Origin of the sequence: Aliivibrio sp. EL58 (assembly GCF_900312675.1) — a bacterium.
GTDB lineage: Bacteria > Pseudomonadota > Gammaproteobacteria > Enterobacterales > Vibrionaceae > Aliivibrio.
In genome coordinates, this window is the sequence record NZ_OMPC01000009.1 from 980,416 (window position 1) to 1,211,101 (window position 230,686).

Below are 230,686 nucleotides of genomic sequence, written 5' to 3' on the forward strand. Positions count from 1 at the left end.
GATAGCGTGGGTGAATGGTTTCTTGAAGGTCGTGAACATCACTTTGAATTAAATCGTGCAGCGGTTGATTTTTATCTAAAAAATGATCCATCAAAAGTCAAAACTAACCAATCGATTGAATCTTGGTTACAGTTAGAACAAAAAGAAATTAAAGCATTAGCAGCCAATAAAGATGAACTTGGCAAAATAGCAAAAGTAACTTTTGATGATCGTCAATCTCAGCCTCATAAACAAAACTATGAATTGCGTTCTGCTTTTGCTGATATTTTAAGTCACCCAAAAGACATTGAAACACCATTAAATGCTTACAACCAAAAAATAACAGAGATTAGCAAAATCAGCTGCCAATAAGTTGTTGGTTATTTAATCAAGAGAATCGATTTATCTCCCTCAGAGGCCTGAGTTGCACATTTGGACAAGACTTTTTACTCATTTTGATCTAAATTGTGCTCTCAGAGCCAGTAAAGAGAACCCATCTTTACTTTTCAATCATCAACAAATAGAACAGATACCATGGTAACAGACAACAAAACAGCGGATGCCAACTTAGAAAGCATGCTGCGAATTTTTACTGTTCCGGAAGCGCCCGATTCTACTCTTGGTAAAATTGAGCAAGAACTTTCTCAAAATCTAAATAAGTTCTTACGAGAGCATATTGTTGCAGAGGAAAAACCTCTGACTGAAATAGAGAAAGATTTTACGGATTCCTCAATGCCTGAATCGCCGACGTATGTTTCTGAACATACTGAGCATTTATTGAATACGTTAGTTTCTCAATCTGTTCATACTTCAGCTCCAAGCTTTATTGGTCACATGACATCTGCATTGCCTTACTTTTTAATGCCGCTGTCTAAGATCATGATCGCCTTGAATCAAAATCTAGTCAAAATTGAAACATCAAAAGCATTTACCCCATTAGAACGACAAGTTTTGGGTATTTTGCATCGCCTTATTTATGGTGAGCAAGACGGTTTTTACCATCACTGGATGCACAGCGCCGATCACTCATTGGGGGCTTTTTGCTCTGGTGGTACTGTCGCTAATATTACCGCGTTATGGGTTGCAAGGAACCGTTTATTAAAACCTGAAGGTAATTTTGAAGGCATTGCTAAACAAGGTCTATTTGCTGCTTTAACTCATTATAAATGCAGCGGACTTGCTATATTTGTTTCTGAGCGTGGCCACTATTCAGTAAAAAAAGCCGCTGATGTATTAGGTATCGGTCAAGATGGTGTCGTTGCTGTAAAAACAGACAACAACAACCGGATCTGTTTGGCTGATCTAGAATTAAAAATCGCAGCCGCTAAAGAAAATAATATTAAGCCATTAGCCATTATTGGTGTTGCTGGTACGACTGAAACAGGAACCATTGACCCATTACGCCAACTGGCAGAAGTCGCTCAACGTGAAAACTGTCATTTTCATGTCGATGCAGCTTGGGGCGGTGCGACTTTAATGTCTAACACTTATCGTCACCTTTTAGATGGTATTGATTTAGCCGATTCTGTCACCATTGATGCACATAAGCAGCTTTATGTCCCTATGGGAGCTGGCATGGTGATATTTAAAGATCCTGAACTTATGTCATCTATTCAGCATCACGCTGAATATATTTTACGCAAAGGGTCAAAAGATCTAGGCCGACATACACTTGAAGGGTCTCGTAGTGGCATGGCAATGCTATTGTACTCTTGCTTTAATGTTATTAGTCGTCCAGGTTATGAACTACTGATCAATCAAAGCATTGAAAAAGCTAAGTATTTTTCTGAATTAATCCAACAACAAGATGACTTTGAATTAATATCAGCACCAGAGCTTTGTCTACTTACTTATCGCTATGTGCCAAAACGAGTAAAAGAAGCCTTATTATTGGCAACACCAGAGCAAAGAATTGAAATCTATGAGCACTTGGATAATCTCACTAAATATATCCAAAAAACTCAACGTGAAACGGGTAAATCATTCGTTTCTCGAACACGCTTAACGCCGGAAAGTTACCAGTCACAACCGACGATTGTTTTCCGAGTAGTACTTGCCAATCCTTTAACGACAAAAGATATCTTAAAAAATGTCCTAATCGAGCAAAGATGCATTGCAAAAAGTAGTGAGATTTCTCTTCCACAATTACTCACTCTTACCGACTCAATCTTAAATTAGCTTAGCAACAACTCCTCATCCAGGTTATTTTATCTCATATAAAGTAACCTGGATTTTGTAATTATTTTCCTGAAAGTCTGAAATTTAATCACAAGATCACGCCAATATTTACAATAAAACTCGATTTATAAATAAAAACACTTTCTAAATTGAAAGTGTTTTTAGAGTTCTGTCATATTATTGTTATAAAAATACACTCAAGACCGTCATTTGTTAGAGGCACACTCTACAAACGTATATACTTAATCTCATCAAATATTTATAGCGTTAACCAGAGTAAACCAAGGTAGGTTATTCTGGCTAGGGTTATACTAAGAGCAGAATGTAGAAGAGTGCATATGAATACGATTGAAAGAATACAAAATAATTTAGATAACTTCAGTAAATCAGAACGTAAAGTTGCTGAAGTAATCATGGCCTCACCACAAACGGCCATTCACTCTAGTATCGCTACATTAGCAAAAATGGCTGATGTAAGTGAGCCAACTGTTAACCGTTTTTGTCGTCGTTTAGACACTAAAGGCTTTCCTGATTTTAAACTTCACTTAGCACAAAGTTTAGCGAACGGAACACCTTATGTGAACCGTAACGTTGAAGAAAATGATGGCCCAGACGCCTATACGCACAAAATTTTCGAATCAACAATGGCATGCTTAGATGTTGCTAAGAATAGTCTTGATCCAATGCAAGTTAATCGTGCTGTCGACTTATTAACTCAAGCGAAAAAGATCTCATTTTTTGGTCTTGGCGCATCAGCTTCTGTTGCACACGATGCCATGAATAAGTTTTTCCGCTTTAATATTCCAATCACGTGTTTTGATGATATCGTCATGCAGCGTATGAGTTGCATCAACTGTACTGAAAACGACGTTGTAGTATTAATCTCTCATACTGGCCGCACAAAGAGTTTGGTTGAGATTGCAGAACTTGCTAAATCAAATGGTGCGACAGTTATTGCTATTACAGCGAAAGACTCTCCACTAGAAAAGATGTCTTCTTTAGCTATTTGCTTAGACGTTCCAGAAGATACTGACGTTTATATGCCAATGGCGAGCCGTGTTGTACAAATGACAGTTATCGATGTATTAGCAACAGGCTTTACCTTACGTCGTGGCGCTGGCTTTAGAGACAATTTAAAGCGTGTAAAAGATGCGTTAAAAGACTCTCGTTATGAAAAAGACAACACTCTCTAACTTTTTCATTTCAAAAAACATTTAAGAACCCACTTTAATTAAGTGGGTTCTTTTTTATAAATCTCATTGATTCTATTTAAGATCTCTTCTTTTTATTACTTTTCAATCCATAGGTTTTACCTATTAGATAGAGAGGTGAAATCACCTTTACTTTGCAGATAACAGTAGGCATAGTATTCCTATTGATTGCAGTAACACGCATCCCTTACTATTTGGAGTTAACACTATGTTTGTAGTTATTTTTGGTCGCCCTGGTTGCCCATTTTGTGTTCGTGCAAAAGAACACGCTGATACGCTAAAAGAAAAACGTGAAGATTTTAACTATCGTTATGTTGATATTCATGCAGAAGGGATCTCAAAAGCAGATCTAGAAAAAACAGTCGGTAAGCCTGTAGATACTGTTCCTCAAATTTTTGTAGACCAAGAGCACATTGGCGGCTGCACAGAATTTGAAGCATATGCTAAAGAGAACCTAGGTCTTTTTGATTAATCTATAGCCTGCACCAATGTATTTTAAATCACTGCTCTTGAGCGGTGATTTTTTTTTGTTTTCTTTATAAATATGGTTATACAATCGCCATTTTTAAGTTAGACTTGCATCACACTTTCTTATTCCATATTTCAGGCAAAATACAGTGAACATTGATGTTGCTACTTTGTTAGCGCAAAACGATATCTTACTTATATTCGTTGTTCTCGCTCTTGGCTTATTCATAGCCAAAATTAGAATTGGTAGTTTCCAATTGGGTAGCTCTATTGGTGTGCTTATCACCGCCCTCTTTATGGGAAGTATTGGTTATACTTTTAGTGCCGATTCTCTCAACATAGGTTTCATGCTCTTCATTTTCTGTGTTGGTATTGAAGCCGGTCCAAACTTTTTTGGTATCTTCCTACGTGATGGTAAACACTACCTATTACTGGTACTTGTCGTTCTCATCTCTGCTATCTCATTAAGCTTTTTAACTGGGCATTACTTTAATCTCAGCTATGGCTTATCTACAGGTATGATGGCAGGTGCTCTAACAGCAACCCCCGTTCTTGTTGGTGCTAAAGATGCCCTTAACTCTGGCTTAGCCGTTCTTCCTGATGGTGTGGAATTTAGCAAAGTAATTGATAACCTAAGTGTTGGTTATGCTTTCTCTTATTTGATCGGTTTAACCAGCTTAATATTATTAGCTCGTTTACTGCCAAAATTACAAAAGCAAAACCTACAAGACAGTGCGATGCAAATCGCTCAAGAGCGTGGCATTGGCAGTGCTGGCCAACGTAAAGTTTACCTTCCTATCATTCGAGCTTATCGTGTTGGTCAAGAGCTTATCGATTGGACTGATGGAAAGAACTTACGTGAATTAGGTATTCACCGCCAAACAGGTTGCCACATTGAACGCATTCGTCGTAATGGTATTCTTGCGAACCCTGATGGCGACTATATCCTACAACAAAGTGATGAAATAGCGTTAGTAGGCTACCCTGATAGCCATGCTCGTCTAGATCCTAGCTTCAGAAACGGTAAAGAAGTATTTGACCGTAATCTATTAGATCTACGTATTGCAGAAGAAGAGATCGTTGTAAAGAATGACAATATTTCAGGAAAACGCTTATCTGAATTAAACCTGTCTGAATATGGCTGTTTCTTAAACCGAGTCGTTCGTGCACAGATTGAAATGCCAATTGAGCATGATATCGTACTTGCGAAAGGTGATATTCTTCAGGTAAGTGGTGAGAAAAGTAAAGTTCACCACATTGCCGACAAGATTGGTTTTATCTCGATCCATAGTCAGGTATCGGATCTATTGGCTTTCTGTAGTTTCTTTATTCTAGGTATCATGTTCGGCATGATCACTATGAGCTTTGGTCAGGTTACCTTTGGGCTTGGTAATGCCGTTGGCCTATTGATCTCAGGTATTACATTAGGCTTCTTAAGAGCGAATCACCCAACCTTTGGCTATGTACCTCAAGGCGCACTCAATATGGCGAAAAACCTTGGTTTATTAGTCTTTATGGTGGGCATAGGTCTAAGTGCTGGTGGCAATATTGGAGATTACTTCTCTGAAGACGGCTTAAAAGTACTTGCCGCAGCACTTATTGTCAGCGTTGTTCCTGTTATTTTGGCGTACCTTGTTGGTGCGTATATTCTAAATATGAACCGCGCCTTATTGATTGGTGCCATTATTGGTGCTCGTACTTGTGGTCCTGCAATGGATGTTGTGAACGAACATGCACGTAGTACCATTCCAGCATTAGGCTATGCCGGTACTTATGCTATTGCAAATATCTTAATGACCGTTGCTGGTACTATTATGATCCTGCTTGCTTAAATTGATTGCATATTTACACCAATGTAATTAAATGAGAGGCAATAAAAAACCCCAGAATGATTAAACACTCTGGGGTTTTATTTTATCTGCTATTAATCCTCAAAAGAATTAATTAAATATCGGCAACATCGAACTCAACTAATGGGTTCACGTCAGCGTCGTAATCAACACCATCAACGCCAAAACCGAACAGTTTTAAGAACTCTTCTTTGTATTCAACGTAATCAGTTAAATCTTTTAGGTTCTCAGTCGTTACTTGTGGCCATAGCTCACGACAATGTTTTTGAATGTCTTCACGTAGTTCCCAGTCATCTAGACGTAGGCGGTTGTTCTCGTCTACTTCAGGTGCTGAGCCATCTTCTTTATATAGACGTTGGCTAAACATACGTAGGATTTGCTCTTGGCAACCTTCGTGTACGCCTTCTTCACGCATTTTCTTAAATACCATTGCGATATAAAGAGGCATAACCGGAATTGCAGAACTTGCTTGAGTCACAACAGATTTAAGAACCGCTACGTTTGCAGTGCCGCCTGTCGCTGACAGTTTCTCGTTTAGCGCTGTCGCTGCACGATCTAAATCCATCTTCGCTTTACCTAGCGCGCCATCCCAATAGATAGGCCAAGTTAGCTCAGTACCGATGTAGCTATAAGCAACAGTTTTACAACCATCAGCTAGAACGCCAGCATCAGATAATGCATTCATCCAAAGTTCCCAATCTTCGCCACCCATTACAGTAACCGTGTCTTGGATCTCTTGTTCTGTTGCAGGTTCAACCGATGCTTCAATGATTGCATCTTTATTGGTATCAACAGCGGTTGCTGTGTATGTATCACCAATTGGTTTTAATGAAGAACGGATCACTTCACCTGTTTCAGGCATTTTACGCACTGGAGAAGCCAGAGAGTAAACAACCATATCAATCTGACCTAAATCTTCTTTGATTAGATCAATTGTTTTTTGTTTTGCTTCATTAGAGAAAGCATCACCATTTAAACTCTTAGAGTATAGGCCTTCTTCTTTAGCAAATTTATCAAAAGCTGCTGAATTGTACCAACCTGCTGTACCTGGTTTTTTCTCAGTCGCTGCTTTTTCAAAGAAAACACCAATCGTTGACGCTCCGCCACCGAATGCTGCAGTAATACGAGAAGAAAGACCGTAGCCACTTGAAGAACCAACAACCAATACACGTTTTGGTGCATTAACAATTGGACCTTGTGCTTTAGTCAGAGCAATTTGTTCTTTAACGTTGTGCTCACAACCAACTGGGTGAGTGGTTGTACAAATGAATCCACGAATTCTAGGTTTGATGATCATGTTCAACTTTCCTTTTAATAATTACCTTCTAGGATAAAAGGTTCTTATCCAGTTCGCATCCCATTTATGACAATTTTTGTCAAAATAGTGAGTGGTTGGAGGTGTGAAACGTCTTTTTTCTAAAAAAATGGAATTATCTTCACTTTTTTTGAACTAACTGAAAAATACGAAGTCTGATGTTATGTTCATAATTCCACTGCTTTTTCTTGATTGATTCAAGTAACCCACTATCTAGCCTCTTGGCTTTTATCGATAGTGGGTTTTTCTTTGCCTGTTATTTATCTTAGCTTCCTACCCAAAAACTAGCATTCAAAAAAAAATAATAAAAAATGAATCTTTTTTGAACTAAATGAAATATGGCTAGTCTGAATTAGTACCCGTTGATAAAGAGCGACTAAAATTTAGCAGGCCGCCAAATTTTATCTTATTCAACTGCATTGCTTTTTCATAATTCCTTATATTCCTTTGCCCATTCAGTCTTTGTTTGGGCTTTTTTTTGTCTGGAATTAAGCTTACTCATCAGATAAGAAAACACCCCGTATCAAACGAGGTGTTTTATATTTAACTCAATGTTTTATTTAAGCTTCAGCATTAGTATTGGCATTCGCTTTCTTTGGAAGAGATATACTCAATAGCAAGTAACCAATCACAGCCGCCAATGTCGAGCCCATCAAAATACCAAGGCGAGCTAACTTATCAAATTCAGGATATACACTACCAAACGCAAGTGATGAGATGAAAATTGACATGGTAAAACCAATACCACATAACACCGATACAGCGAAGATATGCATCATATTTACACCCTTCGGTAGTTTAGCTACACCTGATTTAACTGCAATATAACTGAAGCTAAAGATACCTAGTGGTTTACCAATAAACAGACCAAATGCAACACCTAGTGGTAACGTTGTTGTTAAGCTATCTAATGATACGCCATCTAATGAAATACCCGCATTAGCGAAAGCAAATATTGGTAAAATCAAGAACGCCACATAAGGATGAAGCGCATGTTCCATATGTTTCAGTGGAGAACGCTCACCTTTATTACCCTTCAGTGGGATCGCAAAGCCAAGCACAACACCTGCTAATGTTGCGTGAACACCAGATTGAAGAACACTTACCCATAAGATAAAGCCAACTAATAAGTACCAACGGATCTTAGAGACGTGCTTCGCATTTAGTAAGAACAGAACCCCTGTCATAATAAAGCCAATCACAAGCGCTAAGATTGATAAATCACTCGTGTAGAAGAAGGCAATAATTACAACAACGCCAAGGTCATCAATAATTGCTAGAGCAAGTAGGAATACTTTTAAGCTCACAGGAACACGGTTACCAAGTAATGCCATGATACCTAGAGCAAAAGCAATATCGGTAGCAGCAGGAATGGCCCAACCAGATAACGCTTCTGGGTCGCCCAGGTTAAATGCAACATAAACAAGTGCTGGAGCAAGCATACCGCCGACCGCAGCAATTGCTGGGAAAATTGCGGTTTCTTTAGACTTTAACGCACCTTCAAGTAACTCTCTTTTTACTTCCAAACCAATTAGGAAGAAAAAGACAGCCATTAACCCATCATTAATCCAATGAGACACAGACATACCACCAATATAAGTATGTAAAAATGTATCGTACATTGGCGCTAAAGAAGAGTTGGCAACCATCATTGCGATTGCTGCTGCAATCACGAGTAGAATCCCACCGGCAGACTCTAGTTTAAAAAAATTCTTAATAACATCACTCATTAGATGCCCTTTATTTATTATAATAATTTACAGAAAAACGAATAAGAAAAGTCTACCCGTTGTTCTAGATCAAGAATAATCGCTTGTTCAGAGCTAAAGCATCGGAAAAACCGAAGTGTTAGCTCTTACTCTCTGCTTTATTCGCATCGGAATAACTATTTAATACTAGTATCCCGTTAATTGCATAAAACCTGTTACTTGATGGGAGCCAGTCGTCGTTATTGGACCTTGCCAATATGGAATGAGAGTATCCAACCATTGTTCATTACGGACAACTTGTGTTGTTAAATTTATATTATACTTAGGTACATTAATGATCCACTGGAGAGGCAATTTCCGACCATTTTTTAACTGGCGAGCGGGAAGTGTCTGTAGAGTAAAATCATCTTCACCTAATGAGATAAATCCTCCATGATTATCTAAAAGCGCACCATATCGGTACGGTGTTTGATCTTTATGTCTATATTGAGTCACAAGCAATTTTCTACTATCACTCAAATTAATAATAAACCAATCCCATCCTTGCTGATTTTCATCTAAAAAACCACTGGCCCACTCATGCTCTAAGATTGCCGTGCCTGTAATAGTATAGGCTTTATTATTTAGAGTGATGTTGCCACGCACAGTAAGAAAAGGAAAAATATATTCATAGGATGCGACAGGTATCAATTCATGTTTTTTTGAATAGCCAAACTCACCCAATTGGGTTGGATTATTATTCGAATTAATCGATAATTTGAGTGAAAAACTCTCTGAAGCGGCTGAAAATAATCCAGGGAAAGGGGTTCTTCCTAAGCTTCTCCATTGCCAATCATCGATCCAGATACGATATGGACGAGACATAACACCCGCCTGACCAATACCACCTCTCGCTAAACGTTCTCCAACCCATTTACCATCTTTCGTAGTGATAACGACTTTAGCTACATACAAACGAGGATCTAACCAACCTTTTGTTTCTCTGTCATCACTGGAAATACGAAACATTGTCCATTGGATCCCAACACTGTCCCCTTCTTGGTTAATAGCATTAACTGTCATCATCCATTTTTCATGTTGAAAGGTTAGATGACTGTTAAAATCATCAGGGAAATGTAATGGATTATTGGGTAGTACAGGATCAAAATACGCATCAGGAGATTGGGAAAAAATAGAGTTAATCTCATTATCTCCTTCCGTATCTACGTCTTTCCAATTAACATAATAAGCAACAGCAAACCCAAGAATTAGAATAAAAATAGTCAGCGATATTTTTAAGTTACTGTTACGCATATTATTTTTTTTCATTATAACGACTCCCGCAGTGAAACAATCGCTTGTCGTCTAGTGATTCGCCAAACCGTAGCAGCGCCTGCAACCGTTAATGCCAGCAATGTCCACGCAAAAGTCATCATATATTCCATCGGGAAATAATTAACTTCCATTGTCCAACCAAATGAGTATTTCATCACGATATCAATCAATAGCTGTGAAAGAACAAGGCCAAGAGGTAGAGCTATCAAAATAGTAAATAAGCCAATGGCCAATAATTGAAGGCCGCCCAGCAATATCAGCTCTTTTCCTGACAATCCTAAACAGCGTAATAGTGCCGTTTGCTTCTGGCGTGAGATCTCTCCTACCAAGGTAGCAAAGAACAAACCAAACACCGCAATAACTAACGTTAGATTCCCTAATGTTCCGGTAACGATAAAGGTTCTATCAAATACCTTCATGGCTTGGACCTGTATATTATGATTATCATTAACTTGATCTGCCGATAATCGATACTGTTTTAACACCCGCCCAATTAACTCCGTACGTTTATCTTTGTCCCTTAATACAGCACCAATCCCAGTTTTACCTTGACCACCAAATGCTTTTAGCCAAGCCTGATGGGAAAGTAATAACTGGTTATAAGGATTACCATAATCGTAATACACACCGGATATCTGCCAGTTACCCCCCATAGGCGCAGGTAAATCAAGATAATCACCCGGTTTCAAATCCCACTTTAGAGCCATCGACTCACTAATCAGCAGGCTACGTTTATGGTGTAATGAATACCAATATTCAGGGATCGCGACTTTCATCGTTAACGCATTCTTTTCACCCAAGGTTGTCCCTGAACTTAAAATTTCTAAATTTCCGTATTCGGTTTGATAATCGATTTTCCATTGTCGCCATACCGATTCAACCTCAGGCTGTTTTTTAAGCCAATAACTAATGCGGCTAGCCGATGCTTTACTTGGTTCAATATAAATATCGGCAGCAAGACGTTGCTCTAGCCAATTATTGGTTGTAGCTCTAAAGCTACCCACCATGGTTTCAACACCAATATTAGATGCTAACGCAAGCATAAAGGCCATTGCAGCTACACCACGGTAGCTCAAACTTGCTGAAGAATCAGAGAAAAACCAACGCGCTTTAGCAGACGGTAATCTATAAGATAACCAATCAAAAAACTTCCAAATAATGAAAGGGGTAAATAAGCCAACGCTTATCATTAAAAAGCCAATCAAGATAAATCCATTCTCATGACTGTGTGGTAATAAATTAATTAAATAGGCAGCGGCACAGAATACACCAGCAACAATGGCTTGAACTTCAAACTCTTTACCGGCAAATCGAGCTAATGACAAGCGAGCAGTTAAGCGAATAGGCTCAATACTCAGCAAACGATATAGCGGCCAACCACAAGCTAAAATACAACCTAAAATAGCCATCCATAAGCTTTGATAGCTCCAGTTCCAACTCCACGTAATAAGTAAATCAACATCGGCGTTATATAAAGAATACAAACTGTTTGATACCGTTGGCATTAACTGATTAGCTAATAACAAACCAAAAAAGTTACCGCTTATCCAACCAATAATCGCCCACAAGCTAACTTCAATGCCCATAGCAAGAATTAGCTCTTTTGTGGACACACCGATTTGTCTTAACGTTCCAACTAGCGGCTGTCGCTGTATAAAAGAGAGAGACATTGCTTGGTAGAAAATAAACAAACCCACCACAAAAGAGAGCATTCCCATCGCAAATAAATTGGTATGAAAGGCTTTTGTTAATGCCGTTAATCCAGATTCTTTGTGCGTTTCAAGCTGCAAACCTCGTGGTAGCATTCGCTCTAAACGCTCTTTTTTATTGTCTGACATTTCGCCACAAAGCAAAATATCAAAGCCGGCTTTATGACCTAGCATTTTTGTCAGTGCGATATCTGAAAAAAGACGAGATCCCGATAAACGCTGACTTTTATCGACAATAACTGGGCCAATATTCGATTGGTCTTGCAACTCAATATAATCGCCATCTGTAATACCAAAATAAGAAGCGAGAGGTTGACTAACAAGGACAGGAAATGGTGGGCGCATTAAGGGCAACATATCATTGTTGCCCGTTAAATTTTTAGCTGATATTTGCATCAAAGCAACAGGATCAATACCAACTAATGAGATATCAATATCGTCTGTCGTTTCTAAATGCAACGTTTGCACAGGCATGCAATCGATATAACCTGCACGACGCAAATTAATATAAAACGCTTGGGGAATAGGAATATTTTCTTGAATTGAGCGAATACGATTAGGGAATGGATTTGAAAATAATTTCTCCCCTTCACTATAGCTGTTTTTTGCGTGGTGATTAATCGCAAGTACACCAACAAGCAGTGAAACACCAAGCGTTAAACCAAGCCATACTAAAAATATTTGTAATGGATGCCTGCGGTAATGTCCAAGAAGCGCCTTAGCTACCGGAAATAACATTCAAGGTGCCTCCCTGAAGTTTTACCAAACCATCCATATGACCCGCCACTTTTTCACTGTGAGTTACTAGTAACAATGTACAATGGAGATCACGAGACAAACGAGTCAGCAACCGCATTACCGCTTCAGCGTTCTTTTCATCTAAACTACCCGTTGGCTCATCGGCTAATAACAATTTAGGTTCCATATACAAGGCGCGTGCAATCGCAGCACGTTGCTGCTGCCCACCAGAGACTTCCTCAGGATAGCGCCCCAATAATGGCATAAGATCTAACGCTGAGATAATTTGACGCCATAATGCATCATCATCACGTAAGCCCTTCAATTGACGGCAAAAACGGATATTATCAGCAATGGTTAACGTAGGAAGGAGATTAAACTGTTGAAAAACAAGACCAATATTATTTCGGCGATAAGAAGTGCGAGAACTTTGTTTTGGAGAGTGCATAGAAAAACCAGCGATATCAATTTCACCACCATCTACACTATCGAGCCCTGCAATAAGATTTAAAAGGGTACTTTTGCCTGAGCCACTTTCACCCATTAATGCAATTTGAGCACCTTGCTCTATTGTTAATTCTGCCCCTTGAAGAATAGGATGAAACTCGCCACCATCCAAATATCCCTTATTCAGGTTTGTCAGTTTTAACATGTACCCTCTCAACGCTTTTATGTGATATCGGTAACAGAATTTACACTATAACCCTTCTAGCATAAAGCTTTTTATAGTCATAGGGCTGTCTTGTTACTAATACCAACTAAAAAACAAACTTTCCTTACGCATCTACCAGATTTTTAATCCATTTTTTAGATTTCATTCTATAGATTGAACCAAACCATTTCACTATTTCTTCCACCACAAACAGTGCATAAACGTACTCTGGTGGGAAACCTAAGACTAATGCTCCAAGCGCCGCAACTGGAATACCAATAAACCACTGCGAGACAATATCTTGATACAAACAGAATTTTACATCACCACCCGCACGCAATACACCAACAATAGCAGTAAGAGGAACACTTCTTATCACGATAATAATGGCTAAAATGGCCATAAACTTCTCAGCAATCGCTCTCGTTTCTTCTGTTAACGCCGGGAACATATCTAAAATTTGATGCTGGAAAATCATCACAAACAGAGCAATGACAATACTCGTCATAACACTCAGTGCTAACACTCCCCAACTTTGATAATAAACCGCTTCGTATTTTTTCGCGCCCAGTTGATTACCTATAAGCACTGACGCCGCACCCGCTGCACCAATAAGAAAACTCAGCGCTATAGATTCAATCGGAGAAATAACCGATAACGCCGCTAATCCTTGTACCCCTGATTGCCCCATAATGGCGTGGTAGGTAAAAATACCTGCTGCCCACACTAAAAAATTGAACGTTGTTGGTAAGGAAAGAGAAAGAAACTTAGAAATTTTAGGCCAATTTAATACGGATTTTATCTCTTCCAACCCAAAACTTAATAAATGCGAACGGCTGTAAAGATAACCATATAAAAAGACAATTTCTATAACGCCACTAATTAAAGTAGCCAACGCCGCCCCTTTAATTCCCATGGCGGGCGCGCCTAAATTACCAAAGATTAATACCCAGTTAAAAAAGACGTTCGCGACAATACCAATGCCACTAAAAAAGGTACTTACACCGGGTTGATGAATAGAACGCAAGCCAACGGCCATGCTACTGCCACAAGAAACGACATACATAGTTAACGCGGTAATAAATAGATACTCAGCACCAAGATCAATCACTTCTTGAGAGTCTGTGGCTAATGACATAATTTGATGAGGGACAAGTAAAAATAGTGCTACTGCAATCGTCGCAATAGACATACTCACCATCCAAGTTAACGCAGTACTTTGGCGTACACCTTCTTTGTTCTGGGCCCCCCAATATTGCGCCGTTAATAACGCCCCACCCGTAGTCACGCCCACTAACATAATGGTCGTTACAAACGTCGCTCGACTCGCAACACCAACAGCGGCAATCTCAGCTTCACCTAATTGACCAAGCATGAGAACATCCACTAAGCCACGGCTAGAAAACATAATATTTTGCAGTGCAATGGGAATGGCAATCATCAATAATCGCTTGAGAAATTCGCCGCGAGTATGACCAATAACATTAGAAAGAAAAACAGACATGAAGAACCTCAAATAAACAACAAATTAACCATTTGCACTACACAAGATCCATTAGGTATATGCCTACAAATTGTACTAGAATCAAAACGTAATTAATATTTATATTCACAAGGTAAAGGAGCTGTCTTGAATAAAAAAAGTACCATTCTCATTGTTGGCGCATCAGGGTATGTTGGCTCTCAATTGATCCCACAATTATTACAGCAAGGACATAGCGTTATTGCTTGCGCTCGTAATATTGATTACCTACTTGATAGGGTGACTGAGCATCCCAACCTACAATGTAATTTCCTTGATTTAGAAGATTCAGATTCTATTCTTCCATTGATGAAAGACTGTGATATTGCCTATTTTTTAGTTCACGGTATGTCTCATGGCCATGACTTTCTTGATTATGAAGTCTCTCTTGCTGAAAACTTCAAAAATGCCGCAACACAATCATCTCTATCAAAAATCATTTATTTAAGTGCTCTACAGCCTGAGGGTTATCAATCTCAACATTTACTGGCTCGTAAAAAAACAGGTGAATTACTTCGTTCAACGGGCATTCCTACCATAGAGATCAACTCAGGAATAATCATTGGTACAGGATCAGCCGCTTTTGAAATCATGACCGATTTTGTTAATCATTTCCCTGTATTGATCTGCCCTGTTTGGATTAACTCGCAAGCAAACCCAATTGCGATAGAAAACCTCAATTATTACTTAATCCAATGCATTAATTATCCTCTGACCGAATCCATCACTTTTGAAGCGGGTGGGCCTGAAACCGTAAGCTACCAAACCCTATTTCATCTTATTGCTAAGCGGAATCATCGCTCTATAAAGATCATTCCAACACGCTTTATTAGCCCTTCTTTTGCTGGCTTATGGCTTGGTGTTGTGACCTCTGTCCCGTCTGATTTAGGAAGAGCATTATTAGCCGGAATTGATCATGATTTAATTGCTGATAATTCTGTTATAGAACGCGCATTCCCACAACCATTGCTCTCTTTATCTGACGCAATAAACCGAGCTCAAGAAACCAATGACGAAACAATAAAAACAGAAATTTGGGGCTTTGACCCAAGTGCATTAAAGCGGTGGAAATCAGATTACGGTTATTACCCAAAACAAGCGGGTGCAAGCTTTACAACCACAGCCTCACCTCAACAATTATGGACCGTCATTGAACGTCTCGGCAGTAAAGAGGGGTATTTCTTCGCTAACGCATTATGGCGAACCAGAGAATGGTTAGATCCTTTACTTGGTGGTTCATTTCCAATCAGAAGAAGACCTGAGTCAGGTAAAGTTCAGCTAGGCGATCATATTGACTCATGGAAAGTGATCCGCTGCGAAGAGAACAAATTCTTATCATTACTTTTTGGAATGACGGCTCCAGGACTAGGACGATTAGAGTTTTCAATTAAAGAAATTGATGAGGGGTATCACCAATTAGATGTTCGAGCATGGTGGCATCCTAAAGGCTTTTGGGGATTAATGTATTGGTTCGCTATGTTCCCTGCCCATCTATTTATCTTTAAAGGCATGGTGAAAGCGATTTGTAAAAAAGCAGAAGCCGAAGAGCTAAAAGAATAAGAAAAACTTCGAAGCAGTAAGTATAAAAAAAGCGCAGAAGATCTGCGCTTTTTTAAATAAATTGAAAGCTCTATTTTTTCACATTAAATGAGAATGGGATCTCACCCAATTGCAAACCATGGTTATTAGGGAAAATCAGGTATTCACCGTGATATTTCACTTTTGATTTGTAATCAGAACGTTTATGAACAATTAAACCATGCTCATACGCCGACTCAATAAACTCATGGTGATTACCACGAACATAACACGTCAGCGGTTTCACTAACTCAGCAGAGCCTTCTTCACCGTCAAAACAAGACTCTAACTGCGTTGAACAGATAATCAACGAGTGATCACCATCCGAGAATAAAGAGGCTTTTTCTAGCACTTCATACTCAGTCGTTACACACCACTCTTTATCTTCTTCTAAAAATTCGCTCCATGCTAGAACTGCATCTTTAGTAATCGCCTTAACCGTTTCAACAGGTGCAAGCTCACCATAAAGACGAGAGTAATGCTCAAAACGGATTGGTAGCTCTGTACCTGTTCCTTTAGTGCGTCCTTCTTTTTGCCAAGTCATTAACTCTTTAGCCACACAACGGTTAAAACGCTGTGATTTAATCGCTGTTGTTACCCAACGAATAAGAAAATGATTCGCACTTACTGGGTTTTTAGGTAAACGACCACTGTCTTTCGATTCTTGCAAATCACCCAATGCCGCATTAATAACATGTTGAACTTCTTGATAATAATGCACTAATTTTTTTTCACTCATTTACGCTTTTCGCCCAAAAACAAAATAACAACCAAAAGATAAAATAGAACACGCCGTCATTGCGCCAACCATAGGCCATGCCGAATCTGACGGCAACATCGCAATACTAACCCCTATTAATGAGCCAGTACCAAAACGTAATGTACCAGCAAGCGAAGAGGCTGTCCCCGCCATTTTAGGATAATGACTTAACAATAGCGCCATACTATTACTACCGATAGTAGAAATACAGCCAACAAACAGAACAACAGGAACAACCGTTCCCCACAAGCCCCATTGTAACCACTGACCAAGAACCATTAATAAACCAGCAAACAATTGAATTGATAACCCAAACTTAAGCATATTGTGTGAGCCCATCTTCTTCACAAGACGCCCATTTAGAGTTGTCATTACAATTAGAAAAACAATATTTAAACCAAATAAATAGCCAAAACTAGATACGCTTACATGGTATAAATCGATATATACGAACGATCCCGCCGTTAAGAACGCAAACATGCCCGCAAACGAAAAAGCCCCTGAAAAGATGAGCCCAAGTGATACTGGGTTTTTAAATAACGAAAGATAATTGCGAAAAGAGGTACTTAATTTAAAGGGTTCTCGATTCTCTTCTTTTAACGTTTCAGGGATTTTCCAAAGAATAGCGAAAATGATTAATACAGAGAAAACCGCTAACAACCAAAAAATCGAACGCCAACCAAACCACACCGCCAAGTGACCACCAATCATAGGGGCCGCTAAAGGGGCAACAGTCATTACCAAGGTAATAAAGGCCATGGTTCTAGCAAAGTCTTCTTTATCAAACATATCACGAACAATAGCTTGAATAACCACAGAGGATGCCGCGCCTGCAACGCCTTGTAATACTCGGATATACATTAGCGATTCAATGCTATCGACCAAGGCACCAATCACCGCACATACAGCAAATAAGATCGTACCAATGATTAAGACTGGTCTTCGACCATAGCTATCAGCTAAAGGCCCATGAATTAATTGAGCAATGGCAAAACCCGCGGTATAAGCCGTTAATGTCATTTGAACCGACCCTGCAGATACCCCAAGATCAGCCGCAATACTCGGCATAGCAGGTAAATACATATCAATCGCAAGTGGCGTTAATGCCGCAATTGCACCTAAAATAACAATTAAAAGTAAACTGAGAGGTGGGCTTTCAGATGGTGCAGAGCTAGAAGTCGACATAAATAACCTACAAAAGATAAAGAGCGATGAGAATTAAAATTTTATCATGAGAACAAAAAGTACGCTTACTTAATCCTAACTCTTTTCATTAATTTACAATAAAAAACGGCATGACATTACATCATACCGTTTTTATACCAATGTAATTAATTAGATGATCTATTTATTACGCAGGAAAGTCGCTTAATAACTTAAGAATTGATTAACCAAGAACGGCAATCACTTCCTCTTCAGTTAAGTAACGATACTCACCAGGCTCTAGTGAATAATCAAGTCCTAACTGACCGATTTGAGAACGGTGTAAGCCTTCAACTTTATTACCAAGCGCTGCAAACATACGCTTAACTTGATGATATTTGCCTTCTTGGATCGTTAATAGAAGCTCATTTTCGTCTTCATTAACAATTTCCATTGTCGCTGGCATTGTTAAGCCTGTTTCACTCTTCAATTGAATGCCTTCAGCCAATTGCTCAGCGTAATCAGCACCAATAGATTCAGCTAACCATACACGGTAAGTTTTTGAACACTTACGTTTTGGTGATGTGATCTTATGTGACCATTGACCGTCATCAGTAATTAACACTAAACCTGTGGTATCAACATCAAGGCGACCTGCAAAATGCAGTTTCTCAAGGTTAACTTCATCTAACAAGGTTAATGCCGATGGGTGCGTATTGTCTTCATGAGAACACACGTAGCCATCTGGCTTAAATAGCATAATATAACGAGGACCATGGAATTTAAGTTCACGACCATCCCACTCAACGGTTGAATCATCGGTTACTTTTACTGAAGTAACTTTTGTTTTCACACCATCAACGGTAACCGTACCACTTTTAATAATACGAGTTGCTTCTTTACGAGTGGCACCTGTTGTTTCGCACAAAAATTTATCTAAACGCATGAGAACCTCATTTCAATATTCTGCCGCATTATACCCAAACCACTTAAAGATGCGAGTACACATAAAAAATTAATGCGCTCCACCTTCCATTGAGCCCGGATTCGAATTCGATTTAACAAAAAACATCATAAAAGCAGCAAAACCTAAGAAGAACGTCATCATTAAGAAAACATCGTTGTACGCCATAATGGCGGCATCTCGCTGCATGGTCATGGTTAATGAGGCTTTAGCTTGCAGCATTGCAGTTGCAGGATCGCTCCCCTTTGAGACAAACATTGCTGCGCTTTGTTGTAGTTGATACCAACCATCCGTACTGACACTGGTTAATGTCTCTTTAATATGCCCTAAGTGTTCACGGGTTTTGTTATCCAGCATGGTCGCGATAATCGCAATACTGAATGCACCACCCAAATTACGTAATACATTGGTAATGGTTGAGGCATCTGCTACTTGATGTTTTTGGATCTCTTCCATCGCTACCAGTGACAAAGGCACCATAATAAATGGACTGCCAATAGCACGTAATAACATAGAGAAAATCAACTGATCACCACCAAAGTTATAGCTCATGTGCGTATTTACAAAACAGCTAATGCCAAACATTGAGAAGCCAAAGAACACCAAATATTTCGCTTTAATGATCTGCGTTAATTTCGGTACTAATGGGAAAATCAACAGCTGAGGGAACCCCATCCACATTAATACTTCACCAATTTCTAGCGCGTTATACCCCTGAATTTGGATCATATACATTGGCAGCACGTAGATAGATCCCAATAGCGCCATCCCTAAGATCAAATAGGCCATGCATGACATTGCAAACTGACTTTGTTTAAGTAGCCGCAAATTCACCAAGGGGTTCTTATGCTGCAGCTCATTAATCACAAAATAGATAAGACTGATGGCTGAAATAATCGATAACGTAACAATGAAGCTAGAGCTAAACCACTCTTCACGGTTCCCCTCTTCTAGTACCACTTCTAAGCAACCAAGACCAATCGCCATTGTCGTAATACCAAACCAATCGGCTTTTAATAAACTGTCTAATTTTAACGGCTCATCATCAAGACCATAATTGACCATACAGATAAGAGCGATGGCTGGTGGAATATTGATATAGAAAATATAGTGCCACGAGAAATTTTCAGTTAACCAGCCACCTAATGTAGGACCAATTGACGGCGCAAACGTCGCTGTTACCCCAAATAACGCCATCCCAACCGCACGTTTATTTAACGGTAATAACTGAACAACCAGAGAGAAAGCCAGTGGGATTAACGCCCCACCACTAAAACCCTGAATAGCACGAAAGACAATCATTGAGCCCATGTTCCAAGACACAGAACACAGCACAGACGCCACAGCAAAAATGATGGTGGTCCAAGTTAAATAACGACGCTTACCAATGGCAACTGACAACCAACCACTCAATGGGATCGCAATCATTTCAGCCACAAGATAAGAAGTCGATATCCACGAACTTTCATCCATGGTTGCCGATAACGCGCCTTGAATATCTTTTAGAGACGAGTTGGTGATCTGAATATCCAGAATCGCCATAAACGCACCAAGCAAACCACCAAATAGTGCTATCCAATGGCGTCTTGGTATTTCTGGTTCTATTGGTACATCGGCAGATTCATTTTGATTTGTCACCGTTAATTCTTGAGTCATGACTAACCTCGAGTATCAACCGTAGCAACCACTGAAAGACCTGGGATCAACTTACCTTCTAATAAGTCTGCATTTAAAATACTGATTTTAACCGGCACACGTTGCACAATTTTAGTGAAGTTACCCGTCGCATTCTCTGGTGGCAGTAAGGCAAATTTAGCGCCCGTTGCAGGAGAGAAACTATCTACAATCCCTTTTAGGTGTAGGTCTGGATACGCATCTAAATCGACAAACACTTTTTGGCCTTTATGAATATCACCAAGTTGTGTTTCTTTAAAGTTCGCTTCAATCCACACCTCTGTTGTTGGAACTAGACTAAGTAAAGGCATACCCGCTTGAACCAATAAGCCGCTGCGCAAACTACGTTTTCCAACCACACCATCAATCGGCGCATAAATATTGGTGTAAGAGAGATTAATTTCAGTTTGTTCTAACGCCGCTTTTGCTTGAGCTAATCCAGCCTCCGCTTGAGCAATCTCGCTTTCAATCACATTGATTTGCTCTTTTGATGCTTGATAATTAGCCTTCGCCGCATCCACATTTGCCAATGACACTTTAAGGTGGGAAACGTTATTATCTAACTCATCTTGTGACGAATAATTCTTTTTGATTAACGCTTTAGTACGTTTAACTTGTTGCTGAGCACGCTCATGTTCAGCATTGGCTGATTCAATTTCACTCGCCGCCTGACGAATACGAATGTCTTGTAGCTTGCGCTCTGCCGCTAAATTTTTAATCGCCGCTTCACTGACTAATACATTGGCTTCTGCTTTCTCTTTTTCAGCCTCAAAATCACGACTGTCTATGGTTGCCAATAAATCGCCCGCTTTTACCACTTGGTTATCTTCAACCAATGTCTTGGCAATATAACCACCGACTTTAGGGCTGATCGTTGTGATGTCACCTTGCAAATACGCATTGTCTGTTGATTGGAAATATTGACCATAACCATACCAATAACCACCACCGGCAAGACCACATAAAATAATAACGATTGTCGCAATCAAAGGTGCTTTATTTTTTTTCTTTTGTTGTTCTGCCACTACGCGTACCCACTTGAAAATGAAGCCATTCACGTTTGCAATAAACATGAATGTAATAAATAAGAGAACGACAGTATAAAACGAAAATGATTTATTGATTAGATAGGAAAAAAAGGAAACACTGTTGCATAAATCTTACCAATCAATAAGGAACAACCTAATGATGGATTTGAATAACATAACTATATTAAATCAAGTCATTGATTCTGGAAGTTTTACTCAAGCTGCTACTAACCTTGGTATGACAAAATCAACAGTAAGTAGAAAGCTTGCTGAGCTTGAGGAGCATTTAGGTGTGAAGCTGATCACTCGCTCAACCAGAAAATTAGGGTTAACCCAAGAAGGTGAGATTTTTTATCAAGCCAGCGTCAAAGTGCTTGATATCATGCAACAAACTGAATTAGAGCTGACCGCAAATCAAAATTTAATTCGTGGTCACCTTAATTTAGCCATGCCCGTAGAGATCGGCCACAACGTTATGTCTGATTACATCAACAGCTTTCTTAAACGCTACCCTGAAGTTTCTATTAACCTTGAAATGACCAATAGAGAAGTCGATATCATTGGCGACAGTATCGATCTTTATGTGCAAATTGGTGAGATCAACGACTCTTCGTTAGTCGCACGAACCATCGACTTTTCTGAACGTATTATTGCGGCAAGCCCTGAGTATTTAAGCAATTACGGCTATATTGAAACACCAGAAGATCTCCAAGCTCCTCACCATCAAATTAAAGTCGTTAACGCAGTTAAAGTCCCTAATCTTTATTTTAATCAGGTAGATAAGGCTATTCGCGTTAATCTACCTTATCGCTTAAAGGTCAATACAGTAACGGCCTGTAAATCAGCCTGTTTAAGTGGCTTAGGCATTGCCTCTTTACCTGAGTTCATATGTCGAGAACACATAAACAATGGCGAGTTAATTCGAATATTACCTGATTGGGATTTACCTCGAGTGGCTATCAGTTTGGTTTTCCCTCAGAACAAGTTACTACCGAAACGATTAAGAGCCTTTATTGATCATGTACTTGAACGCTTTGAATCAAAAAACACTCCGAAAAATAACGCTGATTAATAAACAAAAATTACATCAATTTTTCTGAATTTATTAATTTCACTTGCCAGTAAGGTCATACATCGAATACGATGCGATGGTCTATTAACATCATCACTGGATTTTTCGTGGTACAACTGTTTCGATTATTGATAATTTGTCTTTGCTTTGGGGTAAGTTCGCTTGCTCAGGCATCTGCATATCATCAAAACGACGACAGCCACTTTGTAGAGCTGACGATTGAACAGCACTCTACGGTTCCAGTAACGATTTCCGTTGATAACTCTCATATCCAATCTATTGATTTTGTTACTTGCAACATCAATAGTGCTCAAACAGACTCGACGACATTACATTCTAAAAGCGCTTCTCAAAGCCACGATGTAAATTTAGGCATCGCCTACGCTTCTCGTATGGCGAACTTGGCCCGTCATGAGCCAGAAGAAGTCTTTCCGGTTTATGAACTGGCGTTAGAGATTCCAGCAATTCCCTCTGAACAATTAACCATTGGTTATCAAGAAAAACCAAAACCAACGGTCAATTGGGCATTAAATACCTATTCATCTACTTCTCGAATTTCGGCTTGGAAGGAAAGTAACCTTCTCTACAGCCAGCGGTTATACCCACACTCTTAATTTCACACTCAAAATCCATTGATTTATCACTTAGTTATTATTCGTTTATTGCGAACTAACTAGATTTGTGACTTTTTCGCATACGCAACTTCGTATGTGAGGTGAAATTATTATGCAAAGAAAACAACCGATACAACGACTAAACCATTATTCAAAATGGAAATACATCGTTCTTATTACGACCCTTATTATTTTATTATTAAGCGCTATCCCTACTTGGTATGGTGAAGATGCTGCCGTTCAAATCACCAATAAAGACGGACAAATCCCTTCTATTGTTCAATTACAAAATACGTTAACCGACCAAGGAATTACCGTTAAACGCATCGAACAAAAAGGCGATAAAACCATCGTTATTTTGCAAGATGAAGCACAGCAAGCAAAAGCAAAAAGTGTACTTGGTAGCGTCATTGACGAAGACCAAAAAGGCACAACGATTGCGTTATCTTTAGCGCCAGCAGCTCCTGCTTGGTTACAAAACATGGGATTTGAACCAATCAAACTTGGTTTGGATTTACGTGGCGGTGTGCAATTCTTACTCGATGTTGATGTAAACCAAGTTTTCCAAGCACAACGTAATGAGCTTTCAGATTCTTTAAAACAAGAGTTACGTGAAGAGCGTATTCGTTCTGTTCGTATGCAAAAAGAAGGCACTGATAGCTTAGTGGTTCGCCTTCCATCTGAAGAAGCAAGCCACGCTGCTCGTGAGTTTATCCATAAAAACTACCCTACTTGGCAGATCTCAAACGGTGACGGCTTTGATCTTAAGCTAACACTAAAAGAAGAAGAAAAAATTGCGGTTCGTAACCTTACGGTTCAACAAAACTTACAAACCATGCGTAGCCGTATTGAAGAATTAGGTATCACTGAAGCCTTAGTTCAACGTCAAGGTGAAAACCGAATTCGTATCGAGCTTCCGGGTGTTCAAGATCCTGCTGCTGCAAAAAATGTTATCGGTGCTACCGCGAGTCTTGCTTTCTATGCAGTAAAAGAACAAAGCACTGGCAGCACAATGGAAGTTCCTGATGAGAATGGCCGCCCTGTACGTGTAGGTAGAAAACCAGTACTAAGTGGTGACCATATCGTTGATGCTCGTGCAAGCTTAGGCGAAATGGGCATGGCGGAAGTAAACATTGTTCTTGATAGTTCAGGCGGCAAAATCATGTCTGAGTTCTCTCGTCACAATGTTGGTAAACCAATGGCAACGTCGTACAACGAGTACGGTCGTAACAGCAAAGGCGAAACCACTCAAAGTAACAAAATCATCAGTGTAGCAACTATCCAAAGTCAACTTGGTAGCCGCTTTAGAATCACAGGTTCTGGCTCACTTCAAGAATCTCAAGAACTTGCTCTACTTCTTCGTGCTGGCTCACTAACTGCGCCTGTGACTATCGTTGAAGAGCGTACTATTGGCCCAACATTGGGTGCTGAGAATATTCAAAATGGTTTTGCTGCTTTAGGTCTTGGTCTTGGTCTAACTCTACTGTTTATGGCGTTTTGGTATCGTCGTTTAGGTTGGGTGGCTAACATTGCTCTTGTTGGCAACATGATCATGCTGTTTGGTCTACTTGCACTTATTCCGGGGGCAGTTCTTACCCTTCCCGGAATTGCAGGTTTAGTACTGACGGTTGGTATGGCGGTTGATACTAACGTACTTATTTTTGAACGTATTAAAGATAAACAGAAAGAAGGTCGAACATTAGCACAAGCGATTGATAGAGGCTTTAGTAGTGCATTTGGTACCATTTTCGATGCCAACTTCACCACAATGATTACCGCAGTAGTTCTATACACTATCGGTAACGGCCCTATCCAAGGCTTCGCATTAACTCTGGGTTTAGGCCTATTAACCAGTATGTTCACAGGCATCTTCGCGTCACGTGCCATTATCAATTTAGTTTGGGGTCGTGATTCTCGTCATGATGTTAGGATTTAAGTTATGTTTATAAATATGAAAAATGCAACAAAATGGCGTCACATGACGAGTGTGGTTTCTATCGGTTTAATGATTTTTGCATTATCGATGATAGCAACTAAAGGCCTTAACTGGGGTTTGGATTTCACTGGCGGTATCGTAAGTGAAGTTCAAATTGATAGCAAAATCACAAGCAGTGAAATTGCGCCGTTATTAGATGCTAGCTTTAAACAAGATGTGGCGGTTATTGCCTCTGGTGAGCCGGGTCGTTGGGTATTGCGTTATGCGATTCCACCAAAAGGCGTTGAACTTCCACCACTGACTGAGGTACTTGCTCCTCTGCATTCAGAGGTTCAAGTATTGAATACCAGTATCGTTGGTCCACAAGTCGGCCAAGAGCTAACTGAACAAGGCGGCATGGCGCTATTAGTGTCGGTTTTGGTTATCTTAGCGTACTTGAGTTACCGCTTTGAATGGCGTTTGGCATCTGGTTCTCTGTTTGCCCTAACCCACGATATCGTGTTTGTACTTGGTTTCTTTGCTGCGACTCAAATGGAGTTTAACTTAACCACCCTAGCCGCTATTTTGGCTATTTTAGGTTACTCGTTAAATGACTCGATCATCATTGCAGACCGAATTCGTGAGCTATTAATTGCCAAACCTGAGTTATCTATCCAAGAGGTAAATAACGAAGCGGTTGCTGCAACCTTCTCTCGTACTATGGTGACATCAGGCACAACCCTAATCACTGTTGGTTCTTTATGGTTATTAGGTGGTGGTCCACTAGAAGGCTTTGCGATTGCGATGTTCATCGGTATCGTGACCGGTACTTGGTCTTCTATCTCGGTGGGTACAAGTTTACCTGAGTACTTTGGTTTGAATTCGGATCACTACAAGCCGAAGCCAATTTCTGAAGAGCCGTAAGGGCTTGGTTTAGATAATAGACGATAAAAAGCCGCAGAAATGCGGCTGATGTTGAGGGATCTGGTTTAGGCTGGATCCCTTTTGTTAAAATATAATAACGTAAAATTATTAAGTTCTATTAAAGATAAAATCACAACAAATTTGAGATTTTACACTCTATCTTTTACTTTAGCGTGATAATTCTGTTTCGTTAGCTCTGACACAAGAAACTCCTCATCTAGCAATTTTAAAAAATTATCACACCTAGCTAGACTATTAAGATCGAATTTATCTCCAGTCGCATTTAATTTAAGCTTTTCTTTAAATACTGGATGATTTATTGCAAAGTCTATCAACTGCTGATTTGTCAGGTTACTTTCCACAACAGCTGAGCCTTTAAATACCTTTACAAACTTGCGCGCAAAAGACGTATCGTTATCAAGTTTACTTTCGAACTTAACAGAACAATCTACTAACGACATAGCCCTAAGGTCTGATATAAAATCTTTAGCTTTAGCTCTAATAATTTTATCAAACGCAAAGTCCCTTTCAAATTTACTAGGCTCTTTAATCAAATAATAATCTTTAACACGTGCAAAAATAAAATCAGTATTCAATCTAATTACATCTTCACTAACAGGAATAATCCGGTTGTTACTAAAAGTAACCATAAATTTAGATTCATGTTTAAACAGGTTTACCGCTCTCACCAAATTATAGAAGCTCATTGATTCACCTTTATCACTTTTTAGGCGAACAACTACAGCATGCACATCTTGAAGCCCTTTGTGCTTTATTGGGTATATATCAATCTTTCTATTTGCAGGAAGAGTATGCGCAGTATCAATTGCATCTAATTCAACTATTCTATCGCTAAAGTCATAATAATATAAAGCATGTGAACGCCCATCATTCTGAGAAAGAGGAATACAGTCGAATGCTATGTTCTCAATATAAGTTTTAAGTAAAAAATTGACATATCTTGTTTTGTAATCTTGTAAAGCCGTATTATCGATATCTGAATCAAGTACGTTATTAAACTTATCCAAGAAAAAAACTTTAATTCCTGTGCAATTAGTAACAACATCTTTAATATCACTTTTAATCTTAGTTTTATTCATTTTTTATCTCTCTAACAAAACAGACGGAATCTGAAAGAAACTTATAATGTACATTTGAACCTGCATTGAGTTCACTCTTCGAAATAACCATAATTGATGAATAAAAAGAATTACAATCCGAAAGATCAGCTTTGTATAATCGATAACCAAATATAGCAAGTGTAGGATTTGCATAGTATTTTTCAGTTTTAACAAATATCACTCCGATTACAACCAGTAATAAGACATAGGCAATCACTTTGTTAATAGTATCAAAACTCATACCTGAAAACGGAATGATATACGTAGCTAAAAAAGTTAGATTTTCATAATCCTCACCTTTACACTCAATGACAGTTAAAGTATCGCCAACGCCACCAGAAAGATATCGTTCAAATTGTCTGCGTAAATATTCACATATAACATCAAAGTGAGTGAAAATACAAAAAGTAAGTCTTCGATTTTAAACTTATCTAAATTCCATTCGTATAAACTTGTGAATGCTTCAACTCGAAATGTCAAAACGGCAATCATCAAAAAAAGAAAATACAATGAAAGTACATATAACTGAGATTGTTCTTTTGTCCCCAAAGCTCACCCTTCATAGTTAATCTGCGGTACAAGAAATAAATGAGTCTTTAAGCCTCTATTTTAACTTAACCAAGCAACTAAAACCTATTGATATTAACACCTATAAATGGTGAGTGTATATTGACTTGTCTACCTTTTACAACTTCATAATCTTAATTATGTCATCAAAATCGCATTCAGAAAGAAAATATATAGTCATTACGATATTCAAATCATTTAATGATGCGATTAACCCACCTATTCACATCAAAACATGATTCGATTAGAGGTGTTATTCGCATCACAAGTGCATATTATTGAAAAATAGTGAGATATGTTTGCTGAGTAGTTCAGTTTGAATACGGCTGAATATTAGGAGGTCTGGTTTAGGCTGAGTCAATTTTTGTTGTAAATCGAAATAGTGCGACAGTGTCGCACCATTTGAGTAGGTCACATTATGTTGTTCGGGGGAGTTGGTATTACTTTGCTTTTGCTATTGCGTGCTGCTCTGCAATGAAGGCGATCTCTTTCTCATTTAAGCAAGATTTACTGACATATTGGCGCTGTTTACCCATATGCAAGATAAACCCTAAATCGCTTTGTTCAAGTTGATCAATTTCACCCCATGAGATGCTACGAGTGATTTTAGCGCTTTTATAACTCACTCCTTTAGCGTCAGCCTGAAACACCACTTTAGTGCCAGAGAGCGAGCTGATTTTTTGTCGCCATAACCACCACGTTCTCTTAAAGTAGATACTAAGCCCCTCAATAATACTCAAAACAATAAAGAACCAACCAACATATCCATTAGGTAATAGTTCAAGTCTTAATAAAACCACACCAAAAAGAAGAAAAAGAATTCCTTTTAAATAGGCTTTTGGAAATTTAACAGGGTGACTAGTTTGATCATAACACTCGGCAAAGAAAGTCTTGTCGAGAGTGTATTCTGTGGTGACACTAAAATCTTTAGACATATAGGGCTACTTTACTGTTTTATGTGAATGAGTCTCTATGCTGCGATCTCGCAACTTAGGCATTGTACCGTTTCTCGGTGCTTTTCTACATTCAAATATATCTTAAAGTCGATTAGGTATATAGAATCAGCCCAACGAAAATCAGTGAACTCTATAGGGAAATCAAATGGCGTATAAAGTGCTAGATGTCAGTCAATGGGCACGAGCTCAACACTTGAAGTTTTATCAAGGTTTTAGTCACCCTTGGTATAACATCTGCTCTAATATCGACGTAACGGCCCTGCACCAATATTGTAAGCAGCACAATCACCGTTTCTTCCATGCTTATCTTTACCTAACTCAACAAGCGCTAAATAAATGTGAACCGATGAGCTATCGTCTTATGGGTGAAGAAGTACGTATTTACTCGCCTATGTGTGTCAGTGTGGCACTACTCGCCGATGATGATACGGTGCGTTTTTGCGATTTAGACCATGAGCCTACGTTTGCTGACTTTACAATAAGCGCAACGAAAGCCGAGACCCGAATTAAGAACACGCCTTTTATCGTAGAGCAGTTCATTGGCCAAGAAATGAAGCAGAATACGATTCATTTAACCGTATTACCATGGGTCGATTTCACTAGTATGACTCATGCTAGAGACGTTAACTTCCCTGACAGTGTGCCAAAAATGGCATTTGGGAAACTGGTTCAACACGGTGATCAATGGCGTATGCCACTGTCTGTTGAAGTGCATCATGGTTTAATGGATGGTTTACACGTAGGGCAATTCATACAGACATTACAAGCGATGTTTGATAATCCATCACTGCTTGAGCAAGCTTAATAAGGTTTATAAGGTTTATATCTCGACTAAGATGAGCGTTAATGCGCTCATCTTAAAGAATATCCCATGATACTATCGATACCCTATTCAAATCAAAATGTGATTAGATTAGGGATATTAAGATAAATGAAAAATTGGAACGCTTAGCATCCCAATTAATTATACTTGCTCGGAAGGATGACTCCATATTTGTGGTTCAGAATAAGGACCAGTAATACTTGATGTCGACTCACCTACACCGTCTAATGCACCTTCAGTCAACGCTAACGCAAACCAATTCTCTAATGGTGCTAACGATTCCACAGGAAGTCCTACTTTATGAGGTGTATTGTAACGTTTCGCGTAATGATGGATTTCACCCATAATAAACACTACATCTGGTGCTAACTGCTTTTCAGCCTCTTCCATTAATCTCGTTGCGTAGCCTTGACGTTGGTAACCTGGTAATACGGCTAAAGGAGCCACTACATAACATTTTAAATGTGGTGCCGCATCTATAGTAATAGGTGTATAACACGCATGTGCGACGCCTTCATAAACGATAGAGAAGCTACCGTCTGCAATTAGGTTATCTGCAAATTCAGCATACAGTTTTGCGTGTCTTTCATCATAAATACCACCTGCTGCTGCGAAAGTGTCGTATTGAATTTGGTAAGGGGTTTTCATTTTTATAAATCCTTAATTGTATCTTTATTAAGATAGAGTATTGCTACTATTATTCGTTAACCAGAAACACCACGGCCAATAGTTAATTTTCTAAAAACAGTTATAAATCGAGTAATAACTGATATTTTTTGATAAAGCGTTCTTTAATTTGCAGTAGTGGGTAGTCTTCATCTGAGAACAAATAGTTAAGTGCAATACCGTCTATTTCTGCAATGAGCATATGACTATCAACAAAGTGATTAGCGTTAGGTATATCGCACAAAATTCCATCAAAAGATGCCATCATTAATTTATAACGCTCGTCTAATAAATCTTTCAGAATCAACCTCATTGATGGCTGACATTTCACCTGATAGTCAAACTGATAAAATAATTTTTGCTCTGGGTTTGTCATTGATAAAAAGATGTGTTCTAACAGAGTAATAAACTTCTCTTTTACCGACGCCTCTTCATTAAGCAAGTTCGCATTTTCACTAACGTTACTAATGATCTCTGCCATACGAACAAAAACGGCTTTCAGTAAATCCTCTTTATTTTTAAAGTGATGAAATACTAAACCTTTTGATACGTTTGCAGATTCACAAATCTGTGCAATAGAGGTTTTCTCATAACCTTGCACTGCAAACAGCTCAATTGCTGCTTTTATTGTTTGTTGTTTTTTGTCCATGACAATACCCCTTCAATTCACAAACCGACTATCCGGTCGGTAATTATGGCGAAATATTATATTAGAAGAATAACGTTGGCAAGCGTTTAAAAAATAGGAACCTCTTAAGCTTTATAAAAAGACGGTATTGTTTAATCGCTAAGTAAGCGATGAATTCTTAAATCAAAAGTTAACCATAAAAATTATTATTACCTTTCCTTATTTCAATAACAAAATATTATTATTTCAATAAAATTTGATAATTTCACGTAATCCACATCCTTGCCTATACTCTCTTACATCGAAACAGCATAACGAATTATTAAAACTTATTTGGAGTACATTATGAAAATGAATCACGTTGGTATCATGGTTGGTGACATGGACAAAGCTGTTGAGTTCTACACTCAGGCTTTAGGTCTTAGAATCGTAATGAACAACACGAAAGTAATCGAAGAGCGCGAATCGGCGATTGGTCGTATGTGTATCGCCGTATTTGGTGAAGGCTTTAAAGGCTTCAATATTGCGCACCTAGTAACGTCTGATGGTATCGGTATTGAGCTGTTCGAAATGAAAGAGCGCCAAGAGCGTCATGATGTAGACTTTTCTCGTCTAGGCATCTTCCACTTCTGTCTACAAGTGCCAAAAGAGCAGTTTGATACTGCAATCAAGCGTGTTGAAGAATATGGTGGCAAGGTTCGTATGGACATCATGCGTTACCACCCAGAAGACGAATTAAAACAAGCACAAATGGTTTACCTAGAAGACCCATTTGGCAACCTATTCGAGTTCTACTCTCACTCATACGAAGATACATACGCGACTGATTACGAGTAATCATTCTCCGTAAAATTGCATTAAAAAAGGATTGGTAGAGATACCAATCCTTTTTCTATGTAAGCAATAAAATGTTTAATAAGCCTGCTATAGCTTAATCTGTAGTAAGTGCTAAATCACAACGTAGTACATTAAGATTATTCGCATCATAGATACTTTTCTATTGGCAGCAGCTGCAAAAACTGAGATTCAAAACGCTCCCATCGACCAGTTTCTGGTTCTTTTTCCCAGCTTTTATCGCCTGAATACCAACGAACCTCGCCTTCTTGCAATTTCAAATGCCAACTGTTTTCATCACCCATTGCGTGTTCTATATCGCTAGCAAGGCTTTCTGCTATTTGTTGATCTTCAATGACAAGAATGGATTCTGTATTCAGGTAAGTTGAGCGTAAATTGAAGTTAAAAGAGCCGATACTCGCGATACGATCATCAAAAACAGCAGACTTGGCGTGAAGTCCATAAGGTAATATTGGCGCACATTTGGTAATGTCACGGGTCGATTCTTCACATAACCCAGCTTCTGGTTTTAATTCATATAGCTGAATACCATGTTCAAGCATATCTTTACGGCGGCCTGCATAACCTGAATGATTGGTGGTTAAATCGTTCGATGCCATTGAGTTAGTTAGCGCTTTTATCTCAACGCCCTTACTAACCAATTCTTGCCACCCTTCTAATTGGGCATCATCAAAAATTAAATACGCCGATTCTAATAAGATTTCTTTATCTGATTCACTGGCTAATTTCGCGAGCGCTTTCGCCGTTGCTTTTGGTTCACTGGTGTTATCTTTATCTAAAGGAACAGGTCGGTCAGACACAAAATGCGCATTCACCCAAGTCATCTTTGCTGTTAACTCTTCTAAGAACTGATAGGCGGTTTTATTGCCTTCCGGTAAAGCAGGATAATTTGTGTAAATTGGCGCGGCTATCTCATCCAATACGGGTTGATCTGGTGATGTTGCCTTACCCAATAAATCAACAGGATAAGACCAAGTACTGTCCCAATATTCTGCAAAACTGGTTTGAATATCACCGACCACTGAGCCCATCACCAATACATCGCGATCACGAAAATTAATCTCTTCAGACAAATCAAAATATTCATCACCAATATTACGCCCACCCACCACAGAGAAAGCCCCATCAACGGTAAACGATTTATTGTGCATACGACGATTTAGACGAGAGAAATCCCCTAAGAAGTTCACCCATTTTGTTACTCCACGACGAGTTGGAATAGGGTTGAATATGCGGATATCGACTTGAGGATGTGAGTTAAGCGCAATCAAGAGATCTTCACGCTCGTTTAAGTTGATGTCATCGAGCATAACGCGAACTTTTACACCGCGATCAGCCGCTGCAAGTAAACGGCTTGCAAGGTAATGACCTGATGCATCTGAGTTCCAAATATAATATTGAATATCAATGCTGTGCTCTGCTGTCTCTATTAATGCCAGGCGCTGTGCTAATGCATCCCAACCCTTATCTTGTAATAAAACTGCACTGGTTTCTTTTGTCGCTGGTTTAGGCTGATATACCTTACTCAACTCCGTTAATGCACTTGGTAATGAAGTAACGATGGGCTCATTAGGATGCTGAACCTCATCAGGAAGCGATCCACACCCTGAAAGAATAGCGACGAAAAATAAGGTGATATTAATGCGTTTAAGCACAGACATTTATTAAACTTCCTTTTTTAATATTGAATAACTAACCCTGAAAGGTCTGAAATTGATGACGATGTCTCTATAAAAAGAGAGTATATCAGACTCATCACTCACGCTCTGTCTCTATCCAAAAATTCGATAAATCATCAAATAACTCGTCATTATTTAAAATACTTAAATGGTTTTCATCATAGCCGCGGATCTGTTCCGCATGTAACTGTGCTTGGCGGTTTAACTGACTTGATAAATCAATCACACCATCATTGCTGTCTGTATTAATGAAATTACCCGAGTTATAACCAAACAACAAAAAGTGAGGAGTGTTGGCTTTATTTCTATCTTTGAATAGCTCTTTAATAAACTCACCATCTGGGTTTAAATCCACCCATACAGGCATGACGACTGGTGAGTATTCTACGCCCTGTTTTGCTGACTCAACGCCACCAAATGGTGAAGAGATGGTTGAAATACTATTAACGAAATCACACAGTGTTCCAAGATTACATTGACGTATATAGTTTTCAACTACGAGGCCACCCATGCTGTGCGCGACAATGTGCATTTGTTGGATATTGTATTCATTCGCTACGGTATACAACACATTAGCAAGACCTTTTGAGGTTAAAGACAACGATAGGCCTGAAGGATAATTAAATACCCACACTTGATATTTGGATTTATCTACTTTTTCAATTAACGGCGCGAGCTCTAGCGCCGTTGAGTTGATCCCATGAACAAATAAAATTGGGATCTTCTTTGGATCGTATTCAGATAAAAAATAGAGCCCAGTATTGTTTTCAAGCAAAAAAGTGAGTGGCTGCCACATGCCTAGTTCTGCATTTTCTTTATCGAACGGTGGATCATTTAAATTGACTACTTTACCAATATTTACTAAATCTAATTCAATGTTAAGTAATGACGATAAAGAGCGTCCAACAAATGCTTTAGGGATCGTTTTTTCATTAGCTTTTAGGGTGACAAGTATTTCCGTTTTCTCTTTATAATCGTGCAGATTAATAAGGCTAAATGCTTCGTCAGCTTGCAGTGTTAAATCTTTATTCTTATCTTCAAAAAGTAATAAATAATGGATGTCATTCGACATTTGTAAATTAATGCTCTCGCTACCAATAATGGCATCGTAGCCATCAATCTCACTCTTATTAATGTCTTTAATTTGCTCGATCACAACTGCTGAACCAGAAACAGGTTCACTCAAGGTAAGCGTATACTCATTAGTCAATGAATCAAGCGTCTTCATCTCACGGGATAAGTTTTTAAAATTACTGCAACCAGATAAAACTGAGCTCAGTAATAACAAAATACATAGAGATCTCACTGTCGTACTCATCCTTAAATTAACAACCTGTTTTAATACTAGCAAGAAAACAAAGAGAGTAATTTTTTATATTCTGATATGATGCGAACTTGTCTTTACCACTGTGTTTATATCCATGTATACATTACGACCTTACCAACAAGATTCTGTTAAAGCCGTTATCCATTATTTCCGAAAACACACAACGCCTGCGGTGTTAGTGCTGCCTACCGGTGCCGGAAAAAGCTTGGTGATAGCTGAATTAGCACGAATAGCAAAAGGTCGTGTGTTGGTACTTGCTCACGTTAAAGAGCTTGTCGAACAAAACCATGAAAAATACGAAGGCTATGGTGAAGAAGCCTCTATTTTCTCTGCCGGATTAGGTCGTAAAGAAACCGATAAGAAAGTGGTGTTTGCCTCTGTGCAATCTGTGGTGCGTAATCTTGATTCATTTAAAGATCAATTTTCGTTATTGGTAATTGATGAGTGCCATCGCGTGCCAGATAACAAAGACACCAGTTACCGTAAAGTGATTGAGCACTTACAAACCCAAAATGCGGGTATTAAGGTGCTTGGCTTAACCGCGACACCTTATCGTTTAGGTATTGGTTGGATTTACCAATATCACACTCGCGGCCAAGTCAAAACTGATACACCTCGTTTTTTCCGTGATTGTATTTTTGAATTGCCTATTCAATATCTATTGGATGAGGGCTTTTTAACCCCTGCAAAACTCTTAGATGCCCCAGTATTAAGTTATGACTTCTCGCAATTAAAGCCAGCCTCTACCGGTAAATACAAAGAATCAGAATTGGATTTGGTGATTGAAGAATCCAAACGCGCCACCCCACAAATTGTTCAGCAAATAGTGGAATACGCCAAAGACAGAAAAGGTGTGATGATCTTTGCTGCCACGGTTCGCCATGCTCAAGAAATATTGTCACTACTACCACCAGAGCAATCTGAGCTGGTAATTGGCGATACTAAAGTTGTCGAACGTGATGCCATTATTCAACGCTTCAAAAAACAACAAACCAAATTTTTAGTTAATGTCTCGGTATTAACCACGGGCTTTGATGCCCCTCATGTTGATTTAATTGCTATTTTACGTCCAACAGAATCGGTCAGTTTATACCAACAAATCATTGGTCGTGGATTACGTTTAGCGGAAGGAAAAACAGAGTGTACGATCTTAGATTACGCGGGTAATTGCTACGATCTCTACCAACCTGAAGTGGGTGACCCTAAACCTGACAGCAACAGTGAGATCATCACTATTCCCTGTCCTGCCTGTGGTTTTAATAATAACTTCTGGGGTAAATTAGACAGTAATGGCTTTTTACTTGAGCACTTTGGACGTCGCTGCCAAGGCTATTTTGAAGATGATGAAGGGACTCGTGAAGAGTGCGGTTATCGCTTTAGAGCCAAATATTGCAATGAATGCGGTGCAGATAATGATATTGCTGCACGTATTTGTCATGAATGTGATGCGATCTTAGTTGATCCCGATAAAAAGCTAAAAGAAGCACTAAAATTAAAAGATGCTAGGATCCTCAACTGCATCGACTTAACCCTTACCGCGGGGAAAAATCAGTTCGATAAACCACAAATCAAAGTGACCTATTTAGGTGATGATGATTCTGAGCTGCATGAAGTCTGGCAAATGACGACTAAAAAACAAAAGCAATTATTTTTGAATAACTTTGTTCGCCCTCATTTGGTTGATAGACACCGTCCATTTGAAGAAACAACCGCAATTAAAATCGCGAATAACCAACACCGTTTTCGTCCACCGAGTTTTGTGATTGCGCGTAAACAAGGTAAGTTTTGGTCTATTCGCGATAAGATCTTTGAAGAGTAATCTGTTTATAACAGTCATCCGCTTTTAAAACACGATTACCACAGTGAACGATAATTCATATGACACGAGCGGCACTGAGCGAACGCTTTATCAAGCGCGGCTCGTGCTGCAACTTCATCTTGTTCTACTGCGGCTTCGCTGATTAACATAAATTGCTGCGATAACGTATCAAACTTGCCTTCAAATTCGGCTTTTTGAACCCAAATTTTAGTCCGTGCTCGGCTGTTGTCTGCACTGCCTTCTGGAAACAGGGTTTTCTGCTCTTCTACTGTTAAATGCGCACTTTGGGCTAACGGCATAATACGCTCCCAATTTAATACGTCTTTATCAAATTCATCATCTAACAAATCAGCGGTCGCATCAAGATGTTGAAAATTATCCTGTCGAGCCTCTATCTCTTGAGCGTGATCCGCAGCTATCACGGAAAAAGAAAATAACGCGACTATCCCTATTTTTTTCATACTTGCCTCCATGCAGTTATTTTATTGTTTATGCATTCATCGTTTTAATTTTACGATAGTTTTTTCACATTAACAAAAACCTAGCAAAAACACACGAAAATAGGTTGTTAGATAAATAATCGAATGGTACTATTCGCGCTCGTTTTTCGAAACGAAAAGTCTGTTAAGTTAGGTCGCTAAGCTTAATGGCATTTTTTTATTTTACTATTTTGAGAGTAAAGACTATGAAATTTGAAGCAGTAGTACGTACTGAACAAGGTAAGGGTGCGAGCCGCCGCCTTCGTCACGCTGGTAAATTCCCTGCAATCGTTTACGGTGGCACAGAAGCTCCAGTATCAATCGAACTAATCCACAGTGATATCATCAACCAAATGGATAAGCCTGAATTTTACGAAGCAATTGAGCTAGTAATCGATGGCGCTACTGTTAAGGTTAAGCCGCAAGACGTTCAACGTCACGCGTTTAAGCCTAAAGTTGAGCACATGGACTTCATCCGCATCTAATTCGAGTCTTTTTTACTCTTTTGCATTATGTTATTTCTTTCTTACCAATTGAAATAACAACCCCTTTAAAGCCCTGATATTACCAGTATCGGGGCTTTAATCTATCTAGCGTATAGAATCACAGAGCCCCTCTATTTTCTTCTTATATAAAAACTAAGATCTTCTTCCCATTTAGCATTCTAATTTATAAGACAATTGTTATTGGACAGTGTTTTTTACTTTTTACTGACAATATTGGGTTATTCTCTTCTATACTTCTGTATATTAAAAAAAGCAAAACTTCATAAACCAGTTAGGAGTTAAAATGAAAAAATTATTAGTGGCTGTATCTTTACCTGTATTAATGGCTGCATGTGCAAGCAATGGCGACAACCTAATGGCTGACACTCAAGTTTCAGCAGATATGCTTCAACACCACAACTGGCAGTTAACTCAAGTTGACGGTAAAGACGTTGCTACTCCTGAAAAAATGGAAGCACCACGTCTTGAGATTGGCGAGAAAATGACAGCTAATGGTAACGCTGGCTGTAACAACTTCTTTGGCCAAGGCGAGCTAAATGAAGAAGGTCAATTCCGCATTGAAAAAATGGGAATGACAATGAAAATGTGTATGGGTGATGTGATGACAACTGAACAAGTTATGTCTAGCACTCTATCTACATGGAGCGACATTACGCTTACTAAAGAAAACTTGATCCTTAAAGGTCAAGAGCACGAATTAACATTCACACTGCGTGATTGGGTAAACTAATCAATCAGATCGTGTAACTTATTCTATCTTCGATCTAACCAATCTGAAGATACAAAAAAACCGGTGAATTCCCCTCACCGGTTTTTTCTTATCTGTTATTTCAAATTTATCACTTAAAAAGAAAAACTACGCTTCAGTCCAACGCTTAAAAATAAGTGATGTGTTAATGCCACCAAAAGCAAAGTTATTGCTCATGATGTAATTGCAATCAATCTCGCGACCTGCGCCTGTGATGTAATCCAACTTGCCACAACGCTCATCAACATTGTTCAAGTTCAAGGTTGGGCTAAACCAATTGTTACGCATCATCTCTATCGATAACCACGCTTCAATTGCACCACAAGCCCCTAATGTATGGCCAAAGTAAGACTTCAGTGAACTGATTGGCATCGATGAACCAAATACGTTTTCTGTGGCTGTACTCTCTGCAATATCACCACGTTCAGTTGCGGTACCATGAGCCGATACATAACCAATGCTCTCTGGCGACAAGTTTGCGTCTTTTAATGACATTTCCATACATAGTTGCATGGTTTCCATTTGAGGCTGTGTTACGTGGGCTGCATCACAGTTACTCGCAAAGCCAACTAACTCAGCATAGATGGTTGCACCACGAGCTTTGGCGTGTTCATATTCTTCTAATACTAATGCACCTGCCCCTTCGCCAATCACTAGACCATCTCGGTCTTGATCATATGGGCTTGGTGAGGTTTTAGGTTCATCATTTTTTAAGCTTGTTGCAAACAGAGTATCAAATACCGCAGATTCTGTTGGGCATAACTCTTCAGCACCACCAGCAACCATTGCGGTTTGGTAACCATGTTTAATGGCTTCATACGCATAACCAATCGCTTGGCTACCTGACGTACACGCACTGCTGGTTGGGATAACACGACCACGTAAACCAAAGAACAAACCAACGTTTACCGCAGCTGTGTGAGGCATCATTTTTACGTAAGTCGTTGCTGTAATCGCTTTGGTACTTTTCTCACTCAGCATGACACCGAATGCACCAACAGCGTCTGTTGAACCTGTCGATGAACCAAAAGCAATACCGGTTTGTCCATTGGTTAAAACGTCATTACCAATCAAACCACTCTGCTCTAGTGCCTGCTCAGAAGCAACTGTAGATAGTAGTGACACTCGGCCCATTGAACGGATCTTCTTACGGGTGTAATGCTTTGGTAACGTAAAGTCACCAATCGGTGCAGCAAGCTTTGTATTTAGGCCATCATAAACCTCAAAGCTTGGCATATATTGAGTGGCATTTTCACACTTACGAAGGTTTTCGCCTACGGTGTTCCAATCACTGCCTAGGGCTGTCACGCCAGACATGCCTGTAACAACTACACGACGACTCATACTAAACCACCATTGATTGAAATAACTTGGCGAGTCACATAACCCGCAACATCTGACATTAGGTAGCTGACAAGACCTGCGACTTCTTCTGGATCACCCATACGACGCAGTGGCACTTGTGGCAAGGCATGTTCTTTTACATGTTCATCAACCATACCGGTATCAATCAAACCTGGAGCGACACAGTTTACGGTAATTTTTCGTTTCGCTAATTCTAATGCTAACGATTTAGTCGCCCCAATCACACCCGCTTTAGCGGCGCTGTAGTTAGTTTGACCACGGTTACCTACAATGCCCGAGACTGACGCTAGTGTCACAATACGGCCACCTTTACGCAGTTGAACCATAGGCATTACGCAAGGATGAAGTACATTATAGAAACTGTCTAAATTGGTATGAATTACCCCATCCCACTCTTCTTCTGTCATTGCTGGGAATGCTGTATCACGAGTAATACCCGCATTACTCACAACGCCATAATACGCACCATGAGTTTCAATATCGTTTTCTAATCTCTCTTTACACTGTGCGCGATTACTAATATCAAATTGAATTAAACGGCCTGAACCGCCGTTTTCTTCAATCGTCGCCAATGTTTGTTCTGCGCCTGCTTGATCACTCATATAGTGAACAACTACATAAAACCCATCTTTTGCTAGCTGCTCTGAGATAGCGCGACCAATACCTTTACTGGCTCCGGTCACTAATACTTGTCTTGTCATGGTTCCCTCTACTGCTTATCTTGCTTAGGAGCGAGAAGCTCTTCTAATTTTTCTTCTGTTGGTACAAATACATTAAGCTGGCTCGAAGCTACTTGCTGACCATTTGATTCAATATAGCAACTGAATACTGCCATGCCATTATTCTCAAGTACTTGCTCTGCAAAAATGTCGAGTGTGTCGCCTTGTTGAAATTCACTGCACTCTGCTTTGTATTTTCGGCTGCCAAGCAAAAAGCCTATCGGTGACTTATTGCCTTTTTTCCATGCGTGGTAACCAGACCACCCTGCAACACTTTGTGCCATGAACTCAATACCAACCCACGCAGGAATGGTTTTTGTTTCATGATTAAAGAAAATATTCTGCTCGCTAATGGTCACTCTGCAGTGAATAGACAACTCTTGTACATCAATCAACTCATCAACTAAAGCTAATGGCATATCATGAGGCAAAAGGTCGATTAAATCTGGAATATGGCTCATGAATGATACCCAAAAATTAAACTAATATTGTTGCCACCAAAAGCAAAAGAGTTACTGATGATCGCTTTCTTTTCTAAACTCTGGCTTTGAACTAAGTTAATCTCGGCTAATTCAGGATCAATCTCACCATCGTTGATTTGCGCAGGTAATGCTAAATTGAATTTTAGTATATGCCAACAAATTGAAGCCTCAATAATACCAGCCGCCCCTAACGTATGCCCAGTTAATGGCTTGGTTGAACTGATTGGCGTTTGAGAACCAAAAACAGCATGCGCAGCTTTCGATTCCATTGCATCGTTCAATGGTGTCGCTGTACCGTGAGCATTAATATAACCAATGTCCGTAACATTAAGCCCTGCATCTTTTAAGGCTTTTTCCATCGCTTCTATCGCGCCTTTTCCTTCTGGATGAGGGGCTGAGATATGATGTGCATCTGAGCTATCACCTGCGCCTAATAGAGCAATGGGATCATCGGAGTCTTTTTGTTCTGCGCTCAGTAGCATATACGCACTTGCTTCACCGATGTTAATTCCTTTTCTATTCGGACTAAATGGTAAACAAGGTGTATTTGATAACGCTTCAAGGCTATTAAAACCGTTTAGCGTTAACTTACATAACGTATCTGTGCCACCAACGATAACCGCATCCACAAAGCCTGATTTTAATAATCGCTTTGCCGATAAAAAAACACGACCGCTAGAAGAACACGCCGTCGAAATTGCATACGTTGGGCCTGTAAGTTCTAAATACTCTGCAATAAATTCCGCAGGATTACCCAACTCTTGCTTATGGTAATGATAGCCATCAGAAAACTCACCAGAATTTAGCTTTGCGCTAAGTGCGACTTCACCATCAGAGATCCCAGAAGTACTTGTTCCTACTACCACCGCAATACGATCAGCGCCGTACTTTTCTTTTGCTTGCTGAATTTGATCTTCGATTTGCTGTAATGCTGAGAGCACTAATTGATTATTCCGAGTATCAAATGCGGCTAAACGTGATGGAACGGTAGGCAGCTCACCTTCCGCTTTTCCAACAACGGTCGATTTTCCATCATTTAGCCAACCATCTTCTGCTCTCATTGATGGCGCTTTGGTGCCTTGAAGAGTCTGATGGATATCAGCTATCTCTTTGCCTAATGCGGAATGCGAACCACAGGCATGAATATATACAGGAAATTCGCTCATTTTATTTATCCATTATTCTTTTGAGTTTGTGCTTCTTGCGAATGTGAAAACGTTTTTATGGTAATAATATAGCCCAAGTGAGGGCTGCTTAGCGTGATATCACCACTCAGCTTGTCTTGGATTGAATCATAACGAGCATCAAGGATAATATTACCCGACTCATCACGCAGTATGCGATGGTTTCCATTTTCGCTTAACTGCCAATTGATACTATTCAATGATGACTGCCACGCATCCAGCGGCCACAAGGTAATCATGACATTAAATAATACTTGCTCTGGAGGCGGGAGTGTATCCGCAAGCCCTGCCATCACATAGGTTTCTAAGGTTAGACCGTCATAATCTAAACTCAATAGACGAGAGCCCCATGAAGCAAAACCAGCAAGAACAAGGTCATTACCAGTTAACTGTAATTGAACAGGAAGTTGTTGTTTAGAACCTTGAAACTCAACCGAGATCAGCTGACTCAACGATAAATCACTACCATATTGCTCTGGCTGAGGTAGCGTAACAAAGGTTCCTTGAGCCACCTCAACTTGATTAGGCTGTTTGATCGGTTTTGATGCACATCCCATAAGGATAAACGATAAAATAAAGACACTAAAATAACGGAGTGTTAACGGCTTACTCTGCATTATTTATCCCTTTTACTGTGAGTATGAGAGGGTGTTAATTGACTGAGTGGTGCAAGTAACCAAGCGACAATGATACCTGTTAATACCGTGATACCAAAACTGTGGATCGCTTGGGTTTCACTTAATGCCAATAATCCAAAAGAAAGAATGGTCGTTAGTGCCGATAAGGAAATCGCCAATAAGGTACTTTCTTTATGAGAGTTATCTGCTTGCTTGTTCTGCTCAGCAAAAAAGAGTGTGTAATCTATCCCTATTCCTAAAATCAGCATTAACGCTAATAAGTTAAACAGATTTAATGGCACGCCTGTTAATACTGTCACCGCAAGGCCTGCACAACCTGCGATAAACGGAGGCAGTACAATTAAGAACGCTTGTTTGATTTTATAGCGAGGCAATAGCAGTAAAAAAATTGCTGCATACGCCATTAGTAACAGTTCCGTAATTCGTTGGCGGTATTGAGCAAATAAAGTGGAAATCTCTTCGGCTTTATTGAGATAGGTCGCGTCGTTATTTTTAGCAAACTCACTCAATGTTGCACTGTCTACCTCTTGATTAAAGGTTATCACCGAAGCAAATACATCATCAATATGACCAAGCCACAAAAAGCCTACGGTTTCTGATATTGGTGATGCTAAAAACCCTTCAATCGTTAGAGCTTGATACGGTTGTAATGCTGACAGTGCTTGCTTTTGCTGTATCACTTTTTGATAAGCATCTGCTTGCTGTTCATATAAATCAGTAACGAGTTGATAGTTCTCTTGCTGTGTTTTTTGTGATGGTACATAACGGCTGATGGATTGGAAACCACCAAAGTCACCACTCTGCTCAAGCTTATCTGATACTCGCTCTAACTTTTGTAATAACGCTTCTTCTGTCTTTGCTCTAACCAACAATAATTGTTGAGATCCGCCAACACCGGTAATGGCTTTTATCTCTCTTTCTTGCTGCTGTAATGCTTGAGGCAGTGCTTGAAGTTGGCGAATATCATCATCGTATTTCGCCTGTGTTACTCCAAATACTGAAGCGATTAAAAGGCTAAATGGCAGTACTAAGCGGATAAGCGGTTGTTGCCATACCAATAGCCATTGACTAAGCGCTCGTTGAGCAGGAATAACATGGTGCTTGCTCGGCTTACTGGCTAATACCGGATACCAACAGACAACGGTAAAATAAGCGGCGGTTAAGCCAATCGCAGAAAAGAGGGATAATTGCTGTAAGCCAGGGAACGGCGCAATCAACATGCCAAGATAGCCAATTAAACTGGTAATTAAGCCCAGTGTGATTGCAGGTAAAAGCTGTTTAATGCCTTCGACAGAGTTCCACTTAGCTCCGGCATTTAAACGATCGGTTAAGAAGTGAAATGCATAATCTATCGAGACACCAATTAAACTGGCACCAAATACCAAACTAAATAAATGAATAGAACCAAATAAGCTAATGGTTAATACATAGGCACAGAATAAGCCTGTGGTAATGGATAACAGGGCTAACGCTAATGGTAACGTACTGCGATAGACCACCAAAACCAGTACAAAAATACCAATTAATGAGCCCAGACCTATAGTACTGATCTCGCCTTTTGCACTCTCTGTTCCATGAGCTGCATAAAAGATAACGCCAGTATGTTGAATATCAACGTCAAACTGGGTTTCTATCTTCTGCTCTACTGTCAGTAAATCAGGTAATTGCTGCTGTAAAGAGAGCTGATAGGATGATCCGGCAAGATCGGCGGTGATCACGATGTATTTCTGTTGATCCACCATGGCTGTTAAGTAACCATTCTCAATTTGGATATTACCTGAGCTTTGAACCAAGCCTGATAAATAATCTCGAAACAGTAAAAAGGGATCACTTTCTAACTCAGCGCCAGTGACACCAGAAAAAGGATTGTATAGCGCATGCAACACTTGCTGTATTTGCTGCTCTGGTTTATCGGTTAACTGCTGTTTCTGTTTCTCACTTAACAATTGCGCTCGTGCAGGAAAGTAGTATTGACCCCACGCTTGCTGCTGATTTTCACTCACCGTTGCCGTCACTGAATCAAACATAGGCAATTCAGTTAAGGCTTGGCTAAAATTATCAACCGCTGTAATCAGTGTTTTATCTTGGCCCTGCGTTTGATGTACGACAAACACCACTTTATCACTCATGGTGTTGGCAATATTATCAAAGGCTTGTTGAGCGACCGGATCTTGTTGATTATCTGGCAGTAGCGCTAGAATATTAGTTTCAATCGGTAATGCGCCTTTGGTGCTGGCTTGATAGCCAAACACACCTAAGATTATCAGCAATACCAATGACCAAATTAACGCCAGCAAACGCGGTTTCATTATCATCTATTTAATTCCGTTAGAAGGCAAATGCAGCTAACTCTTTTTCAGTTAAGGTGTTTGGTTGAGTGGATTGTTGAGTAAATACCATTTCAGTAACATCACCACGAACTTCGCTTAATACGACTCGGTTCAGATACTGCCCACCTTCAATTTTAATCGATTTAAATACACTATCGATTGGCGAAGTTTTTGGTATAAGTAACAATGTCCAAACGTCTTTCTCGCCTGAGAGTTGCAATGTAAAATTCTCTTTTATCGCATCGGTATCGCCTTTAAATAGAGACAAGAATAGACGCGTAAAATAGAAAGCCATCGGGTTCTCAGAATCATTCATTACTTGAGCTTCACCATTAATAGACTGGCGAAGTTTGTTCTGAGTTAATGTTAGATTAATTGGAAATGGCTTGGTTTGTTGCCACAACAGCCCTTTTTCATGATCCAACAAAAAAGTGCCTGATGTCGATAAAGGCTGATTAAACATCTGCATGGTTCGAACTTGCTGAAACTCACCACGAACCAGTGTCGATTGCGCTAATTGCTGTTGTAAATCACTAATGCCAAAAGCAAAGCTATTCACGCTAAACAATAAAAAGATCGCAGCAATCCATAATGCACAGCGATGTTGACGATTAACCATGTTGGTAGGCCTCTACTTTATCCGTAAATATACGAGGTGATACAAAACACATCTCTTCAGTTTCAATTGAAACAGCGACTTGCATCGTATGAGCTTTTGTCATTCTAACGCCTGAGTCGGCATCATAAATGACGTAATCTACACGCATACGATTTTCCCATTCTGTTAATGTTGCCACCACGCGAATGGTGTGATCATAAGGAATGGATTTTACATATTTCACACGAGTGTCAATGATGGGCCAAACATAGCCTGACGCCATCATATCTCGGTAGCTATACCCTATCTTCTCAAGCATTTCATGGCGTGCTTTTTCGAAGAAACGAAAATAATTACCGTGATACACCACGCCCATAGGATCTGCATCCTGAAAGGCGGTGGTGATCAACACTTCTGCACTTAATACGTGAGTATTCCCTTCAGCACCTTCAGCATTAACTACAGAGTTTGACATTAGTATAGCGTCCAATGTTGTTGTTGGATTTTATCAATGAAGTTACGTAAGTCTTGCTCTAACGGACGATCTTCATCTACAAAGGTAAACTCTGACAACACGGCATCACGCATGGTTTTCAGCTCAACACTTAGCTCATCATCACTTAACTCGCCTTGTCTCTCGCGTAGTACTAACGCTTGAGTCGCCGCTAGTAGAGAAGCAGAGGTAACTTGCTCTGTCAGTTGAAGTACACGTAAACAATCACGTGAAGCAATAGTTCCCATGCTTACTTTATCTTGGTTATGACACTCTGTTGAACGCGAGAATACACTTGCTGGCATCGTGCCTTTTAGCGCTTCTGCCGTCCATGCTGAGATACCAATTTGTACCGCTTTAAAACCATGGTTAATTGGTTTGCGAGCGCCAGTTGCGCCAGTCAGGTTAAATGGTAAGCCGTTATTAAATTTGTAATCCATTAACTGTGCCATTTGACGATCCAGTAGATCAGCAATGTTAGCAACCGCTGTTTTTAGCATGTCCATCGCCATCGCAATGTGACCACCGTAGAAATGACCGCCATGAAGAACACGCTCATTATCACCATCAATAATTGGGTTATCGTTAGCGCTGTTCAGTTCATTCTCAATCATTTGACGTAAGAACGGTAGGCTATCTTGAAGAACACCAATCACGTGTGGCGCACAACGTAGAGAATAACGGTCTTGTAGACGATCACTGTTTCTTGGTGGCGTTTCATTGTGTAAATCAGAACGTAACCATGACGCAATTTGTTGTTGGCCCGGATGCGGTTTTACAGCAAATAAAGCCTCATCAAAATGGAAGTCGTTACCCTGCATGCCAACAGATACCATTGCGGTGATCTTCGTTGCCATTTGCGCTAAGTATTCTGCACGTTTATACGCTAAACACGCCAATGCCGTCATTACTGATGTACCGTTCATTAATGCTAAACCTTCTTTTGGTTTTAGCTTAATCGGTGTGATGTTTAGCTCTTTAAACACATCGGCAGTTGCGCGAATTTCACCTTTATAGATAACTTCACGTTCACCTATTAATGCTGCAGCAAGGTAAGAAAGTGGGGTTAAATCGCCACTTGCGCCCACTGAGCCTTCTTGAGGAATGCGCGGTGAAATTCCGTGATTAATTAAGGTAACAATTTGATTTAACAAATCGTGAGTGACGCCTGAGACACCTTGAGATAAAGAACACAAACGAGTGGCTAATACCGCACGAGATTGTTGTTCATCTAGGTTTTCGCCTAAACCACAGCCATGAAAACGAGTTAAATGTAATGGCAGCTCATCCACTAAATCCATAGGGATCGCAACCGTACAAGAATCACCATAACCCGTTGTTACGCCATAGATAACGCCTTCTTCTTTTAGAAGTCGCTCAAGGAACTCAACACCACGATCAATTTTAGCAGTGAATTCGTCAGCGTTATTTAATTGTGCATCTGCACCATTTGCAATCTCAACAACGTCTTCAATCGTCAGACGTCCCTTACCAAATGTAATTGAATTAGTTGTCATCTTTCTTTCCAGTTAACTGCCAAAAATTAAAAAAGTTATACCACTGTGATGGTGCCTTTAATGTGAAATGCTCCAAGCGTTGGGCATAATTTTGTACGACTTCTTGCAAAGCCTCTTCTCGCTGTCCACGAGGTAAAATAATTTGTTCTGAAAACGGTTCAAAATACACATCAAAACGTGGATCTTTTTGTGTATCGTCACGTAATCCAAACATCAAATAAACCGGTTGCTTTAAAATAGACGCCAACATAAATGGCCCCTGTGGAAACGGTGCTGGTTTACCTAAGAAGTCCGCCCAAATAACACGATCTTCTTTAGTAACGGAGGTGCGGTCACCCACAATAACAATCCACTCACCTGCATCTATTTTTTGTTGTAATAAAATAGCGGTATCAGGGCCCATTTTACTGACTTGAATCACATTAACTTCAGATTGAGGATTAACCGCTTTCATTACTGCATTAAAACGCTCTGCGTGCTCAGTAAACACCAAAGCATTAATTTTAAGATCTTTATGTCGACGACTCAGAGCACGACATAACTCTAAATTACCCAAATGAGAACCTAGCATTACAATGCCTTTTTCTCGTTTGGATAACGCTTCATAATGCTCAGTACCATGCACAACTAAATTCTTCTCAGAAAAATCGCCACGCCATGCTGCCAATTTATCTAACATGGTTTCACCAAATGAAACTAGGTGACGATATGGAGATAATTTTTCAGGCAACGTAATATTTTTTACTCGTGCATAAGCATTTACTTGTTGAATAAAATCATCAGATGCTTGTTTTACAGGGCCACCACGTAAGTAGTAATACGCCATAACGGGTTTTAGCAATAACGAGAAAACATGACGACCAAAAGTAGAGTAAACCCACAACAACACTTGCATTCCAAGAATAGTGCCACGCTCTGCATGAGACGACCAATGATCATCCTGTATTGGTTTTCGTTTTAGTAATGATGGGATCCGCGGCAACATGCCAAAAAATAACTTTGTGTGCATCCAACTGATTTTGACGTTATCCCATAAAGCATCAAAATGAGAAATACCATCTTCAGGATAAATCACGCGAGTATTAATAAAACGGATATCCGTATCATTCCAATACATACGAACCATGATCTCAGTATCGAAATCCATTCTTTGCCCCAAAACAGCACGCTCAAGAACGCTAATAGTTGGCCCTATTGGATAAGAACGAAAACCACACATACTGTCTTTAATCGCAAAAGAGAGCGTCTCTATCCATACCCAAACATGAGTAACATAGCGCCCATACAAGCGAGATTTAGGCACGCTTTCATCATAGATTGGTTGGCCAGAGATCAACGCTGTGGGATGAGCTTGTGATTCTTGAATCAGCTTAGGTAATGCTTCTAAATCATGTTGACCGTCAGCATCAATTTGAATCGCATGGCTGAAGCTTTGCTGATACGCAGCTTCTATCCCTGCAATTACAGCTCCGCCTTTGCCTTGATTCTCAGCTAATGTAATTAAGGTTACTCCTTTATTACTTGCCGCTACATCCATTAATATCTGTTTTGTTTCTCTATTGCTGCCATCATCAACAATCAACATTGGATAACCAAAACTGAGTAATGATTTCACCACTGCTGGAACTGTTTTGCCGTGGTTATAACAAGGAATAAGAAAACAAGGACGGAAGGTTGTCATGTTATTGTCCTAATAAAATTCGGCCAGAGGAATGTTTACTCACACTCTCGCCTTGTTTAGAACTAAAAGCAAAATACAGTTTTTCTTTGTCTTTTACCCAACGAAGCTCTAGTTCAACTTCTGTATTAGGTAAAATTGGCTCTTGAAATTTTAAAACTTCCATGCCTTGAAAAATAGAATTTGCTTGTAGATGCATCTGACCATAATAAATCGCCCAATCTACCTGAGTAACTCCTGGTAATAATGGATGGCCAAGAAAATGCCCTGTAAAATCCAAAATGTCATCATCCACACGCATTGTAATAACAACACTTGGCTGATTTTGATCTTCTGTGTCTATTTCCGTAGAAATAATGGTCGGTTTACGTTTTGTCATGAGTACTTCTTTTAATCATTAACATCATTAAATAGCTGCTGTAGATCGTGCATTTGACGTTTACCTTGACTATTTAATGGGATCTCTTCAACCGCTCTAAAACGACGTGGGATACCTACAGGCTCTAGCCACTCTCTTAATTCAGAGCGTAATTTTAACCAAAACTTACCTTTAGAGCCCTGTCGCATTAATTTGTTCCCAGTATCTGAAAGAACAATAACCGCACCTAATACAGTACGTTTGGCTTCTTCCATAGGGATCACGACCGCTTCATCAATCCATTCTAGTTGCATTAAACGCTTTTCAACTTCAGTAAGTGATAATCGTTTTTCTTCAATTTTGATGACTCTATCAATTCGCCCTTTTAGTATGAATTGTCCATTATCCAACAAATCACAGTAATCACTGGTCGGATACCATAATGATTCATCAATAAAAGGAGATAACAATTCTAGGCAATGCTCAATATTTAAGCGAGTTTGATGAGATGGAAAGAATGTCCAAAGCGATGTTGGTTCTATTTGTTGGCGATAACCGATTCCGCCGGTTTCGGTACTGCCGTAGACTTCAAATGGACGTAAAGAGAGTTTTATTTCACTCTGCTCTGCCCCTTCAATAGCTAAAGGACCACCTGAAGAAAAAACCATTTGGTAGCGATTGTAACCTTCATGATCAGCAAGACGTTTTAATAATGCAGGGCTGCAAATGAGTGTTTTCTTATGATCAGGTTGATGGGATAAAATTTGCTCAGGGTAAATGAAATTTGTTCGACAGAACGCGCGTCTAGCACACAATGGCCATAACACTCGAAATAACAAACCATAAATATGTTGATGAGAAACGGTGCTATAAATCTCAGTCGCGTCTAGCTTGTCACCCCATAATTGCTCTAACTGCTGAATTTCATTACTCAATAACTGCAATGTTTTTTCGATTGGTTTTGGAGTATCAGTAGAACCAGAAGTGAATAAAGTAAGGCAGATGTTACCTAACACTAATGGGGATAATACGCTTATGACATTATCGCTAATGGTTTGATAATGACAATGATGTTCGCATGGCATGACTTGAATTATGTCATCATGCAACAAGGCATCAAAATGTTCAGATAATTCGGTTAGTGCCGCAGGTTGATGATTACCTGGTAAAATAATGTGTTTTCCAGCATGAGCTAAAGCAAGAAAAGAGACGGCAAACTGGTAGCTGTCGTCAAAACATAATGCCCATTTTTTTTCTGGTTGATGAGATAAATAACCACACACCCGTTGCACATCATGCTGAAATTGCTCATAACTCACGTAACTGTGCTGCTCATCAAAGCACACATTATGAGTTAGATTTTCTTGATTGGTAAGATGGGAAAGTGCTGTGTAGGTCATGCTTCTTTTCTCTTTATCCATTGACGCACTAGCCATTCAGTGACAAATAAAGTCCCTATCAATAAATAGCTAATAAAACCGTTGTACAACATCCATACTTTCATATCTAAAAAACAAGTAGAGAGTGAAATAGAACCGTTAATTACAAAAAAAACACACCACACTTTGGTTACGGTTCTAGTGTAGGCAACGCCACTCGGTGGAAGATCAGGTTCTTGAAGGCGAGCAAAGCGTTCAATCATGCTTTGAGGTTGAGATAGTGTCCAAAAAAAGACAGTAAACATCACTACGTTAACGATCACAGGGTAAAACGTAAACCACCCTTCTGATCGAAATAACCAGCCTAAGCCAGCAAGAATAATCCCTGCTCCACCACTGACCATTGCAATGTATTTAAGCTCTTTTATTGGAACTTGTTTTCCACCAACCATTCGCACCAGAAACAACACCGCTAGCACGCCTGCTACTGTCGTAATTCCACCAAAGTGAAGACCGTAGTAAACCGCTAGCGGGTAAGCAAGCAGTGCAATGGCTGACAATACCGTCAGCCAACGCATTATTTTAGAAGCGCTGCTACAGAGTTAACCACGTCATCAACGGTGCGAACTTCTTTAAACTCTTCTGGCTTGATTTTTTTGCCTGTTACTTTTTGTAAGTGAACCACTAAATCAACAGCATCAATACTGTCTAAATCTAGATCAGTATATAACTGAGCTTCTGGCGTAATATCTGCTTCATCGATTTCAAATAATTCAACTAATGCCGCAGTCACTTGCTCTAATACTTGCTCTCTATTTACATCTGTCATGACTTACTCTCTTACGCTTTATTTGCAGTAATATATGCAGCTAAGTTTGCTACTGACGCAAAATGTTCACGAGTTTGAGTATCGTCAGCATCTAATACTAAGCTGTATTTTTTCTTAATTGCTAAGCCTAATTCTAGAGCATCGATAGAATCTAACCCTAAGCCATCACCAAACAATGGTGCATCTGTTTCAATATCATCTACTGAGATATCTTCTAAATTAAGCGCTTCAATAATTAATAGTTTAATTTCGTTGTGTAATGCTTCCATCAATGACCTACTTATTCTCTTTTGATGTATTAAATTCATTTTGTGGATACAAGGCTGTATCTAAAAATCGATTTACGTTTCGAGCCGCTGAGGATGATGAATCAGCGTCTTCAATAAAAGGGGCAATGGCGACCTTTTCTTTCACTTCAATATGAAAAAAAGGACGAACATCTGGTACTTGATACCATTTTGCTTCTTTGGTTAAGAAGCTGGGTGTCACTGACACATGAACAATACGTAAATCACTTTCACTACGCACTGCTATTTGAGCAGCACCACGCTGAAGCTTCGATGTGATACCCGGTGTCGTTCGAGTACCTTCTGGAAAAACCAATAATACATTTCCAGAATTTAATTTTTCTGAGCACTCTTCTAAAAACGCTTCAGGCTCTCGATTTGGAATATAACCTGCCGCTCTCACAATCCCTCGAATAAACGGATTATGCCATAACGCCGCTTTGACAATACAATCACACTGCTTCAATTGTGAAGCAATTAAAACATAATCAATCAAACTGGGATGGTTTGCGATTATCAAACAATTTTTATCATTCTTTAATAAGTCTGCACCATCAAATTGATATCGGATAGCTCGGCTATAATGCATTGTCTTACAAAAGAGAAGAAAGCTTCTTTGTATTATAGCTTGAACTCTGATTTCACGTTGTTTGGTATTTTTTGCTGTAAACGTTAATAGCGGAAAAATAATAAACGTTAAGCAAAGCGCACCAATTCCAAATAAAGAAAAACAGAGTCCAGTAGCTGCGATTCGCCAACATTTATCAATACGTAAAATCAAAGTCATTTGTTATTTATGCGTCCATGTCCATTGCGTTAATGAGCTCTCTATCATCCATTGAGAGTGTGATCCTACTAACTTAGAAATACATTGCAACCCATGAGGCATCTCATAATGTTTGTTTGCAGGTTTATTGTTCCATTGTAGAGAATAATCACTACCAGCACTCAATATAAGTCCGAATGCATAGCCTTGATATTCTTGTTGTTCAAATTCTTGATAATGTGAAGGAAGTGGCTCATCAAAGTCAATAACGAGAACTTTATGATTCGAGTTATCACTCAAATATGCAGCCGCTTCTATTAATGCTGAGTGAAATGTATTTTCGCCCGCCGCAATAGAAGTCACTGGAATCGCTTTTTTAGCTGTAATAGTAAATAACCCTGCGGCGGTATTATGAACCGACTGAGAGAACGCCATTGGAGAGGCATCTTCGCCTTTTAAAATGTCTTCTAATAAAGCACACGTTCTGGTTAATTCACCATGACGACTAGCAAAGATTAAATAATCAATCTCTTGTTCTTGAACTAAAGTAAGCGCAGTTTGAACAGCAAGCTTACTTAATGCGCTCATTCTTCTTCGAGCCATCGCGGGAATTTTATCGACAGGGGCTTTTTCTCCCTCAGGCCAAGTGAAATTAGTTTCTTGCCACTGCAGCCAGGCCGCTTTGGTCTCTATCCCAGCAGAAATTGCGTGCCAATCGATAATATTAAAATTTGCGTATGCCATGATATCCATCTAGTCGTAAAAATATTACAATTTGTTACCCTACTCGTATAGGATATATGAATTCAGTGACTTGGCGCAAATACAAATGCGACAAGTCATACGGTAAATAAATATAAAAATAGATAATAAGGGACTAAACATGTCATTTTACAAACCTCTCTTGCTCTCCGCTGGCGCTCTTATATTATCCGGCTGTGCAAGTGTAATGCCCCTTACCGATAAAGTAACAGGTGAAGATTTATTTCAAACCAATAAACCCGTTTATACCTTGGTTAACCTCCACCCTGATGAAAAAAGAATGAAACTTTATTCTGTTAATTTTCAACAAGATGGTCTAATCCCTGTTTGTACTCAAGTTAATATTGTTGATGTAACAAATAAAAATTTGACCTTTAAGATTAACAGTACAGATAAGCAATATACTTTGGCAAAGCATAAGTCTTCTCCTGATTTTTCAAAATATCTAAGTAATTATTTTGGCACTGAATGTAATAGTTCAAAAATTAAAAAACTCAGTACGTTAGATCAGCAAGGAATTAAAGACGGTGTTGTAAAAGTAGGTATGACTAAGGAAGGCGTTAAATATGCGATCGGCTTCCCACCAGAGCATAAGACACCTGACTTAAATAATAGTGAATGGCTATATTGGAAGAATAGATTTAATACTTTTAGAGTCGAATTCAAAGATAATACCGTTTCTAATATCATAGACTAATCTATTGATCTTTAGTAAATATCAGTGGTTTCTTGCTTTTGAACAAAGTTTCACTCGCAACCACTGATATGATCATTTTCATCTTCTAATAATATGGCTAATTTCGTGACTCAATATAAAAATGACCCTTTTAATGCACTAGAAGCAAAAACAGAAGCACAGAAACTCTCTTTTGCCCCTATCGTTTTTCAAACCGCTCGTACTCTCAGAGATCTTGGTATTCTTGCAGCGCTAGATAAAGCAAACGATCAAGGATTAAACGCTGTGCAATTATCTCAAGAGACTGGCGTTTCTGAATATGGCGTTAAAGTTCTTCTAGATATGGCACTTAGCGCACATATTGTGACATGGAAGGAGCCAAATTACGTACTTGCTAATCTTGGACACTTTTTATTACACGATGGCATGACTAATGCGAATTTAGACTTCACTGCTGATGTTTGTTACGCCGCAATGATGCACCTAACAGAAGCAATTCAAGAAGGTACACCTGCAGGTTTGAAAGAACTTGGTGATTGGCCAACTATTTATGAAGGTTTATCTCGATTGCCAGAAAAAGCAAAAGAGAGCTGGTTTAAGTTTGATCATTTCTATTCTGACCGTTCATTCCCTATTTTATTAGAAAAAGTATTAAGCAAAAAACCTAAGCGTCTTTTTGATATTGGTGGTAACACTGGTAAATGGGCACTGCAATGCTGTAACTACGATCAAGATGTGAATGTCACGATTATTGATTTGCCACAACAGATCGAAATGGCACTAAAAAATGCAGAGCAACAAGGCTTTGCTGATCGTATTAATGGTCATCCAACCAACATGCTAGATAAAACACTGCCTTTACCTCAAGGCGCTGATGTCTGGTGGATGAGCCAATTTTTAGATTGTTTCTCCCCTATGGAGATCTTAAGTATTCTAAAGCGTGTTCGTGCTGCAATGTCTGCTGATGCAAAAGTTTATATTCTTGAACTATTTTGGGATGAGCAAAAATACGATGCCGCGTCATACAGCCTAAATGCGACCTCTCTATACTTCACGTGTTTAGCTAACGGTAACAGTCGTTTCTATCGTTGCAGCGATTTCTTAGAAATTATTGAAGAAGCTGGCTTTGCGGTTGTTGAACAAACTAATAATATTGGTTTAGGTCATACGCTACTTGAGCTTAGAGCTAAATAGGAGCCACCTGTGCTATCAAAACAATCAATCAACGTAGAATCAACTCAGGTTGCTATTATTGGTGCCGGTCCGTCGGGTTCGATTGCTGCTGCGTTATTAAAAAAACACAATATTGATTGCATCATCTTAGAGAAATCGACATTTCCTCGCTTTTCAATTGGTGAGAGTTTGCTTCCTGCCTGTATGGAATCAATTAAAAAAGCAGGAATGCTTGAGGCAGTAGAAAAAGCCAGCTTTCAGTATAAGAACGGGGCTGCTTTTCATTTTGATGGTACGTTTACTTCATTTGATTTTACGAATAAGTTTTCAGAGGGTGCAGGGACAACTTACCAAGTTCAGCGTGGCAACTTTGATAAAGTACTTGCTGACAGCGCTCAAGAGCAAGGGGTCGAAATTCGTTACCAACATGAAATTACTGATGTTGATGTTTCTCAACCTAAAGCGCTCCTTTCTGTATTAGATACTCAAGGCAACCCTTATCAAGTTGAAGCAGATTTTATCTTGGACGCGAGTGGATTCGGTCGTGTCTTACCAAGATTGTTAAACCTAGAAGAACCTTCTTGTTTACCACCACGAAAAGCCATTTTTACTCACCTTACGGACAACATTGATAACGAAGGTTATGACAGAGATAAAATCCTTATTTCTGTCCATCCAATCAACACGCAAGTGTGGTACTGGCTAATCCCATTCAGTAATGGAACCTGTTCTTTTGGTGTGGTTGGCGAGCCTGAATTTTTTGCAGATTACCCTAGTGATAATCTCGAGGCATTAAAGCAGTTGGCAACTGAGGATAACAACCTCAAGCAATTACTTGTCAATGCCGAGTACCCAAATCCATGTGGCGAGATCATGGGTTATTCAGCCAATGTCACCAAGCTGTTTGATCGTAACTTTGCACTTTTAGGTAATGCTGGTGAATTTCTTGACCCTGTATTTTCTTCTGGTGTAACCATTGCGATGAAATCGGCAGAGTTGGCTGCTGAGTCGTTGATTAAACAATTTAACCAAGAAGAGGTTAATTGGCAGGTTGATTACTCAGATAAACTAATGAAGGGCGTAAATACGTTCCGCTGCTATGTAGAAGGCTGGTACGAAGGAACATTTCAAGATGTTATCTTCCATGAAGATTCAAACCCTAAAATCAAACAAATGATCAGTGCTATTTTGGCCGGTTATGCGTGGGATGAAGAGAATCCTTTTGTGGCAGAGCCTGAACGACGTTTAAAAGTGGTTGCTGAATTATGTAAACCGTTAACGAAGTAAATCTTCATATAGATAAATACCTAAAAAAGGCATCCAAATTCTACATTGGGTGCCTTTTATATTGTTGAGATATCAAGCCTTATGCCTGCTCACTCTCGATAACCGCTTTTAAGCTATGTGGATGCAATTTAATACATACCCCTTGATATTTAAAAGCAACAGTATAATTTGCAATTCGCTCTGCATCACCCGATGGACAACTCTGTTTTACTTTAACGCCTAAAGACGCCAAGCTCTCCCACTTCTCTTCTAACATTGGAAACGTTTTAAATACATATTCCAGAAACGCTTCTTGAGAATTAACATCGCATGGGATGACCCACTCTACATGTTCCCAACCTTGCTGCGGATAACTTTTTTCACCAGGATATGGCAACTCTAAACATTCAATAGACCAACCACTCACCTCGATAGGTTGATTAAAGCCTAGAGCAATAATTGGGCGGCCATTAATCTCATTATTTGACCATTCTTCAGTTTGTTGTAACCACGCTTGATGAGCGGCTTCAGCGGCACCGCGATCATTAATTCGTAATGCAATATGATCCGCTTGATAGTCAGTAAGATCTAATCCCAACACATCAAGTAAACTTTGAATTCTATCCATAAACACAGGTAACGCATTAATTAACTGCTGAGGCTCTAATTGTTGTTGTTTTAATAATAACGATGACATGAAGGCAACCTAACGGTAAAAAAGAGAAACCGAATTGTATCAACCTCTTTACTTGATGTTTAGAGTCTTAAGAAAAAATAGCAGAAACTATTAAATATCCCCTGTTTTATTGCTATTATTAGCGACTATTTTGCTTTCCATGCAACAGCATTCCTGTTTAACAGCGATATGAAGGATAACTCTTTGAATATTCAATCACTTATTAACGACAAAGTATCTCAAGCCTTAGAAGCAGCCGGCGCGCCAGCAGGCAGCCCTGCCGCAGTTCGTCAATCTGCAAAAGCTCAATTTGGTGACTACCAAGCTAACGGCGTTATGGGCGTAGCTAAACGACTAGGTACTAACCCACGAGAATTTGCTCAGAAAGTACTGGATGTTTTAGATCTTGATGGCATCGCTAGCAAAACTGAAATTGCAGGCCCTGGCTTTATCAATATTTTCTTGTCTGAAGAATTTCTAGCAAAACAAGCAGAAGCAGCATTAGCTGATGAACGCTTAGGTGTTGCTAAAGAAAAACAACAAAACATCGTTGCCGATTACTCTGCGCCAAACGTTGCAAAAGAGATGCACGTTGGTCACTTACGCTCAACTATCATTGGTGATGCTGTTGTTCGTACTCTTGAGTTTTTAGGTCACAACGTGACTCGTGCTAACCACATCGGTGACTGGGGTACTCAATTTGGTATGCTTATCGCAAACCTTGAGCGCATCCAAAAAGAGAAAGGCGAAGTTTCTATGGAACTGTCTGATCTTGAAGGTTTCTACCGTGAATCTAAAAAACTATATGACGAAGACGAAGAGTTTGCAGTAACTGCACGTGGTTACGTTGTTAAACTTCAAGGCGGTGATGAGTTCTGCGCAGAGATGTGGAAGAAGCTTGTTGACGTTACTATGGTTCAAAACCAACGCAACTATGATCGTCTAAACGTGTCACTGACTCGTGATAACGTAATGGGCGAAAGCATGTACAACAGCATGCTTGCTCCAATCGTTGCTGATCTTCAAAAACAAGGTCTAGCGGTTGAGAGTGATGGTGCTCAAGTGGTTTACCTTGACGAATATAAGAACAAAGATGGCGAGCCTATGGGCGTTATCGTTCAAAAACGTGATGGTGGCTTCCTTTACACAACTACTGACATCGCTTGTGCTAAATACCGTTTCGAAGAACTGAATGCTGATCGTGTTCTTTACTTCATCGATTCACGTCAACACCAGCATCTAATGCAAGCGTGGACTATTGTTCGTAAAGCGGGCTATGTTCCTGAAAGCGTATCTTTAGAGCACCACGCGTTTGGTATGATGCTAGGTAAAGATGGTCGTCCATTTAAAACTCGTGCAGGTGGTACGGTTCGTCTTGCTGATCTTCTTGATGAAGCAGAGCAACGTGCAACAGCACTAATCGAAGAGAAAAACAAAGACCTATCTGCTGAAGAAAAAGCGAAGATTGCCACTACGGTTGCAATGGCAGCGGTTAAATACTCTGATCTTTCTAAGCACCGCACGACAGATTACATCTTCGATTGGGACAACATGCTTGCATTTGAGGGCAACACAGCGCCTTACATGCAATATGCTTACACTCGTGTTGCTTCTATCTTCAGCAAAGCTGGCTTGTCTATGGATGAGTTAACTGGTGAAGTTAAGATCACTGACGAGAAAGAAAAAGCACTTGTTTCTAAGTTAATGCAATTTGAAGAAGCAGTTCAAGCAGTAGCAAGTGAAGGTCAACCTCACTTAATGTGTGCTTACCTATTTGAACTTGCTGGTCAATTCTCTAGTTTCTACGAAGCGTGCCCAATTCTTAACAATGAAGACGAAGCTGTTAAGCAAAGCCGCCTGAAACTAGCTGCACTAACCGCTAAAACAATCAAACAAGGTCTAGACCTATTAGGTATTGAAACGCTAGAGCGTATGTAATTCCTATTTTACTACTCTGAGCACTTATTTATTCAGAGTAGTGATAAGCGAAGATCAAAAAAAGGAGCTAATTTTAGCTCCTTTTTTATTATGTCGACTTTGTGTTACAAATTATTAAAACCAACGTTCTAATGCAGATTTATCCAACTGCTTAAACGCTTTATTCAAAATGTTCGCTAACTCTTTGTATCGAGGTTGGCTCTTCATTGGCTCTAAAGCAGCCCCTGATTCAATAATTTTCTGGTATAACTCGCGATACCAACTTGCTAATGCTGGTGGTAATACTGTATTTGCTCGATTACCTAACCACCAAAATCCTTGTAGTGGCATACTTAGCGCGAATAGAGCAATAATAATCGCTTGCGGCAAGCCTGCTGTATTATTGAAAGCCATTTGAGTCAGCACACTGATAACAGCAACGGCTGGCATTACCTTAACTGCAAACTTAGTGGCTTTAATCACTCGTTGCTCTGGGAACATTGGAGCTAACTCTTTTCGCTCAGGCCAAACATCCATATAAGTCTGGCCGTCTCGAAATCGGAATAGAAAACCATTTTCACTCATATTGCCCCCTTAATTTCTAAACAAAAGTTTAATTATTCAAAAAAACAGAGAATAAACTTGATTAGAATTAATATTATCTTAAAATATTTTTGTTATCTTAGCGCACAATCGTTATCCTATGCGCTGATTTATTTTTTAGCTGTAGTTCTACTATAAGCTAAAATAGGATAAATCGGCAAGGACTGCTGTAATGCTCTTTCTAAGGATAGCCAACTTTTTTATGCAAATGCGGTAATAATTTTTAAATTAACTGCATTTGTCATTGTTATGTCATTTACGACATAACTTTAATTACTGATGAATAAATAGGTATTTATACATGTCTAAGCTGGTTTTAGTTTTAAACTGCGGTAGTTCTTCTCTTAAATTTGCGGTTGTTGACGCAGAATCTGGTGCTGAGCACTTAACTGGTCTTGCTGAGTGTCTTGGTCTTCCTGAAGCTCGTATGAAGTGGAAACTTGATGGCAAGCATGAAGCTCAACTAGGTGAAGGTGCAGCACACGAAGAAGCACTAGCATTTATGGTAGAAACTATCCTTGCTTCTAAGCCAGAGCTTAAAGCTAACCTAGGCGCTATCGGTCACCGTATCGTACACGGTGGTGAGCAATTCACTAAGTCAGCACTAATCACTGACGAAGTACTTAAAGGTATTCAAGACGCTGCAACTTTTGCACCTCTTCATAACCCTGCTCACATCATCGGTATCGAAGCTGCGAAGCATAACTTCCCAGAACTTCAAAACGTTGCTGTATTTGACACTGCTTTCCACCAAACTATGCCTGCAGAGTCTTACCTATACGCTCTACCGTACAACCTATACACAGATCACGGTATCCGTCGTTACGGCATGCACGGTACTTCTCACCTGTTCATCACTCGTGAAGTTGCTGGTCTACTAAACAAGCCAGTTGAAGAAGTTAACATCATCAACTGTCACCTAGGTAACGGCGCATCTGTATGTGCTATCAAGAACGGCGAATCTGTAGACACTTCTATGGGTCTTACTCCTCTTGAAGGTCTAGTAATGGGTACACGTTGTGGCGATATCGATCCTGCGATCGTTTTCCACCTACATGACGCACTAGGTTACTCTGTTGAGCAAATCAACACGATGCTAACTAAAGAGTCTGGCCTACAAGGTCTAACTCAAGTGACTTCTGACTGTCGTTTCGTTGAAGACAACTACGGTGAGAAAGAAGAAGCAACTCGTGCGATGGATGTATTCTGTCACCGTCTAGCTAAATACGTTGCAGGTTACACAGCAACTCTAGAAGGTCGTCTAGACGCAATCACTTTCACTGGCGGCATCGGTGAAAACTCTGCTCCAATCCGTGAAATGGTTCTTAACCGTCTAGGTATCTTCGGTATCGAAGTTGATAGCGAAGCTAACCTTAAAGCACGTTTCGGTGGTGAAGGTACTATCACTACAGCAAACAGCCGCATCCCTGCAATGGTTATCTCTACTAACGAAGAGCTAGTAATCGCAGAAGACACAGCTAAATTAACTGGTCTATAATATATCTCCTAAAAGGCTAGCCATTAGGTTAGCCTTTTTTCTTTCTATGGCTTTATTTTTTCAATAAGGTCTCTTGCCCCAATAGTGTAGAGGAATCTTCCATGTCTCGTACTATTATGCTTGTTCCAATCAGTGCTGGTGTTGGTCTAACTAGCGCAAGTTTGGGTGTTTTACGTTCTATGGAACGTAAAGGCGTAAGCGTTTCTTTTTACAAACCTATCTCTCAACCTCGTCACGGTGGTGATCAACCTGATCTAACTACTTCAATTGTGACTAGCAGTAGCGATATTAAAGCAGCAGAACCTACAACAGTTTCTCGTGCAGAAGAACTTCTACGTAACGATCAAACTGATGTTCTTTTAGAAGAAATCGTTGCTCGTTATAAGTCTATCAGTGAAGATACTGATGTGACGCTTATCGAAGGTCTTGTTCCTACTCGTAAGCACCCATTTGCTAACCAATTAAATGGTGAAATCGCAAAAACTCTGGGCGCTGAGATTGTGTTTGTAGCTACTCCTGGTACAGATAATCCTTCTCAACTTAAAGAGCGTATCGAAGTAGCATGTTCTAACTTCGGCGGTACTAAGAACAAACAAATCGCTGGCGTTATCATCAACAAACTAAATGCACCTGTTGATGAAGCGGGCCGTACTCGCCCTGACCTATCTGAAATCTTTGATGATGCAGATGCTACGACTAAGACTAATCTTGAAGTAATGCAAATCTTCAACTCTAGCCCTATTCGTGTTCTTGGTTGTGTGCCTTGGAAAATCGATCTAATCGCTACGCGTGCTATCGATATGGCTAAGCACCTTAATGCTGAAATCATTAACGAAGGTGAAATCGCGACTCGTCGTATTAAGAGCATCACTTTCTGTGCACGTTCTCTTCCGCACATGATTGAGCACTTCAAACCAGGTTCTCTTTTAGTAACTTCTGCTGACCGTCCTGACGTTATTGTTGCTGCATGTCTTGCTGCAATGAACGGCGTTGAAATCGGTGCTATCTTACTAACTGGCGGTTACGAGATCCCTAAATCAATCGCTGAACTTTGTAAGCCTGCACTAGATGCTGGTCTTCCAATCTTCACAGCGCAAGGTAACACTTGGCAGACTTCTCTAAATCTACAAAGCTTCAGCCTTGAAGTTCCTGCAGATGATAAAGAGCGTATTGAGTTTGTTAACGAACACGTTGCTAGCCACATTGATGGCCCTTGGATTGACTCTCTATCTGAAGGTACTGAAGGTATCCGTCGTCTAAGCCCACCAGCATTCCGTTACCAGTTAACTGAATTTGCTCGTAAAGCGGCTAAGCGTATCGTTCTTCCTGAAGGTGATGAACCTCGTACAGTTAAAGCTGCGGCTATCTGTGCTGAGCGTGGTATCGCGACTTGTGTTCTTCTTGGTAACCCAGAAGAAATCCGTCGTGTTGCTGCTCAACAAGGTGTTGAACTTGGTGCTGGCGTTGAAATCATCGATTCTGAAGCTGTACGTGAAAACTACGTTGCTCGTTTAGTTGAACTACGTGGCGCGAAAGGCATGACTGAAGTTGTGGCTCGTGAGAAACTACAAGATTCAGTATTCCTTGGTACTATGATGCTTGAAGCGGGTGAAGTTGACGGTCTTGTGTCTGGTGCGGTTCATACCACAGCAAACACTATCGTTCCTCCATTCCAAATCATCAAAACAGCACCTGATGCTTCTATCGTATCTTCAATCTTCTTCATGCTTCTGCCTGATCAAGTTCTTGTATACGGTGACTGTGCGATCAACCCTGATCCAACAGCTGAGCAACTTGCTGAAATCGCTATCCAATCTGCTGACTCTGCAGCGGCATTTGGTATCGACCCTCGCGTTGCAATGATCTCTTACTCTACTGGTGAATCTGGTAAAGGCGCAGACGTTGATAAAGTACGTGAAGCAACAAAACTTGCTCAAGCAAAACGTCCTGATCTAATGATCGATGGTCCTCTTCAGTACGATGCTGCAATCATGGAAAACGTAGCTGCTTCTAAAGCACCTAACTCTCCTGTTGCGGGTAAAGCGACTGTATTTGTATTCCCAGACCTAAACACTGGTAACACAACATACAAAGCCGTTCAACGTTCTGCTGACCTAGTATCTATCGGTCCAATGCTTCAAGGTATGCGCAAGCCAGTAAATGACTTGTCTCGTGGCGCTCTAGTAGACGATATCGTTTACACAGTAGCTCTAACGGCTATCCAAGCTTCTCAAGCTGAGCAAGCTGAAGAAAAAGTAATTAACTAATTTTATGCTCTAGCAATAGAGTTTAGTTAACGAAAATAGAAAGACACGCGATGCAAATTGCGTGTCTTTTTTTGTGCTTATAAAGCAGGGACTAGGTACGAGTAATTAGGTAAAAGCGAGCAGAACTCTCAAGCTCTAGCTCCTCGCAACTAGAAACTAGAAACTAGAAACTAGAAACTAGAAACTAGAAACTAGAAACTAGAAACTAGAATATTGTAAGTGAATAAATAATATTAATAACCACCTTTTCTTTTGATCTTATCTAGTCCCTAAATTCTCGTCCCTAGCCCCCCTTTCGCCCATAAAAAAACGAGAACCAATTGGCTCTCGTTTTTATTTGTTACACTAATAAAGCTAGGCGACTATCGTATGTAAGTCGTCATTAACTCATCTTTGTATACAGGGCGATACCAAACACGCTCTGCTTCTTGGCAGCACTGAGTCTTGTCACACCCAATAAGCTCACGAGTTAACTTCCCTTTCTTCACCCAGAGCTCAAGCATTGCATCGACACCATCTTCACTCATACTGAACTTCTTAGCTAAAGTAATACGTTCAACTCGACCTTGTTCATCAATGTACTGTTTAAGCTCTGTTAAAATCATACTAAGGCTGCCTCTTGTTGCTCTACTTCTTTACTCTTGTGTTTCAAGGCAAGATAAGTCACTGCCATTGCGATTAGCGAAATTGCAATCCACATGCTGCTTGTCATTGGTGCATTAGAGAAATTCGCAATTTGGTAGTACAGCGTTGACGATACGTACGCTAATAACATCGTCCAACCCGCAATAAAGTAAGAGTACTGACGACCAAACTCACGCATATATGCTCCCATTGCAGCCACACATGGAGTGTAAAGCAGAATAAAGATTAAGTAAGCCATCGCACTTGCGCTAGTCACAAAGTGAGCTTGTAGATTACCAAAAATTGAATCAGCAACACCTTGGTCCTCAGCAACAGCACTAGAGTCCGTTAAGTCACCGACTTCAACACCTAGAGGGTCTGAGTAGCTTAAACCAGATAGATTATCAGGAATAGACATAACTGCTTCTTCAAGGCTTGCCATTAAATCAAACTCAGCACCTTCATCTGCAGGATCTGAATATAAGCTGTTTAATGTACCGACTACCGCTTCTTTAGCAAAAATACCGGTAATAATACCAACCGTTGCTGGCCAGTTATCTTCTTGAATACCAATCGGCGCTAATACTGGAGTCACGATTTGAGCCGCTTTTGATAACACAGAGTTTTCACTATCTTCGTTACCAAATGAACCATCCATACCCAATGAGTTAAAGAAGCTTAAAATAGTTACAACAACAACAATCGTTTTACCTGCTCCAAGAACAAAGCGCTTTAGTTTTTGCCATGTTTTAATCATGATGTTACGCATTGTTGGAAATTCATAATCTGGAATTTCCATAATAAACGTATCACTACGACCCGGATAAATAGTGTGTTTTAGCAGTAAGCCTGTAAATACCGCAGCTAAAATACCAAGGAAGTACAAACCAAAGACTACGTTCTGACCATTTTCTGGAAAGAAAGCCGCAGCAAATAGAGCATAAACAGGAAGACGTGCACCACATGACATAAATGGAGCCATTGATGCTGCCAGTTTACGTTCACGCTCTTGCTCTAACGTACGAGTTGCCATGATAGCAGGAACATTACAACCAAAGCCTAGAACCAAAGGAACAAACGCTTTACCTGGCAAACCAATCTTCTGCATTACTTTATCAAGCACAAAAGCCGCACGAGCCATATAGCCAGAGCTTTCAAGTAAAGATAGGAATAAGTATAAACAACCGATTACTGGAATAAATGTCGCAACAGTTTGAATACCACCACCAACACCATCAGCGATAAGTGTAACTAACCAAACAGGCAAATGGCCATCTAATAAATAATGGCTACCATCAACGAGTAATGCACCAACACCAATATCAAAGAAATCAATGAATGCACTACCAATGTTAATAGAGAACATAAACATCAGGTACATGACAAAGAAAAAGAAAGGAACACCTATCCATTTATTCAAAATTACACGGTCAATTTTCTCACTGACACTATGGCTTAAACCACCTTCTTGACGACGTAATTGCTGACATAATTGATGTAAAAATGTGTATCGACAATCCGCAATATGAAAATCAGCTTCGACTTGCGTCGTTAATACATTAGCAATATTAGCCACTGCATTTCTTTTTTCTGCTTCTAATGCATTCAATACTAACGCGTCATTTTCTAGTGCACGAATAGCCAATGAACGACTTGATGCATAATCACTTGTAAATAATGATGACGCTTCCTCTATTGCCGCCTCAACTTGCTCACCATACGTCAACTCAAGCGGAGCCATTTTTATGCCTTGAGCAATAGATTTATGGAGTTTTTCTTTAAATTTATGAACTTGGCCATTATTGTTAGCAGAAAGAGCAAGTACAGGACAGCCTAGTTTTTTCTCTAACCCTTTAATATCAAGAACTTGTCGCTGACGCTTTAATACATCCATTTTATTCAGTACAACGATCATTGGGCGACCCAATTCACGTAACTGTAACGTCATATATAAACTACGTTCTAAACAAGAGGCATCCACCACATTAATAATAACGTCGGCATCATGTGTTAGAACCGCTCTCGAAGCGATAGTTTCATCAAGACTATTTACATCATTACCACTGTCTAACGCATAGATACCAGGTAAATCCGTTAATAAAAACTCATCACCTGAACACGTATATTTGCCTGTTTTCTTTTCGACTGTTACACCAGCCCAGTTACCAACTTGTTGCTTAGCACCAGTTAGGCCATTAAATAAGGTTGTTTTACCACTGTTTGGGTTACCTACAGTTAGTACTTGATACTGCATCTTATAATTCCTTAACTGTGATCTGTTCTGCTAAATTTTTACGGATAGCGAGAGAAGTACCTCTTACGCTAATTTGTAATGGGTCACCCATTGGAGCTTTACGCAAAATAGAGATTTCCGTATGCGGTAGCATCCCCATTACCATTAGCTTCTTTCTTGTATCTGTTGGTAATAAAGACATATCTGTTACTACGGCTTTTTTTCCGCTATCTAATTGCGTTAGTTTCATCTCAAGCTCCACGATAGTGAGAATCATTATTATTTCGTTTCATTCTATAACTTACGCTTACATTTTTCTTGCGCTAAATCAATTTTTGTCAGTAAATTGACAAAAACCCTATAAATGTTCCATTTTAAAGAAAAATAAGTTTCGGGATTACATTAATAATTAACGTCAATTACGTTAAAAACACTTGAACTCAAATGACGTTAAAATAAATAATAAATAAGACAAAACCGACAAGATTAAAATAATAACTTAAAATCAATAGCTTGCACAAAGAAGTAGTAGCTTGTCGCTTTTGTACTAGAGGATTGTCGTTATTTTGATATGTAAAATAAGCGTGGGGACGTATAGTCATTTACATCGAGAGGGAGACCTCTTAATTTTTATTCTAATAGAGGTGATAGGATTACTCTTATTACCTCGGCAGCAAGCGAAGGTATCTTTGATGCCCGCGACGTAGTCCCCCCGGCTACGTCGCGATCTTTTTTCTCATCTATATCTTTCTTAGTTCAATCCCATCACTCTTCATTTTCAGTGACAAATTGTGTTGGAGATAATCCATAATGACGCTTAAATCGTTTACTAAAATAAGATGGGTCATTAAAGCCTGAATCAAATGCCGCATCAGCAACTTTACTCCCTGAAATCAATAACTCACATGCTTTTTCTAGCTTAACTTCAATCAAGTACTCCATAAATGAACGTTGAGTGAACATCTTAAATTTACGCTGAAAGTTTCGTTCAGAAATAAATAATGCTTTTGCTACTGCTCGAGTACCAAACCCAGAATCATGATAATTATCTTCAACTATTTGATAGACACCTATTAGCCACTCCTGTTGTGTGTCTTTCTCAACGGCAGTACTACCTTCTGATTTTATATATTTCGTTTTATCACTCAATATATCGCTGGCAATAGGCCAAGAGAGTGCCAGTTCATTTTCACCAAGTGTGTTTTTTGTGATTTCAAAGTGGCCTCCATTTTGTACTGTTAATTGCTTAACAGAAGAAAGCCCTAAAGCTTGGTTGAGTACTTCTATAACCTCGGTTAAATCTACTCGCTTCAACTCTTCTAATTCATCGACACTAATGCTATCTCCTTCACTCAAGAAGTAAGCGATTACTCTCTGATCATGACAATCAATACGTATTGTCACTTGCTCACCAAACTGGCTTCTTTTTAATAAATTGAAAAGTAAATTATTAAAAATCGCATCAATCAATAATGGCTGAACAAAGACAGAGCAACTCGTTGAATTATCATCTAAATCGAGTTCAACGCCTTTTGTATGATACTCATCTTTCCAACTCTTAACTGCAGCCCTTAATAGCGGTGTAAATACCTGATTGGTTCGATTATTTTTTTGCAACATCACAAAAGGCTCAATATTCGTTAACTGCTTCAATAGCGTTAAGCTGTATTCACATTGATTAGCCAGAAGCAAATTAGTTAATGACCCTCTCTTTTGTAAATTACTTTGGATTTCTCTGATTGGTTGCTCTACTTGTTCTGCCATTTCAGATATTACATGCTGCCTCACTGTAAGTAACTTCTGTAATTGTCGGTTGCTTGATATTAATACCTTACCTTGATTACTCAACTGAAGTGTTTTCCGCTCTACTCGTTTTTTCAATCGCTCATTACTTTTTTTAATCTCTTTTGATCGCCAAAAGTAAATACCAACCACACTAAGCAGAAGAAAACTAAACACTGAAAATATGAACCAAGGAGCGAAAAACCAAGGGACTTCTACATAAAATAAAAACTCGGTGACTTGGCTTGTTCGTTGACCAATATTACGAGGCTTAATTCTTAAGGTGTATTTTCCAGGTTTTAAAGAATCAAAAATAAGTGAGTTGCCATCAATATTTTGCCATGTTGTATCACTAGCACCAACTAACTGGTAGGAAAGAGCCGTGTTTTGAAACTCAGGTAAAACCCCGAATAAAAAAGAGATACTTGCCCCATACGGGATAGGTTCTAAGCGCTTTTTATCAGAACCATAGCTAATGGTAGAATGATCGATATTAATCTGACTAAAAACAACGTGTGGTTTGGTGATTTGATACTCAAGTAATTCTTGTTCATTCGCTAAAAAAAGACCATCTTTACTCACAAACATCATTGTTCCATTAGATGAAATAGAACATAGCCCAGTTAATAGTTCATTATTAATGAGCCCTCTTTGACTACCAAAGTGCTTGGTTAAACGACCTTGGTGAGTATATAAAGAAAGACCTTTACTTGATGACAACCAGACTCCATTGCTGGTAGATAATACACAATGAGGCGTCGTGTATTTTGCAGATAATGGGATGTCTCTTCTCCCTTTATTTTGCTCACTGATCTGCAAACCATAGTTACTTACTATCCATGAATTTCCATATTCAGTATCGACCATATCAAGAATGCTACCAGCACTAACATAGACGTAATCAAATGTCAGGGCGCCGTTTTCGTATCGATACATACCCATATTAGTACCAATAGATAGTTGGCCATTTTTATTTTCATATAAATGAGTAATTTTACTAGAATATTTCTTCTCTAAAACCCAAGAAAAACCCAAGTCCATCAACTGAGTGGTCTTGGTATTATATTTGTATAAACCATCATTACTGGAAAACCATAAAATACCGGAAGAATCCATTAGCAAGTTATCGATATTCTTACTCTTAATTCCCTCAAGCCCCTTTGGCAGGCTAATTTCTTTTGTCTTTCTATCAACTTGATAAACACCAGTTGTCGTCCCAGCCCATACAAAACCTTGTCCATAGCTAAGATCATTTACATGATGTGATATTACTTCATGAATAGTAGATTGTAAGTCCAGCGAATTTATCCAAAATAATCCCGTCGTAGAACTAAACCAGGCATTGTCATCTGGGGTCTGCAAAATAGCGGTTATTTCATTCACATCTAGTCTCCCATTCGCTTCTTTATAGCGAATACGAGAAAATAATCGACTGCCATCAGAGTAATAGCTAACACCATTATCGGTGGCAACCCAAACCCCATTATTCTTATCTTCGAGTAAGGCATAAATTTTATTGCCTTCCAGTGAGTAATCATCTCGAACAATCGATTGAAAGTATTCAAGTTGTTGGCTTGAAAAATTCCATTTATATAAACCATTATCGGTTCCAAACCAAAATGATTCATTTGTCTCAGCAAACGACAATAACGATTTTTTGATTGGTATCTTGCGATCAATCGTTAGCTTCTCTTCAGCTAGCTCTGTTAACCAAATACTGTCATGTGTACCAAGAATGATTTGATCTTTTTCTTCTGAATAAAAAATAGCATCAATGTACTGCCCCAAAAATAACGGGGTATACGTTTCTGTTACCTGATCAAATTCAAATAGTCCTTCTGAAGTTGCCACTAGCCAACGCCTATCAATGTAAATAGCGTCCGTTATTTCTATTTCATTAATAATAGAACTGGTATTCGAATCTACAATATTCGCGCTAATAAACGATTCATCTTCAGGCTCGTAAATGAAAAATTGCTCTCCATCATGCCCCCAAAACACGCCATTACTTTGGTGTAAGCTGCGCTGTTTACTGCCTAATGGTAGCTCAAATTCAATATTGGAACCGGTCTGATTAGACCAACTCTGAATTTTATTCTCTTTGATAAACCAAAACTTATCATCAAGATATGAAATTTCTCTTGGAAGTTGTGTATCTGATTTTTCACCTAAGGTGAGAATATTTTGTCCATCAAATAAATGAATTTGTCCATACACGTCGTACATCCAAACCGCACCATCATCACGCAAAAAAAGCTGCTGAGCTGTTATATACTGACCATCAGTATGAATTGGCATTGGATAGAAAATCGTATTGCTTGCAAAAGAAGAAGTAAAAGTAGAGAAAGAGATAAAAATACTTAGCATAAGTATTCTGAATAAAGACATCTACTCGCCTTGAGATAAAAAATAAAAGGATTCAATATGATAGAAAAAGTCTACCTATATAGCAATGAAGGAAATTCGATTATCAATGTTGGCGAGAGGAAAAAACAAAAGCCCTTTTTATTCAAAAAATAAAAAGGGCTTTAATTGAGGTTAATTAACTATTCTTAAACTTGATCACGTAACGCATCAATGGTTAATTGGGCTTGCTGTTTAAAGTGCGCTCTTTCCGCATTAGCAACAGGGGATGCCTGAGGTAATGGGACTTTCAATGCATTTACTGCACGGCCATTTTTAATTAGCTCATAATGCAAGTGAGGGCCAGTTGAGCGACCAGTATTACCACTTAAGGCAATCTTATCTCCCATTGATACTTTCTGCCCTTTCTTCACTAAAATCTTACTTAAATGAAGATAACGCGTCATGTACTCACGCCCATGTTTGATAATCACATAGTTACCCGCAAGAGGGTGATGTAAAGCTCTCACAACAACACCATCACCTGTGGCGTAAACAGCAGTTCCTACAGGAGCGGCAAAATCGGTTCCGTTATGTGGTGAAATACGCCCTGTTATTGGGTGTTTACGGTACGGATTAAACGGCGAACTAACTCTAAAACGTTGATGTGTTGGGTAACGTTCCAATGCTCGGTTCAAACTGCGTCCTTGAACATCATAATAATGTCCATCGGTATGTTTAAGTAATGTGATTTCTCTATTACCATTTTTATACAATACCGCTTCTACATCACCAGATGACACGGCTTTACCATCAATAAACTCTCTATTGATTTCTACCGCAAATTTATCACCTTTACGCGCTTCTTTGCCAAAATCAAATTTCCACTGTAATTGCTTCGCTAGTATCTGAATTTGACCAGGTGTTAGACCTGCTGCTCGTGCTGAATTATAAAAATTACTGGTCACTCTACCTGCTAGAAATACCGGTTTAATTTCACCTTTCTCTTCTACTTGATCAAAGGTGTACTGGTTTCCATTCCAAGCGTAAACATCAGTGTTTTTAATATTACGATGAATTTTTAACTCAGTTAATTTTCCATCTTCATCCTGTTGCCATTCTAAATCAACACCGACACGCATATTTGCCGCTGATTTATTCACTTCAAGCAGTGAATACATATCAGACATTGGCAATGCATATTGATTAAAAATAGCACCTAATGTCTCACCTGAAGCTACAGTATGAGAATGTAAGATATCTTTTGCGGCTAGTTGTTCATCTAGTTCATCTTTAGGCGCATTAAATTCAGGATCATTAGGTTCAAAAATCGTACCTACTGGTTCACTGTTTTGATCTGCTAATGTTTGAAGATTTTCGCTTGATAAAGAAACCTCATTTCTATTTGAAACAGAAGAGGTACTCTGTAAGCTATGTGTTGGTTTCCAGATAAAAATAGCGCAAGTAAATAGGAATAAAGACAATAGAACAAACTTATGCCTTTTAGATAGCGTACCCAATCTAGTTGCTATAACTTCTTTATATTTTATTGACTTAGACAACGTGATAACTCATTACTGATGGTTGATAAAAATATAAAATAAGCACCCTCTTCATCTGCTTGCTGTATCGCTAAAGGATCTAGTTCACCTTTATGCACCTCAGTACCTCTGGTAATTGTTGTTACAATTGCTGGTTCAAACTGAGGTTCTGCAAAGACACATACTGCTTGCTGATTTAAAAGTGATTTTTTTATCTTAATCAAAGTTTTTGCACCCGGTTTTCTATCCGGACTCACCGTAAAGTGCCCCAAGTTATTCATTCCAAAATAACGTTCAAAATAGCCATATGCATCATGAAATACAAAGTATCCTTTATCTTGCACTGGCTTAAGTTGGTCTGAAATTGTCTTCACTGCCTGTGTTAACTTATTTTCAAACACAGCAAGGTTAGACTGATATTGTTCTTTATTCAATGGATCCTTTTTAATCAGCTGTACGGTTATCTCTTTTGCGACACCTAATGATTCCTTTGGACCTAACCAAAAGTGCGGGTCGGTATTGTGATGATGACCATCGTCTTCACCATGAGCATCATGACCATGTTGATCAAAATGGAAAAAATCAACCGAACTAAACTGGCTAATCGTCACTACATTTTTTTGATCTTCTAATATTTTACTTAAAAAAGGTTCTAAATCATTTCCATACCAAATGATCATGTCTGCTTTTTTGACTTTCTTTATATCTGAAGGGCGTAATGCATAATCATGAGGAGAAGCACTTTGAGGTACAAGATAAGAAGAATCTGATACACCACGTGTTAATTCTTGCACAATTAAGTGAATAGGCTTCACTGAAGACAACACTGTCATCGCTTGGGCTTGAGCCCCTAATAAAGTGCATAAACACAAGGCTATAAATTGAATTTTTTTACTCATGAGCTTCTCTTAAAAAATGTGATGGCGATTGGATTTCTAAAATGTTACATTATAACACTTACTAATTGCAAATGACTCTTATTAAAAAATGACTGCATTACTTACTTTACAAGATGTCTGCGTTGTCTTTGATGGCCGCCATGTTCTTGATAATATCTCATTATCTATCGAACCAAATAAGATCATTACCCTGATCGGCCCTAACGGTGCGGGAAAATCAACTTTAGTGAAGGCTATTCTCGGTTTACAAAAACCTACTAGCGGCCTAATTAAAAGAGAAAAAAAATTACGTATCGGTTATGTACCTCAAAAACTGCACTTAAATGATTCTCTTCCTCTTACTGTTCAAGGTTTTTTAAAACTAGCAGGAAAATACAGTCAGCAAGAGCACCTTGATGCATTAAAGCTAGTCGAGGCTGAACACTTACTTCACTCTAATATGCATAAATTATCTGGTGGAGAGTCACAACGTGTACTACTTGCTAGAGCTTTATTGCAACGCCCTGATTTACTTGTTCTTGATGAACCAGCTCAAGGTGTCGATATTCAAGGACAAATTAGCTTATATGCGTTAATTGAATCTATTCGCCATCGTTTTAATTGTGCTGTGTTTATGGTTTCACATGACCTACACCTTGTAATGGCAAAAACAGATGAAGTAATTTGTCTTCAGCACCATATTTGTTGTTCTGGTGCACCTTCTTCTATCTCTAAACATCCTAAATATATTGCATTATTTGGTCAGCAACGAGATCAACAACTCGCGTTTTATCATCATGACCATCGCCATGACCATGATTTATCTGGTGAGCCAAGTGATGGCTCATGCTGCAATAAAAATAAAAAGGCGTCATCATGATTGAGTTTTTACTTCCAGCTCTTTTAGCTGGATTAGGTATTGCATTACTTGCAGGTCCATTGGGCTCTTTCGTCGTATGGCGAAAGATGGCGTATTTTGGTGATACCCTTGCTCATGCTTCTCTACTTGGCCTATCGCTTGGTTTTTTATTCGATATCAATTTAAATTTAGCCTTGATTGTCTGCTGTGTTGCCATCGCATTATTATTAGTGACATTACAAAAACAACGGTTAGTCGCAACTGATACCTTGCTTGGAATTTTAGCCCATAGCTCCCTATCGTTAGGTTTAGTTGCAGTTAGCTTTCTAGATAATGTTCGAGTTGATTTAATGTCTTATTTGTTTGGTGATTTACTTGCCGTTACTTATGACGACTTAGTGTATATCTATACTGGCGTTATCATTGTTTTAGGCTTGATATACATCGTATGGAGACCACTACTGTCATCAACAATTAGTGAAGAGTTGGCTCAAGTTGAGGGAGTAAATGTAGATTTAATGCGTTTAGTCTTGATGCTAATGGTTGGATTAGTCATTGCTATTTCGATGAAGTTTGTAGGCGCGTTAATCATTACTTCATTACTGATCATTCCTGCGGCAACCGCGAGACGTTTTTCTCGATCGCCAGAGCAAATGGTTTTGCTTTCTTCTATTTTTGGTTGTATTGCTGTTATTGCAGGTTTAGCTCTGTCATGGCATTACGATACTCCAGCAGGCCCTTCTGTAGTTGTTTCTGGTGCTGCTATATTTATGCTATCTCAACTAAAAAAAGCACGTACCTAATTCTATAAAACAAAGCAATACTGCCTATTGCAGTATTGCTTTATCTATAGCATCTAAAGCTTAAATCGACTTACGATCACTGTTAAGTTATCAGCCATCAAACCTAATCTCTCCGACTGCTGTTCAGTTGCATCTACATCTGATGCATTTCCTTTCGCAAAAATATTAATTTCTGCAATTAATTGGTTAACGCTCGATGTTGCGGTTAATTGCTCTTCTGCAGATGCTGAAATTTGGCTATTCATTGTTTGAATGATTGCAACAGACTCAAAAATAGAACTTACTGTATGTTGAGTCTCTACCGTTTTTTCCGCAATTTGATGCGCATCATCCGAATTACTTTGCATCAAGGTTACTGATTTTACGGCTTCATCTTGCAACTCTGCAATCATAGTCGATATTTGCGCGGTACTGTCTTGGGTTCTACTTGCAAGCAATCTCACCTCATCAGCAACAACAGCAAAACCTCTTCCACTCTCTCCCGCTCTTGCTGCTTCAATCGCCGCGTTTAAGGCCAACAAATTAGTTTGGTCTGCAATGCTACGGATCACATCTAGTATGCTGCCTATGTTCTCGGTTTTGACTTGTAGATTCGCAATGACTAATGAAACATCTTTAATATTAACTGCTAATGCCTGCATATCACTATTCATATTCCCAATAGTATTGATGCAATGACTTGAAGTATGATTAACTTCTAAAGCCGAATCAGAAGCCTGAATGGCACTTTTAGTTACTTCATCAACACTAACCACAATTTGATCTGTCGCTACAGCCGCTTGCCCTAATTGATCCATTTGAGCTTTCATACTGATATTCATTGTATGAGCTGACGAAGATAAATGATGAGACGATTCACTTAACTCAAGGGTTAACTTATTAATATCTGTCACTAGTTCTTTAATGTTTTGCGCCATTTCAAGAACACGCCCATAAATACCAATATGACGACTGTTTGTGGCATTTATATGTGTTAAGTCACCACGAGAAATACGATCAATAACATTTAAAATAATCTCAGGATCATTGCCTAGTGTTTTGTTATATTTTCGAACCGCAAAAAACATAACAAGCCCAATAAATACATTAACAATAAAACCAATGGCTAACCCCTCAAGAAGAAAAGCTTTAAAAGTGTCATTTACTTTTTTCTCTTGAACACCACTGCCTAAGTACCAATTCCAATGCTTGGTTTTAACTGCTATAGATTTTACTTCTGTTGTTATGTTCTCGCGAGTTGTAAACCAAGAGTAGGTAATAACTTGCCCTGCTACAGTAAGGTTACTGATAATATGACTTTTTGCTTCAAGACTAACAATGCTTTCAAATGACTGGCCGATAATTTGAGGATCTAAAGGTGCCGCTAAGAAGACTAAATTTTCATCTGTCATCCAAATATATTCATTATCCGAGTATGCGTAACTTTGCATTAACTCACTAGCTAATTTCTTTGCTTTATCTTCATCCAACTCACCTGAAACCACTTTTTGCTCTAGAGTCGCAATCGTATTTTTAGCGTTTGTGAGTAAGTTTTCTAGCCTTGTTACATTGTTTGTTTCTAACGTATACCTAACGTTGTATGCGCCCATAATAATAGACCCAAACATTGCAGCAGAAAAAATCAGATAAATAATGACATACTTAGTTGTAGTATTAAGTTGCATGTGTCTTCTCAAATAAAATAACTATTAATAATTTATACCAATATTAAAATTGGCATTAAGTGCTATTCATTCTTGAGTTTTGTTATACGGACTGAGCAAGTGCTCTGATTAATTTAATAAATCATATACTTACTTAGATAGGTATGAGGCGTATCCTGAGAAAGAAAAGCGCCGAATCTTATCAAAGGATTGATTATTGTTTATACTTTTTTCTCTCACCACATTTGTAAGCAAATATTTCATAAGGTAACAGATACAAAAAAGCCATTCATATTTCTATAAATGGCTTTTGCTTCATTCATGTCTTGGTTTAAATGATTACCAACCAGTCACTTCACGAAGTGCTTTACCGATATCAGCAAGGCTTTTTACTGTTTTAACGCCTGCTTCTTCAAGTGCTGCAAACTTATCTTCAGCCGTACCTTTACCACCAGAAATAATCGCACCGGCATGGCCCATGCGCTTACCAGGAGGAGCAGTAACACCAGCAATGTAAGATACAACTGGTTTTGTAACATTGTGCTTAATAAACTCAGCTGCTTCTTCTTCCGCAGTTCCGCCGATCTCGCCAATCATTACAATTGCTTCTGTTTCTGGATCTTCTTGGAACAGTTTTAAGATATCAATGAAGTTTGAACCAGGAATTGGATCACCACCGATACCAACACACGTTGATTGGCCAAAGCCTTCATCTGTTGTTTGCTTAACTGCTTCATAAGTCAGCGTACCTGAACGAGATACGATACCAACTTTACCTTTCTTATGAATGTGACCAGGCATGATACCAATCTTACATTCATCAGGAGTGATAACACCCGGACAGTTAGGACCAATCATTACTACGCCTTCAGCATCTAGACGAACTTTAACGTCAAGAAGATCAAGTGTTGGAATGCCTTCTGTAATTGTTACGATAAGCTTAATGCCCGCATCGATTGCTTCAAGAATCGCATCTTTACAGAAAGGAGCCGGTACATAAATAACAGAAGCCGTTGCGCCAGTTGCTTCAACAGCATCACGAACCGTGTTAAATACAGGAAGACCAAGGTGAACTTGACCTCCTTTGCCTGGTGATACTCCACCAACCATTTTTGTACCGTAATCAAGAGCTTGTTCAGAATGGAAAGTACCTTGACCACCAGTGAAACCTTGGCAGATAACTTTTGTATCTTTATTAATTAGTACAGACATTATTTGCCCTCCGCAGCAGCAACAACTTTTTCAGCCGCTTCAGTTAATGAAGTAGCAGCAATGATATTTAGGCCACTTTCAGCCAGTTTTTGTGAACCAAGTGGTGCGTTATTACCTTCAAGGCGAACAACAACAGGAACTTCTACACCCACTTCTTCAACAGCACCAATGATGCCATCTGCAATTAGGTCACAACGTACAATACCACCAAAGATGTTTACTAGAACGGCTTTAACATTGCTGTCTGATAGAATAATTTTGAACGCTTCAGTTACTCGCTCTTTTGTCGCACCGCCGCCAACATCAAGGAAGTTAGCAGGTTGGCCACCGTGTAGATTTACGATGTCCATTGTGCCCATAGCAAGACCAGCGCCGTTAACCATACAACCAATGCTACCATCAAGAGCAACGTAGTTTAGTTCCCACTGTGCAGCATGCGCTTCGCGCTCATCTTCTTGAGATGGATCATGCATTTCACGCAGTTTTGGTTGACGGTACATTGCGTTTGAATCAATGTTAATTTTACCATCTAGACATAGAAGATTACCTTCTGCTGTCACAACAAGAGGGTTAATTTCCAGTAGAGCTAAGTCGTACTCAGCAAACATATTGCCAAGACCTAAAAAGATCTTAACAAATTGCTTAATTTGATCGCCTTCAAGACCAAGCTTAAATGCTAATTCACGACCTTGGAAAGCTTGAGGACCTACTAGTGGGTCAATCGCTGCTTGGTGAATTAACTCTGGCGTTTCTTCAGCAATCTTCTCGATATCCACACCACCTTCAGTAGATGCCATGAAAACGATACGACGCGTAGCACGGTCAACAACCGCACCTAAATATAATTCGTTTGCAATATTTGATGCTTCTTCAACCAAAACTTTAGTTACTGGTTGTCCGTTAGCATCCGTTTGGAAAGTCACTAGATTTTTACCTAGCCACTTTTGAGCGAACTCTTTAACGCCTTCTTTTGTATCATGCAGTTCAACACCACCCGCTTTACCACGGCCACCGGCGTGTACTTGACATTTTACTACTTTCTTAGCAGTGCTGATTCGTCCTGCTGCTTCAAAAGCTTCTTGTGCTGTATCGCATGCGTAACCTTCAGGTACAGGAAGGCCATATTCAGCAAACAGTTGCTTTGCTTGATATTCATGTAAGTTCATTATGTTCTATCCATTTTATGTTATTCCCTTTAATGGGAATTTTTAATGTCCTAAGACGCTCTAAGGCATCTTTCTATTTTTATCCAATAATGAAGTTGAATAAGAGGCTGCCGTGAGCATGGCAGCCTTTGTTTATAACTAAAAGTTTACTATTAAACGTCTAGCAGTAAACGAGCAGGATCTTCAAGCAACTCTTTAATCGTTACAAGGAAACCTACCGACTCACGACCATCAATAAGACGGTGATCGTAAGATAATGCAAGGTACATCATTGGTAGAATTTCTACCTTTCCGTCAACCGCCATTGGGCGATCTTGAATTTTATGCATACCTAGAATTGCTGCTTGTGGTGGGTTAATAATTGGGGTCGACATAAGCGAACCAAATACACCACCATTTGTGATAGTAAAGTTACCACCAATCAAATCTTCAACCGCTAACTTTCCGTCACGACCTTTGATTGCAAGCTCTTTGATGCCTTTCTCAATATCAGCAAAGCCAAGTGCATCACAGTCTTTTAGTACTGGAGTTACCAAACCACGCGGTGTAGAGACCGCCATGCTGATATCAAAATAGTTATGATAAACAATATCATCACCATCAATTGATGCGTTAACCTCAGGGTAACGTTTAAGTGCTTCAGTTACTGCTTTCACATAGAAAGACATGAAGCCTAAACGTGTACCGTGACGCTTTTCAAACTGCTCTTGATACTGTTTACGAAGTTCCATGATTGGCTTCATGTTTACTTCATTAAACGTTGTTAGCATTGCTGTGTTGTTTTTCGCTTCTAACAGACGTCTTGCTACTGTTTTACGAAGACGCGTCATTGGTACACGCTTTTGACTGCGATGTGCTAACGCTTCTGCTGGCACTTCCGCTGCTTTTTCTGCTTTTGGTGCCGCTTTTAATGCTGCAATGTGAGCATCAACATCTTCACGAGTAATACGACTACCAACACCAGTACCTTTCACATCAGAAGAAGCAATGTCATGCTCACCCAATAGGCGACGAACAGCAGGACTTAACGCATCATTACTCTCTTCAGATAAAGACGCTGTATGGCGCTTATCTGGAGATGGTTGAGTATCATTTGTTACATCTTTTGTTGGTTCGCCAACAACTGCACCTGGCTTAAGACGCGCAAGTAATTGCTTAGAAAGAACCGTTGCACCATCTTCTTCTAAAATAGCCTCTAGTACACCAGCTTCAGGCGCTGGTACTTCTAGAACCACTTTATCCGTTTCAATGTCTACAAGTATTTCGTCACGCTCAACTGCATCACCAGGTTTTTTATGCCATGTTGCTACAGTAGCGTCTGCTACAGATTCAGGTAAATCTGGAACCAGAATTTCGATTGTCATATCCGTTTTCCTATACTTTCTAGTTCTTATTTAGGGTCAGAGCGTCTTCAACTAACGCTTTTTGTTGTTTCACGTGCACTGACATATAGCCAACTGCCGGAGAGGCAGACGCTGGACGTCCTGCATAATGTAAGATTGCATTATCTGGTAATGCTGAACGGAAGTTATGTTGGCTCGAGTACCAAGCGCCTTGGTTTTGAGGCTCTTCTTGACACCAAACGTAATCTTCAACATTCGTGTATTGTGCAATTGCAGCTTCTACATCTTCTTTCGGGAATGGGTAGAGCTGTTCAATACGAACAATCGCAACATCACTTTGCTCATTAGTGCGGCGTTGCTCTAATAGATCAAAATAAACTTTACCAGAACAAAATACGACACGTTTCACTTGTGCTGGGTCTAAAGCATCAATTTCAGGAATTGCTGGTTGGAAGTTTCCTTCCGCTAATTCTTCTAATGATGAAGTACACAGTGGGTGACGTAATAATGATTTAGGTGACATAACAATCAGCGGACGACGCATTGGACGTACAACTTGACGACGTAACATGTGATACACCTGCGCAGGCGTCGATGGAACCACCACTTGCATGTTTTGTTCTGCACACATTTGTAAAAATCGTTCAAGCCTTGCTGACGAATGCTCAGGACCTTGACCTTCATAACCATGAGGTAGCAACATAGTTAGACCACACATACGGCCCCACTTTTGTTCTCCTGATGAGATAAATTGGTCAATAACTACTTGTGCACAGTTAGCAAAATCACCGAATTGTGCTTCCCAAATAGTTAAACCGCCAGGTTCTGCTGTTGCATAGCCGTATTCAAAAGCAAGCACTGCGGCTTCTGAAAGTACTGAATCATGCACTTCAAATGGGCCTTGTTTATCATGAATATTCGCTAATGGTACGTAAGTACTTGCATCAGATTGATTATGAAGAACAGCATGACGATGGAAGAATGTACCACGACCAGAATCTTGGCCAGTAATACGAATACGCTTACCTTCATCAACCAACGTTGCATACGCTAATGTTTCAGCCATACCCCAATCAATGGCTTTTTCACCAGCAACCATCGAAGTTCGGTCATTACACATTTTATTTACGCGACTGTGCAACTTGTGACTTTCTGGATACTGGCAAACACGTTGGCCAAGCTCGACTAGACGCGCTTTATCAAATTCATTTGCCCATTCCATGTTCCAGTCATGACCAATAAAAGGAGTCCAATCCACATTATGTAGCTGCATTGGTCGCCACTCTTTCACTACAACTTCACCATGATCAAGCGCATCACGGTACTCATTGATCAATTGTGTCGTTATTTCCAGCTCAAGCTCTTGACGGGCAACCAACATATCCGCATAAATTTTACGAGGTGTTGGGTGCTTTTTGATTTTTTGATACATCAAAGGCTGCGTAGCATTTGGTTCATCAGCTTCATTGTGACCATGGCGGCGATAACATACTAAATCAATCACTACATCACGTTTGAATTCATTGCGGTAATCCAAAGCAATACGAGTAACGAAGGCAACCGCTTCTGGATCATCCGCATTTACATGGAAAATTGGAGCCTGAACCATTTTAGCGATATCAGTACAATATTGCGTTGAACGTGTATCTTTTGGATTCGATGTTGTAAAACCAACTTGGTTATTAATAACAATACGAATCGTACCACCCACTTGGAATGCACGAGCCTGAGACATATTGAATGTTTCAGCTACCACACCTTGACCCGCGATTGCAGAATCACCATGAATAGTAATTGGAATAACTTTATCACCAGCTGAGTCATTTAAACGGTCTTGTCGCGCACGAACAGAACCAATAACAACAGGGTTAACAATTTCAAGGTGAGATGGGTTGAATGCAAGGGCTAAATGAACATTACCACCAGGGGTAGCAAAATCTGAAGAGAAGCCTTGGTGGTATTTAACATCACCAGTACCCCATGATTCGCCATGCTTACCTGCAAATTCATCGAATAAGTCTTGTGGTTTTTTACCTAGAACATTAATCAGCATGTTCAAGCGACCACGGTGAGCCATCCCGATAACAACTTCGCGACCACCATTTTCACCAGCACGGCGAATGATTTCTTTTACCATAGGAACCATGGCATCGCCACCTTCCAATGAGAATCGCTTCGCACCTGGGAATTTAGCGCCTAAATAACGCTCTAAGCCTTCGGCAGCCGTTAGCTCTTCAAGGAACGTTAATTTTTCTTGTGCTGTAAAAACAGGATTACCCGCTACAGATTCTAAACGCTGTTGGATCCAACGCTTTTCTTCTGTATTAGTAATATGCATGTATTCCGCACCAACAGAGCCACAATAAGTGCCACGTAATGCGTTATACAGATCAGAAAGTTTCATTGTCTCTTGCCCTGAAGCAAAAGAACCAACGTTAAATGTTTCTGAGAAATCTTCGTCATTCAAATTATGAAAAGAAGGTTCTAATTCAGCAACATATTCATGTTGTTGTAGTGCTAATGGGTCTAAATTTGCATTTTGGTGACCACGAAAACGGTATGCATTAATTAACTGCAATACTCTTACTTGCTTAGCATCTACATCTGGATCATTAACTTGAGCACTAACTTGCTTTGTTTCTTTCGCAAGACGACGGAAATAATCTCGTACAGGGGAATGAGCTTGCTCTGATGCGCCAGTATTTTCGACTGGAAGCGTATCAAAAACTTCTCTCCATTCATCGCTAACGATTTCCGGGTCACTGAGATAGAGTTCATAGAGGTCTTCTACGTACGTTGCATTAGCGCCAGCTAAATGTGAAGACTCAAACCATGCCTTCATCACGCTATTCTGCATTATTTTCCCTTAATCCAGTAGTTTCACGTCTATCCCGGTCTTCTGTGCCGGGCTTATAAACTTCAACTTACTTACTGCCTAATAATATTTACTAAATCAATAAGTAAGTTGAGGGAGTATGGTTATACCGCTTTTTTCAATAGCATTGTCTTAATATGGCCAATTGCTTTTGTTGGGTTTAACCCTTTAGGACATACACTTACACAATTCATTATGCCATGGCAACGAAAAACACTGAAAGCATCGTCTAAATTAGACAAACGTTCATTTGTCGCCGTATCGCGGCTATCAATTAACCAACGATAAGCTGCAAGAAGCCCTGCAGGTCCGATGAATTTATCAGGGTTCCACCAGAATGATGGGCATGATGTTGTACAACATGCACACATAATACATTCATATAACCCATCTAAGTGTTCACGTTCTTCAGGAGACTGTAGGTTTTCTCTTGAAGGTGGTGTTGCTCCATCATCAATTAAGAAAGGTTTTACCTTCTCATAGTTTTCATAGAACTGACCCATATCAACAATCAGGTCACGAACAACTGGTAACCCTGGTAATGGGCGAATAACAAGATCCCCTTTACCAATCAACTCAGATAATGGCGTAACACAAGCTAGACCATTCTTACCATTCATGTTCAATCCATCAGAACCACACACACCTTCTCGGCATGAACGACGGAATGACAAAGTAGGATCTTGCTCTTTAAGTAGGATAAGTGCATCAAGCACCATCATGTCAGAGCCTTCTTCCACTTCTAACGTATACGCCTTCATGTGAGGAGCATTATCTACATCCGGATTGTAACGGTAGATTGAAAAATTTAATTTCATCTTTCTGCCCTCTTAGTACGTACGTGCTTTAGGTGGGAATGCTTCACGATGGATAGGCTCCATGTTCACACCACGCTTAGTCATCGATTCTGTCTCAGGGTTATACACTGAATGACATAACCAATTCGCATCATCACGCTCAGGGAAGTCAAAACGAGCATGCGCTCCACGACTTTCTGTACGGTAGTTTGCTGCAACTGCCGTCGCAAATGCCGTTTCCATCAAATTTTCTAACTCTAAACACTCAATTCGTTGCGTGTTAAATTCTGTTGATTTATCAGCTAGGTAAGCATTTTTAAGGCGTTCACGAATCACTTTAAGCTCTTCAAGGCCTTTTGCCATTGCATCACCTTCACGGAATACAGAGAAGTTGTTTTGCATACATTGTTGTAAATCTTTACGGATTTGAACTGGATCTTCACCACCCGTACTGTTTTCCCAACGATTATAACGCTCAAGAGAAGCTTCAATATCGGCATCAGTTGCAGGTTTAGCTTCGGCTTGCTTCTTCAGTGTTTCACCTAAATGAAGCCCTGTTGCACGACCAAATACCACTAAATCAAGCAGAGAGTTACCACCTAAGCGGTTAGCACCATGTACTGATACTGAGGCAATCTCACCACATGCAAATAGACCTTGAATTTCAACATCAGCACCAGCGGCATCTTGTTTAATCGCCTGACCTGATACTTGTGTTGGTACGCCACCCATCATGTAATGACAAGTAGGAATAACTGGGATTGGTTCTTTTACTGGATCTACGTGAGCAAAGGTACGAGATAACTCACACACACCAGGTAAACGAGACTCAAGCGTTTCTTTACCTAGGTGATCCAATTTAAGCTTAATATGAGGCCCCCAAGGACCATCACAACCACGGCCTTCACGGATTTCGACCATCATTGAACGAGCAACAACGTCACGGCCTGCTAGGTCTTTCGCGTTTGGAGCATAACGCTCCATGAAGCGTTCACCATCTTTATTCAGTAGGTAACCACCTTCACCACGACAACCTTCAGTTACAAGAACCCCTGCACCTGCGATACCCGTTGGGTGAAATTGCCACATTTCAATATCTTGCATTGGAACGCCAGCACGAATAGCCATACCAACACCATCACCAGTATTGATGTGCGCATTAGTTGTAGAAGCGTAAATACGACCCGCACCACCAGTTGCTAAGATCGTTGCCTTAGCTTTGAAGTAGCATACTTCACCTGTTTCCATACAAAGTGCAGTTGTACCTAAGATGGCACCATCTTCGTTTTTAACTAAATCAAGCGCATACCACTCAGAAAAGATGGTCGTTTTATGCTTAATATTTTGTTGGTATAAGGTATGAAGCAAAGCATGACCTGTACGGTCTGCTGCTGCAGCGGTTCGTGCTGCTTGCTCACCACCAAAGTTTTTAGATTGGCCACCAAACGGACGCTGATAAATTGTACCGTTTTCAAAACGAGAAAAAGGCAATCCCATTTTTTCTAATTCAATAACAGACTCAGGGCCGTTTTTACACATGTATTCGATAGCATCTTGGTCACCGATATAATCAGAACCTTTAACCGTATCATACATATGTTGTTCCCAATGATCTTCGTGTGCATTACCTAGAGCAACAGTAATACCACCTTGAGCAGATACGGTATGAGAACGAGTTGGAAATACTTTTGATAACAAGGCACATGATAGACCTTGTTCTGAAATTTGTAGTGCAGCTCGCATACCTGCACCACCAGCACCGATTACAACTGCATCAAATTCTCTAACAGCAATACTCACTACACACCCCACACAATAACTAAACCAGAGAAGAAATATCCCAAAAGAACTGACACTAAACCAAGCTGAAGCAGAGCACGCAACATCACAGGTTTAATATAATCAGTAAGTACTTGCCATAAGCCAATCCATGCATGGATAAGAATGGAAAGAAGCGCTAGCATAGTAAATACTTTTGTGAACAAGCCACCGAAGAAATTTGTCCATGATAGATAGGTAAGCTCTGGGCCAAATGCGCAGAAACCGACGATATATACTGTGTATAGGGTAAGAATGATCGCGCTAGCACGAATTAAGATAAAATCGTGTACACCATTACGACCGAAGGAAGATACGTTAGCTACCATACCAATACTCCTGCTAAAAGTGATAATACCGCTGTAATTGCAAATGCAACCTTTGCACTATGAGTCCCAGACTCAAGCTCTTCAAAGTAACCCATGTCCATCATTAAATGACGAACACCTACCACAATATGATAAGCAAGGGCGGTCAGAATTCCCCACATAATAAATGTCACAAAAAAACCATCAATATGATCGGCGGCTTGTGCGAATCCAATAGGTGAAGAAAGCGACAGGTTTAACAACCAAAGCAGTATTCCAACAGAAACAAAAGTAATTACACCACTTACGCGATGTAAAATTGAAGCGATAGCCGTTAATGGAAAACGGATCGTTTGTAGATCTAGATTGACAGGTCTTGACTTTTTAACTTTCACAAGGGGCTCACTCAGCTCCATTGAGCATATTATTGTTATAGATACCTCTGATCTATCAAAAGCTAGTTAAATTTAACATTTTCGTAACTTTCATTGTGAGCAACATCTCTTTTTATAAGCTTTTTTGTAAATCAAACTCTATTATTAAGGAGATGAAAATCACGTTAACCCTATATTACATAAGGGACAGACCAGAAACTCAGCCGCAGTATACGATGTGAAACATCTGATTACAAACCTATAAATAATACCTACATCACACCACAGAAAATTAACTTTTTTTTCATTAAAAATATAAACAAGTGCACACATAAGCGCACAAAAATTGACATTAGGTTGTGTAATGGGTACAAAGTTGTCACTCTCATATCCGGGATAAAATAAAAATATAACAAAAGGAGAATGTTATGGCAGATAAAAAGGCAACTCTTCACATTGAAGGACAAGCCCCAATCGACATGCCAATCATGGATGGAACTATCGGTCCTGAAGTGATCGATGTGCGTAAACTAGGAGCAAGTGGTTACTTCACATTTGACCCAGGTTTTCTTGCCACTGCATCTTGTGAGTCTCAAATAACTTATATCGATGGCGACAAAGGTGTATTGCTGCACCGTGGTTACCCTATCGATGAATTAGCCAATAATGCAGATTACTTAGAAGTCTGTTACATACTACTTAACGGACAAGCGCCAAGCCGTGATGAGTACGAAACGTTTAAAGAAATTGTCACTCGCCATACAATGGTACATGAGCAAATTTCAAGTTTCTTCCATGGTTTCCGTCGTGATGCCCACCCAATGGCCGTTATGTGTGGTGTAGTTGGTGCATTAGCTGCTTTCTACCATGACTCATTAGATGTTAGTAATGATGAGCACCGCGAAATTGCAGCATTTAGATTGCTTTCTAAGATGCCGACACTTTCTGCAATGTGTTATAAATACTCTATTGGTCAGCCGTTTATCTATCCGCGTAATGACTTAACGTACGCTGAAAACTTCTTACATATGATGTTTGCCAATCCATGTGAAGAATACGAAGTGAACCCTGTTGTCGCTCGTGCTATGGATAAAATCTTTACGCTACATGCTGACCACGAACAAAATGCTTCAACATCAACGGTACGTTTAGCGGGCTCTTCTGGCGCTAACCCATTTGCTTGTATTGCTGCAGGTATTGCTTCTCTATGGGGACCTGCTCATGGTGGTGCAAACGAAGCGTGTTTACGCATGCTTGAAGAAATTGGTTCTCTTGACAATATCGATGAGTACGTTGCAAAAGCAAAAGACAAAGATGACCCTTTCCGCTTAATGGGCTTTGGTCACCGTGTTTATAAAAACTATGACCCACGTGCAACAGTAATGCGTGAAGCATGTCACGAAGTACTAAAAGAACTAAACATTAAAGATCCACTGCTAGATGTTGCAATGGAACTTGAACGTATTGCGCTTTCTGATGAATACTTTGTTTCTAAGAAGCTATATCCAAACGTAGATTTTTACTCAGGTATTATCTTAAAAGCGATTGGTATTCCTGTGTCTATGTTTACTGTTATTTTCGCACTGTCTCGTACTGTTGGTTGGATTGCACATTGGAGCGAAATGCACAGTGATCCAAATAACCGTATCGGTCGTCCGCGTCAACTTTACACAGGTGAAGAGCTTCGTGAGTTTAAACCACTTCATGAGCGTGAATAAGTTAGAACTTAAATTCAGAATCGGATTTAAATCGTTAGACTTATAAACAAAAAAGGTTGATGTATTAGCATCAACCTTTTTTATTGTTCAAGAATAGAAACTATACTGGATTATCAATATCAATAAATTTCACATCAAAACCATGCTCTTTCGCTAACCATTCACCCAGAGCCTTAACACCATAGCGCTCGGTCGCATGATGACCTGCGGCAAAATAGTGAATACCTAATTCACGCGCGATATACGTCGTTCTTTCAGATACCTCGCCAGAAATAAACGCATCAATCCCTTGCTGTGCAGCTAACTCAATGTAATCTTGTCCACCACCAGAACACCAAGCTACCGTTTTTATCTCTTTATCAACATCAGGTGTTATATGCAGAGGGGCTCTGTTCAATACTTGACCAATTCGTGCGCCTAATTCTTCGCCAGATAACGCAACGTCAAACTCCCCTTTCATTGCGATAGATTGAGGAGTTGCTTCTAGCCCTTCCACATTTGAAATAGCGAATAAACGTGCTAATTCTGCATTGTTACCTAATGTTGAGTGAATATCTAAAGGAAGATGGTACGCAAGTAAATTGATATCATTTTTAATTAAAGAGCGAATACGATTGCCCTTCATACCTTTAATTGACTCACTTTCACCTTTCCAAAAGTAACCGTGGTGAACGAGCAAAGCATCTGCATTTTGTTCAATAGCGGCATCAATTAATGCTTGTGAAGCGGTTACACCTGTAATGATTTTTTTGACTTCAGATTTGCCTTCGACTTGTAATCCGTTTGGGCAATAGTCTTTAATTAATTGAGGTTTAAGCTCTTTATTTAATAGCTGTTCTAGCTGAAAATTGTTCATCATTATCGTCCGTTTTTAATAATAAAAAAGCAGCGACATGCGCTGCTTTTTATTAATTCTTTACTGGTTTTAATTATAAGCCAGCGTCTTTAAATACGTTACTTACAATCTCTTGAGCTTCTTGTTCAATCAATGCTAAATGTTCAGCACCTTTAAAGCTTTCACAGTAAATCTTGTAGATCTCTTCTGTTCCCGATGGGCGAGCAGCAAACCAACCATTCGCTGTCGTGACTTTGAGGCCGCCAATCGCTGCACCATTACCTGGAGCATGCGTTAAACGAGCCGTGATCTCATCACCAGCAAGTGTTGTTGCTGAGACCATTTCAGGAGACAATTTACTTAATACTGATTTTTGTGCTTTATTAGCAACCGCTTGAATGCGGTTATAGCTAGATTCGCCATGCTGAGCTGCAAGTTTATTATAGTACTCTTGAGGGTTCATACCTGTTACCGCTGTAATTTCAGCCGCAAGAAGACACAAAAGAATACCATCTTTATCAGTTGACCAAGGTGTACCATCAAAGCGCAAGAAAGAAGCACCAGCACTCTCTTCACCACCAAAGCCTAAACTGCCATTGTACAGTCCATCAACAAACCATTTAAAGCCAACAGGTACTTCGCATAGATCACGGCCCAAATCAGCAACAACTTTATCAATAATCGCTGAAGACACTAGAGTTTTACCTACGGCAACCTCTGGCTTCCAGTCCGGACGATTACGATATAAGTAATCAATACATACTGCTAGATAATGATTTGGATTCATTAAGCCTGATGGCGTAACGATACCATGACGATCATAATCAGGATCATTACCAAACGCTAAATCGTAATCATCTTTTAATGATAACAAACCAGCCATTGCGTAAGGCGAAGAACAATCCATACGTACTACGCCGTCTTTATCTAACGACATAAATTGGAATGAAGGATCAATTGCTTCACTTACTAGAGTTAAATCCAGATCAAATGCTTGACCAATTTGACGCCAGTATTCAATACCAGAACCACCAAGTGGATCTACACCTAATTTAAGATTTGCTTTTTGAATCGCATCAATATTAATAACGTTTTTAAGATCATCAATATATGGCTTCACTAAATCCACTTGCTTAACCAGATCAGATTTCATTGCTTCATTGATCGCAATGCGCTTCACACCACTTAACTCATTCGAGATATAGGCATTGGCTTGGTTTTCAATCGCCGTAGTTAACTCACCTTCCGCTGGACCACCGTGTGTCGGGTTATATTTGATCCCGCCATCTTGAGGAGGATTATGCGAAGGGGTAATAACGAGACCATCTGCTTTATGATCACATTTAACATTATGAGTTAGAATTGCATGAGATATGCCAGGTGTTGGAGTATAGCCATTATCTTCTTGGATAATCACTTCAACACCATTAGCCACAAGCACTTCAATGGTAGAAGTAAATGCAGGTTCAGATAAAGCGTGTGTGTCTTTACCTAAGAAAAGTGGGCCTGTTACACCTGTTTCTTTACGAACATCAGCAACAGCTTGAGCAATCGCCCAAATATGGTGCTGATTAAACGTTGCTTTATCAGAAGTCCCTCGGTGACCAGAGGTACCAAACTGAACTTTTTGATCTGGGTTAGTTGCATCAGGCTCTAATAAAAAGTAATTAGCAACTAATGCGGGGATGTTGTGTAAATCTTCTTGCTGAGCTTTCTGCCCAGCGCGAGGATGTATAGCCATTTGACGATTCCTTGTGACAAATTATGTTTTGAGCTGTAACTCAAAAATTTAAATCGCCGCGCACACTTTTTCTGTCAAATCATGATGGAAACCCATACGCTCCATCAACAATTCAACCATGTGGCGCTTGCGATTAGTATTTGTATTCGTGATAACCCAAAATGGAGTGCCATTGATTTCTCTTGGCTTGGTTGTTTTACCACTTGCAATCAATGTGTCTTGATTGTCTGCAAAATAAACTCGAGTTCTTCCCTTCACTTCTGTCGCTTCAGAGAATGCTTTTGAGTCAATTTTATATAATTCTGAAAGTACCGTTAAAAAACGATCGATTGCTTTATCTAATGCTGAGAATTCATCAGAGATTAATAAGGTACGTACCGCTTTAACACGATCTACTGATATCTCTTTACCTGCATCTTTGCTGACTACAATGCCTTTTTTCTGAACTTCAACAGGAGTAGAAACAGAAATAGCAGAGTCTAAAGGTGATGTCTGCATTAAGAGACGACGTAAAATATCAGAGGCACTTTCACCGATGTGTTGAGTTTGGCTCGCAATAAAGCGGTATAGTTCTTCGTCTACTTCAATTGTCTTCATTATATGGTTCGTATTCTATAATCTATTTATGAAGGCACGATTATACATTGTATAATCGTGATACTCTACGACAAACCTAACACTACGCAGAAAAATGAAGCTACTTAACTATAAAGAACAAGGAAATGGGGATCCTTTGATCCTTATTCATGGCCTATTTGGTAATTTAGATAATCTCGGGTTACTTGCGAGACAATTTGAAAATGATTATCGAGTGATCAGTGTTGATCTTCGAAACCATGGACACTCATTTCAATCTGACGAGCATAATTACCACGCGCTTGCCGCTGATGTGATTCAATTACTTGAACACTTGTCCATTTCATCCGCGCACCTTATTGGCCACTCTATGGGCGGTAAAGTTGCTATGGCTATTGCTGACATCAAACCATCATTGCTGGCTTCACTCGTTGTATTAGATATGGCTCCTATCGCTTATCCAGAGCGAAAGCACGATGCTGTCTTTTCTGGTCTTCAGCAATTAATAGAGTCTCCACCTGCCAGCCGTAAAGAAGCAGACACGATACTTGCTCGCTCTATTGTTGAGCCGGGTGTGCGTCAGTTTTTAAGTAAATCACTGTATAAAAACGGCGAGCACCTCGCGCTTCGTTTTAATGTAAGCGCCTTATTCGATAATTATTCTCATATCATTGGTTGGGATAAAATAACTCCTTTCGGTGGAAATGTTCTGTTTGTAAAAGGTCAGAACTCCGATTACATCATCGCTGACTACCAACAAGACATTATCGCGCAATTTCCAAATGCAAAAGCACATGTCGTTAATGGCACTGGCCACTGGCTACATGCAGAAAAACCAGACACCATTTATCGAGTCATAAATCGTTTTATAGAAAAAGTGGCTCTACGATAATCCATACCAACAAAGTCAAAGCTATGATATAGTTTTGCCAAATTATTCGATCAAATTAAGGTCGCTAACTTAGATAAGGGTGATTCATGCTGTATGAACATTTTGATCTCATTGAATCTATTGGCTTAGATTTACTGTTTGCCTCGATATTCTTCTTTATCGGCATGGCGATTAAAGATGTCCTTAAACAAGCAAATGTTCCTCCTTTTGGCCGAAAAATTGTTTGGCTTGTTCTATTCTTAGGTTGTGCAGGCTTTATAGCAAAAGGACTTATTCAACTAAGCTGGGAAGGTTCCGGTCTTGGTTGATATCCAGATCAAATACTAACTATTTTTAATTAACACAGACAATACAGGTATTCATCATATGGCAAGTGTAGGACTCTTCTTTGGTAGCGATACAGGTAACACTGAAGCTATTGGCAAGATGATTCAAAAACAGCTTGGTAAAAAGCTGGTTCATGTTCAAGACATTGCAAAAAGCAGCAAAGAAGACATTGATAATTTCGATCTTCTTCTTTTAGGTATCCCTACATGGTACTACGGTGAAGCTCAATGTGATTGGGATGATTTCTTTCCTGAATTAGAAGGTATTGATTTCTCAACTAAACTTGTTGCTATCTTTGGTTGTGGTGATCAAGAAGATTACGCAGAGTACTTCTGTGATGCTATGGGTAATATCCGTGATATCGTTGAAGCTAAAGGCGGGACTATCATTGGTCATTGGCCGACTGAAGGTTATGAATTTGAAGCATCTAAAGCATTAGTAGACGAAAATAATTTCGTTGGTTTATGTATTGATGAAGATCGTCAACCTGAGCTAACTGACACACGTGTAACTGCATGGGTTACCCAAATCCATGAAGAAATGTGTCTTGCAGAATTAGAAGACTAATTCTCATTAATGATGCTCTCTTCTTATTTTTTATAATAAGAAATTAGAGAGCATCATCTAAACTCTGGTTTTTTTCTTACATACAAAGTTCTATTCACCCGCGCGACCACTTTTCCTTTTTTATCATATATATACACTTCAAATTTCGGAAAGCATTTCTCTCCAGCTTCAGTAAGCTGCTTAATTTCTTTAATTTTCTCATTTGAGATTACAAAGTGTGCATTCAAATCACTAGTACCTGGTGAAATAAAATCTATTTCAGACTGCTTATCCCAAACAAAATACTCCTCTCTTAGTATCCCCATTAACATTAATGAAAATACGGGATCTGTCATAGAAAAAATACTCCCTCCATACTGGCTTCTATTTGCATTACGATTCCAAAAGCGATCTTTTAATATGACTCGCACTTCTTGAAAATCAGGAGCTATAGTTTGGATAGAGATCCCAGCCCCCCAAAATGGAGGCCAAATATTCAATGCCCTTCTAACGATTTTTGGGGTAAAGTACTTATACATATTTATCATCCTTAATTCTGGTCTGACCTCATCATAATAGTTTTATTCACAAAAGATCAACATCTATTTTTTTGTAAGAGATCGTGCAGATAAGGTATCAACTGGATTGAATGTTCCCTATAATTAACTTATTAAAACTGCACAAAAAATCGATGCAGAATGTCAATACAGGAAAAGTCGATGTCAGATAACAACCAAGCACTAAAAAAAGCCGGTTTAAAGGTTACTCTTCCACGCCTGAAGATTTTAGAAGTACTTCAACAACCAGATTGCCAACACATCAGTGCAGAAGATTTATATAAAAAATTAATAGATATTGGCGAAGAAATTGGCCTTGCTACTGTATACCGCGTATTAAACCAATTTGATGATGCAGGTATCGTTACTCGTCACCACTTTGAAGGTGGTAAATCTGTATTTGAATTAGCAACTCAACATCATCATGATCATTTAGTTTGCCTAGATTGCGGTAAAGTGATCGAATTCTCTGATGAAATGATTGAAGAGCGTCAAAAAGAAATAGCACAAAAATATAATGTACGACTAACGAACCATAGTTTATATCTATACGGCCACTGTATTACTGGTGACTGCATTGAAAATAATGAAGCTCATAACTGTTAGTCATTCAATGTAACAAATACTAGTCATAAAAAAACCAGCATTTCTGCTGGTTTTTTATTATTTATTACTTAATGAAGATTAACCTTCCCAAGTATCACGTAAGCCTACTGTACGGTTGAAAACAAGAGCCTCTGGTGTAGAGTCTTTGTTATCAATACAGAAGTAACCAGTACGCTCAAACTGATAGCCCGCTTCTGCTTCTGCTGTTGCTAAGCTTGGTTCTACAAAACCATTCTTAGTAATCAATGACTCAGGATTAATACTCTCTGAGAAATCTTCTAAAGCTGCAGGGTTTGGCACGTTGAATAAACGATCGTATAAACGGATCTCTGCAGGAATTGCTTTCTCTGCTGATACCCAATGAATTACGCCCTTCACTTTGCGGCCATCTGCTGGATTTTTACCTAGCGTTTCTGCATCATAGCTACAGAAGATAGTGGTAATGTTACCTGCTTCGTCTTTTTCAATACGATCAGCTTGAATAACATAAGCGCCACGTAGACGAACTTCTTTACCAAGAACCAAACGCTTATATTTTTTGTTTGCTTCTTCACGGAAGTCATCTTGTTCAATGTACACTTCACGAGTGAATGGTACATCGCGCTTACCCATTTCAGGTTTGTTAGGATGATTAGCTACGCTAAGTGTCTCAACTTTACCTTCTTCGTAGTTTTCAATTACGATTTTAACCGGTTCAAGAACAGCCATTGCACGAGGTGCATTTTCGTTTAAATCATCACGAATACAAGATTCTAATGAGCCAAACTCGATCATGTTTTCTTGCTTAGTCACACCAATACGCTTACAGAACTCACGAATAGATGCAGCAGTAAAACCACGACGACGTAAGCCTGAAACGGTAGGCATACGTGGATCATCCCAACCATTTACTAATTTTTCAGTCACAAGTTCATTCAGCTTACGCTTAGACATGATTGTGTATTCTAAGTTTAGACGACTAAACTCATACTGATGTGGTTGACAATCAATTGTAATATTTTCTAATACCCAATCGTATAAACGACGGTTATCTTGGAATTCTAACGTACAGATTGAATGTGTAATGCCTTCAAGCGCATCAGAAATACAGTGAGTAAAATCGTACATTGGGTAGATACACCACTTATCACCAGTTTGGTGATGAGAAGCGAAACGAATACGATAAATTACAGGATCACGCATTACGATAAAAGAAGAAGCCATGTCGATTTTTGCACGTAGGCAGATCGTTCCTTCTTTAAATTTACCATCACGCATTTGTTCAAATAGCGCAAGGTTATCTTCTACGCTACGATCACGGTATGGGCTATTTTTACCAGGCTCTTTCAGAGAACCACGGTATTCACGGATTTGATCTGACGTTAACTCATCAACATAAGCTAAGCCTTTCTCAATCAATTCAACCGCGTAGCCATACAGTTTATCGAAATAGTTTGAAGAGTAATGAATATCACCGCTCCAATCAAAACCTAACCATTTAACGTCATTTTTGATTGATTCAACGTATTCAATATCTTCTTTTTCAGGGTTAGTATCATCAAAACGTAGATTACACTGTCCCTGGTAATCTTGAGCAATACCAAAATTCAAACAGATAGATTTTGCGTGTCCGATATGCAGATAGCCATTTGGCTCTGGCGGGAAACGAGTATGGACACTGGAATGTTTACCTGACTTTAGGTCTTCATCAATAATTTGACGGATAAAGTTGGTAGGACGAGTTTCAGTTTCACTCATCTAAAGCACCTCATTGGTATTAGTAATTGCAAAAAGAACAGATTGTTCATATAGCCCTATGATCCACAATTATGCGCCAATACTCAATATATAGAATCAAATAGTTTCTTTATTTGCATAAAAAAAGCCGCTCTAACTAGAGCGGCTTCGTTATTTGAGTTTATTTACTCAATAATTATGGTAATGCTACTGCACTTAAGTCTTCAGAAGCTGGGATTTTTTTCATTTCGCCAGCAACGATTTCAGCAAGAGGACCTAGGATAACTTGAACATTGTTTGAACCAAGTTTCACTACACCCATTGCACCAAGACCTTTAAGTTGCTTCTCACTGATTACGCTAGTGTCTTTAAGAGTTAGACGTAGACGTGTGATACAAGCATCGATGTTTTCTAGATTCTCGTGACCACCTAGAGCTTTAAGGTATTGCTTAGCTAGTTCACCCGTTTCTTTAGAACCACGGATTGAGCTTTCTTCTTCGTCGTCGTCTTCACGGCCTGGAGTCTTAAGGTTGAACTTAACGATTACAGCGCGGAATACGAAGTAGTAGATTGCGAAGAATACGATACCTTGGATAATTAGCATGTACCAGTTAACAGCTAGTGGGTTACGAGTAGAAAGAACCATATCTACTAGACCTGCTGAGAAACCGAAACCTGCAATCCACTGCATAGAAGCTGCGATGAATACTGAGATACCTGTTAATGCTGCGTGAACTACGTATAGTGCAGGAGCAAGGAACATGAATGAGAATTCAAGTGGTTCAGTAACACCAGTGAAGAACGATGCGAAACCTGCAGCAATCATGATTGATGCTACTTTTTCTTTGTTCTCAACTTTAGCTGTGTGGTAAATAGCTAGTGCTGCACCTGGTAGACCAAACATCATGATTGGGAAGAAACCAGCTTGGTACATACCTGTAACACCTACAGTTGCAGTACCTTCAGCGATAGACTTAGCGCCACCTAGGAAGTTAGGGATGTCGTTAATACCAGCAACGTCGAACCAGAACACTGAGTTAAGTGCATGGTGAAGACCTACAGGGATAAGTAGACGGTTGAAGAATGCATAAATACCAGCACCTGCAGAACCCATACCTTGGATTGATTCACCAAAGTGTACAAGGCCACCGTAGATTGCAGGCCATACGTACATTAATACGAATGCGATTAAGATACCTGCAAAAGAAGTTAAGATAGGTACAAGACGCTTACCTGAGAAGAATGCAAGTGCTTTATGCAGTTCAACAGCAGAGAAACGGTTGTAGATCTCAGCAGATACGATACCAACTAGGATACCAACAAATTGGTTATTGATTTTACCAAATGCAGCAGGAACTGCAGAAGGATCAATACCTTGAATTTGAGCTACTGCACCAGGTGCAAGAAGTGTTGTTACAACAAGGAAACCAACAAAACCAGAAAGTGCTGCTGCACCATCTTTATCTTTAGACATACCATAAGCAACACCAACTGCGAACAGTACTGACATGTTGTCGATGATAGCCGCACCAGCTTTAATTAAAAACGCTGCTAGTGCACTGTTGCCGCCCCAAGCCACTGGATCAATCCAGTAACCAATACCCATTAAAATAGCTGCTGCAGGTAGTGTAGCAACTGGTACCATCAGTGCTTTACCTACTTTTTGAAAATATCCTAAAATATTCACCTTTAGATTCCCCCTATAAGGATTTTAGATTTTTTTGAATAGCGTAATAAATTCACTATAAACTTATTTCGCTACTCGTTATTAACAGGGTCAGTGTAAGTGATTAATTTCGCCCCGCAAATTAAAAGCGAGCTAATTGTGATCATTATCACCTGTAGAGCGAATATTTAGGGGTTTTTGCTAGCGAGATCATAAAACTTATTTTATCATTCGAAAGAATAGAGCATCAGGAATAATATTTGGCTTATATAGAGTCAAACTTTGTCATTACTGAACGTAACATTTAGACAATTTGAGTGTACCGCTCAGTAAGCAGTTCTATTTTCACTTGCTTAAAAATTTCAACGAAAAAAGTTCATATTTTTTCGTACTCTAAATTATAACTTAAGGATTCAAGCTATGTATGCGCTAACTAACTGTAAGGTTTATACTGGTAACGATGTTCTTGTTGATCATTCTGTTATCATTAACGGAACAGAAATCGAAGCCATCTGCCTCACTTCAGAACTACCACAAGGCATTGAATTAGTAGATTTAAATGGTGCCAACCTTAGCCCTGGTTTTATTGACCTGCAATTAAATGGCTGTGGCGGTGTGATGCTAAATGATGAAATCACAGCAGAAACAATGCAGATCATGCATGAAGCAAACCTTAAATCTGGTTGTACTAGCTTCTTACCTACTTTGATTACCTCTTCAGATGAAGATATGCGCGCTTCAATTACCGCAGCTCGTGAATATCACGCTAAGTATCAAAACCAATCTTTAGGTTTACACCTTGAAGGTCCTTACTTAAACGTAATGAAAAAAGGCATTCATAGCGTCGACCATATCCGTCCATCTGATTCTGATATGATCCAATTAATCTGTGATAACGCAGATTTAATTGCAAAAGTAACACTGGCACCTGAGCAAAATGATCCAGAGCACATTGAACGTCTTCATAAAGCTGGCATTGTAGTTTCTATTGGTCACACTAACGCAACTTATGCTGAAGCTCGCCAAGGGTTTGAATCAGGCATCACTTTCGCTACGCATTTATTCAATGCAATGACGCCAATGGTTGGTCGTGAACCTGGTGTTGTTGGTGCAATCTACGATACACCAGATGTTTATGCTGGCATCATTGCGGATGGCTTCCATGTTGACTATGCAAACATCCGTATTGCACACAAAATAAAGAAAGAAAAACTAGTATTAGTGACGGATGCCACAGCTCCTGCAGGTGCTGACATGGAATACTTTATTTTTGTGGGTAAGAAAGTATATTACAAGGATGGTAAATGTGTTGATGAAAATGGCACATTAGGCGGCTCAGCTCTGACTATGATTGAAGCAGTTCAGAATACAGTTGAGCACGTTGGTATCGCTTTAGACGAAGCTCTACGTATGGCTACTCTATATCCTGCTCAAGCAATGGGTGTAGATAATAAACTTGGCCGAATCAAAAAGAACATGGTTGCAAACCTTGCAATTTTTGATCGTGACTTCAATGTAAAAGCGACTGTTGTGAACGGACAATACGAGCAAAGTTAATTATGACTGACGGACAAATTGGTAATGTAGATCTAGTAAAACAATTAAACAGTGCGGCTGTTTATCGTTTAATCGACCAAAAAGGACCGATATCTCGAATTCAAATCGCTGATGTTAGTCAGCTTGCTCCAGCAAGTGTTACCAAAATAACCCGTCAATTATTGGAGCGCGGCTTAATTAAAGAAGTCGCGCAACAAGCGTCAACTGGTGGCCGAAGAGCTATCTCTTTGACCACCGAAACTGAACCTTTTCACTCTATCGCGGTGCGTTTAGGCCGAGATTACATTCAGCTGAGCCTTTTTGACCTTTCAACAAAAGAATTGGCTTCTGAATATCATGAATTTAATTACTCACACCAACAAGAGTTACTTGAGGGTTTGAGTCAATTAGTCCAAATTTTTATCACTCGCAATCAAGATACGATTAAACAATTAATCGCTATCGGTATTACTCTACCTGGACTGGTTAACCCTGAGACTGGGGTTGTTGAGTACATGCCAAACACTGATATTGATAAACTCGCATTGGCTGATGTCATCAGAGATACTTTCAACACACAATGTTTTGTTGGCAACGATGTACGTGGTTTAGCCCTCGCTGAACACTACTTTGGTGCATCGAAAGATTGCCACGATTCAATATTAGTCAGTGTTCACCGTGGTACTGGTGCGGGTATTATTGTTAACGGTAAAGTGTTCCTAGGACATAACCGTAATGTAGGTGAAATTGGTCATATCCAAATCGACCCGATTGGTGATAAGTGCCAATGTGGTAATTTCGGTTGTTTAGAAACCGTAGCAGCAAACCCTGCAATTATCGCACGCATCAAATCTTTACTTGAACAAGGTTACCCTTCAAGCCTTTCACAACTAGACAACATCACAATGGCAGATATTTGTCATGCCGCAAATCATGGTGATGAACTGGCAACACAAACATTGCTACGAGTGGGTAATCAACTTGGTAAAGCAATAGCAATGACGATTAACTTGTTTAATCCACAAAAAATTGTCATTTCCGGTGCAATCACCCAATCAGATAAGATTCTTTTTGCTGCGATCCGTAATTGTATTAAAAACCAATCATTAACGGCTTTCCATAAAGATTTACCTATCGTTGCATCAGAGCTTCATGAGCAACCAACCATTGGTGCTTTTTCAATGGTGAAGCGTGCAATGCTTAATGGCGTATTGTTACAAAAATTATTAGATGAGTAATCATAAATAATTTTTAACATGTTATTCTAGGGCTGCTTTTTGCGGCCCTTTTTTTTCGACCACTTTTAGGAACAATAGTATATGGAGTTACTTTTTATCATTGCAGCATTTGTAATGGGGTTTATAGCATTAAAAATTAATTTACCTCCATTAGTTGGTTTTCTATTGGCTGGATTCGGATTACATGCCCTTGGCTTTCAATCTAACGATGCCCTATCTACCTTTGCTGATCTTGGCGTCACCCTACTTCTTTTCTCAATTGGCTTAAAATTAGATATAAAAACCTTACTCGCTAAAGAAATTTGGTTAGGCGCAACGCTTCATAATGTATTCTCAACTCTCTTTTTTACTTTTGCCCTTCTTGGTCTTAAATTACTTGGCATTACTATGCTTGCAGACATTGATACTGCACAGCTAGTTCTCTTTGGTTTTGCACTGTCTTTCTCTAGTACCGTATTTGCCGTTAAAGCTCTCCAAGAAAAAGGCGAAATGAATGCAACTTACGGAACCCTAGCCATTGGTATTCTTGTTATGCAAGATATCTTCGCGGTTGTATTTTTAACCGCTTCAACAGGAAAGATCCCAGAAATTACAGCACTCGCTTTGTTTGCACTCCCTCTCCTAAGGCCTTTATTCTTTAAGTTGTTAGATTGGGCTGGTCATGGCGAAATGCTGGTACTTTACGGTATTTTCTTAGCCCTTGTTGCAGGAGCAGGAACTTTTGAACTCGTTGGGATGAAACCTGATCTTGGCGCTCTTATTTTAGGCATGTTACTGGCTGGCCACTCTAAAGCCTCTGAATTATCCAAATCACTATTTAATTTAAAAGAAATACTTCTTATCTGTTTCTTCTTAAATATCGGTTTATCTGCAGCACCAACATTAGCAGGCTTAACGCTCGCTATTTTCCTTATTTTATTGCTGCCAGTAAAAGGCTTCTTATACTTTATTATCATTAATAAATTTAAGTTCCGAGTAAGAACCTCCCTTCTTACCTCTCTCACATTATTCAACTACAGTGAGTTTGGTCTTATTGTCGGTGGTTTAGCCTTCAAAATGGGATGGTTACCTGCTGACAGCCTTGTTGCTATTGCCATTGCCGTTTCTATTTCTTTTATTATTTCAGCCCCTTTAAATAACTTTGGTCATACGATTTATCGACGTTCTCGCCATTGGTTAAAAGAACATACCGCCGAACGTTTAAATCCAATGGATAAATTGATCAATCCAGGACGAGCTCAGATCTTAATTCTTGGTATGGGCCGCATTGGTAGCGGTGCGTATGATGAACTAAAAGAAAAATACGGTGACATTATTTTAGGCATTGAACTTCGTGAGGAATCAGCGAAACAGCATCAAGATCTTGGCCGTAATGTGATATCTGGTGATGCAACTGACCCTGACTTTTGGGAACGAATTTTATCTACCTCGCACGTAAAACTGGTTTTGTTAGCGATGCCAAATCATCAAGGTAATCAATTTGCCCTAGAACAATTACAATCACGAAACTACCAAGGCCAAACAGCAGCAATTGCCGCTTATAATGACCAAACTGAAGGATTAATTGAACAAGGGGTTGATGCTGCCTTTAATATCTATCACGAAGCAGGCAGTGGTTTTGCTCGTCATGTAACTGAACAATTAAAACCTGAGTTTAATCAACAAAAAAGCTACATGAAACACTAAGCTGACCGGCTATTCTATTATTACTGAAAATCAATTTATCTACTAACATGCAGATTAACGTCATTTTAACGTTTATCTGCATTCTCCCTCTTAACCGTCCCTATATATTGCACAAAAAACAGCTCACAATTAACGATTCCATACCAAAATAGCATAAATATTAAATATTATTTACTCAGGTTATCTATTTGTGATTTTATTTGTATTTCTGGGTTGATTTTTTTAGTGATGATGGCAAATTGTATTCAAGACAATAATTTATGATAAAAATTAAGAAGAGATAGAGGGAACTTATGTGCTCAATTTTTGGAATACTAGATATAAAGACTGATCCAGCGCCGCTTCGTACAAGCGCACTTGAAATGTCAAAGAAACTTCGTCATCGCGGTCCTGACTGGTCTGGTATTTACTCATCAGATAAAGCAATTTTAGCGCATGAACGTCTGGCTATTGTAGGTGTCAACAGTGGCGCTCAACCTCTTTATAGTGAAGATAAAAAGCACATCTTAGCGGTTAATGGTGAAATTTATAACCATAAAGAATTACGCGACAAATACGCAGATGACTATGCATTCCAAACAGACTCTGATTGTGAAGTTATTTTAGCTCTATATCGCGAGAAAGGGGCTGACTTACTAGAAGACTTAAACGGTATTTTTGCTTTTATTCTTTATGATGAAGAAAAAGACGAATATTTAGTAGGTCGTGACCATATCGGTATTATTCCTATGTATCACGGCTATGACGAGCATGGTAACTATTACGTTGCCTCTGAAATGAAAGCTTTGGTTCCAGTGTGTAAATCTATCAGTGAGTTTCCTCCTGGCCACTTCTACTCATCAAAAGATGCAGAACCAACACGTTATTATGTACGTGATTGGATGGAATATGATGCAGTTAAAGACAACCCGACAAGTAAAGAAGATCTTAAAAAAGCATTAGAAGATGCGGTTAAACGCCAACTAATGACAGATGTTCCTTACGGTGTACTTTTATCTGGTGGACTTGATTCATCAATTACATCAGCCGTTGCCAAAAAATTTGCAGCAATGCGTATTGAAGACAACGAAGAATCTCAAGCATGGTGGCCTCAACTTCATTCATTTGCGGTAGGACTAGAAGGTGCTCCTGATTTAAAAGCAGCTCGAGAAGTCGCTGATCAAATCGGTACAGTCCACCACGAAATGACTTATACGATTCAAGAAGGTCTTGATGCTATCCGTGATGTTATTTATCACATTGAGACTTATGACGTCACGACTATACGTGCTTCCACACCAATGTACCTATTGGGTCGTAAGATCAAAGCGATGGGTATTAAGATGGTCCTTTCTGGTGAAGGCGCTGATGAAATATTTGGCGGTTACCTATACTTCCATAAAGCACCAAACAAACAAGAGTTCCATGAAGAAACGGTTCGTAAACTGCTTGCTCTAAACATGTTCGATTGTGCTCGTGCTAATAAATCACTTGCCGCTTGGGGTGTTGAAGGTCGTGTACCTTTCTTAGATAAAGAATTTATCGATATTGCTATGCGCCTGAACCCACAAGATAAAATGTGTGGTAACGGTAAAATGGAAAAACATATTCTTCGTGAATGTTTTGAAGATGATTTACCAGCCGCTATTGCATGGAGACAGAAAGAGCAATTCTCTGATGGCGTAGGTTATAGCTGGATTGATACATTACGAGAAACAGCTGAAGCAAAAGTGACAGATCAACAAATGGAATCAGCTAAATTCCGCTTCCCTTACAATACACCAGTCACCAAGGAAGGCTATGTGTATCGTGAAATCTTTGAAGAGCTATTCCCTCTTGAAGATGCGGCTAAATGTGTCCCTGGTGGCCCATCAGTGGCATGTTCTTCAGCAAAAGCAATTGAGTGGGATGAATCATTCCAAAACTGCGTTGACCCATCAGGTCGAGCAGTACAAGCAGTCCATAATGAAGCTTATAGTTAAGTAAGTTAACTCTCATAAAAAAAGCGCCCTACGGCGCTTTTTTTATAACTAATAGTCTAAATTACTATTATCAACCTTAATTTCTACTTTCTTATTAATTAAGGTAATCAGTAGAATTGAGCGTTTTTCGCCATCTGACTCTTTATATATAGCATCGACCCCAACAAAAGGTCCTTCTTTGATCCCGACCTTTTGTCCTGCTTCAGGTGAAAATTCAACGACTTCCGAATCTTCATGCTTATCTAACTGTTTTAATGAATAGATAAGATCGCCCTGCAATACTTTTGGCTTCCCGCCAAAGCGAATAAAATCACTCACCCCACGAGTAGAACGAACCGTCGTGAAAGAAGGCCCTTCATTAAAATCAAATCGAACAAACATATAACAAGGAAACAACGGTTCTTTTTTCGTTGTTGTCTTTCCTCTTGTTATCTTCTCCACTTCTATTTCAGGATAAAAGCATTCTACTTGTTGGTTTTCTAAATGTTGTTTTGCTCTCTGCTGCTCACCACGTTTGCAGTAGAGTAAATACCATTCTTTCATTATTTTTATACCTAGCTAGCCTACTAAAGAGCATAGCACGCCATCGCTTACAAAAAAATCAATTGATGAGTACATTTATGCTTAAATCGTTGTTTAAATTGTTAAACTTACAAAAAGGCATCAAATAAACACTTACAACTAATAATCAACCTAAAATAAGATTAAAGTATCGAAAAGAAAATAAAAAGCAGCACATTAAATCGATAAAGCACAATAATTTAGAGAGCTGAAATGTAACAAAAAATATTTGTTTCTAAATATTTCAACAAGTTAATATGTTAACCAAGTCACATTTTTTTGTACAACATTGCAGTTGATACATTCGAGGGGTATAAATTTATACTAATTATAAAAAGAATAAAATTTCATTATAGAAGAGAGCACTATGCAGGATAACAACAAATTAATTATGGGACACCCAAAAGGACTGTTCTTACTTTTTGGTACTGAATTATGGGAGCGCTTCTCTTATTATGCAATGAGAGCCATTCTTGTTTTATATTTAACAGACAGAACCATTAATGGTGGCTTAGGCTGGACCGTTAAAGACGCTTTAAGCTTATACGGCACTTATACCGCTTTAATGTACATTACTCCTCTCATTGGTGGTTGGTTAGCTGATAATTACTTAGGTCAACGTAAATCATTACTTATCGGTGGCTTTCTAATGGTTATTGGTCAGTTTACCTTAGCCTTACCTCATGACATGCTTCCGCTTTCTATCGAAACTCTATTTTATACTGGTCTTGGTTTTCTAATTGCGGGTAATGGTTTATTTAAACCAAATGTATCCACCATGGTTGGTGATTTATACCAAGATGGAGATAATCGACGTGACGGTGCCTTCACTATCTTCTATATGGGTATTAACCTAGGCTCATTGCTTGCTGGTGTGGTATCAGGCTCTGTTACTGGGATCTGGGGCTGGAAAGCAGGATTCGCCGCAGCTGGTATTGGTATGGTAATCAGCTTAATTATTCAGACTCTATTTGCTCAACGTTTTCTTGGCGACATAGGTATCCGCCCTGCAGCTCACATTGCAAAAGAAAATGCTGAGGCAGCAGGTACATCACATCATATACTAAGTAAAATTGAGATCGATCGCCTTAAAGTAATTATGGTGATGGGATTGTTTGTTATTGTATTCTGGGCTGGGTTTGAACAAGCTGGTGGATTAATGAACATCTACTCTCAGCAATATACTGATCGTATGCTAGGTTCATTTGAAATACCTGCGGCATGGTTCCAATCTTTAAATCCTTTCTTTATTATTACTCTTGCTCCATTTATTGCGATGTTATGGGTAAAACTAGGGCCAAAAGAGCCGAGCTCTCCAGTGAAATTTGCTTTAGCGCTGTTTTTCCTAGCCATTGGTTTTCTTTGTATGGTCGGTGCAGTCATGGAGCAAGGTGGCGATTTAACTATTAAGACATCTATGTATTGGTTGGTAGGTGCTTATTTCTTCCATACACTAGGGGAATTATGCTTATCTCCAATTGGGCTTTCATTGGTGACTAAATTAGCTCCACTGCGTTTAGCTTCACTGATGATGGGTACATGGTTTGGCTTCAATGCAATCTCTAATTACATTGCTGGCTTAGTCGGCTCTCATGTTGAAAGTCTTGGCGCATTAGATATCTTTGCGGGTATCGCAATTACCTCTGCTATCTCTGGTGTTCTACTATTGATCATTTCAGGAACACTTATTCGTTGGATGCATGGTGCAGAAAAAGCACATTAATACATAAAGACAACGTGTAACTTAAAAATTAAAGGCTACCTAAAATTAAGAAGGTAGCCTTTTTTCTTCGCTATTTCTGTTCACTTACTTACCGTGATTGGTATTACAGCACAATTCTACTGCGATTCTTTTCCATTAACTTATCTCCAATTCCTTTGACGTTTGATAAGTCATCAACAGCAACAAACTTCCCATTCATTTTTCGATAATCAATAATAGCTTTTGCCTTTGAGTCACCAACACCAATGAGCAGTGTTTTAAGCTCTTCTGCCCCCGCCTCATTGATATTAATAACAATATCTATACCTTCATGCTTAGTGGTACTTTCATCTTTAGCCAGAGCGGCATTGCTCGATAATAAAATGACAGCAAGAAGAAAAGAATTTATTAAGCTAACTATACGGTTCATTACAATTCCTTGTTAATTTATTTAAATAGTAATGACAGATACTTCAGAAATATGACTTCTATCTATCATCAAAAAAGAATAAATAAACTGAACAATAAATCCTATTGCTACATTAACTGCTTCTCTAAAAACACGACGGGCCCCATTAAGGGGCCCGTCTGTCATATTTATCAATTACAAATAAATTGATTATTGTTCTAATAATGGATAACTGATATCAGAACTTGCCTTAAGCGTATCTAACGTTGCAGTTAGATCTTGTTGAGTTTGAGTTCTAAGTAAACGGGTTGAGACTTGCTCAGCCATTGCATCATTACTCAACTCTAAAACACCATCAAGAGCGACAATAACATGATTGCCTTGGCGATCCATTACTTGTGCGTAAGTAGATTGGCCTTGTTCTGGTTTCTGCAAACGGTATACATCATTTGCCAACTCATCCGCTCGGGTAATCATTCTTGCTTTAGTGAAGCTTAAACCATTATCCGAAAGGTAATTTACTTCACCTTTATCTAGAGCTGAAATAACACCCTGAGCAAGCTCTAGCGCTTTTTGTTCACCTTTTGATTGAGATAAACGAGCAACAACCGCTGCCTTAACTTCATCCAAAGGTAGAACCATTTCTTCGCGTACATCTTCAACTCGAACGACAACAATATGCTCTGGTGCAATTTCAATAACATCAGAGTTCAAGCCATCTTCCTTCACTTCAGGGCTATAGATAGCCTGTAATACAGACGAATTAGAAAGTACTTCTGGTGCATCAGCTTGAGAGAAGAAATCAGAAGTAACGATTTTAGCGTTAACGGCTTCTGCTGCATCATCTAATGAATCAGGAGACTCAAATGCTTTTTCTGCTAATTCACTTTGAAGACTGTAGAACGCATCAGCTGCATGCTCATCAACAAGGAACGTTTTGATTTCAGCACTCACTTCAGCAAGCGCTTTAGTTTTCGGTGCTTCAATACCATCAAGTTGAATGATGTGGTAACCAAACGCTGATTTAACAACACCAGAATGATCACCAATATTAACTAATTGGAAAGCTGCATCTTCAAATTCAGGATCAATCACGCCGCGTTCAATCCAACCTAAAGAACCACCTTCTTTAGCTGTTGGGATATCTTGTGACTCTTCTTTTGCTACTGTTGCAAAATCTTCACCTGCATCTAAACGAGCAAGTACAGCGTTAGCGTCTGCTTCATCACCATTAATTAAGATATGACTTACTTCACGCTTTTCTTGCGTTGAATATTTATCTTTATTCTGGTTGTAATAAGTTTGAATTTCTTCATCGGTAATTGGAGCTTGTTCTTTTAACGCATTACCAGATAATTCAATGTAAGAAACTTTAACTTGTTCAGGACGTACAAACTGTTGTTTGTTTTCATCATAGTAGGTTTGAATTTCTTCATCTGTTACTGTTGCTTTTTTAGCAAACTCAGCAGTATCCAGTGTAACTGTACGAATTTCACGCTGTTGAGCTTCTAATGCTCCTTGCGCTTGTACTTCGTTATCTAACGTAAATTCAGTTGACTCTAGAGCTAGAATTAATTGATTTCGAACTAAATCTTGACGCAGGTATTCTGCAAAGCTATCAGAACTAAAACCGGCACGACGAAGTGAAATATTATAGATTTCTTCATCAAATTTGCCATCTTTCTGGAATTGCGGCATCGAAATGATCGCTTGACGAATTTGCTCATCACTTACTCGAAGACCTAAGTTTTGAGCTTGATTATCCAGTAATGCATCATTAACCATACGGTCTAATACTGATTTACGGAATTGCTCAACATAAGCAGGATCACCTAGTAGCGTTGAAAAATATTCTCCCAACTGCGACTGCATGCGATTACGTTCATTTTGGTAAACTTGCTCAAAGTCATTTCGAGTAATTTCTCTCTCACCGACTTTAGCTGCTAATGGTTGGCTTCCACCGACTAAATAACTACCTACACCTGCAAATACAAATGAGAAAATAATTAGACCGAGAATGATCTTAACTACGAGGCCAGTTGAACCTTCGCGAATTCGATCCATCATAATATGTCTTAACTCCTAATCACTGAATGGAATAACTCTATTCTTAAGAATAACGTTCATGTCTATTGATAGTGATAATTTAAAATAGTTCAACAAAAGAAACATTTAACAATAAAAAAGCGCATCATGGATGCGCCTATGACTCTATCTCTAGTTTACTAGCCTTGCGCTAGCATGTGTAGAGTTTTATCGGTATTTCGATTAGTTACACGCATCTTTAAGTGCTTTGCCTGCTTTGAATGCAGGAACTTTAGCAGCAGAAATCTCAATCGCTTCGCCCGTTTTTGGATTACGACCAGTACGAGCAGCTCGCTCACGAACAACAAATGAACCAAAACCAACAAGCGTTACTTGATCGCCACCTTTTAGTGTCTCAGTTACTGTTTCTACTAATGCATCAAGAGCACGTGCAGCTGCTGCTTTAGAAATGTCTGCATTGTCAGCAATTTGATCAACTAATTGAGATTTATTCACGGTATTCCCCTTTAAATTATTCATTCAATGATTAATGAACGAGTCCATATTTTAATATTTGATGAGTGAAATTATCATCACACAATAAAGTTTAACTTAGCGATATCAATATAAACTGACAAGTCATTTCGACTTGCCAGCCCTGTTATATCAGTGTTTTTTGCTATACATCACTATTTGGAAGCTTCTGTACTAAAGCCTTGTGGATTATTCTTAAGCGCTAAGGTTAATACTTCATCAATCCACTTCACTGGATGCACGGCTAAATCAGCAATGACATTCGCTGGGATCTCTTCTAAATCACGTTCATTATCTTTTGGAATGATGACAGTTTTAATACCACCACGATGTGCTGCAAGTAATTTTTCTTTCAAGCCACCGATAGGAAGCACTTCACCGCGAAGAGTGATCTCCCCCGTCATTGCAACATCAGAACGTACTGGATTACCCGTTAGGCTTGAAACAAGTGCTGTACACATACCAATACCGGCACTTGGGCCATCTTTAGGTGTTGCACCTTCTGGTACGTGAACATGAATATCACGCTTTTCATAAAAATCAGGGTTAATACCTAATTTATCAGCACGAGTACGAACTACGGTCATCGCAGCTTGAATCGATTCTTTCATTACATCGCCAAGTGAACCTGTGTAAGTTAACTTGCCTTTGCCAATCATAGATTCAGCTTCAATTGTCAGTAGATCACCGCCCACTTCAGTCCAAGCTAAACCAACAACTTGACCGATACGATCTTCATCATCCGCTTTGCCATAATCACAACGTTGAACACCTAAGAAATCTTTTAAATTCTCTTGATTTATTGTGACTTTCTTAATGGTTTTATCCAATAAGATTTGTTTTACCGCTTTACGGCAAAGTTTAGAAATTTCACGCTCTAAACTACGCACACCAGCTTCACGAGTGTAATAACGAATGATACCCATAATGGCTGAATCATCAATTTCAATCTCATGTGCTTTTAAGCCATTACGTTTAATTTGTTTATCCAACAAATGGCTTTTGGCAATGTTTAGCTTTTCATCTTCGGTATAACCCGACAGACGAATGACTTCCATACGGTCCAATAATGGGCCAGGAATATTCATTGAGTTTGACGTTGCAACGAACATAACATCAGAAAGATCGTAATCAACCTCTAAGTAATGATCGCTAAATTTATTGTTTTGCTCAGGGTCTAAAACTTCAAGAAGCGCTGATGCTGGATCGCCACGCATATCAGATGACATCTTATCAATTTCATCTAATAGGAAAAGTGGGTTTTTCACTTCAACTTTTGATAGTTTTTGAATTAGTTTACCCGGTAAAGAACCAATATAAGTACGTCTGTGACCACGGATCTCCGCCTCGTCACGAACACCACCTAATGCCATACGCGTGTACTTACGACCCGTCGCTTTAGCAATAGATTGACCAAGTGACGTTTTACCTACACCAGGAGGACCAACCAAACATAGAATTGGACCTTTAAGTTTAGTGACTCGACTCTGAACCGCTAAATACTCAAGAATACGTTCTTTAACGCGTTCTAAGCCATAATGGTCTGAGTTTAATATCTCTTCAGCTTTAGCTAAGTCTTTCTTCACCTTAGAGCGTTTAAACCAAGGCACAGCAACCATGCAATCAATGTAGCTACGTACTACTGTTGCTTCTGCTGACATCGGTGACATCATCTTCAGCTTCTGTAGCTCTTGCTCTGCTTTGTCTTGGGCTTCTTTTGGCATTTTAGCGTCTGCAATTTTTTTCTGCAGTGCTTCAAATTCATCAGGTGCATCGTCTAAGTCGCCAAGCTCTTTTTGAATAGCCTTCATCTGCTCATTCAAATAGTATTCACGCTGGCTCTTTTCCATTTGCTTTTTAACACGGCCACGGATACGTTTTTCGATTTGTAATAAATCGATTTCCGATTCCATCATGCCCATTAGAAACTCTAAACGTGCAATGACATCAGTCAATTCAAGAACTTCTTGTTTATCAACTAATTTAAGAGGCATGTGAGCGGCAATGGTGTCGGCAAGACGTGCGGCATCTTCAATCCCATTCAGTGACGTAAGTACTTCTGGTGGGATTTTTTTATTAAGCTTAATAAAACCTTCAAACTGGTTAATTGCAGAGCGCATAACCACTTCTTGTTCAGCATCATCAATAATAGGTGTTAGTAAAAACTCTGCATCCGCCGTAAAGAAGTCAGCTTCTAAAAACTGGTGGATTTTGGCACGCTGCTGGCCTTCAACTAGAACTTTAACAGTGCCATCTGGTAATTTTAATAACTGTAAAATAGTTGCGATTGTACCAACGCCGTGCAAGTCATCTAGTTGTGGTTCTTCTTTTGCAGCTTCTTTTTGTGCTACAAGGAGGACTTGTTTGTTCTGTTCCATTGCCGCTTCTAAGCAACGAATGGATTTCTCACGGCCCACAAATAGTGGAATAACCATATGCGGATACACCACCACATCACGTAGTGGTAGAACTGGTATCTCAATGCGCTCGGAACGCTCCAGGTTCATATTCTTCTCTCTTTCCGTCAGTATCTTTAGAAATAATATGGGGGCAAGTCGCTAAGAATCAACATTATTTTCAATTAAAAATAAAAAAGGAGGCCAATGCCTCCTTTTTGTCTGTTTATTAGCTAAATACGCTATTCTGCAGATATTGCTTTTGTCTCTGTATTTTCAAACATCAACAGCGGTTCTGATTCACCATTGATTACAGATTCATCGATAACTACTTTAGAAACACCTTCTTTTGACGGTAGTTCATACATAGTATCTAGTAATATTGCTTCTAAAATTGAGCGAAGTCCACGAGCACCCGTTTTACGGTTCATTGCTTTTTTAGCAATCGCTCTCAAAGCATCTTCACGGAATTCAAGTTCTGCGCCTTCTAAATCAAATAATGCAGCATATTGCTTAGTTAATGCATTTTTTGGCTTACTTAGAATTTGAATTAATGCTTCTTCGTCTAATTCAGTTAATGTGGTTGTTACTGGAAGACGACCAATAAACTCTGGGATCAGACCAAATTTAACTAAATCTTCTGGTTCAATTTGCTTCAGTAAATCACCAACGGTTGCTTTATCATCTTGAGAACGAACATCAGCAGCAAAGCCAATTCCAGTTCCTGTTGCAACACGCTGTTCAATTACTTTATCTAAACCTGCAAACGCACCACCACAGATAAATAAGATTTTAGAAGTATCAACTTGTAAAAACTCTTGTTGTGGGTGTTTACGACCACCTTGAGGTGGTACTGATGCAATTGTACCTTCAATCAATTTCAATAGCGCTTGCTGAACACCTTCACCAGATACATCACGAGTAATTGATGGGTTTTCAGACTTACGAGAAATTTTATCTATTTCATCGATATATACAATGCCACGCTCCGCTTTCGCAGGGTCGTAGTCGCATTTTTGTAGTAGCTTCTGAATGATGTTTTCTACATCTTCACCTACATAACCAGCTTCTGTTAACGTGGTTGCATCCGCCATAGTAAACGGAACATCCAAAAAGCGAGCTAGCGTTTCAGCAAGTAATGTTTTACCACTACCTGTTGGACCGATAAGAAGAATATTACTCTTACCTAATTCAACGCCATCTTTTGTAGTATCGCCATTACGTAAACGCTTGTAGTGATTATATACCGCTACCGCTAGTACTTTTTTCGCATGCTCTTGACCGATAACATAATCATCTAGATGCTCACGAATGTTTTGCGGTGTTGGCAATGCTTCACTAGTCTCTTTTGGAGACAGAGTATTATCTTTTAGCTCTTCGCGAATAATGTCGTTACATAAATCAACGCACTCATCACAAACATAAACAGAAGGACCTGCAATTAGTTTACGAACTTCATGCTGGCTTTTTCCGCAAAAAGAGCAATATAGTAACTTTCCACTATTTTCGTCTTTACGCTTGTCTGTCATTTGCTAACCTCTTAAACGTTGTCTTTATGCTGTAAGTTTATACTAACTTACCTTCTTTGCTGTAAACGTTACTGCTTTTTTATTAATTAGTCACGCTTATTTAACACAGCATCTACAAGACCATATTTCACAGCATCATCAGCCGCCATGAAATTATCACGATCGGTATCTTTTTCGATCACTTCTAACGGCTGACCAGTATGTTCAGCAAGTAGCGTATTCAATTTCTTCTTAATTGTTAAGATTTCTTGAGCATGAATTTGAATATCAGATGCTTGGCCTTGGAAACCACCTAGTGGTTGGTGGATCATTACGCGTGAGTTAGGCAATACATAACGTTTACCTGGCGCACCACCTGCAAGTAAGAAAGCACCCATTGAACATGCTTGACCCATACATACTGTGCTCACATTTGGTTTAATGAACTGCATTGTGTCATAAATAGACATACCTGCAGTAACAGAACCACCTGGAGAGTTAATGTATAGGAAGATATCCTTATCAGGGTTTTCAGACTCAAGGAAAAGCAACTGTGCCACAACTAAGTTGGCCATGTGGTCTTCAACTTGACCTGTTAAAAAGATAACGCGCTCTTTTAACAGACGGGAATAAATATCATACGAACGCTCACCACGTGAAGTTTGTTCAACAACCATAGGAACAAGTGCATCCATAATAGAAGGCATTGCATTGTTTTCTTGATAGCTCATAACCGTATCCCTTATAAAATAAATGGTCCGAATGACACTTCATTCGAACCATTATTAGCAGATCTTGTGAAACTAAGTCAACTAACTACTTAATTAATTAAGAAATTAAGCAGGTTGTTGATTCATTAGTTCGTTAAAGCGCACTTCTTTATCAGAAACTTGTGCTTTAGCAAGAATTGCTTCAACTGCTTGTTCTTCTAGAGCAACATTACGCATGTTGTTCATCATTTGCTCGTTACCTTCGTAGTAAGCAACAACTTCAGTTGGATCTTCGTAAGCAGAAGCCATTTCGTTGATAAGTGCTTTTACTTTCTCATCGTCAGCTTTTAGTTCTTCAGACTTGATTACTTCACCAAGAAGAAGACCCACAACTACGCGACGTTTAGCTTGTTCTTCGAACAATTCACGTGGAAGTTCTGGTGCAGTATCAGCGTTGCCGCCAAAACGTTGAACAGCTTGTTGACGTAGAACTTCAACTTCTTGATCGATAAGAGCAGAAGGAACATCAATGTTGTTTTGCTCAACTAGACCGTTGATTGCTTGTTCTTTGATCTTGTTTTTAACAGCTTGAGCTAATTCACGCTCCATGTTCTTACGAACTTCAGCTTTAAGACCTTCAACACCGCCTTCAGCGCCGAACTTAGTTACGAACTCATCGTTCATTTCTGGAAGTTCACGAGCTTCAACTTTAACTACTGTAATAGCGAATTGCGCCGCTTTACCTTTTAGGCTTTCAGCGTGGTAATCTTCTGGGAAGTTAACATCGATAGTTAGTTCGTCGCCAGCTTTCTTACCTTTGATACCGTCTTCGAAGCCAGGGATCATACGACCTTGACCCATTTCTAGAGGGAAGTTATCTGCTTTTCCGCCTTCAAATAGTTCACCATCGATAGAACCAACAAAGTTGATTGTAGCGCGAGTACCATCTTCAGCAGCAACGTCAGCGTCAGCCCAAGTTGCTTGTTGCTTACGTAGCGTTTCTAGCATTTCTGCTACGTCTTCGTCTTTAACTTCAACTTGTGGTTTTTCAACAACAACTTTGTCTAGGCCTTGAAGTGTAACTTCTGGGTAGATTTCAAATGTTGCAGTGAATACTAAATCTTGGCCTTCAGCAAATTCTACTGGTGCAAATGTTGGTGCGCCTGCTGGGTTGATTTTGTCTTTAACGATCGCTTCAATGAAGTGACGTTGCATAACTTCACCCATTTTGTCGTGACGAACAGCGCTGCCGTACATTTTAGCAACCATCTTCATTGGCACTTTACCTTTACGGAAGCCATCGAAGCGACGATTTTTAGCGATGTTACGAAGTTCTGCATTTACAGCATCTTCAATGTTTGCAGCAGGAACAGTAATAGTTAGAACGCGCTCTAGGCCTTCTTTAGTTTCAACAGTAACTTGCATGTTTATATAAACCTCAAAATCGACTCAGGTTCTCTGAGTTTGCGACAAAAAATACGTGCCGCATCCTTGTGTTACAGGCCTAGTAAAATAGAAACCGTAACCCCTATGATTCGTGATACCAAATTGGGTATCTTCTTTTATCTGCTTATTTGAATAATAAGTAGATCGCGCATTTTATTAAATAAAACACGGCATTTAGCCAAGTGGCAAAATAAGACGCGATATTGTAGCGATCTGACCCATCTATGTCGAGGCTCACTACTCACGTAGATAATCTTTAATAAGAAATTGGGCAATGAGTTGTACTTTTCAACCCTTATAAATGCTTTTTTTCTAAAAAACAGACCTAATTATTGAGAAAATTTCTTATTGGCGATATCGGCCATCATTTCAATATGTAATTGGTCATCATTCAAGCAAGGAATAAAGGTGTATTTTTGACCGCCTGCTTCCATAAATATCTCTTTACACTCTTCCGCTAACTCTTCTAATGTCTCTAAACAATCAGAAGAAAAAGCAGGGCTAATGATATCTAAAGAGGTAACCCCTTTTGGTGCCAATTCAGTTAATGTTTCTGACGTATATGGCTGCAGCCAAGCTTCTCGTCCAAAGCGAGATTGGTAGCTCATACCAATATGTTCTGACGTCAGATTCAGCTCTTTTGCTAGTAATTCAGTTGTGCGTTCACAGTGCTTTGCATACACATCGCCATTATCAACAAAGCGTTGTGGGATCCCATGATATGAACATAAAACGTAGTCCCCTTTGCCATTTTCTTCCCATGATCGTTTAATCGAATCAGCCAAGGCTTTTATGTAAAGTGGGTGATCATGATAGTTATGAACCAGCGAGAAATTAGGCAACACCGGGGTGGTTTTATATTGCTTAGCAATTTGATCAAATACTGCCGCTGTTGTTGTTCGAGAATACTGGGGGTACAAAGGTAAAATTACGATTTCTTCGCACCCTTGCTCTTCTAATTGTTCAATCCCTGATTTAATTGTCGGTTGACCATAAGTCATACCTAAAGCAACAGGTATAGAAAGATGTTCTTGCAACGCTCTCATTTGACGTTGTGAATAAACCATTAAAGGCGAGCCTTCATCCATCCACACACTTTCATATAACTTAGCTACTTTAGGGGCTCTGATCGGAAGAATGACACCATGAAGCAACGGACACCAAAGAAAACGAGTCATATCAACAACACGCTTATCATGTAAAAATTCAGACAAGAACGTTTTTACTGCCGATGCCGTTGGCGCTGTTGGTGTCCCAAGGTTAACTAACAGCACTCCTGCTTTCTTATTATTCACAATCATTATCCATTATTTTTATAAAAAAAAGGCGACCAATAAGGCCGCCTTCAATATAACAATAAATTGTTCGTTAGGTAAGATTACGAAAGTGCTTTTTCGATCTCAGCACTAACTTCTGCAACTAACTTAGTACCATCGAATTTAAGGTACTGAGTTTTACCTGCTTCAGCTTCTTTATTGTAGTAAGCAATAAGTGGTGCTGTTTGCTCATGGTAGATACCAAGACGAGCAAGAACAGTCTCTGGTTTATCATCTTCACGAATAACAAGAGGCTCGCCAGTTACGTCATCTTGACCTTCAACTTTAGAAGGGTTAAATGTAACGTGGTAAGTACGACCAGAAGGCAAGTGAGCACGACGACCAGACATACGCTCAACGATTACTTCGTCAGCAACATCAAATTCAAGAACGTAATCGATAGATACACCATTCTCTTTTAAGCCATCTGCTTGAGGGATCGTACGAGGGAAACCATCTAGTAGGAAACCTTTAGCGCAATCTTCTTGAGCAATACGCTCTTTAACAAGACCAAGAATGATCTCATCAGATACAAGTTGACCAGCATCAATTACAGACTTAGCTTGTTTGCCTAGCTCAGTACCCGCTTTAATCGCAGCACGTAACATGTCACCTGTAGAGATTTGTGGAATACCATATTTATCCATGATGAACTGAGCTTGAGTACCTTTACCCGCACCAGGTGCACCTAAAAGGATGATACGCATTGTTTTCCCCTTAAAATTTAATCTTGGAATTTATACCAAACCTTACAAATAGAATGAATTACTATCTATAAACTTAGGTATAAGTTTTATTTCTAAAAATAAGCCGTGAAAGATACACGGAACTGAGAACGCTATCAAGTTTGAGATGAAAATAGCGAACTCTAACGATTCTAGAATGTAACGGCTCTCAATAAAAAACAATGAGACCTTAGTGCATTATTGCCACTCAAGATCTCATTCATTTTATTTTTACAGCGATTGCTCTATTACTTTGATAATAACTGATTCATCGCACTTAAGAATTGTGATGGATCATCTAAAGAGCCACGTTCTGCTAACATTGCTTGACCAAGTAACATTTCAACCCAACGACCAAATGCTTCTTCATCTGCTTCATCAGCCATTTGCTTAATAAGTGCATGCTCAGGGTTAATTTCAAAAATGTATTTCACTTCAGGAGCCGCTTGGCCAGCAGCTTCTAAAAGTTTCGCCATTTGTGTACCCATTTCAAAGTCATCAGTAACGACAACAGCAGGTGTTGTTGCTAATTTAAACGTAGTACGAACTTCTTTAACTCGATCGCCTAAATAAGATTTAGTGCGCTCAACAACAGATTTAAACTCTTCTACTGTCTCTTTTTGTTTCTCTTTTTCAGCATCATCCTCAAACTTACTTAAGTCTAATCCTGCTTTGGTAATTGATTGGAATTGTTTACCATCGAATTCAGTTAAGTAGCTCATCAGCCACTCATCAATACGATCGTACATTAGAACAACTTCAATGCCTTTAGCTTTAAATTGCTCTAGGTGTGGGCTGTTTTTCGCTGCTGCATAACTATCAGCCGTTAGATAGAAGATCTTATCTTGCTCTTCTTTCATACGCTCAACATAACCCGCTAGGCTTATTGCTTGTTCTGCACTGTCTTTTTCTGTCGTAGCAAAACGCAGAAGGCCAGCGATTTTATCTTTATTAGCAAAATCTTCAGCCAAGCCTTCTTTTAGTACTTGGCCAAACTCTTTCCAGAAAGTTAGGTATTTTTCATCGTCTTTCTTCGCCGTTTTCTCAAGCATACCTAGTACACGTTTAGTACATGCACTACGTAATGACTGAGTCACTTTATTATCTTGAAGAATTTCACGAGAAACGTTTAGTGGTAGGTCATTTGAGTCAATCAAACCCTTAACAAAACGTAAGTAGCTAGGCATAAACTGTTCTGCGTCATCCATAATGAATACGCGTTGAACATACAGTTTTAAACCACTTTTATGATCACGATTCATCATATCAAATGGGGCTTTTGCAGGGATATATAGAAGACTGGTGTAATCGTTCTTACCTTCTACTTTGTTGTGGCTCCAAGTAAGTGGATCTGCAAAATCATGAGATACGTGCTTATAAAACTCTTGGTACTCAGCATCTTCAATTTCTGATTTACTGCGAGTCCAAAGTGCTTGCGCCTTGTTTACTTGCTCCCACTTACCCTCTTTATCTTTTCCTTCTTCGTCTTTTTCAACGGTCCAGATAGAAACAGGAATACCGATGTGATCAGAGTACTTACCAATCACTTCTTTTAGACGCCACTCACTTAAAAACTCTTTACCTTCATCACGCATATGAAGAATGATATCAGTACCACGAGTTTCTTTTGTGATGTCCTCAATAGTGTAGTCGCCTTCACCTTCTGAATGCCATTGAACCGCTTGATCTTTTGACACACCAGCTTCACGCGTGCGTACTGTTACTGCATCTGCTACAATAAATGCAGAATAAAAACCAACACCAAATTGACCAATCAATTGAGAGTCTTTACTTTGATCGTCTGATAATTTTGAAAAGAAATCAGCTGTACCTGATTTTGCAATTGTTCCAAGATGCTCAATAACATCTTCACGACTCATGCCAATGCCGTTATCTGAAATAGTTAATGTGTTGGCTGCTTCATTAAAAGACAGTTTTACACCAAGCTCTGCATTACCTTCATATAAATCACCATTTGATAGTGCTTTGAAGCGTAATTTATCCGATGCGTCTGATGCATTTGAGATTAATTCACGTAAAAAAATCTCTTTATTTGAATACAAAGAGTGAATCATTAGATGAAGTAGTTGCTTAACTTCTGACTGAAAGCCGCGTGTTTCTTTGTTATTAATCGTTTGATCGCTCATCTATAAAACTCCGAAATAGGACAATATGTATTTAACTTACAAGTGTAATATGGACTTATAAACCGTAATTCAAGGTAAAGGAATGTAAAAAACACTGTTTTTTTGCTTTTTTTATACTATAAAATGCGCAATGATAAGTTTTGACATTAAATAGACATTCTAAAAATGATACTTAGATATCATTCATAAGAATCACCATTACTGAGTTAACAACCAATGAATATAGAAAATAACAAAATTATTATTGGCAACCGGTTTCTATTCGATCCAAACGATAATAGCCTCATTGATACATTAAATGATGACGAAATTATCCGCATCGGTGGTAATGAGAGCCGCGTTTTAAGCCTGCTTATTCAAGAACCAGGGAAGGTTGTTAGTCGTCATGAACTACATGAATATGTATGGCGAGATCAAGGATTTGAAGTCGATGATTCTAGTTTAACACAAGCTATTTCGACACTACGAAAAATGCTACAAGACCCAACAAAGCTACCCGTCTATGTAAAAACGGTGCCTAAACGTGGCTATCAGTTTATTTCAACAGCCGTTCCACAAATGGGTGAAGAATCATTATCTAGCGTTGAAGTAGATACGGTAGTAGTTAATGATATTGATGCTCCAGAAGCTGAACATCAAGAAAAGACATCGCAAGAAACAGTCGCAAGTAGCAGCGATAATAATAACGACATTAAAACATCAACAGTAACTACTAAACATTCGCACAAGCCTCAAGCTCACTTGTCTTTACTTGGTACGTTAACACTGATCATCGCATTTATTTTACCTATTATTGCCTATGTGAATCACACACCAAAATCTGATGCATTTGTACAAGTGGCAAATTATGACGAAGTACCTATTTTCGTCCCTGTTAACCACCCTAATATCGATAAATGGCAACCTCTGATTGAGCAATGTACTGTCTTTTATAATTCAAACCATGTTGATACGCTAAAACCAATAGAAGTTATTGCGACGAGTGGTCAACCAAATCAAATCACATTGAATTATATTCATCATGAAGAACACAGCGATCAAAGCATTAGTGTCCGATTATTGATTGATCAAAAAGAGGTAGATAACGTATGTGGCTAAATAGCGAACAACTTCCATTTACAAAGCGCTTTTTCCCTGTCGCTCTTCTTCTTATTTCAATGATAGGCAGTGGATGGTTTTATTGGGAAAGTGACAGTAAAGTAGAACAACTATTAACATCGAAAGAATGGCAAAGTATGAGTACGGTTCGTATTGATACTGATTATGGTGATATGGGTCCGTTAAAGCGTGCCGATATTAAATCAAATGTCGTTTATCTCCCTAATAAAACGTACTCAAAATCATCAACCTTAACGATTTTTAGTGCGCTTTCTGAGAATGTCGATCCATTAACGATTAACGTAATGGAAACCGGCAACTGGGACTACAGTGGTGATTATTTATTAATAGATCCGATTGAGTTTAAAGACGTTACTGCAAGTGATAATAAAGATTTCTCTGGCCCACAGAAAAAACTCATTATGCGCGTATTCAGAATGGATGCTCAACAAAGTAAACGTGTTGACGTAATTAATGATAAAACATTGCTATTAACAAGCTTAAATTACGGTTCTGGTATTTTATTCTCGCATTGATGATAGAAACACCATTAATATAAATGTCAGATATAAAAAAAGAAGCCAGTGGCTTCTTTTTTTATATCTTAAGATTAAAGTGTAATCGTATTTAAAACGTTTCCATCAAAGTCTAATACCGATAATCTAGAGTCATGAAGTAGGCCGTAGCTTGGTTTACTTTCCTCACCACGTGGGAACGTCGTTGAACCTGGATTAAAGATAATTTGCTCCCCTTGCCATTCTGCTACCGTTATATGCGTATGACCATGAGCAATAATGTCTCCTTTTTTTAATAAAGGACGTTTATCTGCATTATAAACATGACCATGAGTTAAAAATAACTTTTGTCCTGTCGGTAACAAAACAATATTGTAATCAGCCATGATCGGAAAAGATAACAGCATTTGATCGACTTCACTGTCACAATTCCCTCTTACTGCAATGATAGACTCTGCGTATTGATTTAATAATTCAGCAACCGCGATTGGATCATGGCCTTCAGGAATTGGATTTCTTGGTCCGAAATTAATCAGATCACCAAGAAGAATTAAATGATCCGCTTTAGAGGCCACAAACGTATCAATCATTCGTTGAGTCGCAGTTAAAGAGCCATGGAGATCAGATGCAAAAAATAATTTCACGAGAGTCCTTACAAATACTTAAGAAACAGTTCAAACCCAAAGTATAAAGGAAAACAAGATGAAAGTTGCCAATCAGTAAACTCTATTTATACTTAATATAGTTTACTATTATAAATATCTTGCAGGAGACGAGATGAAAATACTCATTACAGGCAGTACTGGATTAATAGGGAAACAGCTATTAGACCACCTTAAAGGCCATCACCTAGTGCTTTTAACTCGTGATATGGAAAAAGCAGAATCGACGTTAAGTCATCTTGCTTTACCCCATGTCGATTTCATTTCAGATCTCTCTTCATTTTCTAACGTTAACGACATTGATATTATTATCAATCTAGCTGGTGAGCCGATTGCTGATAAAAAATGGACTCGAAAACAAAAAAAAATCATTACAGATAGTCGATGTGATCTAACCGATAAATTAGCCAAGCTTTGCCTTAATTCTACAACGCCACCACGTTGTTTTATATCAGGCTCTGCGATTGGGTATTATGGTGATAACGGATCGCAAGATGTTGATGAAACGACAAAAACTATCTCAACCGATTTCGCTCATCAAGTCTGTCAACAATGGGAGAATAAAGCACTACAAGCTCAAAATGAGTTAACTCGTGTTTGTATCTTACGGACGGGTGTCGTTCTCTCTCTATCTGGTGGAGCACTAAAAAAAATGCGACTTCCCTACCAATGCGGATTAGGTGGTCCTGTTGGCAATGGCAAACAATATATGTCTTGGATACATATTGATGACATGGTTCATGGGATACTGCATTTAATAGAGCAAGATGACAGTAATGGAATTTATAACTTAACAGCGCCACACCCAGTAACTAATAAAACCTTTAGTCAAACACTCGCCAAAACTCTAAAACGCCCTCACTTTCTGTATACACCGAATATAGTAATTAAATCAATTCTTGGTGAAGCATCTGTTTTATTAACCGACAGCCAAAGAGTTCGTCCAAAGCGAATCGTACATGAAGGATTTAAGTTTCGTTACTCTCGAATTGAATCTGCGTTGAAACACTTATTGAGCTAGGTTAAATCGCCTTAGCAAGCCAACAACCAAGCCTCTACGCATACCCACGTTACAACCTCACATCATTTACTGAGTGATTGAACAATAAATCATTCAGTAAATTTAATTCGTACTCGAATTAATTATAAAAATACCCTGTTAATCTATTAAAACCATTCAGATATATCCTCTTATCTTAAATATAACAAAACACGTTACCCCATAAAGACACACCCACAACTAACCCATTAAAAACAATAACATACTGTAGATTTAGTTGTTTTGTTTTAATAAGAAAACCAAAGAAAAATAAATAACAAGCCATTTTACAACATGGCAATCATTGATAAGTCACGGAAATTTAATTATAGTACTAACGAATTTTCAATAAGCATAGCTTACAAAGGACTTAAAAATGAATCCCATACTGGAAGTTAAGGGACTGTACAAAGTGTTTGGAGAGGACACTGATCGCGCCTTCACAATGATTAAGAAAGGCGCAAATAAAGACGACGTGTTTGAGAAAACAGGATTAACTATTGGTGTTAATGACGTCTCTCTCAGTATTCATGAAGGTGAGATTTTCGTTATTATGGGCCTTTCTGGTTCAGGTAAATCCACCCTAGTTCGCCTTCTCAATCGACTTATCGAACCGACTCAAGGCAATGTACTCCTCAGAGGAAAAGACATTGCACACATCTCTGAAGAAGAACTCCGCGAAGTTCGCCGCAATAATATCTCAATGGTTTTTCAAAATTTTGCCCTAATGCCACACATGACTGTCATTGAAAATGCAGCCTTTGGTTTAGAGCTAGCGGGTGTTGACGTTGAACAGCGCAAAAAATGTGCTCTAAGTGCACTAGAACGAGTTGGTCTTGATGTTTATGCAGAATCTTACCCTGATGAATTATCTGGCGGTATGAAACAGCGTGTCGGTCTTGCAAGAGCACTCGCTTGTGATCCTGATATTCTTTTAATGGACGAAGCATTTTCTGCTCTTGATCCGTTGATTAGAACGGAAATGCAAGATGAGCTGATTCGCCTACAAAATGATGATAAACGTACCATCGTTTTTATTTCTCATGATTTAGATGAAGCGATGCGTATTGGGGACAGAATTGCCATCATGCAAAATGGTGAAGTAGTTCAAGTTGGTACTCCTGATGACATCCTCAACAACCCTGCAAATGATTATGTTGAAGCTTTCTTTCGTGGTGTTAATGTCGCAAACGTCTTAACAGCCAAAGACATTGCTCGTAAAAAACCTGCCGCTATGTTTAAGAAATCAGAACACGATGGCCCAGCCTCAGCTCTTCAGTATCTAATGGATAACGACAGAGAATATGGCATCGTTGTCGATAAGAGCAGTCTCTATTCTGGCATCGTTTCTGTAGATTCTCTTCGCGAAGCACATAACGACAATAGATCGTTAGTCAGCGCACAATTGGCTGATGGTATAACGCTCAAACCAAACCAAGCTATCAATGATATTTTAGGTTTAGTTGCGAATGTACCTTACTCGGTACCTGTGGTTGACGAAAATGGTAAGTATTTTGGTGTTGTGACGAAATCACGACTACTTCAGACGTTAGATAAGGGGTAGAACGATGTCATCAGATCAAACAAACAATGACCCATGGTCACAAACAACAACACAAGCAAATGATGATCCATGGGGACAAGCAAGCGATACATCAGCGTCAGCAGATTGGTTAAGCAGCGAAGTGGTTGAAACCAAAGCCTTTGACCCATTAAACCCATTTGAAGAAGCCGTACTTCCTGTTGATGTTTGGGTAGAATCAGGCTTGAACTGGTTAGTTGAACATGGCCGTCCATTATTTCAAGCTATTCGTGTTCCTATCGATTTCATCTTGGGCTCTTTTGAAACGGCACTAGTCTCCACGCCTGCGCCCTTTATGCTCGTTATTCTATTTTTGCTCGCATGGCAGTTTTCTAACCTTAAGCTGGGTATCTCAACGGCAGTTTCATTACTGGTAATTGGGCTTATCGGTGCTTGGTCTGAAGCGATGACAACACTATCACTCGTGATGACCTCCGTCTTTTTCTGTCTGCTTATCGGGTTACCTATGGGGATCTGGCTAGCAAGAAGCAAAACGGCAGCCAAATTTGTTCGACCTGTTTTAGATGCAATGCAAACCACACCAGCCTTCGTTTATTTAGTACCAATTGTAATGCTATTTGGTATCGGTAATGTTCCTGGTGTTGTCGTAACTATCATTTTCGCATTACCTCCCGTTGTACGTTTAACTATCCTAGGTATTCAACAAGTACCAGAAGAGTTAATCGAAGCTGGCCATTCATTTGGTGCCAGCAAAAAACAAATGCTGTATCGCATTCAACTGCCACTAGCACTACCTACCATTATGGCAGGAGTTAACCAAACCTTGATGCTATCTCTATCTATGGTGGTTATTGCGTCAATGATCGCAGTCGGTGGATTAGGTCAAATGGTATTAAGAGGTATCGGACGCTTAGATATGGGTCTGGCTGCTGTTGGTGGTTTGGGTATTGTAATTCTTGCTATTTTACTCGACCGAATCACCCAAGTATTAGGTGTAAACGCAGGTAACACTAAATTACGTTGGTACAACATGGGACCGGTGTCCATCCTACTAAATATGTTTGCTCAGAAAAAAGAACTAAAAACAGAATTAAAACTTAAGGAGAAATAAGAATGATTAATTCATGGAAGAAAGCACTAACGGTCAGTATCGTTTCCACTTTGGCTTTATCGTCAAATGTATGGGCAGAAAAACTACCTGGCGAAGGCGTTACTGTTCAAGCTCTTCAATCAACCGTTGCTGAAGAGACGTTTCAAACATCAATTGTAAACCGCGCACTTGAAGAGCTAGGCTACGATGTTCAACCAACAAAAGAAGTTGATTACAACGTTGCTTATACCTCAATCGCAAAAGGCGATGCGACTTTTCTTACGGTAGGCTGGTTCCCTCTTCATGCTGACAAATACAAAATGTCTGGTGGTGATGATAAATTTTACCGCCAAGGTCAATATGTTAGTGGTGCAGCGCAAGGTTACTTAATTGATAAAAAAACGGCTGAAAAATACGGCATCACTAATATTGGTCAATTAAAAGACCCAAAAATTGCAAAATTGTTTGATGCAAATGGTGATGGTAAAGCAGACCTTACCGGCTGTAACCCTGGCTGGGGTTGTGAAATGGTAATCGAACACCAAATTGGTGCTTATCAACTTGAAGACACCGTCAGCCATAACCAAGGTAACTATGCCGCAATCATTGCTGATACCATTTCACGTTACAAAAATGGTGAGCCTGTTATCTATTATACTTGGACACCTTATTGGGTAAGTGGCGTTCTTGTTCCTAATAAAGATGTAGTATGGCTAGAAGTACCGTTCTCTGCTCTTCCAGGGGATCGTAAAGATGTTGATACTACTCTATCTAATGGTAAAAACTACGGTTTTGAAATGAACTCTATGCGCATCATTGCTAATAAAGAGTTTGCGGCACAAAACCCTGCAGCAGCTAAATTATTTGAAATCATCAAACTAAACATTAATGACGTTAGTGCACAAAACATGATGATGAGTAAAGGTAAAAACAGCTCAGCTGATATTGAATCTCACGTTAATGGCTGGATAAAAGCAAATCGACCTTTATTCAACTCTTGGTTAGCTGAAGCGAAAAAAGCAGCGATCTAACTTACCTAGTTAACATTAATAGCCTTATTATTTAAAAACACTAAAAAGACCAATGGCATCTGCTATTGGTCTTTTTTATATTTAAAAAATCAATGAACGACTACTCAACTCTGCTTTATACTCATCTTAACGTTACTCATTAGAGATAAAATTCATGACGCGAACCATATTTATTACAGGCTGTTCAACAGGTATTGGCTATACCGCTGCCCATCAATTACAGCAGCATGGCTTTAACGTTATAGCCTCGTGCCGAAAACAAGAAGACGTCGCACGATTGCAAAGCGAAGGGTTAACCTGCCTTTATTTAGACTATAGCGACTCACAAAGTATTACTAACGCGGTTGCGGATATAATTAGACTTACTGATGGTAAATTATACGGATTGTTCAATAATGGCGCATATGGTCAAGCTGGAGCCCTTGAAGATCTACCAAGGGATGCATTAAAGGAGCAGTTCGAGGCAAACTTCTTTGGTTGGCATCAATTAGTCACAGAACTACTTCCGGTAATGAGAAAGCAAGGTGAAGGCCGTATCATTCAAAACAGCTCTGTATTAGGTATTGTTGCGATGAAATATCGTGGGGCTTATAACTCATCAAAGTTCGCAATTGAAGGATGGACTGATACATTACGCCTAGAACTCTCAGAGACAAATATCAAGGTTAGCTTAATTGAACCAGGTCCAATTGAAACCGAATTCCGCTCTAATGCACTGAAAGCATTTAAAAAATGGGTAAATGTAGATAACAGTTACCATAAAGAAAAGTACCTTATTCAACAACAACGACTTGAAAAAGAACAGTCCGGTAGTGCTTTTGTCCTTCCGGCAGATTCTATTATTCCTCCCCTGCTCCACGCACTTAATTCATCAAGACCAAAAAACCGCTATCGCGTCACTTTCCCCACTCATTTGTTTGCGGTTCTAAAACGATTATTACCAACAAAGTACTTAGATATGATCTTAAATAAGAGTGATTAACCTAACTTTATACTGTCATCAGTGTGTAATATTTAATAAATATGAGAAAAGAGTGAAAATGTAATATTAGTGTCATATTGAAAACGTATATTCATTCCTATCCGGTAGATGGTGTTTTTTCGGGGGGAATATGACACTAGGTAAAATCAACTGGATCTGTGTGAGTGTTGCTGTTGCGGTATTCATACTGATCTAACAATTGTCTTCGCTTGTACTTTGAATAGCCACTATAATTTCTTTTATAGTGGCTTTCTTCTTTCTATTTCCTTGAAAAACAATATAACTTCCCATATATCTATATAAAGAATAAATACTGTTTTTAGGGAAAGATCATGCAACCAGAACATAGCGTTGAACTAAACGAACAAAACTTCCAACAAATTTTAGAAAGCTCAATGCAAACCCCTGTGCTAATCCACTTCTGGGCGCCAATGAGCCAAGAAAGTATTGCCGTTATTCCAGGCTTACAACAACTTTCCCAGCAATACGGTGATGCTGTTACTCTTGTTATGCTTAACTGCGAAGAACAACAAGGTCTTGCTCAGCAATTTGGCGTTCAAACTTTACCGACGATAGCTTTATTTAAAAATAGCCAAGCCATCGATGGTATGGGTGGACCTCAAACCATCGAAGCTATTCAGGGGATGCTAAACAAACACCTACCAAGCCAAGAAGAACTTCAATTAGGCCAAGCCTTTAAACTGGTTGAAGAAGGCGAATATCAAGCAGCTCTTCCTACTCTTCTTGCATTACTTGAGCACTTTGGTGGTAATGGACAAATTAAGCTGCACATTGCGCAATGTTATATTGAGACTCAAGCTTACGATCAAGCAGAAACAATTCTTTCTGAAATTTTAATGCAAGATCAAGACAGCAAATACAAAGAATTAATCGCTAAACTTGAGTTACATAAACAAGCCGGAAATACACCAGAGATCCAAGCATTAGAAGATACCTACAGCGCAGATCCAACCAATAATGAAGTCGCTTTAGAGCTTGCGATCCAATACAGCCAAGTAAACCGTCAAGAAGAAGCATTAGAGATCCTAATGACTGCTTTATTGAAAGATCTGAATGCCCAAGATGGTCAAATGAAAAAAGCCATGATGGATATTTTATCCGCTCTTGGTCAAGGTAACCCTATTGCAGGTCAGTACCGTCGCCAGCTTTACTCATTACTTTATTAATTTATCGAACAATAAGCCTGCTGCTACTTTTTATCGTGGCAGCAGGTTAATCCTTTAATAATAGGACAATCATGCCCTTCATCACCAGGGCACGCATTTGCTAACTCTAATAATGTTTGCTTCATTCCCTCAAGTTCTTGGATCTTCGCTTCAATCTCTGCCACTTTCTCTAACGTTTTTTTCTTTACGTCAGCGCTGCGACGATTAGGATTATTTGATAAACTTAATAGTTCTTGGCACTCTTCTAGACTAAAACCCACCAATCTTGAACGCCTAATCAACTGTAATTCTTCCACTTGAGCGGCTGTATATTGACGATAGCCATTAGCACTTCGACTCGCCTCTTTGATCACTCCTTTACTTTCATAAAATCGAATTGCTTTCGCTGTTAATCCGGTTAACTTCGCTACTTCACTAATATTCATTTTAACCTCATTTAATCTCTTGACCTTCCATTTACTGTAAGGTTTATTATTAGCAATATCAAGAATAGTTAACGAGGTTATTATGAGTCAGGAATTTACTCTTCCATTATCAGGATTAAACTGTGGTCGTTGCGTAGCAAAGGTTGAACAAGAGCTTGCTAACAACCCAAACATATCTCAATACTCAGTAACCAAGTCGGAGCTAGCACTAACGACAACACTGACTTACCAAGACATCGCTGAAATTATTGAGCAACTCGGTTATTCTATTCTTGAACCAAAACGAGTGTCACTGTATCTCGCAGGATTGAATTGCAATAAATGTATAAATAAAACCAAAGAAGCCTTGGGTACACTCTCCTATTCAAGTATTGAATCCATCTCAACAACAGAGCTTGTCTTTAATACTACACAACCACAAGAGTTGATCATCGAGCTGATTGAATCAATCGGATTTCAAGCAAGTACTACCCCATTTAACGTTGGTAACGCACTCGATTCAAACAATGAATCACCATCAAAACCAAGCATAAATAATTCTGTAGAATCGCTGCAATCTATCGATAAAAAAACAACGCAATTGATATTAACAGGCATGACTTGTGCCAGCTGTGTCGCCTCAGTAGAGAGCATTATTACACATGTTGATCATGTTGAATCAGCAACGGTTAACTTGGCTGAACGTACCGCACTCATCCACGGTGATGTGAATGTCACAGAGCTCATTCAAGCGATAGAAGCTGGAGGCTATGGGGCAGAACTAAGTCTCAATGAAGACCAACGTCGCGCAAGACAAAAAGAATTATTTTTAAAAACAACCAGTACACATAAAAAGAACACTATTACCTCACTCGCCATTGGCGCACCACTAATGTTGTGGGGTGTTTTGGGTGGCAATATGCAAATCACCACCGTTAATGATCAATTAGCATGGGCAGTTATTGGCCTGATTTGTTTAGGTTTACTGCTTACTGCGGGTAAACACTTTTATGTAAATGCATGGAAAGCCTTTACTCATCACAGAGCAACCATGGACACTTTAGTCGCATTAGGGACAGGCTCTGCTTGGCTTTATTCTATGGCGTTAGTTATCTCACCTGAGTTTTTTCCACTGCAAGCTCGTCATGTCTATTTTGAAGCCACCGCGATGATTTTAGGCTTAATTACACTTGGTAACTTGATAGAAACTAAAGCCCGAAACCGCACGTCTACCGCGATTGAAAAACTGTTGGATCTGCAACCACAGACAGCAACAGTAATACAAGATGGCCAAGAGCAGGTGTTACCAATAGTTCAGGTCACTCAAGGCATGATAATTAAAATCAAACCTGGTGAAAAAATACCCGTTGATGGCTCTATTGTTAGTGGTGAGAGTTATCTAGATGAAGCCATGCTTACTGGTGAGCCTTTACCTTGTTTAAAATCCAAAGATGACACTGTTCATGCTGGAACGATTAATCAACAAGGCAGCTTTACGTTTATTGCAACAAACGTTGGTGAAAACACCATGCTAGCACGCATCATTTCAATGGTCCGAAATGCACAAAGTAGCAAACCAAAGTTAGCGAAGTTAGCTGACCAAATTTCATCGGTATTCGTCCCAAGCGTGATGATCATTGCTATTGTATCGGCATTAATTTGGTATAACTTTGGACCAGAGCCAACTTCTAGTTATATGCTAGTTGTTGCTACAACGGTACTTATTATTGCTTGTCCTTGTGCACTTGGTCTTGCAACCCCAATGTCAGTCACCGTTGGCATAGGTAAAGCCGCCGAATTTGGTGCGCTGATCAAAGATGCAGATGTACTTCAAACGGCAAGTACAATAGATACTGTTGTTGTTGATAAAACAGGAACATTAACCGAAGGAAAACCTACGGTAACCAAAGTCACTGGTTTTAATGGCCATACAGAGGCTGATATTATCTCATTAGCCGCTGCGGTAGAAAGTCACTCTGAGCACCCATTAGCTCAAGCGGTTATAAATTATTTAAAGAAAAATTCTTGGGATAATATCAACAGTACCGACTTTATCGCTCAATTAGGATTAGGAGCCTCAGCCACTGTTAATGCTAATGCGGTTTACATTGGTAATCGTACTTATTTAGCAAATAACAACATTGATATTCCAGGCGTCACTGTCTCTGTATCAGCAACACCACTGTATGTAGCCATTCAAAATGAGTGTATTGGTGTTATTGAAGTCAGTGACTCAATTCGAGCAGACTCTGCGTTAGCGATTAATCAATTCACCCAGCTTGGTATCAATGTAGTTATGTTGACTGGAGATCGCCAAGAAACAGCGCAACACGTTGCAAAAGAATTAGGGATTAAACACGTCATTGCAGGTGTACTTCCTGATGGAAAAGCTCAGGCAATTCAAACCCTACAAGCCCAAGGTAAAAAAGTCGCCATGATTGGTGATGGTATTAATGATGCACCAGCTCTCGCACAAGCAGAGGTTGGTATCGCCATGGGTAATGGCAGTGATGTTGCGATTGAAAGCGCTCATCTTACGCTAATGAATCACTCATTACTCACCGCTGTAAGCGCCATTGAATTATCTAAAGCCACAATGAAAAACATGAAACAGAATTTATTTGGTGCTTTTGTTTATAACACCGTCGGCATTCCTATTGCTGCGGGCATTTTATTTCCATTCACCGGGATGCTACTAAGCCCAGTGGTTGCAGGTGCTGCAATGGCATTATCTTCAATTACCGTCGTAACCAATGCAAATCGATTACGACTATTTACCCCTCGTTCTCAACGAGATCTTCATTAAATAACAAAGGAGCGTCACATGATTAATTTATTCGGTATTGCTCTGATTATTGCCATTATTTACTGGTTTTGGCTATCACCTAATTCAAAATAACCTTTGGAAAACCCACTATGAAAAACTTTAAATTAGCTTTACTTCCATTTGTTCTATTTAGCACTTCGGCCTTTGCTGCTACTGAAGTTATGACCTACAAATCACCTTATTGTGGCTGCTGTACTGAGTGGGTCGAACATATGGAAGATAACGGATTTAATGTGAAGATTGAAGATCATGAAGACATGAATCCGATAAAACAAAAACTTGGCGTAGAGCCGCGTCTGGCTTCTTGTCATACAGCAGTTATCGATGGCTACGTATTTGAGGGGCATATACCAGTCGCAGACATTAAAAATTTCTTAGCTAACCCTAAAGACTTTAAAGGCCTAGCTGTCCCTGGAATGCCAATGGGTTCACCAGGAATGGAATATGGTGACAAGAAAGATAAATACCAAGTTGTTGCATTTAAAGAGAATGGAAAATTAGCGTTATTTAATACTCATAACTAGGGTCTTTAAAGCATAATAGGTGTTGATAGCTATCAATACCTATTAATTTCTCAAATAAAGTGGTTAGAATTTATATTACAGACGCAAAAAAGCCGCATCATTTCTGATGCGGCTTTTTTAAAAGTGGTCGGTGAAGAGGGATTCGAACCCCCGACCCTCTGGTCCCAAACCAGATGCGCTACCAAGCTGCGCTATTCACCGAAATGTTAACTAGATGTCGGTTTAAATACCTTGTCTGTGTCAACGAGGGCTATAATACTGCCTGTGAGTTTTTTGACAAGCATTATTTTGTTTTTTCTTTTCGTTCGCTTATAAAACCGACAAACTGTTGAATTCATAAACAAAAGCCCCTAAAACAATAACGAATTAGAGGCTTATCTTCTTTTATTGATTATTTATAAGTAATCTCACCACGTGGGGCAAACTTATTTACATCAATTGGGCTGTTTGTTTCTAAGAACTCTTTAAGTACTTCAGCATCCACAAAACCAGTATTTACATAGCCTGGGTGATCTGAAATTTTAGGGTAACCATCACCACCCGCTGCATTATAGCTTGGGATAGTAAAGCGGTATGTATTATCTAGACGTAATTGCTTACCACCGATAAATACATTTGATACTTTACCATTCTCAACTGTCATCTTAATGCCTGCAAATTGAGCATAAGCACCAGAATCAATAGGTTTTGTTGCCACGACATTCAAATAATCCAACACTTCTTGGCCTGTCATATCTGCATAAGTAACAATGTTGCCAAATGGTTGAACCGTTAATACGTCTTTATACGTTACATCACCCGCTTCAATTGAATCACGTACACCGCCAGAATTCATTACTGCGAAATCAGCTTTTGCGCGAGTCATGTGAGAAGTTGCAATTAGACGGCCTAGGTTTGTTTGTTGGAAACGAACCACATTACGATCACCTTCTAACTTACCGTTAGTTGATGCAATTTTTACATTTAACTGGCCTTGACCTTTTTCTTGGTAAGGAGTTAAGAATGCAAGTAATTCTGGATCTTGAGCAATTTCTTCTTGAATAAAGACGCGTTGTTTTTTACCGTCGATCTTCACTTTCTTCTTCAAGTTAACAGGAATTAGATTGTAGCTAACCATTTCTAATTCACCATTACGGAATTCAAAGTCAGCTTTACCTACGTATTTGCCCCATTCGTGAGCCTGAACAATCCAAGTACCATTTTGTTGGTCTGGTTTACACTCATCACCTGGCGTAAAGTTCTTTTTAGCCACATTTGGGCCTTCCATACAAACAGGCTCTTGTGAGTGACCACCCACAATCATGTCTAGTTCACCTAAATCAAGTGAACGCGCTAGTGCAACATCGCCAGGGGCGTTGATACCGCGTTGACCATTCTCATAGTGCCCCATATGCGTTACTGCAAAGATAAGATCCGGTTTTTCATTTTCTTCTAATTCTGCAATGATCTTTTTCGCTTCAACTTTAGGATCACGGAACTCTAATTCACCAATGTATTCAGGGTTACCAATTTTAGCGGTGTCTTCGGTAGTGAAACCAACAACGGCAATTTTAATACCTTGTTTTTCAAAGATTTCATAAGCCTGGTATTTGCGTTCACCGGTTTCTTTATCATAAATATTTGCAGACAACATTGGGAAGTCAGCCCAGTTGATTTGCTTTTGAAGAACATCTAATGGGTTATCAAACTCATGGTTGCCTAATGCAATCGCATCATAACCAATTTTATTCATACCTTTAAAATCTGGTTCAGCATCTTGAAGATCTGATTCTGGAACACCCGTATTAATATCACCACCAGAAAGAAGAAGCACACTGCCGCCTTCAGCTTGAACATCTGCACGCAACTCATCAATCAGCGTTTTACGCGCTGCCATGCCGTACTCACCGTATTTATTCTGCCAAAAACGACCGTGGTTATCGTTTGTATGTAACACCGTTAGCTTATACGTAGTATCTTCTTGCCATGCATGCTCAGTTGTTGTTGCACAGCCTGCTAGCGTTGTAACTAATGCAGCAGCAATCGCTGTTTTTAGAGAAAGACGTTCCATCATGTTTCACCATTCATTTAAGGGGGATAAACTAGACCAAATCAATCAATTATGAGTGCTTCAATCTAATAACCTGACCAAGTTTAAAAGAATTACGTTTTACTCTCACATTGATTTCATAAATATGTCTGTTAGATCACTAAAAATAGCTCATAAATTACTAAGAAATAATAAAACTAAAAGTAGCAGAATACTAAATGCACAAGGCAAACGTTTACTTTGTCAATAAGTTACGAGACAAAAAAATATTTATGGTTAATATAATAAATATTTTCATATGTTTTAGATGAAATGGGTTAAGTTTTACATATGTTTTCCGATAACAAATTAGGCCTTATAAAAAAATTAATAGTAGGCACTATTTTTTAGCAAAATTAACCCATGGATTTAGGTAGTATAATGAAACTAAAACATAAACTAATAGGTGCAAGTGTACTCGCTGTCGTAATTACTGCATCAGCATTAACTTGGCTTGCTTCAAGTCAGTTATTCGAACAGACTCGTAACGGGGTATACTCTCGTGCAGAAAGTGTTACTTCTGCGGCAACTACAGGGATCTCAAATTGGATTTCTATCAAAGCTGAAATTGCTCATGCAACTAATGACTACACCCAAGAAGATGATATTGTTTCGTTTTTACAGTTAAGTCGTAAAGCGGGTGGGTTCGATGACATCTTCTTTGGTACTCCTCAAGGTGATATGTACCGCTCTCATCCAGAAAGAAACCGTGCCGATTATGACCCTCGTCAGCGCCCTTGGTATCAAGAAGCACAACGAGAAAACAAACAAATCATTACCTCTTCATATCAAGATGCAATTACTCAATCCCTTCTAGTAACTATCGCGGAACCAACATACAAGAATGGTACTTTCTTAGGTGTCATTGGTGCTGATGTACTTATCGATCAACTGATTGATGATGTAATCAGCCTTGATGCAGGTAAAGATACTATTACAATGCTAATTGACAGTGATGGGACTTTCTTAGCTCATCCAAATAAATCTCTAATCAAAAAAGAAGTAAACCGCTACTTCTCTGATATGACTCCACAAAGCATCCAAGAGTCTATTTCTCTAAAGCGTATCGATGTTGCCGAAATCAATGGCGACACTAAATTAGTGTATTTTGCAAAAGTACCCAACACCAATTGGACATTTGCTGTTGAGATGACACAAGCAACAGAAGAAGCTGCTCACACAGCCCTACTTCGTGAAATTATTCTACTTAGTATTGTTCTAACCGTTATTGTTGCTATTGGTGTAACAATGTTAGTAAATATTCTATTCAGAGATTTACTTCGAGTTTCTGATGCACTTGCTGAAATATCTTCAGGTGAAGGTGATTTAACACAACGTCTAGAGCCAAATAGTAATGATGAAGTTGGTCAACTAGCGATTAATTTCAATATCTTTGTCGGAAATATGCACTCAATGGTCTGTCGCCTACGTGACATATCTACAACCTTAGCTAGCCAAGCAAACTCAACCGCAGAAAGTGCTGAAGAACGTAATGTTCGCATTCAACACCAGATGGATGAGATCAATATGGTCGCAACAGCAATCAATGAAATGGCTGCAGCAACGCAAGAGATTGCAGGCAATGCTGATAATACCGCTCAAACAGCAGAAGAAACGGTTACAGCATCAAGCCATGGTGCGGAGCAAGTAAGCCAAAGCCAACACTCAATTGATAACTTAGCAAAAGAAGTTGAAACAGCGACAGGCGTGATTGAAGAGCTTCATCACAACGCTCAAAATATCAATACGATTCTTTCAACTATCCAAAATATTGCAGAACAAACTAACTTGCTTGCATTGAATGCGGCCATTGAAGCAGCTCGAGCAGGCGAACAAGGTCGTGGTTTTGCTGTGGTAGCTGATGAAGTTCGTATTTTGAGTCAACGTACTCATGCATCGACTCAAGAAATTCAACAAATGATTGAAACGCTACAAGGAACCACTCAAAAAGCCGTTGGGATCATGCAAGATAGTCAAACGTTAGCTAATACTAGTGTTGAAGATGCTCAATCTGCCTCAGCGAGTTTATTACAAATCACTAACTCAGTAACTCAGATCAGCGATATGGCAGCTCAAATTGCAGCGGCAGCAGAAGAACAGTCATCAGTAACTGAAGAGATAACTCGAAATACTGAAGCCGTTCGTGATGTATCCAATGAGTTAACAGAAGAAACAAAGCAATCGGTTATTCAAGCGTCAGAATTATCTGAACTATCGAGTGAATTAAAACAAGAAATCGATCGCTTTAAACTATAATTACAACAACCGTACAAATTAAGACAGAATATGAATGACATATTCTGTCTTTTTCTTTCAAAAAACCCACCTACCTGCCAGTTAAATTCAGAGTATCCCACTGTTTATTGTAAAAAAACAACAAGCGAAAGCCACGTGCTACAGTTAATTGATTGATTTTAAAACAACAAATACCATTATCACCTTATAGCTACCACTTTGGGGTAGTTTTATTTCGTAATTGATCCACATCATATCGACATATTCATTCATAATTCATCATATATGCATATCAATGATAATAGGAACTCTTATGAGCAAGATGAAGTTAGTCATCATCGGTAATGGCATGGTTGGTCATCGCTATATCGAAGATTTAGTCGATAAAACTGACGTTCAAAATATGGATGTTACAGTATTTTGTGAAGAGCCACGTATCGCTTACGACCGTGTTCACCTTTCTTCATACTTCTCTCATCATACTGCTGATGAACTCTCTCTTGTAAAAGAAGGCTTCTACGAAAAACACGGTATTAATGTATTACTTGGCGAACGCGCTATTAATATCAACCGTGAAAAACAAGTTGTTTATTCAAGTACTGGTCGTGAAATTCAATACGACAAGCTAGTCCTTGCTACTGGCTCTTTCCCATTTGTTCCACCGATTAAAGGCAATGAAAGTAAAGACTGCTTTGTGTACCGCACAATTGAAGATCTTAAATCTATCGAAGCTACGGCTAAAAACAGTAAAAGCGGTGTAGTTATTGGTGGTGGTCTACTTGGTCTTGAAGCGGCTGGTGCACTTAAAGCATTAGGCGTAACCACTCACGTTGTTGAGTTTGCACCAGTGCTAATGGCTGAACAACTTGATCAACAAGGCGGTTTACAGCTACGCAATAAGATTGAACGTATGGGTGTTCAAGTTCATACCAGTAAAAATACATTAGAAATTGCACCAGAAGGCAAAGACGCGCGTAATGTCATGCGTTTTGCTGATGGTACAGAGCTTGAAACTGACTTCATCGTATTCTCAGCAGGTATTCGCCCTCAAGATAAATTAGCTCGTCAAATGGGCTTAGGCGTAGCTCCTCGTGGTGGTGTTGAAATCAATAACAACTGCCAAACAACAGATAGCAATGTATACGCGATTGGCGAATGTGCTTCTTGGAATCGTACTTTCTACGGTTTAGTTGCTCCTGGCTATAAAATGGCTACGGTTGCCGTTGACCATTTACTGGGTAACGACAGCACATTTGAAGGCGCAGACATGAGTGCCAAATTGAAACTACTGGGTGTAAAAGTAGGCTCAATTGGTGATGCAAACGGTCGAACTCCTGGCTGTAAGAGCTACGTTTACCAAAATGAAGAACAAGAAGTATATAAACGCATCATTGTTTCTGAAGACGGAAAAAAACTGCTTGGTGCGGTAATGGTTGGCGATACGTCTGATTATGGCGATTTATTGCAATTAAAACTTAATGATATTGATCTACCAGAACACCCTGATCTATTAATTCTTCCGGCGCATGCTGGTGCTGAAAAGCCATCATTAGGTGCTGATTCATTACCAGAAACAGCGGTTATTTGTTCATGTTTCGATGTAACCAAGGGCAAAATTGCTCAAGCGGTTGCTGATGGTCATCACACGATGGCAGACATTAAGGCAGTTACTGGAGCGGGTACGGGCTGTGGGGGTTGTATCCCTCTAGTAACTTCCGTCCTTAATGCTGAATTAGCTAAATCGGGCATTGAAGTAAAAAGCGACGTATGTGAGCATTTTGCTTACTCTCGCCAAGAACTATTCCATCTTATCCGTATCGAAGAGATCAAAACCTTCGAAGAGCTGTTAGAGAAATACGGTAAAGGCTACGGCTGTGAAGTATGTAAACCTCTTGCTGGTTCTATTCTTGCTTCTTGTTGGGGTGAACACATCCTTAAACCTGAGCTAGTTAAACTGCACGATACCAATGATAACTTCCTAGGTAACATGCAAAAAGATGGTACTTACTCTGTTATTCCTCGTATGGCGGGTGGCGAAGTCACTCCTCAAGCATTAAGTGTATTAGCTGACGTTGCGGCTGAATATAATCTTTATACCAAGATTACTGGCGCTCAACGTATCGGTCTATTCGGTGCTCAAAAAGATGACTTACCTGCAATCTGGAAAAAACTCATCGCTGCCGGTTACGAAACAGGCCAAGCGTATGCTAAAGCACTGCGTATGGCGAAAACCTGTGTCGGCTCTACTTGGTGTCGTTACGGTGTTCAAGATTCTGTTGGCTTAGGTGTAATGATTGAAAACCGTTACAAAGGCATTCGTACTCCTCATAAAATGAAGTTCGGTGTTTCTGGCTGTACTCGTGAGTGTGCTGAAGCACAAGGTAAAGACTTAGGTATTATCGCAACAGACGCTGGCTGGAACATGTATGTATGTGGTAACGGTGGTATGAAACCTCGTCACGCAGACTTACTAGCAAGCGATCTAGACCAAGAAACCTTAATCAAATACATCGACCGTTTCATGATGTTCTACATTCGTACTGCTGCACCACTACAACGTACCTCTGTATGGATGGACAATCTTGAAGGTGGTGTTGACTACCTACGTGAAGTGATTGTTGATAACAAGCTTGATCTTAATGACCAACTTGAAGCAGATATTGCAAGCCTTGTTAATAACTTCGCTTGTGAGTGGACAGACACCATCAATGATGAAGCTCAACTAAAACGTTTTGCTCACTTCATTAATGCTGATGATCGCGATGACAATGTGGTATTCGTTACTGATGGTCGTGAACAACACCGTCCAGCAACCTTTACAGAAAAACACCCAGAAGCAAAGGGTGACATCCTACACGTAGCAGCAACTGAATAAGAGCGAGAGAATTAATTATGGCTTCTAAATTCGTAAAAATCTGTCAACTAGAAGATATTGCTCCTGGTACTGGTGTTTGTGCTCTAGTGAATGGTGAGCAAGTTGCAGTATTTCGTCCATCAAAAGACGAAGAAGTACTCGCAATTAGCAACACTGACCCTTACTTTCAAGCAAACGTATTATCGCGTGGCTTGATTGTTGAGCATCAAGGTGAGCTTTGGGTGGCAAGTCCACTTAAGAAACAGCGCTTTAACCTTACTACAGGTGCTTGTATGGAAGATGAGCAATTTAACGTAAAAGCGTATAAAACTCGCATTACTAAAGGTCAAGTAGAAATCGCAGCATAAGATTCAATAGCTTAAAGGCTTGCTGTTTCTCTATGAGAACATATAGAAACAGCGAGTTTTTCACTATTTAATTTTAACTTTTATAAGGGCACATTCATGTCTACTAATGACTTTAAACCAGCAGAATTTGTACAAACAATGATTAACGTTGGTGAAGCAAAAATAAAAACAAGTACACGTGATCTTCTAATACGAAGCACAATGGCTGGTATCATCTTATCTCTAGCGGTTGTTGTGGCTATCACGACAATTGTACAGACCGGTATTGGTATCGTCGGTGCGCTTGTCTTCCCTGTTGGTTTTGTTATTTTGAGCGTAATGGGCTATGATCTAGTAACTGGTGTATTTGGACTTGCGCCGTTAGCAAAATTTGATAACCGTCCAGGTATTACCTGGGGCCGTATTTTCCGCTGTTGGGGTCTTGTTGGTCTAGGTAACCTTATTGGTTCATTAATTGTCGCTTATCTTGTTGCGGTTTCTCTTACGGGTAACTTTTCTCTAGAACTAAATGCAGTAGCAAAAAAGTTTATCGCTGTATCAACAGGTCGTAGCTTAGGTTTTGAAAATATGGGAATGGACGGTTGGATCACGTGTTTTGTCCGCGCTATTTTCTGTAACCTAATGGTATGTCTAGGTGTAATTGGTAACATGACGGCACGCACAGTAGCTGGCCGTGTTGCTATGATGTGGTTCCCGATTTTCATCTTCTTTGCCCTAGTATTTGAACACACCGTTGTAAACATGTTCCTATTCCCACTTGGTATGATGCTAGGTGCTGATTTTGGTATTGCTACATGGTTAAACTTCAACCTTATTCCTACTATTTTGGGCAACGTTGTTGGCGGCCTACTATTTACTTGTATCCCTCTTTATCTTACTCACGCAAAAACAGCACCATCACTGGATGTTAAATAAGCAGTAACGAATAAAGTTAGTTATAACTCATTCAAATTAAATCACTCTTAATCAAGTATTAAGGGTGATTTTTTTTATCGACTCTTACATACTAGAGTGAAATAAAAAACATAATGCAGGAATCGATTATGCCAAGTATTCAAGCTCAGTCTGAGCAGAAAAAACAAAACGGACTTGTTTCTCTTGTTGGCGCAGGTCCTGGTGATGCGGATCTATTAACAGTCAAAGGCCATCACCTTATACAGCAAGCTGATGTTGTGGTTTATGACCGTCTTGTTTCTAAAGAAATCTTAGCGCTTGCCAATGACAGTGCAGAAATGATTTATGTTGGTAAGAAACTGGATTTTCATTTCGTCCCACAAGATAAAATAAACCAAATACTGGTAGATAAAGCACAAGAAGGTAAACACGTTGTTCGCCTTAAAGGTGGTGATTCATTTATCTTTGGTCGTGGTGGCGAAGAGTTAGAAACTCTAGCTGAGAATGGCGTTAAATTTGAAGTGGTACCAGGTATTACTGCAGCGGCAGGGGCAACCTCTTATGCGGGTATTCCCCTCACCCATCGAGATCACGCACAAAGTGTTCAGTTTATTACGGCTCATGTTCAAAAAGATGGCGCTGAAATTGAGTGGGATGCCTTAGTTCGTTCAAACAATACCTTGGTCTTCTATATGGGACTGAAACAATCGCCGCATATCTCAACTCAATTGATTAAACATGGTTTAGCTGCTGATACCCCTTGTGCCATTATTGAACGTGGCACAACACAAAAGCAGAAAGTATTTACAGGAACGATTGCTGAGTTAGCTAACATGGCAGAAAAAGCCATTAGCCCATCATTAATTGTTATCGGCAGTGTAACAACACTACACCACAAACTAGATTGGTTTACTCCTAATTCAAACGATGAGTAAGTACATTTCTGAACAAGACATTAAATAAAAAAAGCCCAAGAAAGTTATCTCTCTTGGGCTTTAGTTTATCTAGCTACTCTCAATATTATTTAATATCGATGTGCTCAAAACCTTTAATTAAGTCATCTAGTGCTTTCATTTGTTTCAAGAAAGGTTCTAGTTGATCTAATGGTAATGCAGAAGGTCCATCACACAGTGCTTTATCTGGGTTTGGGTGCGCTTCAATAAACAGACCAGCAATACCTGTTGCTAGGCCAGCTTTAGCAAGTTCAACCGTTTGTGAACGACGTCCACCAGACGCTTTACCGCTTGGATCACGGTTCTGTAGAGAATGCGTCACATCAAAGATGATTGGGCTACCATTTGATGCTTTTTTCATTACACCAAAACCAAGCATATCAACCACTAGGTTGTCGTAACCCATGCATGAACCACGCTCACAAAGAATGATATTTTCGTTACCACATTCTGCAAACTTATCAACGATATTACCCACTTGATCAGGGCTCATGAATTGAGGTTTCTTCACATTGATTACAGCGCCTGTTTTTGCCATAGTCTCAACTAAATCAGTTTGACGAGCAAGGAAAGCAGGAAGTTGAATTACATCCACCACATCAGCTACTGGTTGCGCTTGTGCTTCAGTATGAACATCAGTAATAATCTTAACGCCAAAAGTGTCTTTCAATTCTTGGAAAATTTTCAAACCTTCTTCCATACCAGGACCGCGGTATGAATGCACTGATGAACGGTTTGCTTTATCAAAAGACGCTTTAAATACGTATGGAATTCCTAGACGATCAGTGATCTCAACATATGTTTCACACATACGCATAGCTAGATCACGAGATTCTAATACGTTCATACCTGCAAATAAGGTAAACGGCTTATCATTTGCTACATCGATATTGCCAATTTTTACTGTTTTTTGATTTTGCATTATCTTCACTCTTAATGGAGAACGGTAGGGTGTTGTTCTAGTAACAGTTGGACCTGCTGCTTCATCAGCATCGCTGAGGGATCATTAGGACACTGCTCAATAAAGTACGTTAAATCATTTTTTGCTGCATCATTACAGTGTAGCTGTTGATAGATTAAACCTCTATCACGGATCTCAAATGGGTCATCAGGAACCATCGTTAATGCGAGATCGCTGCACGTTAAAGCGAAAGAGAATTTCTTTTCTCTAATACACGCGGTTTTAATTACCGCAAGTAAACGACCTATTAGAGTTGGATTATCTATTTTCTCTAAGTGGATCGGTAATATTTTCGCTAATGGACCACCGTAGCCAATAAGCCATGCGGTCATTAAGTGCGCATTAATATACTGCCCATCAAAAGGGTTTAAATAGAGGTCTTCTTTTCCTTCCCATTCAACTTTTAATACTAACTGCGTCGGAAAATTAATCGCACTCACAGGTAATTTTGCGTATTCACACAGATATAGAAAAATAGCGCCTAACGTAACAGGAATGCCTTTTTTACTTTCAAGTACATGGCTAATAAATGCATTTTCAGAATTAAAATAGGTGTAAATATCACCTTGATAACCCCATTCAACGTAAAAAAGCTGGATCAATCGCTCCAAGCGTTTTTCATCATTAATCTCACCCGCTAGCACTTGCTCTGCTGCAATACACATCTCTTGTAACTTAGCAGTAAGTTGTTCTCTTTGTGTCTCAGAATCAATCGCTGAATTAAGTGCAAGCGCACCTTCAACAAGACTAAGGTCTTCTAAATTTTCATCAAGCAATTGAAACATAGTTACCCCAAAAATGTCGGTACTTTAGTAACAGCAATCTTAGCTGCAACCATTAACCATCCTAACGCACCAAGGAAAGCAAAGGTTTTAAATACTTTATTCTTACCGTTATTCAACGTTACAAAAGCCAAAGCGATGTATACCATCACACACGTCAGCTTCTCTGTTAACCAAGGAGCTGCACCTGTAAATGGAATAAAACCAGTAATAAAGATAAGTACAATACCACTGAGCAGCATCGCAGAGTCAACAACGTGTGGCACTCGCTTTAAAAACGCTTTATTACGAAGATCTGAATCAACCATCATTAATACATAGCGAACGACAAATAATAGTACGCTACAAGCGATCATAAATAGGTGAATATGTTTAACAGCGGTATACATGAATTATCCTTTATTCTCTGTGTTTACTGTCCATTGACCTAAGGTAACTCGGTCATTGCCAGCATAATCTTGTTCTGTTTTAACATTAACAAAGCCATGCGCTTCAAAATAAGTACGTAATTGCTTACCTTGCTCAAAGCCATGCTCCATTAGCAACCAACCATTCTCAACTAAATAAGTACGGCTATGTTCCATAATATGAATTAAATCTGCAAAGCCTTCTTGCTCTGCAACTAATGCCGTTTGAGGTTCGAACCGTACATCACCTTGAGATAAATGAGGATCATTTCCATCAATATAAGGGGGATTACTCACAATAATAGAAAACTGTTCATCAGATTTAATTGGAGTAAACCAACTTCCCTGACGAAATTCAGTATTCATAATATGGTTACTTTTGGCATTACCTTGCGCTAATTCAACCGCATCTTGCTGATAATCAACGCCAATAACATGAAGATTTGGCATTTCAGAAGCAATAGCTAGAGCTATAGCGCCAGTCCCTGTTCCTAAGTCCAATACTTTTGTTGATGATGCATCAAGATGGTCAAGAGCTATCTCAACAAGACGTTCTGTATCAGGGCGAGGAATTAACGTGGTTGGTGATACTTTTAACGGTAGTGACCAAAATTCTCGATAACCTACAATGTAAGCAATAGGTTCACCTGAGAGACGACGAGATAGTAATGATTCAAATGCAGCAAGCTCTGCGTCTGTTAACTCTTTTTCAGGCCAAGTTAGTAGATAACTTCTTGGTTTATCTAAAACATGACACAGCAGAACAGACGCATCAACTTGAGGAGAATCACTCCCCTCAAGTTGTAGCAATTGAATTGAACGCTTTAATAGCGCATCAATAGATTGGCTCATTAGTTATTTTCAGCTAATGCGGCTAATTGGTCTGCTTGGTATTCTAATACTACAGGTTCAATCAACGCCGCTAAATCACCTTCTAATACTTCATTTAAGCGGTAAATTGTTAGGTTAATACGGTGATCAGAAACACGACCTTGTGGGTAGTTGTAAGTACGAATACGGTCAGAACGGTCACCAGAACCTAATAAGTTACGACGTGTATCTGATACCGCTTCTGCACGGCGAGCTTGTTCAGCTTGAATAATTCGAGCAGCAAGAACCGACATCGCTTTTGCTTTGTTTTTATGCTGTGAACGCTCATCTTGACACTCAACAACAGTACCTGTTGGTAAGTGAGTAATACGGATTGCTGAATCGGTGGTGTTAACGTGCTGTCCACCCGCGCCTGATGCACGGAAGGTATCAATTTTTAAATCTGCCGCTTTAATTTCAGGAAGATCCGCTTCTGGGATCTCAGCCATTACTGCAACAGTACACGCAGACGTATGTACACGACCTTGTGATTCAGTCTCAGGAACACGTTGTACACGGTGGCCGCCTGATTCAAATTTCAGGACACCATAAGCGCCATCGCCGCTTACTTTTGCAATCATTTCTTTAAAGCCACCTTGCTCAGAAACATTCGAGCTCATGACTTCGATACGCCAGCCCTTTTTCTCTGCAAAACGAGAATACATACGGAAAAGGTTACCAGCAAAGATACCAGCTTCATCACCACCCGCACCCGCACGGATCTCTAAGAAACAGTTACGCTCATCATTTGGATCTTTTGGAATAAGCAAAACTTGTAGTTCATCAGTAAGACGCTCAATCGCTTCTTTTGCTTCTTTAATCTCATCTTGCGCCATTTCACGCATTTCAGCATCGTCTTCTTGCGCCATTTCTTCAGCGGCAACTAAGTCTTCTTGAGCTTGCTCATACGCTTGGAAACACTGTGTTACTTCTTCCAATTGAGAGTATTCACGAGATAAAGCTCGAAATTTATTTTGGTCACCAATAACGCCAGGGTCACCTAATAAATGCTGAACTTCTTCATAACGCTCAACCAGCGTCTCCAGTTTTACTCGAATTGATGCTTTCATATAATATTTATTCTTTATGTTGGTAGCGAACGCTACACTTAGTTGTCTAGACCAATACTTGAGCGGATCACAGCAAGTTTCTCCGGCTCACCATTTTTGGCGGCCTGCTGCATCGCAAGTGTCGGTGCATGAATGAGTTTATTAGTTAATTTGTTACTTAGCTCTGCCAATACTTTTTCTACATTTTGGCCAGAAGCTAACGCTTGAATGCTTTTTTGTAATAATTCAGTTCTGATTGCTTCTGAGTTATTTCGATATTGGCGAATGCTATTCACTGCTTGACGCGAACGGATCCACGTCATAAAGCTAGCGCTCTCTTCACTGACGATAGCTTCCGCTTGAATCGCTTCTATTTTTCGTTGCTCAATATTGTGATCAATAATCGATTTAAGATCATCTACCGAATACAAATATGCATCACTCAATTCAGCGACTTCCCCTTCTATATCTCTAGGGACGGCAATATCAACAAATAACATCGGTTGATGTCTACGTTGTTTTAATGCGCTTTCAACCATTCCTTTACCAATAATCGGTAATGGGCTGGCAGTAGAACTGATAATGATATCGGCTTTTGGTAGATATTCTGGAATTTCAGGAAGGCTAATAACGTCTGCATTAAATTGCTCAGCAAGCCCCATCGCTCTCTCGCGAGTACGGTTAGCAACGATAAGTTGTTTACAACCTGCTGCATCTAAATGTTTCGCTACTAGTTCAATTGTTTCACCAGCACCAACAAGAAGTACAGTAGAATCAGCAAGAGACTCAAATATTTGACGAGCCAGAATACACGCGGCATAAGCCACTGAAACGGCATTACCACCAATATTGGTTTCGGTACGAACTCGCTTTGCTACCGAAAAGTCACTTTGGAATAGTTTTTCAACGGTTCCTTCAACTGCATTTCGCTCGCGAGCATCTGAAAACGCTTTTTTTACTTGGCCTAAAATTTGCGGCTCACCCAATACCAACGAATCTAAACCACAAGAAACGCGCATAAGATGTTTAACAGCCGCTTGCTCTTCATAAACATAGATACTTGGCATCAATATATCTAAAGAGACTAGGTGAAACTCAGCCAGCCAGTTAATAACGTAACCACTGCTGATCCCAATTTTTACTTCACAGTAAATTTCAGTTCGGTTACACGTAGATAAGATCACGCCACTTTGAATTGCATCACTGTTTTTTAATTCGTCTAGTGCCTTAGTTAATTTGTCAGGAGAAAAAGCAACTTTCTCGCGCAAATCAACAGAGGCTGACGTATGATTGATTCCAATAACAAGCAATGACATTCGGCAAACTGACCAGTAAAAAAATAACAAGGGCGAATTTTACTTGATACGACCGAATTTTAAAAGGCATCAGGTCACTCTGTCCGAAAATTAGTGGTGAATAAACACTATTTAACGCCAAATGTACGAACAATTTGCTACAATCCTAAAATCTATTTCAGATTAAACATGAGATTATCAATAATGTTTCCTCATTTTATCCGCCTTCCGTTTGTGATTCTCATCTTCTCGCTTTTTCTTAGCGCTTGTTCTAGTGTTCCATTAACCCCACAACAATCGACTCATTGGGATAAACATCAAGCCCAATTAGAAGCAATCACAGAGTATAAGGTGACGGGAAAAATTGGCTATCAATCCCCAGAACAACGCCATAGTTTAAATTTTCAATGGACCCAAAAATCAGACAATAGTCAGCTATTACTCACCACATTTTTAGGGCAAACCGTTATAAAAGTCACTATAGATAATGGGCATACCCTTATTGAAACCGGTGATGGCCAAACCTTCGAAGGCAGTGACCCAGGCCGGCTCATGTATAGTCTGACAGGCCTTAACCTTCCTATTGGCTATTTAAATGACTGGATCAAAGGCTTGCCGACCGCTGCTGATAATTTCCAACTCAACGAACTTAACACCGTTGAGCATCTCGCAAAGCAAATAGGCCAAACGAACTGGCACCTACGCTACAATAGCTATATTGAAAAAGACAACATGCTATTACCTAATTCAATGAAGCTCACTCAATTGAACACCACCATTAAAATCATTGCCTCAAATTGGACTGTTTCTCAATGATAAAAACATCGACTCGCTGGCCCTCCCCAGCAAAACTAAACTTATTTCTCTACATTAATGGTCAACAAGAGAATGGCTACCATGAGCTGCAAACCCTGTTTCAGTTCATCGATTTATGCGACTACCTTACAATTACTCCAAATCAATCAGGGGAAATTACCTTAGCTCCAGATATCCCCGGAGTAAAAACGGAAGATAATTTAATTTGGAAAGCCGCAACGCTTCTTCAACAACACACCCAATCTATGTTCGGTGCTCATATTGAGATTGAAAAGATATTACCGATGGGTGGTGGGATTGGTGGAGGCTCTTCAAATGCAGCTACCATCTTAGTTGCATTAAATTTTCTTTGGCAACTTAATCTTAGTAATGACGAATTAGCTGGTTTAGGTGTAAAACTAGGTGCTGATGTACCGATTTTTGTGCATGGTTTTTCGGCTTTTGCTGAAGGTATCGGAGAGAAATTACAGCCAGCCACTCCTAAAGAGTTATGGTACGTATTAATTAAGCCAGAAGTAAGTATCGCTACGGTTGATGTTTTCACTCATCCTGATTTGATTAGAAATACACCAAAACAGTCACTTAGTGTACTTTTAGACGCCTCTTACGAAAACGATTGCGAAAAAATTGTCAGAAGAGTGTATCCAGAGGTTGATTACCAACTTTCATGGCTGTTAGAATATGCACCATCAAGATTGACTGGAACCGGCGCATGTGTTTTTGCTGAATTTAACAGTAAAGAAGATGCACAAGCCGTTTACTCGTTAATCCCTGATAATGCAACAGGATTTATCGCCCGAGGTATGAATACCTCGCCACTCAACCGCCAATTGGAAGAGTATAAATCATTATGCAAAATATAAAATTCTCACAATTTGGACGCAACCCTGAGGTTTCCACCGTGCCTGACATGAAGCTATTTGCTGGTAATGCAACTCCTGAACTAGCGCAACGTATCGCTGATCGACTATACATTTCACTAGGTGACGCTACTGTAGATCGTTTTTCTGACGGCGAAGTAGCTGTTCAAATTAACGAGAACGTACGTGGTAGTGATGTTTTCATCATTCAATCTACGTGTGCTCCTACTAATGACAACATTATGGAATTAGTAGTGATGATCGATGCACTTCGCCGTGCTTCTGCAGGTCGTATTACTGCGGTTATCCCTTATTTTGGTTACGCTCGTCAAGACCGTCGTGTACGTTCTGCTCGTGTACCAATCACAGCTAAAGTAATTGCCGATATGCTTTCAAACGTTGGTGTTGACCGCGTTTTAACTATCGACCTACATGCTGAACAAATTCAAGGTTTCTTCGACGTACCTGTAGACAACATTTTCGGTACTCCTGTACTGCTTGATGATATGCGTACTCGTGGTTTAGAAAACCCTGTTGTTGTATCTCCAGATTTAGGCGGTGTTGTTCGTGCTCGCGCAACAGCTAAAGCATTAGGTGATGTTGATATAGCTATCGTTGATAAGCGTCGTCCACGTGCTAACGTTTCAGAAGTAATGAACCTAATTGGTGATGTTAAAGGTCGTGACTGTGTTATCGTTGATGACATGATCGATACAGGCGGCACACTTTGTAAAGCAGCTGAAGCACTGAAAGAACGTGGTGCTAAACGTGTATTTGCTTACGCAACTCACGCTGTTTTCTCTGGTTCTGCAGCAGAAAACATTGCAAACTCAGTATTAGACCAAGTGGTTGTTACTGACTCGATTACTCTATCTAAAGAAATGGCAGCAACAGGCAAAGTGACTGAACTTAGCCTTTCGCGCATGCTAGCTGAAGCGATCCGTCGTATCAGCAATGAAGAGTCTATCTCTGCAATGTTTGATCACTAATCAAACCAAATACTATATAAAACGCCCTGCTTATGCGGGGCGTTTTTGTATTTGGGATTCTTGTGGTAATATGGCGCGCCTTTTTAATGGCACATACTAATACCATTAATTGTCTTTAGTTCTATTGGCACTAAATAAGTGTATTAATGATATTAGTATCCAAATAGAGAGATAAGTCTTTGAGCAATCAAATCAAACTTCTTGTTGGACTAGCAAACCCTGGTCTTGAATACAAAAGAACTCGTCATAATGCGGGCGCTTGGGTTGTTGAAGAACTCGCTCGTGTACACAATGTATCCCTGCGAGAAGAATCTAAATTCTTCGGTTTAACTGGTCGTATTCAAACAAATGGTCAGGATCTTCGTTTGTTGATCCCAACAACATTTATGAATTTATCTGGTAAGGCTATTGCTGCTGTAGCTAAGTTTTACCAAATAAAGCCAGAAGAGATCCTTGTGGCTCACGATGAGTTAGATCTTCCTCCTGGTGTTGCGAAATTTAAAAAAGGTGGTGGACACGGTGGCCATAATGGCTTGCGTGACACGATTAGTAAATTAGCCAATACGAAAGAATTTTATCGACTTCGTATTGGTATTGGTCATCCAGGCCATAAAGATAAAGTTGCCGGTTTTGTTTTAGGAAAAGCGCCTACCAAAGAGCAAGAGTTAATCGATGCTGCTGTAGATGAATCTACACGTTGCTTAGATATCTTGCTTAAAGACGGATTAAGTAAAGCACAAAATCGTTTACATACATTCAAAGCTGAATAACAAAGATAAGGTTTACATCATGGGTTTTAAATGCGGAATCGTTGGTCTTCCAAACGTTGGTAAATCAACACTGTTTAACGCACTAACTAAAGCAGGAATCGAAGCGGCAAACTTCCCTTTCTGTACAATTGAACCAAACACGGGTGTGGTTCCGGTTCCTGATCTACGTTTAGACGCATTAGCTAAAATCGTAAATCCAGAGCGTATTCTTCCTACAACAATGGAATTTGTTGATATCGCAGGCCTAGTTGCTGGCGCATCTAAAGGTGAAGGTCTAGGTAATAAATTCCTTGCTAACATCCGTGAAACTGATGCTATCGGCCATGTTGTTCGTTGTTTTGAAAATGAAAACATCATTCACGTTGCAGGTAAGATCTCTCCAATTGAAGATATCGAGATCATCAACCTTGAGCTTGCTCTTGCGGATCTAGATTCTTGTGAGCGTGCTATTTTCCGTCAAACGAAGAAAGCAAAAGGCGGAGATCAAGACGCTAAGTTTGAGATCTCAGTTCTTGAAAAACTACTTCCAGTTTTCACTGAAGGTGGAATGGCTCGTACGGTTGAGCTTTCAAAAGAAGAAATCGCATCGGTTTCTTACCTTAACTTCTTAACGTTAAAACCAACAATGTATATTGCTAACGTTGCTGAAGATGGTTTTGAAGATAATCCATTCTTAGACATGGTTCGTGAGTACGCAGAAAAAGAAAACAACGTTGTTGTTGCTGTGTGTGCTTCTATTGAATCAGAGCTTTCTGAGCTTGACGATGAAGATCGTGAAGAATTCTTTGCTGATATGGGCATTGAAGAACCAGGTCTAAACCGTGTTATCCGTTCTGGTTATGAGTTACTTACTCTACAGACGTATTTCACCGCTGGTGTTAAAGAAGTACGTGCTTGGACTATCCCTGTAGGTGCAACTGCTCCTCAAGCGGCAGGTAAGATCCATACGGACTTTGAAAAAGGCTTCATCCGTGCAGAAGTTGTAGGTTACGACAACTTTATTGAATTTAGTGGCGAGAGCGGTGCTAAAGAAGCGGGTAAATGGCGTCTTGAAGGAAAGGATTACATCGTTAAAGATGGCGATGTAGTACATTTCCGCTTCAACGTATAATAAAAAAGGCCAGCATATTTGCTGGCCTTTTTATTACTTGTCTATAATTCAATCAGTTAAACCCATTATTATTCTACCCACCCCAATTCACTACATCTTGTTTTCAACTCTTATTCTTATTCTTTTGCTCTAATTCACTCTATTTTGCATAGAAAAAGTACGCTTTGATTAAAATCCGTTCGAACAAACAAAGAATTCATATTTTTTTCAAAAAAGTGTTGACGCATAAGCCTCTGGTAAGCATAATGCGCTCCGTCCTCACCGATAAGACGGAAGAGAGACGAGTTAGAAAGAAAGAAACAATTTGGCTACTTAGCTCAGCTGGTTAGAGCACATCACTCATAATGATGGGGTCACAGGTTCAAATCCCGTAGTAGCCACCATACAACTTTTAATTGGTTTACCATTCACCGATTAAAATACAGAATATCTATTACTTACTACTGTAAGCTATAGAACGCGGACGTGGCGGAATTGGTAGACGCACCAGATTTAGGTTCTGGCGCCGTAAGGTGTGAGAGTTCAAGTCTCTCCGTCCGCACCATATTTAAAGATGTATTATCTTGGTTTAATTACTAACGTAATCTTCTCTGTTGGGATATCGCCAAGCGGTAAGGCACCGGCTTTTGATGCCGGCATTCCCTGGTTCAAATCCAGGTATCCCAACCACTATTTACATAATTGATGCAACCTGATTAATTATGACAACGTTAGAAAGACTCTCCAATTCGTCTTCTAACTACAAAAATTTCTACTTTTTGTTTTAATTAACAACTAGAAGAACGCGGACGTGGCGGAATTGGTAGACGCACCAGATTTAGGTTCTGGCGCCGTAAGGTGTGAGAGTTCAAGTCTCTCCGTCCGCACCATATTTTTGAATGTTTTATTAAAAACATTCATTGGCTACTTAGCTCAGCTGGTTAGAGCACATCACTCATAATGATGGGGTCACAGGTTCAAATCCCGTAGTAGCCACCATACAACTTTTAATTGGTTTACCATTCACCGATTAAAATATAGAATAACTACTCTTTGTAGATTAAGTGACTATTGTTCTTAATAATCAAGCAGTAGAACGCGGACGTGGCGGAATTGGTAGACGCACCAGATTTAGGTTCTGGCGCCGTAAGGTGTGAGAGTTCAAGTCTCTCCGTCCGCACCATATTTTTGAATGTTTTATTAAAAACATTCATTGGCTACTTAGCTCAGCTGGTTAGAGCACATCACTCATAATGATGGGGTCACAGGTTCAAATCCCGTAGTAGCCACCATACAACTTTTAATTGGTTTACCATTCACCGATTAAAATACAGAATATCTATTACTTACTAYTGTAAGCTATAGAACGCGGACGTGGCGGAATTGGTAGACGCACCAGATTTAGGTTCTGGCGCCGTAAGGTGTGAGAGTTCAAGTCTCTCCGTCCGCACCATATTTAAAGATGTATTATCTTGGTTTAATTACTAAYGTAATCTTCTCTGTTGGGATATCGCCAAGCGGTAAGGCACCGGCTTTTGATGCCGGCATTCCCTGGTTCAAATCCAGGTATCCCAACCACTATTTACATAATTGATGCAACCTGATTAATTATGACAACGTTAGAAAGACTCTCCAATTCGTCTTCTAACTACAAAAATTTCTACTCTTTGTTTTAATTAACAACTAGAAGAACGCGGACGTGGCGGAATTGGTAGACGCACCAGATTTAGGTTCTGGCGCCGTAAGGTGTGAGAGTTCAAGTCTCTCCGTCCGCACCATATTTAAAGATGTATTATCTTGGTTTAATTACTAATGTAATCTTCTCTGTTGGGATATCGCCAAGCGGTAAGGCACCGGCTTTTGATGCCGGCATTCCCTGGTTCAAATCCAGGTATCCCAACCACTTTTAAGAAAGCTCATCATTAATTTGATGGGCTTTTTTTTCGTCTGGACAACCTTCATAAATATTCCTTTTATCCTTACTCTATAAAACCAATCTAAATAGTATTAATAAACGAATTAAATGGTTTTTAACGCAATAAAAAAGGTGACCTAATGATCACCTTACTTTCTGTAGACTAGCTTTTACTCGTCCCTAAGCTCTAGTCCCTAAATATTATTTCTATAATCCCAACGCATACTTCAACGCTTGCGTTTTTAATACACCTGAAGAGTCGGCTAATTTTAAACCGACATTACGCAGGAATTTAACCGGTGGTAATGAGTTACTAAATAAGGTGTAAAACAGATCCATACTACTTTGCATGGCTAAGTTATCTATTTTTCGTTTAGATTGATAAGACAATAAGGCTTTATCTGTCTCAGCTCCTTTCGTTTCAATTTCTTCTAACAGCACTTTGACGTCTTTAAAACCCAAATTCACACCTTGTCCTGCTAAAGGGTTAATCGTATGGGCCGCATCCCCTAATAAAACACAACGATGATCGACGTATTTTTTAGCATGTCGACGAGTTAAAGGAAATGAGCCTGATTGCTCGACAGTGAATTCTCCCAATTCTTGTGGAAAATACGCTTTAATTTCTTTTTCTAACTGAATAGAGCTCATAGCAGAAAGCTGTTTAATACGAGAGGGTGAGTCATACCAAACTAAAGAACCTTTATTTCCATGCAAAGGAAGAAATGATCGAGGGCCAGAAGGAGTAAACCACTGCCAAGTTATGTCTTGTTGAGCTTCAGCAGTATCTATATTGATTAACATACAATGTTGGCGATAATCCCAAGCCGTGATCCCTATTTTTGCTTTCTGACGAACATAAGAATTAGCGCCATCAGCACCGATAACCCATTTTGTTTTAATTTTATCGCCATTTTCCAATGTCAATACATTGTGGTCAGTAAAAAATTCAAGCTCAGCAATTTTTGCAGGAGTAATAACTGACAGGTTTTCATAAGTAGAAAACATCTGCCATAACCCTAATTGAATAAGGCGGTTTTCAACAATAAAGCCAAGCTGCTCCATCTCTAATGCATCAGAATGAAAACGAGTTCGACATTCAGGGTGCTCCCATGTTTCCAAGCGCTTATAAGGGCATACACGCATTTCTTTGATGTATTGCCAAGCACCTAAATCTTCAAGCAGATCAACGGAAGATTGAGAAATAGCAGAAACACGAATATCCATTGGTTGGCTATCATCAAAAGAAACTGGCGCTTTATGCTCAATGACAGCAACTTGATACCCTAATTTTGATAAACCGATGGCTGTAGCTGCTCCCACCATTCCACCACCAACGATCGTATAATCATATTCTTTCATCATCCATAGACCTTATATGAGTCAATAATTTCCCTTATTCTACCGTGATTCACTCTTAATCTAAATCATTCAAATAATACCCTTAAAATATTCAAGGGTGTCTACATCTAGTCATTAAGCGTGGAAAGCAGTACAATACGCGCCCTATCCGTTTTGATTGAGCCTGTCTCTCAAAACTGTACCGAATTCTAGTAATAAAATACGAGTGAAAAAGTTACATGACTAAGAAACTGCTAATCAAAACCTGGGGCTGCCAGATGAACGAATACGATTCATCTAAAATGGCCGATCTTTTAGGTGCCGCAAATGGTTATGAATTAACTGAAGATCCAAAAGAAGCGGATGTTCTGTTATTAAATACCTGTTCAATTCGTGAAAAAGCCCAAGAGAAAGTTTTTCACCAACTGGGCCGCTGGAAACATTTAAAAGATAAAAAACCAGACTTAGTTATTGGTGTTGGTGGTTGTGTTGCGACTCAAGAAGGTGATCATATTCGCCAACGAGCGCCTTACGTTGACGTTATTTTTGGCCCTCAAACACTTCACCGTTTGCCTGAAATGATCCGACAATCACTTTCTAATGAAAAAACCGTCATGGATATTTCATTTCCAGAGATCGAAAAATTCGATAACCTTCCTGAACCAAAAGCGGATGGCGTATCTGCATTCGTTTCTATCATGGAAGGCTGTTCAAAATACTGTACTTACTGCGTAGTTCCTTATACTCGTGGCGAAGAAGTTAGCCGTCCGTTAGATGATGTGTTATTTGAAATTGCACAGTTAGCCGAGCAAGGTGTACGTGAAGTTAACCTGCTAGGTCAAAACGTAAACGCTTACCGTGGTCCAATGTACGATGGTGATATCTGTACTTTTGCAGAATTACTTCGCATGGTTGCTTCAATTGATGGTATCGACCGCTTACGCTTTACGACAAGTCACCCTCTAGAATTTGGTGATGATATCGTAGAAGTTTATGAAGACACGCCAGAATTAGTAAGCTTCTTACATTTACCAGTTCAAAGTGGTTCAGATCGCATTCTAACGATGATGAAACGTCCTCATACTGCTATTGAGTACAAATCAATCATTCGTAAGCTACGTAAAGCTCGTCCTGATATTTTAATCAGCTCAGACTTTATCGTTGCTTTCCCTGGTGAGTCAGAAAAAGACTTCCAAGACACAATGAAGCTAATTAAAGACGTTGATTTTGATATGAGCTACAGCTTTGTCTTTTCTCCTCGTCCTGGTACGCCTGCTGCTGATTATCCATGTGATATTCCAGAGCAAACGAAAAAAGACCGTTTAGCTGAGCTTCAACAGCAAATTAACTTCCAATCAGCACGTTTCTCTCGTCAAATGCTGGATACAGAAGTTCGTGCATTAGTTGAAGGTCCATCAAAGCGTAACCCAATGGAATTACGTGCTCGTACTGAAAACAACCGTGTTGTTAACTTTACTGGTAGCCCTGAGTTAATTGGCCAATTTGTTGATATTCATATCACAGAGTCATTTACGAACTCTTTACGTGGTGATCTAGTTCGTACAGAAAAAGACATGGGATTACGTGTTGCTGTCTCTCCTTCAGAAATGATGGAAAAGACTCGTCGTGAAGACGATCTAGGTGTTGGAACTTTTACACCATAATGTGACATTATCAGTAAAACCAAAGACAAAAAAAGATGATTAAGGTTTCTTGATCATCTTTTTTCTTATTTAGCCTTGAGATAATTCCATCTTTGCCCAATAAATAATAGATGTATCCCATAGTTATTCATATTCTGAGAGGCGACATTGAGCATTAAAACAACCAAATTAGAGTTGACCTTAGAGCCAGCAGATAACCAACGCTTATCCAACCTTTGTGGGCCATTTGATGACAACATAAAGCATCTTGAGCGTCGTTTAGGTGTCGAAGTAAACTATCGCGGTAATCTTTTTACTGTCGTGGGTAAACCTCATACGGTTTCAGCTGCAATTGATATCTTAAAAGATCTTTACGTAGAAACGGCCCCCGTTAAGAATCAATACCCAGATATTGAGCCTGAACAGATCCACTTAGCCGTAAAAGAATCAGGCATACTTGAACAAGAAAAAAGTGAGGTTTCTACCATTCCTCATGGTAAAGAGATCTTCATTAAAACGAAAAAAGGCCTAATTAAACCAAGAACAGAAAACCAAGCCCAATATGTTACTAATATAGTGACTCACGATATCACTTTTGGGATTGGTCCTGCAGGTACAGGTAAAACGTACCTTGCTGTTGCTGCCGCAGTTGATGCATTAGAGCGCCAAGAAGTTCGTCGTATTCTTTTAACTCGACCAGCAGTAGAGGCCGGTGAAAAACTGGGCTTCTTACCTGGTGATTTAAGTCAAAAGGTCGATCCTTATCTTCGCCCTCTCTACGACGCTCTTTTTGACATGCTTGGCTTTGAGCGTGTTGAAAAGTTAATTGAACGAAGTGTTATCGAAGTTGCTCCACTGGCTTATATGCGTGGGCGAACTCTAAATGATGCCTTTATCATTTTAGATGAAAGCCAAAACACTACTGTAGAACAAATGAAAATGTTCTTAACTCGTATTGGCTTTAATTCTCGAGCAGTGATTACGGGCGATATTACCCAAATAGATTTGCCTCGCGGGGCTAAGTCCGGTTTACGTCATGCGACTGAAGTATTATCAGAAGTTGATGAAATCAGTTTCAATTTCTTTATCGCCGATGATGTCGTCCGTCATCCAGTGGTTGCTCGTATTGTAAATGCTTATGAAAAATGGGAAGCAAAAGATCAAAAAGAGCGTAAACTAGAAGAAATACGCAGAAAGCAAGAGCGTGATGCTCGTTTAGCTGACGCTGATAATAATAAGTAATAAATTTAGGTGAACCATGAGCATTGAACTCGATCTACAAATTGCATGTGAAAATGAAAAAGACCTGCCTTCAGAAAAAGACATTATGTCTTGGCTAAATGCAGTACTTCCTCAATTTCAACCACAAGCAGAGCTAACAATCCGAATTGTAGATGAAAAAGAAAGTCATGAGTTAAACCATCAATACCGTGGTATGGATAAACCAACCAATGTATTATCGTTTCCGTTTGAAGCACCTCCTGAAATTGAGATCGATTTGTTAGGTGATTTAATCATCTGTCGTCAAGTTGTTGAAAAAGAAGCTATTGAACAAAACAAGCCTTTATTAGCACATTGGGCGCATATGGTTGTACATGGCAGTCTTCATCTGCTAGGTTATGACCATATCGAGGATGAAGAAGCTGAAGAAATGGAATCACTCGAAACCGAATTAATGCAAGATATGGGATTTGAAGACCCGTATCTTGCTGAGAAATAATTGTTGGAATAATCCAATAGTTACTTATGTGAGCTATCCACATTGATAGCAACTACTTTTAAAGAAGCCATGAACGACGAAAATTCACAGAATACAGAAGGTCCGAGTAGAAAGTCCTTCTTAGGACGCCTTTCTCAACTATTCCAAGGGGAACCTAAAGATCGCCAAGAACTGGTAGATGTATTTAGAGACTCTGAAGAGAATGAAGTTATTGACCACGACACTCGAGACATGCTCGAAGGTGTTATGGAAATTTCTGAAATGAGAGTTCGAGACATCATGTTACCGCGCTCTCAAATGGTCACAGTTGAAAAAACTCAAGATCTAGAATCACTGATAGCAACTATCATAGAAGCGTCACACTCACGCTACCCTGTGATCAGTGAAGATAAAGACCATGTTGAAGGAATACTCCTTGCGAAGGACTTACTTAGATACCTAGGCTCCGATTGTGAAGCCTTTGAGATCGAACAAGTTATTCGACCTGCTGTTGTAGTACCTGAAAGTAAACGTGTTGATAAACTTTTAAAAGAGTTTAGACAAGAGCGCTACCACATGGCCATCGTTGTAGATGAGTTTGGTGGGGTTTCTGGTTTAGTTACTATCGAAGATATCCTTGAAGAAATCGTTGGGGATATTGAAGATGAGTTTGATGACGAAGAAGAAAAAGACATCCGCCAGTTAAGTAAGCACACATTTGCTGTGAAAGCGCTGACTGAGATTGATGACTTTAACGAGATCTTCTCAACACACTTCAGTGATGAAGAAATTGATACGGTTGGAGGTTTAGTATTAACCAGTTTTGGGCATTTACCTGAAAGTGGCGAAACTATCGAAATCTCTGGTTTTACTTTTAAAGTAACCGCAGCAGACAATCGTCGCATTATTCAACTTCAAGTTACGATTCCAGATAAAGAATCTGTAAAAAAAGAAACTGAAGAAGAATAAAAAATACAGCCACTAGATCTCTCTAGTGGCTGAACTTTATCTAACTTACAAAGACTAACTCTTTTTCGCTACTTACATCTATTTGAGTTATAGCCAATGCCTTTACTTTCTCATTACTTCATCCGACTTCTTATTGCCCTACTTTCAGGCGCAAGTGCTACCCTTGCTTTTGCTCCCTACTCTTTATGGCCTTTTGCTTTCATCGCTCCTTTGCTTCTTTTGTTACTATTGCATAAACAGACAACAAAAAAAGCAACGTGGCTAGGCTTCTCTTGGGGCTTAGGTTACTTTGGCGCCGGAGTGAGTTGGGTTCATGTAAGTATCGACAACTTTGGTGGTATGCCAGTCGCTGCTAGTCTCTTTTTAATGATCGGACTAATCAGTTATCTTGCGTTATATCCGATGCTATTTTCATTTCTTTTACAGCGATTTTTTAGCCAGCATAAACTGACGAAATACTTATTATCAGCTCCTGCACTTTGGCTTGTCACTGATTGGCTACGTGGCTGGGTATTTACCGGGTTCCCATGGTTATGGCTAGGATACAGTCAAATTGATAGCCCTCTTTCTCCTTGGGGAGCCATATTCGGCGTAGAAGGCATTACGTTAATGATCCTGATTTCTGTGGGGGCAATGATATACAGCCTTCTGGAGAAAAAATGGAGTTTACTTCTGATCCCAGCGGTCATTATTGCCACTTCTTTTGCTATCAAGCCATTTGATTGGGTTACACCGCAACCAGACAAAGCAACCAAAGTCGCTCTAATCCAAGGAAATGTTAATCAAGCAATTAAATGGCTGCCAAGAGAGCGTTGGCCAACCATCATGAAATACATGGATTTGACGCGCAAGAATTGGGATGCAGATTTAATTGTGTGGCCAGAAGCGGCAATCCCTGCGTTAGAGATTGAAATTCCAAGCTTTTTACGCAACCTTGATAGCGCAGCCACCATGAATAACAGCACAGTTATTACTGGTATTGTTGGCCAAAGTCCAACCGGGAACTTCTATAACAATATTATTTCACTTGGTGTAAATGGTACCAAAGGATACAACTATCAAGATCAACCGAGATACAGTAAACATCACCTACTGCCATTTGGTGAATTTGTTCCTTTTGAAAATATATTACGCCCGATAGCCCCTATTTTTAATCTACCAATGTCATCATTTAGTCGTGGGGATTACATCCAGCCTAATATCGAAGCCAGTGGTACACACTTAGCTCCAGCGCTATGCTATGAAATAGTCTACGGTGAACAAGTTAGAGAGAACATTACTGAGCAAACCGATTATATTTTAACGCTTTCTAATGATGCTTGGTTTGGTACTTCGATTGGGCCACTACAGCATATGGAAATGGCACAAATGCGTGCACTAGAAACAGGGAAACCGGTTATTCGCTCAACAAACAATGGCGTAACTGCGATCACTGATTATCGTGGCAACATTACTCAACAAATCCCACAGTTCACCACTGCGGTATTACGAGGTGAAGTTATCCCTACGACAGGAACAACACCTTATCGTTATTGGGGTTCAATACCTTTGTATTTGCTAGTATTTTTATCTTTGGTTATCGCTTGGCGAAAACGAACCTAATTACATTGCTATTGGTCTGTATTTCTTAATTGAACTACAGACCAGCTACTTTATGAGAGCGGCAAACACTATGGCTTCAGAGACACTCGGGTAAATTCTTTATTATCACAGTGCGTGCAAGGTTGAATAATTTGAGCATGGTTAAATTGCTCACGGTGACCGCATTTTTCACACACTAAAATCCCCAAACCCACAACTTCACCCGCCTGATAAACCCCTTGATGTTCTAAATCATCAAACACTTCTTTCCATTCAACTTGTGTTTTATCGGTAATTTCAAGTAAAGCATGCCACATAGAGTCAGAGATCAATCGATAAAATGGCGAGTCAGGAAAGGTGGTTTTACTCTCTTCATAATTTTGAGCAAACTCTTTCATATCTCGTTTCACGTAATTGGAAATTAAAGCGAGTTCATCTTTGGTCATATCAGACGCCGCATCCACCACTTCTTCTGATGATTTAGCCCAATGTTCAAATTCTTCAGGACTTCTTTCCAATACATTCATTACACGCTCTAAGACGGCGTTATAACCTGTTTTTTGCTTAGACATAAGTCACCTCCAAGAATTCGCTAGATTTATATAGCGAAGAGTGAGTTAAAGGTTATCAGGTCGCTTGAGTATAAGCGCTCCATTAGTTATTCTATGCCGATCAAGTATTATCTGATCAAACCGATCTCACATTTTTTGTGATCCACTGACATAACTGGGTAAATCGATGCAAGAACAATATAATCCACAGGATCTAGAACAGAAGATCCAAAAACATTGGGACGACAACAAAACGTTTGTTGTGACTGAAGACGCAAGCAAAGAAAAATTCTACTGCCTCTCAATGTTCCCATACCCAAGTGGTCGTCTACACATGGGTCACGTTCGTAACTACACTATTGGTGATGTGGTTTCTCGTTACCAACGTCTACAAGGCAAAAACGTAATGCAACCTATCGGTTGGGATGCGTTTGGTCTTCCTGCTGAGAATGCAGCTGTTAAAAACAATACAGCACCAGCGCCTTGGACATACGAAAACATCGAATACATGAAAAACCAACTTAAGCTATTAGGCTTTGGTTACGATTGGAATCGTGAGTTCGCAACTTGTACGCCTGAGTACTACCGTTGGGAACAAGAGTTCTTCACAAAACTGTACAACAAAGGCTTAGTTTATAAGAAAACCTCTTCTGTAAACTGGTGTCCAAATGACCAAACTGTTCTTGCAAACGAACAAGTTGAAGACGGTTGTTGTTGGCGTTGTGATACCCCTGTTGAACAAAAGAAGATTCCACAGTGGTTCATTAAAATTACTGAATACGCACAAGAACTTCTTGATGACCTAGATAACCTTGATGGTTGGCCAGAAATGGTTAAAACCATGCAACGCAACTGGATTGGTCGTTCTGAAGGCGTAGAACTATCTTTTGCTGTTAACGGCGAAGAAGCTCCTTTAGAAGTATATACCACACGTCCAGATACGCTAATGGGTGTTACTTACGTTGGTATCGCAGCAGGTCACCCTCTTGCAGAGAAAGCAGCGGCAACAAACCCTGAGCTATTCGCATTCACAGAAGAGTGTCGCAATACTAAAGTTGCTGAAGCTGAATTAGCAACGATGGAAAAGAAAGGTATGGATACTGGCCTACGTGCTATCCACCCTCTTAACGGTCGTGAAGTGCCAATTTTTGTCGCAAACTTCGTATTAATGGATTACGGCACAGGTGCGGTAATGGCGGTTCCTGCTCACGATCAACGTGACTATGAATTTGCAACTAAATACAACTTAGACATCATCCCAGTAATCAAACCTGAAGATGGTTCTGATGTAGACGTATCTGAAGCGGCTTACACTGAAAAAGGCGTTCTGTTTGATTCTGGTGAATTCGACGGTCTTGCTTTCCAAGAGGCATTTGATGCTATCGCTGCGAAACTAGAAGCAGAAGGTAAAGGCAAGAAAACAGTAAACTTCCGTCTACGTGACTGGGGTGTTTCTCGTCAACGTTACTGGGGTGCTCCAATCCCAATGGTAACAACTGAAGATGGTGAAGTTCACCCAGTACCAGCAGATCAACTACCAGTAATTCTTCCTGAAGATGTGGTAATGGATGGCGTAACTAGCCCAATCAAAGCTGACAAAGAATGGGCAAAAACGACATTCAACGGTGAACCAGCACTGCGTGAAACAGACACCTTTGATACCTTCATGGAATCATCTTGGTACTACGCACGTTACTGTTCACCACAAGCTGACGATATTCTAGACCCAGAAAAAGCAAACTACTGGTTACCAGTAGACCAATACGTTGGTGGTATTGAGCACGCATGTATGCACCTTCTTTACTCTCGCTTCTTCCATAAGCTTCTACGTGATGCGGGTTATGTAAATTCAGACGAACCATTCAAGCAACTTTTATGTCAAGGTATGGTACTTGCTGATGCATTTAGCCACACAAACGAAAAAGGCACAAAAGAGTGGATCGCACCAACAGATGTAACAATTGAGCGTGACGCAAAAGGTCGCATTGAGAAAGCAGTCGATAACCAGGGCCGTAACGTTGACCACTCTGGCATGATCAAAATGTCTAAGTCTAAAAACAACGGTATCGACCCTCAAGAAATGGTTGATAAGTTTGGCGCTGATACAGTACGTCTATTCATGATGTTTGCAGCACCTGCTGATATGACTCTAGAATGGCAAGAATCAGGCGTTGAAGGCGCAAGTCGTTTCCTTAAGCGTGTATGGAAATTAGTTCACGAGCACACAACAAAAGGCGCAACTGAAGCGTTAGATGTTGCCGCTCTATCTGGTGACCAAAAAGCACTGCGCCGTGATGTTCATAAAACGATTGCAAAAGTAAGTGATGATATTGGCCGTCGCCAAACATTCAACACTGCGATTGCTGCAATCATGGAATTGATGAACAAACTAAATAAAGCACCTCAAGGTTCAGCACAAGATCGCGCTCTTCTTGATGAAGCATTAAAAGCGGTTGTTGTTATGCTTTACCCTATGACTCCACACGCAAGCTTTGCAATGTGGGATGCTCTAGGTGAATCAAACATAGATACCGCTGCATGGCCAACATTTGATGAAAAAGCACTTGTTGAAGATGAGAAAACTATCGTAGTTATGATCAACGGTAAATTGCGTGCAAAACTGATTGTTGCAGCTGATGCAACAGAAGAACAAGTGAAAGAGCTTGGTCTAAAAGATGAAAACGCACTTAAGTTCCTAGATGGCCTAACTATCCGTAAAGTTATCTATGTACCAGGCAAGCTTTTAAACATCGTAGCTAACTAATTTAACTATTAACTGATTTACTAGTTAAAGTTACGTTATTAGCTAAAAAGTAATTTGAACCTTTTTTCTTATTACTTTTCTATTTAAAGCATAAGCAGTTTATCTGCTTATGCTTATTTAACTGTTTTATCTTATGCAATAAATTAAATTGTCGATAGAATAGTTAAGTAAGCATTTAATCACCACTTGAGGAGTTACTCGGTGAAACGACTTTTATCTCTATTTTCTCTTCGTACGACAATCGTATTGACGCTATCACTTATGGTCTCTGCGTGTGGCTTTCATCTACGTGGAAATTATCTTCTTCCTGAAGAATTGCATGATATTTCTTTAACAAGCTTTGACCAATACAGTGATTTAACTCGTAATGTGCAAAAACAGTTAAGAATGAATGGGATCCGCCAAGTGGCACCAACAACTGTAACGCCTAGCTTAGATTTAATTAGCGAAAGCCTTGGTGAGCGTACTTTATCTCTTTATCAAAATAGCCGAGCAGCAGAAAAAGAACTGACCTATACCGTTAGATATAGCGTTCTTATCCCAGAACATGACATTAAAACTTACACGACTACAGTTAATCGTAATTATCTTGATAACCCACTAACGGCACTGGCTAAATCGGTTGAACGAGACATGATTGAAGATGAAATGCGCGCACAAGCCGCAGAACAGATCTTACGTCAAATGGCTCGATTAAAAGCAGATGATCAACCAGCCGAATCCACTGATACGATTACTAATAACGATGAGAGCGAAACCAAAGTTTCGACACAAGAAGTAATAAAAACAATGAGTCCATCAACTGAAAATAATCAATAATAATGAGAGTATTTCCAGAACAATTAGCGCAAAATTTAGAACGTGGTTTACGTCAGTGCTACCTTTTATTTGGTAATGAACCACTATTAAAGCAAGAAAGCTTAGATATCGTTCGCCAAACGGCATTCGCACATGGATTTGAAGAAAAGCATCAATTCACACTCGATAAGCAACTCGATTGGGAATTGATCTTTGATTGCACTCAAGCCTTAAGCTTATTTTCATCTCGACAAATACTTGAACTGACTATCCCTGAAACAGGGATCACAACAGCACATACCAATAAGATTAAAGAGCTTGTACCTGCTCTTCACGATGATATTTTGTTGGTCGTTCAAGGGCCAAGAGTTAATAAAGCTCAAGAAAATAGCCAGTGGTTTAAAGCCTTAGTTCAACTTGGTTTATTTGTACCTTGTAATACACCCGACAACCAACAGCTTCCTCGCTTTATTCAACAGCGTTGTAAAAAGCTCAAGTTAAAACCGGATGCAGAAGCAATACAAATGCTAGCTCAGTGGCATGAAGGTAACCTATTGGCTCTTGCTCAAAGTTTAGACAAATTAGCTCTGCTATATCCTGATGGTTTACTGACTTTAATTCGCATAGAAGAAGCCTTAAATAGAAATAACCATTTCACTCCATTTCAATTGCTCGATACCTTGTTATCAGGCCAAGCGAAGCGTGCACAGCGTATTCTTCGTCAATTGGAGAGCGAAGGAATGGAAGTTATGATTCTATTAAGAACGCTACAAAAAGAGCTATTTCTATTACAAACCTTCCAACAAGCGATTACTCAAGGCGAAGCTATGTTTACTGTCTTTGATCGCTATAAGGTATGGCAAAACCGACGTCCTTTGTATCAATCCGCATTACAACGATTACCAATGATGCAAATACAGCAGCTTATTCGCTCACTGGCATGCATGGAAGTCGCGACAAAAACAGACTTCGATACCAATTGTTGGCCACAACTTAGTCAATTGACTTTAGATATGTGTAATATTCACATTTCAGTGACACCCAACTTATCTCATTAATCGAGTATCACTGATATACTCCATTATAAATAATCCATTTCTTCTAGGTGATTACTTTGCAAGATAAAGAACTCCATGATTTTCTATTCAACAATGTTGATGATATGAAAGCTGAAAACATCATTACTCTTGATGTTCGTGACAAATCAAGCATCACAGATTTTATGATCGTCTGTACTGGTACCTCAAAACGCCATGTTAGCTCTATTGCCTTGAACGTATCAAATAAAGCAAGAGAAGTCGGCTTAACTCCCTATGGTGTTGACGGTGAAGCAGAAGGTGAATGGGTTGTTGTTGATATGGGTGACGTCATGATTCATATCTTGCAAGAAGAACACCGTGCTCTGTACCAACTAGAAAAACTGTGGAGCTAATTTAATGAAGCTTCAGTTAATTGCCGTTGGGACAAAAATGCCTAAATGGGTAGAAGAAGGCTACAAAGAATATAGCCGTCGCTTCCCTAAAGATATGCCTCTTGAACTTATAGAGATCACTGCTGGTAAACGTGGCAAAAATGCCGATATCGCACGAATTCTTCAAAAAGAAGGAGAGGCAATGCTGGCTGCTGTACCAAAAGGCAATCGCATTGTGACTCTTGATATTCCAGGAAAGCGTTGGGATACAGAGCAACTGGCAGAGCAGTTAGAAGTATGGAAATTAGATGCTCGTGACGTATCTATTCTTATTGGTGGTCCTGAAGGTCTATCTCCTGCTTGTAAAGCCGCGGCAGAGCAAAGCTGGTCTTTATCTCCACTCACTCTTCCACACCCTCTTGTTCGTGTTGTTATGGCAGAAAGCCTATACCGAGCATGGAGTATTACAGCCAATCACCCTTACCACAGAGAATAAGAGTTGATTAAGCGCAAACGCACACAAATTCGTGATTACCACGCTGAAACGAGACTATTTGCTTCCCGCGCAATCGTCTCGTTTGCGGGGATCATTGTGCTTATTGGTCTGCTATTGAGCAATTTGTACAATATTCAAATTAATGAGTTTCAAGATTATAAAACACGTTCGAACGACAACCGTATCAAAGTCGTTCCTATCGCTCCAAATCGTGGCCTTATTTACGACCGTAATCATAAGCCTTTAGCGGAAAACCGCCCTGTATTTAATCTAGAAATCACACCAGATAAAGTAAAAGACTTGTCACTGTTGTTTAGTGAACTACAAACAATTTTACCTATCACTCAAAGTGATATTGATAGCTTTAAAAAAGAACGACGTCGTACTCGTCGCTTTAAATCTATTCCGATTTTATCCCAGTTAACCCAGAAACAAGTTGCTGTCTTTGCAGTAAACCAACACAAGTTCTCCGGTGTTGAAGTGAAAGCGTATTTAAAACGCTTTTATCCTTATGGGAAAACGTTTACTCATGTACTGGGTTATGTCGCAAAAATTAATGATCGAGATCTTGCACGTTTAGCTCGAGAAGAAAAAGACGCAAATTACCAAGCAACGCGTGATATAGGTAAATTAGGCATTGAGCGCTATTACGAAGATACGCTTCATGGAACGGCTGGCTATCAAGAAGTTGAGGTTAATAGCCGCGGCCGTGTTGTACGTACTCTAAAATACGTCCCGCCTATCCCAGGAAAAGATATCGTATTAAACCTTGATATAGAACTACAACAATTTGTTGAAAAACAATTAGATGGTAGACGAGGGGCCGCTATTGTACTTGAGCCTAAAACCAGCGCTGTTTTAGCTATGGTCTCTAGTCCTAGTTACGACCCAAATTTATTTGTTCACGGTATTTCAAGTAAAAATTATAACGCGTTATTGAATGATCCTGACCGCCCACTAGTTAACCGTGCAACCTTAGGAATTTATCCTCCAGCATCTACGGTTAAGCCGTTTATTGCCGTTTCTGCTTTAGAAGATAAAATCGTAACGCCATATACGACACGTAACGATCCTGGTTACTGGCGCATACCTAATTCAAAAACTAGGCCTTTTCGAGATTGGAAACGCTGGGGCCATGGCACCGTTAATCTAAAACAAGCCATTGAAGAATCGGTTGATACCTTTTTCTATCAAATCGCTTTTGATATGGGTATTGATCGCTTATCTACCTGGATGATGAAATTTGGTTTTGGTGATTACACCGGCATCGATATCCACGAAGAAAGTAAAGCAAATATGCCGACTCGAGACTGGAAAGTAGCCCGCTTCCGCACACCTTGGTATCAAGGCGATACAATTCCTGTAGGTATTGGACAAGGTTATTGGACCGCAACCCCAATGCAAATAGCCAAAGCAACGTCAGTCTTGGTTAATCATGGCAAAGTACAGGCGCCCCATTTACTCAAAGCGATTGTTGATGAAAAAGCGGAAGTGCCTTTTGAACCAGAGCCATACCCACCCATTGAAGGGATTAAAGATAGTTATTGGCAACTGGCCGTTGATGGCATGATTTTAGTTAATAATGGCCCTAAAGGAACAGCAAGACGTATTTTCGCTGGAACGCCTTATGTCAGTGCAGGTAAATCTGGCTCATCTCAAGTCTTTGGTTTAAATGGCCAAGAATATAATGCGGATGAAATTGCGGAACGTTTACGTGATCACGCTTTATTTACCGGCTTTGCTCCAGCAAAAGATCCAAAAGTCATTATTTCATTGGTTCTTGAAAATGGTGGCGGTGGTTCAACTCAAGGTGGACCTATTGCGCGTAGTGTATTTGATCATGTACTGCTCCCAACTCCAAAAGAGGTAACTAAGAAATAATGAGAGTAGATATTGCATCAGGAAAAAATAGAGATTTTTTTCACCGTATCCACATCGACCTACCACTGCTATTAGGGATTTTGTTATTAATGGCTTGCGCTCTTGTCATTATGTACAGTGCCAGTGGCAAAAGCCTATTGATGATGGATAAGCAAGCGATGCGTATGCTTCTCTCATTAGGCGTCATGTTTGTATTAGCTCAAATATCTCCTAGAGCCTATGAAGCAGCCGCCCCTTATTTATTTACAGTTGGCCTCGTTTTATTATTAGGCGTTCTCTTTTTTGGTGAGGCCTCTAAAGGCGCTCAACGATGGCTTAATCTTGGCTTTGTTCGTTTTCAACCTTCCGAATTAATAAAGCTCGCCGTCCCTTTAATGGTAGCTCGTTATATTGGTAATAAAGCACTGCCTCCAACAATAAAAACACTTTTCTGTGCATTATTGATGGTATTTATTCCAACAATAATGATCGCCAAACAGCCCGATTTAGGCACCTCAATCTTAATTGCAGCTTCTGGTATCTTTGTGATTTTTCTAGCAGGGATCAGTTGGAAAATAATCTGCGCGGCAGCGGTAGCCGTTGGTGGTTTTATCCCCATTTTATGGTTCTTCTTAATGCGCCCCTATCAAAAAGTAAGGGTACAAACATTATTTAATCCAGAATCAGACCCACTTGGTGCTGGCTACCATATTATTCAATCAAAAATCGCAATTGGCTCTGGTGGGCTAGGTGGTAAAGGATGGTTACATGGGACACAATCTCAATTAGAGTTCATCCCTGAGCGCCATACCGATTTCATTTTTGCTGTTATAGCAGAAGAATGGGGCTTAATTGGCGTCATGGCTCTGCTCTCTATTTATTTGTTCATCATTGGTCGTGGTTTATTCTTAGCAAGCCAAGCTCAAACGGCTTTTGGTCGAATGATGGGAGGAAGTGTTGTTCTCAGTTTCTTTGTTTATATTTTCGTAAATATAGGCATGGTAAGCGGCATTCTTCCTGTTGTTGGCGTTCCACTTCCATTAGTCAGTTACGGCGGTACCTCAATGGTAACCCTTATGGCTGGTTTTGGTATTCTCATGTCAATTCATACACATAGAAAAGTTCACTCAAAGGCTAATTAATGCGCATTTTTTTACTCGCACTCTCTCTTGTATTAGCAGGCTGTGCTTCTGAACCAACAGTAAATAAAGACGAACCTAATGCAGGTCGTTATCAAATAGACAGTGATGTTGCTCCGCAGACTCCTATATCAGTTGAACATATTGAGGATGCTCATCCACGCTATGAGCCAAAAAGTTTATACGGCAACAAAGATTACACTTTATTAGGTCAAGACTATCCAATAGTTAAAGAACCAAAAGGCTTTACTCAAGAAGGAAAAAGCTCTTGGTATGGTAATAAGTTCCATGGGCATAAAACCTCTAATGGTGAGGTATATGATATGTACTCAATGAGTGCTGCTCATAAAACATTACCAATCCCTAGCTATGTTAAAGTGACCAATAAAGACAATGGAAAAACAGCGATTGTTCGTGTTAATGACCGTGGTCCTTTCCATGAGGGACGCATTATTGATTTAAGTTTTGCAGCAGCAACGAAATTAGATGTGATAAAAACAGGTACAGCTAATGTGAAGATTGAATATATTGCCATTGATAAGCCGACCAACATTCAAGATTGGCATGCGATAGATCCAAATCAATACTATATCCAAATGGTTGCAGTGAAAAATAAAGACAGTGCAGAGAAAGCCGCTTTGCTACTACAAGAAAAATTCAACACCTCTACGAACATAATAAAATCAAATTACGGATTTCGAGTTCGTTTAGGTCCATTTCTTGATCGTGATGTTGCCGATAAAAAATTATTAAAAGTGAAGAATACTAATTACTCATCGGCATTTATTATCCAAGAAGCAAAAAAATAGGCTTTTTAATGTCAACGTTGAGTGAATATTGTAACTAGATATCAGCACTCACTTATAAGACAAACATTAGTTGAACTAATTGAAAATATGATTGTCTTTACATAACAATAAGATAGCCATAATAACAATTCTCATGTTATGAATTATTATTAGCTATCTTTTCATAAGAAATCAGTTATTTAATTACACATCTGGTCATGATATCCAAATCTGCTATTATGTACGCAGTTCACTACCTCAAAGTGCAAAAGTTATTATTATGAAGAAATCAGCAAAACAGTTAAAACGAATTATTTTATCGAGCTTCATTCTTGGCTCTACTGTTGCAGTAGCTGCCCCAGCAGTTATCCCTAACGCACCTCAAATTGCGGCAAAGGGCTACGTGCTAATGGACTATCATTCAGGCAAAGTTCTTGCTGAAAAAGACATGAACGTCCGAATGAACCCTGCAAGTTTAACTAAAATGATGACAAGCTATGTTATTGGTCAAGAAATCGAAAGTGGCAATATTTCGATGGATGACGATGTTGTTATCAGTAAAAATGCATGGGCTAAAAACTTCCCTGGTTCATCTAAGATGTTCATCGAAGTTGGTAGTACAATTAAAGTACGCGACTTAAACCAAGGCATTATTGTTCAATCTGGCAATGATGCTTGTGTTGCAATGGCTGAACACGTTGCTGGCTCTGAAGATGCATTTGTCGATCTAATGAATGCATGGGGTAGAACTCTAAAGCTTGAAAATACTCATTTTGGCAATGTTCACGGCCTAGATAGCGATGATTTATACTCTACGCCTTATGATATGGCATTAATCGGACAAGCTTTAATCCGTGACGTTCCAGAAGAATACCGCGTATATGCTCAAAAATCATATACTTACAACGGTATCACTCAATATAACCGTAATGGTTTATTGTGGGATAAAAGCATGAATGTTGATGGTATTAAAACGGGTCATACTGATGGTGCCGGTTACAACTTAGTAAGTTCTGCAACTGAAGGTAAAATGCGTTTAGTTGCTGTAGTTATGGGCACTAAATCTGGTAATGCACGTAAAGCTGAAAGTAAAAAATTACTTAACTACGGCTTCCGATTCTTCGAAACAGTTTCTCCACACAAAGCAAACGAAACCTTCGTAACTGAAAAAGTATGGATGGGTAGCACTGATGAAGTTGCTCTAGGCGTTGCTGAAGATACTTATGTTACTCTTCCTCGTGGTCAAGCTAAGAAGATGACAGCAAGTTTTGTTCTAGAAAAAACACTTGAAGCGCCGATCTATAAAGGTGATGTTGTTGGTAAGCTTTTCTACCAAGTCGACGGTGAAGACATTGCTGAATACCCACTGCTTGCACTAAATGATGTTGAAGAAGGTGGCATTTTCAGTCGTCTAATCGATTACATCGTATTAATGTTTAAAGGTTGGTTAAGCTAATAGCTAACGAGTTAAAAAAGGTGGCTTCGGTCACCTTTTTTTATTTCCCTTGTTATCTGACTTAGGTCACAGTAAAATTCCCTTCTTACTATTTATCCACTCTCGATTGGAGACGGTTATGCAAGAGCAACCAAAGCTAAAAGATCTTCTAGAATTCCCATGTAAATTTACTTATAAAGCCGTTGGCCTTGCTCACGAAGACCTTCCAGTACTTGTACTTGAAGTAATTCAACGTCATGCTCCTGGTGATTACACTCCACAAGTAAAAGCGAGTGGCAAAGGTAACTACAACTCTGTATCTGTAAGTATTACAGCTACATCGATTGAACAAGTAGAAACGCTATATAAAGAACTAGCAGAAATCGAAATGGTTCGCATGGTTTTATAATCAGATATTGAGTGCTATTTAGAGATAAATAGTACTCAGCTTCTAAAACTTTTGATATACCCCTACATTTCTTATCTATTCCTTCCTTTCTATCCTTGCTATCATTACCGCAAATTTTCAAATCAAGTGTGATCCTATTGAACAAGCGTCTCGTTGTTAAAAACCTTGGCCGACAAGATTATGAGCCGGTATGGAAAGCAATGCATACTTTTACTGATGAGCGTGATGAAAATACATGCGATGAAGTATGGTTGGTAGAACATAACCCTGTATTTACTCAAGGACAGGCAGGTAAAGAAGAACACGTTCTTGCTGCTGGTGATATCCCTATAGTAAAAAGTGATCGCGGTGGGCAAGTTACCTACCATGGACCAGGTCAACTAGTTGCTTATGTGTTAATCAACTTACGCCGTAAGAATACGGGCGTTCGTGAATTAGTCACTCACATTGAAAATACAGTGGTTAATACTTTACATCAATTTGGTATTGAATCAGCGGCACGACCTGATGCTCCGGGTGTGTATGTCAATAATAAGAAAATCTGCTCTCTTGGTTTACGTATCCGAAAAGGATGCTCATTCCACGGACTAGCACTAAATGTAAATATGGATCTATCTCCTTTTCTTCGTATTAACCCTTGCGGTTATGCTGGGATGGAAATGATACAACTGCACGATTTAGTCAAAGAAAACGATAACGTAGAGAACAAAGCAGAACACGTTGAAGATGTTCATTCTCTACTCATTAAAGAATTAACAACATTACTTGATTACACTGATATCGAGTACATAATGGAAAGCAGCGATCATGAGTAAGCCAATTCAAATGGAAAAAGGCGTGAAATACCGCGATGCCGATAAAATGGCTCTAATTCCAGTTAAAAATATGCCAACAGAAAAAAAAGAAGTATTACGTAAGCCTGAGTGGATGAAAATAAAACTTCCATCAAGCAGTAAGCGTATTGATGAAATCAAATCAGCACTACGTAAAAACAAGCTTAACTCTGTATGTGAAGAAGCCTCTTGCCCGAACTTAGCAGAATGTTTTAATCACGGTACTGCTACCTTTATGATCTTAGGTGCCATTTGTACTCGTCGTTGCCCTTTCTGTGACGTTGCTCATGGCCGTCCTGTTACTCCTGAATCTGAAGAGCCGAAAAAACTGGCAAAAACGATTCAAGATATGAAACTAAAATACGTCGTGATCACCTCTGTCGATCGTGATGATTTACGTGATGGTGGCGCACAACACTTTGCTGATTGTAACCGCGAAATTCGTGAATTAAATCCAGACATCCGTATTGAAACACTAGTACCTGATTTCCGTGGTCGTATGGATCGTGCGTTAGACGCTATGCATGGCAATCCACCGGATGTATTTAACCATAACTTAGAGACAGCTCCTCGCCTCTACCGTAAGGTTCGTCCTGGCGCTAACTACCAATGGTCTCTGGACTTATTAAAGAAATTTAAAGAACAGCACCCTACTGTACCAACTAAGTCTGGTGTAATGATGGGGTTAGGTGAAACTAAAGAAGAGATCGTTCAAGTATTAAAAGACTTGCGTGCTCACGGTGTGACAATGCTGACTCTAGGTCAATATTTAGCTCCAAGTCGCCATCACCTTCCTGTTGAACGTTACGTTCCACCTGCTGAGTTTGATGAGCTAAAAGAGATTGCACTTGAGCTTGGGTTTACTCATGCGGCTTGTGGTCCATTTGTTCGTTCTTCTTACCATGCCGATCTTCAAGCGAAAGGCGAAGAAGTTAAATAGTTCAGGATTCAAGAAATGAAAAAAGGTTGACGTTTTGGCGTCAACCTTTTTATTTATTTGCTATAAGCTAACTTAAGAATGATTAACTACGGATTAGATAATCTGCTTTACCTACCCATTTATAACTTGTTAGCTCTTCTAAGCCCATTGGACCGCGAGCATGAAGCTTTTGAGTAGACACCGCAACTTCTGCGCCTAAACCAAACTGAGCGCCATCCGTAAAGCGAGTTGAAGCATTCACATAGACAGCAGCCGATCCCGCCGTATTAATGAACTTCTCAGCAGATTCAATATTATTCGTTAAGATCGTATCAGAATGGCTCGCGTTGTGTTTTTGCATATGAGCCGCTGCTTCGTTTACATCAGCAACGACTTTTACACCTAATGTGTAACTTAGCCATTCAGTGTCAAAATCGCCCTCTTGAGCTTCACGTAGCGATACACCTTCAAACTCTTTTAATAGTGCATAAGCTTTAGGCTCAGCAACTAATTCAACACGGCCTGCCATGTTATCAGCAAGTAATGCTAAGAATTGTGGAGCTACTGCTTCATGAACAAGTAACGTATCTAACGCATTACATGCTGATGGACGTTGTGCTTTTGAATTATCTACAACCGCTAATGCTCTTTCTAAGTCAGCACTATCATCAACGAACGCATGGCTAATACCAAAGCCACCAATGATGACTGGAATGGAGCTGTTTTCTTTACACATTTTATGTAAACCAGCACCACCACGTGGAATGATCATATCGACATAATCATCAAGAGTAAGCAGTTGAGAAACTAACTCACGATCAGGCTTTTCGATATATTGCACAGACGCCGCTGGTAATCCTGCTTTTTCAAGCGCAACTTGAATAACCTTAACCAACTCCATGTTAGAGAAGAAGGTTTCTTTACCACCACGTAAAATGCTCGCATTGCCTGTTTTTAAACATAATGAAGCAATATCAATAGTCACGTTTGGACGAGCTTCGTAAATAACGCCAATCACACCAATTGGCACGCGACGACGAGATAAAGACATCCCATTTTCTAATACTTTACTATCGATTTCACTACCAACAGGATCATTTAAATTAATCACATTACGAACATCATTAGCAATGCCAACTAAACGCTCTTCTGTCAGTAATAATCTGTCTTGCATCGCTGCTGAAATACCCGCTTCTACTGCGGCTTTAATATCTTTTGCATTTGCAGCAAGAATCGCTTCTTTATTTGCTTCAAGCTCGTCAGCAATAATAGCAAGCGCTCTGTTCTTTTGTGCTGTTGGAGCAACAGCCAAGTCAAATGCAGCGGCTTTTGCTGCCTGACCCATAGTTGTTAAATTCACAATATATCCTTATTACTAAATCAGTACTAAATCATCACGATGGATAGCTACAGGCCCATATTCGTAGCCCAATACTGCGTAAATATCCAGACTGTGCTTACCTAAAATCTTACTTAAATCTTCACTTGAATAGCGTGAAATACCACGAGCAATCAATTCGCCGTTTGTATTTACAATCTTAGCAACACCACCACGAACAAAATGACCCGCAACTTCAGTAATACCCTTACTTAATAAGCTACTGCCTTTTTGTTGAACGGCGTTAACAGCACCATCATCAATCACAATATGACCGTTAGACGCAGGCCCAGCTAAAATCCAACGCTTACGACTTTCAAGTGCACATTCAACAGGTAAGAACTTCGTTCCTTGTGGTTTTGAATGTATAACATCACTGATCACATTTTCTGCACTACCCGCTGCTATCACAACTTCGATACCTGCACGGCGAGCAATATCTGCCGCTTGCAGTTTCGTTGCCATACCACCAGTACCTAGCGTCGTTCCGCTACCACCGGCAATTTTTCGTAATGTTTCATCAATCGTATGAACTTCTTTGATCAACTCAGCTTTAGGATCTTTTCGTGGATCCGCCGTAAATAGTCCCGACTGATCGGTCAATAATAACAGCTTATCTGCTCCAGCAAGAATTCCGACTAATGCTGATAAATTATCATTATCGCCCACTTTAATTTCATTAGTTGCTACCGCATCATTCTCATTAACAATAGGCACAATGTTATTTTTGAGCAAAGCCGTTAGCATATCTCGCGCATTTAAGTAGCGTTCACGATCGTCTAAATCTGCGCGTGTCAGTAACATTTGCCCGACATCAACACCATAGATACCAAATAAACTCTGCCATGCTTGAATTAAGCAACTTTGACCAACAGCAGCCAGTAACTGCTTATTGGCCATGGTTTTGGGTAGTTCGGGGTAGTTAAGATGTTCACGACCAGCAGCAATCGCTCCAGATGTAACAACAATAACTTGGTGACCTAACTTTTTCAGATGCACACACTGGCGAACAAGTTCAACCATATGGGCTCTATCAAGTTTTAATGTGCCACCGGTGAGTACACTTGTACCAAGTTTAACGACTATGGTTTGAGATTGTGTATTCAATTCCCTACTACCTATTTATTAACTAATAATGTTTTAAATTACGATTTTTGTTCATCGTAATAATAATGGAAAAACTGCCCTATTTTTAGCAAGCAAATCAGAACAGTACAAGCTTAAAATAGCATTTAATAACATTTCACTTTAATAAGATGAATTTAAAGTCAGATTATTGCTTCATCTCCTCTTTTATCCACTCAATCATCTGATTTAACGCCTCTTCATAGCCACTATGCAAGGTCTTACTTTGTAGCTCAATGCCTTTACCATATTGACTAAATAAAGCGGCCAATTTGTTATCTGATTTAGGAGATACAGGATCCCCTTTTAAACCTATGGAAAGAATAGATACTGATGTTTTTCGTCCTCCAGAAAGAAAGCCTTGGTTCTTCAAAGACCATGCTTGCATCTGGCTAGTGAGACTATTGATATCAACGACTTTCTTTGCCAGTCGAGACGCTAATACATCTAAATACATCTTCGGCATTTTTTTCAATAGTCTAGAGTCTGACAATATATTATGGATAGGAGCACCCAATGCCACACACGCTTTTAATCTGCTTGGTTCTAAAAACGAGAGACGTAACGCGGCGTTACCACCGAAACGAAAACCCATCACAGCGGTATGAAAACGGTCAACCCATGGAATATTTGGTAAATGGTTCAATACGGCTTGATGTAAACAACTAGAGTCTTCCGTTAATGGCCAATGAGAACTGTGGCCAATTGATGGCATATCAAGAGTCAACATCGCCATATTATTTGGTGCAAGAAAATCACGATAAAGTCGCCACATATCGGTTTGTAATGAATCCATTCCACCACTGACAATGACAACTGGTAACGGCTTTTCTGTATTTGGTAAATGCAAATAACAAGTAATTTTCTTTCCTTCATAAGGCACTTGGATCTTCTCTATTCGATGAGAAGTTTCTTTCGCTGCCATATCATAAGCTTGATTTGCAAGAACCTGTGCTTGAGTCGCTAGGTTATCCCCTTTAATGTGTGGGTAGCCAGCAATACTAAAATATAAACTTGCTTTAAATAAAGACTCAGCAGCTTCATCGCCCTCTAATTCTGATGCTTTTTTTTGGTGATCCATTCCTGCATGGATCCACTCATAGGCCCAGTTTCCAGAGTGATAGCCACTGACGGTATCGAGCCATTCATCACGAGTACGATTTTTATCACTGTTGGCGATACGAGCAAGAACTGATTCTAATTCGATTGGTTCGACACCTTGCCAAATCCATTGAGGACGGCGAAGTTCACGATACCAACGTCGATCATCATCATTGGAAGACATTTGCTCCACACTACTTGGAAGATAAGGAACAAGACCTGACGTCTCTAGGGCTTGCTTTTGATTTTTAAATAATTTAACAGAGAGGTTTTCACTTTCAGGTTGAGTCATTCCAAACACCAGTAATACAAAGGTTGATGGCTATTACTATATACTGAAAGACAAATAAGAAATACGCAGAGCGCAATAAAATCAAATTCAAGGCAAAAAAAATGACCCTACTAAGAGAGTCATTTTTATCAATTTGATTTGAATTATTTTTTACAAATAGGATCTACGTATGTTACCGCCATATCCCATGGTTGTTCAATCCATGTATCTTGTGGGATATCAACAACATAAGCATCAACTAAATGAATGCCTGCTGGTTTAGCACATACTGTCACTAATTTACCTTTAGGGTACATTTCACGTAGTTTAACCGCTGTATCACCGCTATCAACAAGGTCATCAATGATGATAAAACCTTCACCATCACCTTCCATTGCTTTAACAACCGTCATATCACGCTGGTGATCATGATCGTAGCTTGAAATACAAACTGTATCAACATAACGAATATTCAACTCACGAGCTAAAATCGCAGCAGGCACTAAACCGCCACGGCTCACAGCCAAAATACCTTTCCATTGCTCGGCAGGAAGTAACTGTTCAGCAAGCTGACGAGTATACATCTGCATGTTATCCCAAGTGATTACAAATTTGTTAGCCATAATAGACAAAACCTCTAAAAAGCATAGCCGGTAGCGACTACGCCGTAAAAATAAATTTCAGCGTGAATAGTGCAGCAAGAACCCAAACACTGATATGAACATCACGACCTTTACCACTTAGCAACTTAATCGCAGCATAAGAGATAAAGCCTAGCGAAATTCCATCAGCAATAGAGAAGGTTAAAGGCATAAGTAAGCATACCACAACAACAGGGGCTGCTTCAGTAAGATCTCGCCAATCAATGCTCACAAGACCAGACATCATTAGAATTGCAACATAGAACAGTGCGCCAGCGGTTGCATAAGCAGGGACCATTCCTGCAAGTGGTGCAAAAAATAGAGCTAAAAGAAATAGGATACCAACTACAACTGCTGTTAAACCAGTACGGCCACCAGCTGCAACACCAGCAACACTTTCAATGTATGACGTAGTATTTGATGTACCTAATAAAGCACCTACTGACGTTGCCGTTGAGTCCGCTAATAATGCTTTATTTAGACGAGGGATATTACCGTCTTTATCCATAATTCCTGCTTTTTGAGAAACACCGACTAAAGTTCCTGCGGTATCAAACAAATCAACAAATAAGAAAGCAAACACAACCGTTAACATGCTCAATTCAAACGCACTAGAAAAGTCTAATTGTAAAAAAGTAGGTGCGATGCTTGGTGGCATTGACATAATACCGGCATATTGAACATCACCAAAAAGTAATGAAATAGCGGTTACTGCTAAGATAGCAATCATAACAGCTGCTTTATAGCCACGATGAACCAGTGCAATAGTCAAAAAGAAAGCTAAAGCGCCCATTGCTGCTGGAAAACTATTAATACTACCCATTGAAACTAATGTTGCAGGGTTATCAATCACGATACCTGAATTCTTCAATGCAATAAAAGCAAGAAATAAACCAATACCCGCAGAGATACCCGTTCGTAAAGAAAGAGGGATAGAGTTAATTATTAATTCTCTAATTTTAAAAAGACTTAATAGTATAAATAAGACACCAGACATAAATACAGCAGCTAGTGCAACCTGCCATGTATGGCCCATACCTAAAACAACGGTATAGGTGAAGAAGGCATTTAACCCCATACCAGGTGCTTGAGCTATTGGAAAGTTAGCAACAAACCCCATAATGAAACAACCAATTGCAGCAGCAATACAGGTTGCAACAAATACAGCGCCTTTATCCATTCCCGCATCAGCTAGAATTGCGGGATTAACGAAAATGACATAAGCCATGGTTAAAAAGGTAGTTAATCCTGCAATAACCTCAGTACGAAAATCCGTACCGTTTTCTTTTAGTTGAAACAGTTTCTCAAGCATTGGGGGTGTCCTAGTCTATTTTATGCAATTTAAACGTTTGCGTAATCGATTGGCTGAGGATTATAAAGAGGAATTATATGAATTTCTAGCGATAGTTACCCTTTTAATGAGTTAATGATAAATAAAGTGAAAGCACTATTTAGAATTAATACTACTAAATAATGTAAATCAACAAGTTATGAGAAATTAAAGAAATGGAATGTGGTGCGGTAATAATTTAAAAGCAAAAAAAACGCCACCCAAAAAATTTGGCTGGCGGAGAATTAAGTCACCCAAGATGGGTTTAATTGAATTCCAATTATAGGGGTATTACTTTACTGTATAAAACCGAGGTTTTATTAGTAACCAAAGCAAGCTGGGTATACGAATTGACTTGTATAAACAGAGCGTTGGTTCCAGAAACTTGAAGAGCTTAAAAAAGACATAACATCACCTTATCAATTGACAGTTAAAAACAAAATAATTGATCTCGGTTCCTTGGAGGCGATAAATCGGACTCATCCTTTGAGCATTTACATCTGCTGTATCAGCAGAGAAGACAACTATATCACTATGGAATAAAATTACAACAAAAACATGACCCAGCTCACAAAAAATATCAATTACCGCCCACTAAACCATCATATTGTGTAGTTTTATTACGTAACCGTTTGCTATTTAAAAATTTAAACTATTTACCTTTAAGTTCATAAAATCAGTATATGGATTTACGATATCAAACAGAGTAATTCGCTAGATTCATAGGTATACTTGTTTTAATTAATACCCAATAACTCAAATAAATAGAGCATTCCTAAATAAATAATGTTCTCAAAAGGAGATTCTTGTGTCTGAGATCAGTCAACTTACCCCTCAACCTCTTTGGCAGTTTTTCGATAAAATTTGCTCTATCCCTCACCCTTCTAAACATGAAGAAGCATTAGCTCAATACATCATTGAATGGGCAACAAGTGAAGGACTAGATGTTCGCCGTGATCCAACCGGCAATGTATTCATTAAAAAGCCAGCAACCGCAGGCATGGAAGATCGTAAAGGGGTTGTTCTTCAAGCTCATATCGACATGGTTCCACAAAAGAATGAAGACACTGATCATGACTTCACAAAAGATCCTATTCAGCCTTACATTGATGGCGAGTGGGTAACAGCGAAAGGAACGACACTTGGCGCTGATAACGGCATGGGCATGGCTTCTTGTCTAACTGTATTAGCTTCAAATGAGATCAAGCATGGTCCTCTTGAAGTTTTACTTACGATCGATGAAGAAGCTGGCATGACGGGTGCTTTCGGTTTAGAAGCGGGTTGGTTAGAAGGTGATATCCTTTTAAATACAGATTCTGAACAAGAAGGCGAGATCTATATGGGTTGTGCTGGTGGTGCTGATGGTGCTATCAAACTGAATATCGAACGTGAAGCACTACCAACAGGTTATGTGACTCGTCAAATTACATTGAAAGGCCTAAAAGGCGGCCACTCTGGTTGTGATATTCACACTGGTCGTGGTAACGCAAACAAACTCTTAGGACGCTTCCTTGCTGGTCACGCTGCTGAGCTTGATTTACGTCTTGTTGAGTTCCGTGGTGGTAGTTTACGTAACGCGATTCCACGTGAAGCATTTGCAACCGTTGCCGTTCCTGCTGAGAACGAAGCAAAACTTGCCGAGCTATTCACGTTTTATACTGATTTACTAAAAGCGGAACTAGGCCGAGTAGAAACAGGTATCGTAACCTTTAATGAAGCGGTTTCTGCAGATAAAAGTCTAACTTCATCGACTCAAGCACGCTTTATTGCAACATTGAATGCGTGTCCAAACGGTGTGATCCGTATGAGTGATGATATTGAAGGCGTGGTTGAAACATCTTTGAACGTTGGTGTTATTACGACAGATGAAGATTCTATTACTATTCTTTGTCTTATCCGTTCATTAATGGACTCGGGTCGTAGTATGGTTGAAGGTATGCTTTCTTCTGTTGCTGAATTAGCAGGCGCACAAGTCACCTTCTCTGGTACTTACCCTGGCTGGAAGCCTGATGCTGATTCTGAAATCATGCATGTTTTCCGTGATGTTTATGAAGGTATCTACGGAAATAAACCAAATATTATGGTTATTCACGCAGGTCTTGAGTGTGGTCTATTTAAGAAGCCTTATCCAGAAATGGATATGATTTCATTCGGTCCAACAATCAAATTCCCTCACTCTCCAGATGAGAAAGTGAAAATTGATACGGTTGCTCTTTATTGGGAGCAAATGGTAGCTATCTTAGAGAACATTCCTAAGAAATAATCCATTACTTGTTAATAAAAAACGGTCAGCATATGCTGACCGTTTTTATTTATATTAATACAATTAATGAACCAATTTAATTAATTAGCTAATTACTGGGATTGGTATTAAAAATAAACTTTTGGATTAGTTGCGCCCCAGATAACGTATAGTTCAGGCATACTGCGACTGCTAAATGCTTCCATTTCTTTAGTTTCAATCGTCTCTTCATTTTGAGAACCAAAAAGAACCACTTCATCACCCGGTTGAACATCTGCAATATCGGTAACATCAACCATGGTGGTATTCATAGACGTCACACCCACTACATTTGCTTTCTGACCATTAATTAATACATAGCCGTTATTACCAATTGAGCGTACATAACCATCAGAATAACCTAATGGTAAATTGGCTAGAATTGAATCTCGGCCTAGTACGTAAGTGCTGCTGTAGCCAATAGTGCTGCCTTTTGGTAAGTAATTTAAAGAGGCAACAGAGGTTTTAAAGCGAACGATACGTTTGTATTCAGGGTTACTTGGCATATCACCATACAGTAGGCCACCAGGGCGAACCATATCTAAATGAGCTTCTGGTAGATTAATGGTGGTGTAAGAGTTAGCAACATGAAGAGTAATATTTTCACGATTTAGCTGAGCTTCATCAATCAGCCATTGGCTTTCTTGTTTGAATAAGTTTAGCTTTGTGCGGATCTCTTCAACTGATTCATTAGGAAAATGCGTCATGATCCCAACGATATTAACATGACCATTAAAGGCAATATTTAGCGCCTCTTTTTTACCTTGCAACTGAGTTAAATCTAACCCATTACGTCCCATGCCACCTGCATTAATTGCTAAGTGAACAGGAATGATCGTATTATTTTTTTTAGCTAACTTTGCAATGGTATTAGCTTGTTCACTTGAACCAATTAACTCTTCAATTTGGTACTCTAAACCTGATTGAATTTCATTAGGTGTTGCTGCACGTACACGCATGATTTCGCCTTCGAAACCTTTAGCTCGAACAATACGCGCTTCTTCATTACTCGTAATACCAATGCACTCGACATTACGATCAATCACTGAAGCCATTAAGCCTTCAATCCCATTACCATAAGCATCTGCTTTCATGATTGCACATACTTTTGTGTTTTCTGATAATGTTTGTTTTAAGGTATCGATATTATGTTGAAAAGCTTTAGTATCAATTTCTAACCATGCATTGGTTTGTTGAATTTTCTCTTGATTTGTCAAAGTATCTAAAGAAAGTAGAGGCGCAGAAATAGCCACTGAAGGGAAAACTAAACTTAACGCCAACGCACATTTTGTAAATTTCATAAACAACCGTTTTTATATAATTATTATCTTATAAATTTTGAAATAGAATTATATAGTGCTGATTTTATAAGCTCTAGAAAAAAATATTTATATTACAAATATATAAATTACAGCTAACAACATAAGATCATTACCAAACGGATCGCCCACACTTGAATCTCATTTTATAAACATAAGTATCATTAACGCCACAGAATTACCCGTTATTCTGCTTCTAAATTAAACTTAACTGCTGAAAAGCTTCTTTTTCTTTTAGCATGACACTAACCCCTATTAATCGGATTTCTCGTCCTTTTTGTCTCTCTAACACTTCAATCAGAAGCTCTTCAAAAAAAGGCAATGTAAGGCTAGCATGTACATGCTCTATCGTCGTTTGCTGAAAATCGGCAAATTTAATTTTAATTCCTTGCTTCGCGATGCTAGATGAACCATTAGCTTTAAGCAGTCGCTTCTCTAACTCAGGGTATAGCCGAGTCTGGATAACAGACCAACACTCATCGAAAGAGCTTATGTTATGGGTAAAGGTCCTCTCTACTCCCACTGACTTTCTGTTCCTCTCTGTAATCACTTCACGCTCATCAATCCCATGAGATCGTTTCCATAGTGAAGCCCCCATTTTTCCAAACCTTAGTAATAAATCTCTCTGCTCACTTTTTTTAACATCACTACACGTATATAACCCAAACTGATGTAAGCGCTCTAAACTCACCTTTCCTACACCTGGAATTTTCTCTAATGGCAGCTTGTTTATCTCCTCCATTACAGTATCTGGAGTGATCACGTATTGCCCATTTGGTTTATTCAGATCTGAGGCTATTTTTGCTAAAAACTTAAGTGGTGCAATTCCTGCAGAAGCGGTTAGTTGTAGTTCATTAAAAATATCTTTACGGATCTGCTCTGCGATAAGTGTTGCAGAACCATGAAGAAGTAAGCAATCACTAACATCTAAATAAGCTTCATCTAATGAGAGAGGTTCTATTTTATCGGTATAACGTCGAAAAATACGGTGGATATGATGGGATACCTCTTTGTATACCTGCATCCTTCCTGGGACAACAACGAGATTTGGACACAATTTTAGCGCTTTTCCTGTCGGCATGGCTGAATGAATACCAAACTTTCTTGCGGCGTAATTACAAGTACTCAGAACTCCACGCTGCCTCTCATGACCACCAACGGCTAAAGGAACATTACGTAGTGCTGGGTTGTCTCGCATTTCTACTGCTGCGTAAAAGCAATCCATATCAATATGAATTATTTTTCGCCCTTTTTTTTCAGCTTCTAGTTGCGAGATTTCCATGTTTACGTTCATATAAGACAACTGTATAAATACACAGTCAAATAATAACGCTGAACTATTTTTTATTCAAATAATTAATCATCAAATAAAAAAACAGCACCATTACTGATGCTGTTTTTATTTATCTATAACTCACTGTCGGCAGTTATGCGATACGATCTTTCTCCCAAGCTGCCAACTTCTCAGCTCGAATAGCTTCTTTTGCTTCACGCTTTTTACGTGCATCACAAGGCTCTGGGCAGTTACATACTTTATCGATACCAACAGCACCAAGACCACCACAGCTACCTTTCACGACTTTACGTTGCACAATATAGCCAATTGCCATTGCACAAATAACCGCTAAGAAAACAAAAAATGTGATTAGAAATGTATTCATTATTTACTCACTTATTTCAAAAAAGGCTTAAAGGCTTCAGAAACGATTTCTTTAAAGCCATCTTGGGTTTTCACTATCATGAAAACAGGAATATTATGTTGCTCTGCGACTTCCATGCCTTTTTCTTCACCTAATACCATTAAGCCAGTTGCTAGTCCATCTGCTGTCATCGACGATTTATCAAGTACTGTTACTGAGACAACTTTATTCGCAATTGGTTTACCGGTAATCGGATTGATAATATGAGAGTAACGAACGCCCTCTTTTTCAAAATAAATACGGTAATCACCAGATGTCGCTACAGCATGATGGCCAGGTTCAATGATCTCTTGGATTGAACGCTCATCGACAGATGGTTTTTCAATCGCGATACGCCAAGCAACGTTCTCTTTATTGTTGCCTTTAACACGCATTTCACCGCCGACTTCCACCATGTAATCAGTAATGCCTAACTCTTCTAGGTAATTGGCAACAACATCGACACCCCAGCCTTTTGCTATGGTTGATAAATCAACATAAAGCTCTGGAATATCTTTTGTTACTGTCGTTTCTGTTACGTTTAAGTGTTGTATACCAACAATAGCACGACGAGTATTTAATTCATCTTCTGTTGGAACTACTTCAGGGCGAGCTTCTGGGCCAAATCCCCATAGATTGACTAAAGGTCCAACCGTTACGTCTAATGCCCCTAATGTCACTTCATTTAAACGCATCGCTTCTTTAATCACTGTTGCTGTGTCTTTCGATACGGTAAACGGAGTTAACTCTTCACTTGTATTAAATTGACTTAACTCTGAATCTTTTCGATACGTTGACATTTGATCATTAACTAACTCTAAGCGTTTATCTATCTCAGCATGAACGACTTCAGATTTAGGTAATCCATCTTTACCAATATATTTAATATTATAGCTTGTCCCCATTGTAGGGCCATTTATATACACTTGCTCACGTTGATCACCACAACCAGAAAGTAACACTAACGCTAGGCAAGACAATAAAACAATTTTAGCTTTATTTACTAAATGAGTAACACTGACAGTCACTGCCAACTCCTTAATTTAAATACATTAAAATAACGTAAACAATACACAGGAATATAGATTTACAAAACCTATAACCCTGTACTTTGTCAGGTTAAATACCGCTCATTAATACGAAAAAAGGCTGACTCAGTGATGAGTCAGCCAATATTTCTTACTTCAATGGATTAACCACCGAAGTCATCTAGTAAGATGTTTTCATCTTCAACACCAAGATCTTTAAGCATGCCGATAACAGCTGCGTTCATCATTGGTGGACCACACATGTAGTATTCACAATCTTCAGGTGCTTCATGATCTTTCAGGTAGTTTTCATAAAGTACGTTGTGAATGAAGCCTGTGTAACCATCCCAGTTATCTTCTGGCATAGGATCAGACAGAGCACAATGCCATACGAAGTTTTCATTGTTAGCCGCTAGGCCGTCAAAGTCTTCAACGTAGAACATTTCACGCTTAGAGCGTGCACCATACCAGTAAGACATTTTACGTGTTGATTTAAGACGTAAAAGTTGGTCAAAGATATGAGAACGCATTGGCGCCATACCTGCACCACCACCGATGAATACCATTTCATTATCAGTATCTTTTGCAAAGAACTCACCAAATGGACCAGAAATAGTACATTTGTCGCCTTCTTTTAAAGACCAGATATAAGATGACATAACACCTGGAGCTACATCAGGATTATTTGGCGGCGGAGTTGCAATACGTACGTTAAGCTTGATGATGCCTTTCTCTTCTGGGTATGAAGCCATAGAGTATGCACGAATCGAATGCTCTTTAACGATTGACTCGTAACGGAATAAGTTAAACTTATCCCAATCGCCACGATATTCTTCAGGAATATCATAATCTGAGTATTTCACATGATGTGGTTCAGCTTCAATTTGAATGTAACCACCAGCACGGAATGGAACTTCTTCACCATCTGGGATAGCAAGAGCAAGTTCTTTGATGAAAGTAGCTTCGTTATCATTAGAGATAACCGTACATTCCCACTTTTTAACACCAAAGATTTCTTCTGGAAGTTCAATTTCCATGTCAGTTTTCATTGCAACTTGACATGCTAGACGCTCACCTTCGCGAGCCTCACCTTTAGAAATGTGATCAAGCTCTGTAGGTAGAATATCACCACCGCCAGATTTCACTTTCACACGACACTGACCACAAGAGCCACCGCCACCACAAGCTGATGATACAAAGATACCTGCGCTACCAAGAGCGTTAAGTAATTTGCTACCAGGCTGTGTAATGATCGCTTTTTCAGGATCACCATTTACAGAGATAGTAATGTCACCTGATGGCACTAGTTTAGATTTAGCGAATAAAATCACTAAAACTAAAACCAGTACAATTATGGTAAACATCGCTACACCAAGAATAATGCTTTGCATTTGTTATTCCTTATTACTGGGTGCTTACCCTACAGTTGAACACCAGAGAAAGACATAAAGCCTAACGCCATCAAACCTACTGTAATGAAAGTAATACCTAAGCCACGAAGACCTGGAGGTACATCTGAATACTTCATTTTCTCACGAATACCAGCAAGTGCGACAATAGCCAACATCCAACCAACACCAGAACCAAATCCATAAACTACAGATTCAGCAAAGTTATAGTCACGTTGAACCATGAAAGATACACCACCGAAAATTGCACAGTTAACTGTGATTAACGGAAGGAAAATACCTAACGCATTGTACAAAGGCGGGAAGAAACGGTCTAAGATCATTTCTAGTATTTGTACAAGTGCCGCGATAACACCAATAAAGGTAATAAAGCTAAGGAATGTTAAATCTACACCAGCAACAATCGCATTTTCTTTCAACAAGTAAGTGTAAACAAGGTTGTTCAATGGTACTGCGATTGTTAATACAACAACTACAGCAACACCAAGACCAAACGATGTTTTTACTTTCTTAGACACGGCTAAGAAAGTACACATACCCAAGAAGAACGAAAGCGCCATGTTCTCAATGAAGATCGATTTAACAAGTAAACTAATATAATGTTCCATTTCGACCTTACTCCTTCGCTTCTACTTGTTCTGGCTTGATGATACGGATAGCCCAAATCATAAAACCAATTAAGAAGAATGCAGATGGTGCTAGAAGCATTAGACCATTTGGTTGGTACCAGCCGCCGTTAGAAACAAGTGGAAGAACCTCAACACCAAACAGTTTACCTGAACCTAGAAGTTCACGGAAAAATGCAACTGTCATCAATACAAAACCGTAACCAAGACCGTTACCAATACCATCGATGAATGATGGAAGAGGTGCAGACTTCATTGCGAACGCTTCAGCACGACCCATTACAATACAGTTTGTAATGATCAAACTAACAAATACAGAAAGCTGTTTAGAGATATCGTAAAGATATGCTTTCAATACTTGGTCAACAACGATTACCAAAGAGGCAATGATCGCCATCTGAACGATGATACGAACACTGTTTGGCATGTGGTTACGAATTAGCGAAACGAATAAGTTAGATAATGCAGTAACAAACATTACTGCAATTGTCATAACAAAAGCCGTTTCAAGCTTAGTTGTTACAGCTAAAGCTGAACATACACCAAGAACTTGTAGCGCGATTGGGTTGTTATCCAATACCGGTGCTAAAACGCTCTTTTTAATGTCTTTTACGCTCGCCATTAGTTCAGACCTCCATCACGAACTTTCGCTAAGAATGGGCCGAAACCATCATTACCTAACCAGAAGTCAAATGTGTTTTGAACACCGTTGCCTGTTAGCGTTGCACCAGAAAGACCATCTACACCGTGCTCAGAACCAGCTGGAGCACCGCCTTTAACGATCTTAATTGCAGGGTTATGATCTGCATCAAACAGAGTTTTACCTACAAACTGTGCACGCCATGTTGGGTTTTCAACTTCACCACCAAGCCCAGGAGTTTCACCTTGCTCGTAGTAAGTGATACCAGCAACAGTGTTACCATCAGTCTCAACAGCAACAAACGCATACATCATTGACCATAAGCCAGTACCGTGAACAGGAATGATAACTTTAGATACTTCATCACCGCTCTTAACTAGGTAAACAACACCTAAATTAGCACGACGAATGATCTTAGCTTTATCTTGCTCAGCAGTTAGCTTGATAGATTGTTTTGGATCTTTTGCTGCTTTACGTTGATCGTAAGTTGCAGCATCACCATCAACAAACTCACCTGTTTTAAAATCAACAAGACGAGGTTCGATGTTCGCAGCAAATAGTTCAGGAATAGTACCTGAGCCAGTAATACCTGCGACTTCAACGATTTTGCTTTGCTTATCTAGAACGGCATTTGCTTGTTGCTTCGGCTTAAGAACAACCGCAGCTGTTGATACGATGATTGAACACACTAAGCTCAAACCAATAACAACACCGAGTGTTTTTTTAATGCTATCGTTATTACTTGCCATAGCGTTTTAGTCTCCGTTTCACGTTACCTTCAACTACAAGGTTATCAAACAGTGGAGCAAATAAGTTTGCAAACAGAATAGCTAACATCATACCTTCAGGGTATGCAGGGTTAACTACACGGATCATTACAGCCATTGCACCAATTAAAATACCGTACCACCACTTACCTTTGCTGGTAAATGACGCTGATACTGGGTCTGTAGCCATAAAGATCATACCAAACGCAAAACCACCAAGAACTAGGTGCCAATGCCAAGGCATGCTAAACATTGCGTTTGTATCAGAGCCGATTAGGTTAAACAGTGTTGAAACTGCAACCATACCAACCATAACACCCGCAATAATACGCCAAGATGCAATACGCATGTAAACGATCATTAGGCCACCAAGGATCAGAGCAAGAGTCGAAACCTCACCAATTGAACCTGGGATATTACCAATGAATGCGTCCATCCAAGAGATAGTGTTGCCAGTAACTGTATTAACTAAGCCACCTTGACCGCCTTGTGCCCATTGGCTAAGTGCTGTTGCACCAGAGAAGCCATCAGCAGCAGTCCAAACTGTATCACCTGAAATTTGAGCTGGGTATGCAAAGAATAAGAATGCACGGCCCGCAAGCGCTGGGTTTAGGAAGTTACGACCTGTACCACCGAAGATTTCTTTTGCAACAACAACACCAAAGGTAATACCTAGTGCTGCTTGCCATAAAGGAAGCGTTGGTGGAACGATCAATGCGAAAAGAATAGAAGTAACGAAGAAACCTTCATTTACTTCATGCTTACGCACCATACAGAACAATACTTCCCAGAAGCCACCAACAATAAATACTGTTGCGTAGATAGGTAAGAAGTAGGTTGCCCCCAGTAGCATGCTACTGCCCCAGCCAGCATCAGCACTTATCGTGCCGCCAAGCATCTCGGTTAACCAGTAGTGCCAGTCACCAGCAACAACAGCTGCCAATTCAGCACCTTGGTACATATGATCCAGAGCAACAATTGCTTGATGACCTGAGTTGTACATACCCCAGAATGTTGCAGGGAATACAGCAAACCACACCATGATCATGATACGTTTTAAATCAACGCTATCACGTACATGTGAACCACCTTTAGTAACTAAACCAGGCGTATAAAAAAGAGTTGCCGCTGCTTCATACAGAGCAAACCATTTTTCATATTTTCCACCAGGTTCGAAATGAGGTTCAATTTTTTCAATAATCTTTAACAGGCTCATTGATTACCCTTCCTTCTCGATGGTATCCAAGATCTCACGAAGCATTGGACCATACTCATATTTACCAGGGCACACATACGTACATAGACCTAGATCATCTTCATCTAATTCTAATGCACCTAAACGTGCTGCACTGTCAACATCACCAGCACAAAGGTCACGCAATAACATGGTAGGTTCCATGTCTAATGGCATTACACGCTCGTAATTACCGATTGGCACCATTGCACGATCACTACCATTAGTAGTTGTCGTCATGTTGAACAATTGACCTGAGAATAAGTGACTCAAGAATGAACGAGTAACTGAGAATTTATTTTTGCCTGGGACAGCCCAACCAAATAACTCTTTCTCACGACCTTCACGAAGCACACATACTTGCTGATGGTAACGACCAAGGTAGGCATGAGGACCAGACGCTTGAGTACCGTTTAATACAGAACCAGAGATGATTCGTACTTCACCAGGCATGACTTCGCTGTCAGTTAATTCTAGTAAGCTAGCACCATTAATAGTACGAACTAAACGAGGATTATTTACAGCAGGTCCAGCGAGAGAAACGATTCTATCCGAGTAAATTTCACCCGTTAAGAATAGTTGACCAAACGCAATAACGTCTTGGTAGCCGATGCTCCATGCGACATTATTTGTATCTACAGGATACAAGTAATGCATGTGAGTACCTGCTAATCCTGCTGGATGAGGTCCATCAAACACATGTTCTTCAACATTATTTTGAGAAGAACGAGGTAAGCTACCTCCTTTCTTACATACATAAACCTTCTCACCTGTTAAAACAGATAATAGATCTAAGCCTGCAACAAAAGCATCTTCTTGTTGGTTAATGATCACTTCTGCATCAGCTGCTAGAGGATTAGTATCCATAGCAGTAACAAAGATAGCCTTTGTTTCAGAATCGATCGCTGGAACCTTGCTGAACGGACGAGTACGTAATGCAGTCCATGCACCAGAGTCAATAAGCTGTTGCTTAACCGTATCACGGTCAAGAGAAGCTAATTGATTCGCTGCATAGCTATTAAAAGTAACCTGCTCTTCGCCTTCAACTGCAATAACTACAGATTGAAGTACACGCTTTGCACCACGGTTAATTTCAACAACTTTACCACTTACTGGAGCAGTAAAAATAACACCAGGATTCTTTTTATCAGCAAAAAGAATCTGACCTTTTTTTACTACATCTTCCACACGGACATGCATCGTTGGACGCATACCAATGTACTCTTCGCCAAGCAAGGCGACTTTAGTGATGGATTTACCATCATTAATCACCTGAGTTGGAACTCCTGCAATAGGAAGATCCAAACCCTTTTTTATTGTAATCATACGCACTTGCACTAATTTAATTGGGAAAAAGGATTCTATATAAGACACGACATTGCTAATGCACACAACCTTAAGATTTTACCCTCAAGGCCGCAACAACTTAGCAATATGCTTTTTACATAAAGACGAAAAAGCTATTTTAAGGCGAAAGATTCTAGCATTTTTTATGGTGTACATGCCATGTTCAATGACCAGATTCCCATAAATTTTTGCGCTTCATTGTTAGAAATCATTGAAATGGTTTAAGCATTTTAGATCCAGTGCACATTTATTGTCCAAAATCAAAAAATACCACCTTAGTAGCAACGACACCAACTTTCACCTAAATCTTAACAATTGGCAGCAATAGGTATTTATTTTATGTTAAAAATTAAACATATCGCTTTCATTGTTAACCTTTGTTAACTCCCATGCAATCTGGAGAGTTAGGTACCTGCTCAGAGTCTAACGCTTGCCATTCCGCTTCTGAATAGGTATGTATAGCAAGCGCATGAATGTGGTTAGCTAACTCATCAGCTAAGATACTATTAATCGTACGATGACGAGCAAGTAAGCGCTTCCCTTCAAAATCATCACTGACCACAATCACTTTAAAGTGGCTTTCTGACCCCTCAGGTACATTGTGCATATAACTCTCATTAAGCACTTTTAAGTATGACGGTGACAACTCTGTGCGTAATTTTTGTTCAATTTGATGCTGAATCATATAAATCCCTTCTTTATTTCAATTCTTCTGTTTCCACTTTATACACCATTTGCGACAATAGCCAGAAGCGTTCCCTATTGAAGAATCTAAATTATGAAAACCGAATTATCTTTGTTTGACCGAAGCTTAAATTTACAGCGTTACCCAAAACGTGCTCAAGAATTATTACAAGCTTGGGATGCTGGTGATGAATACATTATTAAGCATGTAGAAGAACTAAACTTAGAAGATGGCAAAAACATCCTTATCCTAAACGATAATTTTGGTGCTTTATCTTGTTGGTTCTCTGAAAAACATAACGTAACAATGATGACCGATTCTTTTGTTGCTCAGCGTGGCACCTTAAAAAATCTACAACGTAATCACTGCAACCGTGTACAGTTAATTACAGCAACAGAAGAGATGCCGCAAGGTTTCGATCTTGTCTTAATGCAAATCCCAAAAAACAATCGCATGTTAACTTGGCAATTACAGCAACTTCGTCAATCAATGGCCGCTGAATGCCCGATTATTGGGGTTAATAAAGCCAAAGAAATTCACAGTTCAACACTAGAGCTTTTTGAAGATTTCTTAGGCGAAACAAAAACGTCTTTAGCTTGGAAAAAGCATCGTTTAGTTTTCTCTAATGCCAATGCGACTAACCCAGCAACGATTGCAGAAGCCGTATGTTGGAGTGTCGATAATGAAGATATCGACCTACTAAACTACCCTAATGTCTACTCAGGTGAACGTTTAGATCAAGGTGCTCGTTTTATGCTTGAGCATATTCCAGTCGATCCTGAACTACGTCATATTATTGATTTAGGCTGCGGAAATGGCGTTCTTAGTGTTAAAGCTGCTCAACTAAACCCAGAAGCGCGCATTACTTGTGTTGATGAGAGTTTCATGGCTGTCGAGTCTGCTCGTCGTAACTTAGAAGTGAACTTAGGGAAAGAGCGTCAATTCCAATTCATCGCCAACAACTGTTTAGATGGATTTAAAAAACACAGTAGTTACTTAGTACTATGTAACCCTCCTTTTCATCAAGGCCAAGCTATTACCGACCATATTGCATGGCAAATGTTTTGTGATGCTAAGCACATCTTATGTAAAGAAGGGAAATTATTAGTTATTGGAAACCGTCATCTTGATTATGATGATAAATTATGTCGCTTGTTCGGTGAAGAAAACGTCACCACAGTTGCTAGTAATTCAAAATTCGTTATTTTAGAAGCTGTTAAAGCTGAGAAATCAAAATAAAAAAGGATATCCCAATGAAAAAGGCCATTATTGCCCTTTCTGCTCTATTTTTAGCTGCATGTAGTGCTCCTTCTGATCCACAGTTGGATATCCAACCTGTTGCTTCTTCCAGTGCTCATCAAATCGTTGATGGTGTAAAGTTAACGTTAGATAGCAGTGATTTACGTACGGCACAATACGTTGCTGTTATTGATAATGGACGCCAAAACGTTCAACCTATTCATGCGAAACAAAATTTACGAGTAACGCTTGAAGATGCACTATCAACACAATTAGAAGAACAAGGTTTCATCATTACCGTTGATAGCGATAACACACTACGTTTAGACATCATTGAAGCATTAGTGAGTGTGCAACATTCATTAATGAGCAATGAAATGAAAACCCAAGTAAAACTACAAATTACTGCAGAAACACCACAAGGTAAATTTGTAAAAACATACAATGGCGTATCTGATAAAACAGGCTCTATGAGTGCTGACAATGAAGCAATTGAAGGCGTACTTAACGATCTTCTAAATGCAGTGTTAGATAAAATTGCCGTTGACGAAGAATTACAAACTTACATTAAAGGTAACTTTTAATGATGAAATGGACTTCTAAAGCTGCATTATTGATTGCAACGCTTGGTTTTACTCAAGCAGCACTGGCTGAATCAGTACAATTTGAAACCACATTAGGTAACTTCACAATTGAACTTAATTCAGAAAAAGCTCCGCTTTCTGTTGCTAACTTTATTCGTTATGTTGAAGATGGTAGCTATGTTGGCACTCAATTCCACCGTGTAATCCCTGGCTTTATGGCTCAAGGGGGTGGTTTTGATAAAGATATGCTAAAAAAATCAAGTTACGGCCCAATTAAAAATGAAGGCAATAATGGCTTAAACAATGACACTGCTACTGTTGCTATGGCCCGTACCAATAATCCTGATTCTGCAACTCGTCAGTTTTATATCAACCTTAATAACAATGGTTTCTTAAACGCGAGCCAACGCCCACCAGGTTATGCGGTTTTTGGTAAAGTAACCCAAGGCTTCGATGTCATTCAAGAGATGGCAACAAAACCAACGAAAGCATTACCTAATGGGATGCGTGATATCCCTGTAGAGCCAATTATCATAACTAAAGCAACATTGATTAAATAATTTAGTTACTATTGATTCTGGTTCATTATCAAAGCAGCTTACGAGCTGCTTTGTTTTTTCTCATATAAATATAAAAAACAAGGAGCGTTTCATGTCTCAATCCATGCAATGGAAATCAGCGATTAAAAGCTACATGGATAAACGTCTACTTTGGGTTTTCATGCTTGGTTGCTCTAGTGGTTTCCCGTGGGTACTGATTGGTTCTAATATGTCTGGTTGGCTGAAAGACGCAGGCTTAACTCGTGCTGCAATTGGTTACTTTGGTTCTGTATTCGCGGTATATGCGATCAACTTTATGTGGGCACCGCTCGTAGACCGAGTAAAACTCCCATTTTTGGGAAATAAATTAGGTCAACGTCGTAGTTGGATTTTTCTTTGCCAAGCTATCGTTCTATTTTGTACCTTACAAATTGCAGGCTTAGATCCATCGAATAATTTAGCACTAACCTCGATGTTCGCCCTTGCTGTGGCAACCGCATCAGCAACACAAGACATTGCGATTGATGCCTTCCGTATCGACACTTTCCCTAAGTCAGAATCAAGCAAAATGCCACAAGCTTCTGCAATGGCAGTTATCGGTTGGTGGACTGGCTATTCATTGCCAGGTTATTTAGCGTTTGTTAATGCGGATAGTATTGGTTGGAATGGCGTTTATTATGGCATGGCTGGTATTGTAGGCTTACTCATGGTCTTTACCTTACTTGTTGGCGAGCCAAAAACCAAACGAGATGAGCTACAACATGAAGCAGAAGAGCGTCATAATAAAGTCGTCGGTTCTAAGGTTGCTGCTTGGCTTACTGTAACCGTTATTGAACCATTTTATGATTTCTTTAATCGCAATGGCGTCAAAACAGCTTGTACACTATTGCTGTTTGTTTTTCTCTTTAAAATTGGTGAAGCTTTCCTGGGTAGAATGTCGATCACCTTCTATAAAGAAATTGGATTCAGTAATGAACAGATTGGTTATTACTCAAAATTAATCGGTTGGGGAGCAACGGTCTTCTTTACTTTATTAGGCAGTTTGATCAATGTTCGTTTTGGTGTCATTAAAGGTCTGATGATCGGCGGTATCGCCATGGCTGCAAGTAATTTAATGTTTGCACTCATTGCTAATGTTGGTCCTAATGAGCATTTATTCTTAGCAACTATTATTGTAGATAACTTTACAACGGCCTTCTCTACTGTTGCCTTTGTTTCTTTCTTAACTATATTAACTGGCGAAGCATTTTCAGCAACACAATATGCATTGCTTGCTTCATTAGGTAACTTAGGGCGAACTACCCTAGCCTCATTCAGTGGTGAGTTAGTTGACTACCTAAATAGTTGGCCACTATTCTTCATATTAACCGCAGTAATGGTTATTCCGAGTTTAGTTATGCTACTTATGCTTAAAGGCCATTTCAAAGCCCTACTAGATAAAGCACAAGGTTCTTAAGAGCATTAAATAAATAACAACTATGCTACCAAAGCCTCCGTATATCGGGGGCTTTTTTGTTTGTGTTCACAATTTACTGTCAGAACAATGTCAATCAAGTGATTTGGATCACTTAAATTTCAGTGTTAATTTTATAAACAGGATCAAGATCCACATACAACACAACTGTTACATTAATTGCATTTAAAAAAGTGAACTTTATCGATATTATGTGCACATCTTAAAAGCAGTACTTAACCTACTGACCTATTATTTTAGTAATACTAACTATAGAGATGCCATTATGCGTAAATCCCTTTTAGCTCTATCTGTTCTTGCTACCACTGTTGCTATCCCTGCTCAAGCTGAATACCTATACGGTTTCGGTAGCATGTACGCTGATTACCAAGTTTGGGATCAGGGTATTGGTAATGACGATGACAACTTTGGCGGTGACATTTCAGACCGTAACCAAGCGGTAATTGGTATTGAAGGTGGTGCAGCGTTTGATTGGGGTCAAATCTACGGTTTCTACGATTACGAAGGTGTTGATCGTGCTGGTGATGACCGCGGTGCTTCTGCAAAAGGTACAATTCATTACAACCTAATGGATACAAAAGTAAGTTTATATGCTCAAGTATATAATACTGATGCGGATAGTGGTTTTCACGAACAAAACCGTGTTCTAGGTCTTGGTTACACTGGCCTAAATGGCGATGGTTGGGCATTTACACCATTCATTGGTGCTCATCAAGTTAACCAAACAGATGCAAATTTTGGTGGTTCTACGAATTCAGGTAATAACGGCGGTATGGCTGGCTGGGTTGGTTTCTACAATACTGATATCATGGGTCAAAACTTTACCTTCTCTAGCTGGGGTGAATACGAATTTGCTCGCAATGATGCATATGCTGATGCTCAAAGTACAACTAATGGTGATGGTGTTGGTTCTGAAAGTTGGGGCTTAAACGGTAGTGCTAACGCTATGTGGAACTTCCACCAAAACTGGTCAACGGGTGTTCTTTACCGCTTCACTGTAAATAAATTAGGCCGTAAAGGCTACGAAGATTTAATTATTTACCGTCTACAATACAACTTCTAATCTAATTTAGAATACTTATTTTACTAAGGCGCTCATGATGAGCGCCTTTGTTTTTTCTAGCAAACCCATTACACTACTTTCATTATTGATACTTAATGGATAGTCGTGTGAATATCACCATTCTTGGCCCTGGAGCCGTTGGTTCTTTATGGGCGTGTTACCTACAAAAAGCAGGGCATAATGTCTCATTATGGACAAGAAGCTCAACGTCTTCTGAACGCTCTCTTTCTTTAAATGCAAAAGACAATTCATCACACTCTTTTTCTTGTAACGACAAAGAATCACTCATTCATTGTGATCTGCTTTTTATTACCGTTAAAGCATGGCAGGTAGAAAACGCACTAATCCCTTTACTTTCATTATTATCACAAGAAACCATATTACTCTTTATGCATAATGGCATGGGGGCGATTGACGCAATAAAAGAGCACATTAATCACCATCCAGTATTGCAAGCCACCACCACACATGGAGCATTAAAAGAGAACAATTACACCGTAAAACACACAGGCTTGGGTCATACCGTTATTGGTCCATTCAACTCATTGGGTAATCAATGCCAATTTATCCAAGAGGTGCTTACTCATAGCTTACCAAGTACCGAGTGGAACCCTGAAATTAAGGTCGCATTATGGAAAAAGCTTGCCATTAACTGTGCGATTAATCCACTAACTGCAATTCATCAATGTCAAAATGGGCACTTAGCACACTCTGATATTCATAAAGACGTCATTCGTATTTGCAGTGAAGTACAACAAGTATTACAACAAGAAGATGTCGAGTGGACAGAAACAGAGCTAGTTTCAATAGTAAACCAAGTAATATCAGCGACCTCTGAAAACTACTCCTCAATGAATCGTGATTGCTTTTATCAACGAAAAACTGAAATAGATAATATTACTGGTTATCTATTACAAAGAGCAGAGCAACATGGTATTTCAGCGCCACTCAACCAAACGTTATATAATCAAATAAAACAATTAGAAGAGAACACACTATGACAGCAAAAATTCTCGTATGCCTTGCTCCTGGAACAGAAGAGCTAGAAGCGATTACCGTGATAGATATTCTAGAGCGCGCTAAATTTGATGTAACAATTGCTAGCACCGCTTTTGATGGTGCATTAACCATGAAAGCAGCACAACGTGTCACTCTTACTGCTGATGTCAAATTGGTTGAAGTAGCGGATGAAGAATTTGATTGTATCGTGCTTCCCGGCGGTCTTAAAGGTGCAGAAAACTTCAGAGATAGTACTCTTCTTATCGAAATGTTAAAACAACAAAAATACGATGAGAAATGGGTTGCCGCTATCTGTGCAGCACCAGCAGTAGTACTTCAGCATCACAATTTATACCCTGATGCACGAATGACTTGTTATCCAAGTTTTATGAATACCATCCCAAAAGATAACTTGCGAATTAAACGTGTATTTACTGATGTGTTAAATCATTTAATTACAAGCCAAGGTCCAGGCTCTGCTCTTGAATTTGCAATGGAAATCGTCACATTACTGGGTGGCAAAGAACTCACTGCAAAACTAGCGGCAGATTTAGTGACTCTACCAAACTTAAATTACCATCAAATCTAGTAAAGCTATCTTAATGCTCCAATGCCAAATCACATTGGCATTGGTATTTTCGCCCCTAAAAACTATGCCTTTGCTCCTTGCCTCGTAGCTATAAAGGTTGCGATAAAAATAAGACTCGCCCCAATAATTTGCACGATAGTAAAACTTTCACTTAACCATAAAAAGGCAAACAGAGCTCCAAATATCGGTTCACTGCCCATTAAGATCGACACTTTCGTTGGCGACATCTTTTTCACACTGTAATTTTGAGCATAAAAAGAAAATACAGTACAAAAGAAAACAAGATAGATCGCTAATAACCAAAAAGACAAATCAAGTGGTATCAGATTAACCCATTCAAAACCATGGATGAATAAAAGCAATATTACAGAAAAAATAGACACTACACTTGATTGAATACTTGTCACCATAATCGGGTCAACGTCTTTATCGACCATCACCTTCTTAGTAAGCACAATCATAACTCCCCTCAATAAGGCCGCCATTAACATTAGAATATCGCCCATATTTATAATAAGTTCGTGGGTAGTCATGTTTGTTAATAAAAGCACCCCAACGACAGAGATAATAGATAAAAAGAACAATCTATTTGTCGGTTTCTTCTTATTTACTAGCCATTCAATAAATGGCGTAAATACAACAAATAAACTAATAAGAAAAGCCGCATTAGAAGCTGTCGTATTTTTTATACCATAGGTTTCACAAACAAAGATCAAAAATAAAATACCCCCTATTGGGATAACGGATTTCCAATGCGCTATATTTTTTCGATAAATAACAATTGGCAATAAGACAAGAGTTGTCATTACAAACCGAATGACTAAAAAAACGAATACACTAGTAAATAGTAATGCTTCTTTTGCCACTCCATAGCTTGTTCCCCAAAAAAACGCGACAAGTAGTAGAATCACTGAAGGTAGGTATTGATTAACTGGTAGCTCTCGCCCTCTTTCTATACGCCTTTCCATCACTCTTCTCTTCTTCCCTGTGAGATAACATAAATCACATCCTTATTTGCACCAAGATACTGCAAGCTGATAAGTTAAATAATCCCTACATAAATCAAATCATCTGTGACTCATGGACATAAATAAACTCGTAACCCTATTACCAGACATGGCCGCCTTTGTAACCGTGGTTGAGTCAGAAAGCTTTAGTAAAGCAGCGCAAGTTCTTGATATGACCCCATCAGGAGTAAGCCGCCAGGTTTCTCGGCTTGAAAAGGCTCTACAACTCACATTATTAGAAAGAACAACAAGAAAACAGACCTTAACTATCGCAGGACAAGAAACGTATAATTACTGTAAGAGCATCGTTGATAATGCTCAAGAAGTGGTTAACATTTCAGATAAAAGCAGCAATAGCATAGAGGGATTGTTAAGGGTTTCAACACCAAAAGCACTTGGAAACCAAGTATTACAACCTCTTTTTCTACAGTTTCTTGAGCTATATCCAAACATAAAACTGAAAATAAAAGTGACCGATCAGTCTTGTGATCCCATCAATGATAATTTGGATGTGATATTTAATTTAACCAATCAGCCACAAGAAAATTTAATCGCTAAGCCATTGGCTAAGATTGACCTTGTTCTTTGTACAACACCTACATACTTACAAACACATGGTATCCCTAAACACCCTTCGGAATTAGATAAACATCAATGCTTACCCCTTGGAGAGACGCAACACGATAACGAGTGGGGATTTAAACAAGGTTCAGAGTATTATCAAATCAAAGTTGATGGTCGCTTTGTGGTTAATCATACTGAAATGCGATTGGACGCGGTCATGCACAATTTTGGGATTGGTGTTTTTCCTAGCTTTGTTGTTCAAGAAAAACTAAAACAAGGGTTATTACTCGAGGTTCTATCTCACTGGGAAGTACAAGGCAATTATCACGGTGATATTATGATGCAGTTTTTAAGAAGTAAGCATATGCCTAATCGCTTAAGAGTATTCATTGATTTCATGGTTCAACAATTTGAAACTATAAGAATAAAAAAAGAGAGCTAATTACTCAGCTCTCTTCATTTCATTCTATAATGTTAAAGTACCATAGGTTATGGACGGTAAACTTTTACATTCTTATAGCCATTGTCGATTAGCAATAATGCTTGAAGACGGCTCATTACACCGCGATCACAGTATAAAAGGTATTCTTTAGATTGGTCTAAATCACCAAATTGGGTAGCAATCTTAAAGAAAGGCAAATGCTTAACTTCTACACCATCAATTTCTAATGGATTTTCGTCTTCTTCTTCCGCACTACGAATATCTAAAACAACAACATTTGAGCCTAACTCAGAGACCATTTCAACTTCAGGCGCTTGTTCTTGGCTTTCAGTTTCAATGGCACGAATATCCATTACGCGAGCATCATAAACCACTTGCTCAAGAATAGAGAAATCAAACTTAGCTTCTTCTTTTTCTAACTTGAATTTTTCAGCTTTGATCGTTGGTTTTTTAGAAATAACACCACAATACTCAGGCATCGTTTTAGCAAAATCTTCAGTTCCAATTTCACGAGCTACATTAATGATATCTTCTTTATCCCAGTTGATTAGCGGACGAAGGATCAAGGTGTCTGTTACATTATCAATATGGCGTAAGTTAGTCAGTGTTTGGCTTGATACTTGACCTAGCGCTTCACCAGTCACCAAACCTTGGATACCTAATTTCTCAGCAACCATGCCACCTGCACGCATAAACATACGCTTCAGGATAACGCCCATTTGGCCATCATCTACTTTCTCAAGGATCTCAGCAACAACAGGTTCAAAATCAACAGCAATGAATTTTACTTTTGCTGATGAACCATATTTTTTCCATAAGAAATGAGAAACTTGTTTAACACCAATTTCGTGAGCTGGGCCACCTAGGTTAAAGAACATGTAATGTACTTTTGAACCACGTTTGATATGTAAGTAACTTGAAACGCCCGAGTCAAAGCCACCAGAGATCAAGCTTAATACATCTTCTTGAGTACCTAGAGGAAAACCACCAAGTCCTTTATGACGAGCAATCACTAAGTTCAGTTTTTCATTCTCAACTTCAAACTTAACAGTGACTTCTGGATTCTTTAATCGTACTTTTGCTGATTCAACCGCTTGGTTTAAACCGCCACCAACATAACGCTCTAATTCAATAGAAGTAAATTCATGTGTACCACGACGTTTAACTCGCACACAGAACGTTTTACCTTCAATGATCTCACGATTCATCTCTAAACATTGTTCATAGATATCATGCATATCCGCAAAAGCACTCTGCTTAACTTCTAGTACATGGTGAATGCCTGGTGTATGAGTAACAGCCGTAAGTACTTCATTACGGTATGTACCATCAAGACCTGAAACTTCAATGTAATCACGACGGTTAATCACTTCAACGCCTTTTGTTTCGCGTTTAATGATACTGCGTAGATTCGTTTCAAGAATACGAATAAAACGCTTACGTACTGAATCACTTTTAACAAAAACTTCTGGATGTGGCTTAACGATAAACTTCATATATAGGCTTCACTGGTGTGGAATAACAATCAAAAGGTTAGACTAAATGGATTTAAGACCTAATCTAAGGCGCAAGATTATACCGAAAAAAAAGGAGAGTTGCTAATTCAACTCTCCTTTCATCATTTACTTAAACTATCTCTTATTTCTGCGCACTGGGCACTTCATCACTTTCATGCGCTTTACCTTGCATGATACTGATCTCAACTCGACGGTTACGAGCTCGTTGAGCCGATGTTTTATTCGGGCCTAATGGCTCTGTTGATGCCATACCTCTAACTCGTAAGCGGTCACTATCAAACCCCTTAACACGTATCATTTCATGACCAACAGAAACAGCACGTTGAGCAGATAAATCCCAATTTGAACGATATAATTCCGAATCTAATGGTTGGTTATCAGTATGACCAGAAACTCGAATAATACCTGGAACGTCTTTTACTAACTCGGCAATCTGACGAATAAGTGGGCGAAATTTAGGTTGTAAGAAAGCTGAGCCCGCAGGGAATGCACCCTTTTCACGAATTCTAATCACTAGCTGTTGACCTAAATTCTCGACTTCTAAAGCACCATCATCAATTTCACGCTCTAATGCTTTCTTAATCGTTTCTTCTAATTCTTGCTGCGTCTGGCTTTGACTTTCTGACTCTGACTCACTTTGAGAATTAGTCTGAGTCGAAGTTGAAGATGACTCGCCACCCGTTTGTTTACCTGCATCACGCTTAGTACCACCCGCGCGATCCGATTCTCCATCATGAAAATCTAACGTTTTCTGAGGAATATCGATGGTTTGTTGCATAATAACTTCAATTGGGGTCGGCTCAGGGCGGCCCGGTCGAAATTCTTGTGCAATAACACTAGTACCTTTTGGTATGTCTTTGACTTCAAGTACATTTTGAACACCAAAAGCAAACTTCATCGAGCCAGCAATTTGTTTAAACTTCAGTACATCCATTTCAGAGAAAGAAAGTAATAGTACGAAGAAACACATAAGTAATGTTGCTAAATCAGCAAATGTTGCCATCCATTTAGGGGCACCAGTAGGAGGACATTTGCAATCATCTTCACCTTCCATTGTTAGCTCCTACTCTTATTCTTCGCCAGTATCAACAACACGCTTCTTCTCGTTTAAATAGTTACGTAAATAACTATCAATAACTCGAGGATTCTGACCATCTTGAATAGCTAGAATACCATCTAGAATTAAGCGACGATTTAGCTTCTCTTGTTCCTTACGTAATTCCAATTTATATGCAATAGGGAATGCAATCATGTTTGAAATAACAGAACCATATAATGTGGTTAAGAGTGCAACCGCCATTGCTGGACCAATCGATTTAGGATCATCCATGTTTGAAAGCATACCAACCAAACCAATAAGCGTACCAATCATACCCATTGCAGGAGCTACATCACCAAAAGCAGTAAATACGCCAACACCTTTTTCATGACGTTCATTAGTCAATGCGATGTCTTTTTGTAGTGTTGCCTTAACCACTTCCGCATCATGGCCATCAACCAGTAAATCAATGCCTTTCTGCATAAATGAATTACTGATTTCTTTTTCTTCTAATGCCAAAAAGCCACCTTTACGTGCTGCATCTGCCATTTCAACAATGGTTACGATCAAATCAACGGGCTCGTCGGTTTTGAACATAAATGCTTTTACTGCAATTTTACTTGCGCCAAAAAACTGACCTACCGTAAATTGCATCAATACAACAAATACTGAGCCACCCACTACGATAAGTACTGATGTTGTGTCCATAAAAATGGCGAGGCCACCTGCTAGTACCATTGCCATTATAATAAATGCAAAACTACCAACTAAGCCTATTAATGTTGCTAAATCCACAGAGCGCTCCCCTATCTTGCTTCTTGTGTTTATTGATAATGAGCTAAGCAAAAACTAAGCCATAAATATCATCACTTTTTTGCCGCTTCTTTCTTATCGACCAAAGACATCAATGGTTTAATTTTTTTATTAAAAAAAACATCTTCACCAATAGATTGTTTGAAAATTAACCCCTATTAAGTAAATTTTACTTTTATGTATCACTTTCTCACCACTTCAATTGACCCGTTACCTTCTCTGAGTTACCTTTCTTGGATCATTTTAAGAGTGAATCATTATGGCTGTAAAAAAACCGGAAAATTTATCATTTGAAGCGGCAATAGAAGAACTGGATTCTGTCGTAAACCAATTAGAAAGCGGCGATCTGCCTCTTGAAGATGCCCTAAAGAAATTTGAGCGTGGTATTTCACTGGCAAGAGCTGGCCAAGAAAAACTTACTCATGCCGAGCAACGTGTCGATATTCTTTTGCAAGCTGATGATAATGCGGAACTAACCCCTTTTGATACCAATGATGACTGATTCACTTAAACAACAATTACCAATTTTTCAACAACGTAACATTGAACATCTGAATCAATGGCTTGAAAAAATTGCGATCCAACAACAGCCACTTACTGAAGCGATGAAATATGCGTTATTACTAGGTGGTAAGCGTGCGCGTCCTTATCTTGTCTATATCACGGCAAAAATGTTAGGTATCAATGCCGAACACGCTGATGCTGCCGCTGCCGCTGTAGAGTGTATTCACTCGTACTCATTAATTCATGATGACTTGCCGGCAATGGATAATGATGAACTACGCCGTGGTCATGCGACATGCCATATTAAATTTGATGAAGCGACGGCTATTCTTGCTGGTGATGCATTACAAACATTAGCTTTTGAAATCCTTGCTAATGGTGATCTCGCAACAGAAGCTGAGTCATCTCGAATTGATATGATCCGTGTGTTATCAAAAGCCTCTGGTGCTTCTGGTATGTGTATGGGTCAATCTCTTGATTTACAAGCGGAAGGAAAACGAGTTGAACTTGCCTCTTTAGAACAAATTCATGCCCATAAAACAGGGGCATTAATAAAGAGTGCTATTCAGTTAGGCGCTTTATGTGCTGGAGAAAAAGGCAAAGCAATTCTTCCTCAACTTGAAAAATACGCCGACGCTATTGGTCTAGCTTTTCAAGTTCAAGATGATATTTTAGACATTACTAGCGATACCGAAACTCTCGGAAAACCTCAAGGTTCTGATCTAGAATTAGAGAAGAGTACTTATCCAGCCCTATTAGGACTCGAAGGTGCTCAACAAAAAGCTGAACAATTATACCAAACAGCAATTGATGCATTGAATGATATCCCTTATAACACGGATGCAATGCAAGCGTTCGCCCAATACGTCATTGCGCGTAAAAACTAAAACAGATAAGCGCTAATACTATGTCACTAGATATTTCAAAATACCCGATTCTGGCTTTGGCAAATACGCCTGATGAATTACGTTCTTTGCCAAAAGAAAGTCTACCTACTTTGTGTGATGAGTTACGTACTTATCTCTTAAATTCCGTAAGTAAATCTAGCGGTCATTTAGCATCAGGGCTTGGTGTCGTTGAACTTACCGTTGCTTTGCACTATGTCTATAATACACCTTTTGATCAGTTAATTTGGGATGTTGGCCATCAGGCTTACCCACATAAAATACTGACAGGTCGCCGTGAAAAGCTATCGACAATACGCCAAAAAGATGGATTACATCCATTCCCGTGGCGAGATGAAAGTGAATATGACGTTCTCTCTGTCGGTCACTCATCTACATCAATCAGTGCCGCGTTAGGTTTAGCGATCTGTGCTGAAAAAGAACAAGCAAATCGCAAAGTGGTTAGTGTTATCGGTGATGGTGCAATTACCGCTGGTATGGCATTTGAAGCCTTAAACCACGCAGGTGATATTCACCCAGATATGTTAGTTGTTTTAAATGACAATGAGATGTCAATTTCAGAAAATGTCGGTGCACTAAATAATCAACTTGCTCGTGTGTTATCAGGCAGCTTATATACCTCAATTCGTGAAGGCGGTAAAAAAGTTCTTTCTGGCACACCTACGATTAAAGAACTGCTTAAACGTACTGAAGAGCACCTAAAAGGCATGGTCGTTCCTGGTACTATGTTTGAAGAGCTCGGTTTCAATTATATTGGTCCTGTCGACGGACATGATGTGAACGAGCTAGTTCGTACCCTTAAAAATATGCGTAACCTTAAAGGGCCGCAGTTTTTACACATCATGACGAAAAAAGGTAAAGGCTATGAGCCAGCTGAGAAAGATCCAATCAGCTATCATGGTGTACCTAAATTCGACCCAAGTAATAACTCTCTACCAAAAGCATCAGGTGGTAAACCAACATTCTCAAATGTCTTTGGTGATTTCCTTTGTGATATGGCAAAAGAAGACGATAAGCTAATGGCCATAACTCCCGCAATGCGTGAAGGTTCTGGTATGGTTCGTTTTTCAAAAGAATACCCAAGCCAATACTTTGATGCTGCGATTGCTGAACAACATGCAGTGACACTAGCCAGTGGTATGGCTATCGCAGGCTATAACCCTATCGTTGCTATCTACTCAACATTTTTACAACGTGGTTATGATCAGCTGATCCATGATGTCGCTATCATGAATCTTCCTGTTATGTTTGCCATTGATCGTGCTGGTTTAGTTGGCGCTGATGGCCAAACACACCAAGGTGCGTTTGATATCAGCTTTATGCGTTGCATTCCAAATATGGTGATCATGACACCAAGTGATGAAAACGAATGTCGTCAGATGCTCTACACTGGCCATAAACATACGGGTCCAAGTGCCGTTCGTTACCCAAGAGGTAGCGCTACTGGCATTGCTGTTGATAAAGATATGCAACCATTAGAAATTGGTAAAGGTCGTTTGGTTCGTGAAACTAAGAGTAGCGAAAAAGGTGAACGTGTTGCTATTTTAAACTTCGGTACTTTCTTAGCAAGTAGCTTAGAAGCGGCTGAAAAACTCGATGCAACCGTTGCTGATATGCGCTTTGCCAAGCCTCTTGATGAAGCACTTTTATGTGAGCTAGTCACAAGTCACGATGTGTTAGTTACCATTGAAGAAAATGCGATTTCTGGTGGTGCTGGTTCAGGTGTAATTGAATTCTTGATGAAGAATCGCTTAATTAAGCCTGTTCTACAATTAGGTTTGCCTGATGAGTTCATTGCTCAAGGTACACAAGAAGAAATGCACGCTGAACTTGGATTAGATGCGCAAGGTATTGAAAAACAGATCAGAGACTATCTGGATCTTTAAACACTTCCTATCTAATTTTTAGTGAGACATAAAAAATGCCACAACTCTGTGGCATTTTTTCTTTTTATATTTAGCCTAATTTTGGAGCATCGAAATTAGTTGGTTCATCGGTATAAATACACACGTTCCACTTATTAACTAAGCCATCTTCTGCAATGCATTGTTGCTCAAAAAACTGCTTAATCTCTTCACGTTGGCAATGCGCCTCAAATGCTGCGTTATCAGCCCAAATCTCATTAAATGCAATAGGGAAGCTTTCACCTTCTGCAAAAGGACTTTGTAGCTGACGAGTCACGGTATATTGCAAACAACCATCTTCACGCATTGTATTTGGTTCTAGATTTTGCAATACCGTAAATAATGCATCCAATTTACCTTCTTTTGGTAGAAACTGTGCAATACAATATACTTTCTTAGACATTTGAGATCCCTTGTAATAATTGACTAACATCCGTTTATCTTTCATTATCAGACACACTATTTCTAACTTAATTGAGCCTTTTAATGAAATCAGACGTAGATAAAATGCTAAATAAACATCAACAACTTACGCATAGTATTGATGTAAAAGTGACGTCCCACACCCAACGTGACGTTGGTGATTGGATACAGCATACCATTATGGTCGAAAACTGTAATGTTCCATTTAAGTTTAATAGAACAAAAGCTTACCAAAGTCTCAAAGGGGCAAAAGTAAATCTAACTTACTATCCTTTCTCTGAAAAAATTGCAGGCTTTGATATAGAAGTAATGAAAGTAGTACGAATTAAACGCAGTTAATCATTACTCTGCGACTTATAAAAAACCAACGCATCAAGAATAGACTTTTCTCTAATCGGCTTGGTTATAATGTAATTCGCTCCTGCTAATAAAAATTCATCTCTTGCTTCCTGTTGAACATCTGCGGTATAGGCATAAATAGGTATTGTGAGTTTAAGTTCTTCACGTATGTATTTAGTCGCTTCAATACCACTCATTCCTGGCATTTGATTGTCCATCAAAATTAAATCAAATGACTTTTGTGATATTCTTTCAATACCTGCTTTTGCAGAGGTTGCCCACTCAACATTCAAATTATATTTTTGGCAGTAAGCTTTAGCGATATAGGCGTTTGATTTATTATCTTCAATAAGTAACACTTTAAGATCAGAGGGTAACTGCGATTGATAATTGTTTGGGCTTAACTCTTGAAGCCTTCCCTCTGTTTCTATCATTGAAACCGGAACGTTCACATAAAACGAAGAACCTACGTTAATACTACTTTGAACATAGATATCCCCGTTAAGCAGATCTAATAATTGTTTAACGATGGCTAAACCTAACCCGCTCCCACCAACTTTTCTTATTTCAGTTGACTCGACTTGAATAAAAGGTTCAAACATACGAGCTTGTTCATCAACATTGATCCCTATCCCTGTATCTTCTACAACAAGACACAAGTTTGTTTTTGACTCGTCACTCTTTAACGTCAATGTCAGTTTTACTTGACCTTTTTCGGTGAACTTAACTGCATTACTCAATAAGTTAAACAATATTTGAGTTAGTCTAACCTGATCTGAGTTAATCAGAGCTTTACTATCAATCCTATTATTAATAACGAATTCAATTCCTTTTTCACTACAAATAGGCGTATAAATAGCATTAATAGTTTCTAATACTTCATTTAAAACAAAAGGCTCACAATTAATATTGAGTTTATCTTGCTCTATTTGAGAGAAGTCGAGAACATCATTCAATACAGCCAGAAGGTGCTCCCCTCCCTGATGTAATATTTTAATTTGTTTCTCTTGCTCAAGAGTTAAATTACTTTGCTTTAATAGACTAGAAATACCCAATATTCCATTTAATGGCGTACGGATTTCATGACTCATTCTTGCTAAAAAATCAGACTTAACTTGAGTCGATTTTTCCGCAGCGGCTTGAGCTTTATAGCTTTCTTCTTTTGCTTTAATCAGTTCTATAAACGTTTGTTCAAGCTTACTTCCTATGTTATCAAACTCCATAATGCCACTGCCTTGATATTTAGTACTGGCATTAGTTTTAGAAACTTCATTGGTATACTTAAGTAACGAGTTTAAGGCGAGTAATATTTTATGCTCAAACAACCCTCTAATTAAAACAGCAAGCGCAATAAGAACAAAGAATGACAATACAACACTATATATAAATCTTTGCTCCAATGCCTCTATGTTGTCCCTATTTTTAAGAGAAACTATAGATAATGTTCCATTGAGCGACTTTATATTTATTTCAGTTATATTTAATATTTTATTTGGAAGTCTTAAAGAAGGATTTAATATTGCTTTTTTTATATTAGCATATTCTTTAGAACCTTTATTTATACTTGATGCAATAGGCTTATTATCATTAACAATAAGAATCCCTTGACTGTTGCTGATTGTTTTTAAATCATGCATGAAGGAAATATTATTATTTAATATGGCAGCATTATATAAATACCCTCTCACTTTTCCTGTTTTTGAAAATACTATCGGGGTCTTTCTTATTAAAAGGTGGGCCTGTGGTGCGGATTTATCTACCATCATATAATACCAAGTATTTATATGAATATTTTCATCAATAATATCTTGAAGATTATCTTCTATCAGGCCAAGAAATAAATTATTCCCATCATCCCAATAAAGAGAATTATCTATTTCAATAAATCTAAAATCAGGTGAATTATAAGGGGATTTAGATTCAATATCTGAAAAGTAACGTTCGAGACTTAATATTTTGTCTTGTTTTTCATCATCTTGAAGACCTAAACTACCCGCATCCGTATCTTGCCTTATTTGTAAAATAGAGAGTCTATGGTTTAGATGATTTATAATTAAGTTCGATGTTTGCTGTAAGTTTCTTTTTACTTCTTCATTAATGGTATTAATGCTTAACTGGTAAGTATGTATTGTAATACCTACCGTCAAGATAGAAAATATAATAAAAATAGCACGGAAAATAAGATCCGCTAATGATGCTTTTTTTAAAATATTTCCTTTACTCATGTTTTAAATCTACACCAGAATAGCGAAAGGCTTTTTCTTTTAATCGTTGAAGTTCTTCAGGTGAAGTTTCTGATGTTACCATTTCAAAGTCACCAGAGAATACGGTAGGTACTCTTCTTCCTTCGAGATCCAACTTTATAGCTTCAGCCATCGCCACTCCAGTGTCATCATTCATTCGCATGACGGTAGCACCTAGCTCGCCATTTTCTATCGCGGCTAATTCTAGAGAACCTCCTCCCCAACCATTAACAATAGGTTTGGTTTTTGAGCTTTTCTCTAGTGCTTTTACTGTACCTAAAGCAATATCGGTCGAAGAGGCATAAATAAAATCAATATCGCTATTGTTATTTATAATGCTCTTCGTTGCGTCAAAAGCACTCTCTTCAGTAGATTCAGTATAGAAAGAGGAAGTTAATGTATATTTCTTATTATCCATTGATTGAACAAATACATCTCCTCTCGCTGTACTTAGATAGCCATACGAATAATACAACATTGCATATTTAGCACCTTGGGGGAATTTTTCCTGATAATATTTAGCCAGTAATTTAGTGCCTAGCACATGGTCAAAACCAACATATAATAAAGGCTGGTTATCACGCCATGCTTTCACTGGTGTTGTAATATTCTGCAAAATGATTTTCGTATCAGGACTTTGAATCACGTGTTCGATAAACTTGCGATGACGAGTGGTATTTAATGTAAAAATTAAATAGTCTGCTTTTTTCTCAATAGCATCATACAATGAACGGCTTTGCTGTTTAAAATCAACATTGAGTCGAGTTGAAACAGGCGTTAGTTCATAGTTTATATTCAATGCCTTCAAACGAGATTCAAAGGCAATTAAATTACGTTTCCAATAATCAGAGGCTTGCTCGCCAGGGTAAACAAATGAAATTTTCACTGGTTTTTCTTGCTTTAATGCTAAAGGAACCGGAGTTTCTTTCACCATGCTCTTTAGAGAGTCAATGACTTTTTTTTCTTCTGGGTATTTATCCAAATATTGATTATAGCCCCAATAACCGACTAGAACAGGATCTGAAAGTACCGCTTTTGAATAACTAAGAAAAGTGACCAACACTAAGAATAAAGAACAAATTTTTGCCCTGACTTTACACATTGTTTATAACCAACCAGAATATTTTCCAACAGCCCAAAGGCTAATTAGAGCCATAAATCCAGCGACAATATCATCAAGCATAATGCCAAAGCCGCCATGAACTTTGTTATCTAGCCATCCAATTGGCCAAGGTTTTACCATGTCGAAAAATCGAAACAAGATAAACCCTGTAAGTAACCATTTCCAATCAGTTACTGATAAGTTTAAATAAGGAACAATACTCATTGTTATCCATAACCCAACGAATTCATCCCAAACAATAGAGCCATGGTCATGAACTTTCATATCAGATGAGGTTACATCACAGATTTTAATTCCCACAATTGCTGAGATAATCACAGCAACAACAAAAAGATAAAAAGGCAATTGAGCAAGCAATAAGTAAAATGGTATTGCCGCTAATGTCCCCATTGTTCCTGGAATTATGGGCGCTAAACCACTACCAAAACCAGTTGCCAGCAAGTGCCACGGGTTTTTTAAGCTAATTAATGCTAGTGGGTTTGTCATACATTACTCCTAAAATGGTCATAGCCATGTAGCGTCCAGTCTAGTTTACTTATTTGCCTATGCAATTGTACACTATCCTGTATATTGGTAAATGGCTCATCAACTATTTCACCAATTATACTAACGTTTTGATTTAAAAGGGTAGTTATTTGTTTAATTGCTTCTCTATTCTCTTTAGGAGCAGTAAAACAAAGCTCATACTCTTCCCCACTAGTTAATGCTGTTTTCTGGCATTGCTCTCTACTTCCAGCGAAATACTGCATTAACTCATCAGAAATAGGTAACTGATCCACATCAATATATGCTCTCACATTCGATTGTTTCAGTATATGAGCAAGATCTGAGATTAGCCCATCAGATATATCAAGCGCTGAATGACATAAGTGACGTAAACGTTGAGCTAATTCAACTCTTGGGGTCGAGTAATAATGTCTGCGTTCTAATTCTAGTTCAAGCTCGGTTTTTATCTGCTTAGATGTATTTAATAGCACCTCAAGACCAGCAGCGCTATCACCAAGAAGCCCAGTAACATAGATATCATCCCCTGCTTTTGCCCCTTTACGAGTTAACGCTTCTCCTCTTGGAAGGATGCCTTGCACCGTTATTGTAATGCTCAACGGGCCTTTTGTTGTATCACCACCAATCAGTTGGACATGATGTTGCTTGGCCAAACCAAAGAAGCCTTCGCAAAAACCATTAAGCCATTCTTCATCAGGCTCTGGAAGCGTTAGTGCGAGAGAAACCCATGTCGGCTTCGCCCCCATAGCGGCGATATCACTAAGATTTGATGCTAACGCTTTATAACCGACACTTATCGGGCTCGCTGTCGCTAAGAAGTGGGTTCCTGCTGCTAACGTATCTGTTGTAATAGCAACTTGATGATTTTCAGGAACGGTCACTAATGCACAGTCATCACCAATACCAAGATCTACATCTTCTCTGGTGAGGTTCCCATGCACAAAAAACTTATCAATTAAATTAAATTCACTACTCATAGTATATAAAATGCTGTTTTTTAGTTATAAAAAAGGCCAGCGATTAGGCTGACCTTTACTATTAATTAGTATGCTAAATCCAACTTACTTTTTACGTAATGTTGGAGCCGCTTTATCTAATACACCATTTACAAATTTGTGGCTATCTTCTGCTGCGAATACTTTTGCAAGTTCAATCGCTTCATTGATAACAACTTTGTAAGGTACATCGTCACGATTCATCATTTCATAGATAGACATACGTAATAACGCAAGTTCCATCTGATCAAGATCTTGAAGTGGACGAGATAAGTATGGACGCATTTTACCGTCTAACTTAATGTGGTTAAGAGCAACACCAGAGAAAAGATCGCGAAAATACGCTACATCTGTATCTGGAGCTTGTAGCTTAGGCTCTTTTGCATGATGCTCTTCTTCATCATACTTATCTGCAGTTAAAAACTGCTCTTCAATATCAGCAACATTTTCTTTGCTTAATTGCCATGAATAAATTGCTTGAAGCGCAAATTGACGTGCATTACGACGTGCGGCTGGTTTCACACTAACCCCCATTAGGATTCGATTTGAGACAGAACATTAATCATTTCGAGTGCGCTTAGTGCAGCCTCTGCCCCTTTATTACCAGCCTTGGTACCGGCGCGCTCGATTGCTTGATCGATAGTATCTACAGTCAGAACACCAAATGCCACTGGAATGCTATATTCCAGAGATACTTGTGCTAGACCCTTATTACATTCACTACATACATAGTCAAAATGTGGTGTACCACCACGAATAACAGAACCCAATGAAACAATTGCATCATATTTTGCTGTTTTAGCTACTCGTTGAGCAACTAACGGTAATTCTACGGCGCCAGGGCAGCGAACAACTGTGATGTTTTCTTCAGATACTTGACCAAAACGCGTTAATGTATCGATAGCGCCTGAAAGTAGACTTTCATTAATAAAGCTATTAAAGCGAGAAATGACAATTGCAATTTTCGCATTAGGAGCAGCAACGCCGCCTTCAATTACGTTCATAAGCCTTCCTGTATCTATATTATTCCAATTAAACTGGGTAACTATTTTCAACTACGTATTCATAGTGAGAATCGCCGGATTCTATCACAGCTTTGTGACAAATATCTAATTATTTGGGCTCTATTTACACAATAGAGCCCATCAATACGCTATTTTGAAACGTATTCAACCACATTAAGGCCAAAGCCTGATAATGAATGGTAACGCTTTGAAGACGATGATAACAGGCGCATATCAGAAATCCCCATATCAGCTAAGATTTGAGATCCGACACCAACGCGGCGTGACGTACCTTGCTTCTTAGCCATCGTCGGCGCTTCACCGCTATCTTGACGCTCTAGTACTTTAATTTTATGCACAATGCTATCAGTTGATTCTTCATTGCCTAAAATCACAAGTACGCCACCCTCATCTGCAATACGTTGCATTGCCGTTGGTAGTGTCCAGCTGCGTTCAGCACAGCGATCAGAATGAAGAATATCAGTAAACGTATCCTGAAGATGCACACGAACTAATGGTGCAGTACCTGACGTATTTTCTTTCTTCATTGCATAATGAAGTTGATTATCAATCGTGTCACGGTAAGTAACTAAATCAAAATCACCAAATTCTGTTGGTAATTTACACTCAGCAACACGCTCAATCGTTGTTTCATTGTCGTTACGGTATTCAATTAAGTCTGCAATTGTGCCTAACTTAATATCATGCTTTTCAGCAAATACTTCTAAATCAGGGCGACGAGCCATTGTGCCGTCATCATTTAAGATCTCAACAATAACACCGGCTGGTTCAAAACCTGCTAAACGCGCTAAATCACAACCTGCTTCAGTATGTCCTGCACGAGTTAGTACACCACCTTCTTGTGCTGCAAGAGGGAAGATATGACCAGGTTGAACTAAATCTGCTGCCACTGCATTTTTTGCCACTGCCGCTTCAACCGTACGAGAACGATCAGCTGCTGAAATGCCTGTAGTTACGCCTTCAGCGGCTTCAATAGAAACCGTAAAGTTAGTCGTAAACTGTGCGTTATTATCTTGCACCATTGGTGGAAGACCTAGATTTTCACAACGATCTTTCGTCAGAGTTAAACAAATCAAACCACGACCGTGTGTTGCCATGAAATTGATTGCTTCTGGTGTTATTTTTTCTGCTGCAATGATCAAATCGCCTTCATTTTCACGATCTTCATCATCCATTAGGATAACCATCTTACCTAAACGAATATCTTCAATAATGTCTTTTGCTGAGCTAATTGCCATGTGAAATACCTTTAATATATTAAGTTAGGTTAAGTGGTTATTTTAAGAAACCTGATTTTGCCAAAAGATCCATCGTAACAGAAGACTCAGGTTGCTCTTCTTTCTGTCCGATCACAAGTCTTTCTAAATATCGAGCAATGACATCCACTTCTAGGTTCACTTTTTGACCTACAGAGAAATTGTCCATTGTTGTTTCAGCTGCCGTATGAGGGACAATCGTCAGCTTAAATGCATTTTTACGTAAATCATTAACCGTTAGACTTATGCCATCAACCGTTATAGATCCTTTTTCTACCACGTACTTGGCTAAACTTTGTGGTAATTGGATCCAGAACTCAACCGCTCGACCTGTTTGATGGCGTTCAATGATTTCACCAACCGCATCAACATGACCAGAGACAATATGACCACCAAAGCGAGTGGTTGGTAACATGGCTTTTTCAAGATTCACTTTATCGCCCGCTTTGTAATCAACAAAACCGGTACGTTTTAAAGTCTCTAACGATAAATCCGCAGTATAGGTATGCCCAGTCATTGCAACAACCGTTAAGCACACACCGTTGGTGGCAATGCTATCTCCAAGCTTTACATCGCCCATGTCTAATTTACCAACATTGACGGTAACACTAATGTCTTCACCTTTTGGAGTGATAGCCTGAAGTGTTCCTATTGATTCAATAATTCCTGTAAACATCTGTTACCTTACTATTTTTGCTGTAATACGAATGTCTTTTCCGACCATTCGAACATCCGTAATGTCTAGGTCTATTGCTTCAGACATGGCTTTTAATCCAACTAAATTCAATAAGCTGCGTCCATCAGCACCCATAAGCTTAGGCGCAAGATAAATGATCAACTCATCAACTAAATTTGCTTTTATCATGCTTGCCGCTAATGTCGCACCTGCTTCGACCCAGATATGATTAACGTTATATTCTTGTGCTATTTTATCTATGACTTCAGATAATATCAGCTGTTCGTCATCACCTACATTGCAATGAAGATGATTTTCTTGAGCAGCTACGGAGTGAGAAAACTGAGAAGAAACGGTCGCAACCTCTCCCTCTGTCATAAATAACTTAAGTTCAGGAGTTAGCTGGTGTTGGCGATCTAAGATAATACGTAAAGGCTGTCTTAATGCTTCTTTTGGGTAAGATTTTTGTATCGATGCAGGAAGATCTTCCCAGCGCACATTCAACGAGGCATTATCTTCAATCACCGTTTTCGATGTAGATAAAATAGCCCCTGATTGAGCGCGATAACGCTGAACATCTTGTCTCGCTTCTTTTGAGGTTATCCATTGACTCACCCCATTTTCCAAAGCCGTTTTTCCATCAAGGCTGGCAGCCATTTTTAATTGAACAAATGGTTTCTTTGTTTCCATTCGTTGTAAAAATGAAGGGTTTAGGGCTCTAGAATCTGCTTCTAATAAACCTGAGGCGGTCTCAATACCAGCAGCATTTAACATAGCTAAACCTCGTCCTGCGACTTGAGGATTTGGATCAACCATGGCACAAATAACTTTACTTACTCCAGCGTTAATTAACCCTTCAGCACAAGGCGGAGTTCTTCCGTAATGAGAACAAGGTTCTAACGTAACATACGCAGTAGAACCTTTGGCATTTTCACCTGCTTGACGTAATGCATGAACTTCCGCATGCGGTTCGCCCGCTTTTAAATGCGCTCCCTCTCCAATAATCTGTCCATCTTTAACCAGCACACAACCAACGTTTGGGTTTGGGGCGGTGGTATAAATACCTTGCTTTGCCAGTAAAATGGCCTTTTGCATCATTTGGTGATCTTGGGAGGTAAATTTCATGTTATTTCTCTAATTTTGCGATTTCTTCACCGAACTCTTTGATATCTTCAAAACTACGATAAACCGAAGCAAAACGAATATATGCCACTTTATCGAGTTCTTTCAATTGGTCCATAACCAGATTACCAATCATATCTGATGGTACTTCTCGTTCACCTGTTGCTCGTAATTGAGATTTAATGGTATTTAATGCTAACTCAACTAAATCTGCACTAACAGGGCGCTTCTCTAATGAACGATATAACCCACCTGACAGTTTATCTTCATTAAACGGTTCACGATTGCCATTTGATTTTATCACTTTTGGCATCACTAACTCGGCGGATTCAAAGGTAGTAAAACGTTCATTGCACGCTAAACATTGACGACGACGACGTACTTGATGGCCATCAGAAACCAATCGCGAGTCAATGACTTTCGTATCTGTTGCGCTACAAAATGGACAATGCATAGTTGCCTCCTATATTTTTTTATTTAGTGTACAAGAAAAGCAGAACTGTGCCTATGCTCAAGTGATTAAGCAACGATATATGTTAGTGTTATGTCAATAAAAAAACACTAAGTAACTAAAGTATCAATATATATTGCCGATGTTATTAAACACACCTATTTTTATTCTAAGGCTATCTATGACGTTATCTATTTTAAAAAGCATCAAATACCGATTATTAGTCATATCGTTATTACCTACATTAATCATTTCTGCATTTTTAATTCAATTATTTAATCAGGAAAACAGTAATGTCCATAATGCGAACTTTTCACTAGAAGCGGTAACCCTTTTTAATTCTCTTGATGATGTTGCTCATAGCTTTGCCGTTGAACGAGGTTTAACTGCAGGGTTTATTGCCTCTAAAGGTACTTCAGGTAAAGATAAGTTAATTGCCCAGCGTAAAAAATCAGATGATGCCGAACAAGCACTCCGTAGTTTTAACGCTGAGTTTTTAGATAAAGAGATGGTGAACCTTGTACTGTCAGACATTATTAAGCAGTTAAACAATAAAAATAACATTCGCTCTCAAGTTGATAGTCTATCAATTACAGACTCTCCTTTCGTTTATTACTCTACATTGAATCAATTATCTCTCGACTCTATCTCTGTAATTATAGGAAGTATCGATTCTCAAGATTTACGTAATGAAATGTTAGGGTTATCTGCACTTTTACAAGTAAAAGAAGAAGCAGGTAAAACACGAGGAGCGTTAAATGGTGCATTCGCAGGTAAGAAATCTAGCTTAGATAAGTATGCAGACATCAATAATTACCTTTCAACAGAATCACTTGCTATTCGTAAAGCCAACTCTGTGCTCTCTTCTCATTTTATTGAATTACTAGCCTCAGCAACTCGTTCAAATACATGGAAACAGGTTTCTGATATTCAGCAGAGATACCTATCTCAAAAACAAAATTTAGTCTCGTTAGATGGTCCAAATGCGAATGAGTGGTTTGCTCTTGCCACACAACGAATTGGGCTTATTAAGGGGATCACAGATAGCATATCTCAAGATCTGAATACCGCAGCAAATGAGAACATGAGCCAAGCAAAACTTAATCGTACTATTTATATTGCGATTGCCCTGCTGTTGATTCTTCCAATTACCCTTATCAGTTTCACCACCGCACGTTCAATCAGCCAGAGAATGGTCTCTTTTAGTCGTCGAATCAATGAGATTTCAGCAACTAAGAATTTAACGCTAACGCTTGAAGATAACAATGAAAACGAATTTGATCATATTGCCAAAGATATTAATTCATTAATTGAAAGTATTTCATTACCACTTCGAACGGCTCATACTGTAGCCTCTCAAACTCAAAATGAGCTTAATTTATTGAGCCAACACCTCCAAAAAGCAACTAAATCAAGCCAAGCGACTTTAACTCACTGCGATAGCATTGCTACCGCCATGACTGAAATGGCTCAAACAAGCTCTGAAATTGCAGGCGTAACAAACAGCGCTAATGAGACAACAACCGAAGCAACAAACAATGCGACAGAATGTAAAAGTCACACGATTAATACCGCTGATATAGTGAATGATTTACATCGCAGTATTATTAATACCCACGAGCACGTTGAACACTTAGGGCAACAGACTCTTAATGTTTCTGACATTTTAGATACGATTACTGCGGTATCTGAGCAAACTAATTTACTTGCTCTAAACGCGGCTATTGAAGCGGCTCGAGCAGGAGAACAAGGTCGAGGGTTTGCAGTCGTTGCCGATGAAGTAAGAAAGTTAGCTCAACGAAGCCAGGAAGCTACCAGTGATATCCGTCAATTATTGGATACAATTGGTCATAGTGCTAAACACTCATTTGCTTCAATGGAAGAGAGCAAAACACTAAGTGCAAAAACTCAAGATAGTGTAAATTCTTCAACAGCCTTTATTGATTCATTGCACTCTGCTGTTTCTGAAATCGACAATTTTAATACCAGTATCTCAGCGGCTACATTAGAACAATCTGAAACAGCAAATGCGGTAAATGCGGATATTGATGATTTAGCATCGCTAGCAAATGGAACCAACGAGCTTATTCATCATCTTGAAACGGAAATGCAGCATATAGAACAAACAATGGCTGAGCTAACCTCTCAAATTAACACCATTAAGGTTTAGCTCTGATTTATTTGATTGAAACTCGCATTCAGTAGATATACACGATATATTTATAAGATAATGTAGCTTAAGGGAATTATCATAATGAAAAAAATCAGTTTAACGTGTGTGTTTGCACTAGTTTTAGCTGGCTGTAGCAGCGCACCAAAACAACAAGACAATTATCAAGATGCTTCTTTTGAGCTATGTAATACTGAAGTGAAAGTATATTCAGTTAGTGATGATGGCCGTGTTCGCATCATTTGTAGCGACGGTTCTAAATTCCAATTAAACAATGAGAAAACGCTAGATATCATGCGTGATATTAACGTTGATTACTGTACAGGTGAAGGTCTAGGTAAGTTCAATGAAACAAGCCGTTACTACACTTTCCAATGTAAATCTGGCGCGTTGATTAATATTAATAAGTAAGTTTTTATTTACTTACTTATTGTAAAAAGCCCCCGAACTTTATGGTTCGGGGGCTTTTTTTTATGACTACATATTAATTAGGTAGTGCATTGATCGTTAATGGACCCTTCGTTGGTTTTCTCAGATTTAATTCAGAGAGCTTACTTAAACCAGCAGAACTAATACCACCAGAATACACTTTAGTACCATCGGCATTAGTCACTGAAGTTTCACCTACATTCCATGTTTGGAAAAACTCACCTAAATCATAACCAGATACATAAGAACTACACACCATCATTAAATCGCTAGCACTCAATTTTGTATCACTAGCACTACAATAGTTGATACCTTGATCACCTTGTTGATCGCCTCGAGCTTTTCTGTGCATCAGTTTAAGCATATTCCAACCTTGATCTTGGTTGTAGATAGCTGGTTTCGTTTCGCCATCAGCATACCAACGATCAATGTCGAAATTACTTTCAGCCCAAATTTTCAGTTGGCCAAACATCACTAAACGAAGTCCAGCATCACCATGACTCCATGCGTGACCATTATTAGAGCTTAACCAAGTTGGCGTTTTTTGAATACTCGTTCTAATACGATCCATTTCTGGGTTAGCATTACGGCCTTCCAATTCTTGCATATACAGAGCTAGGAGGTTATTTGTTACTTCAGTACTACCCGGCGCCGAGAATGGTGCAGAAGCAAGGTTATGACCAACTTCGTGCCATACCAACCAATCATCAATTGCATTTGTTGGTATTTTATTTGAGTCAACATTAAATGAACTACTCATCACAGGGTAACCTGAATGCGCCGCACCAATCGAAATCTGTACATCATTCACAAAACGATGACGGAACTCTTTTAGCTCTGGATAAGTAAAGCGACGATGTTTACCATCTAGACTCACTTCATCACGACCGTAAAAATCACTTGCGGCATCAGCAAAGCGGTTCATATTTTTACTAAATTCATTAAGATCAGCTGTCTTAACGTTATTAAGAGCTGTGGTGTAAATAAATGAACCCGTATCAATTTCTGCGATTGGCGCAGTTGAAGAATCAGGTGTATTTACCCACTCACCAAGGTTATTAGCTGGATCTTTCTTCCACCATGCCGCTTTTTCAACACCGTCCAAATTAAATTCAGCGACTGTTGAAGCACCACTTAATGTTTCTGTCGGTTTAATATAAATTAAACCACCATAAGGAACTTTAAATGTTGTTGTATTACCATCGTGAGCAAAGCTCATCTGCATTCTAGGAGGACGGTTTAAACTTGTCTCGTGTTGTGGCTTACCTGTTAAATCATCCGCCATCATAACGGTAATCATTGCAGTTACACCATCACTAACCGTCACCTCACTTAATTGAGGAGCCCATAAGCCCGTTGATTGGTTATTTCCTGCTGAATAACTTACCGCTTTGCCAGCTGTTTCAATATTAACGACTTCAGATGTTGTAGCGCCAACGGTTCGACCAGGGTATTTAGTCGTATCAACCGTTATTTCATGATCCCAGAAAGAACGACCTAACATAATGCGAGTTAACGGTTTTTCCATGTAATTTAGTGGGTAACTAGGGTTCATTTGTCCCGCTAATTCACCTTCACCATGAATCATACCATTCGCGATTAATGTTGCTTTTAGATCGACCGGACAAGCAGCTTCTTGAGCATCAGTTTGATGTTGGTTATCTGTATAACAATTTAAGAAGTTAACCGCAGTTTTAAATCCTAATTCATCTTGAACATTAGGATCATAAGCGTATGGGTTATCGTTCCACATCCAAATTGAAAGATTATCGTACGTCTGATTTAGCTCAACGGTAGATAAACGTGCACCCTGCTTACCTTTAGTACGGTAATACATTTCATGCTCCATTAAAGCATTAAAATTGTCACCAAGGTTTGCAGCTTTAACCATGCTTTCTACAACATCTTGGTTCATTTGATAGCGATCAAAATCCGCACGCCCATATGCACCACGAACTTGTACACCATCACCTTGACGAGTTTCTATACAGTTAAATTCATACTCATAAGAATGAGTACATAAAGGTGTTCCTTCAAATGCTTCTTGTAATTCAGATATAGCAGCTGCTCTTTCTTCACCATTCTTAACAAAAATGCGAGCGAACTTAGTCTCCATTACAAAGTTGCCATCTTTGTCTAATAAAGGGATACCTTTATCATCACGTTTGATCATTTCATAAGTTGGAATTTCAAACTTAATCTTAGTTTCATCTTTAGTCCATTCAACCGAACCATCTTGATTTACTGTATACGGTTGTTGTCCATCGACATCTTGGAAGCGTTCAAGAACCACCATTTCATATTGACTCTTCACATGAAGATTGGGAGATGGCGCTTGACAGTAATATGACGAACCACAAAATGCTTGTGATGTTGGTGTAACGTTACTCCCACCTAATGAAACACCAGCTGAATCAGCTAAACGTCCAATTGGTTCAGGGTTAGTCACCTTATCAATTGCATCCATAAATACAACACTGCCGCCTTCATTAATGTAAGTAATTAAAGCAGTAATATCATCTTGGCTTAGATTTGGGTTGTCTAAATCAGCAATAAAACGATGGCTCATGCCGTCACCTTGAGGCTTAGGAGGGTAAGCCTGAAGAATTAATAACGGCGTTTCGCTAGCTGATAAACGTCCAGAGAAACCATCCTTAGTTAATTTTTCAACAGATGAAAAACCAAAAGATGGGTTTACAAAGAACTCATATGCATTTCCGTGAGAAGTACCTGAACGTAAGGCTGTAGCAACGTCGATATTCGTTGCAACGTTAATGCCTTTGATTGACTTATCGTTATTTAACCACGTAAAGAGGTTATTAAAGAAAGTCTTCATACTGCCATTATCATTGCGAGGATCGTTAGCTAAATCAAACGATGATGTACATGATTGTAATGCAGGATCAATTCTTAGTGCATCATTAGCCCAATAGTTATCTGGACATGAAATAATGCTTGGGTACATGCTATTCCCCATAAATACCACTTTACCAGAACCAATTTCGCCAGCGGTAACAAAAGGAAAACCAAAAGTAGCGTTATCTTTTGAAACTAGAGGGATCGGTGGCATCTCAATAGTTGGATGAACGGCAATATAAGGACGGCCTTCACGAGTCCATGCTTGCTGCTCTCCAAAAGGAATATCCTTATTGATATCCGCACGAGGCATCATAATAGGAAATGCTCGGTTAGATAAATTTAACGCTCGCATTCCTCTTGTATAGCCTGTTGCACCATAAAAGCTGCCGTTATCATTGAAGACATGGAAACTAGTTACCCCACTAAATATTTTAGTTAGAGAATCGGTTACATAAGTACCATTATCTAGTGAGAATACATGAGATATATCTGAAGAATAAAATGAGACTGGTTGCTGTTGTAACTCGGCATCAATAGCAGCAGTTAACCCATTTTGGAATTGTGAATCAAATTCATTCGGTAATAAAAACTCTGTTCCTTCAATTTTACCACCATTAGGTAAACTTAAATTAATCAGTTCGTTGATTACATTTGGGTAAAGAGAAAACGTCTCTTGAACTTTATCAGAGATAAGTAATCCATTATTGTTATTTTCTGCATATCGTGTAATTAACGATTGAATATTCGTTTTTACTACCGCATTGTCACTAACGTCTGTGATCTTATAACTAACTTGATTACCAGCTACACTGCCAAATTCAAAGGTATCAATACCAAAGGTAAGCTTGTCGCCCCACAAGTATTCAAAATTACCATTTTCACTTGTAATACCTACCGCATTAGCTGAAAAGAAGTTAATTCCCACTAATGGCGTGCCTGTATTATCCGTTAACTGGCTCTTAGTTAATACTTTCGCTTCAGCACTTGGTTTATAGGCATAGCTATCTTCTGCACTAGCTGAAACAAAGCCACTATTTAAGTCATTACTTGTACCTGGCGTTACTTCAGGAACAATTTCAGCATCAACGTGTGAACTAGGTGCTTTACCAACTTCATCAGTCGCTTCTTCTTCTTTTGACTTCAAAAATGCATCAACAGAGTCCTTATTGTCCAAATCTGAATAGATCTCTTGAATATCAATAGAATCAAAGTCATCCAAACAGATACTATCTTGCTGCTCACATGTAGAAATAGACTGCAAAACTCTCGTTACATTCACCCCTTTTATATTTTGAAGGTCAAAAGAGGCTTCAGATGTAGTATTTGTTACACCTGAAATCCCAGCTTCCGGAGTAGGCGCTTTAAATTCACCTAGAGTCAGCCCACCTAAAGAACAATCAAATACCGAACCTTCTTTTACTGTAAAAGTTCCAGAGTCTGTATTTAAAGGCTTTCCATTACAATAGACATCACCGGTAATGGTTTTTCCTGATGCCATTAATGTACTGATATAAGTCGTAGGAATCTCAGGAGGCGTAGGAGGCGTTGTAGCCCCACTATCAGAGCCACTTCCTGTATTTATTTCTTCTTGATTACAGCCAGCAAGCAACATTGATATCAACGATGCTAACAATAATTTTTTACTCATGATTCAACCTTTTAGAAGTGCTGAAACTAAACGTTCAGTTCACTGAGATCGAAACATACCACATTTATTTTTACTTATTCTCACAAATAATACAGAAATAGAATAAAAATCATGAATCAGAAATTCTTTCTCATGCTTATCATGAATTATCTGTACTTTAGTTCACAATTATTAACCTAAAAAATCATATAAATAACCAATAAAAAAGGCTAGCCCATCACAGGCTAGCCTTTTAAATTTAGTGTCGCGAAAAGTATTAAGCGTATACAGGTAGACGCTTACAGATTTCTAATACTTTTGCTTTTGTTGCTTCGATAACAGACTCATCACCCATGTTGTCTAGAATGTCACACATCCAGCCAGCAAGTTCTTTCGCATCAGCTTCAGAGAAACCACGACGAGTAATAGAAGGAGAACCAACACGGATACCAGAAGTAACAAACGGGCTACGTGGATCGTTTGGTACAGAGTTCTTGTTAACGGTAATGTTAGCTGAACCTAGTGCCGCATCTGCTTCTTTACCAGTGATGTCTTTGTCAATTAAGTCAACTAGGAACAAGTGGTTTTCAGTAGAGCCTGAAACGATGTTGTAACCGCGAGCAAGAAACTCTGCAACCATCGCTTTTGCGTTAGCAACAACACGTGTTTGGTATTCTTTAAACTCTGGCTCTAGTGCTTCTTTAAATGCAACCGCTTTACCAGCGATAACGTGCATTAGAGGACCACCTTGGCCACCAGGGAATACTGCTGAGTTCAGCTTCTTGTAAAGATCTTCACCTTCATTAGAAAGGATAAGACCACCACGAGGACCAGCAAGTGTTTTATGAGTCGTTGTTGTAACTACGTGAGCGTGTGGTACTGGGTTAGGGTAAACACCAGCAGCAATAAGACCCGCTACGTGAGCCATATCTACGAAGAAGTAAGCGCCAACTTTGTCTGCGATTTCACGCATACGCGCCCAATCACATACTTGAGAATAAGCAGAGAAACCACCAATGATCATTTTAGGCTTATGCTCTACTGCTAGTGCTTCCATTTCTTCATAGTTAATCTGACCAGCTTCATCAATACCGTAAGGAATAATGTTGTAAAGCTTACCAGAGAAGTTTACTGGAGAACCGTGAGTTAAGTGGCCACCGTGAGCAAGGCTCATACCTAGTACTGTATCACCAGCATTTAGTAGTGCCATGTAAACAGCGTTGTTCGCTTGAGAACCAGAGTGTGGTTGTACGTTTGCGTACTCTGCACCAAATAATTCACATGCACGGTTGATAGCTAATGTTTCAACTTTATCAACAAACTCACAACCACCGTAGTAACGCTTGCCAGGATAACCTTCTGCGTACTTATTTGTTAATTGTGAACCTTGAGCTTCCATCACTCGTGGGCTAGTGTAGTTTTCAGAAGCAATCAGCTCGATATGCTCTTCTTGACGTACTGTTTCTTCCTGGATTGCTGCAAACAAGTCTGCATCGTAATCTGCAATGTTCATATCACGCTTAAGCATCTGTATCTCCTGACTCAGATAAATATAAAACCCAAAAATAGCCCAGCGACGCAAACGATTACGTCACTAGTCTTAACTGCGATGTATTCTACATAATTTGATCTGGATCAGATACCCTAAATTGTATGTTTCTTTGTTATTTTTGTTGCGGATTACTCATTATCAACATGAACGAGACTCATAATATCCACTCATGTTGGTGTAACCTGTCAATTCTTAGCTTTACACTATGTAAAGGGTTTACTACAAAAGCAGGCTTATATTTACGCTTAAATAATTGCATAAATTCAGAATCCTACTATTCTGGCGTCCATTATTTTGTTGGTATTAAATAGACTTATCGTTATGGAAAAAGTAAAACACACACACAAGGAAGATGTCATTGCTATTCTTACAGGCACTTTTCTCGTCTCTCAAGGCATTTTCTTTTTACAAGCAGCCGATCTCTTAACTGGCGGAACGACAGGACTTGCACTGTTAATTAGCCAAATGAGTGGGATCAGTTTCGGTATTTTATACTTCATTTGTAACTTGCCATTTTATGCTCTGGCTTGGCAGCGATTTGGAAAACGATTTGCACTAACTAGCCTAATTTCAGGTGGCCTTGTTTCTATCATGACTGATCATTTAAATATGATGATCTCTGTGGATCACATCAATGATATTTACTGCGCTATTGCTGGAGGTCTGTTGATGGGATTAGGGATGCTAATTTTATTTAGACACCGCTCAAGCTTAGGTGGCTTTAATGTCCTATGTCTTTTCATTCAGGAAAAATTTGGTATCTCTGTTGGTAAAGTTCAGATGGCGATCGATTTCTGTATCCTAAGTGCCTCTTTCTTCTTTATCACACCTTGGCTATTAGCCGTCTCTGTTCTTGGTGCTGTGGTACTGAATATCGTCCTTGCTATGAATCACAAACCAAATCGTTATATTGTGACTTATGGAAGCTAAATTAAAGCAGTAAACATTTAATACTAAAAAGGCGAAACATTATCAAATGCTTCGCCTTTTCTTTATTTCTCAAGTCAATAATTACTTGATTACTTTACAGTGATCTAAAACAACTCGTCCCAGTTCTAATCGTGCTTCATCGCCTTTTCCAAAAAACACTATCGCCGCACTAATGTCTGGCATTCCATCATCCGAAATGTACTTCATTCCTGATGCTGATACGGCACGCTTTAAAGCATAATCTTCTTTAGGCAGTTGTAGTAATGCTTTATCTTCATTAAACGTGATTTGAAAATTTCGTCCCGCGTCACATGCGTAACGCACAGGCTGTGCCGTTCCCATCTCTGGCATTGACGATGAACAACCAGCGAGTAACCCTAGAGCCGTAAAAACAAATAATTTCTTCATGATTTTCTCTCATACTTTTTTATTAACTATAGGATAAAACAAGCAAATACAGATGTTTCAAAAAAGATATTTATTTATATAAATGGCAAGCTACTTCATGCCCATCTTGTGAAAGAATGTGTCTTAGCGGCTCTTTAGTAAAGCACTGACTTTCTGCTTTTGGACAACGTGTTGAGAATCGACATCCTTTGGGAGGATTAATCGGCGAAGGAACATCTCCTTTTAAAATGATCCGCTCTTTTCCTCTAAACCTAGGATGAGTGACAGGTATTGCAGAAAGTAAGGCTTCGGTATAAGGGTGCTTTGGCGAGTGATATAAGCGTTCTGAATCACCGTATTCGACAATTTTACCTAAGTACATGACAGCCACTTTGTCTGAGATATGCTTCACTACCGATAAATCATGAGCAATAAAAATCAACGCTAAGTTCATCTCTTTTTGTAAGTCTAATAACAAATTCACTATCTGAGCTTGAACAGACACATCTAAGGCTGACACCGACTCATCACACACAATTAATTTTGGCTTTAACGCTATCGCTCTTGCAATGCCAATTCGTTGTTTTTGGCCACCTGAAAACTCATGAGGATAACGAGTCACAGCGCTTACTGGTAAACCGACTTTAATTAATAATTCTTCTACCCACTGTTTACGCTCTTCTTTTGAGCCGACGCCATGAATAACAAACGGTTCTTCCAAGATCATTTCAACGGTATGTCTTGGATTTAATGACTCGGTTGGATCTTGAAAAATAATCTGCATTTCTTGGCGAAGTGAACGCATCTCTTTATTGTTAAAATGAGTAATATCCTGACCTTCAAAAAATATACGCCCTGCAGTTGGTTCAAATAATTTAAGAAGGCTACGACCTAGTGTACTTTTACCACAGCCAGACTCACCGACGAGCCCGAGGGTTTCGCCTTTATTAACACTCAGCGAAACCCCATCAACGGCATGAACCACATATCCCTTATTAAAGATCCCTTTACCTGAATAAAAATGCTGTTTAAGCTCATCCACTCTTAATAATTCATTCATTTTATCACCTCATTATTAAGCACTAATGCGTTACTAAAATGGCAGCTTACATGGTGTAATAACCCAACTTCATTCATCATTGGAATTTCAGTGTCACATCTCTCCTGCTTGTATTTACAACGAGTAGAGAAACGACAGCCACTTGGCATCTCATTAAGTGAAGGGACGGTTCCTTGAATAGTCTCTAGTTCTGTTTTAGGTTGTAAGCTTAAACTTGGCATTGAAGACATTAAGCCTTGTGTGTATGGATGCTTGGGGTTATCAAACAACTCAAAAATCCCTGCTTGTTCTGCCACTCGCCCTGCATACATCACAACGACTTCATCACACACTTCAGCAACGACACCTAAATCATGCGTAATAAAAATGATCGACATACCTGTTTCATCTTGCAGTTTATTCATTAACTCTAAGATCTGAGCTTGGATCGTGACATCTAATGCTGTTGTCGGCTCATCACAAATTAAAATGTCAGGTTCACATGCCAAAGCAATAGCTATCATGACACGCTGACGCATACCACCAGATAAATTGTGAGGATATTCATGAAGACGAGAATCGGGTGACGGTATCCCTACTTTTTCTAGCATTTCTAAAGAATAACGAAGGCGCTGCTTTTTATCTAAATCTGGACGATGAAGTTCTAGCACTTCATTTATCTGCTTTCCTATGGTGTGCACTGGGTTTAGTGCGGTCATTGGATCTTGAAAAATCATCGAAATACGGTTTCCACGCATCTCATACAACTTATCAGGACTTAACTGAACTAAATCTGTCTCTCCATATAAAATTCGTCCTCCCACCACATTGCCATAAGGTTTTGGTAATAGACCCATAATCGACATTGCTGTGACACTTTTTCCGCAGCCGGATTCACCAACAATACCAATGGTTTTTCCTTTCGGCACTTGAAAACTGACGCCATCAAGTACGGTTACGGTTCCATCATCAGTTTCAAATTCAGTTACTAAATTTTCTACCGATAAAACAATTTTTCTATCCATATGCTTCTTCACTGTTTTATTATTTTTATCCATTTACCGCTAGGAGATCCCTCTCCTAGCTTTTAAATACTAACTTAGAGCTTATAGGTCTCATCAATAATGCTGACAGGCTCAAACGTTTTT

General features: G+C 39.3%; 204 protein-coding genes and 12 tRNA genes (2 of these 216 running past the window's edge). 97 read left to right on the forward strand and 119 right to left on the reverse strand.

Features of this window, described 5'->3' with window-relative positions; translation table 11 throughout:
* The 5 genes from ED622_RS15395 to ED622_RS15415 form a co-directional block, all read left to right on the forward strand.
* On the forward strand, positions 1-351 hold the 3' portion of the coding sequence (locus ED622_RS15395; protein ID WP_122035520.1) for a hypothetical protein. Its footprint begins 162 nt before the window's first position; 351 of the gene's 513 nt are visible here — the last part of the coding sequence; the start codon falls outside the window, past its left edge; it ends in the stop codon at positions 349-351.
* A gap of 162 nt (positions 352-513) precedes the next feature.
* Entirely contained in the window at positions 514-2,157 is a 1,644-nt protein-coding gene (panP, locus tag ED622_RS15400; protein WP_122035521.1) for a pyridoxal-dependent aspartate 1-decarboxylase PanP, read from the forward strand.
* Between the two features lie 338 nt (positions 2,158-2,495).
* Positions 2,496-3,350: a MurR/RpiR family transcriptional regulator gene (locus ED622_RS15405; protein WP_122035523.1), complete on the forward strand. Its 855-nt coding sequence runs from the start codon at positions 2,496-2,498 to the stop codon at positions 3,348-3,350.
* A 226-nt stretch (positions 3,351-3,576) separates the two neighbouring features.
* Entirely contained in the window at positions 3,577-3,840 is a 264-nt protein-coding gene (locus tag ED622_RS15410) for a GrxA family glutaredoxin (RefSeq protein ID WP_122035525.1), read from the forward strand.
* Positions 3,841-3,985: 145 nt separating this feature from the next.
* A complete protein-coding gene (locus ED622_RS15415) occupies positions 3,986-5,668 on the forward strand; it encodes an aspartate:alanine antiporter (RefSeq protein WP_122035527.1) in 1,683 nt (560 codons plus the stop codon).
* Between the two features lie 112 nt (positions 5,669-5,780).
* Here the strand turns inward: ED622_RS15415 and fabV are convergent, their stop codons facing one another.
* From fabV to ED622_RS15445, 6 genes are all read right to left on the reverse strand, one after another.
* On the reverse strand, positions 5,781-6,983 hold the full coding sequence (gene fabV / locus ED622_RS15420) for an enoyl-ACP reductase FabV (protein ID WP_122035529.1): 1,203 nt from the start codon (positions 6,981-6,983) through the stop codon (positions 5,781-5,783).
* A gap of 578 nt (positions 6,984-7,561) precedes the next feature.
* Positions 7,562-8,731, reverse strand: coding sequence for a Na+/H+ antiporter NhaA (nhaA, locus tag ED622_RS15425; protein WP_122035531.1), 1,170 nt, complete (start codon positions 8,729-8,731; stop codon positions 7,562-7,564).
* Between the two features lie 165 nt (positions 8,732-8,896).
* On the reverse strand, positions 8,897-10,018 hold the full coding sequence (locus ED622_RS15430) for a lipocalin-like domain-containing protein (protein WP_122035533.1): 1,122 nt from the start codon (positions 10,016-10,018) through the stop codon (positions 8,897-8,899).
* Positions 10,018-12,471 carry an ABC transporter permease gene (locus tag ED622_RS15435; protein ID WP_122035535.1) on the reverse strand — a complete coding sequence of 818 codons (2,454 nt, stop codon included), beginning with the start codon at positions 12,469-12,471 and terminating at the stop codon, positions 10,018-10,020. Before ED622_RS15435 ends, ED622_RS15430 begins: the two co-directional genes overlap by 1 nt.
* Positions 12,452-13,123, reverse strand: a complete 672-nt coding sequence (locus tag ED622_RS15440) for an ABC transporter ATP-binding protein (RefSeq protein WP_122035537.1) — start codon at positions 13,121-13,123, stop codon at positions 12,452-12,454. The genes ED622_RS15435 and ED622_RS15440 overlap by 20 nt, the downstream gene beginning before the upstream one ends.
* 124 nt (positions 13,124-13,247) lie before the next feature.
* A complete protein-coding gene (locus ED622_RS15445) occupies positions 13,248-14,627 on the reverse strand; it encodes an MATE family efflux transporter (RefSeq protein ID WP_122035539.1) in 1,380 nt (459 codons plus the stop codon).
* Positions 14,628-14,753: 126 nt separating this feature from the next.
* On the opposite strand from ED622_RS15445, the gene ED622_RS15450 reads away from it, so the two are divergent.
* Complete coding sequence (locus ED622_RS15450; RefSeq protein ID WP_122035541.1) at positions 14,754-16,205, forward strand: DUF2867 domain-containing protein; 1,452 nt, start codon at positions 14,754-14,756, stop codon at positions 16,203-16,205.
* Positions 16,206-16,275: 70 nt separating this feature from the next.
* Here ED622_RS15450 and ED622_RS15455 read toward each other — a convergent pair whose 3' ends face one another.
* From ED622_RS15455 to ED622_RS15475, 5 genes are all read right to left on the reverse strand, one after another.
* On the reverse strand, positions 16,276-16,962 hold the full coding sequence (locus ED622_RS15455) for a DUF2913 family protein (RefSeq protein WP_122035543.1): 687 nt from the start codon (positions 16,960-16,962) through the stop codon (positions 16,276-16,278).
* Positions 16,963-18,168, reverse strand: a complete 1,206-nt coding sequence (locus ED622_RS15460) for a Bcr/CflA family multidrug efflux MFS transporter (RefSeq protein ID WP_122035545.1) — start codon at positions 18,166-18,168, stop codon at positions 16,963-16,965. It lies immediately after the preceding gene.
* Between the two features lie 202 nt (positions 18,169-18,370).
* Positions 18,371-19,072, reverse strand: coding sequence for a 16S rRNA pseudouridine(516) synthase RsuA (gene rsuA, locus ED622_RS15465; protein WP_122035547.1), 702 nt, complete (start codon positions 19,070-19,072; stop codon positions 18,371-18,373).
* Between the two features lie 69 nt (positions 19,073-19,141).
* On the reverse strand, positions 19,142-20,746 hold the full coding sequence (locus ED622_RS15470; protein WP_122035549.1) for a DHA2 family efflux MFS transporter permease subunit: 1,605 nt from the start codon (positions 20,744-20,746) through the stop codon (positions 19,142-19,144).
* 2 nt (positions 20,747-20,748) lie between these two features.
* On the reverse strand, positions 20,749-21,789 hold the full coding sequence (locus ED622_RS15475; protein ID WP_045101623.1) for an HlyD family secretion protein: 1,041 nt from the start codon (positions 21,787-21,789) through the stop codon (positions 20,749-20,751).
* Positions 21,790-21,949: 160 nt separating this feature from the next.
* Between ED622_RS15475 and ED622_RS15480 the strand changes: the two genes are divergently transcribed.
* The 4 genes from ED622_RS15480 to secF all read left to right on the forward strand — a co-directional run bounded on the left by ED622_RS15480 (position 21,950) and on the right by secF (position 26,317).
* A complete protein-coding gene (locus ED622_RS15480) occupies positions 21,950-22,864 on the forward strand; it encodes a LysR family transcriptional regulator (RefSeq protein WP_122035551.1) in 915 nt (304 codons plus the stop codon).
* 71 nt (positions 22,865-22,935) lie between these two features.
* Positions 22,936-23,478: a hypothetical protein gene (locus ED622_RS15485; RefSeq protein WP_122035553.1), complete on the forward strand. Its 543-nt coding sequence runs from the start codon at positions 22,936-22,938 to the stop codon at positions 23,476-23,478.
* Between the two features lie 112 nt (positions 23,479-23,590).
* Complete coding sequence (secD, locus tag ED622_RS15490; protein ID WP_122035555.1) at positions 23,591-25,414, forward strand: protein translocase subunit SecD; 1,824 nt, start codon at positions 23,591-23,593, stop codon at positions 25,412-25,414.
* A 3-nt stretch (positions 25,415-25,417) separates the two neighbouring features.
* Complete coding sequence (gene secF, locus ED622_RS15495; RefSeq protein WP_122035557.1) at positions 25,418-26,317, forward strand: protein translocase subunit SecF; 900 nt, start codon at positions 25,418-25,420, stop codon at positions 26,315-26,317.
* A gap of 149 nt (positions 26,318-26,466) precedes the next feature.
* Here secF and kwaB read toward each other — a convergent pair whose 3' ends face one another.
* From kwaB to ED622_RS15505, 3 genes are all read right to left on the reverse strand, one after another.
* Positions 26,467-27,417 (reverse strand): anti-phage protein KwaB, encoded by a 951-nt coding sequence (gene kwaB / locus ED622_RS15500; protein WP_122035559.1) that lies wholly within the window; start codon positions 27,415-27,417, stop codon positions 26,467-26,469.
* A complete protein-coding gene (gene kwaA / locus ED622_RS20175; protein ID WP_371413444.1) occupies positions 27,410-27,838 on the reverse strand; it encodes an anti-phage protein KwaA in 429 nt (142 codons plus the stop codon). The genes kwaB and kwaA overlap by 8 nt, the downstream gene beginning before the upstream one ends.
* A gap of 607 nt (positions 27,839-28,445) precedes the next feature.
* Positions 28,446-28,940 carry a YcxB family protein gene (locus tag ED622_RS15505; RefSeq protein ID WP_122035561.1) on the reverse strand — a complete coding sequence of 165 codons (495 nt, stop codon included), beginning with the start codon at positions 28,938-28,940 and terminating at the stop codon, positions 28,446-28,448.
* 166 nt (positions 28,941-29,106) lie between these two features.
* Between ED622_RS15505 and ED622_RS15510 the strand changes: the two genes are divergently transcribed.
* Positions 29,107-29,766, forward strand: a complete 660-nt coding sequence (locus tag ED622_RS15510) for a CatA-like O-acetyltransferase (RefSeq protein ID WP_122035563.1) — start codon at positions 29,107-29,109, stop codon at positions 29,764-29,766.
* Between the two features lie 159 nt (positions 29,767-29,925).
* On the opposite strand, the gene ED622_RS15515 is transcribed toward ED622_RS15510, so the two are convergent.
* Positions 29,926-30,432, reverse strand: coding sequence for a GNAT family N-acetyltransferase (locus ED622_RS15515; RefSeq protein WP_122035565.1), 507 nt, complete (start codon positions 30,430-30,432; stop codon positions 29,926-29,928).
* Between the two features lie 100 nt (positions 30,433-30,532).
* Entirely contained in the window at positions 30,533-31,099 is a 567-nt protein-coding gene (locus tag ED622_RS15520; protein ID WP_122035567.1) for a TetR/AcrR family transcriptional regulator, read from the reverse strand.
* Between the two features lie 324 nt (positions 31,100-31,423).
* On the opposite strand from ED622_RS15520, the gene ED622_RS15525 reads away from it, so the two are divergent.
* The gene (locus ED622_RS15525) at positions 31,424-31,915 is read left to right on the forward strand and encodes a VOC family protein (protein ID WP_122035569.1); all 492 of its coding nucleotides are present in this window, start codon (positions 31,424-31,426) and stop codon (positions 31,913-31,915) included.
* A gap of 146 nt (positions 31,916-32,061) precedes the next feature.
* Here the strand turns inward: ED622_RS15525 and ED622_RS15530 are convergent, their stop codons facing one another.
* Together ED622_RS15530 and ED622_RS15535 are read right to left on the reverse strand one after the other, a co-directional pair.
* Positions 32,062-33,594: a phospholipase D family protein gene (locus ED622_RS15530; RefSeq protein ID WP_122035572.1), complete on the reverse strand. Its 1,533-nt coding sequence runs from the start codon at positions 33,592-33,594 to the stop codon at positions 32,062-32,064.
* Between the two features lie 94 nt (positions 33,595-33,688).
* Positions 33,689-34,840 carry an alpha/beta fold hydrolase gene (locus ED622_RS15535; protein WP_254052645.1) on the reverse strand — a complete coding sequence of 384 codons (1,152 nt, stop codon included), beginning with the start codon at positions 34,838-34,840 and terminating at the stop codon, positions 33,689-33,691.
* Positions 34,841-35,033: 193 nt separating this feature from the next.
* Here ED622_RS15535 and ED622_RS15540 point away from each other — a divergent pair, with 193 nt between their 5' ends.
* Positions 35,034-36,758 carry a DEAD/DEAH box helicase gene (locus tag ED622_RS15540; protein WP_122035577.1) on the forward strand — a complete coding sequence of 575 codons (1,725 nt, stop codon included), beginning with the start codon at positions 35,034-35,036 and terminating at the stop codon, positions 36,756-36,758.
* 35 nt (positions 36,759-36,793) lie between these two features.
* Here the strand turns inward: ED622_RS15540 and ED622_RS15545 are convergent, their stop codons facing one another.
* Entirely contained in the window at positions 36,794-37,219 is a 426-nt protein-coding gene (locus ED622_RS15545; RefSeq protein WP_254052646.1) for a cytochrome c, read from the reverse strand.
* A 224-nt stretch (positions 37,220-37,443) separates the two neighbouring features.
* Here ED622_RS15545 and rplY point away from each other — a divergent pair, with 224 nt between their 5' ends.
* Positions 37,444-37,722: a 50S ribosomal protein L25 gene (gene rplY / locus ED622_RS15550; protein WP_060990479.1), complete on the forward strand. Its 279-nt coding sequence runs from the start codon at positions 37,444-37,446 to the stop codon at positions 37,720-37,722.
* Positions 37,723-38,026: 304 nt separating this feature from the next.
* Entirely contained in the window at positions 38,027-38,473 is a 447-nt protein-coding gene (locus ED622_RS15555; RefSeq protein ID WP_122035581.1) for an META domain-containing protein, read from the forward strand.
* A gap of 126 nt (positions 38,474-38,599) precedes the next feature.
* On the opposite strand, the gene ED622_RS15560 is transcribed toward ED622_RS15555, so the two are convergent.
* The 17 genes from ED622_RS15560 to ED622_RS15640 are packed head-to-tail and all read right to left on the reverse strand — an operon-like array spanning position 38,600 to position 53,858.
* On the reverse strand, positions 38,600-39,835 hold the full coding sequence (locus ED622_RS15560) for a beta-ketoacyl-ACP synthase (protein WP_122035583.1): 1,236 nt from the start codon (positions 39,833-39,835) through the stop codon (positions 38,600-38,602).
* A complete protein-coding gene (locus ED622_RS15565) occupies positions 39,832-40,557 on the reverse strand; it encodes a 3-ketoacyl-ACP reductase FabG2 (protein ID WP_122035585.1) in 726 nt (241 codons plus the stop codon). Before ED622_RS15565 ends, ED622_RS15560 begins: the two co-directional genes overlap by 4 nt.
* An 8-nt stretch (positions 40,558-40,565) precedes the next feature.
* Positions 40,566-41,036 carry a hotdog family protein gene (locus ED622_RS15570; RefSeq protein ID WP_122035588.1) on the reverse strand — a complete coding sequence of 157 codons (471 nt, stop codon included), beginning with the start codon at positions 41,034-41,036 and terminating at the stop codon, positions 40,566-40,568.
* Positions 41,033-42,223 carry a beta-ketoacyl-[acyl-carrier-protein] synthase family protein gene (locus ED622_RS15575; protein ID WP_122035590.1) on the reverse strand — a complete coding sequence of 397 codons (1,191 nt, stop codon included), beginning with the start codon at positions 42,221-42,223 and terminating at the stop codon, positions 41,033-41,035. Before ED622_RS15575 ends, ED622_RS15570 begins: the two co-directional genes overlap by 4 nt.
* A 5-nt stretch (positions 42,224-42,228) precedes the next feature.
* The gene (locus ED622_RS15580; RefSeq protein WP_122035592.1) at positions 42,229-42,858 is read right to left on the reverse strand and encodes a DUF3261 domain-containing protein; all 630 of its coding nucleotides are present in this window, start codon (positions 42,856-42,858) and stop codon (positions 42,229-42,231) included.
* Entirely contained in the window at positions 42,858-45,194 is a 2,337-nt protein-coding gene (locus ED622_RS15585) for an MMPL family transporter (protein ID WP_122035594.1), read from the reverse strand. The genes ED622_RS15580 and ED622_RS15585 overlap by 1 nt, the downstream gene beginning before the upstream one ends.
* A 13-nt stretch (positions 45,195-45,207) precedes the next feature.
* Positions 45,208-45,828: an outer membrane lipoprotein carrier protein LolA gene (locus ED622_RS15590; RefSeq protein WP_122035596.1), complete on the reverse strand. Its 621-nt coding sequence runs from the start codon at positions 45,826-45,828 to the stop codon at positions 45,208-45,210.
* Positions 45,821-46,282, reverse strand: coding sequence for a thioesterase family protein (locus ED622_RS15595; RefSeq protein ID WP_122035598.1), 462 nt, complete (start codon positions 46,280-46,282; stop codon positions 45,821-45,823). Before ED622_RS15595 ends, ED622_RS15590 begins: the two co-directional genes overlap by 8 nt.
* Positions 46,282-47,817, reverse strand: a complete 1,536-nt coding sequence (hutH, locus tag ED622_RS15600; RefSeq protein ID WP_122035601.1) for a histidine ammonia-lyase — start codon at positions 47,815-47,817, stop codon at positions 46,282-46,284. The genes ED622_RS15595 and hutH overlap by 1 nt, the downstream gene beginning before the upstream one ends.
* Positions 47,807-49,498, reverse strand: coding sequence for a glycosyltransferase (locus ED622_RS15605; RefSeq protein WP_122035603.1), 1,692 nt, complete (start codon positions 49,496-49,498; stop codon positions 47,807-47,809). The genes hutH and ED622_RS15605 overlap by 11 nt, the downstream gene beginning before the upstream one ends.
* Before the next feature lies 1 nt (position 49,499).
* On the reverse strand, positions 49,500-49,874 hold the full coding sequence (locus ED622_RS15610) for a 3-hydroxyacyl-ACP dehydratase (protein WP_122035605.1): 375 nt from the start codon (positions 49,872-49,874) through the stop codon (positions 49,500-49,502).
* Positions 49,875-49,885: 11 nt separating this feature from the next.
* Entirely contained in the window at positions 49,886-51,274 is a 1,389-nt protein-coding gene (locus ED622_RS15615; RefSeq protein ID WP_162922559.1) for an AMP-binding protein, read from the reverse strand.
* The gene (locus ED622_RS15620; protein ID WP_122035610.1) at positions 51,250-51,810 is read right to left on the reverse strand and encodes a hypothetical protein; all 561 of its coding nucleotides are present in this window, start codon (positions 51,808-51,810) and stop codon (positions 51,250-51,252) included. The genes ED622_RS15615 and ED622_RS15620 overlap by 25 nt, the downstream gene beginning before the upstream one ends.
* Positions 51,810-52,061, reverse strand: a complete 252-nt coding sequence (locus tag ED622_RS15625; RefSeq protein WP_122035612.1) for an acyl carrier protein — start codon at positions 52,059-52,061, stop codon at positions 51,810-51,812. The genes ED622_RS15620 and ED622_RS15625 overlap by 1 nt, the downstream gene beginning before the upstream one ends.
* Positions 52,062-52,072: 11 nt before the next feature.
* Entirely contained in the window at positions 52,073-52,330 is a 258-nt protein-coding gene (locus ED622_RS15630; protein ID WP_242504782.1) for a phosphopantetheine-binding protein, read from the reverse strand.
* A 7-nt stretch (positions 52,331-52,337) separates the two neighbouring features.
* A complete protein-coding gene (locus tag ED622_RS15635; protein WP_122035616.1) occupies positions 52,338-53,135 on the reverse strand; it encodes a 1-acyl-sn-glycerol-3-phosphate acyltransferase in 798 nt (265 codons plus the stop codon).
* A 3-nt stretch (positions 53,136-53,138) separates the two neighbouring features.
* The gene (locus ED622_RS15640) at positions 53,139-53,858 is read right to left on the reverse strand and encodes a beta-ketoacyl synthase chain length factor (RefSeq protein WP_162922535.1); all 720 of its coding nucleotides are present in this window, start codon (positions 53,856-53,858) and stop codon (positions 53,139-53,141) included.
* Between the two features lie 139 nt (positions 53,859-53,997).
* On the opposite strand from ED622_RS15640, the gene ED622_RS15645 reads away from it, so the two are divergent.
* The 3 genes from ED622_RS15645 to ED622_RS15655 all read left to right on the forward strand — a co-directional run bounded on the left by ED622_RS15645 (position 53,998) and on the right by ED622_RS15655 (position 57,012).
* Positions 53,998-54,573, forward strand: coding sequence for a hypothetical protein (locus ED622_RS15645; protein ID WP_122035620.1), 576 nt, complete (start codon positions 53,998-54,000; stop codon positions 54,571-54,573).
* Positions 54,574-54,678: 105 nt separating this feature from the next.
* Entirely contained in the window at positions 54,679-55,746 is a 1,068-nt protein-coding gene (locus ED622_RS15650; protein WP_122035622.1) for a methyltransferase, read from the forward strand.
* A 27-nt stretch (positions 55,747-55,773) separates the two neighbouring features.
* Positions 55,774-57,012 carry an NAD(P)/FAD-dependent oxidoreductase gene (locus tag ED622_RS15655; RefSeq protein ID WP_122036147.1) on the forward strand — a complete coding sequence of 413 codons (1,239 nt, stop codon included), beginning with the start codon at positions 55,774-55,776 and terminating at the stop codon, positions 57,010-57,012.
* 79 nt (positions 57,013-57,091) lie between these two features.
* Here ED622_RS15655 and ED622_RS15660 read toward each other — a convergent pair whose 3' ends face one another.
* Positions 57,092-57,688, reverse strand: a complete 597-nt coding sequence (locus tag ED622_RS15660) for a VOC family protein (protein ID WP_122035624.1) — start codon at positions 57,686-57,688, stop codon at positions 57,092-57,094.
* Between the two features lie 183 nt (positions 57,689-57,871).
* On the opposite strand from ED622_RS15660, the gene argS reads away from it, so the two are divergent.
* On the forward strand, positions 57,872-59,605 hold the full coding sequence (argS, locus tag ED622_RS15665) for an arginine--tRNA ligase (RefSeq protein ID WP_045101575.1): 1,734 nt from the start codon (positions 57,872-57,874) through the stop codon (positions 59,603-59,605).
* 114 nt (positions 59,606-59,719) lie between these two features.
* Here argS and yfbV read toward each other — a convergent pair whose 3' ends face one another.
* A complete protein-coding gene (gene yfbV, locus ED622_RS15670) occupies positions 59,720-60,169 on the reverse strand; it encodes a terminus macrodomain insulation protein YfbV (RefSeq protein ID WP_045101574.1) in 450 nt (149 codons plus the stop codon).
* 319 nt (positions 60,170-60,488) lie between these two features.
* On the opposite strand from yfbV, the gene ED622_RS15675 reads away from it, so the two are divergent.
* Both ED622_RS15675 and pta read left to right on the forward strand, forming a co-directional pair.
* Positions 60,489-61,685 (forward strand): acetate kinase, encoded by a 1,197-nt coding sequence (locus tag ED622_RS15675; RefSeq protein ID WP_061001859.1) that lies wholly within the window; start codon positions 60,489-60,491, stop codon positions 61,683-61,685.
* Between the two features lie 101 nt (positions 61,686-61,786).
* Complete coding sequence (pta, locus tag ED622_RS15680) at positions 61,787-63,952, forward strand: phosphate acetyltransferase (RefSeq protein WP_060990454.1); 2,166 nt, start codon at positions 61,787-61,789, stop codon at positions 63,950-63,952.
* A 362-nt stretch (positions 63,953-64,314) separates the two neighbouring features.
* Here pta and ED622_RS15685 read toward each other — a convergent pair whose 3' ends face one another.
* The 6 genes from ED622_RS15685 to znuA form a co-directional block, all read right to left on the reverse strand.
* Entirely contained in the window at positions 64,315-64,557 is a 243-nt protein-coding gene (locus tag ED622_RS15685; protein WP_045101571.1) for a FeoC-like transcriptional regulator, read from the reverse strand.
* Positions 64,554-66,830 carry a Fe(2+) transporter permease subunit FeoB gene (gene feoB / locus ED622_RS15690; RefSeq protein WP_122035626.1) on the reverse strand — a complete coding sequence of 759 codons (2,277 nt, stop codon included), beginning with the start codon at positions 66,828-66,830 and terminating at the stop codon, positions 64,554-64,556. The genes ED622_RS15685 and feoB overlap by 4 nt, the downstream gene beginning before the upstream one ends.
* 1 nt (position 66,831) lies before the next feature.
* The gene (locus ED622_RS15695) at positions 66,832-67,059 is read right to left on the reverse strand and encodes a ferrous iron transport protein A (protein ID WP_045101569.1); all 228 of its coding nucleotides are present in this window, start codon (positions 67,057-67,059) and stop codon (positions 66,832-66,834) included.
* Positions 67,060-67,574: 515 nt separating this feature from the next.
* Positions 67,575-70,979 (reverse strand): helix-turn-helix domain-containing protein, encoded by a 3,405-nt coding sequence (locus ED622_RS15700; protein ID WP_122035628.1) that lies wholly within the window; start codon positions 70,977-70,979, stop codon positions 67,575-67,577.
* A gap of 164 nt (positions 70,980-71,143) precedes the next feature.
* A complete protein-coding gene (gene mepM / locus ED622_RS15705) occupies positions 71,144-72,484 on the reverse strand; it encodes a murein DD-endopeptidase MepM (protein ID WP_122036149.1) in 1,341 nt (446 codons plus the stop codon).
* Positions 72,481-73,374 (reverse strand): zinc ABC transporter substrate-binding protein ZnuA, encoded by an 894-nt coding sequence (znuA, locus tag ED622_RS15710; protein ID WP_122035630.1) that lies wholly within the window; start codon positions 73,372-73,374, stop codon positions 72,481-72,483. Before znuA ends, mepM begins: the two co-directional genes overlap by 4 nt.
* Before the next feature lie 88 nt (positions 73,375-73,462).
* Between znuA and znuC the strand changes: the two genes are divergently transcribed.
* Together znuC and znuB are read left to right on the forward strand one after the other, a co-directional pair.
* Positions 73,463-74,233, forward strand: coding sequence for a zinc ABC transporter ATP-binding protein ZnuC (gene znuC / locus ED622_RS15715; protein ID WP_122035632.1), 771 nt, complete (start codon positions 73,463-73,465; stop codon positions 74,231-74,233).
* Positions 74,230-75,015 carry a zinc ABC transporter permease subunit ZnuB gene (gene znuB / locus ED622_RS15720; protein WP_122035633.1) on the forward strand — a complete coding sequence of 262 codons (786 nt, stop codon included), beginning with the start codon at positions 74,230-74,232 and terminating at the stop codon, positions 75,013-75,015. The genes znuC and znuB overlap by 4 nt, the downstream gene beginning before the upstream one ends.
* Before the next feature lie 53 nt (positions 75,016-75,068).
* Here znuB and ED622_RS15725 read toward each other — a convergent pair whose 3' ends face one another.
* The 9 genes from ED622_RS15725 to sdhC form a co-directional block, all read right to left on the reverse strand.
* Positions 75,069-76,679, reverse strand: a complete 1,611-nt coding sequence (locus ED622_RS15725) for a methyl-accepting chemotaxis protein (RefSeq protein WP_122035634.1) — start codon at positions 76,677-76,679, stop codon at positions 75,069-75,071.
* 318 nt (positions 76,680-76,997) lie between these two features.
* Positions 76,998-77,870, reverse strand: a complete 873-nt coding sequence (sucD, locus tag ED622_RS15730; RefSeq protein WP_122035635.1) for a succinate--CoA ligase subunit alpha — start codon at positions 77,868-77,870, stop codon at positions 76,998-77,000.
* A complete protein-coding gene (gene sucC / locus ED622_RS15735; protein ID WP_122035636.1) occupies positions 77,870-79,036 on the reverse strand; it encodes an ADP-forming succinate--CoA ligase subunit beta in 1,167 nt (388 codons plus the stop codon). The genes sucD and sucC overlap by 1 nt, the downstream gene beginning before the upstream one ends.
* 152 nt (positions 79,037-79,188) lie before the next feature.
* A complete protein-coding gene (gene odhB, locus ED622_RS15740) occupies positions 79,189-80,400 on the reverse strand; it encodes a 2-oxoglutarate dehydrogenase complex dihydrolipoyllysine-residue succinyltransferase (protein WP_122035637.1) in 1,212 nt (403 codons plus the stop codon).
* 19 nt (positions 80,401-80,419) lie between these two features.
* Complete coding sequence (sucA, locus tag ED622_RS15745) at positions 80,420-83,236, reverse strand: 2-oxoglutarate dehydrogenase E1 component (RefSeq protein ID WP_122035639.1); 2,817 nt, start codon at positions 83,234-83,236, stop codon at positions 80,420-80,422.
* A gap of 122 nt (positions 83,237-83,358) precedes the next feature.
* Entirely contained in the window at positions 83,359-84,072 is a 714-nt protein-coding gene (locus ED622_RS15750; protein ID WP_122035641.1) for a succinate dehydrogenase iron-sulfur subunit, read from the reverse strand.
* A 12-nt stretch (positions 84,073-84,084) separates the two neighbouring features.
* On the reverse strand, positions 84,085-85,851 hold the full coding sequence (sdhA, locus tag ED622_RS15755; protein ID WP_122035643.1) for a succinate dehydrogenase flavoprotein subunit: 1,767 nt from the start codon (positions 85,849-85,851) through the stop codon (positions 84,085-84,087).
* Entirely contained in the window at positions 85,851-86,198 is a 348-nt protein-coding gene (gene sdhD / locus ED622_RS15760; RefSeq protein ID WP_122035645.1) for a succinate dehydrogenase, hydrophobic membrane anchor protein, read from the reverse strand. Before sdhD ends, sdhA begins: the two co-directional genes overlap by 1 nt.
* Positions 86,192-86,587, reverse strand: coding sequence for a succinate dehydrogenase cytochrome b556 subunit (gene sdhC / locus ED622_RS15765; RefSeq protein ID WP_162922560.1), 396 nt, complete (start codon positions 86,585-86,587; stop codon positions 86,192-86,194). The genes sdhD and sdhC overlap by 7 nt, the downstream gene beginning before the upstream one ends.
* 392 nt (positions 86,588-86,979) lie before the next feature.
* On the opposite strand from sdhC, the gene ED622_RS15770 reads away from it, so the two are divergent.
* Positions 86,980-88,269, forward strand: a complete 1,290-nt coding sequence (locus ED622_RS15770; RefSeq protein ID WP_122035650.1) for a citrate synthase — start codon at positions 86,980-86,982, stop codon at positions 88,267-88,269.
* Between the two features lie 100 nt (positions 88,270-88,369).
* Here the strand turns inward: ED622_RS15770 and ED622_RS15775 are convergent, their stop codons facing one another.
* The 3 genes from ED622_RS15775 to seqA form a co-directional block, all read right to left on the reverse strand.
* Positions 88,370-89,125: a Nif3-like dinuclear metal center hexameric protein gene (locus ED622_RS15775; protein ID WP_122035652.1), complete on the reverse strand. Its 756-nt coding sequence runs from the start codon at positions 89,123-89,125 to the stop codon at positions 88,370-88,372.
* A gap of 73 nt (positions 89,126-89,198) precedes the next feature.
* A complete protein-coding gene (pgm, locus tag ED622_RS15780; protein WP_122035654.1) occupies positions 89,199-90,845 on the reverse strand; it encodes a phosphoglucomutase (alpha-D-glucose-1,6-bisphosphate-dependent) in 1,647 nt (548 codons plus the stop codon).
* Between the two features lie 48 nt (positions 90,846-90,893).
* Complete coding sequence (gene seqA, locus ED622_RS15785; RefSeq protein WP_122035656.1) at positions 90,894-91,442, reverse strand: replication initiation negative regulator SeqA; 549 nt, start codon at positions 91,440-91,442, stop codon at positions 90,894-90,896.
* Positions 91,443-91,536: 94 nt separating this feature from the next.
* Here seqA and ED622_RS15790 point away from each other — a divergent pair, with 94 nt between their 5' ends.
* The 3 genes from ED622_RS15790 (at position 91,537) to fldA (ending at position 93,207) form a co-directional block, all read left to right on the forward strand.
* Positions 91,537-92,313 (forward strand): alpha/beta fold hydrolase, encoded by a 777-nt coding sequence (locus ED622_RS15790; protein ID WP_122035658.1) that lies wholly within the window; start codon positions 91,537-91,539, stop codon positions 92,311-92,313.
* Positions 92,314-92,399: 86 nt separating this feature from the next.
* On the forward strand, positions 92,400-92,621 hold the full coding sequence (locus tag ED622_RS15795) for a DUF2788 domain-containing protein (RefSeq protein ID WP_122035661.1): 222 nt from the start codon (positions 92,400-92,402) through the stop codon (positions 92,619-92,621).
* A gap of 58 nt (positions 92,622-92,679) precedes the next feature.
* Complete coding sequence (gene fldA, locus ED622_RS15800; RefSeq protein ID WP_122035663.1) at positions 92,680-93,207, forward strand: flavodoxin FldA; 528 nt, start codon at positions 92,680-92,682, stop codon at positions 93,205-93,207.
* Between the two features lie 53 nt (positions 93,208-93,260).
* On the opposite strand, the gene ED622_RS15805 is transcribed toward fldA, so the two are convergent.
* Complete coding sequence (locus ED622_RS15805; RefSeq protein WP_122035665.1) at positions 93,261-93,725, reverse strand: hotdog fold domain-containing protein; 465 nt, start codon at positions 93,723-93,725, stop codon at positions 93,261-93,263.
* Between the two features lie 180 nt (positions 93,726-93,905).
* On the opposite strand from ED622_RS15805, the gene fcrX reads away from it, so the two are divergent.
* Complete coding sequence (fcrX, locus tag ED622_RS15810) at positions 93,906-94,349, forward strand: ferric iron uptake transcriptional regulator FcrX (RefSeq protein ID WP_122035667.1); 444 nt, start codon at positions 93,906-93,908, stop codon at positions 94,347-94,349.
* Positions 94,350-94,427: 78 nt separating this feature from the next.
* Here fcrX and glnS read toward each other — a convergent pair whose 3' ends face one another.
* Both glnS and nagE read right to left on the reverse strand, forming a co-directional pair.
* Entirely contained in the window at positions 94,428-96,086 is a 1,659-nt protein-coding gene (glnS, locus tag ED622_RS15815; protein WP_122035669.1) for a glutamine--tRNA ligase, read from the reverse strand.
* A 175-nt stretch (positions 96,087-96,261) separates the two neighbouring features.
* Positions 96,262-97,752 (reverse strand): N-acetylglucosamine-specific PTS transporter subunit IIBC, encoded by a 1,491-nt coding sequence (gene nagE, locus ED622_RS15820; protein WP_122035671.1) that lies wholly within the window; start codon positions 97,750-97,752, stop codon positions 96,262-96,264.
* Between the two features lie 399 nt (positions 97,753-98,151).
* Here nagE and nagA point away from each other — a divergent pair, with 399 nt between their 5' ends.
* The 4 genes from nagA to asnB all read left to right on the forward strand — a co-directional run bounded on the left by nagA (position 98,152) and on the right by asnB (position 104,152).
* Positions 98,152-99,288, forward strand: coding sequence for an N-acetylglucosamine-6-phosphate deacetylase (nagA, locus tag ED622_RS15825; protein ID WP_122035673.1), 1,137 nt, complete (start codon positions 98,152-98,154; stop codon positions 99,286-99,288).
* A gap of 2 nt (positions 99,289-99,290) precedes the next feature.
* A complete protein-coding gene (locus tag ED622_RS15830) occupies positions 99,291-100,505 on the forward strand; it encodes an ROK family protein (protein ID WP_122035675.1) in 1,215 nt (404 codons plus the stop codon).
* A gap of 81 nt (positions 100,506-100,586) precedes the next feature.
* On the forward strand, positions 100,587-102,191 hold the full coding sequence (locus tag ED622_RS15835) for a cation:proton antiporter family protein (RefSeq protein ID WP_122035677.1): 1,605 nt from the start codon (positions 100,587-100,589) through the stop codon (positions 102,189-102,191).
* A gap of 293 nt (positions 102,192-102,484) precedes the next feature.
* Entirely contained in the window at positions 102,485-104,152 is a 1,668-nt protein-coding gene (gene asnB, locus ED622_RS15840) for an asparagine synthase B (protein WP_122035679.1), read from the forward strand.
* Between the two features lie 48 nt (positions 104,153-104,200).
* Here the strand turns inward: asnB and rfaH are convergent, their stop codons facing one another.
* Entirely contained in the window at positions 104,201-104,695 is a 495-nt protein-coding gene (gene rfaH, locus ED622_RS15845) for a transcription/translation regulatory transformer protein RfaH (protein WP_122035681.1), read from the reverse strand.
* 385 nt (positions 104,696-105,080) lie between these two features.
* Between rfaH and ED622_RS15850 the strand changes: the two genes are divergently transcribed.
* Positions 105,081-106,436, forward strand: coding sequence for a peptide MFS transporter (locus ED622_RS15850; RefSeq protein ID WP_122035683.1), 1,356 nt, complete (start codon positions 105,081-105,083; stop codon positions 106,434-106,436).
* Between the two features lie 103 nt (positions 106,437-106,539).
* Here the strand turns inward: ED622_RS15850 and ED622_RS15855 are convergent, their stop codons facing one another.
* From ED622_RS15855 to htpG, 10 genes are all read right to left on the reverse strand, one after another.
* Entirely contained in the window at positions 106,540-106,845 is a 306-nt protein-coding gene (locus ED622_RS15855) for a helix-hairpin-helix domain-containing protein (protein ID WP_122035685.1), read from the reverse strand.
* Between the two features lie 189 nt (positions 106,846-107,034).
* Positions 107,035-108,891 (reverse strand): peptidylprolyl isomerase, encoded by a 1,857-nt coding sequence (gene ppiD / locus ED622_RS15860; RefSeq protein ID WP_122035687.1) that lies wholly within the window; start codon positions 108,889-108,891, stop codon positions 107,035-107,037.
* Positions 108,892-109,092: 201 nt separating this feature from the next.
* A complete protein-coding gene (locus tag ED622_RS15865; protein ID WP_162922536.1) occupies positions 109,093-109,365 on the reverse strand; it encodes an HU family DNA-binding protein in 273 nt (90 codons plus the stop codon).
* A gap of 173 nt (positions 109,366-109,538) precedes the next feature.
* A complete protein-coding gene (lon, locus tag ED622_RS15870) occupies positions 109,539-111,890 on the reverse strand; it encodes an endopeptidase La (RefSeq protein WP_122035691.1) in 2,352 nt (783 codons plus the stop codon).
* A gap of 131 nt (positions 111,891-112,021) precedes the next feature.
* Positions 112,022-113,308: an ATP-dependent protease ATP-binding subunit ClpX gene (gene clpX / locus ED622_RS15875; protein WP_122035693.1), complete on the reverse strand. Its 1,287-nt coding sequence runs from the start codon at positions 113,306-113,308 to the stop codon at positions 112,022-112,024.
* Between the two features lie 86 nt (positions 113,309-113,394).
* Positions 113,395-114,018, reverse strand: a complete 624-nt coding sequence (gene clpP, locus ED622_RS15880; protein WP_012549607.1) for an ATP-dependent Clp endopeptidase proteolytic subunit ClpP — start codon at positions 114,016-114,018, stop codon at positions 113,395-113,397.
* Between the two features lie 105 nt (positions 114,019-114,123).
* Entirely contained in the window at positions 114,124-115,422 is a 1,299-nt protein-coding gene (gene tig / locus ED622_RS15885) for a trigger factor (RefSeq protein WP_122035695.1), read from the reverse strand.
* Between the two features lie 350 nt (positions 115,423-115,772).
* A complete protein-coding gene (gene hemH, locus ED622_RS15890; RefSeq protein ID WP_122036152.1) occupies positions 115,773-116,738 on the reverse strand; it encodes a ferrochelatase in 966 nt (321 codons plus the stop codon).
* Between the two features lie 83 nt (positions 116,739-116,821).
* The gene (gene adk, locus ED622_RS15895) at positions 116,822-117,466 is read right to left on the reverse strand and encodes an adenylate kinase (RefSeq protein WP_122035697.1); all 645 of its coding nucleotides are present in this window, start codon (positions 117,464-117,466) and stop codon (positions 116,822-116,824) included.
* A 266-nt stretch (positions 117,467-117,732) separates the two neighbouring features.
* Positions 117,733-119,631, reverse strand: coding sequence for a molecular chaperone HtpG (gene htpG, locus ED622_RS15900; RefSeq protein WP_122035699.1), 1,899 nt, complete (start codon positions 119,629-119,631; stop codon positions 117,733-117,735).
* A 216-nt stretch (positions 119,632-119,847) separates the two neighbouring features.
* On the opposite strand from htpG, the gene ED622_RS15905 reads away from it, so the two are divergent.
* Positions 119,848-120,729 carry a transcriptional regulator gene (locus tag ED622_RS15905; protein WP_122035701.1) on the forward strand — a complete coding sequence of 294 codons (882 nt, stop codon included), beginning with the start codon at positions 119,848-119,850 and terminating at the stop codon, positions 120,727-120,729.
* On the forward strand, positions 120,720-121,265 hold the full coding sequence (locus tag ED622_RS15910; protein WP_122035703.1) for a regulatory protein ToxS: 546 nt from the start codon (positions 120,720-120,722) through the stop codon (positions 121,263-121,265). The genes ED622_RS15905 and ED622_RS15910 overlap by 10 nt, the downstream gene beginning before the upstream one ends.
* Before the next feature lie 74 nt (positions 121,266-121,339).
* Here the strand turns inward: ED622_RS15910 and yfcE are convergent, their stop codons facing one another.
* Entirely contained in the window at positions 121,340-121,888 is a 549-nt protein-coding gene (gene yfcE, locus ED622_RS15915; RefSeq protein ID WP_122035705.1) for a phosphodiesterase, read from the reverse strand.
* Between the two features lie 133 nt (positions 121,889-122,021).
* On the opposite strand from yfcE, the gene ED622_RS15920 reads away from it, so the two are divergent.
* The 6 genes from ED622_RS15920 (at position 122,022) to ED622_RS15945 (ending at position 128,778) form a co-directional block, all read left to right on the forward strand.
* Positions 122,022-122,927 (forward strand): TIGR01777 family oxidoreductase, encoded by a 906-nt coding sequence (locus ED622_RS15920; protein ID WP_122035707.1) that lies wholly within the window; start codon positions 122,022-122,024, stop codon positions 122,925-122,927.
* A 394-nt stretch (positions 122,928-123,321) separates the two neighbouring features.
* Positions 123,322-124,509 (forward strand): glycine betaine/L-proline ABC transporter ATP-binding protein ProV, encoded by a 1,188-nt coding sequence (gene proV, locus ED622_RS15925; RefSeq protein ID WP_122035710.1) that lies wholly within the window; start codon positions 123,322-123,324, stop codon positions 124,507-124,509.
* Positions 124,510-124,513: 4 nt separating this feature from the next.
* Positions 124,514-125,599 carry a glycine betaine/L-proline ABC transporter permease ProW gene (gene proW, locus ED622_RS15930; RefSeq protein ID WP_122035712.1) on the forward strand — a complete coding sequence of 362 codons (1,086 nt, stop codon included), beginning with the start codon at positions 124,514-124,516 and terminating at the stop codon, positions 125,597-125,599.
* Between the two features lie 2 nt (positions 125,600-125,601).
* Positions 125,602-126,609 carry a glycine betaine/L-proline ABC transporter substrate-binding protein ProX gene (gene proX, locus ED622_RS15935; protein WP_122035715.1) on the forward strand — a complete coding sequence of 336 codons (1,008 nt, stop codon included), beginning with the start codon at positions 125,602-125,604 and terminating at the stop codon, positions 126,607-126,609.
* Positions 126,610-126,763: 154 nt separating this feature from the next.
* Positions 126,764-127,591 carry an SDR family oxidoreductase gene (locus tag ED622_RS15940; protein ID WP_122035718.1) on the forward strand — a complete coding sequence of 276 codons (828 nt, stop codon included), beginning with the start codon at positions 126,764-126,766 and terminating at the stop codon, positions 127,589-127,591.
* Positions 127,592-127,923: 332 nt separating this feature from the next.
* Positions 127,924-128,778: a co-chaperone YbbN gene (locus ED622_RS15945; protein ID WP_122035720.1), complete on the forward strand. Its 855-nt coding sequence runs from the start codon at positions 127,924-127,926 to the stop codon at positions 128,776-128,778.
* Between the two features lie 23 nt (positions 128,779-128,801).
* Here the strand turns inward: ED622_RS15945 and cueR are convergent, their stop codons facing one another.
* The gene (gene cueR / locus ED622_RS15950; protein WP_122035723.1) at positions 128,802-129,203 is read right to left on the reverse strand and encodes a Cu(I)-responsive transcriptional regulator; all 402 of its coding nucleotides are present in this window, start codon (positions 129,201-129,203) and stop codon (positions 128,802-128,804) included.
* A gap of 82 nt (positions 129,204-129,285) precedes the next feature.
* On the opposite strand from cueR, the gene ED622_RS15955 reads away from it, so the two are divergent.
* Both ED622_RS15955 and ED622_RS15960 read left to right on the forward strand, forming a co-directional pair.
* Entirely contained in the window at positions 129,286-131,988 is a 2,703-nt protein-coding gene (locus ED622_RS15955) for a cation transporter (RefSeq protein WP_122035725.1), read from the forward strand.
* A gap of 110 nt (positions 131,989-132,098) precedes the next feature.
* Complete coding sequence (locus tag ED622_RS15960; protein WP_122035727.1) at positions 132,099-132,533, forward strand: DUF411 domain-containing protein; 435 nt, start codon at positions 132,099-132,101, stop codon at positions 132,531-132,533.
* A gap of 124 nt (positions 132,534-132,657) precedes the next feature.
* Here ED622_RS15960 and ED622_RS15965 read toward each other — a convergent pair.
* Both ED622_RS15965 and ushA read right to left on the reverse strand, forming a co-directional pair.
* Positions 132,658-132,734, reverse strand: a tRNA-Pro gene (locus tag ED622_RS15965).
* 190 nt (positions 132,735-132,924) lie between these two features.
* The gene (gene ushA / locus ED622_RS15970; RefSeq protein ID WP_162922537.1) at positions 132,925-134,586 is read right to left on the reverse strand and encodes a bifunctional UDP-sugar hydrolase/5'-nucleotidase UshA; all 1,662 of its coding nucleotides are present in this window, start codon (positions 134,584-134,586) and stop codon (positions 132,925-132,927) included.
* A 396-nt stretch (positions 134,587-134,982) separates the two neighbouring features.
* Between ushA and ED622_RS15975 the strand changes: the two genes are divergently transcribed.
* The 5 genes from ED622_RS15975 (at position 134,983) to cobA (ending at position 141,887) form a co-directional block, all read left to right on the forward strand.
* Positions 134,983-136,857, forward strand: a complete 1,875-nt coding sequence (locus tag ED622_RS15975; RefSeq protein WP_122035730.1) for a methyl-accepting chemotaxis protein — start codon at positions 134,983-134,985, stop codon at positions 136,855-136,857.
* A gap of 292 nt (positions 136,858-137,149) precedes the next feature.
* On the forward strand, positions 137,150-139,711 hold the full coding sequence (nirB, locus tag ED622_RS15980; RefSeq protein ID WP_122035732.1) for a nitrite reductase large subunit NirB: 2,562 nt from the start codon (positions 137,150-137,152) through the stop codon (positions 139,709-139,711).
* A 17-nt stretch (positions 139,712-139,728) separates the two neighbouring features.
* Positions 139,729-140,058 (forward strand): nitrite reductase small subunit NirD, encoded by a 330-nt coding sequence (nirD, locus tag ED622_RS15985; protein WP_122035734.1) that lies wholly within the window; start codon positions 139,729-139,731, stop codon positions 140,056-140,058.
* Positions 140,059-140,154: 96 nt separating this feature from the next.
* Positions 140,155-140,973 carry a formate/nitrite transporter family protein gene (locus ED622_RS15990; RefSeq protein WP_122035736.1) on the forward strand — a complete coding sequence of 273 codons (819 nt, stop codon included), beginning with the start codon at positions 140,155-140,157 and terminating at the stop codon, positions 140,971-140,973.
* Positions 140,974-141,101: 128 nt separating this feature from the next.
* Positions 141,102-141,887 carry a uroporphyrinogen-III C-methyltransferase gene (cobA, locus tag ED622_RS15995; protein WP_122035738.1) on the forward strand — a complete coding sequence of 262 codons (786 nt, stop codon included), beginning with the start codon at positions 141,102-141,104 and terminating at the stop codon, positions 141,885-141,887.
* Positions 141,888-141,972: 85 nt separating this feature from the next.
* On the opposite strand, the gene kdsA is transcribed toward cobA, so the two are convergent.
* From kdsA to hemA, 6 genes are read right to left on the reverse strand one after another with little or no spacing between them, the layout of a single operon-like run.
* Positions 141,973-142,827 carry a 3-deoxy-8-phosphooctulonate synthase gene (gene kdsA / locus ED622_RS16000; RefSeq protein WP_060990399.1) on the reverse strand — a complete coding sequence of 285 codons (855 nt, stop codon included), beginning with the start codon at positions 142,825-142,827 and terminating at the stop codon, positions 141,973-141,975.
* An 11-nt stretch (positions 142,828-142,838) separates the two neighbouring features.
* Positions 142,839-143,651: a SirB1 family protein gene (locus tag ED622_RS16005; protein WP_122035740.1), complete on the reverse strand. Its 813-nt coding sequence runs from the start codon at positions 143,649-143,651 to the stop codon at positions 142,839-142,841.
* Between the two features lie 2 nt (positions 143,652-143,653).
* On the reverse strand, positions 143,654-144,037 hold the full coding sequence (locus tag ED622_RS16010) for a SirB2 family protein (RefSeq protein ID WP_122035742.1): 384 nt from the start codon (positions 144,035-144,037) through the stop codon (positions 143,654-143,656).
* 3 nt (positions 144,038-144,040) lie between these two features.
* Entirely contained in the window at positions 144,041-144,907 is an 867-nt protein-coding gene (gene prmC / locus ED622_RS16015) for a peptide chain release factor N(5)-glutamine methyltransferase (RefSeq protein ID WP_122035745.1), read from the reverse strand.
* Positions 144,907-145,995, reverse strand: coding sequence for a peptide chain release factor 1 (gene prfA / locus ED622_RS16020; protein ID WP_060990395.1), 1,089 nt, complete (start codon positions 145,993-145,995; stop codon positions 144,907-144,909). The genes prmC and prfA overlap by 1 nt, the downstream gene beginning before the upstream one ends.
* A 38-nt stretch (positions 145,996-146,033) precedes the next feature.
* On the reverse strand, positions 146,034-147,290 hold the full coding sequence (hemA, locus tag ED622_RS16025; RefSeq protein WP_045101511.1) for a glutamyl-tRNA reductase: 1,257 nt from the start codon (positions 147,288-147,290) through the stop codon (positions 146,034-146,036).
* Between the two features lie 183 nt (positions 147,291-147,473).
* On the opposite strand from hemA, the gene lolB reads away from it, so the two are divergent.
* The 16 genes from lolB to ED622_RS16105 all read left to right on the forward strand — a co-directional run bounded on the left by lolB (position 147,474) and on the right by ED622_RS16105 (position 153,697).
* A complete protein-coding gene (gene lolB / locus ED622_RS16030; RefSeq protein WP_045101510.1) occupies positions 147,474-148,085 on the forward strand; it encodes a lipoprotein insertase outer membrane protein LolB in 612 nt (203 codons plus the stop codon).
* Entirely contained in the window at positions 148,082-148,948 is an 867-nt protein-coding gene (gene ispE / locus ED622_RS16035; protein WP_122035747.1) for a 4-(cytidine 5'-diphospho)-2-C-methyl-D-erythritol kinase, read from the forward strand. The genes lolB and ispE overlap by 4 nt, the downstream gene beginning before the upstream one ends.
* A 38-nt stretch (positions 148,949-148,986) precedes the next feature.
* On the forward strand, positions 148,987-149,934 hold the full coding sequence (locus ED622_RS16040) for a ribose-phosphate pyrophosphokinase (protein ID WP_122036154.1): 948 nt from the start codon (positions 148,987-148,989) through the stop codon (positions 149,932-149,934).
* Positions 149,935-150,113: 179 nt separating this feature from the next.
* Positions 150,114-150,704 carry an aminoacyl-tRNA hydrolase gene (pth, locus tag ED622_RS16045; protein WP_045101508.1) on the forward strand — a complete coding sequence of 197 codons (591 nt, stop codon included), beginning with the start codon at positions 150,114-150,116 and terminating at the stop codon, positions 150,702-150,704.
* A gap of 19 nt (positions 150,705-150,723) precedes the next feature.
* Complete coding sequence (gene ychF, locus ED622_RS16050; RefSeq protein ID WP_122035749.1) at positions 150,724-151,815, forward strand: redox-regulated ATPase YchF; 1,092 nt, start codon at positions 150,724-150,726, stop codon at positions 151,813-151,815.
* Between the two features lie 306 nt (positions 151,816-152,121).
* A tRNA-Met gene (locus ED622_RS16055) sits at positions 152,122-152,198 on the forward strand.
* A 76-nt stretch (positions 152,199-152,274) separates the two neighbouring features.
* Positions 152,275-152,359: transfer RNA gene (locus ED622_RS16060), tRNA-Leu, on the forward strand.
* 50 nt (positions 152,360-152,409) lie between these two features.
* A tRNA-Gln gene (locus ED622_RS16065) sits at positions 152,410-152,484 on the forward strand.
* A 115-nt stretch (positions 152,485-152,599) separates the two neighbouring features.
* Positions 152,600-152,684: transfer RNA gene (locus ED622_RS16070), tRNA-Leu, on the forward strand.
* A gap of 32 nt (positions 152,685-152,716) precedes the next feature.
* A tRNA-Met gene (locus ED622_RS16075) sits at positions 152,717-152,793 on the forward strand.
* A gap of 99 nt (positions 152,794-152,892) precedes the next feature.
* Positions 152,893-152,977 (forward strand) — tRNA-Leu (locus tag ED622_RS16080).
* Between the two features lie 32 nt (positions 152,978-153,009).
* Positions 153,010-153,086: transfer RNA gene (locus ED622_RS16085), tRNA-Met, on the forward strand.
* Positions 153,087-153,162: 76 nt separating this feature from the next.
* Positions 153,163-153,247 (forward strand) — tRNA-Leu (locus ED622_RS16090).
* Positions 153,248-153,297: 50 nt separating this feature from the next.
* Positions 153,298-153,372: transfer RNA gene (locus ED622_RS16095), tRNA-Gln, on the forward strand.
* 115 nt (positions 153,373-153,487) lie between these two features.
* A tRNA-Leu gene (locus ED622_RS16100) sits at positions 153,488-153,572 on the forward strand.
* A gap of 50 nt (positions 153,573-153,622) precedes the next feature.
* A tRNA-Gln gene (locus ED622_RS16105) sits at positions 153,623-153,697 on the forward strand.
* Positions 153,698-153,916: 219 nt separating this feature from the next.
* Here ED622_RS16105 and ED622_RS16110 read toward each other — a convergent pair.
* Complete coding sequence (locus ED622_RS16110; RefSeq protein ID WP_174213459.1) at positions 153,917-155,071, reverse strand: 2-octaprenyl-3-methyl-6-methoxy-1,4-benzoquinol hydroxylase; 1,155 nt, start codon at positions 155,069-155,071, stop codon at positions 153,917-153,919.
* 218 nt (positions 155,072-155,289) lie between these two features.
* Between ED622_RS16110 and miaB the strand changes: the two genes are divergently transcribed.
* From miaB to lnt, 5 genes are all read left to right on the forward strand, one after another.
* Entirely contained in the window at positions 155,290-156,714 is a 1,425-nt protein-coding gene (gene miaB, locus ED622_RS16115) for a tRNA (N6-isopentenyl adenosine(37)-C2)-methylthiotransferase MiaB (protein ID WP_122035753.1), read from the forward strand.
* A gap of 147 nt (positions 156,715-156,861) precedes the next feature.
* Positions 156,862-157,935, forward strand: a complete 1,074-nt coding sequence (locus ED622_RS16120) for a PhoH family protein (protein ID WP_122035755.1) — start codon at positions 156,862-156,864, stop codon at positions 157,933-157,935.
* A 16-nt stretch (positions 157,936-157,951) separates the two neighbouring features.
* A complete protein-coding gene (gene ybeY, locus ED622_RS16125; RefSeq protein WP_122035757.1) occupies positions 157,952-158,413 on the forward strand; it encodes an rRNA maturation RNase YbeY in 462 nt (153 codons plus the stop codon).
* 69 nt (positions 158,414-158,482) lie between these two features.
* Positions 158,483-159,361 carry a CNNM family magnesium/cobalt transport protein CorC gene (corC, locus tag ED622_RS16130; protein ID WP_122035759.1) on the forward strand — a complete coding sequence of 293 codons (879 nt, stop codon included), beginning with the start codon at positions 158,483-158,485 and terminating at the stop codon, positions 159,359-159,361.
* A 96-nt stretch (positions 159,362-159,457) separates the two neighbouring features.
* Positions 159,458-160,963 (forward strand): apolipoprotein N-acyltransferase, encoded by a 1,506-nt coding sequence (gene lnt, locus ED622_RS16135; RefSeq protein ID WP_122035761.1) that lies wholly within the window; start codon positions 159,458-159,460, stop codon positions 160,961-160,963.
* Positions 160,964-161,031: 68 nt separating this feature from the next.
* Here lnt and ED622_RS16140 read toward each other — a convergent pair whose 3' ends face one another.
* Positions 161,032-161,514: a zinc ribbon-containing protein gene (locus tag ED622_RS16140; protein ID WP_122035763.1), complete on the reverse strand. Its 483-nt coding sequence runs from the start codon at positions 161,512-161,514 to the stop codon at positions 161,032-161,034.
* Positions 161,515-161,680: 166 nt separating this feature from the next.
* Here ED622_RS16140 and leuS point away from each other — a divergent pair, with 166 nt between their 5' ends.
* The 12 genes from leuS to lipA all read left to right on the forward strand — a co-directional run bounded on the left by leuS (position 161,681) and on the right by lipA (position 174,366).
* Entirely contained in the window at positions 161,681-164,257 is a 2,577-nt protein-coding gene (gene leuS / locus ED622_RS16145) for a leucine--tRNA ligase (RefSeq protein ID WP_122035765.1), read from the forward strand.
* Between the two features lie 261 nt (positions 164,258-164,518).
* Entirely contained in the window at positions 164,519-165,076 is a 558-nt protein-coding gene (lptE, locus tag ED622_RS16150; protein ID WP_162922561.1) for an LPS assembly lipoprotein LptE, read from the forward strand.
* 2 nt (positions 165,077-165,078) lie between these two features.
* Positions 165,079-166,113, forward strand: a complete 1,035-nt coding sequence (holA, locus tag ED622_RS16155) for a DNA polymerase III subunit delta (protein ID WP_122035769.1) — start codon at positions 165,079-165,081, stop codon at positions 166,111-166,113.
* A 56-nt stretch (positions 166,114-166,169) separates the two neighbouring features.
* Complete coding sequence (gene rsfS, locus ED622_RS16160; RefSeq protein ID WP_162922538.1) at positions 166,170-166,487, forward strand: ribosome silencing factor; 318 nt, start codon at positions 166,170-166,172, stop codon at positions 166,485-166,487.
* A gap of 4 nt (positions 166,488-166,491) precedes the next feature.
* Positions 166,492-166,962 carry a 23S rRNA (pseudouridine(1915)-N(3))-methyltransferase RlmH gene (gene rlmH / locus ED622_RS16165; RefSeq protein WP_045101495.1) on the forward strand — a complete coding sequence of 157 codons (471 nt, stop codon included), beginning with the start codon at positions 166,492-166,494 and terminating at the stop codon, positions 166,960-166,962.
* Positions 166,963-166,965: 3 nt separating this feature from the next.
* Positions 166,966-168,843, forward strand: coding sequence for a penicillin-binding protein 2 (mrdA, locus tag ED622_RS16170; RefSeq protein ID WP_122035771.1), 1,878 nt, complete (start codon positions 166,966-166,968; stop codon positions 168,841-168,843).
* Complete coding sequence (rodA, locus tag ED622_RS16175; protein WP_122035773.1) at positions 168,843-169,964, forward strand: rod shape-determining protein RodA; 1,122 nt, start codon at positions 168,843-168,845, stop codon at positions 169,962-169,964. The genes mrdA and rodA overlap by 1 nt, the downstream gene beginning before the upstream one ends.
* Entirely contained in the window at positions 169,964-170,770 is an 807-nt protein-coding gene (locus ED622_RS16180) for a septal ring lytic transglycosylase RlpA family protein (protein WP_122035775.1), read from the forward strand. Before rodA ends, ED622_RS16180 begins: the two co-directional genes overlap by 1 nt.
* A gap of 259 nt (positions 170,771-171,029) precedes the next feature.
* Positions 171,030-172,205 (forward strand): serine hydrolase, encoded by a 1,176-nt coding sequence (locus ED622_RS16185; protein WP_122035777.1) that lies wholly within the window; start codon positions 171,030-171,032, stop codon positions 172,203-172,205.
* Positions 172,206-172,323: 118 nt separating this feature from the next.
* Positions 172,324-172,593, forward strand: coding sequence for a DUF493 family protein YbeD (gene ybeD / locus ED622_RS16190; RefSeq protein WP_060993532.1), 270 nt, complete (start codon positions 172,324-172,326; stop codon positions 172,591-172,593).
* Positions 172,594-172,730: 137 nt separating this feature from the next.
* Positions 172,731-173,408, forward strand: a complete 678-nt coding sequence (gene lipB, locus ED622_RS16195; protein WP_122035779.1) for a lipoyl(octanoyl) transferase LipB — start codon at positions 172,731-172,733, stop codon at positions 173,406-173,408.
* Positions 173,401-174,366: a lipoyl synthase gene (gene lipA, locus ED622_RS16200; RefSeq protein WP_122035781.1), complete on the forward strand. Its 966-nt coding sequence runs from the start codon at positions 173,401-173,403 to the stop codon at positions 174,364-174,366. Before lipB ends, lipA begins: the two co-directional genes overlap by 8 nt.
* Before the next feature lie 82 nt (positions 174,367-174,448).
* Here lipA and ED622_RS16205 read toward each other — a convergent pair whose 3' ends face one another.
* The 5 genes from ED622_RS16205 to ED622_RS16225 all read right to left on the reverse strand — a co-directional run bounded on the left by ED622_RS16205 (position 174,449) and on the right by ED622_RS16225 (position 180,173).
* On the reverse strand, positions 174,449-175,705 hold the full coding sequence (locus ED622_RS16205; RefSeq protein ID WP_162922539.1) for a glutamate-5-semialdehyde dehydrogenase: 1,257 nt from the start codon (positions 175,703-175,705) through the stop codon (positions 174,449-174,451).
* Positions 175,706-175,720: 15 nt separating this feature from the next.
* Positions 175,721-176,830: a glutamate 5-kinase gene (gene proB, locus ED622_RS16210; RefSeq protein ID WP_122035783.1), complete on the reverse strand. Its 1,110-nt coding sequence runs from the start codon at positions 176,828-176,830 to the stop codon at positions 175,721-175,723.
* Positions 176,831-176,996: 166 nt separating this feature from the next.
* Positions 176,997-178,241 carry an esterase FrsA gene (frsA, locus tag ED622_RS16215; protein ID WP_122035785.1) on the reverse strand — a complete coding sequence of 415 codons (1,245 nt, stop codon included), beginning with the start codon at positions 178,239-178,241 and terminating at the stop codon, positions 176,997-176,999.
* A 143-nt stretch (positions 178,242-178,384) separates the two neighbouring features.
* A complete protein-coding gene (gene gpt / locus ED622_RS16220; RefSeq protein WP_045101484.1) occupies positions 178,385-178,843 on the reverse strand; it encodes a xanthine phosphoribosyltransferase in 459 nt (152 codons plus the stop codon).
* Positions 178,844-178,880: 37 nt separating this feature from the next.
* A complete protein-coding gene (locus tag ED622_RS16225; RefSeq protein ID WP_122035787.1) occupies positions 178,881-180,173 on the reverse strand; it encodes an NCS2 family permease in 1,293 nt (430 codons plus the stop codon).
* An 826-nt stretch (positions 180,174-180,999) separates the two neighbouring features.
* Here ED622_RS16225 and ED622_RS16230 point away from each other — a divergent pair.
* Complete coding sequence (locus tag ED622_RS16230) at positions 181,000-182,454, forward strand: aminoacyl-histidine dipeptidase (RefSeq protein ID WP_122035789.1); 1,455 nt, start codon at positions 181,000-181,002, stop codon at positions 182,452-182,454.
* A gap of 107 nt (positions 182,455-182,561) precedes the next feature.
* Here the strand turns inward: ED622_RS16230 and alr are convergent, their stop codons facing one another.
* The 11 genes from alr to bolA form a co-directional block, all read right to left on the reverse strand.
* Positions 182,562-183,773: an alanine racemase gene (gene alr / locus ED622_RS16235; protein WP_122035791.1), complete on the reverse strand. Its 1,212-nt coding sequence runs from the start codon at positions 183,771-183,773 to the stop codon at positions 182,562-182,564.
* 214 nt (positions 183,774-183,987) lie between these two features.
* Positions 183,988-185,073, reverse strand: coding sequence for a DNA polymerase IV (dinB, locus tag ED622_RS16240; protein ID WP_174213448.1), 1,086 nt, complete (start codon positions 185,071-185,073; stop codon positions 183,988-183,990).
* Positions 185,074-185,218: 145 nt separating this feature from the next.
* A complete protein-coding gene (gene nqrM / locus ED622_RS16245) occupies positions 185,219-185,452 on the reverse strand; it encodes a (Na+)-NQR maturation NqrM (protein WP_122035795.1) in 234 nt (77 codons plus the stop codon).
* A gap of 11 nt (positions 185,453-185,463) precedes the next feature.
* Complete coding sequence (locus ED622_RS16250) at positions 185,464-186,450, reverse strand: FAD:protein FMN transferase (RefSeq protein ID WP_371413445.1); 987 nt, start codon at positions 186,448-186,450, stop codon at positions 185,464-185,466.
* A gap of 212 nt (positions 186,451-186,662) precedes the next feature.
* Positions 186,663-187,889, reverse strand: a complete 1,227-nt coding sequence (gene nqrF / locus ED622_RS16255; RefSeq protein WP_045101478.1) for an NADH:ubiquinone reductase (Na(+)-transporting) subunit F — start codon at positions 187,887-187,889, stop codon at positions 186,663-186,665.
* Positions 187,890-187,918: 29 nt separating this feature from the next.
* Positions 187,919-188,515, reverse strand: a complete 597-nt coding sequence (gene nqrE, locus ED622_RS16260) for an NADH:ubiquinone reductase (Na(+)-transporting) subunit E (RefSeq protein WP_045101477.1) — start codon at positions 188,513-188,515, stop codon at positions 187,919-187,921.
* A 7-nt stretch (positions 188,516-188,522) separates the two neighbouring features.
* Complete coding sequence (locus ED622_RS16265) at positions 188,523-189,155, reverse strand: NADH:ubiquinone reductase (Na(+)-transporting) subunit D (RefSeq protein ID WP_122035799.1); 633 nt, start codon at positions 189,153-189,155, stop codon at positions 188,523-188,525.
* On the reverse strand, positions 189,155-189,922 hold the full coding sequence (locus ED622_RS16270; protein ID WP_122035801.1) for a Na(+)-translocating NADH-quinone reductase subunit C: 768 nt from the start codon (positions 189,920-189,922) through the stop codon (positions 189,155-189,157). The genes ED622_RS16265 and ED622_RS16270 overlap by 1 nt, the downstream gene beginning before the upstream one ends.
* Entirely contained in the window at positions 189,912-191,156 is a 1,245-nt protein-coding gene (locus ED622_RS20010) for an NADH:ubiquinone reductase (Na(+)-transporting) subunit B (protein WP_216822084.1), read from the reverse strand. The genes ED622_RS16270 and ED622_RS20010 overlap by 11 nt, the downstream gene beginning before the upstream one ends.
* 3 nt (positions 191,157-191,159) lie before the next feature.
* Positions 191,160-192,500, reverse strand: coding sequence for a Na(+)-translocating NADH-quinone reductase subunit A (locus ED622_RS20015; protein ID WP_216822085.1), 1,341 nt, complete (start codon positions 192,498-192,500; stop codon positions 191,160-191,162).
* A gap of 391 nt (positions 192,501-192,891) precedes the next feature.
* Complete coding sequence (gene bolA / locus ED622_RS16280) at positions 192,892-193,206, reverse strand: transcriptional regulator BolA (RefSeq protein WP_122035803.1); 315 nt, start codon at positions 193,204-193,206, stop codon at positions 192,892-192,894.
* Positions 193,207-193,299: 93 nt separating this feature from the next.
* Here bolA and ED622_RS16285 point away from each other — a divergent pair, with 93 nt between their 5' ends.
* From ED622_RS16285 to ED622_RS16315, 7 genes are all read left to right on the forward strand, one after another.
* On the forward strand, positions 193,300-194,445 hold the full coding sequence (locus ED622_RS16285) for a methyltransferase (RefSeq protein WP_122035805.1): 1,146 nt from the start codon (positions 193,300-193,302) through the stop codon (positions 194,443-194,445).
* Positions 194,446-194,459: 14 nt separating this feature from the next.
* Complete coding sequence (locus tag ED622_RS16290; RefSeq protein ID WP_122035807.1) at positions 194,460-195,029, forward strand: YajG family lipoprotein; 570 nt, start codon at positions 194,460-194,462, stop codon at positions 195,027-195,029.
* Positions 195,029-195,589, forward strand: a complete 561-nt coding sequence (locus ED622_RS16295; protein WP_122035809.1) for a peptidylprolyl isomerase — start codon at positions 195,029-195,031, stop codon at positions 195,587-195,589. Before ED622_RS16290 ends, ED622_RS16295 begins: the two co-directional genes overlap by 1 nt.
* 91 nt (positions 195,590-195,680) lie before the next feature.
* Positions 195,681-197,024: an MFS transporter gene (locus ED622_RS16300; RefSeq protein ID WP_122035811.1), complete on the forward strand. Its 1,344-nt coding sequence runs from the start codon at positions 195,681-195,683 to the stop codon at positions 197,022-197,024.
* A gap of 283 nt (positions 197,025-197,307) precedes the next feature.
* On the forward strand, positions 197,308-198,105 hold the full coding sequence (locus tag ED622_RS16305) for an outer membrane protein OmpK (RefSeq protein ID WP_122035813.1): 798 nt from the start codon (positions 197,308-197,310) through the stop codon (positions 198,103-198,105).
* Between the two features lie 107 nt (positions 198,106-198,212).
* Positions 198,213-199,106: a 2-dehydropantoate 2-reductase gene (gene panE, locus ED622_RS16310; RefSeq protein WP_254052648.1), complete on the forward strand. Its 894-nt coding sequence runs from the start codon at positions 198,213-198,215 to the stop codon at positions 199,104-199,106.
* Positions 199,103-199,693 carry a DJ-1 family glyoxalase III gene (locus ED622_RS16315; protein WP_122035817.1) on the forward strand — a complete coding sequence of 197 codons (591 nt, stop codon included), beginning with the start codon at positions 199,103-199,105 and terminating at the stop codon, positions 199,691-199,693. The genes panE and ED622_RS16315 overlap by 4 nt, the downstream gene beginning before the upstream one ends.
* 62 nt (positions 199,694-199,755) lie before the next feature.
* Here the strand turns inward: ED622_RS16315 and ED622_RS16320 are convergent, their stop codons facing one another.
* Positions 199,756-200,559: a DMT family transporter gene (locus ED622_RS16320; RefSeq protein ID WP_371413439.1), complete on the reverse strand. Its 804-nt coding sequence runs from the start codon at positions 200,557-200,559 to the stop codon at positions 199,756-199,758.
* A gap of 214 nt (positions 200,560-200,773) precedes the next feature.
* Here ED622_RS16320 and ED622_RS16325 point away from each other — a divergent pair, with 214 nt between their 5' ends.
* Positions 200,774-201,706: a LysR family transcriptional regulator gene (locus ED622_RS16325; RefSeq protein WP_122035821.1), complete on the forward strand. Its 933-nt coding sequence runs from the start codon at positions 200,774-200,776 to the stop codon at positions 201,704-201,706.
* A 47-nt stretch (positions 201,707-201,753) separates the two neighbouring features.
* Here the strand turns inward: ED622_RS16325 and thiI are convergent, their stop codons facing one another.
* The 3 genes from thiI to pomA all read right to left on the reverse strand — a co-directional run bounded on the left by thiI (position 201,754) and on the right by pomA (position 205,057).
* A complete protein-coding gene (gene thiI, locus ED622_RS16330) occupies positions 201,754-203,202 on the reverse strand; it encodes a tRNA uracil 4-sulfurtransferase ThiI (protein WP_122035823.1) in 1,449 nt (482 codons plus the stop codon).
* A gap of 142 nt (positions 203,203-203,344) precedes the next feature.
* On the reverse strand, positions 203,345-204,277 hold the full coding sequence (locus ED622_RS16335; RefSeq protein WP_122035826.1) for a flagellar motor protein MotB: 933 nt from the start codon (positions 204,275-204,277) through the stop codon (positions 203,345-203,347).
* 15 nt (positions 204,278-204,292) lie between these two features.
* Positions 204,293-205,057 carry a flagellar motor protein PomA gene (gene pomA, locus ED622_RS16340; protein ID WP_122035828.1) on the reverse strand — a complete coding sequence of 255 codons (765 nt, stop codon included), beginning with the start codon at positions 205,055-205,057 and terminating at the stop codon, positions 204,293-204,295.
* 277 nt (positions 205,058-205,334) lie between these two features.
* Here pomA and xseB point away from each other — a divergent pair, with 277 nt between their 5' ends.
* From xseB to dxs, 3 genes are read left to right on the forward strand one after another with little or no spacing between them, the layout of a single operon-like run.
* Positions 205,335-205,577 carry an exodeoxyribonuclease VII small subunit gene (gene xseB / locus ED622_RS16345; RefSeq protein WP_122035830.1) on the forward strand — a complete coding sequence of 81 codons (243 nt, stop codon included), beginning with the start codon at positions 205,335-205,337 and terminating at the stop codon, positions 205,575-205,577.
* Positions 205,570-206,466 (forward strand): (2E,6E)-farnesyl diphosphate synthase, encoded by an 897-nt coding sequence (ispA, locus tag ED622_RS16350; RefSeq protein ID WP_162922562.1) that lies wholly within the window; start codon positions 205,570-205,572, stop codon positions 206,464-206,466. Before xseB ends, ispA begins: the two co-directional genes overlap by 8 nt.
* 20 nt (positions 206,467-206,486) lie before the next feature.
* Entirely contained in the window at positions 206,487-208,370 is a 1,884-nt protein-coding gene (dxs, locus tag ED622_RS16355) for a 1-deoxy-D-xylulose-5-phosphate synthase (RefSeq protein ID WP_122035832.1), read from the forward strand.
* A gap of 70 nt (positions 208,371-208,440) precedes the next feature.
* Here the strand turns inward: dxs and ED622_RS16360 are convergent, their stop codons facing one another.
* Positions 208,441-208,791, reverse strand: coding sequence for a putative quinol monooxygenase (locus ED622_RS16360; protein ID WP_122035834.1), 351 nt, complete (start codon positions 208,789-208,791; stop codon positions 208,441-208,443).
* An 83-nt stretch (positions 208,792-208,874) separates the two neighbouring features.
* Between ED622_RS16360 and ED622_RS16365 the strand changes: the two genes are divergently transcribed.
* Complete coding sequence (locus ED622_RS16365; protein WP_122035836.1) at positions 208,875-209,150, forward strand: hypothetical protein; 276 nt, start codon at positions 208,875-208,877, stop codon at positions 209,148-209,150.
* Here the strand turns inward: ED622_RS16365 and ED622_RS16370 are convergent.
* The 10 genes from ED622_RS16370 to nrdR all read right to left on the reverse strand — a co-directional run bounded on the left by ED622_RS16370 (position 209,147) and on the right by nrdR (position 218,548).
* Positions 209,147-211,375, reverse strand: a complete 2,229-nt coding sequence (locus tag ED622_RS16370) for a LuxQ periplasmic sensor domain-containing protein (protein WP_122035838.1) — start codon at positions 211,373-211,375, stop codon at positions 209,147-209,149. The two genes, ED622_RS16365 and ED622_RS16370, sit on opposite strands and share 4 nt — an antisense overlap.
* Positions 211,368-212,495: a substrate-binding domain-containing protein gene (locus ED622_RS16375; RefSeq protein WP_122035840.1), complete on the reverse strand. Its 1,128-nt coding sequence runs from the start codon at positions 212,493-212,495 to the stop codon at positions 211,368-211,370. Before ED622_RS16375 ends, ED622_RS16370 begins: the two co-directional genes overlap by 8 nt.
* Before the next feature lie 3 nt (positions 212,496-212,498).
* A complete protein-coding gene (pgpA, locus tag ED622_RS16380) occupies positions 212,499-213,002 on the reverse strand; it encodes a phosphatidylglycerophosphatase A (RefSeq protein ID WP_122035842.1) in 504 nt (167 codons plus the stop codon).
* On the reverse strand, positions 212,999-213,997 hold the full coding sequence (thiL, locus tag ED622_RS16385) for a thiamine-phosphate kinase (protein ID WP_122035844.1): 999 nt from the start codon (positions 213,995-213,997) through the stop codon (positions 212,999-213,001). Before thiL ends, pgpA begins: the two co-directional genes overlap by 4 nt.
* Positions 213,998-214,081: 84 nt before the next feature.
* Positions 214,082-214,549, reverse strand: coding sequence for a transcription antitermination factor NusB (gene nusB, locus ED622_RS16390; protein WP_122035845.1), 468 nt, complete (start codon positions 214,547-214,549; stop codon positions 214,082-214,084).
* Complete coding sequence (ribE, locus tag ED622_RS16395) at positions 214,549-215,019, reverse strand: 6,7-dimethyl-8-ribityllumazine synthase (RefSeq protein ID WP_122035847.1); 471 nt, start codon at positions 215,017-215,019, stop codon at positions 214,549-214,551. Before ribE ends, nusB begins: the two co-directional genes overlap by 1 nt.
* A gap of 149 nt (positions 215,020-215,168) precedes the next feature.
* On the reverse strand, positions 215,169-216,278 hold the full coding sequence (gene ribBA, locus ED622_RS16400; protein WP_122035848.1) for a bifunctional 3,4-dihydroxy-2-butanone-4-phosphate synthase/GTP cyclohydrolase II: 1,110 nt from the start codon (positions 216,276-216,278) through the stop codon (positions 215,169-215,171).
* 37 nt (positions 216,279-216,315) lie between these two features.
* A complete protein-coding gene (locus ED622_RS16405) occupies positions 216,316-216,972 on the reverse strand; it encodes a riboflavin synthase (RefSeq protein ID WP_122035850.1) in 657 nt (218 codons plus the stop codon).
* Positions 216,973-216,975: 3 nt separating this feature from the next.
* Positions 216,976-218,097: a bifunctional diaminohydroxyphosphoribosylaminopyrimidine deaminase/5-amino-6-(5-phosphoribosylamino)uracil reductase RibD gene (ribD, locus tag ED622_RS16410; RefSeq protein ID WP_122035851.1), complete on the reverse strand. Its 1,122-nt coding sequence runs from the start codon at positions 218,095-218,097 to the stop codon at positions 216,976-216,978.
* Between the two features lies 1 nt (position 218,098).
* Positions 218,099-218,548 (reverse strand): transcriptional regulator NrdR, encoded by a 450-nt coding sequence (gene nrdR / locus ED622_RS16415; RefSeq protein ID WP_060993574.1) that lies wholly within the window; start codon positions 218,546-218,548, stop codon positions 218,099-218,101.
* 178 nt (positions 218,549-218,726) lie between these two features.
* Here nrdR and ED622_RS16420 point away from each other — a divergent pair, with 178 nt between their 5' ends.
* Positions 218,727-220,715: a methyl-accepting chemotaxis protein gene (locus ED622_RS16420; protein WP_122035853.1), complete on the forward strand. Its 1,989-nt coding sequence runs from the start codon at positions 218,727-218,729 to the stop codon at positions 220,713-220,715.
* A gap of 84 nt (positions 220,716-220,799) precedes the next feature.
* Positions 220,800-221,126 carry a hypothetical protein gene (locus tag ED622_RS16425; protein WP_122035855.1) on the forward strand — a complete coding sequence of 109 codons (327 nt, stop codon included), beginning with the start codon at positions 220,800-220,802 and terminating at the stop codon, positions 221,124-221,126.
* Positions 221,127-221,199: 73 nt separating this feature from the next.
* Here the strand turns inward: ED622_RS16425 and ED622_RS16430 are convergent, their stop codons facing one another.
* Both ED622_RS16430 and glyA read right to left on the reverse strand, forming a co-directional pair.
* Positions 221,200-225,651, reverse strand: coding sequence for an SslE/AcfD family lipoprotein zinc metalloprotease (locus ED622_RS16430; protein WP_122035857.1), 4,452 nt, complete (start codon positions 225,649-225,651; stop codon positions 221,200-221,202).
* A gap of 256 nt (positions 225,652-225,907) precedes the next feature.
* On the reverse strand, positions 225,908-227,158 hold the full coding sequence (gene glyA / locus ED622_RS16435; protein WP_045101444.1) for a serine hydroxymethyltransferase: 1,251 nt from the start codon (positions 227,156-227,158) through the stop codon (positions 225,908-225,910).
* A 345-nt stretch (positions 227,159-227,503) separates the two neighbouring features.
* Between glyA and ED622_RS16440 the strand changes: the two genes are divergently transcribed.
* Positions 227,504-228,112 carry a YitT family protein gene (locus tag ED622_RS16440; protein ID WP_122035858.1) on the forward strand — a complete coding sequence of 203 codons (609 nt, stop codon included), beginning with the start codon at positions 227,504-227,506 and terminating at the stop codon, positions 228,110-228,112.
* Between the two features lie 81 nt (positions 228,113-228,193).
* Here ED622_RS16440 and ED622_RS16445 read toward each other — a convergent pair whose 3' ends face one another.
* The 4 genes from ED622_RS16445 to ED622_RS16460 all read right to left on the reverse strand — a co-directional run.
* Positions 228,194-228,520 carry an MliC family protein gene (locus ED622_RS16445; protein WP_122035860.1) on the reverse strand — a complete coding sequence of 109 codons (327 nt, stop codon included), beginning with the start codon at positions 228,518-228,520 and terminating at the stop codon, positions 228,194-228,196.
* Between the two features lie 70 nt (positions 228,521-228,590).
* A complete protein-coding gene (locus ED622_RS16450) occupies positions 228,591-229,559 on the reverse strand; it encodes an ABC transporter ATP-binding protein (RefSeq protein WP_122035862.1) in 969 nt (322 codons plus the stop codon).
* Positions 229,556-230,563, reverse strand: a complete 1,008-nt coding sequence (locus tag ED622_RS16455; RefSeq protein ID WP_122036163.1) for an ABC transporter ATP-binding protein — start codon at positions 230,561-230,563, stop codon at positions 229,556-229,558. The genes ED622_RS16450 and ED622_RS16455 overlap by 4 nt, the downstream gene beginning before the upstream one ends.
* A gap of 74 nt (positions 230,564-230,637) precedes the next feature.
* Positions 230,638-230,686: the 3' portion of an extracellular solute-binding protein gene (locus tag ED622_RS16460; protein ID WP_122035863.1), read on the reverse strand. It continues 1,796 nt past the right edge of the window; only the last 49 of its 1,845 coding nucleotides appear in the window; the start codon falls outside the window, past its right edge; it ends in the stop codon at positions 230,638-230,640.

Coding starts and splice junctions, on each gene's coding strand:
- panP (WP_122035521.1), top strand. CDS start 514: ATGGTAACAGACAACAAAACAGCGGATGCCAACTTAGAAAGCATGCTG.
- ED622_RS15405 (WP_122035523.1), top strand. CDS start 2,496: ATGAATACGATTGAAAGAATACAAAATAATTTAGATAACTTCAGTAAA.
- ED622_RS15410 (WP_122035525.1), top strand. CDS start 3,577: ATGTTTGTAGTTATTTTTGGTCGCCCTGGTTGCCCATTTTGTGTTCGT.
- fabV (WP_122035529.1), bottom strand. CDS start 6,983: ATGATCATCAAACCTAGAATTCGTGGATTCATTTGTACAACCACTCAC.
- nhaA (WP_122035531.1), bottom strand. CDS start 8,731: ATGAGTGATGTTATTAAGAATTTTTTTAAACTAGAGTCTGCCGGTGGG.
- ED622_RS15430 (WP_122035533.1), bottom strand. CDS start 10,018: ATGAAAAAAAATAATATGCGTAACAGTAACTTAAAAATATCGCTGACT.
- ED622_RS15435 (WP_122035535.1), bottom strand. CDS start 12,471: ATGTTATTTCCGGTAGCTAAGGCGCTTCTTGGACATTACCGCAGGCAT.
- ED622_RS15440 (WP_122035537.1), bottom strand. CDS start 13,123: ATGTTAAAACTGACAAACCTGAATAAGGGATATTTGGATGGTGGCGAG.
- ED622_RS15445 (WP_122035539.1), bottom strand. CDS start 14,627: ATGTCTGTTTTTCTTTCTAATGTTATTGGTCATACTCGCGGCGAATTT.
- ED622_RS15455 (WP_122035543.1), bottom strand. CDS start 16,962: ATGAGTGAAAAAAAATTAGTGCATTATTATCAAGAAGTTCAACATGTT.
- ED622_RS15460 (WP_122035545.1), bottom strand. CDS start 18,168: ATGTCGACTTCTAGCTCTGCACCATCTGAAAGCCCACCTCTCAGTTTA.
- rsuA (WP_122035547.1), bottom strand. CDS start 19,072: ATGCGTTTAGATAAATTTTTGTGCGAAACAACAGGTGCCACTCGTAAA.
- ED622_RS15470 (WP_122035549.1), bottom strand. CDS start 20,746: ATGACTCAAGAATTAACGGTGACAAATCAAAATGAATCTGCCGATGTA.
- ED622_RS15480 (WP_122035551.1), top strand. CDS start 21,950: ATGATGGATTTGAATAACATAACTATATTAAATCAAGTCATTGATTCT.
- ED622_RS15485 (WP_122035553.1), top strand. CDS start 22,936: ATGCGATGGTCTATTAACATCATCACTGGATTTTTCGTGGTACAACTG.
- secD (WP_122035555.1), top strand. CDS start 23,591: ATGCAAAGAAAACAACCGATACAACGACTAAACCATTATTCAAAATGG.
- secF (WP_122035557.1), top strand. CDS start 25,418: ATGTTTATAAATATGAAAAATGCAACAAAATGGCGTCACATGACGAGT.
- kwaB (WP_122035559.1), bottom strand. CDS start 27,417: ATGAATAAAACTAAGATTAAAAGTGATATTAAAGATGTTGTTACTAAT.
- ED622_RS15505 (WP_122035561.1), bottom strand. CDS start 28,940: ATGTCTAAAGATTTTAGTGTCACCACAGAATACACTCTCGACAAGACT.
- ED622_RS15510 (WP_122035563.1), top strand. CDS start 29,107: ATGGCGTATAAAGTGCTAGATGTCAGTCAATGGGCACGAGCTCAACAC.
- ED622_RS15515 (WP_122035565.1), bottom strand. CDS start 30,432: ATGAAAACCCCTTACCAAATTCAATACGACACTTTCGCAGCAGCAGGT.
- ED622_RS15520 (WP_122035567.1), bottom strand. CDS start 31,099: ATGGACAAAAAACAACAAACAATAAAAGCAGCAATTGAGCTGTTTGCA.
- ED622_RS15525 (WP_122035569.1), top strand. CDS start 31,424: ATGAAAATGAATCACGTTGGTATCATGGTTGGTGACATGGACAAAGCT.
- ED622_RS15530 (WP_122035572.1), bottom strand. CDS start 33,594: ATGTCTGTGCTTAAACGCATTAATATCACCTTATTTTTCGTCGCTATT.
- ED622_RS15535 (WP_254052645.1), bottom strand. CDS start 34,840: ATGAAGACGCTTGATTCATTGACTAATGAGTATACGCTTACCTTGAGT.
- ED622_RS15540 (WP_122035577.1), top strand. CDS start 35,034: ATGTATACATTACGACCTTACCAACAAGATTCTGTTAAAGCCGTTATC.
- ED622_RS15545 (WP_254052646.1), bottom strand. CDS start 37,219: ATGAAAAAAATAGGGATAGTCGCGTTATTTTCTTTTTCCGTGATAGCT.
- rplY (WP_060990479.1), top strand. CDS start 37,444: ATGAAATTTGAAGCAGTAGTACGTACTGAACAAGGTAAGGGTGCGAGC.
- ED622_RS15555 (WP_122035581.1), top strand. CDS start 38,027: ATGAAAAAATTATTAGTGGCTGTATCTTTACCTGTATTAATGGCTGCA.
- ED622_RS15560 (WP_122035583.1), bottom strand. CDS start 39,835: ATGAGTCGTCGTGTAGTTGTTACAGGCATGTCTGGCGTGACAGCCCTA.
- ED622_RS15565 (WP_122035585.1), bottom strand. CDS start 40,557: ATGACAAGACAAGTATTAGTGACCGGAGCCAGTAAAGGTATTGGTCGC.
- ED622_RS15570 (WP_122035588.1), bottom strand. CDS start 41,036: ATGAGCCATATTCCAGATTTAATCGACCTTTTGCCTCATGATATGCCA.
- ED622_RS15575 (WP_122035590.1), bottom strand. CDS start 42,223: ATGAGCGAATTTCCTGTATATATTCATGCCTGTGGTTCGCATTCCGCA.
- ED622_RS15580 (WP_122035592.1), bottom strand. CDS start 42,858: ATGCAGAGTAAGCCGTTAACACTCCGTTATTTTAGTGTCTTTATTTTA.
- ED622_RS15585 (WP_122035594.1), bottom strand. CDS start 45,194: ATGATAATGAAACCGCGTTTGCTGGCGTTAATTTGGTCATTGGTATTG.
- ED622_RS15590 (WP_122035596.1), bottom strand. CDS start 45,828: ATGGTTAATCGTCAACATCGCTGTGCATTATGGATTGCTGCGATCTTT.
- ED622_RS15595 (WP_122035598.1), bottom strand. CDS start 46,282: ATGTCAAACTCTGTAGTTAATGCTGAAGGTGCTGAAGGGAATACTCAC.
- hutH (WP_122035601.1), bottom strand. CDS start 47,817: ATGACAACTAATTCAATTACATTTGGTAAGGGACGTCTGACGATTGAA.
- ED622_RS15605 (WP_122035603.1), bottom strand. CDS start 49,498: ATGACAACCTTCCGTCCTTGTTTTCTTATTCCTTGTTATAACCACGGC.
- ED622_RS15610 (WP_122035605.1), bottom strand. CDS start 49,874: ATGACAAAACGTAAACCGACCATTATTTCTACGGAAATAGACACAGAA.
- ED622_RS15615 (WP_162922559.1), bottom strand. CDS start 51,274: ATGGATAAAGAGAAAAGAAGCATGACCTACACAGCACTTTCCCATCTT.
- ED622_RS15620 (WP_122035610.1), bottom strand. CDS start 51,810: ATGCGTTGGCTGACGGTATTGTCAGCCATTGCACTGCTTGCTTACCCG.
- ED622_RS15625 (WP_122035612.1), bottom strand. CDS start 52,061: ATGACAGATGTAAATAGAGAGCAAGTATTAGAGCAAGTGACTGCGGCA.
- ED622_RS15630 (WP_242504782.1), bottom strand. CDS start 52,330: ATGGAAGCATTACACAACGAAATTAAACTATTAATTATTGAAGCGCTT.
- ED622_RS15635 (WP_122035616.1), bottom strand. CDS start 53,135: ATGACTTTGATTTTACGTATTGATAAATGTTGGCGAATCGCAGCTACT.
- ED622_RS15640 (WP_162922535.1), bottom strand. CDS start 53,858: ATGGCATACGCAAATTTTAATATTATCGATTGGCACGCAATTTCTGCT.
- ED622_RS15645 (WP_122035620.1), top strand. CDS start 53,998: ATGTCATTTTACAAACCTCTCTTGCTCTCCGCTGGCGCTCTTATATTA.
- ED622_RS15660 (WP_122035624.1), bottom strand. CDS start 57,688: ATGTCATCGTTATTATTAAAACAACAACAATTAGAGCCTCAGCAGTTA.
- yfbV (WP_045101574.1), bottom strand. CDS start 60,169: ATGAGTGAAAATGGTTTTCTATTCCGATTTCGAGACGGCCAGACTTAT.
- ED622_RS15675 (WP_061001859.1), top strand. CDS start 60,489: ATGTCTAAGCTGGTTTTAGTTTTAAACTGCGGTAGTTCTTCTCTTAAA.
- pta (WP_060990454.1), top strand. CDS start 61,787: ATGTCTCGTACTATTATGCTTGTTCCAATCAGTGCTGGTGTTGGTCTA.
- ED622_RS15685 (WP_045101571.1), bottom strand. CDS start 64,557: ATGATTTTAACAGAGCTTAAACAGTACATTGATGAACAAGGTCGAGTT.
- feoB (WP_122035626.1), bottom strand. CDS start 66,830: ATGCAGTATCAAGTACTAACTGTAGGTAACCCAAACAGTGGTAAAACA.
- ED622_RS15695 (WP_045101569.1), bottom strand. CDS start 67,059: ATGAAACTAACGCAATTAGATAGCGGAAAAAAAGCCGTAGTAACAGAT.
- ED622_RS15700 (WP_122035628.1), bottom strand. CDS start 70,979: ATGTCTTTATTCAGAATACTTATGCTAAGTATTTTTATCTCTTTCTCT.
- znuA (WP_122035630.1), bottom strand. CDS start 73,374: ATGAGTAAAAAAATTCAATTTATAGCCTTGTGTTTATGCACTTTATTA.
- znuC (WP_122035632.1), top strand. CDS start 73,463: ATGACTGCATTACTTACTTTACAAGATGTCTGCGTTGTCTTTGATGGC.
- znuB (WP_122035633.1), top strand. CDS start 74,230: ATGATTGAGTTTTTACTTCCAGCTCTTTTAGCTGGATTAGGTATTGCA.
- ED622_RS15725 (WP_122035634.1), bottom strand. CDS start 76,679: ATGCAACTTAATACTACAACTAAGTATGTCATTATTTATCTGATTTTT.
- sucD (WP_122035635.1), bottom strand. CDS start 77,870: ATGTCTGTACTAATTAATAAAGATACAAAAGTTATCTGCCAAGGTTTC.
- sucC (WP_122035636.1), bottom strand. CDS start 79,036: ATGAACTTACATGAATATCAAGCAAAGCAACTGTTTGCTGAATATGGC.
- odhB (WP_122035637.1), bottom strand. CDS start 80,400: ATGACAATCGAAATTCTGGTTCCAGATTTACCTGAATCTGTAGCAGAC.
- sucA (WP_122035639.1), bottom strand. CDS start 83,236: ATGCAGAATAGCGTGATGAAGGCATGGTTTGAGTCTTCACATTTAGCT.
- ED622_RS15750 (WP_122035641.1), bottom strand. CDS start 84,072: ATGAAATTAAATTTTTCAATCTACCGTTACAATCCGGATGTAGATAAT.
- sdhD (WP_122035645.1), bottom strand. CDS start 86,198: ATGGTAGCTAACGTATCTTCCTTCGGTCGTAATGGTGTACACGATTTT.
- ED622_RS15770 (WP_122035650.1), top strand. CDS start 86,980: ATGGCAGATAAAAAGGCAACTCTTCACATTGAAGGACAAGCCCCAATC.
- ED622_RS15775 (WP_122035652.1), bottom strand. CDS start 89,125: ATGAACAATTTTCAGCTAGAACAGCTATTAAATAAAGAGCTTAAACCT.
- pgm (WP_122035654.1), bottom strand. CDS start 90,845: ATGGCTATACATCCTCGCGCTGGGCAGAAAGCTCAGCAAGAAGATTTA.
- seqA (WP_122035656.1), bottom strand. CDS start 91,442: ATGAAGACAATTGAAGTAGACGAAGAACTATACCGCTTTATTGCGAGC.
- ED622_RS15790 (WP_122035658.1), top strand. CDS start 91,537: ATGAAGCTACTTAACTATAAAGAACAAGGAAATGGGGATCCTTTGATC.
- ED622_RS15795 (WP_122035661.1), top strand. CDS start 92,400: ATGCTGTATGAACATTTTGATCTCATTGAATCTATTGGCTTAGATTTA.
- fldA (WP_122035663.1), top strand. CDS start 92,680: ATGGCAAGTGTAGGACTCTTCTTTGGTAGCGATACAGGTAACACTGAA.
- ED622_RS15805 (WP_122035665.1), bottom strand. CDS start 93,725: ATGTATAAGTACTTTACCCCAAAAATCGTTAGAAGGGCATTGAATATT.
- fcrX (WP_122035667.1), top strand. CDS start 93,906: ATGTCAGATAACAACCAAGCACTAAAAAAAGCCGGTTTAAAGGTTACT.
- glnS (WP_122035669.1), bottom strand. CDS start 96,086: ATGAGTGAAACTGAAACTCGTCCTACCAACTTTATCCGTCAAATTATT.
- nagA (WP_122035673.1), top strand. CDS start 98,152: ATGTATGCGCTAACTAACTGTAAGGTTTATACTGGTAACGATGTTCTT.
- ED622_RS15830 (WP_122035675.1), top strand. CDS start 99,291: ATGACTGACGGACAAATTGGTAATGTAGATCTAGTAAAACAATTAAAC.
- ED622_RS15835 (WP_122035677.1), top strand. CDS start 100,587: ATGGAGTTACTTTTTATCATTGCAGCATTTGTAATGGGGTTTATAGCA.
- asnB (WP_122035679.1), top strand. CDS start 102,485: ATGTGCTCAATTTTTGGAATACTAGATATAAAGACTGATCCAGCGCCG.
- rfaH (WP_122035681.1), bottom strand. CDS start 104,695: ATGAAAGAATGGTATTTACTCTACTGCAAACGTGGTGAGCAGCAGAGA.
- ED622_RS15850 (WP_122035683.1), top strand. CDS start 105,081: ATGCAGGATAACAACAAATTAATTATGGGACACCCAAAAGGACTGTTC.
- ED622_RS15855 (WP_122035685.1), bottom strand. CDS start 106,845: ATGAACCGTATAGTTAGCTTAATAAATTCTTTTCTTCTTGCTGTCATT.
- ppiD (WP_122035687.1), bottom strand. CDS start 108,891: ATGATGGATCGAATTCGCGAAGGTTCAACTGGCCTCGTAGTTAAGATC.
- lon (WP_122035691.1), bottom strand. CDS start 111,890: ATGAACCTGGAGCGTTCCGAGCGCATTGAGATACCAGTTCTACCACTA.
- clpX (WP_122035693.1), bottom strand. CDS start 113,308: ATGACAGACAAGCGTAAAGACGAAAATAGTGGAAAGTTACTATATTGC.
- clpP (WP_012549607.1), bottom strand. CDS start 114,018: ATGAGCTATCAAGAAAACAATGCAATGCCTTCTATTATGGATGCACTT.
- tig (WP_122035695.1), bottom strand. CDS start 115,422: ATGCAAGTTACTGTTGAAACTAAAGAAGGCCTAGAGCGCGTTCTAACT.
- adk (WP_122035697.1), bottom strand. CDS start 117,466: ATGCGTATCATCCTTTTAGGTGCACCTGGTGCGGGTAAAGGTACTCAA.
- htpG (WP_122035699.1), bottom strand. CDS start 119,631: ATGAGCGATCAAACGATTAATAACAAAGAAACACGCGGCTTTCAGTCA.
- ED622_RS15905 (WP_122035701.1), top strand. CDS start 119,848: ATGAATATAGAAAATAACAAAATTATTATTGGCAACCGGTTTCTATTC.
- ED622_RS15910 (WP_122035703.1), top strand. CDS start 120,720: ATGTGGCTAAATAGCGAACAACTTCCATTTACAAAGCGCTTTTTCCCT.
- ED622_RS15920 (WP_122035707.1), top strand. CDS start 122,022: ATGAAAATACTCATTACAGGCAGTACTGGATTAATAGGGAAACAGCTA.
- proV (WP_122035710.1), top strand. CDS start 123,322: ATGAATCCCATACTGGAAGTTAAGGGACTGTACAAAGTGTTTGGAGAG.
- proW (WP_122035712.1), top strand. CDS start 124,514: ATGTCATCAGATCAAACAAACAATGACCCATGGTCACAAACAACAACA.
- proX (WP_122035715.1), top strand. CDS start 125,602: ATGATTAATTCATGGAAGAAAGCACTAACGGTCAGTATCGTTTCCACT.
- ED622_RS15940 (WP_122035718.1), top strand. CDS start 126,764: ATGACGCGAACCATATTTATTACAGGCTGTTCAACAGGTATTGGCTAT.
- ED622_RS15945 (WP_122035720.1), top strand. CDS start 127,924: ATGCAACCAGAACATAGCGTTGAACTAAACGAACAAAACTTCCAACAA.
- cueR (WP_122035723.1), bottom strand. CDS start 129,203: ATGAATATTAGTGAAGTAGCGAAGTTAACCGGATTAACAGCGAAAGCA.
- ED622_RS15955 (WP_122035725.1), top strand. CDS start 129,286: ATGAGTCAGGAATTTACTCTTCCATTATCAGGATTAAACTGTGGTCGT.
- ED622_RS15960 (WP_122035727.1), top strand. CDS start 132,099: ATGAAAAACTTTAAATTAGCTTTACTTCCATTTGTTCTATTTAGCACT.
- ushA (WP_162922537.1), bottom strand. CDS start 134,586: ATGATGGAACGTCTTTCTCTAAAAACAGCGATTGCTGCTGCATTAGTT.
- ED622_RS15975 (WP_122035730.1), top strand. CDS start 134,983: ATGAAACTAAAACATAAACTAATAGGTGCAAGTGTACTCGCTGTCGTA.
- nirB (WP_122035732.1), top strand. CDS start 137,150: ATGAGCAAGATGAAGTTAGTCATCATCGGTAATGGCATGGTTGGTCAT.
- nirD (WP_122035734.1), top strand. CDS start 139,729: ATGGCTTCTAAATTCGTAAAAATCTGTCAACTAGAAGATATTGCTCCT.
- ED622_RS15990 (WP_122035736.1), top strand. CDS start 140,155: ATGTCTACTAATGACTTTAAACCAGCAGAATTTGTACAAACAATGATT.
- cobA (WP_122035738.1), top strand. CDS start 141,102: ATGCCAAGTATTCAAGCTCAGTCTGAGCAGAAAAAACAAAACGGACTT.
- kdsA (WP_060990399.1), bottom strand. CDS start 142,827: ATGCAAAATCAAAAAACAGTAAAAATTGGCAATATCGATGTAGCAAAT.
- ED622_RS16005 (WP_122035740.1), bottom strand. CDS start 143,651: ATGTTTCAATTGCTTGATGAAAATTTAGAAGACCTTAGTCTTGTTGAA.
- ED622_RS16010 (WP_122035742.1), bottom strand. CDS start 144,037: ATGTATACCGCTGTTAAACATATTCACCTATTTATGATCGCTTGTAGC.
- prmC (WP_122035745.1), bottom strand. CDS start 144,907: ATGAGCCAATCTATTGATGCGCTATTAAAGCGTTCAATTCAATTGCTA.
- prfA (WP_060990395.1), bottom strand. CDS start 145,995: ATGAAAGCATCAATTCGAGTAAAACTGGAGACGCTGGTTGAGCGTTAT.
- hemA (WP_045101511.1), bottom strand. CDS start 147,290: ATGTCATTGCTTGTTATTGGAATCAATCATACGTCAGCCTCTGTTGAT.
- lolB (WP_045101510.1), top strand. CDS start 147,474: ATGTTTCCTCATTTTATCCGCCTTCCGTTTGTGATTCTCATCTTCTCG.
- ispE (WP_122035747.1), top strand. CDS start 148,082: ATGATAAAAACATCGACTCGCTGGCCCTCCCCAGCAAAACTAAACTTA.
- ychF (WP_122035749.1), top strand. CDS start 150,724: ATGGGTTTTAAATGCGGAATCGTTGGTCTTCCAAACGTTGGTAAATCA.
- ED622_RS16110 (WP_174213459.1), bottom strand. CDS start 155,071: ATGAAAGAATATGATTATACGATCGTTGGTGGTGGAATGGTGGGAGCA.
- miaB (WP_122035753.1), top strand. CDS start 155,290: ATGACTAAGAAACTGCTAATCAAAACCTGGGGCTGCCAGATGAACGAA.
- ybeY (WP_122035757.1), top strand. CDS start 157,952: ATGAGCATTGAACTCGATCTACAAATTGCATGTGAAAATGAAAAAGAC.
- corC (WP_122035759.1), top strand. CDS start 158,483: ATGAACGACGAAAATTCACAGAATACAGAAGGTCCGAGTAGAAAGTCC.
- lnt (WP_122035761.1), top strand. CDS start 159,458: ATGCCTTTACTTTCTCATTACTTCATCCGACTTCTTATTGCCCTACTT.
- ED622_RS16140 (WP_122035763.1), bottom strand. CDS start 161,514: ATGTCTAAGCAAAAAACAGGTTATAACGCCGTCTTAGAGCGTGTAATG.
- leuS (WP_122035765.1), top strand. CDS start 161,681: ATGCAAGAACAATATAATCCACAGGATCTAGAACAGAAGATCCAAAAA.
- lptE (WP_162922561.1), top strand. CDS start 164,519: ATGGTCTCTGCGTGTGGCTTTCATCTACGTGGAAATTATCTTCTTCCT.
- holA (WP_122035769.1), top strand. CDS start 165,079: ATGAGAGTATTTCCAGAACAATTAGCGCAAAATTTAGAACGTGGTTTA.
- rlmH (WP_045101495.1), top strand. CDS start 166,492: ATGAAGCTTCAGTTAATTGCCGTTGGGACAAAAATGCCTAAATGGGTA.
- rodA (WP_122035773.1), top strand. CDS start 168,843: ATGAGAGTAGATATTGCATCAGGAAAAAATAGAGATTTTTTTCACCGT.
- ED622_RS16180 (WP_122035775.1), top strand. CDS start 169,964: ATGCGCATTTTTTTACTCGCACTCTCTCTTGTATTAGCAGGCTGTGCT.
- ED622_RS16185 (WP_122035777.1), top strand. CDS start 171,030: ATGAAGAAATCAGCAAAACAGTTAAAACGAATTATTTTATCGAGCTTC.
- ybeD (WP_060993532.1), top strand. CDS start 172,324: ATGCAAGAGCAACCAAAGCTAAAAGATCTTCTAGAATTCCCATGTAAA.
- lipA (WP_122035781.1), top strand. CDS start 173,401: ATGAGTAAGCCAATTCAAATGGAAAAAGGCGTGAAATACCGCGATGCC.
- frsA (WP_122035785.1), bottom strand. CDS start 178,241: ATGACTCAACCTGAAAGTGAAAACCTCTCTGTTAAATTATTTAAAAAT.
- gpt (WP_045101484.1), bottom strand. CDS start 178,843: ATGGCTAACAAATTTGTAATCACTTGGGATAACATGCAGATGTATACT.
- ED622_RS16225 (WP_122035787.1), bottom strand. CDS start 180,173: ATGCTTGAGAAACTGTTTCAACTAAAAGAAAACGGTACGGATTTTCGT.
- alr (WP_122035791.1), bottom strand. CDS start 183,773: ATGAAATTTACAAAATGTGCGTTGGCGTTAAGTTTAGTTTTCCCTTCA.
- dinB (WP_174213448.1), bottom strand. CDS start 185,073: ATGGAAATCTCGCAACTAGAAGCTGAAAAAAAAGGGCGAAAAATAATT.
- nqrM (WP_122035795.1), bottom strand. CDS start 185,452: ATGAATACATTTCTAATCACATTTTTTGTTTTCTTAGCGGTTATTTGT.
- nqrF (WP_045101478.1), bottom strand. CDS start 187,889: ATGCAAAGCATTATTCTTGGTGTAGCGATGTTTACCATAATTGTACTG.
- nqrE (WP_045101477.1), bottom strand. CDS start 188,515: ATGGAACATTATATTAGTTTACTTGTTAAATCGATCTTCATTGAGAAC.
- ED622_RS16265 (WP_122035799.1), bottom strand. CDS start 189,155: ATGGCGAGCGTAAAAGACATTAAAAAGAGCGTTTTAGCACCGGTATTG.
- ED622_RS16270 (WP_122035801.1), bottom strand. CDS start 189,922: ATGGCAAGTAATAACGATAGCATTAAAAAAACACTCGGTGTTGTTATT.
- ED622_RS20010 (WP_216822084.1), bottom strand. CDS start 191,156: ATGAGCCTGTTAAAGATTATTGAAAAAATTGAACCTCATTTCGAACCT.
- ED622_RS20015 (WP_216822085.1), bottom strand. CDS start 192,500: ATGATTACAATAAAAAAGGGTTTGGATCTTCCTATTGCAGGAGTTCCA.
- bolA (WP_122035803.1), bottom strand. CDS start 193,206: ATGATTCAGCATCAAATTGAACAAAAATTACGCACAGAGTTGTCACCG.
- ED622_RS16285 (WP_122035805.1), top strand. CDS start 193,300: ATGAAAACCGAATTATCTTTGTTTGACCGAAGCTTAAATTTACAGCGT.
- ED622_RS16290 (WP_122035807.1), top strand. CDS start 194,460: ATGAAAAAGGCCATTATTGCCCTTTCTGCTCTATTTTTAGCTGCATGT.
- ED622_RS16295 (WP_122035809.1), top strand. CDS start 195,029: ATGATGAAATGGACTTCTAAAGCTGCATTATTGATTGCAACGCTTGGT.
- ED622_RS16300 (WP_122035811.1), top strand. CDS start 195,681: ATGTCTCAATCCATGCAATGGAAATCAGCGATTAAAAGCTACATGGAT.
- ED622_RS16305 (WP_122035813.1), top strand. CDS start 197,308: ATGCGTAAATCCCTTTTAGCTCTATCTGTTCTTGCTACCACTGTTGCT.
- ED622_RS16315 (WP_122035817.1), top strand. CDS start 199,103: ATGACAGCAAAAATTCTCGTATGCCTTGCTCCTGGAACAGAAGAGCTA.
- ED622_RS16325 (WP_122035821.1), top strand. CDS start 200,774: ATGGACATAAATAAACTCGTAACCCTATTACCAGACATGGCCGCCTTT.
- thiI (WP_122035823.1), bottom strand. CDS start 203,202: ATGAAGTTTATCGTTAAGCCACATCCAGAAGTTTTTGTTAAAAGTGAT.
- ED622_RS16335 (WP_122035826.1), bottom strand. CDS start 204,277: ATGGAAGGTGAAGATGATTGCAAATGTCCTCCTACTGGTGCCCCTAAA.
- xseB (WP_122035830.1), top strand. CDS start 205,335: ATGGCTGTAAAAAAACCGGAAAATTTATCATTTGAAGCGGCAATAGAA.
- ispA (WP_162922562.1), top strand. CDS start 205,570: ATGACTGATTCACTTAAACAACAATTACCAATTTTTCAACAACGTAAC.
- dxs (WP_122035832.1), top strand. CDS start 206,487: ATGTCACTAGATATTTCAAAATACCCGATTCTGGCTTTGGCAAATACG.
- ED622_RS16360 (WP_122035834.1), bottom strand. CDS start 208,791: ATGTCTAAGAAAGTATATTGTATTGCACAGTTTCTACCAAAAGAAGGT.
- ED622_RS16365 (WP_122035836.1), top strand. CDS start 208,875: ATGAAATCAGACGTAGATAAAATGCTAAATAAACATCAACAACTTACG.
- ED622_RS16370 (WP_122035838.1), bottom strand. CDS start 211,375: ATGAGTAAAGGAAATATTTTAAAAAAAGCATCATTAGCGGATCTTATT.
- ED622_RS16375 (WP_122035840.1), bottom strand. CDS start 212,495: ATGTGTAAAGTCAGGGCAAAAATTTGTTCTTTATTCTTAGTGTTGGTC.
- pgpA (WP_122035842.1), bottom strand. CDS start 213,002: ATGACAAACCCACTAGCATTAATTAGCTTAAAAAACCCGTGGCACTTG.
- thiL (WP_122035844.1), bottom strand. CDS start 213,997: ATGAGTAGTGAATTTAATTTAATTGATAAGTTTTTTGTGCATGGGAAC.
- nusB (WP_122035845.1), bottom strand. CDS start 214,549: ATGGGGGTTAGTGTGAAACCAGCCGCACGTCGTAATGCACGTCAATTT.
- ribE (WP_122035847.1), bottom strand. CDS start 215,019: ATGAACGTAATTGAAGGCGGCGTTGCTGCTCCTAATGCGAAAATTGCA.
- ribBA (WP_122035848.1), bottom strand. CDS start 216,278: ATGGCAATTAGCTCAGCAAAAGACATTATTGAAGATATTCGTTTAGGT.
- ED622_RS16405 (WP_122035850.1), bottom strand. CDS start 216,972: ATGTTTACAGGAATTATTGAATCAATAGGAACACTTCAGGCTATCACT.
- ribD (WP_122035851.1), bottom strand. CDS start 218,097: ATGAAATTTACCTCCCAAGATCACCAAATGATGCAAAAGGCCATTTTA.
- nrdR (WP_060993574.1), bottom strand. CDS start 218,548: ATGCATTGTCCATTTTGTAGCGCAACAGATACGAAAGTCATTGACTCG.
- ED622_RS16420 (WP_122035853.1), top strand. CDS start 218,727: ATGACGTTATCTATTTTAAAAAGCATCAAATACCGATTATTAGTCATA.
- ED622_RS16425 (WP_122035855.1), top strand. CDS start 220,800: ATGAAAAAAATCAGTTTAACGTGTGTGTTTGCACTAGTTTTAGCTGGC.
- ED622_RS16430 (WP_122035857.1), bottom strand. CDS start 225,651: ATGAGTAAAAAATTATTGTTAGCATCGTTGATATCAATGTTGCTTGCT.
- glyA (WP_045101444.1), bottom strand. CDS start 227,158: ATGCTTAAGCGTGATATGAACATTGCAGATTACGATGCAGACTTGTTT.
- ED622_RS16440 (WP_122035858.1), top strand. CDS start 227,504: ATGGAAAAAGTAAAACACACACACAAGGAAGATGTCATTGCTATTCTT.
- ED622_RS16445 (WP_122035860.1), bottom strand. CDS start 228,520: ATGAAGAAATTATTTGTTTTTACGGCTCTAGGGTTACTCGCTGGTTGT.
- ED622_RS16450 (WP_122035862.1), bottom strand. CDS start 229,559: ATGAATGAATTATTAAGAGTGGATGAGCTTAAACAGCATTTTTATTCA.
- ED622_RS16455 (WP_122036163.1), bottom strand. CDS start 230,563: ATGGATAGAAAAATTGTTTTATCGGTAGAAAATTTAGTAACTGAATTT.